Raw genomic sequence first — 230,686 nt, 5'->3', positions numbered from 1 at the left:
TGGCTCCATTCCATTGTTCCGCTCGGCTCGAATCTCGCTCATGGCGCTCCCATTTGCGGTGGTCCCTTGTTGGACATGCGCCCGCTGTTATCGCCGAGGTAATCCTCGACGTAGAATCTAATGATCGCGACCCGGCCGACGGCGACCAGCGGCATGGCGAGTGCGATACCCATCACGCCTAGCATTGCGCCCAACAGTACGATCGCGACCAATGTCCATGCGGGAGGAATTTCGACCGCCTGGCGCTGGATCAACGGGCCTATCACATAGCCCTCGATCGATTGAATGATTGTGTAGATGACGACGGCCCAGATCAGCAGCGATGCGCCGAGCGGCATCGCGACAAGCGCGATCGGGATCGCGGCAAGGATGGGTCCCAGATACGGAACGAAGTTGGAAAGGCCCGCCTGCAGCCCAAGCACGAAGGGGCCGGGAAGCCCGATCAGATAGAGCGCGACCCACACGCACAGTGTCATTAGGATGATGCGGATCAGCTGTCCGACGAACCACAGCCGCAGGACGTTTCCCATCTCGTTCATTACGGCGCGTGTTCGGGCGCGATAGGAAGGCTTCGCCAGCATCACCAGACTCTCGCGATGGCTGGTGGGATCAAAGGCGAAGAGGATACCGAGGAACGCGATCACCAGCACACCAGTCAGAAAGCTCGACGCTCTGCCAACGACGAGCTGGGCGTGGCTGAAGAACCGGCCTTGATCGGACAGCAGCCATTGCGCAAAATCGCGCCCCGATTCCGGACCAAGCAGATCGACGCCGTAGGTCAGAAGGCGTTGCTGCAAGACGTCGAACTGGGTGTCCATGACCTTCAGCAGGATGCGTGTTTGCTCCGGCAGCTTGCCGCCTCCCCAGACGAGGCCTAGTCCGACCAAGGTGGTGAGCAGCAGCAGCACGAATGTCAGCCGCCAGACACGATTGAGTGGAATTAGTAGCGCCAGTGCGCGTGCGGCGGCATCCAGAAAGGCAGCAAACAGTACGCCTGCGAAGATGATGAGAAGACTCGAGGCGGTTTGCCATACGAGGAAGAGAGCAACGCAAGTGGCGAGCAGGGCGAGACCCGTTGCGAGAAAGCCGCGCCGCCTGTCGGTCATGCCCTGGTCTGGAGGCTCGCGGACCACGACCTCGCGCGGTTGCTCTTGTCCTGTCCTCACGTCGCTCATCGATCGGATGTCTCGGCGGCGGATTGCAATGACGAACTGTCGCGCCCGGGCTCAGGTGCGAACACGGCGGCTGCCATAATGGGGATGCGAGCCGCCGCGATGACGCCAGTAGCGATGCTTGGTGGGGTTCGTATTCGTATTTGGCGCGGCGGTGCTTGGGGCAGGTGTCGTGACCTGCTTTGGCACGGATGCGGCCGGATCGGTCGTCTGCGCCTGGGAACTGGTCGACTGCGCGGTCGCAATCGATCCGGCAAGGATCAAGGCACCGCAGATGGTCCGGACATTCATGTTTGTCTCCAACTGACCCACAACAACACTTCAGATCGAGATAGCGCCGACGGCCAACGCATAGACGCGGACGCGTGCGGCGAGCCCTCAACCCCGGAGATGAGGTGGGCGGAAGGGTCGAATTTGAACGGGGTAGGCCGGCCACCCTCGGTTACGAGACTAGAGGCAGCTTCTCGGTCGGCGCATCAGGGATTCTATGTAGAGGGCGAGGCAGGAAATCGGTCGACCGCCTCTAATGAGGACTTGCCGATCCGGGCGCAGCGGCCGGGGCGACCAGCACGAAGCTTGCGCGGAACAACTCGCCTGCCTTGGCGAGTTCAGTCGCGATATGCCTGGCGTGCAGAACGGCGGCGTCATGGTCGGCGCACTCGCATCCAATTCCGTCCGGACAAAGGCCGTTTTTGTCGACGATGTGAAAGAAGTAGCGCATGCGAACGGATTAGGCCGGTGCGTGACCAGCTTCCAGTGACAAAGGTGTAAGAGTCCAGGCAAAAAGGATGAGAAGCCTGGGGCAACCCAAGGTTACGTTTCGGTAAGTCGCTCTGGCGGATACGGGTATCCCGAGATAGGGTGATATATCTTCCGGCGCTCGGGTGATCATCCGATGTCCCCGCAGGGGCCGGACCGCTAGCTTGGTTTGTTCATGCGAACCAATCCGAGGAGGCAAGCGATGTCGAATTATGATCCGAATCTGACTGCCTCAGGCACTGGTGGCGGCGCGCTTGCGATCGATCCCGGATTGCGCGCCTACATGCTGCGCATCTACAATTATATGGCCGCGGGCGTGGGCCTGACTGCAATTGTGGCGTGGCTGACGTATCAGCTCATGGGTCCCGCATTGCTCGAGAGCCCGTTGATGTGGGTTTTCATCCTGGCGCCACTCGGGCTGGTGTTCTTCATCGGGGCGCGCATCAATACGCTGTCGGTGGAAACGGCGCGCATTCTGTTCTTCGTCTATGCCGCGCTGGTCGGCGTCTCGCTCTCGACGCTGCTGCACATCTACACCAGCGCCTCGATCACGCGCGTGTTCTTCATCGCGGCCGCGATGTTCGGGGCACTCAGCGTCTTCGGCTACACCACGAGGCGCGACCTGTCCGCGGTCGGCAGCTTCCTGTTCATGGGCCTGATCGGCATCATCGTCGCAAGCCTGGTCAATATTTTCCTGAGGTCGACGGGGCTCGATTGGTTGATCTCGATCGTCGGCGTTGGCGTCTTTGCGGGACTTACGGCCTATGATACGCAGCGGATCAAGGCGATGTACGAGAGCAGGGACGATGCGACGACGGCAGGCCGTAAGTCGGTGATCGCGGCACTGTCGCTCTACCTCAACTTCCTCAATCTGTTCATGATGCTGCTGCGCCTGCTCGGCGGTAGGCGGTAGGCGGCTTCAGGCCGCCGGCCGCTCCGCCGCGCTGGCGAGCGCATCGCGCAGGATCTTTTCCTTGGTCTCGTCCAGGGACGTTTTCAACACGACTCCGCCGGCATCCTTGATTTCCTTCAATACCTTGTCTGCCGTCATGTTCTTGATCAGGACGAAGAGCGCGGCGTTGCCGGTGTGGAGCGAAGCGGACAGCTCCTTCATGAAGGAATCGTTGATGCCGAAATCGGACAAGGCGCCTCCAAGCGCGCCGGACGCAGCGCCGACCGCGACACCGATGATCGGATTGAGGAAGAGCACGCCGACCAGGAGTCCCCAGAAGCTGCCGGTAATCGCGCCCGTCGCTGTGGTGTTGACGAGCTGGTTGAGCTTGATGTTGCCGTTCTCGGCCTTGACGGCGATCACGGCGTCACTGATGGTGATCAAATATTCCTTTTGCAGTTTGAGCAGCCGAGTTCGGACTTCTTCGGCCTTTGCTTCGGTCGGGTATACGATCGCAACCAGATCAGACATGGAGACCTCCTGGGCATTCCCGCAGGGACCGCGGGAAGACTGATGCCAACTGCATGGCGCGGAGACTAAACGGCGAATTGCAAGCTCGACATCCGAGAAAACCCTTGGGCGCGGGAGAGAATGTTCCGGATCATTAGAGCAGGGGAATCCCTCGGCCCGATCTGCGCGATCCGGCTGTTCTGAGTCTTCAATTTGCTGCGAACATCGACGCGGCGAGCAGCAGCGACACCAGGAGCAGGGAGATGCCCGCGGCGGACCATTGACGGAGAACTTCGTCGCCTCTTTCGATAAGGCTGCCGAATCTAAGACAGCCGCGCCGGAGCGGACCGACCACTCTCATGAGCGCTTTCCAGGCCGCGGATGAGCCCAGCGGGTGTGGCCACGGGCTGAGCAGGATCGCGAGCGCCGCCCCTCCCAGCACAGGCAGGAGCAATTTGGATAGCGCGTCGATGCCGAACAGCTTCGATGTGGCATCATACGGGACCGGCAAATACGAATCCCAGGGCAGCAAGCCAAGGAACAGAGAACAGAGGGCCAAGGCAAGTGCAGCAAGGTCCCGGCTGAGCGGTGCTGGGCCGATGAGGGCAATCGGCTGGTCTGATGGCGCGAACGCATGGGACAGGACTAGTACGACATAGGCGGTCGTGAACATTCCGCCGGCCTGGAGCACGACGGCCCACCACCACTGCCCCGTCCTCGCCGTGTCCTGGAGCAATAACTCCTTCGCGAGTGACGCTCCGCTCGGTTGAACACCCATCAAGGCGATGCCGCCAATCGCGAACGCCAGGACGCTCAAGGGCAGGGCCCGTGCGACACCTCGCAGTCCGGTGATGCGATCGTGGCCGAGCCCGGTGTAGATTGATCCGACGGCCATGAACATCGCCGCCTTGGCAGTCGCATGGGAAACCGCCTGCAATAGGCCGCCCGCCAGGGCCTGGTCACTTTCGAGCTTCCCGGACGCGCCGAACGCAAGAGGAAACATCAGGAAGAGATATCCAATCTGAGCCAGCGTCGAATATGCAATCAGGAGCTTGAGGCGCTCTTGCCGGAGAGCGACAACGCTTCCGAACACGATCGCTCCGGTTCCAAGCGCCGCGAGCAATTGTGCGGCAGCCAAGCCGGGCAAACCCGGCATGACGTCGAACCAGAGCCGCACAAGGATGAAGAACGATCCCTTCACGACCAAGGCGGACAGGATCGCGCTAGCTGCGGCCGGTGCGCCCGCGTGAGCGGGTGGCAGCCAGAGGTGCAACGGAAAGAGTGCAGTTTTTGCGAGGAGACCGGTCGTCATCAAGGCTGCCGCGATGAGCACGCCGGAGTCCGCGCTCACGCGATGCGACAACAACTCGATATCAAGGGTGCCGTAGAGACCATAGAGCAGCGCGGTGCCCATCAGGTAGAGGACCGAGCCGAGCAGTGCGAAGAGCAGATACCGCAGCGCGGCCCGAAGCGTCTCCGCGCGACCGTCGAGAGAGACCAGAGGCACTGCGGCGAACGTCAGCAATTCCAGCGCAACGTAAAGCGTGAAGAGGTCTCCCGCGACGAAGATCGTGTTCAGCGCGCCCCAGATTGCCAGAAGCAGGATCCAGAATGCGAAAGGTGCGCGCGCTTCGACAGATTGGGGACGAAAATCGGTTGCGGCAAAAATGGCGACCGCGCAGATCACGACCGCCGTCGTCGCGAGCATGACCGCTGACAATCCGTCCGCGCGGAGGGCTACGCCGAGCGGCGGTGGCCAGGCGCCGAGCAGGTAGACGAGGTGGCCGTCGCTCCGCGGCAAGAGCACGAGAACGGCGACAGCAATCGCCAACCCGACCGGTACGACCGTGGAGACAACCTGCCGGACGTAGCGCTGGCCGAGAGCGAACGCCAGCAAGACGCCCGCGACCGGCACGACGATCGACAGCACCAGCAGGAAGCCGCCGGCGGTGGTCACCAGCGCGGGGGCGGGGGGCAGCATCAGTGACCGGACGGATCGGAGCGCGGGCTCGCCGCCGTCCGATTGTTGAGCGTCGTGGAGCCTGCGATCTGAAAAAGCCGCAGCAACAAGGCGATCGCCAGAGCCGTTGCGGAAAACGCGACCACGACTCCTGTGATCACTAGGGCCTGCGGCACCGGGTCGTTGCCAAAGCCCGCTGCGGCGCCTCGTCGCCCGACGATGCCGAACAGAAGAAACACGCCGCTGCCGAGCAGATTGAATGCGATGATCTTGCGAAGCGGTTGCGGATTGGCAATCAGGCCGTAGAGCCCGAGCCCGACCGCCGCGGCGGCGCATAGTCCGAAAACCGTCACGGCGCTCATCGCTCAGCGCTCCTTTCAGGTGCACCGGCGAGCAGCAGGCCGAGCGTCGTCGCGATCGTCAGGAGCATCGCGACCTCAATGCTCAGAATTATCGGCTTGGCGAACGCAACGGGATAGGCAAGGAACGCCGACCCAAAACAGAGCCCGCCAAGGCCGACGGCAAGGAACAGGCCGGGGCCGACCACCAAGATGAGACGTAGCCATCGACTGCGCACGGGCGGGGTATCCACCAGCCCGGCCATGATCACCAGCAGCCACATCGATGCGAGAACCGCGCCGCCCTGAAATGCTCCGCCGGGGTGATCAGCGCCCGTCCACAGGATGTAAATGCCGACGACGATGCCGGCGGGTGGCAACAGGCGCGCAAGAAAGGCGAGAACACCATTTGGATCAGCCTGGTGGCGTGGTCCGGGACGACCGCCCCAGGCCTGGTCCGACGCAAGCGACCAGACACCGACGATGGCGAGCAGGAGCACGACCTTCTCGAGCATGGTGTCCATTCCGCGGAATGCCATGAGCACGTTGGTGACGGGGTTGGTCATTCCGGTCGCCCCGGCATTCGCGACGACAGAGGGCGCGAGCGTTGGCGCCGGATCGGGCAGCAGCAGGATCGTGACGGCCAGCGCTGCCGCGATCGACGCGGACAATATGGCCGCGCTCAAGCGCACGATCAGGCTGGGCCCTTCCGTTGTCATCGCCTCGGTATCGCGCAGCCGGGCCGCCGCACCCAACAGCACGACGCCGCCCAGGCCTCCGCCAATTGCAGCCTCGGTCAGCGCGACATCGACGGCGTCAAGACGGACCCAGATCAGCGCAACCAGCAGTCCGTAGGCGATGAAGCCGACCGTGGCCGAATAGGTGTCGGGGACGGCGATCGTCCAGATGGCGAGGCCCAGCACCACGGCGGCGAGCGCGATCTCGAACACTGTTGCGATGTTCATTTGCCTGACCCGCTCTGACGTGCCGTGCGCGCGATCAATTGGGAGACGGTGGCGCCAGCGAGCAGCACGAACATCCAGATGCTGATCAGCTTCAGCCCGTCACGCAGGCCTCCTGTTTGGGGGAGCAGCCCGAGCACGACGAAACCCAGGCCGAGGTTATCGGCCTTGCTGAGCGCGTGCAGACGAGTCAGGGTGTCGGGAAAGCGAAGAAGGCCGACGGTGCCGGCGAAAAAAAAGAATACGCCTGCCGACACTCCCGCAACCGTGATGATGTCGCGTGCCACGCTCATCTGTCCTCCCCCGGATCGGCCCCATCGGTTTCGAGGCGGGAGAGCCCCTTCTTGACGAATGCGATGGATGCGAAAGTGGCGAGCAGTGCCAGTATCAATGCCACGTCGACGGCCGCCGGCACGCCTGTCACGGTTCCGAGCAGCAGCAAGACGGCAATGCCGGCAGTCCCGATCAGTTGCGCCGCCATCATCCGGTCGGCATCTGTCGGGCCACGCAAGATCGAGACCAGCCCGAGCCCCAGCATCGCCAGGATCAAGCCGACTGCGGCCGTGAGGAATTCAGTCATTGTAGAGGGCCCGAACCAACGCCGCTTCCTCCGCGGCAAGTTCGGCAACGACCGGTTGCTCGACGTCGAGACAGTGATAGACGAGCTGCCCGCTCTCCTCCCCGGTTGGCACAGTGCCAGGCAAAAGGCTGGTGAGTGTCGTGAACACGTTCCGTTGCATCCCGCGTGAGAGGCCGGTCGGATAGAACACAAATCCCGGCCGCAGCGGCAGCCGGGGATCGAGCGCGCGGCGTGCGACGTCTACGCCGGCGACCACCGATTGGTATAGGAAAAGCAGCGCCAGGCGGACCATGGCAGGAATTGACCGCCGGGATCTGCTCGGCTCCAGCAGGTGCAGGCTTGTCCAGGTTGCTGCCGCGATTGCTGCCGCGGCGGCAGGAATATCTGTCGGATTGGCGCCGGCGAGCACGAGCCAGAGGCAAAGGAAAAATGCGGCTCTGAAAGTCGCAGTTCGCCACGATCCTCCAACCGCGACGACGGCACGCCCATATCGATCACCTGAGGACCCTGTCATCCCGGTTTCCTCGGTTGCCCCCGGATTGTGTCGTCCGGGTCTGCCGTGCTTTGAGGAAGCGCGTTTGCGCGCCCCAGACGAGAATTCAAACGGCGGAGCCGCGGCAGGGGTCGCGACTGCTTCACCTGACGATTGCATCATGCGTCGTGGACGGAACCGGCGACATCGGGTGATTGCCTGATCATGTCTCAGGAATCTGCTGATGGCCGAGCACGGATTCCATCCGGCACCACCGAGTAGATTTACCGATGTTGACGGCGGACTCCTTCGGCAAAAATGCGGATGGCGGTACCGGGGAAAATGCGACTGCGGACTGAGCAATCCTCCCGGCAAGATCTCACTCCCGGAACGGAACAGGTCATGTTCATGCACGGCAGCCGATCCGCGCCCCGAAACATCCTCACTTCGACGCTGGTGACGGCGTTCTCGCTGATGCTGGCAGGATGTGGACGGGAAACCGAAACCAAGGACGCATCTCCGCCGCGGATTGTACGTACGGCGACCGTAGAAAAACGCAAGGTCACAACGCCGCTGACATTCTCCGGACGGGTCGAGGCAGAAGACGAGGTGAATGTCGCATTCCGGATCTCGGGACGATTGTTGAGTAATGACACCAAGATAGGCGACCGGGTCAAGGCCGGCCAGGTGCTGGCACGATTGGAGTCGCAGAATGAACTGAGCACGCTGCGGCAGGCGCAGGCCTCCCTTGCCGCCGCTCAGGGGCAATTGACCCAGGCGCGCAATCACTTCGATCGTCAGGAGACGCTGTTGGCGCAGGGGTGGACCACGCGCGTCAACTACGATGCCGCAACCCAGGCACGGCAAACCGCGCAATCGCAAGTCGATGCGGCCGAAGCGCAACTGAGTTCTGCGCATGACCTCGTTGGTTTCACCGAACTCAAGGCTGATGCACCCGGTGTGATAACAGCCACAGGTCCGGTCGCCGGCGAGGTCGTCCAGGTCGGGCAGATGATCGCCAGGATCGCACGGCAGGACGGTCGCGATGCGATCTTCGATGTCCCCGCTCAATTGATCAGGTCGGCCTCCATCGATCCAGAGATTACTGTCAGCTTGGCTGACGATCCGTCGATAACGGCGCAAGGGCGCATTCGCGAAGTCGCTGCACAGGCCAGTGCTGTGACCCGAACCTTCGAGGTCAAGGTCGGCCTGACGGATCCGCCAGCCGCGATGCGGTTGGGTGCGTCAGTGATAGGGCGAGTGAGTACCACTGCAGGGCCGATGATCGATATTCCATCTTCCGCGCTGACCAGGATGAACGAGCAGCCCGCCGTATGGGTCGTCGACCCGGCCACCGCCACGGTCGCGGTGCGCAATGTGGACGTGCTGCGATTCGATGAAGCGCAGGCCATCATTTCCCAGGGGCTCGACATCGGCGAAATAGTTGTCACCGCCGGCGTTCAGGCGTTGCATCCGGGTCAGAAGGTCCGGATTCTTGGATCCGAGCCATGAGCGGAATTAATCTTTCCGACTGGGCTCTGAAACACCGTTCGCTGGTCGTCTATATGATGATGATTGCGGTGGTCGGGGGGGCGCTGTCCTATTTCCGGTTGGGGCGCAACGAAGATCCCGCCTTCATCATCAAGACCATGGTCGTCCAGGCCGCGTGGCCCGGCGCAACTGTGGAAGAGACGATGAAGCAGGTGACTGAGCGCCTCGAACGTCACTTGCAGGAAACGCCGCATCTGGACTTCCTGCGGAGCTTCACAAGGGCCGGTGTCGCGACCGTCTTTGTAAATCTGAAGGGGAGCGCGAATGCGAAACAGGTGGCCGACACCTGGTACCACGTACGAAAGGCGATCGGAGACATGCGTCACACACTACCCGCAGGCGTGATCGGGCCGGGGTTTAATGACGAATTCGGTGATACGTTCGGCATCATCTATGGCTTTACCAGTGACGGCTTCACTCAGCGCGAGTTGCGCGATCGGGTCGAGGACATCCGCTCAAGGCTGCTTCTCGTACCTGACGTGTCAAAGATTGAGCTTCTGGGCGAACAGGATGAAGTGATCTTCGTCGAGTTTTCCACGAAGGAGCTCGCGGCCCTCGGAATTGATCGGTCCGCTCTTATTGCGGCGCTCCAGTCGCAAAACATCGTGCGTCCGGCGGGAACGATTCAGACAGGCTTGGAAAGCATTTCGATTCGGGTATCAGGCAGCTTCCAGTCGGAGCAGGACATCGCCAACATCAATTTTTCCGCCGGCGGCCGCATGCTTCGCCTGAGCGATATTGCGCAGGTGCGACGCGGCTACACGGATCCGCCCCAGCCGATGTTTCGGATCAATGGCAAACCGGCAATAGGCCTTGCAATCGCCATGCGGGATGGCGGCGACATTCTCGCGCTCGGCGCCAATATCAGAAAGGCAATGGCGCAAATCACCGCGAATCTCCCCATTGGGATCGAGCCCAGCCTGGTCGCGGACCAGCCCGTTGTCGTCGACCAGGCGATCCGCGAGTTTACGGTCTCGCTGATGCAGGCGATCGGCATCATCATGGTGGTGAGTTTCATCAGCCTGGGCGTACGACCCGGCCTGATCATAGCGCTGGCCATACCATTCACGCTGGCGATCGTGTTTCCGATCATGGGACTTCTCAGCATCGATATGCAGCGAATATCGCTTGGCGCGCTGATCATTGCGCTCGCATTGCTGGTCGACGATGCGATGACCACGACCGATGCGACGCTCAGTCGGCTCGCAGAGGGCGCCAGTAAGATCGAGGCGGCAACTTTCGCATATCGGACCCATGCAATGGCGATGCTCGCGGGCACGCTGGTGACGATAGCGGGCTTTATACCGGTCGGCTTTGCCGCGAGTTCCGCCGGTGAATACACGTTCTCGCTCTTCGCCGTGGTCACGATCGCACTGCTGGTTTCCTGGTTCGTTGCGGTCATTTTCACGCCACTGCTCGGAGCAGCGATCCTTGTTCCGCCGAAGCAAACAAGTACGGCGGATCCGGGCAGGATCTTCCGCATGTATCGGAGTTTCCTGACTTTCGCGATGCGCGCGAAATGGCTGACGATCGCGATCTCCTTGGCGCTCTTCGTTTGTTCGGTGCTTGCGCTGCCGCTCATCCCGCGACAGTTCTTTCCATCGTCGGACCGTCCTGAATTGCTCGTGGACCTGAGCTTGCCGCAGAACTCGTCAATCCACGCGAGCGAGGCTGCGGCAAAGCGCCTGGATGCTGCCCTTTCGACCGATGCCGATGTGGCGCGGTGGAGCACCTATGTCGGGCGCGGCGCCATCCGTTTCTATTTGCCCCTTAATGTTCAGCTCCCGAACGATTTCTTCACGCAGGCCGTGGTGATCGCCAAGGATGTCGCTGCACGCGAGCGCCTGCATTCCAAGCTCGAAAAGCTGCTCGCGCAGGAGTTTCCTAACGCGATTGCGTTCGTTTCTCCGCTTGAGCTCGGACCGCCGGTTGGATGGCCGGTGCAGTATCGGGTCAGTGGGCCCGACGTGGAACGGGTGCGCGAAATCGCGCTCAAAGTCGGACAGATCGTAGCCTCCAGTCCGGACACCAAGCAGGTGAATTTCGATTGGATGGAACCCAATCGCCAAGTGCGTATTCGCGTGGACCAGAACGAGGCTCGCCTTCTCGGCCTCAGTTCGCAAGCGATCGCGACAGTCCTGAATACGGTCATATCCGGCACACCCATTACCCAGGTTCGCGACGATATCTATCTGGTCAATGTGGTGGCGCGCGCGACCAACGAGCAGAGGGGCTCGCTGGACGGTCTGCGCAACTTGCAGGTGGCGCTGCCGGGTGGGCAGACTGTTCCTCTCAGCCAGTTCGCCTCCTTCGAATATGACCAGGAGTTTCCGCTCGTCTGGCGGCGCGACCGCGTTCCGACCCTGACGGTTCAGGCTGCCATTGCCGGTGACAAGCTGCCGGAGAGCGTGGTTACGTCGCTCTCGATGGCGATCGAGAACTTCAGAAAGAGCCTTCCTTCGGGGTACAGCGTCGTCGTGGGTGGCACCGTGGAGGAAAGTCAGAAGTCGCAGGCGTCTGTGCTGGCAGTGGTGCCGGTGATGCTGTTCGTCATGTTTACCGTCCTCATGGTGCAGCTCCAGAGCTTTCCGAGACTGTTCATGGTGCTCAGCGTGGCGCCGCTCGGCCTTATCGGCGTGGTTGCAGCGTTGATGCTGTCCGGCAGGCCCCTAGGTTTTGTCGCCATTCTCGGCGTGCTCGCGCTGCTGGGCATGATCAGCAAGAACGCGGTCATTCTGATCGGTCAGATCGACGCCGAACGCGCTTTGGGCAAGACGGCCTGGGACGCTGCGGTCGATGCCAGCAGCTCCCGTTTTCGGCCGATCATGTTGACGGCCGTATCGACTGTTCTCGGGATGATTCCAATCGCGCCAACAGTATTCTGGGGACCGATGGCATTCGCGATCATGGGCGGACTCCTGGTCGCCACCGTTCTGACGCTGGTCTTCCTGCCGACCCTGTATGTCGCCTGGTTTGCGCGGGAAGAGAAAGAGCGACCGTCCGCGGGATCGCGCCCGGCCTGACGGCCGCTAAAATCGGAGCAGCCAAGGCACCAGCGCCAGGGTCGTTACCATGACGACGACGGTAAAAGGGACACCAATCTTCAGGAAATCGCCGAAACCGTAATTGCCCGGTCCGACCACCAAGGTGTTCACCGGCGAAGACACAGGCGTCATGAAGGCGGCCGAGGCTGCGATGGCGATAGTCATCGCGAAGGGATACGGCGAGGCGCCGATGTCCTTCGCGACAGCGAGCGCTACTGGCGCCATGAGCACCGCGGTTGCCGTATTCGAGATGAACAGGCCAAGGGCAGCCGTGATCACGAAGAGCAGCGCCAACAGGACTCGCGGTGATGCCTCGCCCGCAAGATGCGTCACCGCGTCGGCGGCGAGATCGACGCCACCGGTTCGTTGCAGCGCCAGCGAAAAGGGCAGCATGCCGACAATAAGGACCAGGCTCTTCCAGTTGATCGAGGCATAGGCACTGTTGAAATCCACGCAGCCCAGCAACCCCATCAGCAAGCAGCCGATCAGAACCGCGTGCACGTTCGGCACCACACCGCTGACCATCATACCGACCGTCAAAGCCAGCACCGCCAGAGCCTGAGGTGCGAGGTTCGCGGCCGGGAGAACCTCTTTGTGCTCGGTCGGTAGGTTCAGGACGACAAGATCCGAGAATTCGGATCGCAGCTTGCGGATGTCAGACCAGAAGCCGGTCAGCAGAAGGGTGTCACCGACCTTCAAGGTCTCATCGAGCAGCCCCTGGCTCACGACCTCGCGACCGTGCCGCAACCCCAGCACCGTCAATCCCATTTCGCTACGGACCCGCGCCTGCAAAACGCTCGATCCGATCAGCTTGGATTCCGCCGGGACAATGACTTCGACCATGCCGATCTCCTGCGAACGATCGGTGAAGTAGCCGCAATCGCCCAAAGGGAGCTTTTCGACCATATAGTCATTCAGCATCCGGTTGGTTTCGGCAGGGGACGCGATGACGTCGAGCAGCAAGATCTGCCCCGCGGCGAGCTCGGTCCTTGCGTTCGGACGGATCGCCTCGGACCCGAAGCGGCCGGGAAGCTCGATGGCGAGCAAATTCACGCCACTGTTCCGGAGCGGGAGCTCTTCCAGGCGCTTGCCGACCAGCGGCGAGTCGGTCAGCACGCGTACGCGCAAGGCGCGATCGGTGAGGCCATACTGCGTTACCCAATCAAGCAAGTTCGGCTGACGGCGCTCGCTGTCCACACGCTTGGCCGAGACGGGCAGAAACCGCCGCGCGAACAGCATATAGGCAATGCCGAGCGCCAGGAATGCGAGCCCAAAGGGCGTGAAGCTGAAAAAGCCGAAGCCTGCCGCACCCTGGCGGATCAGCTCGGCGTTGACCACGAGATTTGGCGCCGTCGCGACCAGGGTGAGCATGCCACTGATCAGGGCCGCAAAGCTCAAGGGCATCATCAACTGGCTCGGCGCGGCGCCCGTGTTCTGACAGATGCGCAGCACGACCGGGATGAATATAGCCACCACGGCGGTCGAACTCATGAATGCACCGAGCCCACTGACCGCGAGCATCAGCAGCACCAGCATGCGCGTCTCGCTGCTGCCGGCGGTCGCATTCAGCCAGTCGCCGAGGCGACGCGCCACACCGGTGCGCACCAGCCCTTCTCCGATCACGAAGAGGCCCGCGATCAGCACGATGCTGGGATCACTGAACCCCGCCAGCGCCTCGTTGATGGTAATCACCCCAGTAAATGGCATGATCACGATCATCAGCAGCGCGACCGCATCCATGCGCGGGCGATTGGCCATAAACATCACGATCGCGGCCGCAAGCAGCAGAAGAACCAAAGCAAGATTGGTGTTCATGCGGAAATACCCGGTCGGTTAAGACGCAAACCAATCATCCTGCGCAAACTGCTCATCCTGCGAATGGCCAGAGCATGGGCACGAGAAACGTGCCTACCAGGAAGAACCAGAGCAGCAACGGTAGACCCATCCTCCAGAAATCGCCAAATCGATAGCCGCCGGGGCCCTGCACCATGAGGCTCGCTGAGGCAGCGATTGGCGTAAGAAAGGAAGCGGCCGCAGCCACCGCCACCGTCACCAGCGCGGTGCGCGGCGAGACACCGACGGCTTCCGCGGAGGCAATCGCTATCGGAATGACGATGAGTGTCGTCGCCGTGCTGCTGATCAACTGGCCGATTAGCGCCGTGAGCAAAAATAGCCCCGCCAGCAGCGCGTACGGGCTCGCATTGCCGACAATGGCAACGAGTGTATCGGCGATGAGATAGGCTGCACCCGTCTTGTACATGGCGGTCGAGAGCGGGATCAGCGAAGCGACCATGATCAGCACGTTCCAGTTAATCGCCCGATAGGCTCGTTCGATCTTGAGTACGCGCAACAGGATCACTGCGCAGGCCGCCGCCAATCCAGCGACGACTCTTGGCACGACGCCCGTCGCTAGCAGCGTAACCATGACCGCGAGAATGACAATGGCGCGTATGGAGCCGGTGCCCAGGGGCCTGGCCTGGCTGCGGATCATGTCAGGGGCAGCAACGACGAGCACGTTGGGATCTCGCCCGTACTCCTCGAGCGCTTCCCAACGGCCTTGCAGCAACAGCGTGTCACCAGCCGCAAGAACGGTTTCGCCCGGTCCGAGATTCTCGCCGCCGCGTTGAACGCCCAGGATAATCAGATCGCCACTTTCGGTGACCATGCCGGGGAAGACGGTCTCACCGATCAGACGAGAGCGGGGCGGCAGCACCACCTCGGAAAAGCCATGGCTATCGTTGAACAGTGCCTCCCGCATTTTGCCGATCGTCTCCTGGCAGGGCGTCAGGCCATGCTGCTCCGCGAACGCGTCCATCGCCGCCTGCTCACCGCGCATGATGAGCCGATCGCCTTCCACGAGAGAATGTTGCCACGAGATGCTGTTCTGGCGGCGAGGGCGAATAGCGATGAAGCTGAGCTCCGGGTGGTTCTCGCGCTCCAGCCGCGATTCCAGCACCGCCTGCAACGTGCCGCGATAGGGCGAGGCGGCGGTGATCTCAAGTTGGTACACCTGGTCAAACAGCTTGTATTGCTCGGTCAGCATGCGCGAATGGTGGCTCAGGTCCTCCGGCATCTCCCGGCTAGTGCGCACCGGCAGCAGCATATCGCCGAAAAGAATCACGATGGCCACGGTGCCTGCCAGGAGCGGTACGCCGATCACGGTCATCTCGAAAAAGCCGAAGGGCGTGAGACCGACATCGCTCGCCGCGTCGGAAAGCAGCACGTTCACAAGGCTTCCGGTCAGTACCAGCATCGACCCCGAATAGGAGGCGAAGGCGAGAGGCATCATGAGTTGCGCAGGCGGCCGCTTGAGCCGGACGGAGACGATCACCAGCATGGGCAGCAGGGCAGCCACTGCGCCACCCGAGCCGATCAGCGCCGTGAGAAAGGCCACTAGCAACATCGACAGCACCAACAGGCGTGTCCGGCTTTCGCCGGCGTAACGGATCAGCACCTGGCCTGCCCACGTGGTGACGCCGGACGAATCCAGGCTGGCACTCACCACGAAGAGCGAAGCAATGAAGAGTATCGTGGTGTCGCCGAAGCCTGCCAGCGCCTCGGAGAGCTCCAGAATGCCGGTCGCGTAAAGCACGAGTGTCGCACTTAGCGCCACGACCGCGACCGGCACCCAGTTCGAGACGAACAGCAGCACCATCGTGGCGATGATGGCGAAGGTAATGAGTATATGCGGCGTCATCGCACCTCGCGAGGGCGGTCTGGCCCGGAGCCAGCGCTGCTTGCCCGTGCCGCTCTACCGCGACAGCGCTTCCAGAATACGTGCCCAGGAGCGGATGCCCTTATGGAAGCTCTTGAGATTGTACTTCTCGTTCGGGCTGTGGATGCGGTCATCCTCGAGGCCGAAGCCCGCAAGCACCACGTCCATGCCCAGCGATTGTTTGAGCTGATGGGTTACGGGAATGGAGCCGCCACCGCCGATGAAGACTGCGGGCTTGCCCCATTCGGCCGTCAGTGCGTCGCGCGCCTTGCCGAAGGCCGGGGCCTCGATCGGGAAGCGGATCGCCTGACCCGCGCCATGCTCCAGGAATTCCACACGGCAATCGGCCGGGACGCGTGCATGCACATGCTCCCGGAAGGCTTTGCGGATGGCATGGGGGTCCTGATCGAAAACCAGGCGGAAAGACACCTTTGCCGATGCCATGGCGGGAATCACGGTCTTGAATCCGGCCCCCTGGTAGCCGCCGCCCATGCCGTTGATTTCGCAGGTCGGGCGCGACCAGACCATCTCCAGCGCGTCGCGGCCCTTCTCGCCGGCGGGAATCGAAAGCCCGATGGCGCCGAGGAAGGACTTTGCGCTGAAGTTCAGGCTGTCCCATTGCTCGCGCAGCGCCTTCGGAAGTTCCGGTACGCCGTCATAGAAGCCGCGCAGCGTGACGCGTCCGTTGTCGTCGTGCAGGTCAGAGAGGATGCGGGCGAGGATGCGGTTCGGATTGGCCGCGGCCGAACCATAGAAGCCCGAGTGCAGGTCGCGGTCGGCGGCGTGTATGATGACCTCTTCCCCGCAGAGTCCGCGCAGCATGGTCTGGATCGCCGGCGTCTCGTGGTCCCACATGTTGGTGTCGCAGATCAGGCCGATATCTGCGCGCAGCTCCGCGGCATGGGCATCGAGAAAGCCCGGCAGGTTCACGCCACCGGATTCCTCTTCGCCCTCCAGCAGGATCGAAACCGGAATCGGCAGTTTGCCGGTGACCGCCTTCCAGGCGCGGCAGGCCTCGACAAAGGCCATGAGTTGGCCTTTGTCGTCGGCGGAGCCGCGGCCCGTGATGATCTTCGCGCCATCGGACATCGTCTGGATAGACGGGTCAAAGGGATCGCGATCCCAGAGCTCGAGAGGATCGACCGGCTGCACATCGTAATGACCGTAGAACAGCGCCGAGGGACCGGGCACGTTGCGGTCATGCGCCACGACCATCGGGTGCCCCGGTGTCGGGCGCACCGAGGCGTCGAAGCCAATGCTCTTGAGGTCGGCCACGTGCCATTCGGCATTGGCGGTACATTCGGCCTTGTAAGCCGGATCGGTCGAAATCGACTTGATGCGCAGGATCGCGAACAGACGCTCGAGAGCCGCATCGAGATTTGCGTCGACGTTGGATAGGACATCATCGAGCTTGGTCATGGAGCCCTCCGGAGGGTCTTCTGAGCCGTTGGTCAGTACGCGGGCGCGATCGCCACATTGTCCGTCGTAGCAAACGCTGTTTCTTGCCAGGAGGTTACGATTGCTATTCGTTCCTTCCGCGCTTACGCGGCGCCGGGTCGGGAATTTCGCCTGGCAGGAAGTTGGGCAGCTTCCCTGCCGGGAAAATCGCAAGCAAGGCAACGCCAGCCATGATGATGAGGCCAATTTTCAAAGCGCGCAATCGCACGACAGTGTTGACGCGCACTGCTTCCGCCACTTGAGCCGGAGAGGCCGTGGTTTGCTCCATCACGCTCTGCAGCCGGTCATTGCTGATGAAGGTGATGTTATCCAGGTCCAGCTGCGCCTGTATCTCAGGCGGCAATTTTGGATTTTCGGCGATGGTCCGCAAAACAGCCGCGCTTAACAGGCCGACGAGGAGTGCCCCGGCCACCGCTGTGCCGACGGCCGCGGCGAGATTGTTGGTCGTGCCGCGCAGCGAGCCGACGTCGCCTGCGAGTTCTTTCGGCGAAGCCGTGACCAGCACGTTGAACAGCAGTGTGACCAGCGATCCCTGTCCAATGCCGAAAATCACGAGCCCAAGGAGAACCGGGACGGCGCTCCAATCATTCCTCACGACAAAGGCGAGCCAAAGGAGCGCCACAGTGCAGAGTATGAAGCCATAGCGTCCGATCTGCCTCGGCGTGAACCGACCATAGAACCGCACGATCAGCATCGCAGCGAAGAAGACGGTGAGGTTGAAGGGCATCATGGCGATTGTTGTCGCTAGCGGCGTGCGCCCCTGCACGATCTGGATGTATAATGGAACCGAGAAATTGAGCATTGCTTCCAGCGCTACGACAGCAAACATCGCGTACACCGCCGCCCGCTCCTGCGGGGAGTCGATCACCTCGAGCGCAAGAAGCGGTGTCTTCCCCGCAGCCTGCTGTCTGTGGGTCCAACTCAAAAAGCCCTGACCGAGCACGATACCCATCACGATCATGATCGGGGCGGGAGATACGCCAAAGAGGTCGAATGGCGCATTGGGCCCCGCGAATCCCAGCCCCCACCGATTGAGGTTGTTGAAACCGAAGCTGATCAGAATGATGGCTGCGGCAGCGAGAATGACACCTACGAAATCGATCCGGACCTCCGGACGCGCCTCATCGGGCTTGAGACGAAAGCTCAAAAGGAAAACCACAGCCGACACGGCGATCAGAATCCCGAACGCAGGGCGCCATCCGATGAATGTGCCTAGAGTACCGCCGATGACAAACGCCAGGACGCCCGCAGCGGCGCGCGCGGAACCCAATGCGCCAACGGCTGTTGCCTGCTGCCGCCCCTTGTAGTTTTCCGCGATAAGCGCGACCAACGACGGTACGATCACCGCACCAGCCGCGCCGGACAAGGATTGCGCAGTAATCATGAGATCCGCGTTTGGACTGAACGTCATCAATACCTGCGCGGCGCCGAACACGGCAACGGCAACGCGGAATACGTGCGTCGCCCCGTAGCGCTGTGTCAGCTTCGCACCGAGCATGACGAAGCCGGCTACAAGCATCGAATAAGCCACGATACCGGTGGCGACAGTCGTGGGCGGAACGCCAAAACTGTTGACCATCCCTCCCAGCGCAACTGGCAAGGAGGCGACGTTGAAGGACATGATCATCTGGCCGAGGGCGATGGTGATCATCGGCACCCAGGATGCATTCTCTTCTTCAACGGAGTGAACCGTCGTCGCAGATGCCATCGTCATGGCGTGTCCCCTTGTCATTTTTTTCCGAAGTCCAGCCACAGTCAGTGCGGGCTGAATCTACGACAATTGCAAACCTACGCTTCCGGGTTGGACATGAACAAATCCATGCCCAGCCGCTGCGACAGATACTTCGCTACAAGCTGTCCCTTGACGCTGTTTCCGGCGCTGTCGAGCGGCGGCGCAAAAGTCCCCAGACCGCCCTTTCCGGGGGAGACCGTGACGATCCCGCCGCCGATGCCGCTCTTGCCCGGTAGCCCGACATCGTAAAGCCAATCGCCTGATGTCTCGTACATTCCGGCAGTGGTCATGACGGCCAGTGCGTAGTGGCAGACCGACGGATCGACCACGCGCACTTTCGTGATGGGGTTCACGCCACCGTCCGCCAAAGTCGCACCCATCACCGCCAGATCCTTGGCACTCACATTCAGCGCGCATTGTCTGGTGTAAAGATCGGTCGCCTCTGCCGGATCACAGTAAATCCGTTCGAAACTCTGGAGCAGGCGGGCGATGCTCTGGTTTCGGAAGTTAGTCTCCGTCGCCGAGGCATAAACCTCGTCGTTAAGCGCAAGCGGACGTCCGGCGAACTGTGACAATCCGTCGTAGATGAACTTCCATTTCGCATCAGCCGTCGTTCCCGGTACGAGGCTTGTCGTTGCAATCGCGCCCGCATTCACCATGGGATTTGTCCGGCCATCGGGACTTCGTTCGACGGCAGCGAGCGAGTTGAACGGAAGGCCGGTCGCGTTCGCTCCAAGCTTCTGACGTGCCTGCGCCGCGCCGAGGGCCTGACAGACCAATGCAAAGATGAACGGCTTGGAAACGCTCATGATGGAGAATTCGTATTCGGCCGCCCCTACGGCGTAGACCGCGCCGTTGGTGCCGACCACGCAAACGCCGAACAGGTCGCTCGGCACTTCGGCGAGAGCGGGATATACTTGAGAGTTCTTGCCGTCCGTATTTGATTTGTAGCGCGCGTACACCTCGTCGATCAGCGAGATGACTTCCGCTTCGGCCGGCAAGTGTCCGGTTGATACGTAGGAATAGTTGTTGTCGGCATCGGCGTTCGCATTCATTGCGCGTTCCAAGCCTCCATAATGAGAAGCACCGAGGGAGCCCCGACATGTGTCGGGTCAAACGCCCTCACTCGCCGTTTTCGTTCACTGCCTTTAACGAGGCCCAACGGACCGTCATCTAACGTTGATTTTCCTTGGTGAACAATCAGGCCATTTACCCGGACATCTCGGGGTTTTTCCGGGTTAGGGCTGCCTTGCGCCTCATAATCCCCAAGGCAAGCCCAGCAGGTACCAGACGACGAACAGCACGGTCCAAATGATGGCCATCCAGAGAGTGTACGGCAACATCAGCGCGACAACCGTCCCGACGCCCGCTTTCTTGTCGTAAATCTGGGCAAATCCGACCACCATGGCAAAATAGGCATTGAGCGGGGTAATCGCGTTGATCGGCGAGTCGCCGACGCGGTAGGCGGCCAGGACGGCCGCGGGATCGACGTTAAGCTGCACGAACACCGGCACGAAGACCGGCGCGAAGATGGCCCATTTGGCGATCGCCGGCGTGAACACGAAGTCCAGGATCATGACGACAATGATGAAGCCAACCAGCAGCCACAGCGTGCCGATATTCGCGCTCTTCAAGACATCGGCCATCGTCAGGGCCATCAACGTTGGAATGTTGCTATAGTTGAAGTAATCGACGAACTGGCTGATGACGACGAAGAGGAGGATGGTGCCGCTCAGCGAAGCCACCGCCTTGGTCATGGCCGCGATGACGGCCGCGGAGCTATTCACCGTTCTCGCGCCGATGCCGTATGCGATCCCGGTTGCAAGGAACAGCACCATGATGACCCCGATCAGGCCGTTCATGAATGGTGAGTTGCCGATCAGGACGCCCGTCGTCGGATTGCGCAGGGGCGCGCCCGACGGAACCGTTAACAGAAGGAACAGGATCACGACCCCGAGCAGCGCAAAGCCGCTGTACCTCAGCCCACGCGACTCGTCGGCGGAAAGCTGCCCTCCGTTCGCCTCCGGCTGAGTATTGGCGGTCTTCTCGGCCTGGTAAGCGCCCAGCCGTGGCTCGATGATCCGGTTGTTGATGAGCGCGATGACGATGGTCAGGACAACAACGGAGGCGATCGAGAACGAGACGTTGGCGGTCAGATCCAGCGACGTGGTGGGGTTGACCATGTGGATTGCGTCGTTGGTGATTTCCGTCAGAACGGCATCAAGCGGCTTGATGATCATGTTCACGGTGAATGCACCGGCGACTGCGGCAAATCCCACAGCGAGCCCGGCGAGAGGATGCCGGCCAACGCTCAAGAAGGCGGCGCCGGCCAACGGGATCAACACCACATAGCCGGCGTCTGCGGCAATGCTGGACAAGATGCCGACGAACGCGACGATGTAAACGAGTGCCCAACTCGGAGAGACGGCCACGAGTTTTCGGATCAACGCGTTGATCAGGCCGGCTTCCTCGGCGACGCCGACGCCCATCATGGCGACGATCAACAGCCCAACCGCGGTGAAACCCATGAGGTTTGGCACGAGCCGGGTGTAAATATGACGAATTCCATCCGCCGTCAGCAGGCTATTGGCGGCAGAGGTCGCGGTCTCGATCTTGTGAGTATCCGGGTTGATGACCTGATAGGTGACGCTTGCCCCCAACATGTAGAGTAAGTGAGACAGCACCAACACGATGGCGATGAGGATCAGAAATATCACGACCGGGTGCGGGACGCTGTTTCCGACACGTTCGACAGTGTCGAGGGCTCTTTGCGTCATCGTCTTCGATGGCGGCGTGTTCGTGGCGTCACTGCGCGCGCTCATGTCGGAAATCCTCCCGCTCCATTAGCGACGGCTGGAGCGGCGCTGGTACCATGATGATCCGTGCTATGAGAACAGCGAGGAAGGATCGGACGCCAATGCGCGCTCGAAACCGCTGATCTCGTAATCAACGCGACGACCCCGCTACTCCTCTGACGAAGATGTCAGCGCCATCGCCGCGAGTGCGGCGACGATCTGAAAGGACCATGGAGGCACGGAGGCCTCTCGGGAGAGGATTGCTCATCCTTTCGCGATCTGTCCGTTCACACGCTGCCTTACGAACAATCAATAAGGCGCATCAAAATCCGGCTGAATACCGAATGCGCCTAGATTGTTCCGGGGCAATTACCGACCCGAACGAACGTCTGTGTCAGCAAGGCTTCCATGTCTGCCTGCGAAGCAACAAGACTGTCTTCAAAACCGCACAGTGGCCGAGCCAAGGATGCGATTGGCGGTACCAGAGCCGGTGCTGACCGGGGCTGTTGCTGCGGTGCCGCCGTACACGTCCCGATGGGAGTAGACATATTCAAGACCGACGTCGAGCCATCCGGTCCCGACGCTGTTGCCACGAAGCTCGGCGAACGGGCTCCAGATCAAATTGACGATCCCCTGCTGCATGGTGCTGTTCAACGACGTCGCCGAGGCAGATCCTGGCACGAACAATTGCGCATAGGACGGATATTGCTGCCATGCGTAGGAGTAGACGAAATTGCTGCGTAATTGCGGTGTCCAGAAGCGGCGGTAGCCTGCGCTCGCGCCATAGGTCGGCAGGGCGTCGAGGCTGGGATCGACAACGCCGGGCAGGCCGATGTTGGACAGCGCATCCTGGCCGAAGGTATTGGCGCCGAAATAGCGCCCGATGCCTTGGCCGTAATAGGCCATGCCAACCAGCTCGTCCGGACCGAAAGCTGGTGACAGCCATCGCATTGGGAAGCGACCGCTACCTGCGACACCCCAACCGGCGGTATTGCGCTCGACCGCTGGCGGCGCCGCCGCCGTACCAGCCGTGCGGATGGTGAGATCGCGCAGCAGGCCGCGCAGGTCGAGGCCCAGGCCATCGTTCCGGTATTCGAGCCGGCCGAGTAGATCGGGCACGGAGGCAAATGACGGGCTCAATCCACCAAAGCCAGCCGGGGTGCTGATCTGCGTGAATACGCCTGCCGCGGACGTGTACTGCGTATCCGGCATCTCGATCGAAACGTGCCCGGTCAATCCCGGAGCCAATGTCGCGGTCGCCCGAACCTGCGCCTGGCGCACGAATGACTGGTTGAGATTGGTCGAGAAGTTCACGGTTTCATAGACGCCCTCGTTCCACAGGCTGTTCGCCCAGCCGACCAGGACACGAAACTGTTCGCTGCCGACCTCGCCCCAGGCCTGGCGGAGCCGAAAGACCGCATTGGGTGAGGCTGCCGTGCCCCCGCCGAAGTCGCCTTCAAAGCGGGTTTCGAGAGTGCCCCAGGCGGTCGCCGTGCGCGTATCCATACCGATGCGGCTGAACCGGGCGGACAATCCGGTATCGCCTCCCTGGATGTCGGCGGGGCTTCCGGAAAGCGGAATGGTTTGCACTGTCGGCGCATCGGACTGATTGCGGCCATTGAAGTCGTGGTAGCCATTGACGTTCGCGAAACCGTAGAATCGCACCTCGGACTGCGAACCCGGGATGCGCAAGGACAAACCCGGGAGATCGGAACGCAGCGCGTCCTCGCCTTCGCCGTCGAACTGACTGCCCATCGGTTCGGGCGGACGCAGGCCCGGAATGGGCGCCGCCGCGGCTTGTGGAGGGACCGCAGCACTCGCAGTCATTCGCGGCTCAGTCGACGCAACCGGAATCGCAGGCGGCTTTTGCCCGGCGGTCGGTGCGACGATGTCACGACGTGCGGTGGCGGCTTGGGACTTCGAATGCTTATCGCGCGTTTCGAGTTCGTCGACGCGATGGCGCAGCGCGCTGATCAGCTTGTCACCTTCTGTTGCGCGGGCTTGCAGCGCATCGAGACGGCGCATCAACTCTTCCATGGAAGGTTTCTGCTCCTGACTGGCGGGTGTCTGCGCCAAAGCCGGACCGGCAAATATTGCGATTGATGCAACGCCGCAAAGCGCTCGGAATGTTCGCACGCAAGCCTCCTGTTGGCACGTTCGGGGCACATCGAGTTTTGCGCTTGATTTCAGCGATCGCAAGCCGGCTCCATCGAAGGTCGAAATTTTCGGCGAGATTGTGCCATTTCGGTTGTACCGCAGCGCAGTTGCATCGCGCTCGGTCGGCTCAACATCATCCTGCAGCGCAGAAAGCGATCTCAGGATAGGGACGGGTGCGTGAAATCGAAATGGCTCACAATCCCACCACTGTGCGCTGCATCCTGTATCGTCGCGTCTTGGGTGTCGCCGCCATATTTGCGTGGCACGAACTGCACAGTCACATGCCGGAATTCATGTCAGCCATGCGAGGTTTTGGTCCTCGGAAAATACAACCTGCTGGCTGAGGGTAAGATCGAGCGTATAATCCGGTCTCTCCCCTAGGGCGTTTCCTGTAGTCCAGTGATCGATGTTGGGACGACTGGAGAGGGGGAGCTTCGAGATTGAGCGTTGAGTTCGACCTCGAAAACGACCCGGAAAGTTGGGTGCGTACCGTGAAGCCACACAGTTCTCCTGCTTGCGAGCCGGCGCGTCCCTTTATCGACGATCACCTGATTGGCCAGGACGCAACTGGCGATCGCTCATATTGGACACACTCCGAAGAGCTCCTTTTCGCGGTCCGCCCCTCACGTGGCGGGCGCTTCGTGTACGAGGCAATCAATCAGGCCTTCGAGGCTCTCCTTGGAATGTCGCAGCAGGAGGTCCGAGAGCTGGACGTCTTCGAATGTCTTGCCAAGGAAGACGCCGAGCGTCTCTGTGAAATACTCCAGGCATGTCTTGCGGAAGGAGCCGAGACCAAAATCCAGCACAGTCTGATGCTCGGTGGCTTGCTGCGGGATGTCGAGACAACCGTTGTTCCGATCCTCCATCCCATGGCCGGCAATGCGGCCCGGTTGATTGGCGGTCATCGGTTACTCCACAAGGAGGGGCTCGACTGTGTGACTGAAGAGGCTGCTTTCCTTCACGGGGACGTCAGCCTGATGTCCATCCGCGAGGACATCCACCAGCGGATCGCATCGGAGCTTCATGATTCGACGTGCCAGGAGCTGGTTGCCGCCAGTCTTGGTGTGATGCGTGTCCGCACTTGCCTCGATAACCCGCGCGGCGTCGAGCGGCTTTGCGATGATATCGACGCGTCGATCGACGCGGCACTCAAGGAAATCCGCTCTCTGACCTATCTGCTCCACCCCCAGGATCTGACGGACCGGGGACTCAAGGCGACGATCGAGCAGCATGCCTTGGGGTTTGGTGCACGTACGTCGTTGCGGGTGAGCACGAGGATTCCCACCGCCGTCGATCAGCTACCTTACGCGAGCCAGCTCTCGGTGCTGCGGGTCGTTCAGGAGGCGCTCACGAACATATTCCGCCACGCGAAGGCGACGGAGGTCAGAATCGGCGTCGAGGCAATCGAGGGTCACTTCCATCTGACGATCAGCGACAACGGGCGCGGTTTTCCGGTCGATCACACAAAACGTGGCAACGGTGCGATATCGTCCGGTGTCGGCATTCCCGCCATGAGAGCGAGACTTAAGCAGCTTGGGGGCACGTTCGAGATCCGGTCCAATCCTGCACCGCGACACACCGGCACGACGCTGTGCGCGGTGTTCCCGCATGGTCTCATGACCAAAAGGCGCAGCCGGCGCGCGTCACTGAAATCATAAGCCAGCGTGTGCACGGAATGACGGAGATCAGGGACCCCGAGGGCAGGCAGTCTCTGTCCGTCGGTTCCCGGAGTTCCCTCCACGAAATGAAGGCTGATCGACGATGATCGTGTAGCGGTCCGATTTGGGCTGCGCGCGGGCAAGACCCGTCGATGTCTGATTGGAAACGCCGATGTTTGGTACATCCGCCCGGAGATATCAGGGTTTTGCAGGATAACCCATTGAAGGATAATCGGTAGATTGGCACACTTGACTGCTGGAAATCTCCATCCATTGCCCGACAGGTTCTGGGCCCGCATACGGGAACGACGCCGTGAAACGCATCGTGATTGCGGATGATCATGAAGTCGTACGTTCCGGGCTCCGAGCGATCGTTGAGACCCGCTCAGACTGGATCGTCAGCGGAGAGGCGACCAACGGCGAGCAGGCTGTGGCCGTGGCGGTGGAGACGCGTCCGGACGTCGTGATAGCCGACTATTCGATGCCGCTGATGAACGGACTTGAGGTCAGCCGCCGCCTCAAGTCGATGCACCTGCGCACCGAAGTATTGATCCTGACGATGCACGAGAATGAGGAATTGCTGACTGAAGCCATCCTGGCTGGCGTTCGCGGCTTCCTGTTCAAATCGGACGCCAGTAGGCACCTGATCTTCGCGATCGAGGCCTTGCTCGATGGCAGACCTTACTTCACGGGCGTTCTGTTGGAGAAGTTGCTCCACGAATACCAGGCCGGCAAGCAAAATACGTCCGACATGCTGCTCACCGCGCGCGAGCAGGGCGTTGTCCAGCTTATTGCAGAGGGACACACCAACAAGTCGATCGGCGTCATCCTGAAGCTGAGCGTAAAGACCGTCGAGACCCACCGCGCGTCAGCGATGCGCAAGCTCAGAATGTCATCGACGGCCGAGCTCGTCCGCTACGCCGTTCGCAGGAAGCTCGTCAATCCTTGATGGAGCTTTCAATGCGAGTCGCCGCCTCGCTAGCGATCAGCGACAACGCGTTCTCCCGTTGGAAACGCCGCGATTTTCGCTGGAGCGACAGCGGTGCTGTCAAGGTCCGGACTTGGGCAGACCCGCTCCAGGAGCATCCGGGCATTTCCTTCCAGCGGCCCGAGGCTCGAAAGCACGACGTTGATCTCCCGAATTCGACGATACAACGTCGAGCTCGGCACACCTGGCTGACCGGCAGCGCAATGACGGATTATGATCGTCCGACGGACGCCCATTTTCAGCCGCATAAGCTTGGGATGCGACCGGCAAGTCATTGAAACCGCGGCCGACTCTTAATCAGCGGGTCCCAGGTTCGAGCCCTGGTGCGCCCACCAAGCTTTTCAATAGCTTAGGGGTTTGTTACGATCGTCATTCCGACAGACGCGCCGTGGCTATTCCGACAAACCGGCTGTCTTTGTTCTTTCTTCTCGCCGTTTCTTCGTGCCGGAAATTAGCTGTTTCCGTGTGCGCTTTGCCTAGGTCGGCAACTGCCGCGACGGGCGATGGCGGCCGGCGGCTTGAGTTCAGCGTCCGTCAGATCGCTGTCGGCTCCCTCGGTAAAAGCCGCCGTGGCGGAATGATGTAAAGGACAGCTCTTCACGGAGATCGACTGCACGGACGATCTTTTTCACGACCCCGCGCAGGTAGCGAAGATCCTGCTTGGCTGTGATCCAGGGCAGCAGGGTAGGTGACCTCCGGTGCGAATGGTCGCGTCGAAAGACCAAGCCGCACACGGTCGTCTGCTTGATTTCGTCGAGCTCGGCCATCAGCTCCGGGAATAAGGTCTCGCCAGTCTCATCGAACACTGCGAGCAGCAGCTCGCCATTGGTTAACCCCATCGCATGGGTTTTCCGCCGTTGGCCGCGCTCTCCTGAGCAAGTATTGCGATACGCGTGGCGCGCAGGGCCTCGTTGGCCGCAATCTGCAAGGTCTCGCCGCGGGCGAGATGATCAAAGACGAAGCTGGCGGGCGAGGCGCCCACGGGCAGGTCGATTTCGCGCCGGGGTCTCGTCGCCGTCTCGACGAGCAGTCGATTTTCCGCGAACAGAACGTCAGCACGACCCTTTGTCCCGGAGATCCGCATGGCGTAGTCGCCGTGCCGTGGCGATGCTTCGGGCTGGATCCAGTCAACTTCGATCGCGATTCCGGTCCGCCATCGCAGGCGAGAATAGCACGCCCCAGCGCGGGAAAGTTCGTCGTGCCGGCAGCCGGGGTCGACGAAATCCAGCCGCTGATTGTGCCGCTGGTGTATCCCGTCAACCAAAGGGCCAGATCAATATCGTGGACCGTGAGGTCAGCGAGGATGCCGCCATAAGTTGATGGTTCGAACATCCACGCTGGACGTCGGCTTGGGACCAGCTTGTGCGGCCCGGTTGCAGTGATGGATACAATGTCTCCAAGTTGGCCGCTGTCGATCACGGATCGGAGTGCGAGCGTGACCGGATAAAACCGCTTCTCGAGCAGAAGAGTGAGCAAATTGCGCCCGGCGAGCGTCTCCTCGATAAGCGCAAGCTGGGCCAGGGTCACAGCCATGGGCTTGTCGGCGATCGCGAAGATGCCGCGGCGTAAAAGTTCGACGACGATTGGCGCGCGAAGACCGAATTCGGTGAAGACTGCTGCGGCCCGAACCCGATGCGCATCCAGAAGCGCATTCGGGTCGGCGTAGCCGGGCGTCTTGGTACGTCGTTCGAGCTCGGTGCGCCGCGCTGGGTCATGATCGGCGACGGCCACGACCCTGACGTCGGTTCTGACAGCGATCTCTGACAGCACGTATTCGACATGCGGGTGGGCTGCGCCGATGATGGCGATGTCGAGCATCTCGGAGCTAGCTGGCATGAATGGCCTCCGCTGCGATCTCATTGGGGCTGACGGCGCGACCTTCGGCAGCTGAGCGATAGATGGCGTCAACCAGTCTCGCAGCTTCGAATCCATCCCTGAACGTGCTCGCAGGCGGCCGTTGCTCCCGGACGGCGCGAACGAAGTCGCGCCATTGGGCGATATGTCCGCCGATCCCGATGGCCTTGGGATCGCTGGCGGCACTGCCAACCCCGGCCGCACTTGGCGGCTCCGCAATGCCGGGAAAATCCCAGCGCACGATGCTGTCGTTTGCGAGCTCGCAACTGCCGCGGTCCGTGAACAATCGAAGCATGGCCGGCCGTCCCGGAGGCAGCGCCGTACTCGTCACGATCACGCCGAGCGCGCCGGATGCGAAAGACAGCAGCGCCGCCGTCGTGTCCTCGACGGCGTGTGCGTGTCCGAGCGTCGTCGTCTTGCCTTGAACGCTATCGACGGCTCCGAACAGCCAGAGCATCAGGTCGAGATTGTGAACACCCTGATTGAACACCGAGCCGCCGCCATGCTCCGCTTCGCTGCGCCACGGCTTCTCCGCATAGTAGGCGTCGGAGCGGTACCAATGGATCGCCGCCTCGATCAGGCGCGGCTGTCCAAGATGACCCGCGTCGAGCAGAGCCTTGATCGCCTGGTGCTGCGGTTCGAGACGGCGCTGCGAAACCACACCGCACGTCAGTTGCGAGCGCTCGGCGGCGCGGACCAGGGACGCAGCCTCGGCCGGATCGACGCAGAGCGGCTTCTCGACCAGCACGTGCCGCCCCGCCTCGATCGCAGCAAGCGCGACGTCATGATGCGCGCCGCTCGGGGTGCAGACCACGACCGCGTCGATCCCGGCATTCGCCAGCATCGCCTCGGTGGTCGCGAATGCCGGAACGTCCTCGCCATTCATGCACGCAGCAATCTGCTCAGGCGTGCCGCCGGCGATCGCGGACAAGACGGTCTCGTCGAGCGCCCGTATTGCCCGCGCGTGTGTTTCGCCGATCGCTCCCGGACCGATCAACCCGATGCGAAGCCGGTTCATGTCTCAGTCCTCAAGAGTTGCAACGATAGGGTCGGCCCGCGACATAGACCGTCTCGGGCACGAGAGATTCATCCTCGCCGAGACGGAAGCGCAGCAGATCGGCCGGCGCTCCCACCGTCAGCGCAGGAAGGTTGAACGGGATACGCGGATTGACAGTTGCGAGCCTCAGCGCCTCTGCCAGGGTCAATCCGGCCATGCGTCTTGCCGTGGCTATTCCGAACACGAGGCTGACGGCTGCGCCCGCCAGAAATGATGTGCCGACGACTTCCAGCCGGCCGTTCGCCTTCAACTCGACCTTGCCGCCGATCGGCGCGTCGTAGACTCCGGGTGTGCAACCCGCGAGCGCGGCGGCATCGGACACCAGGATCGCTCGCTCCAGCCCCTTTGCGCGCAGCATGGACTTGAAGGTCTCGGGGGGAAGGTGATGGCCATCGGCGATGAAGCTCGCCCATAGCCTGTCCTCCGCCAGTTGCGACCAGATCGGGTTGGGATGTCGTGGCAGCGTGGCGGCGATGCCATTGCCAAGATGCGTCGACAACATTGCGCCCGCCGCGACGGCGGCGGAGATCTGATCCGGTGCGGCGTTTGTATGGCCGAGGGCAACACGGACGCCGCGCGCATGAAGGCCGCGCACATAGGCGTCCGTTTCCGGCCAATGCGGCGACAACGTCACGAGGCCGACGAGGTTTCCGCAGGCCGCCTGCCACGCATCGAACTCGCCGAGGCTCGGCGGCCTGACATGTTCGGCCGGATGCGCACCGCGCGGACCATCTTCTGGCGCGATGTGCGGGCCTTCAACATGCACGAAGGGCATTGCGTGCTTGAGAAACGGATCGCTATCACGCGCCTGCGCTATGGCGCGCAATGCATCGATGATCGCATTATGCGATGCCGTGATGAGCGTAGGGGCAAAACGCGACACCCCGCTGTTGTGGACGGCCGTGACGAGATCGCGGACCGTCCGGAGATCAGGGCGGCCATTGAGATCGTAGCCTGCAAAGCCGTTCAATTGCAGATCGAACAGGCCGAGCGACAGCCACAGCCCGTCATCGTCACCGCCGGGAACGATGTCCGTGATCCGGCCGTCCTGAATGACGATGGTGCGATTCTGTCCGGTCTCCGGATCGCGGCCCGAAACGCGCGTTGCCGGATCTGTCATGCGCGTACCGGTGTCAGTGAGAGCTGCGGCGGCGTGGAATCCTGGTCGAGATACAGCGCGCAACGTGGGTGCGTGCGGAGCGCGCTCGCCGGGCACTCGGTCCCGATCGGACCATATAGCGATCGTTCGACGGCGGCGCGTTTGGACGCGCCGGGCACGACGCAAAACAGCCGGTCGGCATCCAGGAGCCGGGGAATCGTCAGCGTGATTGCATGTGCCGGAACATCTCCGAGCGTCGGGAAGCACTCATCGTCAACCTGCTGCTGCCGGCACACTGCGTCGAGCTCGACGATCTTGACCGACTTGGTGTCGTGCAGATCGGCGACCGGCGGGTCATTGAAGGCGAGGTGACCGTTCACGCCGATTCCGAGGCAGATGATGTCGATCGGGGCTTCGCCGAGAAGGGCCGCATAGCGTGCTGCTTCCCGCTCCGGATCCGGCTCCTGCCCGATCAGGTGAACCGCGCCGAAAGCGATGCGCGAGAACAAGTGACGCGTCAGCCAAGCCCCGAAGCGCTCCGGCGCATCCGCGGGAAGTCCGAGATATTCGTCCATGTGGAAGGCTGTGACGCGCCGCCAGTCGATATCGCGCTCGCGAGCAAGGGCATCCAGCATCTCCGCCTGGCTCGGTGCCGCCGCGAAGATCATCCGCACGTTGCTCTGCCGTCCGAGGTGGTCGCGGAGCGCCGCAGCGACGTCCGCGGCGGCCGCCCGGCCCATCGCATCCCGCGTCTTAAACGTCGCGATTGAGGGAGTCACCGAAGCCGTCATGCTCATCCATGGTCTGCCGGGCCTGCACTTTACCCTCGAGCGGAGAGAATGTGATGCAACCGGTTGCATGTCAAGCTTGCGCCCCGGGCCCGGCCGGGGCATGTCTAGGTGAAGGCGATGCAGAGGAGGCGGCCTGCGGTGAAACGCGATTCCGATAGCGGCGGGGAGGGACGTCCATCGGTCGTGCCGACGATCAGTCAGGTCGCGAAGGCCTCCGGGGTTTCGCGTGCCACCGTATCGCGCGCCTTCTCGCGGCCGGAGATGCTGACCGAGGAGACCGTCCGGCGCGTCAAGGAAGTCGCGGGCAAGCTCGGTTATGTGCCGAACCAGGTCGCGCGTGCGCTTTCGACCGGACGCCACGGCAACGTCGCGCTCATCGTCTCGGATGTCGCGAACCCGTTCTTTCCACCGCTGATCAGGGCGGCGCAACTGCGCGCCGACCAGGCCGGGCTGTGCGTCTTCCTCGGCAATTCGGACGAGGATCCCGTGCGTGAGGAGTTGCTGGTCGGCCGCTTCATCGGCCAGGTGGAGGGGCTGGTCCTCGCCTCGTCGCGCCTGGACGAGGAGCATATCCGCCGTCATGCGACGCGCCGGCCGCTGGTGCTCATCAATCGCGATATCGAAGGCATTACGCGGGTCCTGATCGACACCGCGCCGGGTGTGGCGGCTGCGATCGCACATCTGGCCGAGCTGGGGCACCGGCACATCGCCTATGTCAGCGGCCCCACGACGTCGTGGTCGAACCAGCAACGGCGCAATGCCGTCCGGCGCGAGGCGGAGAAGCGCGGGCTCAAGGTGATCGCCGTGCCCGCGCGTCCACCCTCCTACGACACCGGCCGGCTGGCGGCCACCCAGATCGTCGCCAGCGGCGTCACCGCGGCGATCGCGTTCGACGACCTTGTCGCTCAAGGCCTGATGGCAGGGTTAGCTGCGCTCGGTGTCGAGGTGCCCAAATCGTTCAGTGTCGTCGGCTGTGACGACGTCCTCGGCGAAACAACCTATCCGCCGCTCACCACCGTGTCGGCGCGCTGCGCCGACGCCGGCGATGTCGCGGTCGGCCTGTTGCTCAGCCAGATGAATGGCGGCGTGTCGGGCGAGATTCGCCACAAGCTGAATTCCCATCTCGTCATTCGCGCCTCGACCGGGCCGGCGCCAGCGAAGCGGCGAGGCCGCTGACGATTTCATCAAAGGCCTTCGAAAGCGGCAACGGATCGCAATTGACACGCAACCGGTTGCATGCGAGCTTTTTCGCAGGATTTGTCCCATTCCGTATTGCGAGAATGACCCTCATGATGAGACCCGTCGGCAGGTTCGGCTACATCACGTGTTCCGAGGACAACATTCGCCCGGCGAATTCGGGGCGTCGGTCATGGATGTCGGCCGCGCTGTCGCTGGCGCTCGCTGTCGCCGTGCCGGCGTTTGCGTCTCCTGCTTCGGCGGAGAAGCTGACCATCTGGAGCGGGTGGCCTGATCTGGCCCCGTTCTACAAGCGCGTCGGCGACCAGCTGAAGAGCAAATACCCGGATCTCGAAATCAGCGTTGAGGCCATTGCGCTCCGCGAGCACGAGAAGCGGTTGGCACTGTCGCTTCCATCAGGCGCGGCCGGGGACGTCATCGAGATGGAGGTCGAGGCGGCACGGTATCTCGAGGCCGGCCTCATCCCGGAGCCGCCGGCGTCGATCGTCGATTTCGTCAAAGCCAATTACGACATGACGCGCGTGAAGACCGCCATGTACGAGGGCAAGATCTTCGGTGTGCCGTTATTCCAGGGGCAGGGCGCGCTGTTCTACAACACCGAGATGTTCGCCAGGGCCGGCCTCGACGGTCCGCCCAAGACCATGGCCGACTACACCGCTTATGCGCAGAAGCTCGCGCAGCGCGATGCTTCCGGCGTGCCGACGGTGAGCGGATGGAGCTTGCGTCTCAGCGGCGGCGGCTCGGGCATCGCCGAGAAGTACTGGACCATCCTCTATAATCACGGCGGAACGCTGTTGCAGGAGAAGGGCGGAAAATGGCGCGCCGCCTATGCGAACGCAGCCGGCCGCGCCGCACTCAAGCAGTATCTCGACAACGTCGTGGTCTACCGTACCGTGACGCCCGAGATGAAGGCGGATGCGGAGGCCTTCGAGCTCGGCCAGACCGCGATGTTCATCCGGGAATCCTGGGTGATCGGCGACGTCGCCAAGAAGGCGCCCAATCTCAAATACGCCACGGCTCCACTGCCCAAGGGCACGCTGATGGTCCCGGTCGATCTCTACGTGCCGAACAAGGGACCCAAGAGCCAGATCGCCTGGGATTTCGTGCAAAAGGCCAACGAGCCGGAAAATCTGCTCTGGCTGCTCGAGAACACGGCCTGGGTCCCGAACCGCAAAGGCCTCGACTACTCCGCCGTGCTCAAGAAAATCCCGCAGCTCGACGCCTTCGTCAACACGCCGCCCGGCCACGTCTTCTTCACGGTCCCGGCGATCAGCCCTGCCAGCGAAATCCTCACCCGGCTCGCGGCGCGGCTGGAGAAGGCGTTCACCGACAAATCGCTGGCCGGCAACGACGCCGCGATCGATGCTTTCCTGAAGGCCGCGGCTGAGGAGAGCGACAAGATCCTGGCCCGGGAAGACCTGCTGGCCAAACCCTAGACTCCATCGACAAGGACCCACTCAATCCAGGCGCCGGCGGCTGACCGGCGCTTGCCGGAGGATATATGCGCACCACGCCGAAATGGCTGTTCCCAGTTCTGGCGTTGCTTCCGGTCCTAGGCCTCTATGGCTGTATCCGCGTCTATCCGATCATCGAGACGCTGCGGCTCAGCCTCTTCCAGTGGAATATCATCTCGCGGCGCAAGCCGTTCGTCGGTTTCGCCAACTTCGTCGAGCTGGCGAGCGACCCGCTGTTTCTCGAAGCGATCTTCAACACCACCATCATCGCCTTTAGCGTCGTAGCGATCACCATCCCCGTCGCGCTTGCGCTCGCCGCCTTGATCAACACCCGGCAGGGGCTGCGGCGCAGCGGCGTCTATGAGGCCTCGGTCTTCCTGCCGCACGTCGTCTCGCTGGTTCCGGCCGCGATGGCCTGGAAATGGATTTTCGACGCCCGGCTCGGACCGCTCAACGCCCTGATCGGCCTTGTCGGGATTCCGGCCCAGTCGTGGCTGTTCGACCCTGTCCTGTCGCTGGTGTGCCTGATCGTTCTCTGCTCCTGGCAGGCGATCGGCTATGCCGTCTTGATCTTCCTGGTCGGACTGAAGAACGTCCCGGAGGCGCTCTACGAGGCCGCGCGCCTCGACGGCGCCTCGTCGTTTCAGGCCTTCCGTCACATCGCCGTGCCGCTGCTAAAGCCTGTCATGCTGTACGTGTCGGTCATCACGCTGATCTCGTCCTACAACATCTATGCGCAGGCCTTCGTGCTGGCATCGGATGTCCAGGGTGCGCCGGGGCGTCTCGTCCGAGTCCTCGTCCTCGACATGCTTGAAAACAGCTTTCGTAACTACCGGGTCGGCTACGCTGCTGCCGAAGCCGTCGTACTGCTCGTCATCGTCCTCATTTTGACCAGCGCGCAGTTCAGGCTGTTCCGCGACAGGAGTCGCGCATGAGCGAGCACGAACGCGAGCATCCGTCCGTCGTTGGTCAGAACGGTGCCGTCGGCCTCGTGATCGACGCCGTTCTTGGCGTCGTCAGCCTGATGATGCTCCTGCCGCTGGTCTTCCTGATCAGCAACGCGTTCAAGACGCCGCCGGAGCTGCTGGCGTGGCCGCCGACCGTCATCCCGCACCAGCCGACGCTGGAGAACATCGTCAGCGTCCTGCGCGAAACGCCGCTGTTTCGCTGGATCGGCAACTCGCTGATCTTCGCGACACTCTCGACCGCGAGCATCGTCTCCACATCGGCGATCGTAGGTTATGTGCTCGGCAAGTTCGATCTACCGGGGATCCCGGTCATCTTCGGCGTGATCATCGCGACGGCGGTCGTTCCCTTCGAAGTCTACATGATCCCGCTCTATCTCAACGTCCAGTCCGCCGGCCTGTTGAACACCTGGCCCGGGCTCCTGGTCGGCTATCTCATCATGAGTTTCGGCATCTTCCTGGTGCGGCAATATGTGATGACGTCGATCCCTGACGAGCTGCTGGAGGCTGCCCGGGTGGATGGCGCGGGGGAGCTCTGGATCTTCCTGCGGATCGTGCTGCCGCTGATGCGCGGCCCGTTGGGCGCTCTTGCCGTGCTGGCGTTCTTTCAGGCCTGGACTGCCTTCGCGTGGCCGCTCGTCGTCATGACCAACAAGGAAACCTATACGCTCGAGGTTGGGCTCGCCTTGTTTCAGACCGGCTTCACCGTGGACATCGGTCGCCTCAGCGCGGCCGCGGCGCTGGCGCTGGTTCCGAGCGCACTGTTCTTCTCGCTGATGCGTCGAAATTTCGTACGTGGCGTGGCCTCCAGCGGCTTGAAGGAGTGACGCCATGGCAGCATCGGAACAGGCGTAGATTTTCCTAGCAAATCATCCGTCTCTTAATCGGCGGCTCTGTCGGAGCATCTCTAACCGATGAGTGGGCGACGACTACATTCGCCATCATCCAAGTCGGTCTAGCGCCATCAAGCTGATTTGCGATGTGCGAACTTGAACGAAAAGTGCACGTATCTGGTACGGTAGTCGCGCTGAGGGAAACGAAGATCAAGTAAGATACTGACGTGATTGGTGGGCCCGGCAAGACTCGAATCTGCAACTAGATCGCCATGAGCGGCGGGACAATGGCCGCCTCCGTTGATTTTCCCGCGCATTTCGTTCTGTTGGTGATAGTGTGATAACGCCAGTCATTCCCGGCGACCGACGGCAAGCGAATTCCATTCGCATCCTGCCGGCTAGTCGCCGCGGTCTGCCAAGGTCAGCGTCTTGGCTCGCGTTGATAGGACGTGAGTAAAAAAGTTCATAGGAAAGCAAGCCAGGCGGGAATGGATCGTGAGTTTCTTCGAGCGTCTAAAGACAGAAGCATCTGCTGAGTGGCGGGCCTACACCGAGCATCCCTTCACGAACGGATTGGCAGATGGCTCGCTTCCTGAAGCCGCATTTCGTCACTACCTTGCTCAGGACTATCTGTTCCTCATCGAGTTTGCGCGCGCCTACGCGCTCTCGGTCTACAAGTCGCCCAAGCTTGCCGACATGCGTGAAGCTGCGGCCGGCCTGTCGGCCATCCTTGATGTCGAAATGAGCCTTCATGTGAAGCTGTGTGCCGGTTGGGGTCTATCCCCGAGTGACCTTGAACAAACTCCTCCGGCGGTCGAGATGCTGGCCTACACACGCTACGTGCTCGATGCTGGAATGCGCGGCGATCTGCTGGCACTCAAGGTGGCACTTGCCCCCTGCGTGATCGGGTACGCGGAGATCGCAACGCGGCTCGCCTCGCGACCCGATGCGGACGCTAGGACGAACTCCTATCGGATTTGGATCGACGAGTACGCTGGCGTGCCATACCAGGAGGTCGCGGCGAATGCGCGTGCGCATTTGGAGCATCTCGCCGATCTCTACGCCACGCCGGCTCGCGAGGCAGAACTGATTGCCATCTTCAAGGAAGCCACTCGGCTTGAGGCGGACTTCTGGGAAATGGGCTGGCGTGTGGGCCAGCGTGTTGAATAGCCCTTCGGCAATCGGTTGATTGCAGGGACTCGTTTGACGGCTGCTGCGCACGAGTTGCGGAGGCGCGTTGTTCTAGAGGAACGCAGTGCGCGGGATTGCTGGAGTAACGAAGCACACGGCCTGGAACAGGCGCGAAAGTCCTCGCCAACGATAGGCGAGATGCAGGATCGCTAAGTCATTAGTATTGTTCAGTCGTGTCCAGTGTTGGAGATGGAGATCCTGGCACGCCATCGTTCTTCAAACGTGTCAGCGCCCTCTTTCAGTGCCAACGCTTGTGCATCCAAAGGATTGCCGGGCTTGTTAGCAATGAGGATACCTGTAGCTTCTCCGCGAGAACCGGGTTGGGGACGCTGCTCTGTAGGCCATTCCAGCAATGCTTTCGACAGCATGGGTTTGCCCGCGTACCAGCATTTTCGTCCGTCGATGATACGGTAGGACCACCATTGCCCTTGCGGATTTGGCGGCATTGCGGCGCTGCATTGTTGCTTGGCATGCAGGCTGGTCATTTCGAGCGATGAGAGCGCAACAATGCCGACGGTTAAAGAAAACGCTTGAAGCGGTTTGCTCATGGGCGCGCTCAATTGCCGTGTTGCTGCAATCGACTTACAGCAACGATCAAAGCCGGCCGCTCGAGAACTTCCACCAACTCTTCAAGGATACGCGCATGATCCTTGGGATGGGGCCGAAGGAATTCTTCCAATATAAGTTGCGCGTCGCTAATCGCTTCCAAGGCTAATTGCTGATCAGTCATCACTACTTACTCATCAATTAGTTGCGCAAAGCCAGCGAAGGGAGAGATCAAGTCAGCTTTGAGGAATATCCCCGCTCTTCTATTCACTTTTTATTTCAACTCTCGCGGTGTCGCCTCGGTCAATGTGCGAAATAATCCCACTAAGGCGTGTCGCGAGCGTTAGGGATCCCGGCGACTAAATAATCCGCTGCTCGATCCTCCCTTCGTCATCCCGCGCATCACCACCTGTTTCCTATCTCGCGGCGGCCGGAAAAAATCTGTTTTGCCATGCACCGCCGCGATGCATTGATCTTATTGAACTGTTCCCGATCAGCCTTTCTCACGAAGGGAGAGAGTGCCCCCCCGCAGGAGCTAGGCCAGGGAAACCGTAAACTCGAAATGCCGTCTGGGGGAACGTAGGTAGGCGGCTTCGCCGAGTAAGGCATTTGGGCGGCCGGCTATTTCCACCGCGGTTCGTTCTGCAGCTCTTGGGATATCCTCTTTCGTTCGGCATCCAAGGCAGTCGATCGGGGTCGAGAATGGAAGGATCGCCATGTCCGTTTGCGATCGCATCCACCAGGCGCAAAGGCCATTTTCGAGCTCAGGGCTGATATGGTCTCGCAAGGGAGAACTCGGATGCGCCGTCGGCGCGATATTGTCCTCGAACGGCCGGGGCAGCCAAGTTTGCGGCTATGGAAAGACGGAGAGCTACGTCAGGGTCAAGCTGATGACCACCGTGCCAATGGCAACAGCTCTAACGTCCTAGTACTCGCCGGACGCAAAGCATTCTGATTTCGTTAGTTTGGTGTAGTTGCTCAGCACTCGGGGGATCAATGGAGCCGAGAGTCTCGATACTAAACTTCGCTTCCAACTCTGACGCCATGCAGATGCAAATCTGCAAGCAAGCGTCCGTCGAAAAACCGCCTTGCTGCGCGCAACCGTTTCGGCACGCTGAGAGAAACTGCGGTCGCCATTCTGCAGCCGTGGCGATTGTTATAAAATTGACAGCAGCTATCGTCAGAGCAGGGAGAAATGCGGGCATTGCTTCGCTTCCCTTTTTTAGTTTTCTGAGGGGCCGCTCTAATTCGACTCCATCTTTTTCGGCTCTAGCAATATGTAGCTATTTGCGTAGTTGTCCCCTGAAGCGGAACCACAAATGACCGATCAGTGATAGGACTATGGCGGTCAGAATTATCGGGAGCCAGATCGACGTGGTTATGATGAACAAGGATATGATCACCACACGTCCAAAGATCGATTCGCTGACCGGATTCTTAAGACGAGCGAAATAGGCGTAGATAATAAAGATGGTGGCCGGCACCATCCACGCGGCGACAAGCACCAGTAACAGGTCAACAAGTTGGCTGGCATAATGGTGCATGAGCGCACCTCCTGACAGCGTCGGCGCGAATTGCTGTCACCGCTGCGAGAGATGCGGTGATTGTCGACGATAATTGGTCTTTGTTCGCGTTGGTGGGCATCTGCACGCTCGGCATCGCTGTCACGGCCGGTGCCCAAACTCTTGCGAGCCCGCAGCCTTCGATTCGCCTGAGCTAGGGCCTCTCAACGCGCGCTCGTTGAGATGGCTCGGGCAAGGGCTCGTCCAATGCAATCATAACCATCGGCGGTATTGTGCAATCCGTCCCACGTTACAAGCTCGCTTTGCGCAACTCCGGCATTGATCGAGTTACGCATCAGCGCAAAACGAGAGAATAGGCCGACCCGTTCCTGCTTCGCGGCATCGGCGATGATGCCCTCCATCGTTGAGTAGCTAGCGGAAGCGAGCACCTGTGGCGCATATTGCAGATCCATCAGCACGACATCGGCAGACCCCGCCTTAAGTGCCCTTACCCCTTCAACAACGCTTCTTTTGAGCCCTTGGTCCGGCCGGCCACCCCAGGCGACGTCATTAGTACCTAATTGCCAGATAACGAGATCAGGCGTGTGCGCGAAAACGTCACGCTCGAACCGCGCGATGTTGTTCGGAATCGTATCGCCGACTCGACCGCTGTTGATGACCTCGATCGTTGCATTGGATCTAAGCCTCGAGAGTTCTCGGCGCATCACCTGCGGATATGTGGCCGCGGACCGAAGTACCCAGAGCCCCACCGTCGACGATGATCCGATCGCGACAATCTTTAGCGGCTCACCAGATCTCAAACGCGCCGCCGTGCGGGGCAATTGTGCGCCCAGCGAAACATCCAAATTTGCAGCAAGGCATCTCTCGCCAGATGATGCCCCGTCCTGCGCTTGAGAGGGCGCTGTGCTGGACAAACCGACAATCACAGCAGCACCGATCGACGCTATTGTTCGAGCGGTTCGGCTTACGCATGGTAGAACAAATCGACCCATGTTCCCCAATAACTGGTCGATTCTCTCTTGACAACCCTTGGCTTCAAACGTCTGTTTTTGATTGCAGGTCGATTGACGCGTGGGGAGCGAGCAGCACGTATGAGTCCGGGAATAAGGCAATGTCCGGCAAGCCTGTAGCGAAACGGTTGGTATTCCATATCGGCGGCTATGATCCAATCACGTCGCATGCCAGCGCGCAACGACGCTTTGTGCGCGAAATTGCGAGGTTCCAACGTACTTGGTCAGTGAAAGCGACCGTCGACGGTTCGCATGATTCCGCCGACCAGATACAATGGAACGTGACGACAATCGGCCCCGATTGGCTCGTCGAAACCGATTACCGTCTGGTCCGATGGCACGATGTAATTGAAGTGTTCGGGGGGCGAAGCATCGGCTCACGCATTTCCGTCGGCATTCTTGCGTTTCTGGATTTCGTTCTGACCGGCACTCTTTGGCGTTACTTGCAGACCAATTGGCGCTACGCACTTTTCTTTCTCTATCCATTTGTCGCGTTCGGATTGCTCATCGCTGCCGCCTTTTTGATTGGCGTGGCTGCATTCAAGATCACTGGATCAATTCCCATTGCTACCGGTGGCGGCCTCTTCGGGCTCGCAGCCGTGTTGGCGGGTCCGTGGCGCTGGCTGCACCTGGGCGACTTGTTCGACGATTGGATTTTCTCTTGCGAGTACATTCGATTCGGTAATTCGGAGATAGAGCAGAGGCTGGACAGGTTGGCCGCCGAGCTCGTGGTTGCGGCGAGCAACTCTGCCGCAGACGAAATTGTGGTCGTAGGGCACAGCCTTGGCGCCGTACTAGCGGTTGATCTACTTGATCGCGCCTTGAAGCGGGACCCTGCGCTCGGTCGGAAAAAGATTCCCGTCACATTCTTGAGCGTTGGATCATCCATACTCAAGATCGGCCTGCACCCAAAGGCAGTGCGCTTTCGCAGGGCGGTGGAACGCGTCGCCGATTCCCGCGCGATCTTCTGGGGCGACTATCAGGCCCTCACGGACGCGTTGAATTTTTACAAATGCCGGCCGATGGCCGAAATGGGCTTGTCGACAGAAAACGAGGCGACCGTCAGGGTCGTGAAGATTAGTCGAATGCTTAACGACGACATGTATCAACGCATCCGCTTCAATTTCTTCCGCGTGCACTGCCAGTTCGTCAGTGGAAATGACAGGCGAACATCGTACGACTACTTCATGCTCACATGCGGACCTATTTCAGCCAAATCCCAGACGCTCGCCCCGGATGGCGCTGTGTCGATGATCGCTGACGACGGAGGCCTTGTTGCGGGCGCGCCGGTGTCGGAAAGCGAACTGCTGGGAAATCCGGGCGCGGCAGCCTGATTCAAATGACGCCCACCATTTCAAAAGTCATCTTCGTTGCGTTGGTGATCGGCTGGTACCTCATACGCTATAAGTACGCGCGGCGTTCCCGCCGTGCGAGGGTTGTGCGGAGCGCTCGCGGCCCCCTGGAAACTGCGCTCCTGCTCATATCTCTTTCGGGACTCGGACTTGTGCCGCTCGCCTACGTAGCGACAGGAATGCCTCGTTTCGCAGATCACAGTTTTTATCCCTGGTTGGCTTGGCTGGGGTCTTTCTTTGCGATTGCGGCTTTGGGCGTGTTTCACCTGACACACCGTGCACTCGGCCGGAATTGGTCGATAAGTCTCGACGTGCGGGAGAACCATGAGCTTGTGACGGAAGGGATTTACCGGAGAGTTCGACACCCGATGTATTCGGCATTTTGGCTGTGGGCCATCGCCCAGGCATTGCTGCTGCCGAATTGGATCGCCGGTTTCGCGGGCCTTGCCGGCTTCGGGATCTTGTTCTTTGGCCGCGTCGCAAGGGAAGAGCGAATGATGTTGCAGACGTTTGGCGACAGCTATCGCGATTATATGGCGCGGACCGGTCGGGTCTTCCCGTGGATACTCTGAGGTAGGTCCCGGCACGTCTCGACCTGTGGTACCCACGAGACTGATTTGGAACCAGATGCCTCAATTTGCGTGCCATTTCCGCAACATGCGGCAGAAAAAGCGGTCGGAACCGCGGACTCCCCGGTCTATTCGTTGGTGCCGTGGCGAGTGTCGGGTTATTCCTATGCGTGTCAGGTGAATCCAATCGTTCCGAACAATGGTGAGAACCGATGTTGAAATTCGTTGTCCTTGGAATCGCTTCTTTGGCTTTCGTGGGAACCGCAGCTGCTGCGGACCTGCCACGGCCTCAGCCGGTTGCCGTCGCGGCGCCGGTTGGCAAAGCTCCGATCGGCAAATATCCCGTGGGTAAGAGCCCCGTGGGCAAATACCCGGTCGCTGCCCCGGCTCCGTTGGTGACCAAGGGTTGATCTGACTATTCATTCGTACGCCAGCGGCGTTCGTTTGGGGTAGCAGATTACCTGTGGCATCGGATCTTGGATCCAAGAGGATTCGAAGATGGCGGAAGTGATTCGGAAATATCCGGGTCTGGGGCTTCTTGCAAAGGCCGCCATGCTGGCGGCCTTTGTAGGCTTGGGGGCCGGGATCAGTAGCGCGCAACCACTCGTGGCGCGTACCGACCAGCAGCAACGGGACGCTCTCCCCAGTTCGGCGATGAAGCATGCAGCGACCATGGCTGCTGCTACGCCGGCGATATCCGATGTAAAGCCAGCTCGAAGAGCTGCCGCCACGGGTCCCTACTACGTTGATTTTCGTGCCCGCACGGCGGCAACGTACGGTCATGCATTCGTCTGGTACGGAAAGACGGGCGAAAAGCAGGTCGAGGTCGCTGGTCTGGCTCCGGCCGGCGACGAGGTGCCCTATATCCTGGGACACATTATGTTTGTCCCTTCTGAGACGGGTGCGACCTACGGTGATCTTGACGAGCAATATCTGACGGCCAGCTATCGTGTCTATTTGTCTGAGGCGGACGCCAAGAAGGTCTTTGCTTATATCAAGCGCCAGCAGGAGTCTTCGCCGCTCTGGAATGCAGCAACGACAAACTGTACTGCCTTTATCGGCCGCATAGCGACGTTCATGGGCCTCAACGCTCCGTTTCATCTGCTAAAGCCTGAGGAATACGTCAACAAACTCAGAGAGCTGAACGGGGGACGAAAAACGGTGCAGCTTGAACCAGGTCGAGGCTAAAATCCTCGGATTGAGTTCATCCACTCTTCCTTGCGTCTGGATGGGTGTGAGGTCTTCAAGAAATTCAAGCGAGCTTGTTCTTTGAGGATGCGGTTCGATACGACCAACCTTCGTGCGCTGCCTCGCCTGGTTGATGAATAGGCCGGGAGATCATGGAACGTCCGTGGCGCTGCGCTGCAAGGCAGCTCCACCTCCGCTTGGTCGTGGCTAAGCTCTTGTTGGAAACCGTTCTGAGGGTGAAGTCCTCCTTGGCGTAGTTGAGGAAGGTTCGCAGAACTTGTCGTCGCAGACGAAGATCACCGCTTAGGCAATGGTTCTGCGTCGAGGCCGAGCATCGACATCAATCGACCAGTGCACGTCGCGTACACGGCAGGATAATAGATGCTCTCCGCGCCGGATCGAGATCTGTACCATCAGCACGCTTGTCGCCGCCGATGTTGATTCGCGATCATGATCGCGGTGTAGCCGACCTTTGCGGCGGTCACGGCGCGTAAAGCTGCGTGTTGTCAAGTCGACAAGGGCTCTTTTAGCTTTGTGGAAATGGAAGAGGTGAGTTCACTTCGCTCCTATTCGAGCGCGGTGGATCAGACGCTTTTTTTGAGCTAAGCCGTCTGAGCCGCCTGGAACGGCGCGGGCGGCCGCTCTATTGCGGCATACTCAATGCCTGCAAGCTATCGCGCCGGGTATTCGGGGGACGTGGATGCGGGTCCATATGATTGTTGCCGGCCTTATCCTAGCGATCATCGGGAAGGCCAGTGCCACGGTTGTCGATAAGGGAACCGACGCGCAAAAGTCTTGCGAGCTGCTTGTCAAGAACTCGCTTCGCAATCAGGACGAAGCTCGGTCCGCAGGCGCATGTGAGGGAATGATCGAGACCGCGATGCTCTTTTCACCAAATCTGCCCGCTGACGTGCGTGCATGCCCCCCCGCGCAAGGCAGCCCTTTGCAAAGTGCGAAGGTTTTTCTGCAGTATCTTGATAACAATCCGGATCGAGTGAATGAACCGGGGATCACCGTCGCGATCGAAGCATTCAGGGATGCTTGGCCCTGCCGTGGGGACGGTGCCGGAACTGGACCGAAAAAGCGTGCCCCAAAAAAATCCAATTAGAACGCGTATCTGCTGATACTAATACTAGCCTTACGGTCCGCGATGTTCGCGTCCGACCTGATTGATTCGCAATGCACTACTGCCGAGGTGCGCGAGCTGAACCGCAGTGCTCACCTCCATAACCAGCACTCAAACGCCTTATCGACGAGCGAAGCGACCCCTTGAGCCCCGATCAACAGCGGGGCATTGTGCCATCAACGCCCGGGCTGGAACAGCATGACAATCCCCTGCCGCGTCCTGATGATCTATCCGAAGTTCGTTCCGAATTCGTTTTGGAACTATGCGGAGGCCTGCGAACTCGTCGGCGCGAAGTATCCAACGGCGCCACTCGGCCTGATCACCGTCGCCGCTATGTTGCCGAAGCATTGGGACATCCGGCTCGTCAACCGCAATACCGAGGCGTTGACAGATGCGGACCTCGACTGGGCCGATCTTGTGATGATCGGCGGTATGCTCAACCAGCAGCCTGATGCCATCTATCTGATCGATCTCGCCCACCTGCGCGGCAAGCCGGTATGTGTTGGTGGGCCGGACGTCTCCTCCAGCCCGCATCTTTACGCGGACGCGGACTTCCAGGTGATCGGCGAGGCCGAGCAGGTCATCGAGCAGTTCATCGCCGCCTGGGAAAGCGGCGAACGCAAGGGCGTGTTCATCGCCGAGAAATTCACGATAGATGTCACGCTGAGCCCCATGCCTCGCTACGATCTGCTCAACTTCGATCACTATCTATACATCGGCTTGCAGTATTCGCGTGGCTGCCCGTTCACTTGCGAGTTCTGCGATATTATCGAGCTATATGGTCGCGTGCCGCGTACCAAGACCAACGATCAGATTCTCGCAGAGTTGCAGGCGCTCTACGATCACGGTTATCGCGGGCATGTCGATTTCGTCGACGACAATTTCATCGGCAACAAGAAGAACCTCCGCACCCTGATGCCGCGGCTCAAAGCCTGGCTGGAGGAGCACGACTATCCATTCGAGTTCTCAACCGAAGCCTCGATCAACATCGCGGACGACAGCGAGTTGTTGCAGGCAATGAAGGATGCGAACTTCTTCGCGATCTTCGTCGGCATCGAGAGCCCGGATCCCGAGACGCTCGTGCAGATGAAGAAGAAGCAGAACACCAGGCGCAACATCGCCGAGTGCATTCACAAGATTTACGGCTACGGCATGTTCGTCACCGCTGGCTTCATCGTCGGGTTCGATAGCGAAAAGGCCTCGATAGGACAGGCGATGGCCGACCTCATCGAGGAGGCGAGCATTCCAGTCTCCATCGTTGGACTGCTTTATGCGCTGCCTGGGACACAGCTTACACGGCGGTTGGCCGCGGAAGGCCGCTTGCACCAGGGCCATGACCTCATGAATGTCGAGCAGACGGGCGATCAGTGCACGCTCGGATGCAATTTCGATACTAAGCGTCCGCTTCGTGACATCCTTGCCGATTACAAGGCTGTGCTCGGGCACGTCTACAGTCCGGCAGCATATGCAGGACGGCTGTCGCGTCTCGCCGCCATGCTCGACCGGTCCGACCGACGCCGCGACCTGCCGGATGGCGACGTGCGCAAGAGGCTTGGCGGCATCGACAGCGTACACAAGATCATGCGGGCCCTGCCGAAGGTTCGCGAGCCGTTCTGGAAGACCTTCGTCGAAGTCGCGGAGACCAATCCGGGCGCGCTACGGTACATCGTGATGCTGATGGCGTTGTACATGCACCTCGGGCCGTTCTCGGAACGCGTGATCGGCGAGATTGACCGCCGCATTGCCGAGCTGGACCATGTACCTCCACTAAGGGCTACCGCAGTCAGTCAAGTGCTACCTCCAGCGACGGTGTAGCCACAGCCACTGATCGGGATATTCGCGGATCCAGCCCTCGATGACCGATGTGACCGCCTGCATCGTTCCCTGAATGTCAATTTGTCCGGCGGCATCGCGGACCGGCTTCACTTCTTCAGACAGTTCGCCACGAAAGCGCTGTCCGGGCAGACGGATGACGCGCACACCATGAATCGGGCACTCAATCTGCCGCAGCAGTCGCGCAAGCATCGGATTGGCCCTGGTCTTGCGGCCGAAGAAAGTAACCTCGACGCCGTTGGTCAGATACTGGTCGACCAGCATTCCAACGTGCTGGCCACTTTTAAGGGCCTCGGCAAGTCTTAGGGGCGCATCACGACCCGCGGGAATGAGCGTGCCCATTTTCACGGCGCGCATATCCTGGATGATGCGGTCGGCGGACGCGATGTTGGGTCGGCGATACAGGATCGCAGTATCCGACCCGTGCGCGACGGCTGCCAGGGCCGGAAGTTCCCAGTTAGCGAGATGACTCGCAAAGATCAGCGCCGGTTTGCCGTCGAGCCGCAGCTGCGTAAACAATTCATATGAGCGCCTGTCGATTTCGATGCAGCTAGCTTTGGGCCGTGCGGGATCATAGTTCCAGATGTGATCAAGATGCGCGAATTCGGCGCCGACTCGACCGAGATTGTCCCAGACGCCTGCGAGAATGGTCTCGATCTCTGCAGGCGATTTTTCCGGAAATGCGGCGGTTAGATTGGCTCGACCGATCTTTTGCTCCCGCATCATGGGCCCGATTGAGCGAGTGATCCGAGCGAATAAGTTGGCGGTCTTGGTTGGATCGAAATGGCGAGCGGCACGCAGTATTCCGATCGTCAACGCGCCCACCGCCGCTTGGCCCAGGGGCTTGGTCACGTCGCGAAGTTGGAGCCTGGTCCGCATTGCAACGACAACCTTGGCTTACAATTTCGGCTTCCACGGGCTTCAGCGCGCATCATCATGCCACCGATACGCGATGCGATCAAAGACACCGACGAGTTGCGCAGGGCGCGCCTCTCGAGTTCGCCTGCAACGGAGGATGAATCGTGCGGGTTCGATCGAGTGCTTCGCGCGTAACAATGAGCGTACCCAGGCGTGGGGTGCAGTCCAATCGCGACATCAGCTCCGAAGCCGATTGAGACGTGAGCAGCCGAAGCGATACTTCGGAGCTCGGGTCCTCGCTAGGACGTGGACTCATTAGCGCCGAGCCATAGCCTGATTGACGCGAGTTGCACGAAGGCAAGGTAATTGGCGGCAAGTTTGTCGTAGCGCGTCGCTACCCGACGACATTGCTTGATCCTGTTGAAGAACCGCTCAACTCGATTGCGAGCGCGATACAGGTAGGGACTGAAGCAGATCGGTTCGCTGCGATTGCTTTTCGGCGGGATGTTGGCCCATGCTCCTTTCTTGATCGCAAGTTCTCTAATCCAATCGGCGTCGTAGCCACGGTCCGCCAGCAGCATCGATCCAGGCTTCATGCGAGACAAGAGTTTTCCAGCAAGCCGATTGTCGTGGGCTTCCCCAGGCGTCAGCGCAACTCGGACCGGTAGGCCGTTTGTATCCACGACCGCATGAATCTTACTGGTCAACCCGCCCCGTGATCGCCCCATGCATTGTCTTTTATTCCGGTCGATGCAGGCTCCATGTTGATGCACGCGGACAATCGACGTGTCGATCATTTGCACAGCGGCATCGTGAGCGGCTGCCAAGGCCTTCATAATCGCCGCCCACACACCTGCTCGTCGCCAACGAACGAAGCGATTGTAGCAAGTGGTATACGGGCCGAAGGCGTCTGGTAGATCGCGCCATGGCGCCCCGGATCGTAGCACCCAGAAGATGCCATTGAGGACGCGACGGTCATTCACCCGCGGTACGCCGCGCGGCTTGTTGGGCAGCATCGGCCTGATGGCAGTCCATTCCTCGTCGGAGAGTTCGTAGCGCATGATTCGGCCCCCTTCGTTAGGGGATTTGAATCATGGCTCGGCAGTCAGGCTCAATGGGCGCCAGCCGACGGGATGGCCGCGATGTGCCCGAAAGCGGACGCATTATGCTCACTCTGAGTTTTGTCGAGTTTGACCCGGAACGGACGTCTGGCGCATGACTAGCTGGCGACTGCGCACCCCAATTTGTGCCGAACATGCGATTGCGCCGTGTGCGGTTAGCCGAGGTACTCGGATAGGATGTTGTTCGTGCCACAGTTCGTCGTTTTTTGCGAGGACCTCGCGGAAAGCAGTTGGCCTATGACCGACATCGAGCTACCCCTTGCTTATGAGCAAGAGCAGGAGTTTCCGGCTTGTTCTGATCAAGCCGTCACATTACGACGACGATGGCTACGTCATTCGATGGTGGCGCGGCGGCCTGCCTTCGAACTCATTGGCCTGCCTTTACGGCATCGCGCTCGATTGTCGTGAACGCCAGGTTCTCGGGCCCGATTTCGACATCGAGATCGACGCCATCGATGAGACCAACTGGAAGGTGCGTGTCGCGGATCTGGCGCGCGCAATCAAGGCCGCGGATTCCGGTATGGTGATGCTGGTCGGAGTCCAGTCCAATCAGTTTCCCCGATCGCTTGATCTGGCGAGACGGTTTCGCAAGCTCGGAATCCACGTTGCGATCGGCGGCTTCCATGTGTCCGGCACCCTCTCGATGCTGCCGGAGCGCGATCCCGGCGTTCAGGAGATGATGGACCTCGGTGTGTCGGTCTTCGCAGGCGAGGCCGAGGGACGGCTGGAGGAGCTGTTGCAGGACGCGGCCGCCGGGCGATTGCAGCCTCTCTACAACTACATCGACGATCTGCCGCACCTGGAGAGCCAGCCATTGCCGATCATTCCCCGCCAGCAGATCCGGCGGGTTATCGGCCACACCACGAGCTTCGACGCCGGGCGTGGCTGCCCGTTCCAGTGCTCGTTCTGCACCATCATCAACGTGCAGGGCCGCAAGTCGCGACGCCGCAGCGCCGACGACATCGAGGCCGTGATCCGCGCCAACGTCGCCCAGGGCGTCTTCGCCTTCTTCCTCACCGACGACAATTTTGCGCGCAACAAGGATTGGGAAAGCCTGCTCGACCGCATCATCGCGCTGCGCGAGAAGGAGGGCTGGGACCTTCGCTTCACGATCCAGGTCGACACGCTTTGCCACAAGCTACCGAACTTCATCGAGAAATGCGCCAAGGCCGGCGTCCGGCGATGCTTTATCGGCCTCGAAAACATCAACCCGGACAGTCTGCTCGGCGCCAAGAAGCGGCAGAACAAGATCACCGACTATCGCGAGATGATGCTGGCCTGGAAGAAGGCCAGGATCATGACCGTCGGCGGCTACATTCTGGGCTTTCCCAACGACACACCGGAATCGATCGTTCGCGACATCGAGATCGTCAAGCATGAGCTGCCGATCGACATGCTGGAGTTCTTCTTCCTGACACCACTGCCGGGCTCGGAGGATCACAAGACGCTCTATATGAAGGGCGTCGCGATGGATACGGACCTCAACAAATACGACCTGGACCACGTCACGGTCGACCACCCCGCCATGTCCAAGGCGGACTGGGAGCGGGCCTGTGAGCTCGCCTGGAACACCTATTACAGCTGGGAGCACATCGAGACCCTGATGCGGCGTGCCGCGGCCATGGGCAACAATGTCGGCAAGATCGGGACCTACGCGCTTTATTTCAAAGGCTACCATCCCATCGAGCGGGTCCATCCGCTCGAAGGGGGGGTGCTGCGGCTCAAGAGCCGCGACGAGCGGCGTCCGCATCTGCCGGTCGAGCCGGCCTGGTCGTTCTATCCGCGCTATGCCGCCGAGACCGTCGTGAAGGCCGCGCAATGGGCATCGCTAGCGCTGCGCCTCCACCGGCTGGCGCGCAAGGTCAAGTCGGATCCGCACCGGCTCACCTATGTCGATGAGGCGATCACACTGCTGCCCGACGAGACCGAGAATCTGGACTTGTACAAGACCCGGTCCAGCCAGGCATTTCTCGATCAGCGGCGACATATCGAAGAGGCGCAGAAACCTAAGTTGGCCGTGCGGTAGTTGCCAACTCGCGTTAGTTGATTTCTCGAGTCGCCGCGAACCATCGTATCCTCACGGATTCACGGACAAGCGACGTCCGTTTGCAGCGAACAGCCCCAAAACATCCACTTCGGCTTTTGGTCCTCACGCGAAGTCCGGCTTGGCTCTGAAATCGTCAGCTTATTGGGGTAGACCGGAAGTGACTGGCCGACTTCCAAACCGCCGCTCATGACCCAAACCGGAAGCCGCGCCTGCTCGTGATGGCTGTTATTTCGCCGCGCAGCAACGGCGGCTGGCCGCAAGAAAATCAACCGGGGTGTATAAAAAGGAACATCCTGCGCGACCTTTTCGTGCCCCAATGCTGCAAGCTCCGATATGGAGCCGCAGAAAGAGACGATGCACTCTTAGGCGGCTTGGTTCTCTCTGCCGGAACAGGCCCTAAGGCGACCTCAGTTGGAGCCTCTCGCGCTCTATCCTGGCGGAATAGGGCGATCTCAGGCCGACAAGACAAATAGGCACACAGACCAGACAGCTTTTGTTGGTGACACGGCCATGGTGGACAATAGGGAGTAGGTGCAATGAGAGTCTCCTCGATTGTCGGACTGCTGTTTGCAGCAGTGATGTTGGCGATCATTCCGGTCTCGCCGCAGGTGACACCGCGCGGCGTGGAGTTAAGCGTTGATCAAGCGCAGGCCGTCACGTACCGGCGCGCCCGCGTGACGGCGCGTCGTGTCGACCGTCGCGATTACCGCTATACGCGTCGCGCCGTGCGGCGTGGTGTTTATTAACGGAGCGCGATAGGCAAGGGTGTTGGCGCGGGCAGAGAGCCAGAACCGGTTCCAGTCGTCGCAGCGCGCGAGGCATGCTATGACCCCTCTACCAGCGGGCGACGCGTTCCTTACGGTCGCCATTATGAGTGCCACTTTCCTGACAGAGGTCGATCTTTTCATCCTAATTGGAATGATCTGAAAGGAGCGCAAGTGGCGGCGGCTCCCGTTAAAGTCTGCTCAGTCGGGCATAGCGGACAAGATTGGTGCAGGTTTGGTATCCGGGCGATCAGCGCGATCGAAAGCGCTTGACGCCGGTGGTATGATTTCCGCGATGTGGCCGTACTGCATGCATGCCCGAATTGATGTCGCCACGCATGCCCGAATAGATGGAGAAGGTCGGGTCCGCGGCTAATGCCGCGGCGGGTTCCCATGCCGAGGCGGGCGTCGCAAGGAGCGCGGAAAAAACGAGCGCTGCGCCCAAAACTTTGAAGCTGGTCATGGTATCCTCTTGTTTACTGGCGTGCACGATGCGCGTGCTGTCCATTGACATGAATGACAGTTAGGCGTTGGCATTCCCCTCGCGCAGGGGTGGCGCAATCACGCTTCGTCGATCGGCGTGATGCTGATGTCGGCAACCGGCCGCGTTTCGCAAAGCCGTTGAAAACCTCTCTCCGGACTGTGAATAGAATTTTAGCCGCCGATGGCGCGTACACGCGCAACGGCGCGTGACGAGCGCGGGCCGGAATTTGTGATCGATTCCTCCGCCGACCTCGCGCAGCGGTAAACGACCATGAACAAATATTTCAATTTAAGCCGCCGGTCGCTCCACCCATTTCCAAAGCAAAGGCCAACGCAAAGAGGACTGCGGAGATCCGGTCACTCATTATCTGTCACCTTGGCAACCAGACCCTATCGAAACCTGCGTCCCCTCGTCGGGCCGAGCTTGATCTATCTCAAGTCCCTGAGCGGCGATTGGCGTTGGTTGGCTTGCCCGATCGGACAGCCAGGTCCGATGTTCGGGGGGCACACAGCGGGCAACGCACGCCGAATGAAGTTGTCGCGATCAGATGGATAGCCGCAATGGATTCGCTTTGTCGGAGGTGAAAATGAAGCGAGCCGTCCTCATGACGACCATTGTCGCTCTCGGGGTGATCCAGGGGACACGCGCCGAGCCCCAGGCCGCCCAGTGTTCGTCCTTCTACATCTCGGAAATCAATCTCGTATCGACGGCCGACGGCGAGGCCGGGCACGTTCAGACCTTTGTGGGGTTTGGCCCCTCCAAGGAAGAGGCAGAGAAGAGCGCCCTGGGATGGTGCTCGCATATCAGGTTCGATCTTGAGACCTGTTTGAATTCGGATCGCCTGACCGCTCGCAACTCTCCGTCAGACGGAGGTGACGCCGCACTTCATCTCAAGTACATGAAGGCAGTTGCGCGCATTACCGGCTGCAGTTAGAGCGCGTTCGCGAGCGATCGAACGCGCTTGATCTATATCAAGCAGCTCGTGGCCATCTTGCTGCAGGTAACAGACGACGTAGAGCCCAGGTCAATGTTTCGGGGGCGCACCGGAGCGACCGGCATGCCACTGGCGGCATATTTCTGGAAGGTCGGAGCAGTGTTGCTCGCACTGCTCTTTGTTGCAGATTATTGGCTGCCGAGGGCCCCGACCGTCGATCAGGCGGCTGCGGACCGGCCGGCCATACGTATCCACTCAGATCGCAAATGGCCCGAGCGTATTGTCTTCGATACCCAGTCGCCGGTGATCGTCGCCGCTGCGCCCGTGGCCGAGGCGACCGAGGTCGCAACTTCATCGGATGTGGCCGAACCGCCCGTTACCGTCAGACAGAGCCCGGCGGTGGCGAATTCTTTCGCGATGCTGCCGAAACAGGATACACGCCCGCCTGAAACCGTCGATCGCAAGCGACAACGCAAGATGTTGCATGTTGCGGCTCGACCGAGGCGAAACGTCCAGCCGCAGATGCTTCTGGCGGCACGACAAGGGCAGTTCGGCTGGTTCGGCTTCAGAACCTGGTGATCGGCGTCCGGTCGGGACCTGTATCTCGCTCAGCGTTCCATTGTTCATCGACAAGCCAAGCTTGGATGCGGGACGACGGAATGAGTTGCTTGGGGACGTGCGGATTGATCGTGCCCGCAAATACTACGAGACCTTCGTCGAGCTTTGCACGAACGAATGCCTTGGCCTCTGCTTCCGTAGCGAAGGTCCTTGTTTCCCGAGGGCTCCGCTGCTTCGGCAGCGTGCCGCGTTTACGAACCTCGAAGGTGACATACCAAGTCGGCGTCATCGCACGCACCAACTAATCGCCCTAGCCCAGTCGGTCTCTTATTTTGGTGCGGGTATCACGAAGCTGGTTGATCTGAATCAAGGTCGCGGTGACGGGCGGCAGGAAACACGGATAATGTTCGACGGAGTTAACGCACAGCCCAGCTCACCCTTGATGTACGTCAATGTCGCTCATCTCTCCGCGCACACGCTATCGTAAGCCGTAGGAATGCGGCTTTTGCTACCCTTGGAGGACCATCATGAAGGCTAAGATGCGACTTTCGATCAAGTCAGTGACGGTTACAGGAATCGCTGCCAGCGCACTTCTGGGACTTGCAGGGGCCACACTTGCTCCATCACCGGCCCGCGCGATCGTGTATTGCCAGTACGTCGACTATCCGGTGGGTTGCGTTGCCCGGGCTGGCGTTGCCCTCCGGCCACGGCCCGTTGCGCGCGCTGCAGTCCGTCATAACGTCGGCGGCAATGCCAATGGTGGCGTTAATCGCGTCGGAGTGCGTCGATAGAGGATTTGCCTGCGGGCCACCAGCCTTGGTAACCAACCTCGTGACCCGCGGTAGCATTCAACACTACTTCTCGGCCATGCAGCGTGCCTCCCTTTGCATGTCGGTTATTGGCCCATAGGCGGCCCCGGCCGAGCGTGGCGCAGTGGTCCGGTTTCGCGTGACGAGCCGACCGAGTTGGGCCCCCGATCTCAACGTCCGCCCGTGACCCTGGCTGTCGGATATCGTTTTCGAATTCAAAGAGGCGACGATTGCGCCGCCTCTCCTTGTGGTCCGCGTGCTTACTGGCAGACGTACATGATTCCGTCACCGCCCTTGATCAAGGTGCCGGGCGTGCAACCAATGCCATTGAGCTTCGCGTAGCTATCCCAACCGTCGTAGCAGGTGTAGGAAGCACGCCCAAAGACCCCCACAGCCGTGCCGTACCCGGTCGTGCCGCCGGCACCACACCAGGGGCCGCCAGCGTAGTAGGCCCGCACTGCGTACCAAGGCAGACCGGACTGATCGGGTATGTAGTGACTATAGGGATACGGGCTGACATAGAGCCGCCTCGCTTGGGCACTCTCAACTGACAGCGAAATCCCGCGCTGCTCAGACCAGTCAACGGTGAACAGTGTCGCAAAGGCGATAACCGAAGTTACAATTGCAAAATTTCTGAAAATCATCCGCTTCATCGTTTTGCTCCTATCCTGTCTCGCCCCCTTTGCTTAAGGAGGCCCGTCGGTTGATGCCGACATTGACAAAGATCAAGGGGCTTGACCTAACTCGTGACCAAATTTCAACGTGAATCACGGAGTTTATGCACGCAACCGTGCACAAAGTCAGTCGAGAGATGTTGCTGCGTCGCGCTCTTTGGTGTGTTTGCTCGGTGTTACGTCGAGGCTGAAGTGAGGCTGGCGGATCGCTTCGGGCGGCACCTGAAAGAAGGTAACAGCGCCAATGTTATCGGAAGTCGGCAAAGATTTCGAAACGACAACCAAGTGAGCGATGTCGCCTCTTGGCCGATTGTGTTGCAAAAGTCGAAAGTTGCAGGGCTCAAGCTTCTTCGCGAAAACACTAAGCAGCGAGCGATCGCTGATTCGTATGACCTCAATCGCGTTACCGAAGTCGCCTGTGAATTTTGCGTGAGGCCGTGAGGTCCCTCGCATCTTGTACGCGAAAGTCGCGCCCACGGCCCGCAGAATTTTGGTCATCGGCGAAAATCGACTTTTGCAACAATATCGGCCCTTCAGCGACCTCGGCAGACGTCCGCTTTCCCGCCGCTGTTAGGGGTTGAGCGGACATAAGGCGGCCAGCTGCTTAATGAGTACACAGCCTAGTCATCTGGAACGCAAGTTCGCCACATTAGTTGATAGCTCGAATCTCTACAGAGGAGAGAGCTCGTGGCGAATGCAGGTGAACGAGGCCGGCCGATCGCGCCGTTGGTGCTTAGTCCGCAGGAGCGGGCGTACTTGGAGAGGCAAGTTCGTCGTCATCGCGTTGCCCGATCGCTATCTGAGCGCTGCCGCGCGATCCTGCGGTGTGCGGATGGCTTGCCAAGCAAGTCCGTGGCTGCCGAACTCGGCCTCCACGAACACACCGTTGGCAAGTGGCGTCGCCGATTTTTGAAGGATCGCTGTGATGGCCTGCTTGACGAGGCCCGCCCTGGCCGCCCTCGAACCATCAACGACGATCAGGTTGCTGAGGTAATTGAGCGGACATTGCGTACAACGCCACCCGACGCGACGCACTGGTCGATCCGCTCAATGGCTGAGGAAACTGGCTTTTCCCACACCACGATCCGCCGAATGTGGATGGCGTTCGGCCTGCAGCCGCACCGCAGCCAGACATTCAAGCTGTCGAGCGACCCGCTGTTCGTCGACAAGGTCCGCGATATCGTCGGCCTTTACCTGTCCCCACCGAACCGAGCCCTTGTCCTCAGTATCGATGAGAAAAGCCAGATCCAGGCCCTGGATCGCGAGCAGCCGGTCCTGCCGATGATGCCGGGCGTACCGGAACGGCGCACGCACAGTTATGTGCGGCATGGTACGACCTCGCTGTTTGCCGCGCTCGATGTCGCCTCGGGGTTCGTCATCGGCAAATGCTATAAGCGGCACCGGGCAGTCGAGTTCTTGAAGTTTTTAAAAGGGATCGATGCTCAAGTTCCTGAAGGCCTCGATGTCCATCTCGTCATGGACAACTACGCCACCCACAAAACACCTAAGATCAAAGCGTGGCTCGCCCGTCGGCCGCACTATCATGTCCACTTCACGCCGACTTCCGCGTCATGGATCAATCAGGTCGAGCGCTGGTTCGCTGAACTCACCAGAAAACAGATCCAGCGAGGTGTTCACACCTCCGTCAGGCAGCTCGAGGCCGACATCCGTACCTTCATCGACCTGCACAACAGAAAACCGAAGCCATTCAAATGGACCAAGTCCGCAGACCAGATTTTGGCTTCCGTCAAACGCTTCTGCTATAAAGCTCAGCGGACTTTATGTGGCGAACTTTAGATTCACGTGACTAGTTCTCAAGCCAGACACTCATGCCCGGCTCAAGGTCTGTCGAATCTCCCTTGGGATCGAGGCGTAAGCGCAGCGTATTGCGGTCATGATGGCCGATGACACGCTCTGCCTGCCAGGTGGCAAAGTAAGCGTTTCGGGGCCGTCGGGGCAGCTTCTGACCCAAGGCGACATTCAACGTCTGGAGTGATTTCCAGCTTCTGTCTGATCTTCGGATGCTAGCCGGGGAAGTCGCGGAACTCCTTGACGAGATTGAACGGGATTTTCCACCCGGCGCCTCCCCCGCGCATCAGCATCTTGATGTCTTCCGCCCTGTTTTCTTTTCCGGTTTTCGGATCGGTCTCCAGCGTGTGGCCTTGGCTGTCCCAAGGTTTGCTCGCGCTCTTCGAGTAGTAGCCGAGAAAATGGCCGGATTCATGGGCAGACGTGTTAGGCCCGCGTTGCGAGCTGATGAAGGCAAGGTCCAGCCCGCGAGCAAACGAGCCATTGGCGAGGCCGCCATTGGACCAAACCTTATCGACGCAGAAAATGGTTAGATGGGCGCCCTGAACTTTGTGTTTGACGAAGATGCCCTTCAGTTTCTCGACGTCGATCACATCGGGAAAGGTCGCCAGGCTCGCATCCTTCATGCCAGTCGCATTGGCGATCTCCTGTTTGATGGCAGCCTGCGAGTCGTCGATGACCAGCCAGTCGCTTGGCACCCGCTCGAAGCGGATGTTGGCCTGCGGCCTCCATATATTGTTCATCGTCAGCAATTCGTCTTGCTCGTTGCAGGGCTTCTTGGCGTGAAACGCCGGAGCGCCGCCACTCCCCGGAACCATGACATTGCGGAGCGCCACCTTGATCTTGATTTCCGGTAGCACCACGACATAGAGCTTGGCTTCGATCTTCCGGCCGGCCGAACGGGCCACCACCTCCAGGCCGGGAAAACCAATCGGCTTAATCCGGCCATTGATCTCGAAAAACCGTGCATCGCCATTGAAGGTGGCGGGAAGTGACGCCGCCCTGAGCTGCGGATCGATATCGGGTTTGGAGAAGGTTTCTCTGGCCTGCATGACGCGTCTAAGGGTATCGGCGCCATCGATCTCCTTGATCCCGAGGGCATGGGCGTTAGGATCGACTTTGAGCTTTCTTCCGGGATCGATCAGCGCCACGATGTTGGAGCCGCCGAACGGCACCACCATGCCCGGCGGGCTGCGGCGCTCATCGATGCCGGAGCGGCGGAAAACCTCTTGAAAGGCGGCCATGTCTGGTTCTCCTGTCTTAGTTCGGTCCGTCAACGCGAAATCTTGCGCGCGGAAATGAGAGCCTCCTTCGGCGGCGGGAAAACAATCTGGCCGGTCCCCGCGGCGAGATGCAGAAAATTTCGGCGGCGAAGTTTCATGGCCAGTTCCTCCGCAACAATTTGGCACGGACGGCAATAGGCGTAGCCTACCCCGCTTTCCGGAGAGCGCGGAAGGCCAATCAATGTCCGCTAATGGCCCTGTTGAGGGCGCCCGCACCTCGCCTTTGAACTTCCCCGACCGCTCACGTCACTACTAGTCATAGCCGTGGTGGGAGCCGACGCTCCCTCCAGTGCTCAGCTTTGGGCAGGCCACGCCAGCAATGGGAGAAATTGCCATGGGACGCGCGCCGCAGCCACTGCCGCAATACACGCCGCCGGGCCCGGTGGAACAGATGCCGAATATGGCGACGCAACCGCAGTGCTCGCCGCTTGCCAAGGTTCACAGCGCCGCCGTCTTTCCCTACGTGGCCAATGAAGTCGCGACGTCCCGCACCGAGGTCGGCCATCTCGGTGTGGACGTCAGTCTGGTCCCGCCGGCCGGCATCTGCCAATATCTCATCATCTGGGATTTCGGCGTCGACTGGCGGCATCTCAAGAACATCGCCAAGCGCGATCCGCTGTTGGCAGCGCAGCTCATCCGATTTGAGACCGACAAGTCGTTGCAGTTCCAGATCGTCGGATACAGCGACAGCACCGGCGGCGAACGGAACAACAGCTTCCTGCGCACGGGCCGGGCCAAGAACGTCTTTCACCTGTTCGGCCCAAGCGCCCGCTCGCGCGTCTTCTCCGTCAAGCCCGCCTCACACTACGAGTATCTGAAGGACAACACGACCGTGATGAACAGGGCCGCCAATCGCGCTGTGGTCGTCGAAATCTTCGGCGGCGGCGGCGGGACGATCTAGCCACCTTCCACAACGCGAACGGAGGGGCGGGCGGCTCCTATTGGTGCAGTACAGCGTTTCAGCGCTTGCGGAGCCTGGCCGGACCACTATTGCTCGACCACGCAAGGGAGGTAGGTCATGCCACTGACCGAAGGCGACGTCCTGGACACACTCAGTGACTCGGTCGCGCTTGGTATCGAGTTCTACGTCGACAAGATCCATATCAAGGGCGAATACTTGACGACAGTTCGCGATCACATTCGCGCCGGCAATATATTGGTGAAGGGCGGCACTCAGGATCTCGCCTTCTACGATCAGGTTACGGATGTTCTGTTGACGCAGAAGAAGTCGCCGCCCGCAAATGATAGCGATCGGGCGCTGCTCCTGCATGAGTGCGTCCACGCCATGATCGACGTCTATGATCCTGACGGCGCTGTTACGCGCCACATGGGCGAACTGGCGGCCTACCTCACTCAAACCACATATAGCGTTCGCAAGAATCCGTCGTCTAACCGCAACGGCACCGCCCCCTGGGACAAATTCTGGGGCGACCTCTACGCCACGGTGCGCGCCAATAAGCTCGACACCAGCGCGGGCAACGGCGTCCGGATCCCGTCGGCGACGCTCGAAAATCTGCGCCGGCAACTCGCAGCGCTGCCTTTTGTGAACTATGGAGATTTCACAAAAGAAGCGACGGGCGTATCGGATGGGCTGACCCGCAGGAACCTATTTCTGTCGAGCGATGAACCCGTGTCGATGCGTTCATCGAGCGTTTCCCACGAAACTTATGTTGATCCGAGCGATGACTATTTGATGCGCACCCTGATGGAGGCCTACGCGAGCGCCGATGTTAGAGGCTATGGCAGCCGCCTGCGCCGGCTACGTCGTGATTTTCTCTATTGCTCGCTGTCTCGCGCCCATGAGCTCCGGAAGAGGTTTTCGGTGCGGAAGCGTGGAGACCGGCTCTCCGAACTGTTTCACGATCGCCTGTCGCATGGCGGCCGCGCAATTCTTCTCCGTGTGCTTGCGCTGCGAAGCTGACCAGCACGCAAGTCGGAAAAATACTTTTGAGAGGAAGAATGCGCGACCGCACCGCGTCGAATGCTCGGCGTGTCGGTGCTTCAGTTAAGTAGACTCCCGACCACTCCCCTGCAGCGGGTTCTAGTCCAGGTGCCTTGCGCGCAGATCTTGAAGGTCCTTTTTCAATGCCACAAGATCCAGCCCGCGAGGAAAAGTGAGGCGTCCAGAGCGGATCACGAGCCGGACGTACGGATAGCGCTCCTCGGCAAGCATCGGAGAACTGATTTTGTATTTGTGCCAATCTTCAACGATGTGTGCCTGTTGCTCGACGTTGTATGAGTCCCAGGAATCGCCCGGCGTGTACTCGTAGCCGGAACCGATTGTCTGCGCCCAGAACGAGCGCGCCATCGTCCAGTTTGAATCGTTGAACGCCTGCCACACATGGGTCATTTCGTGCACGAAGAGGTCGCAAATGCGACCGAAGTCGTCGCACAAGAGACCGAAGGTGGGGCTAGGCGATGCCAGGTTACTGAACGCGACACTGCCAAGATTGATGGCATACCGCATGCTCGGCACCATGGGATTGCCTCCCCTGAAGAACGGTCCATCGTTCGTCCACGGTCTTCCGCCTGCTCCCAGGCCATTGGTAATCGCAATTGTCTCCCACGGCGGCAGCGTCGGGCCAAAAACGTTGCGCGCGAAATCCCGTTCGCTCACGTCCAGCACGCGCGCGAAGTTGGGTCGGCTTCCTTCACATTCCGGCGGGGTCGGAGCCGCTGGGGTGGGCGCAACCGGTGGAGTGGGCGCAATCGGCGGGGGAGGCGGCGTACCTGGCGGCAGATAGATGAATCCCCCTCGCCATCCACCTCTCCCGCCCGTCGTACCGGAGGAAAACGCAAAATTTTGGCGATCGGGCGACATCGCGCGGCAGCCGACATACTCGGCCAGGTACCAGTTCACCTGGCGTGTGGCTTGTTGGAAATCGCGCTGCTTGACGAGCTTGACGCCCGGAAAATTGAACTCGATGAGGTCCCAGGGGGCGATGCCGATCCGCTTGGCAAGGGATATCCAGGTCTCGCCTGCCGTCACCGCATGCCGGATTCCCGCGGGCGGTACATAGCTTTCGACGACGGGCTTCAACGGCCTTTCCTGGTTCGGCAATGTAAGACCTCCCCCGCCGATTCCTGCGGAACTACGCGTTCTCGCCACCAATACTTATTGGTCGCCGCTACCTCGAGGCGGTTCGATGGTTCCATTCATTCGGGCCACCAACTGGCAGTGGCAAATCGAAGAGCCTCATTCGTAGATTGGAGGCGTAGACACGAAGCAATGTCGAACGAGCGATATCCGCTTTAGCGCCGGCCTTTTGGCTTCGAGCCGAGCAGATCATGCGTGCCGCTGATGCTCACGGTTCCGGAGCACTCGAAACCGCCGAAAAGTCCGCAGGAGCCCGTGACCGTAACGCGCAAGTCTTTGCGCTGGTACATGTCGACCGAAATGCCCACGCGCGAAAAGTCGTTCGCGCTGTTCGGCAGGATCAGATCGATGTGCTCCGCGGCCCATTGCGGTATATGCTTGTTGCTCTTCCAGAACAGCTCATTGCCGGCGTGATGCACGAAGTTCGGTCCGACCGTAAGGGCGCCGTCCACGCCTTCGAATACGAAGCCTGTTTCGTCGATGTGCACGTTCACCCGATCAGGTGCTACGGCGAAATGCAACGAGGTGATGTCCTGGGGCTGCGGGTCCTTGCCGAATTGCGAGCTGTAGGCGTCGCTCCATTGTCCGCGGTCGCGCCCGAGCCCGAAGCCATGGCGGCCCGGGAGATCCCGCGTTGAGAGCGGCCTGTCCGACAGCTTTGGGCGCCAGATCTCCCGGAACCCCTTGCCGATCGTTGCCGCCATCGACAGATCGAGGGCCCAATGCGACGCTTTCTCCGGGCTTTGCCCTTCGGCGAAGGCGTCGAATCCGTCCGTCGTCTTGGCAATGCGCAGCTTCTTGATCAGCTCTTCCCAGTCCTTGGGCAGGAAGGTGACGCCGTCGAGCGTGGTCGTCGCGGCAGCGACACCATACTTCTCGAGCTGGTGCCGGATGTAGGGCTTCTCGTCATAAAGGCGCACATCCGGGTTGGGGCCGGCAAAATAATTCTTCAAATCGATCTGCGGCCGCAGCATGGTCAGTCGTGCCGCGATCTTCCGGTAAGTGTCGGTCGTCGTCGGATCGGTCGTCGTCATGGGGCGCACTCCGAGGCAATCCTCGCCCCAAATTGGTCTCGCCCGGACGGGTTCGGGTTCAATGCCGGCTCGTTCGACCAAGCTGCCGCCCGGCCCAGGTTATTCGAATTCCTATCGCGCCGGTGCAATGACTGTTTGAACCTGCTGATCGGAAACGGCGACCACCAACCGTGGGGTAGTGCGAACAACGAGGACGATCAAATGTCACTGCGGAGCAGGGTATTGGACGTACTCCATGGCCCGGCGGTCGCACGCATGCGCTTCCGGTTTCCGATCCGCGGCAGCCATGTGACGATTGCGCCGCAAACGTTCCATCACGTCGCCCGCGCGATCCGGTTGGGGCAGGTCACCGTCAGACCTCCGACGGATCTCGCGGCAGGCGTTGCTGCACAATACAACGATGTCGCGAGAACCAGGGCGGACGGCACGGCGGTTGCGGCAAACACGCTGGAGGTCGTGTCGGCAGCGGGGCGGATGGACGAGGCCTATATCGTCCACGAGAGCCTGCATGCGGCATACGATCTGTTGCGTACAGGCCTTGATGCCAATGCCGAAGAGGCGTCTGCCTACGTCTGCACGGCGCTCTATTGCCGCATGACAGGCCTGCCCCGCCCTCGCTGGGCCAACGGGCCGATCTACGCCAATGCCGCAGAGGTCGCCCGAACGCTGCTGTCCCAGTATCAGAAGGGCGATCCCGGGATTCCCTGGGTCGGCGAGCATGAATGGAAGATGCTGCGCGCAGGTGTTGGCCTTGATCCGGTCTATGCCAGCGGACCCGGCGGTATTCTCACGGGATGGCTCCTCGGCCAGCAATATACCCACGACGGCTAGAGTGCCGGGCCGCATCCGCTGCAGGAAATGGCACGAGCTTCCAACTCCTGCCGTTCATCGCCAACGGAGCCGACGCACTTGAGCGCATCACGCGACCAGCAGGCCCAGCTTGCCGACCATCGCAAGCGAGCGCTGAACGCTTTCTCGCGTTGACAGCAATAACGGCTCGGCAGGCTGCCCGGCATTATCCTTCTGGTCTATCCGGATGGTCGGGCCGAATTTTTCCGTCATTTCGGCCGTGATCTGGTCGATGGTCCGCGCTCCGTCGAGCAATTGCAGGAAATCCCTGGTCCGGTCGTCCTCCAACTGCACCGTTTGGTGGAGGAGGTTGGTGACGAGCGGACCTGTTTGCGCTTGTCTTCGCGCGAGCAGGCTCGCCTGCGGATGCTCGGTAGCTTCCTTCAACAAAAAGGGACGCGACAGCAGGAACGAAACCTCGCCGCTGCAAGCCAGGATGAACATCGCCTCCGTCAACACCTTTTGGTCATCATCCGCCCGCCGGTCGCCCAGCAGCGCGCGGGCCCCATCGAGCAGCTCGTCGAATGATAATGCTCGCGGCCAGGCCCGGCCCAGACATAGATGCGCGGCCTTCAAGAGCGGATTGGTTACCGTGACCCTGCTGCCGTCCTGGTTCTCGAATTCCATCGCGGAATCGTCGGTCACGCAGGCGTCGGGGTCGACCGGGTTGGTCGTGCTCAGCAAATGGAACCGGGTGACGAAATCGAGGTCGACCTGGCGGGACAGCGAAATGCTGTCGTGGCAGAGCAAGGTGCGCCGAAAGCCGTTGCCGTCGATGAAGTCCTGATATTGATCGCGCGCCATGAACTCGCTTTCCGGGAAGCGCTGCAGCGTCGCGCGAACCTCCTCGGAATAGCCGGCAAGATAGCGTCGTGAAAAATCAGCATCGCCCAGATATTGCAGGCCATGGCGGCTTGCGTCCTCGGCGACCTCATGCAGCAAGAACGCCTCGGCACCATCATCGAGATCGTCGTGAAACAGAAGCTCGTCGGGGGACTTGAGGACGCGGTTGTACTGGTCGCGCATAACTGCGCCGTGCACCGAGTTGGCCTTCGAGCCGTCGCTCAGGAACTTCAGGATCGCGCGGGCCTGTCCGACCTTCTCCTTCATGCCGGTGAGACGGCGGGTGTGATACCGCATCATGTCGCGGACCATGTCGCGAAGATGCGAGAACGGGTGCGCATTGTAGCTGACGTAGCAGACCCCGCGGGGAGCCAGGTTCTGCTTGAAGATCATCATCATCTTCTCGCGCACCGCCGGCGGCACCCAGGAATACACGCCGTGTGCGATGATGTAGTCGAACTCCCCGAAGCCTGCGTCGACATTCATGATGTCGCAATGGAGAAGCTTGATGTTGCTCAGGCCCAATGTGGCGATGTTTCGCTGGCCGCGCTCGATCGTCACGCCGCTCAGGTCGACACCGACGAATTCGCTGATTGGATATTGAAAGGCCATCGGCAACAGGTTGCCGCCAACGCCGCAGCCAAGCTCCAGCACCCGGCAACGCTCGACCGGCGCTGACTGTATGCCGTAAACGGCAGCAATGGTAGCAAGATGGTTCGGATGAGTGAGCCCGTAGACGTGGCCGGGGTAGTAGACCTCGTCGTATGGCGTGGGACCGGCGTTCGGGTGGCGATGCTCGGTTTGAATGTTCATCGTCCTCAGTTCCACGAATATGCGAACTTGTCGTTCTCGATCGAGACCCGCGCTTGCTTGATTTCTTCCTTGGCAAGCGACTTGCTAAGGAACTCGCGCGACAGCTCCGGGAGCAGGGTGTTGGTGATGATGTTGTCAATCATTCGCCCGCCGGAATCCGGGTCGTTGCAACGTGACACAATGTGCTCCACGACCGCGTCATCGTAGTCGAAGGACGCGTTATGATTGTCGCGGAGGCGTCGTCCGATCCGGTCGAGCTGTAACCGAACGATCCCGGCGAGCATCTCGTCGGATAGCGGGAAGTACGGTATCGAGACGATGCGTCCGAGCAGCGCTGCGGGAAACACCTTCAGCAGTTCCGGCCTCAGCATCTTGGCGAGCTCTTCCGGCTCGTTGCGATACTTTGGATCGCGCGAGAGGCCCATGATCAGATCGGTGCCGACGTTGGTGGTAAGGATGATCAAGGTGTTCTTGAAGTCGATCCGCCGCCCGTTGCCGTCCTCCATGGTTCCCTTGTCAAACACCTGGAAGAAGATCTCGTGGACGTCGGGATGAGCTTTCTCCACCTCGTCGAGCAGGATGACACTGTAGGGCTTGCGCCGGACAGCCTCGGTGAGGCGTCCACCTTCGCCATAGCCGACATAGCCGGGAGGTGCACCCTTCAAGGTCGAGACGGTGTGCGCTTCCTGGAACTCCGACATGTTGATCGTGATCATGTTCTGCTCACCGCCGTAAAGGGTCTCGGCAAGCGCCAGGGCGGTTTCAGTCTTGCCCACGCCGGATGGACCAGCCAGCATGAACACGCCGATCGGCTTGGAAGGGTTGTCAAGCTTGGCGCGGCTGGTCTCGATTCGCTTGGCGATCATCGTCAGCCCATGAGACTGGCCGACGACGCGGCGGTTGAGGATCTCCGGTAGCTTCAGCACGGTTTCGATCTCGTCGCGCATCATCCGGCCGACCGGGATGCCGGTCCAGTCAGAGACAACGGACGCCACCGATTGCTGGTCTACATGGGCATAGACCATCCGCTTCTCCGGATGGATGCTCTCAAGTGTGTCGAACTTGCCGCGCAACTCCGCGCGCCTGGCAGCCGGATCTTCGCCTTCTTTGGGCTGGGACAGAATCTCCCGGATGCTCCGGATGTCCTTGACGAGTTCCTGCTCTGCGGCCCAATCGGCTTCAAGGTTCGTCAGCTTGTCCTTCAGTGCCGCAATGTCGTTGTCGATCGCCGTGATGCGGTCGCTGTCCTTAAGCCCAAGATCGCTGTCGCTGACGAGTGCCGATTTCTCGGCTTCACGAGCGGTAATCGCAACGCGTGCATCCTCGATCAGGGCTGGCGTCGCGCTCTGGCTGATGGCCACGCGCGCCGAGGCGGTATCAAGCAGGCTGACCGCCTTGTCCGGCAACTGCCGTGAAGGAATGTAGCGGTGGGACAGGTTGACCGCTGCGACGATCGCAGCATCGGAGATGCGAACGCCGTGGTGCTTTTCCATCGGACCGAGAAGTCCGCGCAGCATGATGCAGCAGGTCTCCACTTCCGGTTCATCGATCTGGATCGGCTGGAAGCGTCGCGTGAGCGCGGGGTCTTTCTCGATATACTGGCGATATTCTGCCCATGTGGTGGCGGCGATCGTGCGCAGCGTGCCACGGGCGAGAGGAGGTTTCAGGAGATTGGCCGCATCACCGGTGCCGGCCGCGCCGCCGGCGCCGATCAATGTATGGGCTTCATCGATGAACAGTATGATCGGGGTGGGTGAGCTCTGGACCTCGTCGATCACCGAGCGCAAGCGCTGCTCAAACTCACCCTTCATGGAAGCACCGGCCTGCATCAGGCCGATGTCGAGCGCACAAAGCCTTACACCGCGGAGCGGTGGCGGCACGTCGCCGGCGGCGATTCGCTGGGCGAATCCCTCGACAACTGCGGTCTTGCCGACGCCAGCCTCGCCGGTAAGAATTGGATTGTTCTGCCGCCGTCGCATCAGCACGTCGATCAGTTGGCGGATTTCTTCGTCCCGGCCAAGGATCGGATCCATCTCACCTGATTTGGCCTTGGCGGTGAGATCCTGGGAGAACCGGTCGAGCGGCGTCGTCCCCTTGGGACCCGCTTGGGCCGCGCCTTCCGTGCCTGCGCCGACCAGGCCCGAACCGTCCATCGGCCGCATGGTTTCCTCGTCGGAGCCGGCCCAGACATTGCGGCGCTCCGCGGCGAGTGCGTCGACGTTGACCTTGGCGAATTCCTGCGAGAGGTTGTTCAGCGTGCGACGAATATCATTCGATTTCAGGCCCGCCACGAGCAGATGACCGGTGCGGATCTGGGTCTCGCCAAAGAAGAGCGTGGCATAATGCCAGCCCCGATCGAGCAGATCGATGACCGGATTGGCGACGCCCGGCATGTCGGTTTCGTTCTTACGAAAGCCATTGATCACGCCGGCAAGGTCCGACAACAAGCGTGCCCGGTCGAGCTTGTAATGATCGACCGAGAGGCTGAGATCGTTGCGTTCCTGCTGCAGGATATGAAACAGCCAGTGCGCTAGCTCGACGTTGCGATTGCCGGCGCTCTTTGCGTGGCGCAGGGCCTGTATGAAGGCATCATAGCCGGCCCGGTTCAGCTTGCCCGTTACAGCCTCAATGCTGATGTCGGTCACGGCGGATCCTCCTGCTTAATCCATCCGCGGATGCCTGGCATCAAGCGGAAATTTCATCGAATCCCATAGCTTTAGGCAATCGGCGCTACGGATAGGTTCAAATCGCCGAGGCATCGGCTGCGGCGGCCCGACGGGCGCTCAAGCGCTCGCTGAGCTGAAAGCGGGCATCGCGGCGATATTCTTCCGTGGAAGTCCAGTTCGGCGAGACCCAGGTGGTCCATCCAAGTCGTCCGCTCTGTCCGAGCCTGACCGGGACGACCTCTCCCGCTGGAATGGCGAGCTCCACCTCCCATTCCAATTCGTCGCCGATATAGAAGAACACGGCGTCCGCCAGAGGCTCCGACAAGTTGCGCGCTTCGGTCGGCAAGAACTGTTCGTACTGGGTAAAATTCTTGACAAAGACCCGCACCCTGATCTTGTCCTCGACGCTGAACACGCGTGAGCCCAGAAGAGCGTCCCGGCCGAGCCTGGCATGGGTTCCGCCGAGCCGGCTGCAATGACTTGGGTCGAATGACAGCCAGGTGCCGACAAATTCGTCGATCTCGACCTTGACGTCGAACAGCCCCTGCAGGAACCGCGTCAACCGTGACGCACACTTCGCTCTGGGGGAGATCAGTCCGGCAAAGCTGAGCTTCGCCATGTCCGGTACGGTGTCTCGATCAGCGAAAACGTCGGAGCCGAGGCCGGCGAAGGAGCCGACATAGGCGATGAAGCGATCATCCGCCGGACGGTCGTGCTGAGCGATCGGCCGCGCATCGGCCCAGGCGCGAAAGAAGAGTTGCAGAAAGCGTCCGTTGAGCAGATCGAGAAAGCGCGGGAAGGCGTCATCCCGCATCAGCCACCAACTGAGGCTCTCGTCGGTGGTGGCAAGCGGCAGCGCGCCCTGCGGCCCCAGGAGACCGAGAAATTTGACGAGTATCCTGAGCCGGCCACCCACGTCGTCGACGGCCGCAAGGTTGGAGGCGGGGAACTCCAGATAAGGCACTTGGCCGAGGTCGATATACTCCTCGCGGCGTGCAGCGCTGTCACCGATCCGCGGTCGATCCGAGTTGGCGCGCTCGAGCTGGCGCAACGCATTAAAGAAATCGAACCGCCAGGGCTCCGCCTTCATCTGGTCGATCAGCGTCATAGAGGTCTCCGCGTGCCCATGCGCGGCGGCCAACGCATGATCTCGCCGCGCTCCGGCGTCGAGACGACCGTCTGTGTGAAGGTATTGAAGCCCGAATAGTCGGCGAAGAAGCGCTCCAGCACGGCTCCGAGCAAGAACACGCCGCTGCCCTCGAATGCCTTCTCGTCGAGCGTGATGGTAATCTCCAGGCCGCGCGCTGCGCCGCTGCCGGTGCGCTCGCGCACCCGCCGTACGACCGGCCGGCTTTCTATGCTGCGCACGCCGCGGATCTTGCGTTCCGTGGCGTCGTCGAACTGATCGGCGAACAAGGACAGCATTTCGCGCAGGGCTCCGGCGTTCTTGCCGCCACCGCGCTCGACGAGGCCAAGATAGTTCAGGCTCAGCATGTTGATCAGCCGCCAGCTGACGATTCCGCTGTTCGCGATCTCGCTGCGGCTGCGCAATTGGGCCACGATCGGTTCGCGTGGTCGGGTGGGACCGGCGACGCACATCAGATCAAGGGAAGTATCGTCCAACAGGCGGAAGTCGGCGCCGCCCTGGCCGACCGGCAAGTGTTCGGTGAGATGCCGGTTGGAGCACAGCGCCCGGACGCTGAGTTCGGCGACCGCACCTTCGCCGCTAAGTTCACCGGGCTCCAGCAGAGACAGGAACATGTCCGTCCCGGTGTAGTCCGATGATGCGCCGTACGTCTTTTCTCCCACTGTGCGGCGCCGGGGCAACCGTCGAACGGTGAAATAAAGCCCCTCGACCGATCCGCTGGTCCGGTCGACGGCGGCCGAATACAGCGGGCGCACCGGCCGCTTGTCCTTGTCGGCCGGAAAGTGCGCGTAGACTTCGAGTACCTGGTGCGGTTCGTATTCCAGATAGCGGCTGCGATCGGGCACCACATGGTACTCGTGCGTATTCGACTTGACGGGGATGCGATCGCTCGTCTTCTCGAACAGGTTGATTGCCGGCGCGCTATAGAGCCTGAAGGTATCGGGCCGCACCGCGGCGGCAAGCCGTGAATTGTGTTCATCGAAAGCGAAGACGATATCGATCGATTTGCTGCGCAGCCGTGGCATCACGCTGCGAAGTCCCGTCAGGTTGAAGCCGAGGAACTTGCGTGGAAACATGAAATATTCCCGCAGCAGCTCCGAGCCGCGAAAGACCCGGTTGTCGTTGGGAAACAGCGACTCGTCCTCGTCGAAACCAATCTGCTGCACGCAGTCATGGGGCGCACGAGTCACCACCGGATCGCCGAAATCATCGAGATGCCGGAAGTAGACGCCCTTGCAGTTCGAGATCAATTGCTCGTAAAGCGCAATGGCGTCGGATTCCGCGCCTGAAAGGTAGATCGGAAGTTCGCTCGTGCGGCAGCCTGCAAACCAGGTTTCCGGCTTGGCCCTGGCCTCCGCGTCCGGCAGCTCCTCATCGAGCCGGGCCGCGGTACGGTGGGTCAACGACAGCCTGAGCCCGGCGATGACGTCGCCGCCGACGGGAATCCCGAGCGCCTGCAGCGCGCCTGCCGTCGAGAAGTATTCGGCGCCGGTGACGTCGAATGGCCAAAGAGCGATATCGCGGCAAAGTCGAAATCGGCAGGAGAGACTTCGTTCTCTCTCGCGATAGGTGGCGTCGAAATAGGCGCCGCGCGCGATCTTCTTGCCATCGCGTAGCGCTGGGTCGGCATAGGGGGGGCGTGCCGTGACCAGCATGGCCGACGGAGTCGGGGCAAGGTAATTCGGAACCAGTTGCTCGAGCAGGTTTGCAGTGAATTCCGGGAATTCGTGCTTGAGCTTGAGCTGAACGCGAGCGGCGAGAAATGCGGCACCTTCCAGCAATCCCGTGATCATGGGATCAGAGCGATCCCGGATCAGCCCACCGAGGCGTTCTGCGATGCCGGGATACTCTTCGGCGAAATCCCCGGCCTGCTCGTAGAGCAGTGACAGTTCACGATTGTAAAAATCCAGGAATTCGCGGTTCATGCTAAAGTCGGTTGATCTGGATATCGCCGCTGTCGAGGTCGACGTCGGCGACGAACTCCACGGGGACGTTGAGCGGCTCGGCCTTCAGGTCGGCGTGAACGATGAAGCGCAGCTTGAGTTGCTCGGGGCCGACCGAGCCGTCGCGTCGGACCCGGATGGTGTTGCGATCGAGCCTCGGTTCATAAGTCGTGAGCGTCTCGCGCAACGCGTCGGTGAGCTCGTCGTCGGCGACCTCGTCGATCGAACGGTGGGCAATATCAGGGAAGCCAAAGTTCAGGATTGAGGTTCGGACGCAATCGTGGCCGTTCAGATCCAGGGTCGATTCCAGGGCAATGGTATTGAGGAGCGTTTCGAGGTCATGGGAGACCTCGCGCCGGAGCAACGTTTCCGAGATTGGAAATCGGCCCGCGCTCCGCCGCCCTGCAATGACCCGCTCGCCAGACTCATCGCGTAGATTGAGCTTCTTGCGTGCGTCGCGCGCTTCATGGGCTGAGCGAAATGCCAGCATCAGTGGGGGAGAGAGCCGATCCTTCTTTCGTGCAATGGTCATTCACGGTCCCCATGACGCCCAACTCGCATGCAATCCCGGGGGGCGCGCGTTGGTGTCCGACTTGGCGTCGCCCAGCAGGCTTTCGGGCCCGCAACCGGGCCGGACGAGAGGTGCGATCAAAATCGCACCGCTTGGCGCCGGTTCGCCAATCGCAACCGGCGCCAGGCGAGGGGCCGACAATCAGGCCCATTCCTTGTTGGCAGGAACATCCCAGCCAAACGTCGGCGAAGCTCCGGCGCCACCCTTCTCCGTCTGGGTCTTGTAGATCATCTTGACCTTCGCGAAGTTCAGACTCACGTTTTCGGTAAGGCGATCTTCGCCGTGCGATCCGCCTGTCGATACGCTCGTCACGAGAACCTGCTTCATCTCGATCTTGAGATATTCCAGCGGGTTTTCGCCGGCCTTGCGGACCGTCAGGATCGCGCTGTCGATATGCTTGCCGTTTGCGCAGACCTTGAAAAGTTCCGGCGTGGCCTTGTCAACGAAGTGCGTGAAGTGAAGATCCTGCACGCTGACCTTGCCGGCGCCGCCGCCCGATCCGCTGTGGAAGGTACCGGTCTGGCTCTCGCCAAACGACCAACTCAAAATATCGATTTCGTCTTTGTGCTTGTCGTCCAGCGACTCGCCCTTGATCGGATCGAGTTTCAGGAAGATGTCGACAGCCATAGCATGGTCCTCTCAAATTTCTGTGTGTACGGTTGCGATGCTGCAGCGTCAGGAGCTGGGACCTGGCAGGCGTGAAACCAGACTGAGGCCGACATCCATCGCTTCCAATTGAAAGTGCGGACGAAGAAAGAAGCGCGCGTTGTAATATCCCGGGTTCTCCTCGTTTGCTATGACCTCTACCTTCGCAGCGGCCAGCGGCTTGCGCGCTTTCTGAGCTTCTGACGATAGGGCTGGGTTGGCATCAACGTACTCGTTGATCCAGGTTTGCAGCCAGACCGTCAGCTCATCCTTCTCCTTCATGGATCCGATCTTGTCGCGAACCATGCACTTCAGATAGTGCGCAAAGCGAGACACTGCGAACATGTAGGGCAGACGTGACGACAGGTTGTCGGACGCGGTTGCATCCACGCCCTTCTCGCCGAAATACTTCTTCGGCTTGTAAAGCGACTGGGCGCCGATGAAGGCGGCCTTGTCGGTGTTCTTGCGATGGATCAGCGGGATGAGACCCGCCTTTGCAAGTTCGTGCTCGCGGCGATCGCTGATGGCGATCTCGGTCGGGCATTTCAGATCGACGCCACCGTCGTCGGTCGGGAATGTGTGCGTCGGCAGATTGATGACCTCTCCGCCGGATTGCACACCGCGGATGCGCGTGCACCAGCCGAACTCCTTGAAGGCGCGGTTGATGTTGACCGCCATCGCATAGGCCGCGTTGATCCAGCCGTATTTGTCGCCGGTGTGCCCGTCTGTCTCCTCCTCGAAGGCGAACTCTTCCACAGGCTCCGATTTCGCGCCGTAGGGGAGGCGACCCAGCGCGCGCGGCATGCACAGGCCGAGATAACGCGAGTCGTCCTGGTCGCGCAGTCCCTTCCATGCGGCATATTCCGGCGTGTCGAACACCTTGCCGATATCGCGAGGGTTGGACAATTCGGTCCACGAGTCCATTCCCATCAGCGTCGGCTCGGCGCCGCTGAAGAAGGGGGCGTGTGCGGCGCCGGCGATCTTGCTGAGATCGCGCAGCAACTGCACGTCGGTGGGGAGGTGGCTGAAATAGTAGTCGCCGATAAGGCAGCCGAACGGCTCGCCGCCCAACTGGCCGAACTCGTATTCGTAGATCTGCTTGAACAATGGGCTCTGGTCCCAGCGCGCATCGGGGTAAAGCCGCAGATTACGATACAGCTCGATCTTCGAGACGTTCATGACCCGGATCTTGAGGTTGGCGTCGGTCTCCGAGTTGAAGACGAGGTAGTGGAGGCCCCGCCAAGTACTTTCGATCGCCTGGAATTCGGGTGCGTGAATGATCTCGTTCATCTGCGCGGTCAGCTTCTGGTCGATCCGCGCGATCATCTCCTCGATCGTGTCGAGCACGTCCGACTTGATGACGCTCGAGTCTTTCAATGCCTCTTGAACGAGCGTGGATACCGCGTTGTCGACCTCGGTCGCTGCGCGTTCGGTGCGCGGTTTGAAGCTTTGCTTCAGCAGAGTGGCAAACTCGTCAGCTTCGACGGTCTTGACCTGGGTGGTGCTCTCTTTGTGAACAGCTTCTTTTGCCATGGTCCCCGTTCCTTCCTTAGCTCTCGGTGCCAGGTTCGGTCGACTGGCTGATCGCGCGTTCCCGAAGCGCTGCCATCAGTTGAGGATCGGCCAGAAGTTTTTTCAGCTGATCCTCGGCGGCTACCTTGCCATCCATGTAGCGCAGCAGGTTGGCAAGTTGTTCGCGCGCCTCGAGCAGCTTGGCTGTAGCCGGCACCTGGCGGGCGACGGCCACGGGAGTGAAGTCGGCCATCTTGTTGAAGCGCAGATTGACCGAAAGTTTTTCGTCTGATCCGTCGCTGAGACGATTGGCGACGCGCGCCGTCACGCCGGGCTGGATTGCCGCCATGCGGCTGTCGAAATTGTCCATATCGAACTCGAGGAATTTGCGCTCCTCGACCTTCGTCTTCTCGACGCCGGGGTTATTGCCGGAAAGGTCGGAGAGGACGCCCATGACGAACGGCAGTTCGATCAGCCGCTCGGCGTCGTAAGGATCTTCGTATGTGATGTGCACGCGTGGTGCGCGATTTCGACGAATGAATTTTTGACCGCTATCTGTAGCCATGGTTCCCTCACTACGAAATCGCTTTAGACGTCGAATTTGCGCGACGCAGATCGGCTAGGGGACTTCAAGTTGCTGCGGTCGGCAAACATCCTTGTGTCCATTTAGTGCCCTCGAGCGAAAGCTGGGTTCAATGCGATCTGTCGATTGTTTTAAGCGCTCCCTCAGGAAGAACATCATTCAAAAGGCTGAGAAAGTCTCGTTGCGCGAGGTCGCGCGCGCGATCTGCCAAAAAGGGGATGGGGCTGGACGGCTCTGCGGTTCGGAAAAACGACGCCACCTTCGCCAGCAGGCCCAAGGCTTGCGTTCTGCTTTCCACTGAAAATACAATGTCTTGGGTGTTGTTCTCGGCCGTCGATGAGAATGACGTGGCGAGTTCCGCCATCCGTTCGATCGGCAGGTCGAAGACCTTGTCGCGTCCGATGTTGATCGCAGCGCCCCCCACGTGCGCAGGCACCAGCATCCGCATGACTTCAATAAATGACTTGCCGACCATCTCCTGCGCTTGACGCACCAGCAACAGTGCCGGGTTGGACGGTTCCATTCGGGCAAAATAGTCTGCCACTGCTGCAAGCGCTGCAGATGCCTGTGCGGATGAAGTCACCACACCGGTCGTGTCTGACGGCGCCTGTGCATCGACAGGACCGACATCTTCCGCGGTTGCGGCGATCGCGGCCGGATCGCGCGACGCGACAAGACCCGCAAGCCAGGCAGCCATGCCGTTAACCAAGCCAGAGAGCCTGTCGAGGCTGATCGGTTGCCCCGCGTTCAACTTCTCGTGCCAGGTCTGCTTGATGGCCGCGATTTCAGCAGCGACCGCAGAGCACCGCCCGCTGGCTGCCTTGAGAGTGTCGAGATCTGTCTCGCTGACGATGCGCTCGATGGCCGCCAGATCAGGCCCGTCGGCGTCGGCGTCGCCGGCGGGAATTTCGCCGTGAGCGATCTGATAGGCACGGTAGTTGAGGTTGCCGTGTCTGCGGTTCTCGATCAGGGGAAGGAACTGGAGCGGGTTGATCACGGTCGGGAACACGTCGATTGCCTCGACTGTGACGGCGCGAAGTGCGTAGTCGCCGTCCTCGCCCTTCGGATGCACCGCTTCCCACTGCTCGCGCAGCAGCAGGTTGGTCGCCTTCAGGCAGCAGAGAAAGCCGTCGAGATCGCGGTTGAGGATTGAAAATTTGGCCAGCAGCAGGTTCAGACGCAGATCGCGGGTACGCGCCAGAATGGGCTGCGCGGCGGCAAACTGGCCGGCAAAATCGACCGCTTTTGGGTCGAAGCGTCCACGCTCTCCGTTGGCATTGACGACCTCGAAGAACGACATCGGTAGCAGCGATTCCGCACCTGCGAAGAAGTTCAGATATTGGACGTCTCCGATGGCGTCGAGATCCGGTCCGCAGGGATCGTCAGCGGCAATGGGCTGCGTCAGGGAGGCGACGTCAAGCATATGCGGACCGTCCATCTGCTCGATCACGGCCCCGCTGCCGAGCCCGTGGCGACTAGGGGATCGCGCGGGGGCGCATGATCCGGAATCTATACCTATGGGTCAGATGCCTGCCGACCTTGGTTCATTCCCGAAGATCATGCCATTTTCGCGTGAACCGGCAAGCTCTTGGAGCCGACTACTTGATGGCCCGGGGTAGATCTTTGGCGGCCGTTGTGGAACGTCAGGAAGCCCAGCCCTGGGGCGGGCTTGCCGGCACAGCCGGCGGCACGCATGATTTCCGTCGTTCTTGCATAACGTCTGATCAGCTTTTTTGCAGCGGGTCATTCGATCGAAGGAGGGAGTTTAAGCCCACATGGGCCAGCTTACTCAGGATACCCGCCTCTGCGAACTCAAGACGCCTCTTGGCAAGGACGTTTTGGTTTTTGCCGGATTCGAAGGCTCGGAAGGTCTCAGCGAACTGTTCGAGTATCGCATCGAGTGTCTCAGTGAGGATGCCGACCTCGACTTCGACCGCGCTATCGGCCAGCAGTGCACGCTGACCATAAAGCTGCATGAAAAGGAGCGCGAGTTCAGCGGCATTCTGACGGAGGCCCAGTGGCTCGGGGTGAAGAACGACTATTTCAGCTACCGGATCGTGCTGAGGCCCTGGTTATGGCTGTTGTCGCGAACCACCGATTGCCGGATCTTTCAGGACAAGAAGGCTTCCGACATCATCAAAGAGGTCTTCAACGAACGCGGCTTCACCGACTATGAATCCAAACTCACCGAAGAGGGTTCTTGTCCGAAGCTCGAATATTGCGTTCAGTACCGCGAGACCGACATGAACTTCGTGTGCCGGCTGATGGAGCAGCACGGCATCTACTACTTCTTCAAGCATGAGGGCGGCAAGCACACGCTGGTGTTGGCGGACTCCAAATCGTCGCACAGTCCGATCAATGGTCTTGCTACGATTCCCTACATCCCGCTGGCGGGTGCCGACCGGCGAGGCGAGCAGCACATCTATGAATGGGTATCGGAGCGGCGATTTCGTACCGGCAAGATCGAACTCAACGATTACAACTATCAGAAGCCCAACGCTCAGATGATCAGCGACGCCAAGGGCTCCGAGCATTACACTCGGTCGGAGATGGAGTTTTACGACTATCCCGGGAAGTTCAAGGAGAAATCCGACGGGGAGCGCTACGCGAAGATCCAGCTCCAGGCAGAGCAAGCGATGGATCGGCGTCGCCGCGGCAATGGCGACGCCGTCAACCTGTTCCCTGGCGGGCTGACGAAGCTCGAAAAGCACTCCAAGGACTCGCAGAACGTCGAATACCTCGTGGTGCGAGCTGTGCACTCGTTCTCGATCGAATCCTATCGCACCGGCGGTCCGAGCGACGCAGGGCAACACGTCTATTTCGGCAGCTACGAGTTCTTGCCTAGCGATCGGCCGTTTCGAGCGCTGATGATGACGCCGAAGCCAAGAATCAACGGCATCCAGACGGCCAAGGTGGTGACCAAAGACGATAATTCGAGCGAGGAAATCGACGTCGAGTCCCTGGGCGAAATCTATGTCCGCTTTTTCTGGGATCGGAAGAAGAAGCGGTCGTGCCGGTTGCGCGTGGCTCAGGTTTGGTCTGGCAAGCGCTGGGGCGGTCAGATCATCCCGCGCGTCGGACAGGAAGTCGTTATCGAATTCCTGGAGGGGGATCCGGACCGGCCCCTGGTGATCGGCACCGTGTACAACGACGAATACAAGCTGCCCTACGATCTGCCGTCGAAGAAGACGATCGGGGGATTGAAGTCGGACTCCACCAAAGGTGGCGGCGGCTTCAACGAGTGGAGCTTCGAGGACAAGAAGGGATCCGAGAAGATCACGGTGCATGCCGAGAAGGACCACGACGTAACGGTCCGCGACACCGAGACACGTACCATCGGCGAAGCTGCATTTGGCGGCGACACGCGCAACACCACGCTCAAGAACGGCAATGATAAGCTCGATATCCAGTTGGGTGGTCAGCACATCACTTTGGCCATGGACCAGTCTGTCAATGCAGGCCTCAGCATCACGCTCATGGCCAATGCGAACATCACCCTACAGGTGGGTCCTAGTCAGATCATCCTGACCCCGGCGGGCATCGTCATCAACGCGCCGACGATCGCCATGACGGCGCAGGCCGGCATGGCGCTTGCTGCCGGTGGTCCGCTGGTCGCCCACGGTACTCCAACCCTTGTTGGTTGACGGTCATGGGACAAGTTCGGTTCGGTACGGTTCAGGATCTGTTTCAGGCCTATCCCTTGGCGCGTTATGATGTCGGCAAAGCCGACGCTGACAAGCCTTCGCTGGACTTCCTTCAGGAGGCCGCCGATGCGCGGAATTGGCACCCGGCCGTGTCTTACTGTGCCTATCTGCTTCCCAGGCGCGTAGCAGTTGCCTGGGGATGTCGCTCGCTGCGACTGATGTTCGACCATTTCGACGCCAGCGATACCAGGTCGCTCAATATTGTGGAGACCTGGGTCCGGCAACCGGACGAGCAGTCCCGGAACAAGGCGCTGGCTGTCGGCAATGCCAATGATCCCGAGCAGCCGGCGACATGGCTGGCGCTGGCGGCCGGCTGGTCCGGCGGAAGCGTGGTTCCCCCGGAATTTGCGCCCGTGGAAGCTAAGCCAGATCAGGCCGCGCGGGCGGTGCGTGCAGCACTGCTGATCGGCCTCTGCCGGCTCCCCCGTGACGCCCGGGACCGGATAATGACGTCATGCCTAGAGGATGGTATTCAATTGGCACGCGGCGAACCGCGCCCTCCGCGCTAACGAGACGATGTGATGGTGCTTCGCTTTAATATCGAGAACGAACCGAACCTTCCGGATGGCGGACCTGTGTCGTTTACGGTCACCGGCAGGCGTTCAGTCGATATTGGCCGGGACCGTCACCTCGACTGGACGCTGCCGGATCCGGCGCGGACGATTTCCGGAAAGCATTGCGAGGTGCACTTTCGCGACGGTGGCTATTGGCTGCACGACGTTTCGACCAACGGCACCTTTCTCAATGGTGCCGACCAGCGCATGCGGGGGCCGCACCGCTTGCGCGACGGTGACCGACTCACGATCGGCCACTACATCATCGGAGTTTCGCTGGAGAATGAGGCTGGCGGGGGCAGCCCAAACCACGAGGCGCAACTGCGCGAACCCTCGGTCCAGCAGCATGCCGACTACGGAGAGCTTTGGACAGCCGATCGTGACATTCCGCCGCCGATCGATCCGCAACTGCTGAAGAAGCCACGCGAGGCTGCGCGGCCCGTCAATCCGGGGTTCCTGGATTGGGCGGCGAGCGTCCCGGCACCTGGTGTAGACCCATTCCGACGGTCACAGCCGGCGTCTCCGTACCAACCGTCCGAGCAGGACGACGACATGAACTGGGCAGCCGGTCCAGCCAACGCGCCGAAACCGCAAGTCGAGCGCCCGCCCATCATGCCGACCCCACGCCGGCCGTCGGTATGGATTGATGATGAACCAGCCGCTGCCCAGCCGCCAGCATCGCCATCGCGCCCGGCGCAAGCGGCAGACGAGGGACCTGTCACGGCCAAGCCAGTCGGCGGTCCCGAGTTCGCGCGACTGGTGGCGCGCGCTGCAGGATTGCCGGACAATTTCTTTGCCAGCAGGTCCGATGCCGAACTCGCCGAACAGCTTGGCGTCATCTTGCGTATGACCGTGGATAATCTGATGGCGCTGCTGCAGGCGCGGACCCAAGCCAAGCAGCTGACCCGTAGCACTAGCCAAACCACCGTCCAAGCCCTCGAAAATAATCCGCTGAAGTTCTCGCCGACCTCGGAAGAAGCGATGCGCATTCTCTTTGGGCCGCCGACGCGCAGCTACCTCGACACACAGCGCGCCTTTGCGCAGGGCTTCAGTGATCTCAAGTCACATCAGTTGAAGACCTATATGGCGATGCAGCACGCTGTCCATGAACTGATTGCGGGCATAGATCCGACGCTGATGGCCCGCGAGCTCGAGCTTCAGCGTGGCGCAAGCTCCTGGCTCGGCACGAACAAGGGCAAACTCTGGGACGAGTTCTTGACGCGGTGGAAGGCGCATCTCGGCCGCGACAACAGCGCGCCGATCGAAACCTTTATGTTGCATTTCTCGAACTATTACGACCGCGGTGACAAGCCCGGTTCAAAGTAAACTATCGGCGACCACGCGGCTGCCGACAATTTCTAAGTGGATGTAGGAATGTCTTGGTACAGCAAAGTTTTCTGGTCGGAAGGTCTGTTTCTGCGGCCGCATCATCTGCAGCAGAACGACCGCTACATCGAACACTTGCTGGAAAAGCGCGTTCGCTACACGACACCATACCCGTGGGGCTTTGCCCAGCTGGAGATCGACAAGGATCTTACCGAACAGAGCAAGTTCGCGGTGCGCAATGCGTCCGGCGTCATGCCGGACGGTACGCCGTTCGATATCCCTGCGGACAGCCAAATTCCCGAAGCGATCGATGTGCCGGAGACGGCGGCAGGCCAGGTCGTCTGGCTGATGATGCCGGTCGCGGCGCCAAACACCCGCGAGGTCGACGAGGATCGCACCGACAGCGCCAGTCGTTATGTTCGTAGTTCGGAAACCTTCATTGACTCGACCTCTGCGCTACGCATCGAGGAAGAGATCGACATCGCTTATCCGCGCTTGTCGTTCGAACTGCGCAAGAGCAGCAAGCCCGGATACATGGGCCTCGGCATCGCGCGCATTCTCGAGGTGCGCGACAAGAACATCCTGTTCGACGATAAATTCGTGCCGCCGATGCTGATCTGCGCCGCGCATCCGATCATCGATGGCTGGCTCAACCGCATCATCGGCTGGGTTGAGACGAAACTCGACGAGCTGGCGCGTTACGCGGTCGATCCGTCATCCGGCGGTGGGTTGCAGAGTGTCGACTATCTGGTCCTGCAAGTGCTGAACCGTACCATTCCCGTCCTGACTCATTTCCAGCGCTCCGGCAGCGTGCACCCCGAGCGCCTGTACGAGGAATTGCTGAGATTCGCGGGCGAACTTGCGACATTTTCTACGGCGGAACGGCGGGCGCGCAACTATCCGGCTTACGATCACGACGATCTCGAGAACGTCTTCACACCCTTGGTGAGCGACATCCAGGACTTCTTGAGCGCGCGATTGGGCCGGCGGGCAATCCGCCTGGAGATCATCGAGCGCGCACAGAATGCGTTCGTGTCGCCGATCCGCGATCGCGCGCTATTCCGAAACGCGACCCTGGTGCTGGAGGTTGCCGCACGGCGGCCGCTCGTGGAGATCCAGAACGATTTCCCGCACCTGTTCAAGGTCGGGCCGAACACCAAGATGAACGAGATCGTGCACGCAAACCTGCCGGGCCTGACCTTGGCGCATTTGCCGACGCCGCCGCCGCACATCCGGGCCATCACGGATCACGTCTATTTCTATCTCGACCGCAAGTCGCCGCTGTGGCCCGAGTTCAGCACGGCGGCCTCGATCGGAATGCATTTCTCCGGCGACTGGCCGGAGCTTGAGCTGTATCTTTGGGCCATCCTGGAAGACAGGCCATGAGCGACAGGGACAAGCCGGTCAATCCTTTCGGTCGGGGCGAACGGACGATCATCCGTCCCAACCCCGGCGGGAAGTTGCCGCCGGCGCCGACCTCTCAGCCTCCGCCGGGCGAGGGCCCTGCGGCACGTCCAGGCTATTCGCCATCACCGGTACCCTCTCCCGGCGCGCCGGCGCCACCGTCATCATTTTCTCCTGTCCCGCAGGGCTCGAACTACGCCTCCGCGCCGGCCAGCCATCCCGCTGAGGAATGGATATCGACACCCGCGCCAGCCCAGGCGCAGCAGCCCATGCTACCGCCGGGACCGCCGTTGCGCGTCGACGATCTCGTCGCGCCAAATGCCAATCCAGTGATGCGCGCTGCGGGCCCGTTGCTGCAGCTGCTTGGTCGGTTGCGGGTGGCGCTCATGCGCGCGTCATTCGCGAGTTTGATGGAGCAGGTTGCAGACGCGATCAAGTTCTTCGAGAAGGACATCCGTTCCGCGGGCATATCCGAGCACCAGGCCAACACAGCGAAATACATCCTGTGTGCCACTGCCGACGATATCGTGCAGCACATCCCGACCGAGGAGCGCCACGTCTGGACGCAATATTCGATGCTGAGCCGGTTCTTCGGCGAGCGTGTCGGCGGCGTCCGTTTCTTTGAGATTCTCGACCATTTGAAGGTTGATCCACTGGTCAACTATCCGGTCCTCGAACTTCAGCACGCCTGCCTTGCGCTTGGTTTTCAGGGCATTCACCGGACGTCAGGGGGCGGACTTGCGAACCTGCAGCTGATCCAGCGTAACCTCTATGAATTGCTGCGCCGGGTCCGGCCGAAGACGATGAGCGACCTGTCGCCCAACTGGCGCGGGCAAGCGCTGGCGGGGCGCCGGCAGCGTCTGCGCGTTCCGGTCTGGCTCGTCGCGGCTGTCGTGGCCGCGCTGCTGACCGGGTCCTACTTCGTCCTGCGGACGCTCCTCGCTGGCCGGGCAGAGAATGCTGCCGAGGTGGCGCTCGCGCTCCATCCGGCCGGCCCGATCGAGCTCAAGCGCCAGATCGTTGCACCGCCGCCGCCGCCGCCACCTCCGCCGCCACCGGATCGCATCACCCAGTTGCAACGCATCCGCAACGCGCTCGCGAAGGAGAACACCGCCTGTGCCATGACGGCGGACCAGACCCCGAGCTTCATCGTGATCAGGGTCTGCGACCTGGCGTTGTTCGCGTCGGGCCAGGCGACCATCCTCGACGGCTTCAAGCCGATCGCACTCCGCGTCGCGGCAACCCTCGACAAGGAGCCGGGACGGATCCGGGTCGTTGGCCATACCGACAGTTCGCCGATCCGCACAGTCCGCTTCCCGACAAATTTCGAGTTGTCGGTCGAGCGCGCCAAGGCGGTTGCCGCGGCACTGAAGCCTGGCTTGACCGATGGTTCGCGCGTCGACGTCGAGGGCAAAGGAGCAGATGCGCCAATCGGTAGCAACACGACACCCGAGGGACGCGCCAAGAACCGGCGCGTCGAGATCTTTATCGAACGCAGCGAATAGGCAGATACCGCCGGGTCAGGTGGTTTGCGACAGGTACGGTTAGATGCTTGCCAAGGACATTCTTCGCATCGTTCTCTACGGAGTAGGGCTCAGCTCGCTCGGAGCGGTGATCTATCTCGCCGGTCCCTTCATCGCGTTCGGCGACTGGCGGCCGCTGGAGAACCATATCGTCCGGCAGATCGCTATTCTGCTGCTCACCACGGTCGTGGCAGGCATTGTTGGCCTCAATCTGTTCAAGCGGCGCAAGAGTGCCAAGGAGATTGCCGATGGCATCGCTGGTGCGGACCAGCCCGTCAGCGATGAACCGGTGCTCAAGGAGCGCATGAAGGATGCGCTCGCGACGCTGAAGACCGCCAGCGGCAACAAGTCGGGCTATCTCTACGATCTGCCGTGGTACGTCATCATCGGTCCGCCCGGAGCCGGCAAGACCACGGCGCTGGTCAATTCCGGGCTCAAATTTCCGCTCGCGCGCGGGGCGACGCCCGCAGCGATCGCGGGGGTCGGCGGTACGCGCTACTGCGATTGGTGGTTCACCGAGGAGGCGGTGCTGATCGATACCGCCGGCCGCTACACGACCCAGGACTCCAACAGCAAGGCCGACAAGGATAGCTGGCTGGCGTTCCTGGACATCCTGAAGAAAAGCCGGTCGCGCCAGCCGATCAACGGCGTCCTTGTCGCCATCAGTATCGAAGACATCCTGACGCTGCCGAAGCAGGAACTCGCACTTCACGCCGATGCCATTAGGATGCGCCTGCTCGAGTTGCATCAGAGGCTCAAGGTCAGCTTCCCGGTCTACGCGCTATTTACCAAAGCCGATCTCGTTGCCGGCTTCACCGAGTATTTCGCCTATCTCGGCGAGGCCGGCCGCCGCCAGGTCTGGGGTGCCACGTTCCAGACCGCAGACAAGACCCAGAATCTGGTGGGGCAGATCCCGGTCGAGTTCGACCGTCTGCTGGAGCGCCTGAGCGAGGAGACGCTCGACCGTCTGCAGGACGAGCCGACGCCCCAGCACCGCGTGCAATTGTTCGGCTTTCCGGCACAGATGGCGCGGCTCAAGCCCCAGATCCACGACTTCCTCAACCAGATCTTCGAGCCGACGCGCTATCACGTGAACGCGAACCTGCGCGGTTTCTACTTCACCTCGGGTACGCAGCAGGGCACGCCGATCGACCAATTGATCGGGTCGCTGGCACGTACGTTCGGCGCTGAGGAGGTCGGTTCCGGATCCTATTCGGGCACGGGCAAGAGCTTCTTCCTCGCCGATCTGATTTCCAAGGTCATCATCGGCGAGGCCGACTGGGTCTCGACCGACCGTGCCGCGGTGCGCCGCGCGCTGATCCTGAAAACCGCGGCCCTGTCATTGATCGGCCTGGTCTCGATCGGACTGATCGCAGCCTGGCTGATGAGCTACAAGCGGAACTCCGATTTGATCGAGCAAAGCCTGCAGGCGGATAGCGAGTATGCGGCCGCCGGCGCACCACTTATCAAGCAGACGCTGATTGCCGATCATGATCTCGACAAGGTGCTGCCGCTGCTCTACCGGCTGCGCAACGCCCCGGCAGGCTACGGATCGCGCGGCGAGTCGGTGCCTCTGTCGGCTCGCTACGGGCTCAGTCAGCACGCCCGGCTGCTGTCGCCCTCGAAGGCGGCCTATCATACGGCGCTTGAGCGCATGTTCCGGCCGCGCCTGCTGTATCGCCTCGAGGAGCAGCTCAATGCGCGCATCAACGAACCTGCCTTCGTCTACGAGGCGCTCAAGGTCTATCTGATGGTCGGCGGCCTGCAGTCGCCGGACCGCGAGCTGATCCGCTCCTGGATGCAACGTGACTGGGCGGACAACCTCTATCCTGGCGCCACCAACGCGGAAGGGCGGCGTCTGCTCGACGAGAACCTCGTGGCAATGTTCGACCTCGAGACCGAGCAGCAGCCGCTGGTCGAACTCGACGGCCGGTTGATCAAGCAGGCCCAGAGCTCCTTGGCGCGCCTGAGCGTGTCGCAACGTGCCTACGAGTTTCTGAAATCGGAGGCTCGCGCATCGACCGCTGGCGACTGGATCGCTAGCCGCCATGGCGGACCCGACATGGGTGTCGTGTTCGAAACCACGACGGGGCAGCCTTTGGACGCGGTGCGGGTACCTGAGTTCTTCACGTATAACGGCTTCCATCAGAAGTTCGTCGCCCGGCTGTCCGGATTGTCTGAGCGGATGAAGCGGGAGCGATGGGTTTTGGGTGATGCAGGCCAGCAGTCGGCCATCGACCAGCAGTACGACAATCTGGCCGGCGATCTGCTCAACATCTATTCCAACGATTTCGTGACGACCTGGCGAACGGCGCTCGGGAGCCTGCGCCTGAAGAAGCTGCTCGCCGACAAGCCGAAATACGAGGTGCTGCGGGCGCTTTCGGCGCCGACCTCGCCGATGCGGCAAATTCTGGAATCGGTGCGCGATGAGACGGTGCTGACCAAGGAACGGGCGAAGCCGGCGAACGCTTCGGCGCCAGCTGCCGCACCGGCGCCGGCACTCTTCACGAATGCCCAGGATGGACCGCCTGGCGCGACGATCGAGGCACAGTTCAAACCTTACCACGCGGCGCTCGAAGGCGAGAGCACCCGCCGGCCGATCGACTCGACCGTCGCGAACCTGAACGACATCGCGCAGAACCTGACGTTGATCATCGAGAATCCCCAACTGACAGCACAGGCCACGGCTGCGCTTCAGACCCAGGTCGCAGCGCTCCGCAACAATGCCTCGCGCATGCCGCCGCCATTCTCCGACATGCTGCGCGCTGCAGCCGCGGAGTTCGAAGGCAGCATCGCGGCTTCAACCGCTGGGCAAATCCTGCAAACGTTGCGCGATCAGGTCACGCCGGTCTGCCAACAGACCGTGACCAACCGCTACCCGTTTGTCCGCAGCAGCGGCCAGGAAGTCCCGCTGGCGGATTTTGCCAAATTGTTCAGTCCGAACGGCGTTATGGACAAGTTCTTCACCCAGTACCTGGCACCTTATGCCGACACGTCGCGGTCGGACTGGGCTTGGCGCAAGGAGAGCCCCGTTGGTCGGTCGTTCTCGCCCGACACGCTCAAACAATTCCAGAATGCGGCTTATATCCGGGATGCGTTCTTCCAGACGGGCGGCGGTGTGCCCGCCGTTTCTTTCGCGATCCGGCCTCCTGGGGCACCGGGGCCAGGCGTGACCGTTAAGACCGAGATCGGCGGCACCACGATTGCGAGCCCAACCATTCCCGGACCGGCCACGTCGTCCTTGTTCGGCGGTCCGCAACCGACGCCACCGCCACCACCACCGCCTCAGAGCAACTCGCCAACGACCGTCCTATGGCCGGGCCCAGCGCCGCGAACGGCAATTTCAGTTAGTAACGACACCGGCGCGCCATCCGTGCTCGAGCGCATTGGTCCCTGGTCGTTATTTCGGATGCTAGAGGCGGGCTCATTGGTTGTGAAAGCGGAAACGGCCAGCGCGACTTTCATCGTCGCGGGGCGCGAGCTCAACTATCAAATTTCGACTGGGTCGTTGCGCAACCCGCTGAATCTGTCAGTGCTGCGCGAGTTTCGTTGCCCGACCGGGATATGACCATGCGTTGCGGGCTATTCGGCAAGATCGGCGCCAAGCGCGATTTCATCGCGATCGCGACCCCGCGCAGCTTCCTGGAAGCCTGGGAGCCGTGGGTACAGGCCGCGCTGTCAGCAAGTCGCCACCAGCTTGGCCCAGGATGGCAGCAGGCCTTTCTGACCGCTCCGGTCTGGCGGTTTTGGCTCGGCGCCGCGATCTGCGGCACGACAGTGGCGGGTGCGATCATGCCCTCGCTCGACGGGGTGGGGCGATACTATCCCTTGACCCTGCATGCGGTGACCGGCGAGGCCGTCTCGCTGCCGCCGCCGAGCATTGATCCGCAGGACGAATGGTTCGGGCAAGTGGAGGCGTTCATGCTTTCGACCCTGGATCGGGCGGCAACCTTCGAGCAGATCTCCGATGCATTGGATCAGCTTGCGGTGCCACGACTGCAGGAGACCATCGCCGGCGGTCCGGCGATCACGTCGCTTGGTAGTGCGACAATGGGAAGGGCTTCGGCGGTCGACGCCTTCGCGGGGTCGTTTGCAGCACTTTGCGCCGCCAACCCACAGGTCTACGCCGCGGCCAGCTTCTGGTGGACCGCCGGAGGGGAAGGCTTTCCGCCAATGGCGCTGAGTTGCCGCGGATTACCAGATCCGTTTCACTACATCACGCTGCTGACCGGTGATCTCGGCCACGCGGCATCCGGGAATGGATGACACGCGATGGTGCATATTCCATCCTTGTTCGATGTTGGTAGCGTCACCCATGCCGGACGGGTGCGGGAGCGGAACGAGGATTCATGTTTGGTACGAACCGACGTCGGCCTTTGGGCGGTCGCCGACGGTATGGGTGGTCACGAGGCCGGCGATCTCGCCAGTCGCATTGTCGTGCAGTCGCTTGACGCGATCGGCACGCCAGAATCAGCCGCAGACCTGCTGGCGGAATGCGAGGAACGGCTGTTCAGCGCAAACCAGCAGATACTGGCGCTAAGTCATGAACGACAGGGGGCCACCGTCGGGACCACAGCGGCGGTTCTGCTCGTTCGCGATAGCTACTATGCCTGCATATGGGCGGGTGACAGCCGGGTCTACCTGATCAGTCGTGGCGCAATTAGCCAAGTGTCGCATGATCACAGCGAACTGGAGGAACTGATCGCCGAAGGTGCGCTTTCGCGCGAAGACGTGAATGATTGGCCGAGCAATGCCATTACTCGTGCCGTCGGTGTCGCCGATGATCCGGAATTTGAGGTGGTGACAGGCCCGGCCGAGCCGGAGGATATCTTCGTGATCTGCAGCGATGGCCTGACCAGGCACGTGCAGGACGACGAGATCCTGCAGCACGCGGCTACGCGACGCGCCCAGGCGGCTTGCGATGACATGCTCGCGCTGGCTCTTGATCGTGGCGGGCTCGACAACGTGACGATTGTGATCGTGCGACTGCTGACGCCACGATCTCAGGAGGCGACAAGATCTCCGCTCAATCGGGAGCCGCAACCATGACCCCGAACGATCCGTTCCGATCGTCCTATCACGGCGTGCCGCCCGGCACGCGTCTCAACGGCATTTACGAGATCGAAGCGGTGATCGGCGCGGGCGGCATGGGTGAGGTGTACAAATGCCGTGAGATCCAGACTGGATCGCCTGTTGCGGTGAAAATGCTGCTGCCCGACATGGTTGACAACGAGGCGGCGCTCGCGCTGTTCCGTCGAGAGGCCGCGGCACTCCACAATCTTCCGCATGACGCGATCGTTCGCTACTTCCTGTTTACCGTGGAGCCGGTGCTGCAGCGACCTTATCTCGCGATGGAATTCGTGAATGGCCGCTCGCTCTCTAACATGCTCGATGATGGGCCGTTGGCCTTCGAGGCGCTGATCAGGCTGATGCAGCGCGTCGCATCGGGACTGGAGGCCGCCCATGAGCACGGCATCATCCATCGTGACGTTTCTCCGGACAACATCATCGTTCCGCTCGACGACGTCAGGCGGGCCAAGATCATCGACTTCGGCATCGCGCGGTCGACCCAGATGGGTGACAAGACCATCATCGGCTCGGGCTTCGCCGGCAAGGACAATTACGCATCGCCGGAACAGGTTGGGTTGTACGGCAATGACGTGACTGCGAAATCCGATGTCTACAGCTTCGGTCTTGTGCTGTTCCATGCGCTGACCGGGCAGAAACTCGACATGGGCGGCAGCCAGTTTCAACTGGTGGAGAAGCGACGGCGTATGCCCGATCTCGGTGCGGTGGATATGCGAATCCGGCCTTTGCTGGAGCGGATGCTGCAGCCTGATCCGGCATTGCGCCCGACCATGGGGGAGGTCGCCAACTGGACGCCAACCGGTTCGGCCCAGACACCGGCCGCGCCGTTATATGGCTTCGATCCGCTACGGCGGCCGGAAAGCGCGGCGCCGGCGTCGCAGGACAGGATGCCGTCGACCGCGCGGAGCGCGCGCGGCCTCTGGCTGGGGGCGGGCGTGGCGGCATTGTTGCTGCTGGTCGGCGGTGGCGGATATGCCTTCTACAAGCTGGTCTGGTCAGCGCCCGGCACAGCGGTTTTGCCGCCACCTCCGAAACTCGCTGGAACAATGGTGCCGCCGAAGGTCGAGCCCGCTGGACCACAGCCCGGACGCCAAGAGACAGAGAAGTTGTCCGCGCAGCCGACGGCAACGCCGTCTCCGGCGCTCGATGGGCCGGGGCGAGCTGAGCGCATCCGCAAATACGTGGCCCAATATTCTGGCGGTGACTGCTTCTTTGTCTTGCCGATTGCTGTGAGCCCAAATGCGGCTGTCATCGAAGGGTTCGGTGCCTCGACCGCCCCATTCGACACCTTCGACAAAGCGTTTCGGCGTGAGCAGGGTTTCGAAGCTTCGGTCGGCGTCAGGCAAGTGACCCAGGCGCAATGCCCTGCCGTCAAGTTCTTGAGTCAGGTCGGGAGCGATCAGGCGCGAATGCCACGCATCACCCTGTCAGCGACAGAGCTGAAGGGCGGCGAAACCCTCAATGGGACCATTGAGAACTTTGCCAACCGCGTGGTCGAGCTGCTCATGGTGTCAGATCGCGGCGAAGTCCAGAGCCTCTCCTACCTTCTGAAGCCGGGCATCGACTCACTTTCGTTTACGCTCCCGACAGCGCGCGCGAGCGGTCCGCAATTGCTGTTGGTCGTGGCGGTTCCGCAGGTTCTGGACTCATTGCGCCAGCCGCGACCGATGGCTGCCGACACGTTCTTTCTGCAGGCGCTAAGCGAGGCTCAGCGCAACAAGGTGACCGTCATCGCGGCCGCGCGCTACGTGCTGCTCACCAATTGACCGGCACGCTCAGAATGTTCCGATCACCAGGATTTTCAGGTCGGCATCCGGCTTGAAGTCGCTTGCTGTATATTCAAGCATGTTTCCAGTAGCAGACGATGCCTTTAGCCGCCCGGGACAGAAGCTCACCAAGCGGTCGCTGCCGCCTGGGTCGATAGTCAGTTTGAACGAGCGGATCGGCCCGGCCCAATTCGCGCCGGTCTTGAGCACATACGAAATGCGCCGCTCCTGCAGCTTCGCGCTGTTGGTTTGGTTACTGCCCGCGCGCTTGTCGAGTTCGGCGAGGAACGTATCCTGGACGCAGTACTCTTTCCGGTAACGGGCGACTTCCTGAGCGAGTGCGCCGCTGCGGCGGAGGCTCGAGCGCAGGATGGTGTCGGGACTGGAGCCGACGCTCGGCCGGTACTGGTGTTCGACCAAGACGGTGCGCATGGGCGGAAACACCTGCTGGCGCACGGCCGAGGTCTTGATAACCCAACCCGGCGCATATTGCTGCCGGCCGTTGTCGCTCTTTCCCGCAGGTATCAGAAGTCCGTCGTCCACGAGCCGGGCCCGGGTCGCCTCGGGCAGGTCGTTCACCCGGATCTCGCGGCTACCAATCGGCAGCAGCGGCAACTTGAGTTCGCGGAGCAGGGCACCGACATCCCTGTTGCCGACCATGGCGCGCTGATCGACGGTCAGCGGCGCCGGGCTGCCATCGACCTTGGTCTCGAAGTCGACGAAGTTGATCGGATCATTTGACGGCAGTGCGATGTTCTCAGCCTCCGACAGGTCGATGTCGGGCAGCGGAAAGGCAACGGTAAGCGTGACCGGCCTGGCGGTGACGTTGGCGAATTGGTAGCGAACGCTAATCCTGTCGAGCGCGATACGAAGGTTCTCGCTCTCCATGGCCACGTCATTGGTGCGCACGAACTGGAGCCCGCCGATCGACAATTCCGCAGCCGAGTCGTTGGCGCGTGCCGGCCAGCCCGTCGCAACCAGCAGCGCGACCATCAAGGCCCGTATCCGGAACGATGGTCGGGGGGAGGGTCCGTTCGACAAGCTAGTCTCGATGCGGCGTCGCAGCATATGCTGGTTCCATCCGATGCGGGTCAATCGATCGGCTGATAAAGATCGCCCCACTCGGACTTCCAGACCCCGTCTGGATCGCACACTACGAGCGCGAGCTTTACGTCGTTTGCCAGCCGGATCGCGCCGCGAAAAGCATCCTGAGCCGGCAACTGCGCGCTGACCTGGTCGGTGGTCAGCCGTCCCCCGCTCGCGGCGGCCGGCAGCACGATCGATCCGGAGATGCCGTCATTGTCGCGTTTCAGGACAAGCGTGATCGCGTCGGGCTGGACTTCGCTCACCTGCTCAAATCTATTCCGGGCCATGTTTTGCACCGCAAGCTGAAGACATTCGGACTATCACCGTCCAGTGATAGATTGAACGTGATTGAGATTGCTCACCACTAATTGACGCGCCGCATCAACGGCATCTCGGATTAGTCGATCCGACGCGGCGATCGGTTCGGGGTACATTGAGGCGAACATGCTTCGTCCAAATCATTGGATCTGGGTCTTCATTGTTGGCGCTGGCATTCTTGGAACCAAGGCGTACGCCGACGATACCGTTGTACGCAGCTTTGCCGGCGGTTCGGCTGCTTCCATGGTCGGCATCGTCCCGGCCAGCGAGGACGTGGAACTCGCGGGACCGCAAGCACTCAGCGCCGATGGGCAGGGCAACCTGTTTGTGCTCGATCAGATCAACGGTCGCATCCTCCAATTTGATCCGAAACAGCCGAGCTCGGATCCTGACGTCCTCAATATGCCGAAAGACGTCCAGCCGACGGATCTCGTCGTCCACAACGACGACATCATGGTTTGGGACGGCGGCGTACGGACGCTGAAGGCGGCGCCGGGGCAATCCACGCGCGGCCTCGGTGGTGATGTGATCCAGCTTGAAGAGGTCTCGAGCCGCGGCACGGACGACCAGGTCGCCGTCTCCGCTTTTGCCCAGATGGGATCACAGGCGCCAGGCAGCGCGACCGACCTGCTCGACCAGAACACCCGCGCGGCCATCATCAAGACGACGCGGCAGCCCGACCGGCAATATGTTGCTACTCGAAGCAAGGGCTCGGTGATCGCCGACATCATTCCGGACAAGGGCAATGCCAGCGTACGGGTCGAAATCCAGACCATGGTCACCAACGAGACGATCGGCCAGCTCGGCCTGCGGGTGCGCAACCAGCTCGGCACGGTAGAGTTTCTCGAGATTGACAACAGTGACCGCTTCTATGTGTTGGCGGAGGACGTCCCGCCATCGGGAAAGAATGCCTCTACGTTCGTCGCACGCTATGCCGCGAACGGCCGTCTCGAAGGAATCTATGAGCTTCCTTTGGAAAACACGCCGCTGACCCGGCGATTCGTAACGGTTTCGGGCGATGGCGATGTCTATTTCCTGCGGACCAAACCGGACGGTATTGAAGTGGTCGGCGTGGGCTTCAGGCCTCTGACCAACGCTTCGATTATCGACGTGCGGCCGTCGCGAACGGCAGCCGCGCCGGCACCGCAATCCGGCGTCAAATTTGACGCGTCGGCCGCCGTGAGACCGTCCAATCGCCAGCAGGCGATCGAGACAGCGTTTGCGTTCGAGGGCATCCAGTGGAAGCTGACGCAGGCGAATTACGGCAACGATCCCGACAGCCAATGCAGCGGCTTCAGCCGTGTTCGTCGGCCGTGGTATCTGCAGGGAAAGGTGAATCAGGAGGTCCGCGGCGTACCCTATTGCTGGGGCTGCCACGGTTCGCTCGCGAACTTCCGGCAGCGGATCGAGAGCGGAACGCTGGCTGGCAATGTGTGCACTCGCAATGCGCCACGGCCGGATGTGGCTGGCGTCGACTGTTCGGCCTTCGTCAGCGCCGCGTGGGGGCTGTCCGTCCACTACACGACTGCCGCTATCCCCGCGATCGCAGCCCCCGTGGCAAATCCCTGGGACCTGAGGCCGGGCGATGCGCTGAACAAGCCGGGCTCGCACGTGATGTTGTTCCTGCGGTTCACGCCTGATCGCAAGGCCGAGGTGATGGAATCCTCGACCGGCGGCTGCAACGGCCGCGTCTGCCGCAACGTCTACCCGTTGGCGAGCCTGCTTTCGCGCGGCTACGTTCCGGTCCGCTTTCGAGCCTTCGCGGACGATCAGACGGCAGTTTCAGCGAGCGCCTATCAGGAGACCGAACAATCGCCGGCGGGCCGCAAAACGGCAAGCAAAAGGCGCTGAACCCGGTGTGTCGCCAGAGCTACAAAATGGGTAGGCATGATGTCGAGGTGGATCACGATGCGGATGCCCAGAGGATTTTATTGCGGGATCAGGCAGCTATGCGCCACCATCGGGCTCGCTGCGTTGATCGGGCTGATAACCCCTCACGCATATGCGGCAGGAGGACTGTCGATCAGCAATCCGGACGGGGCGGCGGTGCGCGCGCTCGTGATCGGGATCGATGACTATCAGCACGTGCGGAAATTGAAGGGCGCGGTCGCTGACGCCACTGACATCGTGACCAGCTTGAAAAACATGGGGGTTGGCGACGTCGTCGTACTGACGAACGCCCAGGCCGACAGGGCAAGCGTCCTGCGCGAGATCAGTGCACTGGTGGAGCGGACCAAGAACAACGACCTCATCTTTCTGTCGATCGCCGGTCATGGCACCCAGGAGCCGGAGCGCGTCAAGGGCTCGGAGCCGGACGGAATGGAAAACGTGTTCTTGCTGCCAGGCTTTGAAACCACGCCAACCGGGTCGGTTGAACGTGTTCTGGGCAGTGAGTTCAACCATTTCATCCGGCAGTTCGAGCTGCGCGGGGCGAGGGTGATCTTCGTGGCTGATACCTGCCACGGTGGCGGTATGGTGCGCGATATCGATCCGCGTGCCGCTGAGATGAGCTTCCGGCAGGTCCCGCGTTACACGTTGCTGGTCGACGAACTGAAGCCGGTGTCGGACAGCAACGATCCGAAGTCAGAACTCGATCTTGACCACACGGCGTTCCTGGCTGCGGTGGACCGCTACACCAAGGCGCCGGAAGTCCGCATCCCTGGCATCGATGGCTTGCGCGGGGCTCTCAGCTATGCGGTCGCGCGGGCGGTGGAGGGGAGCGCAGACATCAATCACGATGGGAAGGTGACGCTCAAGGAGCTCTTCAGCAATGTTCGACAGGTGGTCTATCAGCTCTCGGACCAGCGCCAGAACATCGTGACCATATCATCGCCGCCTCAGACGCCGGATACCGACGTCGCCTTCGAATTGACGCGCGGTGTCGTGCTGATTCAGGGGCCGGCCGCGAGAGCTGCCTCTGGTCCGGCCGGATCCGGGGGGGCCGTCGAGGGACAGGCGCCCGCGCCACCGGCTGTCACGGCCAAGGCACCAACCACTCCGACCCTTGCCGCGGCGGCGACCAAGGAACTTCCGACCGGCGACGCGCCGGAGCCTCTCCGCCTCGCTGCACCAATCCGGCTGGCGGCGCTCGACGGCAAGACAAGCTATTTTGCAAGCGTGAAGCCAAAGGATGTTCCCGTGCAGGCGGTTCAACCGACGGACAATCCCGACCTGATCTGGGATCCCGTGTCGCACGACGTGATCGCGTGGGGCGACGTGGTCGCCTACGGGATCGACGTTGCGAACTTGCCGACGGTAGTCGATCGGACAGCGGCAATTCGTGAACTGAAACGCATTGCGACCCGGTCGCCGCAGATCATGCGCATCTGGCCAGACGATCGCCAACAGCGTGCTGGCCAGACTGTCGAAGTTGACCTGTCTGATGTGGCGTCAAGGGCGGTGCTGCTGTTCAATGTGTCTGGCGATGGCACCATCCAATTGTTGTATCCGGTGGGTTCTGATGCGGCGCTGGCCCGATCGGCGAGTTTGCGCTTACCGCTCAGGGTCGGCGAGCCGTTCGGTGCGGAACAGATCGTTGCGGTGACCTCGCAGCAACGCATGGTAGATCTTGAGACAGCCCTAATGCAGTTCAACCGGCGTCGCGCCTCGGGGCAAGTGATCAAGAGTCTCGAGCGTTACTTGCCCGCAGACGCGCGAATCGCCTCGATCGGCTTCTTCAGTGCCCCCTGACTCTTAGGGGAGCAGGCCATGCCGTCATCTCGGCCGATCCGCCAGGCGCGACCATGGCTCGCATTCCTGCTGCTACTGGCGGGTAGCGGAGCTGCGCCCGCAGCACCATTGCCGACGGCGTCGTTGCATGTCGGCACGACGTACGCACGTTGGCTTTGGCCGGTACAAGCGGTGCGCGGGCAGACCAATACCGCGAGTGTGTCCCTTCAGATCCTGCCGAGCCAGACCGTCAACGTCGGCGGCAAGGTCTCGTTCGGCGTTACAGCCAGGAAGACTGGATATCTCATTTTGGTCGACGTCGACGCGGAAGGGCGGATGTCCCAGATCTTTCCGACCCCCGAGCTATTGGCGCAGTCGAACGAACGCGACATCAATCTCGTCAAGCCGGGTGTCGAATTTGTTGTTCCTGCCCCGGCGGCGCGACAGCGTGGTTTTGAATACGTCGTCGCACCGCCAACAGGGTCCGCAGTGATGATCGCCATCCTGAGCGAGCGACGCGTGCAGTTGCTCGATTTGCCGGACATGCCCCGCAAGCTGGAAGGTCAGGCCGACGCATTGAGCTATCTATCGGCCTGGACCAGCGAGCTGCGCGTGCCGGACAACAGCAGCGGAAAGCTGGTGACGAACAATTGGTCGTTCGACGTCAAATCCTATTCCATCAAGTGAGCCCTGTGAAGCTTGGGTTATAGCTTGCTCAGTCGGCTGAAGAAGCCACCCCGGGCGATCATGTAATGAATGTCCTTTGGAAAGGGAAAAGCGCTGCGAACGTTGGAAATTGCGTGCTGGAGGAATTCCCCGCGCTGCGGCGCTGGCTTATGCCGCGGCTGGTCCGCGACCTGCGGTATCATGAAGCGATCCACGAAAGCCGGGTCAAGATCGTTGACCCTGACCATCTGGCCAAATGCCGGGAATAGATCGTAATGACCCAAGCTTACGCTGAGGTTCTTGAGGGCAGGGCGCTGAGGCTGAGTTTGATTGCCATCGGTCGTCGCCAGCCCACGCCCGATCAGGTCCAGCTTCACCGATTGCGGCAGAGTTGATGGACCATACACGATCTCGAGCGCCCGGCCGCTCTGTCCGGACAACCATTGGTACCAGAAGGTCGCATCATCGGGCCGCGCATTGGCACCGTAGAGGCAGTCAAATCCCCAACAGGCCGTCAGCTTGCCCTGATACTTTCCAAGGCTCCCGACGAGGTTGCGCATGCCGTTACCACCGCCGGAGTGGCATGCGATGATGAGCTTGCCGATCTGGAGCTGAGGAATGGACGTCGAGGAGAGACCCAGGAACCTGGCAAGAGCTCCAAGGATCTCCTCGAGATAGCGTTCGCCCCAGTTCGCGGTTGCCAGGTCAGACACGCTGTAGTTTCCGGCAAAGGTGTCGCCAACGGCATATTCGTAGCCCAGGAACGGCGCGATAAGCACTACGTCCTTGCCGGAATCCCGGACCTGTTCGCGCAGCCGCGCTGGATCGCTGTGGAAGAGGAATTCATGGTTTTTGACATAGAAGCCGTGAAGCCAGATCACGACATCGAACTTGGTGGCAGCTGTTGGGTGCTTTGGCGGAAGATAAACCGCCGTCGGCTTCATGCCGGGGGCCTGCCGCTTCGTGAAGAGCGTCACCCCGGGAAAGGCGTTGGCGTCCTTTTGCTCAAGCTCACACGCAACCACGCAGGTCGCTCCGCTTCGGCCAATCCAGGCACGGACCTGGATGACCCAGTGTTAAGCTCTGCCGCCCGTCACACCTTCTCGACACCAAGATCCGCGCGGCCTCCTGGCCTTCCATGACGCCGTGGCAGCCTTGCGCGTTGCTAGTTGCAGGACTCGACATTACCCACGTTGCCCCCGGGGCCGCCGCCGCCACGGTATTCGAGGTGGCAGCCACTACGGACCTGACGGCACAGAGATTGATCGCAAACGACCTGACCACCGCCGCCGCCGGACCTCGCAGTTGCTTGTCGCCGCGGAACGTCGGCTGCCGGCGCCGGCCTCTCGCGGGCCGAACGATCCGCACGTGACGGACGCTCGTCCGTGTTGCGCTTTGCGACCGGTTTCTTCCCGCGTCGCTTCTCGCATTCATTGTCGTCGTTGAGGAACGAACCCTCGGCACAGGTGATCCTGCTGCACTGGTCACCGTCGGCCTTGTAGCCATGATCACAGATCAGGGGACAGACCCGGGACGGCTTGAGCTTGATTGCGTCAAGCGCGTCGAGACTTGCGAGCTTGGCGTCGAATTTGGTTCCCGCGTGCTGGTTGAAGAGAGCCAACGAGCGCTGTGAGGCCGCATTCCATTGGCCATTGACGGCGCCGGTGAAGCAGCCGACGCGGCTCAATTCGCCTTGTACAGACTTGGCGATATCTACGGACTTGGAGAGATCGGCCTTTGCGATATCGGTCTGGCGCGGCTCGTCGCTCAGCGCGGCAAGCTTGGGCGTCTTGCTGTCCTCAGCGGGCGTAGCGGCCGCTGGGTTATCCGCGACGGTACTCTCAACAGCCGGCTTATTCCCGGAGAGTGCAGCGACGATTGTAGATTCGGACGCAATACGTTTCCGTTCCGCCTCGGCGGCTTGCTCCTGCGCCGCTTGCTTCGTCTTCTCGGCCGCAATCCGGGCCTCTTCCGCAGCCTTCAGCTCCGCGGCCGCCTTCTCCTGGTCGGCACGCTGGGCGCCCTGGGACATCAGGCGAGCTCGCTGCTGCTCGGCCTCCTGCGCTTTCGCCGTGGCCGCGACACGTGCGTCCTCGGCGTCGAGCTGATTGAGCTGCAGCTTGGCCAGATTTGAGTAGTATCCGTCCGGATGTTGGGTCAGGAACGCGTTCAGAGCAGGCTTGTTGCGGAGCTGCAAGGCCAATTCGTAATCACGTCGAATTTCCGACTGGGGGTTGGCCGCCTGTACCGGCTCCTCGGCCTTGGTAGCCGGAACAAGCGCAACGTCTTCGCCGCCGAGCGAGCCGTAGACATAGGGCTCCTGTCGGTTGCCCGTGGCTTGCAAGACATCGTCGCGGACGAAGCCGAAAGCCCTTCGCAAGTCGAGCCCCGGCTTTGCGATGTACTTCACGAGAGCCGTCGCGTACGGACTATTCTGGCTGTTGCCATCGAGTGCGGTCAGTCCCGCTTTCGCGGCAAACGCGATCAGCGTGTTGGAGACGGTGGGCTCGACCCTGGCCAGTCCGCGGCTGATCGATCGCGAGGCAACTGTACGTTTCATCGAGTCGGCAAACGGATTGTTGCGGCACGCGTCGACGATCACCACGCGTAGTTGCCTCGCAGGCTCAATCGCCAGCAGGACGCGGTCGAGCGAGAATGCTTCGTCATAGATGTCCGTGTCACGTTCGAGTCTGGCGTCGGTCGGGATCAGATAGTTTGTCCCGTCGATCTCGATACCGTGGCCAGCGTAGTACACCAGGGCTATGTCGGCATTGCGGGCCTGATCGGCGAATTCTCTCAAGGCCCGCCGCATATCGGTCGCGGCGAGGTTAAGTCTTGAGTCAACCACATCGAAACCTGCCCCCTTCAAGGTTGCGGTGATGGCCGCAGCGTCGTTGGCCGGGTTTGGGAGCAGAGGGGCGTTTTGATAGTTGGCATTGCCGACCACCAAAGCCACGCGCTTTGTCGCCCAGGCTGGCTGACAGGCCAGGAACAGCGAAGCGGCGAGAAGAAGCAAAACTCGAAGGTGCCTGTACACTCTCATGGCGAACACCCAACCTATGCCCGTAGAATGGTGACGTCGCGAAGATGGCCGCATAAGAAATGACTTTTGGAATTCGTACGCTACCGGCGGCTGCCTATCTGCATACAGTACCAAACTCGAGCCCGATCCATTCCTATGTGTTGTTGCGAAATGCGGACGCGTTCAAAAGGCATGGAAGATATTGCGCCGGGCGCTGTCCGCCGATTCATGTGGATGATAGGCGCCCGCCAGTGCTCTGCTGAGGGCGCGATCACAAAATAAGATATTGATATAAAACGGTTATTTTTCTGGGGGCTGCTCGTGGCAGCGCGGCACAAGGCCTCCGGCTTGGTTCGAACTCGAGTTCCGCTGAGCCGCACATCGAGGAGACGTGAAGAGCGGTGTCAGGCGTGCGGATCGATCGCCTTGGTCGAGAGCTCCGGTCCGGCCTGATGAGCTCGCCGCCCGAGTCTCGCGGGGATCAGACCTGCAGGGATCAGAAAAGGCGTTGCCGCGGCATAGACGTCATATTCAGGGAAGGCCAGTCTTAGAATCCGCTCTTCGTTGATCATTCGTCGGCACTGAATCATCGCAACCACGATGGCGATGAGCACGGCAAGTGGTGAAAGGACCTGAAGTGTGACACCGACCAACGCAATCCCCTCACATAGGTAGAGGGGATGCCGGACGACTCGATAAGGCCCTTCCGTCACAAGGCGCCTCGCCTCCGGTAGAATGCTGAAGGATTTGCCCAACCAGCGGAGTACCACGATAGAAAGCGAGATCCCCACCAGGATCAACGTCGTGGACAGAGCCGACCAGATCGGGCCGAGCTCTGCCTTCGGAAGAAAAGCGAGTGCGACGGTCGGAAATGCGCCCAGCAAGGCCGAGACCCGCATCTCAACGCCCTTCGACTTCATTGTCGGGACCAGCCGAGTCATGGTTGTCAGTGCAACGAGTCCGAGGAACAGGACGTTGGCAATGCTGGCTGCGATCATCAGCAAGTTGTCCACGCTGCCCAACGGAAGGCGATGGATGCTGGCGGCGCCAATGAGAGCAGACCCGCCATAGACGATCACGATGGCCACCCTGGAGGTCCAGTCCAGCCATGGATTGACGCCGCCGGCGATCCGGTTCCTGGCTGTCCCCTCCTGGCCGACCTTCGCGTCAGTCACAGCAGTGATCTCGCTCGCTCAAAATCTGCCTCACTAGACGCCAGGCCTCCGGAGAGGTCAATTGGCTGGCCACATCTCCGGGCGCGGCCACACCAACCGGTCCCATGCGGTTCCACATTCCGCGGACCTTCCGGATCGTCGAGTTGTCATTGAACCGAACCTGTCGTGGCGACACGAATGATAAAGCGCATGATTAAACAGTAGTACTGCCATGGGTTTGCACGGATTCGTGAATTTGCGCCGAATCTTGTTCCTTCTTCCTGTGCTGCTGCTCTTCTTCTGTCAGCCGGCATGGGCGGGGAATCGCGTCGCACTTGTCATTGGCAATTCTGCCTACAAAAACGCGGCGCCACTTTCGAATCCCGTCAATGACGCTGCGATTGTCGAGGCGACACTAAAGAACGCAGGTTTTGACGTTGTGCAAACCCGCCGGGATCTTCAGGCGATCGAGATGCGGCGCACGCTGCGCGATTTTGCCGATCAGGCTCGCGACGCAGATGTGGCCGTTATCTACTACGCCGGTCATGGTATGGAGATCGAAGGTACGAACTACCTGATCCCGGTCGACGCCACCCTTGAGCGCGATACGGATGTGTACGATGAGGCGTTTTCGCTCGATCGTGTCATGCTGGCCATTGAACCTGCAAGGCAGCTGCGACTTGTGATCCTCGACGCTTGCCGCAACAATCCTTTCTCCGAAAAGATGAAACGGACGGTCGGCTCGCGGTCCATCAGCCGGGGCCTTGCCCGAATTGAGCCGGCGACGGCGAATACTCTGGTTGCCTTCGCCGCCAAGGCTGGCTCGACAGCGTCGGACGGCAACAGCAAGAACAGTCCCTACGCTGCCGCATTGGTCAAATATATCGGGACTCCGGGTCTGGATTTGCGCAGGGTGTTCGGCTTCGTTCGCGATGACGTCATGAAAGCAACGGGCAATCGGCAGGAGCCCTATGTTTACGGCACGCTTGGCGGCGACGACGTGCCGCTGGTGCCCGCCAAGGAAACAGCCAAGGGGCCAACCAGGGAACCAGCCGGAGAACCAGCCAAGGAGGCCGCGAAGGAAGCTGCTCCATCGCCAACGCTGCGATCCGAAATACGGCGCGACTACGAGCTCGCGCTGCAGGTTGGCAACAAGGATGCACTGAACTTCTTCATCGTCCAGTATCCGGATGGTTACTACGCAAGTCTCGCAAAGCTTCAGCTCGCCAAAATCGATGCGGAGGAGAAGCGTGTTGCTGCGGCCGAAAAGGCGCGTCAGGCCGAGCAGGAGCAGGCGCGGCTCGTCAACGAGGGCGCACAACAGATGCAACTTGCCAAGGCGGCGTCGGATCTGAAGGCAGCGCAGGAAGCTCGGGCCGCCGCCGAGGCCGCCAAGGAAACCGCGCAGCATCAGGCTGCTCAAGCCGAACAAAGGCGTGTCGCGGCTGAAACGGCACCTGCCGCGAAGAACGCCGCACCATCAGCAACAGGGCAGCCGCAAGAGGCGAAGGCAAACACGGACACAAAAGTGGCAGCGCTCCCCAATCCACAGGCTCCCGTGCCGCCACCTTCGCCAGCTGAGCTGGCAAAATCGGTGCAAAGCGAATTGCGCCGGGTCGGCTGCCTCACGGGATCGGCCAGTGGGGAGTGGGATGCGGCGTCGCGGCGCTCGCTTGAGCTGTTCAATCAAAGCGCCGGCACCAAGTTCGATACCAAGACCGCGAGCGCCGATGCGCTCGATGCGATCAAGCTCAAGGCGGCGCGGGTTTGTCCTTTGATTTGCGGATCCGGCCTAAAGCGCGACGGCGATCGTTGTGTCAAGATTGCCTGCGCTGCGGGTTACTTTCTGAATGGCGACGATGAATGCGAGAAGCGCAAGGTCCGTCAGGCCCCGTCCGCAAGACTTGAACGAAGGGAGAGGGAGGCTGCTCCTGCAAGACCCGCAAGACCCGAGGCCAGCGCAAGCAACAAGCCGGAAGGCGGCGGAATGCCATTCATGTTCTTCCTGCCTTGAAGATTTCAGCCGATATCGTGTAGCGCCGTGTTCAAGCATGCCGTTCGAGTCTGCATCGGCCATTCTGAACGTAAGCCCGGCCCCAGTCTTTCCTTGCGGAGACTTCCGGGTCTTCGCGACACATTTTCCAGCTGGATTGGCCGACCCACGCACCAGGGGCACATGCTCGTCTGACCCGATTCACGTTCAGTCGACGAGGCGGGCGAAACGTGGCTCGTTAGTCGCCGTTGTGGCTAACAAGGGTCAAACAAACCGCTCACGATTGGAATTTCGGACTTCGGAGAAGCTGATGCCCATTCCGTTGAGGATTTACATCACGCCATTTGCCGACAGGGGGGGCGTTGAGCCCGGGCAATGGAGCAGCGACACGGCCAAGAAGGCGCTCGACGTGGTCAATACGATCTGGTCAAAGGCCAAGATCGCGTTCGTGATCAGCGATTGCTTGATGGAGAAGCCGCTCGACATGGCAAAGAGCGCGCGCAGCAATGATCAGCGATTGCTGGGTGTTCTTGCCTCTCGGCACGATCCGGACAATGCCATCCACATCTACATCGTCAATTCGATTGAAAATCTATCCGCCGGCGGAAGTTCATACCCCAATAGCGAACCCGAGCCGGCAAGCTTCGTCCAGTGGTATGGCAATGACCACGCCAATGGACGCGCCTGGGCTCACGAGCTTGGCCATCTGATGAGCCTCGATCATGTCGAGATCGACTATTCCAATGAGAAGCAGGCGGCGCAACGCGTCAAGAACCTCATGACGAAAGGATTGAGCGCCGGCTCCGACTTGACTGGCCAGCAGATCGATGCAGCCAAGGGCTCAAAGCTGATCAAGCGATTTGGCGGATAAGTCGTCGGCCGACCGCCGAAGTCGCCGTCGTCCTGCAGATCGCGTGTCCGAAGCGGGGGAACGTCCTCCTCGCGTGGCGATCTCCGCCGAATTCAGAAAAACGACTACATTGTGGCAATCGGCGCGGTCATTTCGGCACGGGTCTGGAGCCCGATCTAATCCGCCCATCCAGGCATGGGCCGGACAACGGCGCGCGCTTAATGGGCGCTTAATGCTTTTGCGCAACAGATAGATCACCAGCGCGGAATTAGTCCTAGTTACGAGTGCGAGCCGAGCTCCCGGAGGAGGGGAATCGGATGGGACTGCTTTTTGTCGGAGTGCTGGCGGGAGTCCTGATCGGCTTTGGCTGGTTTGCGCCTTCCCGAGGGTACTTCCTCGGATGCGCGTCACGACCCTGTTTCGCTGTCGCCCAACCCGCGCAGCCAATGCCGACGGCGTTGGCGCAAGAGCCTGCGGCTGTCAGATCGAGTTCCGCAACGCCGGCAAGGCCCGGCAAGACATCATCTCCGAAATCTCCGAAGAAACGCGGATCGACCGACCTTGCCAAAGCGGCGTCCCCGCGGACGAGCATCAGCGTCCCGGCATCCGAACGGCCCGCGGAAATGCCGGACCCTGCTCTGGACAAGGCGAAGGTTGCGATCGCGACGCAGATGAGGGGGCCGGAAACGGTCGAACTCAGCGACGTGAAGCGCGCAATGCGAAAGAACATGTTTGGACGCCCCGTGGATACGATTTGCGGCCGCGTGAAAGGAAGAAGCGCGTCAGGCGGCGAGACTGGCGAGAGGCCGTTCCTGTATCTCGTGAAGGAGGATGAAGCATATGTCGTCGACGGCAAATCAGGGTCGGCGGCGTCAACCGCGTATCGAAACATCTGCAATTGAGGGAATGCGTCGACTGCGCCACGGCGTGGTGCGCGTCGAAATGATTTGAGCGGAAAGAATTTCCACCCAGGCGCCAGGTGACCCCGCAGTGGATTTGGCACTAGCGGCGGCACTGCGCCGCTCTCGTGATGCTGCATTCAGGTTGAATGCAGGAGCAGGGGAGACGCAATACGGAATGGGAATATCGCGGAGGTTCTTTTCATCTCGAGGACATCATGCACGACATAACCAACGCTTCAAAACGGCTCAATGAATCGCTTCACTTGCCGGTTCTGGTGATCATCGAGCCGCTCCTGTTGCCTCGTACATGCATTCTGCACGTCCTCAGGCGGGAGCTGGACGAACTTGAGATCCTTGACATGGCATCGGTCCAAGGCCTGGACTGCACGTCAGCCCGCGATGTTCGTCTGGTGATGCTGAGTATCGCGGACAAGCCCATCGGCGATCCCTCGGTTGAGGATGATCTCGCCTTCGTTGCGGAGTGTTGTCCCAACGCCGCCACTGTGGTCCTGTCAAACCACGAGGACGAGCCGACCGTGCAGGCCGCGATGCAGCGGGGCGTGCGCGGCTTTATTTCCACCTCGCTACCGATCGAGATCGCCATAGCCGGCCTGCGCCTTGTTCTCGTCGGCGGCGCCTACAGGCCGTTGCCTGTGGCCGGGATGAACAGGATACCGGATTTCGAGCCGCCGGATGCGCGCGGGCTCGCGCCCGCATATCTGATGAACGAGGGAGCCAGAGTGGCTATCGACAGGAGCGTGACCGATCTCACGCCTCGTGAGCAACAGGTTCTGGCGGAACTGGAGCTCGGCCTGCCCAACAAGCTGATCGCCGCCAAATTGGGCCTGTCGGAAAGCACGGTCAAAATGCACATTCAGCATATCATGAGGAAATGTGCCGCGCACAATCGCACGGAGGCCGTGCTCCGCTGGCGCGGCCGGTTGCCCGCGCCGAGTCGCGATCACGTCCCCGGCGTGGCTCTCATGCCGGAGACCTAATGCATGATCCGGACCCGGAAGGCGCGATGACGATTCACCCCAATCTCATCGCGCTTCAGTCCTCTCTGAATGCACCACGGAAGCTGTCGAGCAGGGGCCTGAGCGCGTAGAGAGCCACGGTGCCGCGCCCCGTCGTGATGAACACCTGAACCGGCATGCCGGGGACGATCTGGATGTCGTTCGCGACGATCTGTCCGTCGTCGATCCGGATCCTGGTCGCGTAGTATGGCTGGTCGGTACGCTTGTCGAGCAGCCGGTCTGCGGATACGTGCACGACGGTTCCCTTCAGGCGAGGCACGCGACGCTGATTGTACGGTACGAGTTGAACCTCGGCATTGAGGCCGGGATGAACCACATCGATGTCCTCGGGCCTCAGGCGCGCGGTCACGATGAGACGGTCTTGCCGGGGCACCAGGTCCATGAGCGGAGCGCCCGCTCCGATGACGCCGCCGGCCGTATGAACCCGCAGATCGGTTATCACGCCGTCCTCGGGCGCCTTGATCTCCGTTCGCGATAGCTGATCTCTGGCCGCAAGCAACCGCTCGCGGAGTTGGAATATCTGGTTCTGTGCTTCACGAAGCGACTGTGCGATCTCGTTCTGCCTCTCGCTCTCGAGCTTGAACAAGGTGGCCTGCTGTTCGCTGATGACCTGCCCGGCGCGGGCAATCTGCGCGGCGATCTCGCCGCGGCGGCCCTCAACGTCGGCCAGCTCCCGCTGCAGGTTCAGCAGCCGTGGCCGCCGTTCGAGTCCCTTGTTGACGAGGGTCGCGACCATATCCAGTTCCTCCCGAACGATGTCGACCCGTTGCCCGGTGGCGGTTTCCTGAGCCTTGAGACCTTCGATCTCCTTCTCGACTTGACGCCTTCGTTCGCGAATGACCGCAAGCTGCGACTCGTGAACCTGGAGGCGTGCCTGAAAAATGAATTGCTGCGCCGACACCGCGGCGGCCGCCACCTCGCTCTGCCTGCTGTCCTGTTCCAGCGCGTCCGGGATTGCGATCCTCTCGAATCTCTGCTGCTCGGCTTGAAGCCGTGCGGCACGAGCAGCGGCATCCCAGAATTGGCCTTGGAGGCTTTGCATCTCCGAGCCGGCCCGGGTGTCGTCCAGCTCGATCAGCGTTTGGCCGCTGCGCACGATATCGCCATCCGAAACCAGGATCTTCCTGATGATACCGCCTTCCAGATGCTGGATCGTCTTGCGGCTCGATTCCGATTCCACGACGCCGGACGCGATCGCGGCGCTCTCGAGCGGCGCGAGGCTCGCCCATGTCCCAAGCCCCAGCATGAAGCAGAGCACCAGCAGATTGCCCGCGACGGTGATACCGCGAAGCCTTCCACGCGGAGAGGTCGGCGTGGGCGTCGAGCACCATGGAAATTCCAGAGGCTCGAAATCGTCGATTGCGGTCACCACGACGCCAGATCGCCGGGCGGGCAGCGGGCTCGCCGGCGCTCGCATGAGCTGGTCCCAGACCATGGGAAGTCTCGAGACGGCGGGAAGCTTCCAGACGGTGAGAGAGTTCCAGATCATGGCGCTATCTGCGAAGTAACCTGGGGTCGGCTCAGGTGCCGTTCAAAGATGTCCTCGCTGTCGCCGAACGCGGCGACCGCACCGCCCTCCATGATGGCAATCTTGTCCGTGGCGGCGAGGAGACCCATCCTGTGGGTGACGACGACAAGGATGACGCCTGCGAGCTTCATGCGCTCGATGGCATCCAGGAGCATTCGCTCGCCCCCATAGTCGAGGCTGGCGTTGGGTTCGTCGAGAACGACGAGGCGTGGACTGCCGAAAAAGGCGCGGGCGAGACCGAGGCGCTGCCGATACCCGCGCGAGAAGGTTGCTTCGCTCTGAACCACCGTGTCGTACCCCAGCGGCAGGCCCATGATCGCCCCATGGATACCGACGAGCTTGGCCGCTTCGATGACCTTCCGCCGGTCGGCATCTTCAAGGCGTGCGATGATGTCGTTGATCGTGTCGCCGAGCAGGTTGATGTCCTGGGGGAGATATCCGAGGCGGTCGCCGCTTCGGCCCTCGCGAAGCAGCGAGACGTCGGTATTGTCGAGGAGGATACGGCCATGCGTTGGCATCGACAGCCCGGCGATCACCTGGCCGAGCAAGGACTTGCCTGATCCGGACGGACCGATGATGCCAAGGCATTCTCCGGGCATGAGGGTGAACGAGACACCGTTCAGCAGAAGATGGCTGGTCCCCGCAAGCCTCACGCCGACATTGTCGACGACGAGGCCGCTTGGCGCCTGCAGCGGAGAAACCTCCGCGCTCTGCTGCCGGGCGGCGGGGAATGCGGCGAGAAGTGCGCCGAGCCGCTGACAGGCGCTCACGGCCGTCACGAGTGATTTCCAGCCTGCGACCGCACTTTCGACCGGCGCGAGCGCCCGGCTGAACATCAGCGTGGCAGCAAAGATGATGGCCGGACTCTTCCCGTGATCGAGGACAAGCCATGCGGCAGCCCCCATGATCAAGACCTGCGACAGCGCGCGAACCGGCTTGGTGGCCAGCGAGACGATCTCGCCTCGCCGGAGTGCCACATCGTGCTCTCTGCGGGCGTGCTGCGCGTCACGGTGGATCATGCGCGCAGCGCTATCGAACATTCCCATGGCGCGGATCATGTGGATGTTGCTCGCTGCAGTCTGGAGGCGGCCGCAGCTTCTGGACAGCGCGGCGCCGGATCTGAGCAGAACGTCTTCGGTGACCAGCTCTCCGGCAACCGTGAGCGCGAACAGGAAGGCGACGCAACAGGCGCCCACCACGCCGAGCAGGGGATGGATCAGAAAGAGGACAAGGAGGAACAGGGGCGCCCAGAGCGCGTCGAACAGCATCGGACATGCGCCGGACTCGACGAACTGGCGCAGCACGGTGAGATCCCGATACGCGCCCGACGCTTGCGTCCAATCGCTGCGAAGCGCCGATTCGAGGCCGGCCGAAAGTACGCAAGGACGAAGGCGATCGTCGAGCCAGGCGCCAAGGCGTCCCAGGACGGCGCGCCGCAATGCATCGAACACGCCGCCGACGACCACAGTGATCGCGACAATGAGCGTGAGCAGGAGCAAGGTGTCGCCACTCCGGCTCGACAACACCCGGTCGTAGATCTGAAGAAGATAGATGGAGGGCGCAAACAGGAGCAGGTTGTAGCTGCAGCTATACGCGAATACGAGACCGAGCGGTCCCGCGCAGGACCGGAGTGCCGCGTGCAGTGGCGTCCCGATCTGCGGCAGGATAGGCAACCGAATGGGCGGCATCAGCATGATCGTCACCGCCTGAAATCGAGGTCCGGCGCGCTTGACCGATGGCCAACGCAATCCGGCAACGGCATCGGTAGATCATTGGCGTGAAATCCAGGACCGGCGGCCGCGGCCGCCGGTCCTGCCAGTCGGACGAGCGGCTGGTTAGAGCGTATCGAGATGGAAGGTCACTCCGCCACCCCATGCGAAGTTGCCGTCTCCGCCATCGCCGCCGATGCCGGCCACAACTTCCTGGTGCTGGTCCACCATGACCTTGTTGATCTGGGTGGCATCCGTATTGGCGTAGACCTTGGAGGTATCGTAGCCGCTGTAGGATTTTTGGCTTCCATTCGACTCGGCGTCTCCGCCATGGGCCTTCGAAAAATACGAGGCCTTGGCGTTTGCGCCGCCGGCATCCCAATCCGCCGTCTGTTTGACGTGATCGCCGGTGTTCACGTGCACGTCGGCACCTTCCGCCTTGTTGGTCGGATCGTAGTTGACAGTCGGCTTGCTGATGATGGCTCCCTTGAAAGTACCGTCGCCGCCATTTCCGGCACTTTGACCACCGGTGTCGATCGATTTGACTTTGATCGTATCCGAGATGTTGATTGCCTTTGGCATCATTTGAGGCCTCCGTCGGTTTGTTGGCTGTCGTGCAACATCCATCCCGATCAGGCGGACGCGCGCGGCAAGTCTGGTCCGCCCACGCGCGATGGCGATAGATGTCAAATCGGACACCATCCGGTTTGGTGGGCCTACGTACGAAAGTACGACATTTCGTCAGGAGAGGCGCCTCTGCGCGGGCTTTGCATGCGAAGAGTGGCGACGGCGCGTGCCGCGATGCGATCGGCTATGCGAGCGATGCGACGTTTCGTTATGCCACCAGGTGAATATCCGACAAGAGATGCGCGGCATCGCCACCCAGTGCGAGATTGCCGTGGCCGCCGTCCCCGCCAACGCCGGCGATCTGGACCGCACTCTGGTCGATGTGCACGTTGTTGACCTGATCGGCTACGGCCGTCGAATGGGGACCTGCGATTGCGATGTTGATGGGTGCATAGATCGCCACGCTGACGTCGATCAGACTGCCGGCAAAATAGCCGTTGCCGCCATTGCCTGCGCTGTTCGAACCGGTCGCGATCGTATCGGAGCCGCCCCACAGATTATGGGAGAGAAGGCTTGCATGGCCACCCGCTGCGGCGTTGTCGTTGCCGCCGTGCCCGCCAATGCCAGCGATCTGAACCGCGGATTGATCCACGGAGACATCACTTATCTGGACCGCGTAAGTGCTGGAGCCATAGCCCGCGATTGCGATGTTGATCGGGTTGTACATTACAAACGAGGTATGGACGAGTTCACCGTGGAACACGCCGTCACCGCCATTGCCGGCCTGGCTTCCGCCCGTTTGAACGCCAAAGACGCCGCCTCCGTTGCTTGATCCCCAGCTGGGGTCGAGCGTCATGACGCTGCCGCCGGCGGCCAAATTGCCATTTCCGCCACTTCCGCCGACGCCCGCGATCTGAGTGGCCGATTGATCGATATCCACCGTGTTCGATTGACTTGCATGCGCAGTGCCGCCCGAGGCCGCCACCGCAATATTGATCGGATGATAGATCACCACGGGAGCGTCCACGATCGCACCCGAGAAATAGCCGCTGCCGCCGTTTCCGGCGCCGTTGTCACCGCTCGCGATCACGCCGGCGCCTAAGGACGTACTGACGCTGCCTCCCGATGCAATGTTGTCATTGCCGCCATGGCCGCCGACGCCGGCCATCTGAAAAGCGGACTGATCGACATTCAAATTGTTGGACTGGTTGGCCAGGGCGACCGAGCCGTATCCCAAGCTCACCGAGATGTTGATCGGTTGATAGATCAACAGGGACGCGTGAATGATGCTTCCGTAGAAGTAGCCATCTCCGCCGTTTCCGGCCGTGTTGGCTCCGCTCTCGACCGCAGCAATGCCCATACCGGGATGTGATGCGCCGGAAGCGGGCGTGGTGGACGAAGCATCCAGGCCCGCCGCAGCGTGGTTGCCGACGTGGCCGCCCGTGTCGCCCACCGACGTGGGATGTTTGGATTGAATCGGGTCGGAGTCATGATGCTGGGTGTCCGCGCTCGCGGGGTGCGCTCCAGAATCTGCAAATTGACCTGCAAACGGGCGGGGACCATGGACCAGGGCGCCACCGCCAACCGCGTCAGTCAGGAACGGTGCGCTCGGTGCCGGACCCGCTTCGTCGTCACCATCGTACCCATCGTGGCGATGGGAGGCGTGATGCAGCCGGATTCCATCCGACATCCGCGAAAAATCCATCGTAGCCTCCCTCATCGCAATCGCTCCGCGCGATCGGACGGGTTCTGCACTCCGGACAGACTGTCATCCCGGGAAGGTCGAATGCCCAGTCGTCAGTTCGGATATAGCGCTTCGTCTGGCACCCGTAACATCGGCTACATCCGTTCGGGTAAACAGCCTTTGCAACTTTGCGTGGGCCGATGCTTGAAAGTGCGACCTTGAGGGGATGGCGAAAATGGACAATCGAGCTGACGGCCAGATCGCCTGCGGCCAAAATGAATCCACGGCGTTGCCGGATTTAAGTCGCATTGCGACCTAGGTCACGGCCAACGCTCCCGTCCGGGCAGGGGCGCAACACCGGGGTTTTCCATGTCCGGTCATTTGCGAGTTTATTGCGCCGCTTTTACGCTTATTGCAGGTCTCTCGACATCATCCGCGTTTTCGACGCCTCTTTCCGAACTCTTCAATGCCGGTCCCGCCACAGCCCCTGCGCCCGCTTCCGCGGAAGCAGAGTGCTTGACGCGGCCCGGCAAGTCGACCGCCGATGGCCAGCACTGGGTCTATCGGGTGGAAGGCCAGCGCAGATGCTGGTTCCAGATCGCCGAAGGAACTGAGAGGGCGAAGAAGCTGGTTCAGCAACGCGCCACCAAACATCGTGTCGCCGCGGCCGAAGAGAACCAGACCGCGGCGCGCAAGCGGAAGACGGTGGTGGATGCGCGCGCGGAGCTGCCGCGCTCCGCACCTGCGGATACGTCCCGGCCGAGCCCGTCCGTGCCCGCGCAGGTGGTTGATGCCAGTCCCGTCCTCGCCACCGGGATCGCAACCCGCGCGTCGCCGGCCCCCCTTTCCAAACGCGACCGGCTCACGGCCGACGAGATCACGCCGCGCCAGGTCGACGTGGAGGCACTCCTTGCTGCGGCGCCAGCCGCCAGTGACGTGGTTGCCGCCTCGGCGGCGCCGCTCGCCTTTTCCGCCGCAGAGGCGGGCGATGACGGACGGGTTTGGACCTGGCTTGGCATGCTGCTGATGGCTTTGGGGCTTGTCTCCGTCTTGAGCGCGAGTCTAACCATTCGGTGGGCCGCGCTGCTGCCCCAGCTATTATTCGCTTGCCAGCGGCGAGTTGACGCCAGCAGGCAGAATGGGCCTCGAGCTCCCTGGCGGCGCGGCTCCCTGGTTTGGGTCCAACAGGGCTTATGGGGCAATGCCTGGCGTCGCTCAACACCACAGCTTTCAGCACCGATCGCGGTGAGTATCTGGAGGCTTCTCTTGTCGAGGGCGAGTTCTCTCGAGAAATTTCATGCGTTCGCTCAATCGCGAGCCGCCGGGCGCCCTGCCTATTCGGAAACAACCCAATTTCGCAGACCATCGATCGTGCGAAATCCGTCGGCGGCGTAGCAGCGGATCGATGGATGGAAGCCTTGCGTCATCTCGGCAAGCGCGTGTCCTGGACCGAGGTCCAGGACTTGATCGACCCCGAGCTCTACGAGAGCCTCCAGCGTCGCCGCCCAGTCGATCGGGCGCGCGATCTGGCATGCGAGCTTTGCTGTCGCATCGGTCACGGAGAAGATGCGCTCGCCGCCATCCCCTGCGAGGAGGGTTCGTTGGTCTGCGACAGGAGCGCGTCTGCTGGTCGCAAGCGCTTGCTGCAAGGGCGTGCAGGCCGGTTCGAGACGCGTCGTATGCGAGGCGATTTTGACGGCGAGAAGACCGGCGCGGGCGGCGCCCTGTGTCGTCGCCTCCTGACAGAGGGCGATGACATCGCACTCCGCGCCTCCAACCACGACAAGAAGGCCGGGATTCCTGATTGCGATCTCGCAGCGGTGCGTCTCGAGCAGGTGTTCGAGCGTGGCTCGTTCGAGCCCGCGGACATAGCCGAGCCGCCCATCCGGCCCCGCCACGCCGTCCATCAATCGGGCGCGGATATCGGTCAGTCGCAACGCTTCGGCGGCGGTCCATATTCCCGCAACGCTCCAGGCCGCCATCTCGCCGACGCTGTAGCCCGTGACAGCGGTGCCCTCAGTCAGCAAGTCCGCGATACAGGCGTGGATCGCGAGCGCCGATGTGACGGTTAGGATCTGGCTGGCATGGTTGGCGGACAGCTCGTCCGCGCGACGCGTCCTGATGAACTTCCGCGGATCTTCGCCGAGACAAGCGGTCGCAGCGGCGAAGACCGATTCCGCAGCAGGCCGATCGGCGACAAGATCGAAGATATTGTCCGACAGGGTGCCTTGTCCGCCGCAGAGCAGTGCAAGCATCAGGGGGCCAGCCGATCGACGAAGAGAGCGTCCACAAACAGAGCCATGGCGAGCAGATCTGCCGATCCGCCCGGACTGAGATTGCGCGCGACGAACGCCTGGTGAATGCCGTCGGCGTGCTTGCGCCAGCCTGGGCAACCGATTCCGCCTGCGGCAAGGAATGCGGATGCGCTAGCCTGCGCGAAGCGCAATCCGTCAACTCCGCCCCTGTGCAACAGATTGGTGTCGGCAACATCTGCGATCAGCGCCATGCAGGTCTGAACCCGGACCGCCTCCTCATCCCGAGGCGCGAGCGTCCGCGCCGCATGCAGCGCGGGAAGGGCGATGTCATAGACGGAGGGGAAGCCACAAGCCGCTTCCGCCCTGGCGCCGCCGGCGCCGTAGCGACGTGACGCCACGGCGCCGTGGCTACGCAGGGATATCGGGCCTGCGTAGATGGCGTCGCCCCAACGTTGCGACACCAATTCGCCGAGCGGCTTGCGAATGCCGAGAGCGCCGCGATACCCGGCCGCGGCGCAGAGCAGACCCAGTCCGAAGATCGCGCCGCGATGCGTGTTCACACCTGAGGTCGCCGCCAACATCGCGCGCTCCGCCGCAACCCCGATCGCGCGCAACCGGTCCATGCCGGCGCCCTCGGCGCCCGCGGCTGCGAGGTCGTGGAAGAACGGAGCCAGCGTGTCGGCACTTCGGCACAGGAGCCCGGCGTCCATATCGCGATGCGCGCCGTTGTCGACGTGGCTGACGAGCCCCGGCTTCGGATAGGTCTCGACTTCGAGCTTCAGGCACAGTGATGCGAGATGACCGAGCTGCTCCGCGCGGAGCGCGCGTTGCGGCGGCGCTTGCCATCTCAGCGCGACATTCATGACGCGCCACCCGCGAGAAACGCCGCACGCATGGTGACATGAACGCCGGCCGCGCCCTTGACGAGGACTTCGTCCTCGTCAGCGCCGGTCAGCTCGCGCCATTGCACGCCGCCGGCGTGATAGACGATCTCGCCGTCGAGCCGCATCGGCGCCGTCTCTGCGATCCGCGCGATGTCGGACGGCAGGGTGTTCGCGTGCCTCGCCGACGACAGCGGCCAGAGCAGGTCGAGGTCCGATCCATCGGACAGATAGGGCAGGCCGGTGAGATGCTGCCAGGCCAGACTGCCGAATGTGCGTGTCTCCGGCAGAAGGCGGACGAGCAGGTCGATGGTCTGGCGCCACGACGCCGGCGCCGATGTTGCCGCATCCGCCAGCAATGGCGGCGGAGCATGCGTGATGAGTTCGCCGGGGGCGAGCGCGACGGCGATACGCCGCTTGCCGTGGCTCGGCGGCAGCGGCAGGCCAAGCGGAATCATGCCTGCGAGATCGTTGCAGGCCGGCCTGCGAACCACGAGCGGGCGGCCGGCGCGCGCCCAGCCCTCGATGATCGGCTCGCTGGCAAGCGCGGGATTTCGGCTCATCGCGGCCGCCCATCCGGTGGCCGAGGCCGTCACCATCGTATGGCGCTGGAGGGCTTCAGCCATGTGGCGCCCCCTGATGCGCGGCTGCCGCGAGCGTGACAACCCGATCGGCGATCTCGGCCGCCTTCCGCCGGCCGCCACGCTCGGCGCCGAGCCGGGCGCGATCGTCCTGTCCCTGCGGCCGTTGCAGCACGGCGGCAAGCTGCGGCGCCAAAGGTGTATTTTCATCCCAGACTGCGTGAATGCCGCCGGTCTGCACCATGTTGTCGAGGCCGGGCGCGAACACCGGCGTCGCTTCCGCCTTGGCCTTCAGCACATCGATCGGCAGCTTGGTGACCCGCGCCATCGACGGCAGATCCATCACGGCGGGATGCGCACCGGGCAGCGCCACCAGCGTAGCCGTGGCGAGCGCGGTGGCGATGAACGCGCCCGCCGCGCTACCGCCATAGAGCAGTCCGACGGTGCGATGTCCTTCGGCTTCGGCCAGCAGCAGGGTCTTGGCGAGATGCGACAGATACTCGCTGAGGCCGAGCAACTCGTCGCGCTTGCTCATGCGCTGGCTGGCGGAATCCACCAGGACCAGGATCGGCGCGCGATCGCCGGATTTGACGATCTCGATCACGCGCCCTGCGAGCACGATCGCCTCGTCGACGCCGAGCGGCTGACCCTGCGTGATGCCGAGCACGTGGACGCGACCTCCATCGGGCAGGATCGCCTGTCCCGCGATCATCGCGCCCGTGGTTGCGATCTTGCTGCCGTTCGGAAAGAGACTGGCCAGGATGTCATCGAGCGTCATCGGCGTTCTCCCTGTTGTCTGCCGCGCGAAGAAATGCGGCTGTGGGAAGCGCGGGAATCTCCGTCGGCTGGTCGATGCTAAGCGTCTGCCATATCTCGATGGCGTCGTCGGCCTCGCCGAAACGCTGCAATCGCCGCTCGAGGCGCGTCTGCTCGGCTTCGAGCACCGCCACGTCGCATCGCCTGTTGGCTTTGAGCGCGTCGACCGCCGCCTGACGAAACGCCTGCGCCTCGTCGTCGACGAACGCATCAGCGCCGCCGATGAGGTAGCGATGCTTGCCACCCATCGTGCGCCACACCAGCGCGCGATCGCGCGAGTCGAATTCCTCGATACCCTTGTTGGTCTCGATCACTTCGGGGCCGCTGACGCTGATCCGCCCCTGTTCGGATACGATCAGGTGCGAACAGGTGCCGGCGATCAGGCTGCCGCCGCCATAACAGCCGGCACGGCCGCCGATCAGGCCGACGACGTGGATGCCGGCGCGCCGTGCCTCGATGATCGCGCGCATGATCTCGGCGATGGCGAGCTCGCCCGCATTGGCTTCCTGAAGCCGCACGCCGCCGGTGTCGAACAGGATCAGTACGTCTTGATGAAGCGCACGCGCGGCGCGCAAGAGGCCCGTGAGCTTGGCGCCATGGACCTCGCCGAAGGCACCGCCCATGAAGCGTCCCTCCTGCGCCGCGACGAGCACGGGCGCGCCGTCCAGGCGGCCGCGCCCGACGACGATGCCGTCGTCGAACTGTTCCGGCAGGTCGAAGATTGCCAGATGCGGGCTCATCTCGCGCAGCTCGGGGCCGATGAATTCCTGGAAGCTGCCGGCGTCGACGAGCGCGTCGATGCGCTGGCGGGCGCTGGCCTCGTACCAGCTCAGCGAAACATTGTCGGCTGTGGCCGCTGTCATTGTTCGGGCTCCTCGATCTTGCGGACGCCTTGCGCAAGGCGCAGCGCGACTGTGTCGGGCCTCGCGCCGCCGTCATTGATGGAAATGCGTAAGCCTCCGGCAGAGCGGCGGGCGACGAAGTCGCGGACCACAGCGTCCCAGACCGTGCCGAAGCCATGGGCTGCGGTTGCGATGTCGATCGTGCACATGTCGGCCGGCGAGACGCGTTCCAGCAGGACCTCGAGATTGCCGGAGGCGACGACGCCGACGATCGCCTGGGGGCGGGTGCCGCCGGCGCATCTCGGGGCAGTCAGTCTGAAGCTGAGCTTTTCCATGCAAAACTCCTCACCAATTGCGGAAGCGGCTGGGCGGGCGGTAGAGACCGCCGGAGGCCAGCATGAGGTCCTTGATCGAGCGGGCCGCCAGCAGGCGCCGGTCGGCGTCGAGCGGATCGATGCCGAGATCCTCGGGGCGCCGGATCACGCCGCGCTGCCTGAGCTGTTCGACCAGCTTCGCATCACGCGCGCGTCCGATGTCGGTGTAGCCGGCAACGCCGCGGATCGCCTGCTCGCGCTCGTCCTTGCTACGGCACATCAAGAGGTTGGCGATGCCTTCCTCGGTGACGATGTGGGTGACGTCGTCCGAGTAGACCATGACCGGCGCGAGATCGAGCTTGAGCTCGCGTGCCAGGTCGAGCGCATCGAGCCGCTCGACGAACAGCGGCGCATTGCGCTGACCGAAGGTCTCGCCGATCTGCACCACCAGCTTGCGGCCGCGGCGCAGCGCCGCGTTGGAGTCGGGATCGGCTTCGGCGCCGGCCTTGAGCCAGGGTTCGCTCGGGTGGCGCCGGCCGCGCGGATCGGAGCCCATATTGGGCGCGCCGCCGAAGCCGGCGATGCGGCTGGTCGTCACCGTCGAGCTGTGGCCCTCGAGGTCGATCTGGAGCGTCGATCCGATGAACATGTCGCAGGCATAGAGGCCCGCTGTCTGGCAGAAGGCGCGGTTCGATCGCAGCGAGCCGTCGGGCCCGGTGAAGAAGACGTCGGAACGCGCCGCGACGTAATCCTCCATGCCGACTTCCGAGCCGAAACAGTGGATCTGGTCGACCCAGCCGGATTCGATCGCCGGAATGATCGTGGGATGCGGGTTGAGCGCGAAATGGGTGCAGATCTTGCCCTTGAGGCCGAGCCTCTCGCCATAAGTCGGCAACAGCAGCTCGATCGCGGCGGTGTTGAAGCCGATGCCATGGTTGAGCCGGCGCACGCCGTAGGGCGCGTAGATGCCCTTGATCGCGAGCATTGCGGTCAGGATCTGGGTCTCGGTGATCGCGGCCGGGTCGCGGGTGAAGAGCGGCTCGACATAGAACGGTCTGCCGGCCTCGACCACGAAATGCACGAGGTCGCCGGGAATATCGACGCGCGGCACCTTGTCGACGATTTCGGTGACCTGCGCCACGACGAGACCGTTCTTGTAGCTCGTCGCCTCGACCACCGTCGGCGTGTCTTCGGTGTTCGGCCCCGTATAGAGATTGCCGTCCTTGTCGGCGCTCACCGCCGCGATGAGTGCGACGTTCGGCGTGAGATCGATGAAATACCGGGCGAACAGCTCGAGGTATGTGTGCACGGCCCCGAGCTCGATCTTGCGGCCGAACAGCATGCGCGCGATGCGGGCCGATTGCGGGCCCGAATAGGAGAAGTCGAGGCGCCGCGCGATTCCCTTGTCGAAGATGTCGAGGTGTGCGGGCAGGACCACCCCCGACTGCACCATGTGCAGGTCATGGACATCCTGGGGGTCGAGGTTCGCGAGCGCCGAGGCGAGGATGTCGGCCTGCTTCTGATTATCGCCCTCCAGGCACACCCGGTCCCCTGACCGGATCACCGCCTTCAGAAATGCCGGCAGGTTCGCGATGGGCACCATCTTGCCCTTCGCGTGCTGGCCGCCGGCCGCCAGGCGCTCCGCCAGGGCGGCCTTTTGCATACCCCAATCGCTCATTTCGGCTCCTTGGCATGCGGGGTTGGCTTTCGATTGGCCTAATGTATGCGTATTGCCTCCTTTTGTCAATTAGTGTATGCACAAATCCATAAGCGATGGATACTCGCATACACAGGAGGGAATTTACGATGAGAATGCATGCAGGTAGTCCAAGTCCTGGGGATCGTGCCTTGCTCGCCGAGGGGAGGCGCCCGTGACCATTTCCGGCGTAGCGCTGCTCGCGATCTGCACCCTCTTAGGGGGCCTGTTGGGGGACCTGCTCGGCGTCGCCCTCGGTGTGAAGGCCAATGTTGGCGGCGTGGGCATCGCCATGATGTTCTTGATCGCGGCCCGGCTCTGGCTGGTGCGGCACGGCATACTCAGCCACGGGCTCAAGACCGGCGTCGAGTTCTGGGGCAGCTTCTACATTCCGATCGTGGTCGCCATGGCCGCGCAGCAGAATGTGGTCGCCGCGGCAAAAGGCGGTCCGATTGTCGTCATTGCGGGGATCGGCGCGGTCGCGGTGTGTTTCGCGATGGTGGCCCTGATCGGCCGGTTCAGCGGTCGTGTCGAGACCATGGACGAGATCGAGGCGCGAGAGGCCGAGGCGCTCGCTGCACCTGTGCCCCACTTCAAGTCCGGGAGGATCGGATGATCATGATGTCTCACATTCTCGCCGCCAATGCGCTGATCACTGCGTTCGCGGTCGTCGGAATCCTGATGTGGATCTCCGGAGCGATCTCGAAATATCTCACCTTCGGGCGCATTCACGCCTCGGCGATCGCGATCATGCTGGGCCTTGCGCTAGCCTTTTGGGGAGGCATCTCCACCGGCGGCGAGAAGGGCGTGGCCGACCTGCCGGCCCTGGCCGGGATCGGCCTGATGGGTGGAGCGATGCTGCGCGATTTCGCCATCGTCGCCACCGCCTTCGAGGTCGATGTCGTCCATGCGCGCAAGGCCGGGGTGATCGGTGCGGTCGCACTCGGACTGGGAACGGTGGTGCCGTTCATTCTCGGCGTGTTCGTCGCCGCGGCGTTTGGCTACACTGACGCGGAATCGCTGACGACGATCGGCGCCGGTGCGGTCACCTACATCGTGGGCCCGGTCACGGGTGCGGCGATCGGCGCATCCTCACCGGTTATTGCGCTCTCGATCGCGACCGGTGTATTCAAGGCAGTGATCGTCATGATCGGCACGCCCTTTGTGGCAAAGATGATCGGCCTGAACAATCCGCGTAGCGCGATGGTGTTTGGCGGCTTGATGGGAACGGTCAGCGGCGTGTCTGGAGGGTTGGCGGCGACGGACCGGCGTCTGGTGCCCTATGGTGCGCTGACGGCGACATTCCACACCGGGCTCGGATGCCTGGTCGCGCCCTCGATCCTTTACTTCGCGGTGCGCGCGATCACGGGAGGCTGAATGGCAGAAATATTGAAGGTCGCAGTCGACGCGGAGGACTATGGCGGGCTGCTCTCCGATCGCATCCGGAATGCGCTCACGGACGAGATTGCCTCAGGTGCGCTCGTCGCCGGTTCGGCCCTGGAAGAGCAGCAGCTTGCCGATCGTTTTGGAGCTTCCCGCACGCCGGTGCGGGAGGCGCTTCGCCAGCTCGTGGTCAGCGGCCTCGTCGAGGTGCGCGGCCGCCGCGGCCTCGTCGTTGCGCGGATGACGCCGGAGCGCATCATGGACATGTTCGAGACCAGCGCCGAGGTGGAAGCCATGTGCGTCAGGCTCGCGACCTACCGCATGACCCCGCTCGAGCGGAGCCATCTGATCGAACTCCATGACGCCTCGTTGAAGATGGTCGAGGCCAACGATGTCGATGCCTATGACACGTTCAACCGCGAATTCCACGAATGCATCTATCGCGCAACGCACAACTCGTTTCTCGCCGAGCAGGCGCAGGACGTGCGTTCGCGGCTCAGCGCCTTCCGCCGCACCCAATTGCGGCAGGGCGATCGCATTCGCAAGTCCCGCGACGAGCATGACGCCATCATGCAGGCGATCGCGGAAGGTGACGGAGAGACTGCCGCGCGCCGAATGCGTGCGCACATGCTGAATGCCGCGTCCGCACTCAGGCGCTACATCGATGATCGCCTCGGCTGAGTAGCCCGATCGCACGATCGGGCCGATAGCATGACCGCATCCGGCGGCCGCAGGCATGGACCATTGGTAAGGTCGCGTGCCCATTCTGCCTGATCGAGGCGCGCCGCGCTCGCATCGCGCCGAGCGGCTTGAGCGCGGCGTCAAATATTTCTACATCCACTCAGATCCGTTCCTGCGTGCCGGTTTGACAGGTATCAGGAAGCTGTTAGGCCAATAGTCCGAAGCAAAACATACGCAACGAACCGTACTCCTGCGGCTTGGGCCGGCGCCTGGCTTGAGACGCTGGTCCTTGTCCCTAGGCATAGGGACAGACACGGCCCTGCGATCCGCCTAGGGTCGCTCGCCTGGTTGCTCGTAACCCCGGGACAGGGCTTGAACATCGGACGATCTCCTCCGGGTCCTTGATGCTGCCCCGCGGGGTCCGATGCAACCGGCCGAAGCACTGGGGCGGACAGGGAGGAGCTGCATGACGATCGGTTTCACGCGCGTTTGTCTTGTTGTGGCCTGCGTACTTTATGGATACGCGGCGCATGCGGAAATTAAAGTCGGAATTGTGATTTCGGCCACCGGCCCGGGATCTGCGTTGGGGCAACCCCAGCTCAAGACTGTCGCAGCTCTGCCAAAAGAGATCGGCGGAGAGAAGGTGACCTACATCATCTTGGACGACGAGTCTGACTCCACCAAAGGGATCCAGAACGCGCGCCGGCTCGTGATCCAGGACAAGGTCGACGTGCTGGTCGGGTCTTCTCTGACGCCGGTGACCATGCCGATGCTCGACGTCGCGCTGGAGTCGAAGACGCCGTTGCTATCGCTTGCGGCCGCCACCGCCATCGTTCAGCCGCTGGACGACAAACGGGCCTGGGCCTTCAAGGTCGTCCCCAACGATGACCTGATGGCGAGCGCTATTCTCAAATACATCGCGAAATCCGGCGCGAAGACGCTTGGCTTTATCGGTGTTTCGGATGGGTATGGCGAAGGTTACTATAAAGAGGTGAGCCGCCTTGCGCCAACCTTGGGCCTGACGGTGACGACGCATGAAGTCTACGCGCGTGCGGACACCAGCGTCACCGGCCAGGCGTTGAAGGTGATGTCGACGAATCCTGACGCCGTCTTCATTGCTTCCGCAGGCACCCCGGCGGTCCTGCCGCAACAGGCGCTCCGTGAGCGCGGATACACCGGAAAGATCTTTCAGACGCATGGCGTAGCCAGCGAGGAGTTCATCAAGCTCGGAGGCGCGACCGTCGAAGGCGCTATTTTTGCCGGCGAGGCCTTTACCATTGCGGCCGATCTTCCGGCGGGAGATCCGTTCCGTCACGCGACGGAGCAGTTCGTGACCGCCTATGAGGCGGTGAACGGTCAGAAACCCAATATGTTCGCGGCTCACCTCTGGGATGTCGTCGCACTGATCGGGAAAGCTGCTCCGAACGCGCTGAAGACGACGAAGCCGGGCACGCCCGAGTTTCGTGCAGCTCTGCGGGACGAACTCGAGCGCGGGGAGAACATCTATCTCAACAACGGGCTGTCGAACATGAGCAAGACCGACCACAACGGCTATGATGAACGCTCAGCCTTTTTGATCAAGGTCGAGGGTGGGAAGTTCCGCTTGGCGAAATAGCAGCGCGCCATCCTCGGGAAGACGCGATGTTGAAGCCGAGCTTCTCATCGATGATCTCGACTCCTCAGCCTGGAGGGCAGGGCGTCACGCCGTCAGCGCGCCACGAGAGGGACATAGTGTTCGAGTTCGGGATCGGGGAAGTGGATGGTCCGGCCAAGTTCCGCGGAGCGATAGAGCCCCATAAGCATTTCCATGACGCCGACCCCGTCATCGAAGGTTTCTGCCGGACTCATGCCTCGCCTGAATGCCTCCACCATATGGCGGTTCTCGTCGGTGTAGCCGTAGATGCCGGCTTCGTCCTCGACAACCGGCATCAGACCTTGCTCGGAATTCTGCTTCTCGACGAGGTCTTCGCCCTCTGATCCGCTGATCGCGCGGGAGAGGAAGACCTTGAGGCCAGTCGAGAGCGAGGAGAACTCCATCGAATATTCGGGACCAAGCAATTCAAGCTGGATGCGCAAGCCCGCGCCGACATACGCCCATGAGGTTGTCGCCTCGATCATCAATTGATGCCCGTCGGTATCTTCCATCGTAAGCATCCCGCGCGCAAAATCTTCGACCGGACGTTTGGTGAAATCGACACCCATTCGCCTCTTGAGGTCGGCAGCGTAGTGGGGGCGCGTCCATTTGAGATTGGCCGTCGTGGCGCTGGCACTGACCAGCCGTAGGGAGTCGCGCTTTGCGCCGGGCGCGGTCAGCATGAAGCGTGCGACCTCGACCGAATGGCACATCATGTCGGAGAGCACGCCCCCTCCCTGTTTGTCGCCTTGCCAGAACCACGGCTCGTGCGGTCCTGAATGCTCCTCGGCGGCACGCGCGAGATAGGGGCGTCCACTTCCGGGTACGGCTCGCCGCCAGATGATGTCCTTGCCGCGCATCACCGCGGTCGAGAAAAGCTGGTTCTCCAGATAACCGTGAAGCAGGCCTGCATCTTGGACGAGCCTGCGCATTTCCCGTGCTTCGGCAAGCGTGCGGGCGAGTGGCTTTTCGCAAGCAATGGCGCGCAGGGGAGCCCCGGCCTTGGTCACGCGGTGGATCTCGCGCATGATGTCGAGGCGGCTGTCGTTCGGCGTCAGCAGCCAAAGCGCATCGACCTCGCCGGACATTGCCATCGCCTCGATGCTGTCAAACACATGCGCCGGCCCAAGGCCAAGATTGCGCGCCTTGTCGGCAATGCGTGTCCGCCGCTCGGCGGAACGGCTGTAGACGCCGCCGACGCTGACGTTGCGCACGCCGAGCATGGACTGCAGATGGAACGCGGCGATGAAGCCGCTGCCGACAAGGCCGATGCGCAGCATTGGAAGTTCCGTGAGCTTCTGCATGTCAGAGACCTCCTTCAATGAAAATGTGGTGGTTCAGACCGACGTGGGCGTTCTGCGTTGCCTGCCCGGGATCGCGGCCAGCAGTGCCTGCGTGTAGGGATGCTCCGGCCGTTCCAGCAGATCTACCGTCGGCCTGATCTCGACGATTTCTCCGAGGCGCATCACTGCGATCCGATCGCAGACCTGGGCCGCGACGTTGAGATCGTGGGTGATGAACAGCACCGCCAGCCGCAGCCGCACCTTCAATGTCTCGAGCAAGGTGAGCACCTGCGCCTGGACAGAGACGTCGAGCGCTGACACCGGTTCGTCGGCCACGAGCACCTCCGGGTCGAGCGCCAGCGCGCGCGCAATTCCGATCCGCTGGCGTTGCCCTCCGGAGAATTCATGCGGAAAGCGTCGCGCGGCGCTCGGGTCGAGACCCACGAGCGCCAGCAGTTCCCCGGCACGCGCGAAGGCCTGCGCCGGCGGGACGCCGTGCGCGATCGGTCCGTCGGCGATAATTCGCCCGACGCGGCGACGCGGATTGAGCGAGGCGAAGGGATCCTGGAACACCATTTGGACGTGCTTGCGGGCGGCCCGCAGGCCGGCACCGCGAGCCTCGGAGAAATCCAGCTCGCCGATACGGACCACGCCCGCATCGGCGTCGGTGAGACGCATCACCAGCCGACCGATCGTGCTCTTGCCCGAGCCGGACTCTCCGACGAGGCCGAGCGTCTCGCCGCGCCGGATTTCGAAGGTCACATTCTTTACGGCTGCGACCTCGGTCTGCGAGTTGAACCAGTCGCTGCCACGATAGATCTTCGCAAGTCCAGTCGCGGCGCAGGCGATCGGTTCGTCCTCGACCCGGACCCGAACCGGCGGGGTCCCGCCGGGCACCGCGGCGAGCAGCCGGCGCGTATAGGGATGCTGCGGGCGTTCGAGCACGTCCTCCACGGACCCCTGTTCGACGACGCGACCCTTCTCCATGACCGCGACGCGGTCCGCGATGTCGGCGACGACGCCGAAATCATGGGTGATGAACAGCACCGCCATGCCGCGCCGCTGCTGAATGTCCCGGATCAATCGAAGGATCTGCGCCTGTGTCGTGACGTCGAGTGCCGTCGTTGGTTCGTCCGCGACCAGGATCGATGGTTCGAGCGCAAGGGCCATTGCGATCATGGCACGCTGACGCTGGCCACCCGACAATTGATGCGGGTAGCTGCGGATGATCCGCTCGAGGTCGCGCATGCCGACCTCTTCGAGGAGGGCGCGCAAGTGGGTTTGCCGCTCAGTCGGCGTGAATTGTCCGTGCGCCTCGAACGCTTCCATGATCTGGTCGCCGATCCTGATCACAGGATTGAGCGCTGTCATCGGTTCCTGGAAGATCATCGCGATGCGTCGCCCGCGCAGCGTCCGCCATTCTGCTGCGGGGAGGTTCAGCAGATCGCGCCCCTCAAAGTGTATGGCCCCTGCAACCGGGCGAATGGCCCTGGGCAGCAGGCCCATGACAGCTGAGGCGCAGACCGATTTACCGGAGCCGGATTCACCGACGACGCAGAGAATTTGTCGCGGATGCAGAGCAAGCGAAACATCCTCGACGGCAGAGGCGCGATCCCCGCCGGCGGGCAGCGCCAGCGTCAGCCGTTCGATCGACAGGATCGCCTCTGTTGTCTCGCTCATGCTGCCCGATCCGACATCACGTCATTCTCATCCTGGTCACGCCGCCAGTGCAATGCCGTCCTTGCGATGGTCCGACGCGCCGAGAAAGACGCCCCTGGAAAGATCGACGTGCACGGCCTGACAACCTCCGAGCGGTTCGTCCGCCCAGATCACGCGATGACCGCGCGCAATCAATTCGTCGGCGACGGAGCCGGGAATCGTGGGTTCGAGGCTCAGCGTGCCATCAAACGCAAAGCTGCGCGGCGTATCCGAGGACTGCTGAATGTCGAGCCCACGATCGAGCACGCCGCTCAGGATCTGCATATGTCCCGCCGCCTGGTATTGTCCACCCATCACGCCAAAGGCCATGATCGGCTTGCCATGCTTCGCCAGCAGACCCGGAATGATGGTGTGAAAGGGACGTTTTCGCGGCGCAATCGCATTGGGATGTCCTTCGAGAAGGGAGAATCCCGAACCCCGGTTCTGTAATAGCACGCCAGCGCGCGGAGCGTAGATGCCGCTGCCGAACGCGAAGAAAAGCGAATTGATGAAAGATACCATGTTGCCGTCGCGGTCGGCGACCGCAACGTAAGCCGTGTCACGATGAACAGGCATGTCAAAATCTGCTGATGCGCCGGCACGCTTCCGGTCGATGGAGGAGCGCAATGCCGCGACTGACGCCTCCGAGAGCAGCGAGTCGACATCGAGCGGACGGAATTCCGGATCGGCGACCAGCGCGTCGCGCTGCCGGTAGGCCGCCTTGGTTGCCTCGGCAAGGAGGTGAATGCGATCCGCCTCGCCGAGCGCCGGATTGGCCATGTCGAAGCCGGCAAGGATGCGGGCGATCAGCAGCGCCGCGACGCCCTGTCCGTTAGGCGGACATTGCAGGATTTGATGATCGCGGTAGTCGGCGCTGATCGGCTCGACGTACTCCGATCGGGCACTTGCGAGATCTTCAAGCTGCATCATTCCGCCCAGCGCCTTCAATGTCGCGACGATTTCTTCGGCGACGGCACCTTCGTAAAACGCGGCGCGCCCCTCGCGTGCGATCCGGCGCAGCGTCGCGCCGAGTGCGGGATGATTGAGCTTGCTACCGACGGCGGGCGCAGCGCCACCGGGCAGATAGACCGGTACGCCAGTCCGATGTCGTTCGATGCGATCGGCGTAGCGTGCCCAATCCAGCGCGGCGCGGGGCGTCACCACAAAGCCGGTCTCGGCCGCGCGGATCGCCGGCGCCAGAACCTCGTCCAGGCCTTTTGAACCATAGTCGCCAGAGAGGCGGCACCAGGCATCGACCGCACCCGGAACTGTGACTGCATGGGGTGAATCGTCCGGGATCGACGCCAGCCCGCGTTGCCGAAACCAGCCGAGTTCGGCCTTCGCCGGCGCTCGGCTCGAGCCGTTGACAGCGACGGGCTTGCCGGAGGCGGGAGCATAGATCGCAAAACAGTCGCCGCCGATGCCGGTCATATGCGGATCAATGACACCCTGGAGGGCGATCGCGGCAATGGCGGCATCGACCGCATTGCCGCCACTGCGCAGGATCTCGACCGCAGCGAGCGTGACGGCCGGATGAGAGGTCGCGGCCATGCCCCGGTCGCCCACCGCCAGCGAGCGCCCCGGCACCATGAAATCGCGCTGTCCCCAGCTCATGCCCTTCTCCGATTGTTGTTGTGGGGCCGCGTGGCGAGGGCTGCGGCAGCCGGTTCATCGCAAAGGATATCGACGTTGCCGTGCAGGCGGAGTGCCGAGGCAGGACAAGCTGCTGTGATCGGACCCTCGATCGCGGCTGCGAGTGCGGCTGCTTTCTCCGGCCCCTTGGCGATCAGGAGGATGCTCCGAGCCTCCAGGATTGTTGCTATGCCCATTGTGATCGCACGTTCGGGAACCGACGCCGGATCGGGAAAATTGATGGCATTCGCGATGCGGGTTGCTTCATCGAGTCTGACCTCGCGGGTACGTGAAGCGAAATCCGAACCTGGCTCATTGAAGCCGATATGGCCGTTGGCGCCGATGCCGAGGAGCAGGAGGTCGATGCCCCCGGCAGCCGCAATCTGCGCCTCATAGCGCGCGGCCTCGGCGGCGACGTCGTCGGCCGTGCCATCGGGGATCTTTGCCCGACCGGCTTCCATATCCACATGCCCGAACAAATGCTGCTGCATGTAGGCATGGAAGCTTCCGGCCGATTGGGGGGCGACGCCCACATATTCATCGAGGTTGAAACTCGACACCGTTCGGAATGAGATGAGGCCGGCGCGGGTCGCGGCGACAAGGCGGGCATAGAGCGGCGCCATTGTCGCTCCGGTCGCAAGACCGAGGGTAACCGGCCGTCGATCGTGCAGCCGCGCGATGACAAGCGCGGCTGCTCGTTCCGCGACGGCGGCGGCATTGCCGACAATCTCGATTCTCGGCGCCTGCTCTCTCATGCCGCGACATCTGCTGCCGTGAAAGGAAGAGCCAGTGGGCCCGCATCCTTGCCGATGCCAAACAGCGAGCGATGCACGAGGTCGATCGCGCTGCCGATCGCGCCGATCAGCGTGGCGCGATTGCCGAGCGCGCTGAGCTCGATACGAACAGGCTCGCGCATGCAGCGTGCCAGATGTTCATCGATCCGGACCTTCAACTCGGGCCGCGCGCCGATGCTGCCGCCCATGATGATGATTTCCGAATCGAGGATGCTGTGCACCGCCAGGATCGCGGTCGTGAGGATCCGGCCGATCTCGTCGATCGTCACTCGCGCCGCCTCCTCGACCGCGAGCCGATCGAAGACATCGCGCACGGTACTGCCGGGCGCGCCGCCGAGCGCGATATAGCGTTCGACAATGCCGGCGCTGCCGATCGCGGTTTCCAGGGTGCCGAACCGAAGACCGCGCGCATCGTAGGGATCGCCCCCAAGCGGCAGGTAGGCTATCTCGCCGGCCGCCCCGCGTGCGCCGCGCACGAGATAGCCGTTCGAAAAGATGCCCATGCCAATGCCGGTGCCGACTGCGATGAAGGCGAAACTGCGCGCCTTGCGGCTATTGCCGCGCCAATGCTCCCCGATTGCGGCGAGATTGACGTCATTTTCGATGGCGACGTCGATTCCGAGCCGTTCGCGCAGCGCGGCCCTCACGTCCAGGCTATCCAGTCCGGGGATATTGGGCGCGATGGCGATGCTGCCCGACGCTGGGTCGACCATCCCCGGACTTCCCATCACGCCGCCGCGCAAGCGTTGCGCCGATACGGACGCACGCTGAAGCAGGGCATCCTTCATGCGATCGATCTGTGCGACCACGGCAGCGCCGCCGTCGCCGGATGTCGGTTCGATGCTCTCGGCGACGATCTCACCGTGCAGATCGGCAAGTGCGACGTGCAGTTTCGTGCCTCCAAGGTCGATACCCAACACGAAGGCGGCGTCCGGCCGGAGCGCATAGGTGACGGCGCTTCTCCCCACACTGCCCTGAATCTGACCGTCCTCATGGACCCAGCCGTCGCGCTCGAGATCACGCATCACTTCGGAGATGGTCTGCTTGGACAGGCCCGTGCTGCGGGCGATTTCGGCGCGCGATACCGAGCGATCGCGCAGCAGGCGCTCAACCACAAGGCGCACGGATTGCTGTCGCGCAACGGGCGATGAGGGGGCGTCTGGCATGGGCCTCAATCCAATTAGTCAATATGCCGAACTAATACGTCGTCTGATCTGCCGTCAAGGGGCGTGGTGCAAGGATTTTTCGCCTTCAAAAGCGATGTATTGTAATTTAGTTCTATATCCTAGGGTGATTTGTTCGAGATGTTTACAAATAGGTTCAGTCGTGCTTGTCTTGACCTTCAACAGCAGAGCCTTGGAAGCCTTGGGATAGGCGTGCGACGAAAGGAATTCCGTATGAAGCGGACGGGCACGGCGTTGGCGGCAATTCTGATGATCGCATCGGGCCTGGTCTCGGCGAGTGCCGCGACATTGCGGGTCGGCATTCAGGACGATCCCGATGCGCTCGACCCGGCACTCAGCGGCACATACTCCGGCCGCTTCGTGTTTGCGGCGCTGTGCGACAAGCTTGTCGATATCTCCCCCGACCTCAAGATCGTGCCGCAGCTGGCGGAGGCATGGGAGTGGTCCGCGGACGGCAAGTCGATCACCTTTACGCTGCGCCAGAACGTCACGTTCCACGATGGCACCGCGTTCGATGCAGCGGCAGTCAAGTTCAATATCGAGCGCATGAAGTCCATGCCGGATTCCAAGCGCAAGGCCGAGCTGGCGCCGGTCGCGAGCGTCGAAGCGCTTGCCGCGGACAAGGTGAAGTTCAACCTGTCGGAGCCGTTCGTGCCGCTGCTTGCCAATCTCAGCGATCGTGCCGGCATGATGGTCTCGCCCAAGGCCGCCACGGAGAAAGCCGGGGAATTTGCAGCCGCGCCGGTCTGTGCCGGTCCGTATCAATTTGCCGAGCGCAAGTCGCGCGACCTCATTCGCGTCAAGAAATATCCCGGCTACTGGAACGCTGCACGAGTCGGCTATGACGAGGTCGTCTACTACTACGTTCCCGACTCGACCGTGCGGTTGTCGCGTGTCCGGGCGGGCGATCTCGATCTCGCGGAGCGTATCGCGCCGACCGATCTCAAGACCGTACGCGACGATCCCAACCTCGCCCTGCATTCCGGCCAGGGACTTGCCGTCTCGCATCTGATGTTCAATGTCGGCGCGGGCGCGAAGGCCGATACGCCACTCGGCAAGAACGCGACGCTGCGTCAGGCCTTTGAGCTGGCGATCGATCGCAATGTCATCAACCGCGTCGCCTTCAACGGCGAGTTCCTGGCGGATAACCAGATGATCCCGCCGTCATCTCCGTTCTACGATAGCGCGCGCAAGGCGCCGGCTCGCGATGTTGCCAAGGCAAAGGCAATGATTGCCGCCGCCGGAATGACTCGCGTGCCGGTCGAGATCCAGTACGAGAATACGGCCGGCGATTCCCGGGTCGCACAGATCATACAGTCGATGGCGGGCGAGGCCGGTTTCGACGTCAAGCTGCTGCCCATGGAAACGACCACGGCCATCGAGCGCTACATGAACGGCAATTTCGAAGCCTATATCGGCAACTGGAGCGGCCGCGCTGACCCGGACCCGACGCTGGTCGCCTTTTTCAGTTGCGCGGGCTCCCAGAACGTCAACAAGTACTGCAACAAGGATCTCGATGCGATCCTGAACCAGGCCCGGGGCGAGGCTGACGAAGCCAAGCGCAAGGCACTCTACGCCAAAGCGACGGACATTTACCTGACGGCGCTCTCGTCGATTCCCCTCCATCACCCGAACTGGTTCTTTGCGGCCCGCAAATCGGTCGGCGGCATCGTCATGGTGCCGGACGGTTTGTTGCGTCTGGTCGGTGTCAGGCCTGTGAATTGATGCGCAACGCCTCGCGCCCGCCGATGCGCTCGCCCTGGTGAGGACCAGTCTGCCCCGATGAAGAGCTTGCTTCTGCGCCGGCTTGCCGTCCTGCTGCCGACCCTGTTGCTGGTGTCCATGATGGTGTTCGGTTTGCAGAAACTGCTGCCCGGCGATCCTGCGCTGGCGCTCGCCGGAGAAGAGCGTAATCCCGAAGTCGTTGAATATCTTCGGCAGAAGTATCGCTTCAATGATCCGATCCCGGTGCAATACGCCGTCTGGCTGAAAGCCCTGGTGCACGGTGACTTCGGCACGTCGGTACGCACCCGATTGCCGATCGGCACCATGCTGGCGGAAAAATTGCCGGTGACCGCTGAGCTCGCGATGCTGTCGATGCTGGTCGCGCTGCTCGTCGGGTTGCCGATCGGGATCTTCGCGGCGCTGGGGCGCGGGACGCCCTTCGACTACGGCGCCAGTCTGTTCGGGCTTGCCGGACTGTCGATCCCGCATTTCTGGCTGGGGATCATGCTGATCCTTCTGTTCTCGGTGAATCTCGGCTGGCTTCCGGCCGGAGGTTTCGTTCCGCCGTCCGAGAGCGTGGGAGGCAACCTGCTTTCGATGCTGATGCCCGCTTTGGTGCTCGGCACGGGCACCGCTGCGATCATGATGCGCCATGTCCGCGGCGCGATGATCGAGGCGATGAAGCAGGACTACGTGCGCACCGCCCGCGCGAAGGGCGTCCGCGAAAGCACCATCGTGCTGCGTCATGCGCTGCCGAACGCGCTGATTCCCGTGGTCACGCTGGGCACACTGCAATTTGGCGAACTGCTGGCCGGCGCGGTGTTGACGGAGCAGGTCTTTTCCATCCCGGGGTTCGGCAAGATGGTCGTCGACGGCGTGTTCAGCCGCGATTATGCCGTGGTTCAGGCGGTCGTGCTCTGCACAGCAGCCGTATTCCTTCTGATGAGCCTGATTGCCGACGTGGCCTATGTGCTGCTCAATCCGAGGCTCAGGTCATGAGCTCGATTGAGACGGTGCCGGTCGCAAGTCAGGCACGCGCCGCCGCTCCTTCGGAAATTCGTCGCCTGTTGCGCGAACCATCCGCCGTCATCGGGGCCACGATCATCCTGTTCTTCGTCGTGCTGGCGGTGTTTGCCTCGTGGATTGCGCCGTACGATCCAAACTCGCCGGACTGGATGGCGATTCGCGCGGCACCCGGTGCGGCACATTGGTTCGGCACCGACGATCTCGGTCGGGACGTGCTGTCGCGCGTGATCTTCGGCACGCAAGCCTCGCTTTCCGCCGGCATCGTCTCCGTGACGGTCGCGGTGCTGATCGGCCTTCCGTTTGGTCTCATGGCCGGCTATTTCGGCGGCCTCACCGACATGGTGATCTCGCGCTTCGCCGATGCGCTGCTCGCTTGCCCCTTTCTGGTGCTGGCGATTGCGCTCGCCGCGTTCCTGGGCCCCAGCCTGCAAAATGCGATGATTGCCATCGGCATTTCCGCCGTGCCGGTGTTCGTTCGTGTCGCGCGTGCCGAGACGCTGGTTGTCTGCACCGAGGATTACATCGCCGCGGCCCGGTCCCAGGGCCTCGGCCATCTCGCCATCCTGACCGGACAGGTGCTGCCGAACGTGCTTGCCCCCACGATTGTGCAGGCGACGCTGACCATGGCGATTGCAGTTCTCGCCGAGGCGAGCCTGGCCTTTCTGGGGCTTGGCCAGCTTCCCCCGGCCCCGTCATGGGGCGCCATGCTTGACGTTGCCAGGCAATTTCTCGGCGAGGCGCCATGGATGGCCTTCTGGCCGGGGCTCGCGATCATTGCGCTCGTCATCGGCTTCAACCTGATGGGTGACGGCCTGAATGATGCCCTCAATCCCAGGCACTAGTGGCTCTGCACAGTGATTTTGACAGGTTGGGTCCGGCGGTCAGATTAGCTCCGGCAGGAGTTTCGGATCAACGAGGACCTCGATGCTGCGAGGCGTCCTTGGCTGCCGTCTGATGAGGCGGGCGCGTTCCAGTGTCAGGACCATCTGGTGAACCGTAGGCGGGCTGACGCGGAAATATTCCTGCATGTCGGTTTCGGCCGGGGGCCTGCGATGCAGCCGGGTATAGAGGTGGATAAAAGCCAGATACTGCCCCTGCGTGGGCGTGAAGGGTTTTGTCGAAGGACTCACGCCGGCCATCCGATTCAGTTGTTCGTGCGTGCCTCGAACGAGGAGGCACGCCATGAATGTACGCTATCGGGTCGAACTCAGCCAAATCGAGCGCACCGAACTGAGGGCACTGCTCAGCGGCGGCAAGCATGCGTCCCGCAAGCTCAAGCGAGCGCAGATTTTGCTGGCCGCCGATGCCGAGACCAGCGACGAGGAGATCGCAAGGAGCGTCGGCGTGAGCGGCTCGACCGTGTACCGGACCAAGCGACGCTTCGTGGAAGGCAATCTGGAGCGGGCGCTGAGCGAAGAGCCGCGTCCCGGGGCGGAGCGCAAACTCACGGGCAAGGAAGAAGCCTTGCTGGTGGCGACAGCCTGCGCCAGTCCGCCAAGGGGCCGTGCCCGCTGGACGCTAAAGCTGCTGGCGGGTGCGATGGTCAAGCTCACCGAACACAAGAGCCTGTCGCACGAGACGGTTCGGCGGCGCCTGGCCGAGAATGCCCTCAAGCCCTGGCGCAAAGACATGTGGTGCATTCCGCAGGTCGACGGCGAATACGTCGCCCGCATGGAGGATGTGCTCGACCTCTATGCCGAGGCACCCGACTCCAGGCGGCCAGTGGTGTGCTTCGACGAAAGCCCGGTGCAACTCATCGGCGAAACGCGTCAGCCCATCCCGGCCAAGCCCGGCAGGCTCGAACGTTACGATTATGAGTATCGTCGCAATGGCACGGTCAATCTCTTCGTTCTCCTCGACGTGCATCGTCCCTGGCGCAAGGTCAAGGTCACCGAGCGGCGAGCGGCAAGGGATTACGCCCAATGCATGCGTGATCTCGTCGACATCCATTATCCCGACGCCGAGATCATCCGGGTCGTCCAGGACAATTTATCGACCCACTCCGCCGGCGCCCTCTATCAGGCGTTCCCGCCCGCCGAAGCCAGGCGGATTTTGCGACGGCTCGAGTTCCACTATACCCCAAAACACGCAAGCTGGCTCAACATGGTCGAGATCGAAATCGGCGTCCTGCGGGGCCAGTGCCTGGATCGCAGGATCGACGACCCTAAGCGACTGCGCCGCGAAATCACCGCCTGGGAACGACAACGAAATGCCGCCCGCTCCCGCATCAAATGGATGTTCACAACAGACAAGGCTCGCGCCAAAATGGCTGGCGCCTACCCCGCCACTTCCAAAGAGTCATAATCTCTGTGACGAGGTACTAGGTGGAAGGCGAGCCTGTTCCGCTGAGGGACTCCGCGGCGTGGCCTAGGGCTGTTTGATTTCAGGCGGCAGACCAAAGCCTGTCTTGTCCGAGCGCTGCAGCGCGCAGATCCGATGACACAGGTCGATGACGTGCTCGTCGTAGACTAGCGTGTATTGGCGCGAGCATTGGGCGCGCCATTGATCTGTATCAAGCCCGCCGCGGGATAGGGGCCGCTAGGCTTCCAGCAGGAGCGCTGCCCGGACACAGGCCTTGAACACTCTTCGCCAGCATCGGTCTATCGACGGAGTCATCCAGCTCGTGATCCGGCTCGGATTGCTGGCGCTGCTGATCCTGTGGACTTTCCTCATCATCCGCCCCTTCGTGCCAATCCTGGCCTGGAGTGCGGTGCTCGCGGTGGCGTTCTATCCAGTCTTCGGCTGGCTTGCCAAGCGCCTCGGGGGCCGCCCGCGCACCGCCGCGTCCATTCTCACGCTGGTTACGCTGGGCATCGTCATTGGTCCTGCGGCCTGGCTCGGCATGAGCGCAGTCGACGGGATCAAGGATCTCGCGGGCCAGATCAGCAGCGGCGATCTCACGCTTACGGAGGCGCCCGAACAGATCAAGAGCTGGCCGCTGATCGGCACCCAGCTCTACGATCTCTGGACCCAGGCCAACAGCAATATTCGCGCGGCGCTGAGCGAGGTGATGCCGTATCTGAAACCGCTTGCCGGGATCATGCTGTCGCTCGCCGGTGATGCCGGTGTCGGCACGCTCCAGTTCCTGCTGTCGGTATTCGTCGCCGGCTTCCTCTTTCCCTACGGTCCGCAGCTCGTCGACGCGGTGCGCGGCTTCCTGTTCCGGGTCGTACCGGAGCAGAGCGAGCATTTTCTGGAGCTCGCCGGCGCGACCATCCGCGCGGTGTCGCAGGGCATCATCGGTGTCGCAATCGTGCAGTCGCTGTTGGCCGGCATCGGCTTCAAGCTCGCAGGCGCCCCGAGTGCCGGCCTGCTGGCATTCCTCGTCCTGTTGCTGTCGATCGTGCAGATCGGCCCCTTCCTCGTTCTCTTCCCCGTGGTCGTCTGGATCTGGATGGACAAGGACGTGACCACCGCGGTGCTCCTGACCGTCTTCCTCGGCGCCGTCGGCATCCTCGACAACATCCTGAAACCCATCGTCATGGGGCGCGGCCTGACCACGCCGACGATCGTGATCCTGATCGGGGTGATCGGCGGAACGCTCGCGCACGGAATCATCGGCCTCTTCATCGGGCCGATCATCCTGTCGGTCGCCTGGGAACTCGCGGCGGCCTGGATCCGGAACGACCGCGCCGCTGCGCCGAAAAGGCCGGAAGAGACCTGAATCTCCGCACGCATCACCTTTGACCTAAGTCAATCCTCTCGACTCCCGATGCGCCCTGATTGGGCGTAGGCAGATCTGACCTCAGGCATGTCGATGGCCCATCAAACGTCGCAGCGGGATTGCGCATTCGGGCAAACGTCCCCGGCGATGACGGCTGTCGACTGACCGCCATGGATGCGATCCTTGCCATCGATGCGAATGCAGGAAGCGTGAACTTCCAGCTCTTCTCCGTACGAGGCGAGGGGAGGCTGGAACGGCAAATCAAGGGACGGCTTGACGGGCTCGGCCGCCATCCGCGCCTCAGGGCGAGCAGAGCGAACGGCGATCCGTTGGCGCACCGCACCTATCAGAACGACGACGTCGATGACATCCCGGCGGCATGCGCGGTTGTCGATAGCTGGCTGCGGGACGAATTGGGAATCCAGCCGCTGGCCGTGGGACATCGCGTCGCTCAGGGAGGACCGGATGACGCCCGACCGGCCCTGATCGATGATGTCGTGATGGCGCGTCTGGAGCGGCTGATTGCACTCGCGCCGCTGCTTCAACCGTATAATCTTGCGCCAATCCGTATCATGCAGGCCAATCATCCGGCGCTACCGCAAGTCGCCTGCTTCGATACTGCATTCCATCTTGGCAAGGTCGTGGAGAACGGCAGCTATCCTATTGCGCATCAACTCTGCGCAGGTGACGTAAGGCGTTACGGGGCTCACGGTCTTTGCTACGAGTCGATCGCACGAGCTCTGACGCTTGAGGCCCCCGAGATTGCCGCGCGCCGCGTGATCGTTGCGTGCCTCGATGACACCAGCTCGATGTGCGCGCTGAAGGAAGGCCGCAGCGTCGAAAGCACGAATGGATTCTATGCCTTTGGCGCATCGCCGTCGGACCATTCCGCAGGTGAAATCGATCCCGGCGACGCATTTCTGTTCACCAATCCGGGTGACGACGGTGCGGCGGCTCGTTTTCTGCGAGCAGAACAGGCCGTCGAGCACCTCGCCTACTGCGCCGGCCTCAACGCCGGCCTGCTCGCGGCCGCGCTGGAGGGGCTTGACGCCTTTGTTTTCACCGGCGCGATCGGCCAAGGCTCGACCGCGATCCGCGCGCGCATCGCCGAAAGGCTGAGCTGGCTCGGTGCTATACTGGATGTTAAGGCCAACGCCCATAACGCACGGCTGATCTCGCGCCGCGATAGTCGTATCCCTCTCTACGTGCTCCCGTCCGACGATGAATTGACCATCGCGCGGCACACGTTGGCGCTCTTGTTGAACGGGCCGTCGCCACGTTGAGGCAGCTTCCCGGAAAGCTGAAAAGGATTGGCGGCGCTCGATGCTTCTTCAATTCCTCGTCGGTACGCTGGTCAGCGTGATCAATATCGGAATCCATGCGCTGGTGACCATCGTCGCCGTCGGGATCGCCCGCGGCGCGGGCTTGCGGCAAACCAGGAGACCAAGAGCGCATCTGATGGGTGTCATGGTCGCGACAGCCGTGGTGTTGCAGGTCGCGCATACGCTGGAGGTTCTGGTGTGGGCTCTGATGTATGAAGTCGTTCAGGCCGCCGCACCGGGCAGTGATGCGCTCTATTTCGCCTTCGTCAACTACACCACGCTCGGCTACGGCGATATCACGCCGGTGCGCGAATGGCGCCTCATCGGCCCGTTGACGGCTATGAATGGTGTCCTGCTGTTCGGCTGGTCGGCCGCCATCCTGTTCGAGGTCTTGCGCAAGACTCTCGAGCACCTCGGCGTAACCCAGGCGCCTGGCCTTAAATGATCCTGATACCGATGGAGGCCTCGGCCAGAGCCGAGCTCACCCCAGGAAAAGGATCATGGCCGTGAACGCCACCGGCAGCGTCCCGAACAAAACGACTGCGATCCGAAATGCGGTCTCGTTCCACATCGGAAGAGGCTAGCATCGGACGGTACCGGTGTGATGTGCAGTTTGTGCCATTCGCCGGTGTCGGCCCGCTCAAGGCTGCAGGTCGAGGCTTGCAAGCTGGTGCCGATCCAGCAGCACGATCTGACGCTGGGTGTTGCCGACGAAGCCGAGGGCGCCGAGCTCATGGAGCCGTGACAGCGCGCGGGATACCGTCTCCAGCGTCAGGCCGAGGTAATCGGCGATATCGCGCCGCGACATCGGCAGCGCCATGACGCCGGACGCCGTCAACCGCCCGTCCATCTCGAGCAGGAACGCTGCGACCCGCTCCAGCGAGGTCTTGCGTCCCAGCAACAGCATGTGGTCCTCCGCATGCTGGAGGTTGTTCGTGGTCATGCTGAGCAGGTTTCTGGCGACCATCGCATCGCTTTCGGCCACCATTTCGAGGCTTTGCCGTCTGACCAGGCGCACCGTGGTGTCGACGATCGCTTCCGTGGTGAAGCGGTGCTCGTTGCCGTTCTCCAGGCCAAAAATGTCGCCGGCGAGGTGAAAGGCGCCAATCTGCCTGCGGCCGTCCGACAGCAGCTTGTAGCTTCGCACCGCACCGGACGTCACCTGATAGACATATTCGGCGGGCTCTCTCTCCCCGTAGATTTCGCTGCCCTTTTTATAGGTAAATTGGCTTAAACTGACGAGCGCATTTGAATCGCTGGTCATGCCGAGGTCACGAAGGGAGTTGGGACGCGGCGTCGAATCCGCTGCAATGCGAACGAACATAGGCCAACTCCTCAGCTCATCGCCGAATTGGTCTGTCGGACGAAAACTCTCGCCGCTGGGAATGCGCCGCGCCGTCCCACTCCCGTCGAAGTTGATTTACGACTAAGGCGGCATTCTCATCCATTGTCCCAAGGTTCATTGTACCAAGGGACAGCGTGGACGCCTGTTGGGAGGTTGTTGCGCGGATTGAGAAGCTGTCGGAATTCAGCAAGAGGTGATGCGTGCCCGGCCTTGTTCACGTGGTGGACGACGACGATTCCTTCCGGACGGCGATCGCGCGCCGGTTGAAGCTCGCGGGCTACGACGTTGCGACCTACGCATCGGCGCAGGATTTGCTGGATGCGTCGCCTGATGACGCACAACCGGGATGCATCCTGCTCGACGTGTGGATACCGGGGCTGAGCGGCCCCGACTTGCAGACCCGCTTGGTCGCGTCGGGCTCGACGCTGCCAATCATATTCCTGACCGGACACGCCGACACGCCAACCACGGTGCAGGCCATCAAGGCCGGCGCGGAGGATTTCCTGACCAAGCCGGTATCCTCCGAGCAGTTGATCGCTGCGATTGAGCGCGCGATGGTGCGCCAGCACACCGCGCAGGCGCATCGCGGAAGGCTCGAGACCTTCCGCATTCACCTCGCCGCATTGACGCATCGCGAGCGTCAGGTGTTCGATCTCATCGTCCGCGGCAGGATCAACAAGCAGATCGCGCATGAGCTTGGAACCACCGAGCGCACCGTGAAGGCGCACCGCCACCAGGTGATGGAGAAGATGCAGGTTCGTTCGCTGGCGGAGCTCGTTTCGATCGCGGAACGGCTTGGAATGCTCGATACGAGCGACGATTAGCTGATTTGTCGTCACGGCACAGTTCCCGCGGTGTGACTTCCCCAAGAGACAATATGAAATTCGTTGGTGCGGTGCTGCCATGCACGGCGGCGAATGCGGCGCTTTGCCTGACACGCAAGTAGACCAGGCGAATATGGCGCCGGCGCCGCCGTGATCAGTCATTCGTCTCGAAGGGGCACTTCCTTGCCAGAGCGTGACTCTGTTTTTGTCGTCGATGACGATCCGTCCATCCGGACCAGCGTGAACAGACTGCTCCGCGAGCATGGCTTTGCCGCGACGCTCTTCGACTCTGCTGGAGCCTTGCTCCATCACGGCAGCTTCGACAAGGCGATCTGCATCGTTCTCGATATCGACCTGAACGGAAGGTCCGGCATCGACCTGCGCCGGCAACTGGCCGAGGAGGGTGTCACCGCACCGGTGATCTACATCACCGGAAATGACAGCTCGGCGAACCGCGCGGCGGCGGTCGCGTCCGGATGCATTGCCTATCTGGTCAAGCCATTTACGGCGCAGTCCCTGATCGAGTCGGTGGCGCGTGCGTCGGCTGCGTAACGCAGCATGGCCGCTCATTCGTCGACATATTGCTCCAGCGTCCTGGCCGGTGCGCCCTTGTGGACGGACGCGAACTGCGCCAGCGGCACCGAGGTCGTCAATGCCAGAAGGTTTGAATCGACGACCTCGAGGGCAAGTGTCTTCCCTGACTCCATCTCCTTGATGATCGCGGGAGGCGCGACGTCGGCCGCAATGCAGGCGTTGGTCAGGCACCAGCTGTAAGGGATGCGGAGGGGGCTGCCCTGGTCGACGGTCAGCTTCGCCGGCTGTTGCAGGTACATGCCGACGGGCACGAAGAGTTGCAGCCGTGCCGAGGGAGTGCCTTCGCGCTCGATCAGGTCCACGCGCACGGCCGTCTGGCCGGTTGGAAACTTGCCGGTGATTGAGGTCCGGCACAACGTCGGCGCACCGCCTGCCTTGAAGCAGAGCTTCTGCCAGTCTCCGTAGACGATGTCCTTTGCCTCGCGTTGGCCGCGCGTCGCGACCTCGGCGGGTTTATCGGCCTGCGCGGATTTAGGCGCGGCGATGCCGGCACATGTCGCGCTTCCGGCGACCGCGACGACCAGCAGGCCGGAGAGACAATTGCGGGGACTTGGCATGATGTGCCTCCGAACCTGAATTTTATTTCTGCGGGTCGAGGAAGTTCGCCACTAGCGGCGACCACAGCGGGATCGCGTCCGGCGAGCCGATGAAGAAATGGCCCTCGCCGCCGAAGGGCGGCATCAGATGATACTCGGCCCTGCCGCCGGCCGCGGTGAAGGCCTCATGCATGCGCTTCGACAGGTCGGGGCCGAAAAACGTGTCGTTCTCGATGTAGATCCACAGCATCGGCACCCGCGACGTGCTGCCGAAATCCGCGGTCGCCTCGACCAGCTTGTCGGGTGCACAATTGTTGTTCGGCTTGCCGCCGACCCGCCCGCCGCGGCCGGCGGCGAAGGTGATGATGGCCTTCACCTGTGGTGGGTTCACACTGGACAAGGCGATGGAAGCCCAGCCTCCGGCGGACTGGCCGACCACGATCACGTCCTTTGGAATGATGCGTCTCTCGGCGGCCATGTAGTCGATGATCCAGAGATCGACCTTGGCGACTGCGAGGCCCGCATCATGGAAGTTGGGGTTCGTGCACTTTCCGACCTTGGAAAAGAATGGCCCATAGAGCGCGCGCTCGGGAATGTCGATGGCGGCTGCGCCATATCCGGTGCCGACCGGCGCCACGACGAAATAGCCGCGTTTGGCGAACCACTTCGCTGCATCGCGGAATTCCACCAGCGGAAAGAAGCCGCGATCGACCGGCTTGAGCGACACGCCGTGGTTCATGATCGCGAGCGGGAAGGGGCCGTCGCCGACGGGCCGCACCACATAGGCGAACATCGGAAGCGGCAGCGGCAGCGCCCAGATCTCCTCCTGGATGCGGACATTGTCCTCGGCGCGCACCGGCAGGACGAAGGCGGCGAGGGTAAGTAGAGCCATCACGAACGGTCGGATGATTGCGGCCAATTGCCTGCGCATCGTCGCCTCCGTCAGCCGGTGTAGGTGAGGGCCACGATAATCGGGCCGAGTACGGTCAGGACGACATTGCCGACGGCGTAGGGCACGGCGACGCCGAGCACCGGCGTCTGGCTCTCGGCGACGTCGCAGGCTCCGGTCACCGCAGCATCGACGGTCATGGCGCCCGCCAGCGCACCGCAGGTGATGACCGGATTCATGTGCACCACATAGCGCGCAAACAGCGTCGCGACGATCAGCGGCACCAGCGTGACGACCAGGCCCATTCCGACCAGCAACACCCCGTGGGCCTGGATCGCAGTCCAGGCCGCGGCTCCGTTGCCGAGACCGATGGCGGCGATGAAGCCGCCGAGCCCGAGATCGCTCAGCGTCTGCTGCGCGGCGGGCGGCAAAGCGCCGATAGTCGGCCGGCGCGACCGTAGCCAGCCGCAGACGAGGCCCGTGATCAGCGCGCCGCCGCCGCCGCCCAGGGTCAGCGGAATACCGCCGACCTTGAAGCTGATGAGGCCTGCGAGCAGGCCCGCCGCGATACCGGTTGCGAGAAAAGCGATGTCGGCGCGGTCGCCGGAGCGCAAGATCTGTCCGACTTTCGTGGCGGCGCGCTCGATGTTGCGGGTGCTGCCGACGAGCGTCATGACGTCGCCCACATAGACGCGGGTATCCGGGCCCAGGGGGACCTCGCGGCTCATCCGGGTCAGCGTGCGGAGATAGACGCCGCGTGCGTCGTTGCCGACGCGTTCGGCGATCTCCTTGATCGACCGGCCATGGAGATCGCGGCTGTCGACGAGGACGTTGATCACGTTGCCCGGAATAGCCTTCAGAATCTCGTCGGCATCGATCTCCTTGCCGATGACCGGCTTTGCAGCGACGAGGGACGCCGTTCGCCCGGCAATGACGATGTCGTCGCCCGATTCGAGAATGGTGTCGAGGCGCGGCTCAACGTCGGCTCCATCCCGCACTATTCGCTCGACGACAGTGCGGCTGCCGATTTCCTCTTCGATATATTTGACCGTGCGTCCCGCGGCGGTCGAGACCCGATAGGCGCGCGCTTGGAATTTCCGATAATGGAGATTTTCGTTCTGTGGCGGATTGCCGCCGGAAAGCTCCGCCTCCAGTTTCGCCGCCTCCTCCTTCAAATCGACCCCCATCAGCTTCGGCGCGACAAACGGCACGTACAGGAGTGTGAGGATGTAGCCGAGGACGTAAGTGACGGCGTAGCCGGCGGCGATGTTCGCCTCCTGCTGCTTAAAGGCGTCGTTGGGCAGGCCGAGTTGCGCCAGCGCGCCAGAGGCGGTGCCGATGATGGAGGATTGTGTCAGCCCACCGGCGGCAAGTCCCGAGGCCGTGCCCGGATCGAGCTTGAACGTGAAGGCGAATATCAGGACGAGGATCAGACCCGTGCCGCCGAGCACGAGCGCCATGACGACCTGCGCCAGAGTGCGGATGCTGAGGGACGCGAAGAACTCTGGGCCGGACCGGTAGCCGATCGTGAACACGAACAGACTGAACAGAATCACGCGCAGCAGCGAGGGGAACGTAAAGGTCCCGAGCTGGCCGATGAGCACGGCGACGACCAGGATACAGGCCGTCGTTCCGATCGAGAAGCCGCGAATCTTGACGCGACCAAGCACCGTACCAATCGCAATGGCGAGCAGCAGGAAGATCTCCGGAGCCGTGGAGATGATCCACCTAACGGTGCCCATGGCGCATGCCCTCCAGCAATTTCCGCCGAATCTGGTTCGTGGAACCAGGCGACGCTTGATCCAGATCAATCCTCCCCAAGGCAAGCTGTCGCCTATGGACCCATGCAGGAGTTAGGAGAGCCGATGTTTCGGACATGAGCACGATGGATATCGCCGCTGCTTCGTCGATACGCCGCGACGAGACGGTGCAAATTGCGTTGTTGCTCGCCTTCGCCGGCGGCTATCTCGATGCCTACACCTGGATCATCCACGGCGTGATGGCCAACGCGCAGACGGCCAATCTGGTTCTGCTTTGGGTCTATGGTTCGATCGGCAACTGGCCGGAAGCGCTGCATTTTGTCCCGCCGATCCTCGCATTCGCGGTCGGTATCGTGGTCGCAGCGTGGCTTCGCCGGGCGACCGGAGACCGTGCCAGCGCCATCAGCACGTTGATCGAAATACTGCTGCTGATTGCCATCGGCATCTTGCACAATCGCCTGCCGGACCTCGCCGGCACGCTGGGCATCTCGTTCGTCGCCGCCATGCAGACCGCGGTCTTCACCAAGGTCGAAGGTGTGGCCTACAGCTCGGTGATGATTACCGGCAACATGCGGCACGCGATTGAGAGCGTGTTCGCCGCAGTCTCAGGAGGCGGTTCGTTTCGGCGCCCCGGCATTTTTGCCGCACTATGCGGCACTTTCGGCTTTGGAGCCGCCGTCGGCGCCTTCGCGACCAAGCAGATTCCAAATCTGGCGCTTGGTGTCCCCGTGATCGCTCTCCTGATCGTGCTGCTGGGCTGCGAAGCAAACCGCGCCGAGGCCCGCACATGAACACGTTCGGGCCGATATCGCGATTCTTTCCGCCCGCGACCTGGCTTGCGGACTATCGCAGCGCCTGGCTGCGTCCGGATGCCATCGCCGGCATCACGCTCGCGGCCTACGCCATTCCGGTGTCGCTCGCCTACGCGACGCTGGCCGGATTGCCGCCGCAGATCGGCATCTATGGCTATATGCTTGGTGGGATCGGCTACGCGCTGCTCGGGTCGTCGCGCCAGCTTGCGGTCGGTCCGACCTCCGCGATCTCGCTGATGATTGCGGCCACAGTCGGGGCGCTGGCCGGCGGAGACGCGGCGAAATATGCCGAGATCGCGAGCCTTGCCGCCTGCGCGGTGGCGCTGTTGTGCCTGATCTCCTGGCTGTTCAAGCTCAGCATTCTCGTTCGCCTGGTCAGCGACAGCATATTGGTCGGTTTCAAGGCCGGCGCCGGGCTCACCATCATCATGAGCCAATTGCCGAGCCTGTTCGGCGTCGCCGGAGGCGGTCACAATTTCTTCGATCGCGCCATCAAGCTCAGTGGTCAGCTCGGCGACACGAAGCCGCTCGTTCTGGCGATCGGGGCGATCGCGCTGGTGCTCCTGCTGCTCGGAGAACGGCGTCTGCCGGGAAAGCCGGTCGGACTCACGATCATGGCGCTGTCGATCGTGTTTGCGACGCTGCTTGGCCTTGCGTCCCTCGGGGTGCCGGTCACCGGGACGATCCCCGAAGGGTTGCCGGCGATCGGAATACCCAGGTTTGGTCTGCTTGAGCCCGACGAACTCTTTCCGCTGGCCGCGGGATGCGTGCTGCTGGCCTATATTGAAGGTGTGTCTGCGGCCCGCAGCTTTGCCGCCAAGCATGGCTATGCCCTTGATGTCCGGCAGGAGTTTTTGGGCCTGGGGGCAGCGAATCTCGTCGCCGCATTCGGCCACGGCTATCCCGTCGCCGGCGGCCTGTCGCAATCCGCCGTCAACGACAATGCGGGCGCGCGCACCCCCCTGGCGCTGGTGATCTGCTCGGCGACGCTCGCACTGTGCCTGCTGTTCTTCACGGGGTTGTTGACGAATCTGCCCAAGGCCGTGCTGGCGGCTATCGTTTTTGCGGCCGTCTACAGGCTGGTGGACATCCGCGCGCTGTTGCGGATGTGGCGCGTCAGCCGGTTCGATTTCTATGCGGCGGCGATTGCGCTCGTGTCCGTGCTGCTCCTTGGGATCCTGCAAGGCGTCCTGCTCGCGGCCATCGCGTCGATCGTCCTGCTGCTGGCACGCGCCTCACGTCCGAATGTCGCGTTCCTCGGACGGCTGCCCGGGACCGGCCGCTACTCCGACAACGCGAGGCACGAGGGTGTCGAGCCGCTCGTCGGCGTCATCGCCTTTCGACCCGAAGCTTCGTTGCTTTACATCAACGCCGAAACGATCCTGGAGTCGGTGCTGGATGCCTTGCTGAGATCGGTCGATATCAGGCTGGTGATTTGCGACCTCTCCGCATCGCCTTACATCGATCTGGCCGGCGCGGGCATGTTGCGCGACCTTTACGATGAGCTCGCCTCCCGGCATGTCGCCTTCTGCATCGTCGGTGCGCATGCGCAGCTGCGCGATCTGTTGCGGGCGGAGGGACTGGCGGAGAAGACTGACAGCGGCGACTGGCTGCGGTCGCTGGACAGCGTTCTTGGCGATGCCCAGCCCAACGATGCCCGAGGAACGGTCTGATCTCTCCGCTGCCCTCCAATCGGTCGGCGACGGCCTATTGCGTTGCGAAGAGGCGTCACGGCCGTGCTCCCCGCCCCGGCATATCGCGCGACCGTTGACTTGGATCAATAGAGCAAGCGGCGCTGCACTCACGATCCGGCATCACTCATGCCCTACGGCTTGATATGGATCGGGAGTGAAACATGTCCAAAGACGCCAAGCCCGCGCAGAAGCGCATCGATCAGTTCCTGTCTGGCCCCGGTGGACGGGCGGACGACTGGCGCGATCTGGTGGAAGCGGCAAAGGTGTGGGCCCGCGGCGGCGATCGTGCAAAATACGATGCCGCGCTGGCCGATCTGTCTGTGACGGAAGAGTTTCACGGCTATCCCGGTCTGCAACTGATGGGGGCCCTGCGGGAAGCAGCCGCCACTGGCGATGCGGCAACGTCGCTCGCCCTCGCGACGCGGCTGACACAGGCCCTGACGACGAGGTCCTTCCGCCAGCATACCGGCGACTGGAATGTGAATGATGAGGACAATGGCGACGCCTCCGATCTGGTGCCGCAGATGTTCGGGCAGCACACCGCGCGTCGCCCCTACTTCGAAACCCTGATCGTCACCGGCCTCTCGTCCGCCAAATGGCTCGCGCTCGCCAACGAATGGCGCAAGCTGCGGCGTCCGGTCGATCAGTTCGTCTATGAGCCGGTCATCGTCGGCAGCCTCGAAGACGCCTTCTGCGCCACGATGCTGAACCCCAACATCGCAGCCGTCGTCATCAACGAAGGCTTCACCCTGCGCTCGCGGCACGATGCCCCGGTGCTCCGCACGTTGACGGCATCGGCGGGACTGAATGACGAGTCCGACGCGTCAGCGCTCCGGCTGGCCCAAATCGTCAAGCGGGTCCGTCCCGAGCTCGACCTTTATCTCATGTCCAACCGCGACGTGGAGGAGATGGCCGGAAATCCGGAAGCAAACGTCGTTCGCCGCATCTTCTATTCCATCGAAGATCTGCTCGAGCTGCATCTCTCGATCCTCGAAGGCATCCAGGACCGCTTCGACACGCCGTTCTTCGACAATCTCAAGAAATATGCGCAGCGTCCGATCGGGACGTTCCATGCGCTGCCGATCGCGCGCGGCAAATCGGTTTTCAAGTCGGACTGGATTCGCGACATGGGCGAATTCTACGGCTTGAACCTGTTCCTGGCCGAGAGCAGCGCGACCACCGGCGGCCTCGACAGCCTGCTGGAGCCGACCGGAACCATCAAGAGAGCGCAGGACAAGGCGGCGCGCGCGCTTGGCGCGGATCGCGTGTTCTTCGTGACCAACGGTACCTCGACCTCGAACAAGATGGCGGTGCAGGCGCTGCTCGCGCCCGGCGACATCGCGATCGTCGATCGCAACTGCCACAAGTCGCACCATTACGGCATGGTGCTGGCCGGCGCCCAGCCGATCTATGTCGAAGCGTTCCCGATGACGGCATATTCGATGTATGGCGCGGTGCCGCTGAAGACCGTCAAGCAGGCCCTGCTGAATGCGAAGGCGGATGGCCGGCTCGACCGCGTCAAGATGCTCGACCTGACCAACTGCACTTTCGACGGTCACATCTACAACACCCGCCGGGTGATGGAGGAATGCCTCGCGATCAAGCCCGACCTGATCTTCCTCTGGGACGAAGCCTGGTTCGGCTTTGCGCGCTTCTCGCCTTACCTGCGGCGGCGCACCGCGATGGGCGCCGCCAATGAGATCGAGGCCTGGATGCACGACCCGAAATCGGTCACGGCCTACGAGAAGCAGCAGGCCGAGCTCGGCAAGAACCCGTCGAACGAGGTGCTGCTCAACGCCCGGCTGATTCCCGATCCGCGTCAGATCCGCCTGCGCGTCTACCAGACCAACTCGACCCACAAGTCGATGTCGGCGATCCGGCAGGGCTCGATGCTGTCGGTCAAGGACGTCGAATTCCATACGGTCGAGCAGCAGTTCAAGGAGGCGGTGTTCACGCACGCATCGACCAGCCCGAACCAGCAGCTCATCGCGAGCCTCGACGTGTCGCGGCGCCAGATGGAGCTCGAGGGCTATGGTCTCGTGGCCAATGCGATGGAGATCGCGTTCGCTATCCGTAATGCGGTCAACAACAATCCCCTGATCTCGAAATATTTCCGCATCCTTGGTGCGGACGCGATGGTACCCGCGCAATACCGCCAGAGCGGCTTCACCGACTATCTCGCGGCCGGCACGAACTGGGCGAACATCCTGAAGAGTCTGGACGACGACGAGTTCTGCCTCGATCCGACCCGGATGACGCTGGTGTGCGGCACCGCCGGTTACGACGGCACGCAGTTCAAGGGCATCCTGGCGAACGAGTACAACATCCAGATCAACAAGACCTCGCGCAACTCGGTGTTGTTCCAGTCCAACATCAACAACACCCGCAGCGACGTCGCGCATCTGGTGAGGGTGCTGGCCGAGATCGCGGGCGAGGTCGACCGCGGACTTGTCCAGGGTGGCGCCAATGCGAAGAAGACATTCGAGGCGCGGGTCAAGAGCCTGATGACCGACGTGCCCGACCTGCCGAACTTCTCGCATTTCCACGATAGTTTCCGCGGCGATGCCGGCACCAAGACCAACGAGGGCGATATCCGCAGCGGCTTCTACTCGGCCTATGACGCAGCCGGATGCGAATATATCCGGCTCGGCGATCCCGAGATCGACCGCCGCCTGAAGGCCGGCCCCGATCTCGTCTCGGCCAGTTTCGTGATCCCGTATCCGCCGGGCTTCCCGATCATGGTGCCGGGCCAGGTCATCACCCAGGAAACCATCGACTTCATGCGCAAGCTCGATGTGAAGGAAATCCACGGCTACGACGCCAAGGAAGGCTTGAAGCTCGTACGCACCGAAGCCTTGGCGAAGATCGGCCGGCCCAAGCCGGGCGCCACGCCGAAGCTGAAGGCCGCATCATAACAGGGGACGGTCATGCAAGGCTTTTTCACGTTCTTGCAGCAGAACCCGTTTCTGCTGCTGTTCTTCGTCGTTGGCCTCGCCGTCTGGATCGGCCGGGCCAGCATCAAGGGCTACGGCCTCGGCATGGTCGCCGGCGCCATCGTGGTCGGCGCCGGGCTGGCGGTGTGGGCCTCGACCTACGGCGTGAAGCTCGAGCTCAACAACTTTGCAAAGAGCTTGTTCTATTACCTCTTCATGTACGGCGTCGGCCTGCGCGTGGGGCCGTCCTTCATCAACAGCCTGAAGGGCGATGGCCTCAAGTTCTGCATCTTGGCGCTGGTGTCCAGCGTCCTTGGTCTGGCGCTCGTCGTCATCTGTTCAAGACTCTTCGCGCTTCCGATCGGCGCGGCTGGCGGCATGCTGGCGGGGTCGCAGACCATGTCGGCCGCAATCGGCTCGGCCGAGCAGGCGATCACCTCGGGCGTCGTCAAGCTTCCTGAAGGCATGAAGCCCGAGGATGCGTCGGGCATGATCGCGCTGTCCTACGGCATCACCTACATCTGGGGTACCGTCGGCATCATCCTGATCTGCAAGTACCTGCCGCGGTGGTGGGGCGTCGATGCCAAGGCGGCGGCCAGGCAGTACGAGAAGGAGTTTGGCGTCAAGGATCTCGAGGGCGGCGGCCTGACCGGTTATCGGCAGTTCGGTCTGCGTGCCTATCGGCTGGAAAATCCGACGCAGGTCGGCATGAGCATCGCCAAATTCCGCTCGATCCATCCGGAGTACCGGATCGTCAACGTGGCGCGCGGCGGCGAGCCGCAGGGAGCCGATCCTGCGTTCGTGCTGCAGAAGGGCGACGTCGTCGCGCTCGGCGGCTCGACGGAGCATCTCACCGACAAGATGGGCCTGATCGGCCCCGAGGTTGCCGACACCACGGCGCTGGGCATTCCCATGGATCAGGCCGACATCCTCGTCACCAACAAGGAGATGGTCGGACGCACCTTTGAATCCTTCCGCGACACGGCGATCGCCGGCCAGTTGCAGGTCACCAAGGTCGAGCGTGGTGGTGTACCACTTGCCGCCGGTCTCAAGACCGAGCTGCAGCGGATGGACATCGTCTCGGTAGTCGGCCTCAAGTCGGCCGTCAACGAACTCGGCGAGATGTGGGGACGCATCGCGCGGACCAATACGTCGACCGACCTGCTGACGCTGGCCGCGGGCATGATCCTCGGTTTCTTGATTGGCATGATCGAATTTCCGGCCTTCGGTGCCAAGATCGGTCTCGGCAATGCCGGCGGTCTGTTGCTGTCGGGCGTGATCGTGTCGTCGCTGGTCTCGCGGCTGCGCTTCTTCGGCAATACGCCGAACGCGGCGCGCAACGTGCTGGAGGACCTCGGTCTCGTGGTCTTCGTCGCCATCGTCGGTGTCAATGCCGGTGCCGGATTGCTGGCGCAGCTTACCGGTGCCGTTGCCTTGAAGATCTTCGTCGCCGGCTTCATCGCCTGCACGATCCCGCCGTTCATCGTCTGGGCGATCGGCTATCACGTCTTCAAGATCAACCCGGCCGTGCTGATGGGCGGCGTTGCCGGTGCGCGGTCGCACTCCGGCCCGTGCCGCGAGGCCGCGGTGGAGATCCAGAGCTCCGTGCCCTGGATCGGATTTCCGGTCGGCTACGCGGTGTCGGGCATCCTGCTCACCGTGTTCGGTTACTTTGCGATGATCCTGGCCTAATAGCTCGACGTCATAACAAGAGGAGAACGTGAGACATGAGAAAAGTCGCCATCTATGCCGCCTTGGCCGTCTCGCTCGCGGGCGTCGCCGGTTTCAGTACGTCATCGCGTGCCGACACCGGCCAGGTTGCCGTGGTCTTCACCAAGGGCGGGTTCATCGTCGGCGTCGGTGGCGGCGAGGGCGTTCTGCTGTACCGGGGCAAGAAATATCCCTTCACCGTCTCAGGCATGAGCGTCGGCTTCACGATCGGCGCCTCGACCACCAAGCTCGTCGGGCGCGCACTCAATCTGAGGGGGCCGGAGTCGATCGAAGGCTCCTACGCGGCGGGCGGCGCGGGCGGCGCGGTTGCCGCGGGCGCCGGAGCCGTTCAGTTGCAGAACGGCAATGGCGTCATCCTCCAGCTCAGCGGGCCGAAGGTCGGCGCGGAAGTATCGGCTGCGGTTGGCGGCGTCACGATCCGGCTGAAATAGGCCCGGGAGGGCGCTCAAGCTAAACGGGCTGCGTCATCGCAGCCCGTTTCGCGTTTCAGTAGCGTTCCTCGACGAACTTCAGGCCGCGCAGGCTTGCCTGGTCGTTGTAACGTCCCTTGTGGGACCGTGGCGGAAGCTTGACCTTCTCCCGCTTGACTTCCTTGTAAGGGATAGTTCTCAGGATGTGCGAGATAACGTTGAGCCGCGCTCGCCGCTTGTCGTCGGAGCGGATCAGTCGCCACGGTGCATGCTTCGTGTCGGTCGCCTCGAACATCATGTCACGCGCGCGCGAGTAATCGTACCAGCGCCCGAACGACTCGGTGTCCATCGGGCTCAGCTTCCACTGCCGCAGCGGATCCTCGATACGCGCCTTGAAGCGGAGCTCCTGCTCCTCCATCCCGACCTCGAGCCAGAGCTTGATCAGGACGATGCCGGCGTCCACGGCGAATTTCTCGACCAGCGGACACAATTCCAGGAAGCGCTTGTGTTCGGTCGGCGAGCAGAAGCCCATGACGTATTCAACGCCGGCGCGGTTGTACCAGCTGCGGTCGAAAATCACGATCTCACCGCCGGCCGGGAATTGCTCGATATAGCGCTGCAGGAACAGCTGGGATTTCTGCCGGTCGGAGGGCGCGGGCAGGGCGCAGACACGGAACACGCGCGGGCTCACCTTTTCGGTCAGCGCCTTGATGGTCCCGCCCTTGCCGGCCGCGTCGCGCCCCTCGAAGATGATGATCACCTTCAGTTTCTGGGCTCTGACCCATTCCTGAAGGTGACACAACTCGACCTGGAGTTTTTCGAGCTCCTTCTCATAGTCCTTCCGCTTCATCCGCTCCACGGGCGCGTCATTGGCCATGCTCAATCACCCCAGGAAATGGTCACGCCGATGTCGCCGGGAACACCGCCTGGAAAATCGATGATCTGATACGCGATGCGATAGCCGCGCGGTTTCAGGTAATCGCTCCAGAGCTGGAAGATTTCCTTCGGAATTCCGGTCAGGGTGTTCTCCCAGCCCGCTTCCATCTGATTGATAGCGCGGCCCTTGTCGGTGCACAGCGTGTTGGGGAAGCGATAGACCTGAACCTCGGTCAAGCCGTTCCGCACCGCACGCTGGATGATCGTCGAGGCGAGCTTGATCTTCTCGTCCTCGGTCTTGCCAGAAGGCTTGCTGAGGCGTTCAATGAGGGCGTGTTTCTCGGCTTCGGCGGCGGCGGCAAGGCGCGCATATTCGTCGGCCTTCGCTGCCTCCTTGAGGGCTGCTTCCTTGCGGATCTGCGTGGCACTGGGGATGAGATCATCGATGCCGGGCATGGCAGGCGGCTCCTGTTGTTGCACGTCAACTTTCAGGCGAGGCTAGGTGGGGCCGTTCCAGGCCCGTTGATCCAAATCAAGCAATTGCGCCACCCGATACCGACACTGCATTCGACGCATTCAAGTGGAAACGCGCCTGTCGAGGAGAGAACGTTGAGCGAGCAACTTCATCCGATGGCCCCGCATCATCTGCCGTTCTATCTCGCGCCGGGAAGCGGGGTGGACCCGCTGATGGTGGTGATGGGGATCTTCCTGATCGGCACCGTGCTCTGGGTGGGCACGCTCTATTGGAAGCTGCACAGCCTGCCTGAGCGCATGGCGCACAAGTCGCAGAAGCTGCAATTCGAGATCGTGGCGGTGCTGGGCATCATCTCGCTCTTTACGCACTTGCACATTTTCTGGGTGGCCGGCCTGCTGCTCGCGATGATCGACCTGCCCGATTTCGGCACGCCGCTGCGCAGCATTGCCGGCTCCGTCGAGAGGATCGCTGACGCCGCTCCGGGCGACGGGCGCGAACCCGAGCAACCGAGCCCCCCACCGGCAGAGAAGTCAGTCCCCAAGGAGAAGGAGCGCAGCCATGTTTGAGCTCATGTTCTGCTCCCTTCTGACCATCCTGCCCGACTATCTCTACCGCCGCTATGCGCAGGGCAAGCGCTTCGGCAAGGAGATCACGTTCTTTTCCATCTGGTACGAGCTGCGATGGGGCATCACCGGCTGCCTGATGCTCACGGTGTCGCTCATCACCATGATCTTCTACTTTCACCCGTCAACGACCTCGGCGACGCTGTATTACCGTACGGTGCCGATCCTGCCCGAGGGCTCCGGCCGGGTCGCGGAAGTCAATGTCGGCTACAGCCAGGCGGTGAAGAAGGGCGACGTACTGTTCACGCTGGATAGTTCGAAGCAACGCGCGGCTCTGGAAACCGCCAAACGCAAGATCGCTGAAGTCGATGCGTCGCTGACGAGCGCGGAATCCGACGTGGTCAAGGCCGAAGCGCAGATCCAGGAAGCCAAGGCCAACCTTCAGCAGGCCAAGGATGAACTGGACGTCAAATCCGAGTTGCAGCGTCGCAATCCCGGCATCGTGCCGCAGCGCGACATCGAAAAGCTGCAGGTGCTCGTCGATCAGCGGCAGGCTGGGGTCGACTCCGCCACGGCTTCGAGGCAGTCGGCAGCCTTGCGCGTTTCAACGCTCTTGCCGGCCGAAAAGGCCAGCGCCGAAGCGACGCTAGCCGAGGCGCAGGTGGATCTGGACAAGACTTTTGTCCGCGCCGGCGTTGACGGGCGTGTGGAGCAATTCCTGGTCCGCGCCGGCGACGTGGTCAATCAGCTGTTGCGGCCGGCGGGTGTGCTGGTTCCGGCGGGCGCCGGCCGGCAGAGTCTGCAGGCGGGCTTTGGCCAGATCGAGGCTCAGGTCTTGCAGGTCGGCATGGTGGCGGAAGCAACCTGCATATCGAGGCCGTGGGTTATCATTCCGATGGTCATCACCAATGTGCAAGACTACATCGCGGCCGGACAGTTCCGCAGCGGAGAGCTACTCGTTGAGGCGCAGAATGTCGTGCGGCCCGGTACGATCCTGGCATTCATGGAGCCGCTCTACAAAGGCGGCCTTGACGGCGTGACGCCGGGCAGCAGCTGCATCGTCAACGCCTACACCAGCAATCACGAGGAGATCTCGGCGAAGGAGACCAGCACCGGCCGGGCCATTGTCTTGCATGTCGTCGACGGCGTCGGGCTGGTGCATGCGCTGCTGCTGCGCATCCAGGCGCTGCTGCTGCCGATCAAGACGCTGGTGCTGAGCGGGCACTGAGGTCCCAGGTCGGATTGTTTCGCGAATGGACCGTCCTGCGTGCAGCTTGACTGCGTCCTCGGCACTGTCGAAGCGGCCCAGTTCTCGCTAGAATTGTGGTCCGGAGGCGCCGGAGCGCGGCCGAGGCGGAGGGGAGCGGGCGCATGATCAGGGCGTCGGTCAAGCAGTGGCTGGTTGCGACCACGCTGTTGGGTCTCGGCCTGTTGCTCGCCGCGTGCATGCTGTCTGGGCCCGCGCGAGCCGCTGAGCCCGGCTCGGCTGCGCGCAGCGAGCCAAAGCGCGTGCTGATCCTGCATTCCTTCGGCCGCGAGTTTCGCCCCTGGAGTGAATATGCGCGGAGCATCAAGGCCGAGCTCGAGCGGCAATCGCCCTGGCCGCTCGACGTCCAGGAGCACACGCTGCTCACCGCCCGTTTCAACAGTCCAGGCCCCGAAGCGCCTTTCGTCGATTATCTCGGTTCGCTCTACCAGGGCAGGCCGCCCGATATCGTGCTGAGCATCGGCGCACCTGCGGCGCGGTTCGTGCAGAGATACCGTGCGAAGCTCTTCCCGGAAACGCCGACGGTGCTGACCGTGGTCGAACAACGGCTGGTGAACCGCCTGGACCTCACCGACAATGACGTGGTCGTGTCCGTCCGCAATGATTTCGTGGCGGCCTTCGAGAACATTCTCAAGCTCTTGCCCGATATCAAAACGGTCGCCGTTGTGGTCGGTGCCTCGCCCCTCGAGAAATTCTGGATCGACGAGGTGAAGCGGGAGTTGAAACCGCTGGAAGGCCGGCTCGACCTCGTCTGGTACTCCGACCTGCCGTTTGAGGAGATCCTGAAGCGCGCATCGGTGCTTCCGCCTCATTCCGCGCTGTTCTGGGGGCTGATGTTGGTCGATGCCGGCGGCATTGTCCACGAGGGCGATATCGCCCTGCACAGGCTGCATGCTGTCGCGAACGCGCCGATCTTCTCGTATCAGGAACCTTTCTTCGGCGACGCCAGCGTCGGCGGGCCCATGCACTCCATCGCCGAAACCAGTTCGAAGACCGTCAGTGCCGCGATCCGGATCCTCGGCGGCGAGAAGCCGGCCCGCATCAAATACGAGCCGATCGGATTCGGGCCGCCGAAATATGATCGGCGGGAGTTGCAGCGCTGGGGGATCGGCGAGAGCAGTCTGCCGCCGGGCAGCGAAATCCTGTTTCGTGAGCCGGCCCTCTGGGATCGCTATCATTGGCAGATGCTGCTGATCGCGGCCGTGATTTTGATACAGGCCGGCTTCATCGGCGGACTTCTGAGCGAGCGCCATCGCCGCCAGTTGGCCGAGATCGAGTCGCGACAACGCCTGACCGAACTCGCCCACGCCAATCGGTACTCGGCCGTCGGCGAGTTGACGACGTCGATTGCCCACGAGCTGAACCAGCCGCTCGGCTCCATTCTGACCAATGCCGAGACGGCGGAGCTTATGCTCAAAGCCACTTCACCCGACATCAACGAGATCCGCCAGATTCTGGCCGACATCAGGCGCGACGATCAGCGGGCGTCCGAGGTCATCCGCAGGCTTCGAAGCGTCCTGAGGAAGCGGCCGTTTGAAATCAAGGACACCGAACTGAACGACACGGTACGGGAAGCAATCGGCCTGGTGACGGCGCTCGCCGACGGGCGCCGGATCACGCTGGCTTACGCGCCAGCCGCTGCGGAGCTGCACGTCAAGGGCGACCCCGTGCAGCTGCAGCAGGTCGTTCTCAACCTGATCATCAATGCGTTGGATGCGGTCTCCGACGCGGACATGAAGAAGCGCGAGGTCGGCGTATCGACCGGGCGCGCCGGGGGCCACGCCGAGATCCGGATCGCCGACACCGGTTCGGGCATTGCGGTCGGCGACCTCGCGAACATCTTCAATCCATTCTTCACGACCAAGCCTCAGGGCATGGGTATGGGGCTCGCAATCGTCAAGACCATCGTCGAGGCCCATCACGGCACCATAGCCGCCGAGAACCAGCCGTCGGGCGGCGCGCTGTTCACGATCAGGCTCCCGATCATCCACTAGCGCAGACGTTTAGCGATCCGGCGGCGCGGCATTGCTCTCGCGCCTCAACAAGGCGGCCAAGCAGGCCTTCGTTGATCTTGATCAATAAACGCCCATGCCGCGGCCCGATCTTGGTGGCCGGAAAGTTCGATGGAGGATGGCATGTTTCGCTGCGGCAAGATCCTGATGGCGCTTGCGTTGATGCTGACGATGCCGATCACCGCAACCGCGCAGACGGCTGACAAGCCGGCGGCGCCGAGCACGCAGGCACAGCCCGCAAGTCCGCCTCCGCCGAGCGCCGAACTCCTGAAACCCGAGCAGCTCGAGGCGCTGGTGGCGCCGATCGCGCTCTATCCCGACGAGCTGCTGGCCAATGTCCTGGCGGCATCGACCTATCCGCTGGAAGTGGTGCAGGCCGATCGCTGGCTGAAGGAGCGCAAGACGCTGAAGGGCGAGGCGCTGAAGGCCGAGGTCGACAAGCAGGCCTGGGACGACAGCGTCAAGGCGCTCGCCAGCACCCCCGATGTGTTGTCGATGATGAGCGACAAGCTCGAATGGACCCAGAAACTCGGCGATGCCTTTCTCGCCCAGCAGCCCGACGTGATGGACGCGATCCAGCGCCTGCGCAACAAGGCCTATGACAACAAGAAGCTGGTCACGACCAAACAGCAGAAGGTCAGCGTTCAGAGCCAGGAAGGCAAGCAGGTTGTCGTCATCCAGCAGGCCGATCCCGCCGAGATGTACGTGCCCTATTACGATCCGGCGACGGTCTACGGCACCTGGCCCTATGCGGAGTATCCGCCGTATTACTGGGGATATCCGTCCTATATCGGCGCCGGCGTGGTTGCGGCCGGCATTGCCTTTGGCACGGCCTGGGCGATCGGGCGCTGGGGCAGTTACTGGGGCGGCGGCTGCAACTGGGGCAACCGCAACGTCTACGTCAATCATCGCACCACCAACATCGCCAACGGCTGGCAGCACAATCCGGCGCATCGCGGCGGCGTGCGCTATAACAACACCAACGTCCAGCAGCGTTTCGGCAACAACAATGTGAGGGCGGGCGCGTCGGACCGGATGGATTTCCGCGGCCGGGACGGCAACCAGGTGCTGCGCCCGAGCCAAGGTGCGGGAGACCGGGCTGGAGATCGCGCCGGCGACCGTGCCGGTGATCGTGGCGGTCCGGGTGACCGTGCAGGAGATCGTGCTGGTGATCGCGGTGATCGTGCCGGCAATCGCGGCGACCGGCCCGGCGGCGGCGATCGTGCTGGCGCGGGAGATCGTGCCAAGGGTGGTGGAGATCGCGCCAAGAATGCAGGCAAGAATGTGGGTAAGGGCGGCGGCGATCGTGCAAAGGCTGCGAATCGAGCCGGCGGCGGCGCTGCCGCCAATCGAGGCGGTGGCGGCAATCGCGGCGGTGCGATGAACGTCTCGTCGGGCCGGGCGGCGGCCGCAGCATCGGCGCGCGGACGCTCCAGCATGGCGAGCATGCCGCGCGGCGGTGGCGGCGGAAGCTTTGCCGGGCGCGGCGGCGGTGGCGGAATGGCCATGCATGGTGGTGGTGGTGGTGGTGGCTTCCGTGGTGGTGGAGGCGGAGGAGGAGGCCGCGGCGGTGGCGGCGGTGGGCGGCGCTCCGACATCGCGCTGAAGCATGACATCGTCCTGCTCGGCCATCTCTCTAACGGCCTCGGCTATTATCGCTTCAGCTACATCGGCAGCGACAAGGCCTATGTCGGCGTGATGGCGCAGGAGGTGGAGAAGGTGATGCCTGACGCCGTGACGCGCGGCAGCGATGGTTATCTGCGCGTCTATTATGACAAGCTTGGCCTGACATTCCGCACCTACCGCGATTGGCTCGCCGACGGCGCGAAGATCCCTGCGGAGGTGACGCCATGATCGGCCTGAAATCGCTCCATCGCGCGATCCTGCCGGGCGTGGTGGCGCTCGCCATGCTTGGCTCGGCGGCACAGGCGCAGCAATCCTACAAGACACCGGAGGATGCGGCCGCCGCGCTCGCGGCCGCAGTCAAAAGCGGGCCGGGCGACATTTTGAAGGTGCTCGGCAGGGCCGCCGAGGATATCGTCTCGTCCGGTGACGAGGTCGCCGACAACGACATCCGTCAGCGCTTCACGTCGATGTACGACGCCAAGCACGGCATCAAGGCGGAGGGCAACAAGACCGCGACCTTGATACTGGGGCCGGACGATTTCCCGTTTCCGATTCCGCTGCTCAACACCAAGACAGGCTGGGCGTTCGACACCGACGAGGGGCGGATCGAGGTGCTTCGCCGCCGCATCGGCCGCAACGAGCTCGACGCGATCCAGACCGCGCTTGCCTATGTCGATGCCCAGAATGAATACGCCGACACGGATCGCGGCGAGGGCGCTGGTGTCTACGCGCAACGCTTCCTTTCCACGCCCGGCAAGAAGGACGGCCTGTTCTGGCGTGACGACAGTGATCCGAGCCCGCTCGGCGCGCTGGTCGCGGAGGCCTCGGCCGAAGGCTACAAGCAAGGCACAGGCGAGGCACCCGCGCCTTATCACGGCTACTACTTCCGAATACTGAAAGGCCAGGGTTCCGACGCGGCCGGTGGCGCGCTCAACTACGTCGTCAAGGGCAAGATGATCGGGGGCTTCGGACTGATCGCTTGGCCCGCCGAATACGGCAATTCCGGCGTGATGACGTTTCTCGTCAATCATGCCGGCACCGTCTACCAGAAGGATCTCGGCAACCGCACGGCTGTCATCGCCGAGCGCACCACGCTGTTCGATCCCGACCAGACCTGGAAGAAGGTCGATGCCGCGAAGCCATAAACCGGAACGCATGCGGCGCGCGACCGCAATCGGCCTTGCCGCGCTCGCGCTCCTCCTGCTCGCGATGCCGGCCACGCCGTCGTTCGCGCAAGCGAGCGGCCATGTCCAGGTGAGGTTCGTCAAGGCTGGCCTGCTGGTCGGAGGCGGCACCGGCAGTGGCGTGCTGAACTACCGCGGTCGGAATTATCCCTTCAAGGTCTCCGGCTTGAGCGTCGGCATCACGGCCGGTGCGACCGTCGGCAGATTTGATGGCCGGGCATCAGGCATCCGCGATGTCGGCGACTTCGTCGGCACCTATAGCTCCGTCGGCGGCGGCTTCGCACTCGTCGGCGGCGTCAATGGCGCCCATCTGCGCAACGAAAAGGGCGTGACGATCGTGCTGCAAGGCCCGAAGGCCGGACTTGAGCTCGCCTCCAACATCAGCGCGATCACGATCGCCTGGAAGTGAGCGCCTCGAGCCTGGGGTTACCGGGCCGCGATGGCCGTCATCTCGAGTTTGACGCCTGGACCGAGATCGGCCACGCCGATCGCAGCGCGCGCCGGCAGGTGAGCTTCCGCAAAGTGCGCCTTCCAGGCCGCATTGAACTCCGCCTTCTCCTTCAGGTTGGTCATGAAGATGGTCACCTGCAAGACGTTGGCGAGATCGGAGCCGAGCGTCGTCAACAGGCGCGCCAGCTGCCCGAGGACGTCGTTGGCCTGGCCCGACATATCGAGGCTGGTGTCCTCGGGGACGATCCCGCCGATGTAGAGCACGCCATTATGCTCGACCACTTCGTGGAGGAGTCCTTCGTAGGGCAAGACGCGCTGGATCATGATGAACCGATGCTGCTGTGGGGATGGGCGGCATATCGCACATTTCCATGTCGATGTCGTTTGAAGAGATTTCGCGACCGGGGCGTCTCGAAGGTCGTCCAACAAGATATTGAAAATAAAGAATAAATTGGCTTAAGAATCGCCGCTTGTCGTGCGGTCGGACGGTCACCCAGCTGCACTTGCGCGCGGGAGCCCGGCGTTTCCGACGGCCCTGATCCCGACGACATCATGATGCGGATCGGTATACTGCCACCGGAATCGACGCGGCAGCGGCTGGGTCCGTGCCGTACCGGAACAAGGATCAGACGATGGACGATACGATTGGCTTTCCCGACCCCGGCCTCGACCTGTCTGACGGCTTCAAGCCCCACACCTCGCATTGGGGCGTGTTTTCCGCGCGTCAGAGCGAAGCCGGGCTCGAGGTCAGGGCCTATGCGGGCGACCCCGATCCGAACGGCATCATCGGCAATTTCCCCGGCGCGCTGCGGCATCAGGCGCGCATCGCCCAGCCGGCGATCCGCCGCGGCTGGCTCGAGCGCGGACCTGGCCCGGACGATCGCCGCGGCCGCGATGAGTTCGTCTCCGTCAGTTGGGAGAAGGCGCTCGATCTGCTCGGCGACGAACTCGGCCGCATCCGCGATACGCGCGGCCCGGGCGCCGTGTTCGGCGGCTCCTACGGCTGGTCGAGCGCGGGCCGCTTCCATCACGCCCAGAGCCAGGTGCATCGCTTCCTCAACATCGCAATGGGCGGCTATGTGCGCTCGGTGAACACTTACTCTTCGGGCGCATCCTCGGTGCTGCTGCCGCAGATCCTTGCCGGCTACGAGGACATCACCAAGCGCAACGTCACCTGGGAGCAGATTGCCGAGAACACCGACATCGTGCTGGCGTTCGGCGGCATGGCGCTGAAGAACTCCATGGTGGCCGGCGGCTCGATCAGCAAGCATGTCGAGCGCGGCGCCATGGAAGCCGCGCGCCGGCGCGGCTGCGCGTTCATCCTGGTCAGCCCGCTGCGCGACGATCTTCCCGTCGAGGCCGGCGCCGAATGGATGACGTGCCTGCCCGGCACCGACACCGCCCTGATGCTCGGCATCGTCCACACACTTGTGAGCGAAGGTCTGCACGACCAGGCCTTCCTCGATCGCTACACCGAAGGCTGGCCCGTGTTCCTGCGCTATCTCAATGGCGAGAGCGACGGGCAGGCCAAGCATGCCGAATGGGCCGCCGCGATTTGCGGCGTCGATGCGGACGCGATACGCGAGCTCGCGCGCCGCGCCGCCGGAAAGCGTGCACTGATCACCGTTTCGCATTCGCTCCAGCGCGCCGAGCATGGCGAGCAGCCGGTGTGGATGGGCATGGTGCTCGCTGCAGCGCTCGGCCAGATCGGCCTGCCCGGTGGCGGTTATGCTTATTCGCTCGGCGCGATCGGCTATTATGGCCGCCGCGTCAACGACGTGCCGGGACCGACGCTGGGGCAGGGCCGCAACGGCGTGCGCGATTTCATTCCGGTCGCGCGCATCGCCGACATGCTGCTCAGTCCCGGCACGACCTATCGCTACAATGGCGAGACGCGTACCTATCCGGACATCCGCCTCGTCTACTGGGCCGGCGGCAATCCCTTCCATCACCATCAGGACATCAACCGCTTGCGCAAGGCTTTTGCGCAGCTCGATACGTTCGTCGTGCACGAGCTCGCCTGGACCGCGACGGCGCGGCACGCGGACATCGTGCTGCCCTCGACCATGACGCTGGAGCGCGAGGACATCGGTTATTCGACCAACGATCCCCTGATGGTCGCGATGCACCAGATCGCCGAGCCCTTCGGCCTTGCGCGTGACGATTACGACATCTTTGCCGATCTCGCCGAGCGCCTGGGTGCGCGCGAACCTTTCACCGAAGGGCGCACGTCGCGGCAGTGGCTCGAACATCTGTACGAGCCGACTCGCGCCTCGCTTCAAGCTCGTGGCCTCGAGGCGCCTGATTTCGACGAATTCTGGCGGCGCGGCAGCCTGGTCGTGCCGCAACAGCCCGACGACGGCGGCCGGCTGCGCAGCTTTCGCGAGGATCCGGCCAAACATCCTCTGCCGACGCCGAGCGGGCGCATCGAGATCTATTCAGCCAAGATCGCCGCGCACGGCGATGCCGATTGTCCCGGCCATCCGGTCTGGCTCGACAAGACCGACATGCCGAAACCCGGCGCGCCGTGCTTCCTCGTCGCCAACCAGCCGGTGACGCGCCTGCACAGCCAGCTCGACTTCGGCGGCCATTCGCTGGGCGCGAAGCATCGCGGCCGCGAGGTGGCGCGCATGAATCCACGCGATGCCGATGCACGCGGAATCAAGGACGGCGACATCATCCGGCTGTTCAACGAGCGCGGCGCCTGTCTCGCCGCCGTCCACGTCACCGACGGCATCGCGGCCGGCGTCGTGCAGCTTCCGACCGGCGCGTGGTACGACCCGATGGACCCCGAGGACGAAGCGCCGCTCTGCGTTCACGGCAATCCCAACGTGCTCACCCGCGACATCGGCACCTCGTCCTTCGCGCAGGGCTGCACCGGCCAGCTCACGACGGTCGAGGTGGAGAAGTTCACCGGCAATCTGCCGCCGATCCGCGCGTTCGATCCGGTATAGGCGCGTCGCCGGGATTGCTGCGGCCGTAGTGCGAAGGCGCCGGACTACGCTGCGCTCTATCCGGTCTACGCGAAATGCGCTCGCAACGACGACGTGGAGGGAGTGTGAGTCATACTGCGCTCTCGTGCCCGTGCCGTAGCGCGTCCAGGACACGAGAGGCAGAAAGAAAAGGGGCCGTCCTGTGTGGGCGGAGGGACGGCCCCGAGTGGCTCGCAGGCCCGGGAGGAAAAGGGCTCGAGCCGGCGTGAGTGGCAGGGCACTCACGCCAAAGAAATCGCAAACCGGTCGAACTGCAGATGGCGTGATGCCAAGTGCCTTGATCTCAAGTCGCTTGATTCCAAGTCCCTTGATTTCAGATACCTCGATTCCAATTCGCCTGCCGCCGCACGAACTACGCGGCTGCGCCGACCATCCAGTCCATGTCCGCGGCAGGGCGCCGCCGCGGAAGCGCCTCCGTAGCAGGCAGCACAGCCCTGCTGGCCAGACGCCAGCGTGCCGGTGACTCGCCGCTGATGCGCTTGAACACGGTCGAAAAATGCGCCTGGGTGCTGAAGCCGACGGCAAGCGCGATCTCCGCCAGCGGCCGCTCGGTCGTCGTGAGCAAGGTCTTCGCATGCTCGACGCGATGATTGAGCAGATATTCGCGCGGACGGTAGCCGGTCGCGGCGCGGAACTGTGCCGCGAAATGCATCCTCGAGAGGCCCGCGACATTGGCGAGTTCAGACAGACTGATGCAGCGATCAAAGTGATCGGCGATATATTGCTCGACGCGCCGTAGCCGCCATTTCGGCAAGGCATTGACTTTTGAGCGTGGCAGCTCGAGCCGGGTCAGATGCATCGCAAGGGTCTCGCCGATGCAGCGCGCGAATTGCTGGTCCGCGGTATCGCCATGCTCGGTCAGTGCCTTGGCGAGCTCGGCTGCGAGCGGGTCGCGCAGCAGGACGAGGTCGTTGAGGCCCTCGGTCGCCGGCCGCGCCGCCGAAAAATGATCGGTGGAGATGTGGAAGTGCAGGAAAGCGCAGGGCGAATGGAATTGCACGCCGAGAAGCTTCGATGGCGCACTGACGTACAGCGTGCCCGCGGGCATGGTGCCGTCGAAGATGATCTGACGGTCCCGCGTCAGCTTTACCCGAGCGGTCTTCAGCGCGATGGCGACGAAATAGCGGTCCGCCGGCGTCGTCGCTTCGTGCGACGAGATGGCCCGCGAGTCTTCCCATCGCGAAATCGTGATGTCCGCGTCCAGGCCGCGATCGATCTTGCGCCATCCGCTTTCCTGCGCGATTGCACGCATCCCGTGCGAAGCCTCGCGATCACACCGGCTGGCGGGAAATTCGATCCAGGCATGCGCTGCTTGCAAGTCATTGAACATCGCTCGTCCTCTCCTGGCCTCGTCGCCGCTTGCAGCGATCAGCCAACTCTCAGTGCTTTCCACGATCAGAGGATAGGCGTGAGCCAGGCAAGAAGCCCGTTAGTGATGATTAGGAGGTGTTAGATTTTGTGCGAGCACATGAAGTGTGACAGCCCGCCGCAGGACGTTTGATTTTGTCCAGCTTTTCAATTATTTGCGCAGATCGGTGCGGTGTGAGGACATTGCAGAACATCGCGCTGCGATCGATGTGCCGGTATGAGGCCGGCTCGGCGCCTTGCTGGACCGCGCATCGACGGCGGGTATAGTCGCCGCGCATTTGAATGAAATGGCCGTCAAGATGAGTCAGAAGTGACCGAACCCCCGGCAGGACATGGCTCGCCCGGCAATGGCGCCGGGGCGAGCCTTGATTTCGACGCAGTCTCGTTCGGACCGTTTTCGCTGCGGTCGCGGTTGCTCGAGAGGGACGGAGCGCCGGTCAAGCTCGGCAGCCGCGCGATGGACATTCTGCGTCTGCTCCTCAGCCGTGCCGGCGAAGTGGTGCCGAAGAACGAGATTCTGAGCTACGCGTGGTCCGGCCTCGCGGTCGAGGAAATCAGCCTGCGCGTCCATGTCGCGGAGCTGCGCAAGGTGCTTGGCGACGGCAAGGACGGGGCCCGCTACATCACCAACGTCCCGAGCCGCGGCTATTGCTTCGTCGCGCCCGTGCAACGTGGCGAGCGCAACGCCGCTCCGGCACTCGCGCCGCGTGCACCTGAAAGAACGGCGCCGCCTGCAGCCTTGCCACACCGGCTGGACCGGATGATCGGTCGGGACGACGTGCTGCCCGAGTTGTCGGCGCGTCTGCTGAGCGACCGCTTCGTCACGCTGCGAGGACCGGGCGGCATCGGCAAGACCACGGTTGCGACCGCGCTCGCGCATGACATGTGGCAGGCGTTCGAGGGGCACGTTCATTTCCTCGAATTCGGCCCACTGAAGGACGCCACGCTGGTCGCGAGCACGGTTGCCGCCGCTCTGGGTCTCGTCGTTCATCATGATGATCCCTCAGGCAGCATCGTCAATTTTCTGCGCGGACGGCGGCAGCTTCTCATCCTCGACAGTTGCGAGCACGTCATCGACGAGGTCGCGTGTCTGGCCGAAAACATCTATCGCGAGGCGCCGGGCATCGCCATTCTCGCCACCAGCCGCGAGTCGCTGCTGGTGGAAGGCGAGCAGATCTTCGAGCTCGTTCCGCTGGCCGGCCCGCCGCAAGGGGCGCGCCTCAGCGCCGGCGAAGTGCTGGATTATCCGGCCGCGCAGCTGTTCATCGATCGTGCCGCGGCCGCAGGCCATCGCGGCGATATCACGGACGAGGATGCCGAGGTCCTGGCCGAGATCTGCGGCAAGCTCGACGGCATCGCGCTCGCGATCGAACTCGCCGCCGTGCGCGTCGGCGTCTACGGATTGCGGGAGATGGCCGCGCTGCTCGACTCCAGGCTCAAGCTCGAATGGCGCGGACGGCGAACGGCGCCGCCACGGCAGCAGACGCTCGGCGCGACGCTCGACTGGAGCTTTGGCCTGATCGGCGAGAGCGAACGCACAGTGCTTCAGCGACTCGCCATCTTCGCCGGCCCCTTCACGCTCAAGGGGGCGATCGCAGTCGCCGCGGATGAGGGTGCCGCGGCCGATCGCGTCGTCGATGCGCTGGAGCAGCTCGTGGCCAAGTCGCTGGTGTCGGCGCAGCCCGATGGCGCATCGCGGCGCTATCGCCTGCTGGATGCCACGCGCGCCTATGCCATGCAGAAGCTGGTCGACGCGGGCGAAGCGGCGGCGATCGCGCGCCGTCACACGGCCTATGTTCAGCGCACGCTCGAAGCCGGCATGGCGGAGCAGGGCGGCGACCCGGCTTCGCGCCTGCAGGCGCGCGCGAGCCTGCTCGCAGATGCCCGTGCGGCGTTGGAATGGAGTTTTGCCAACCACGACGGTGCCGCCTTGCGCGTGCCGCTCGCCGGCAGCGCCGCAAGGCTGTTCGTCGAGCTCAACCTGCTGAACGAGGCGCGCATCTGGTCGGGCCGCGCGCTCGCGATGCTCGACGATGCCAACCAGGGCGGCAAATGGGAGCTCGAGCTGCAGTCGACGCTTGGCCACGCCTTCATGTTCACGGAGCGCAACAGCGAGCAGGCCGAGGCCGCACTCGTGCGCGGGCTGGAGATCGCGGAAGCGCTCGACGATCACGCCAATGCGTTCAGGCTGCTGTCGCGGCTGAACATGTTCTATCGCCGCACGGGCGACTACAGGCACCTCGTGCCGACCGCACTCCAGGCCGAGCGCATCGCCCGCCAGATCGGCGATACCGCGGGGATCGCAGGCAGCAAGGCGCTTCTCGGCGTGTCGTATCATCTCGCCGGCGACCAGGCCGAGGCGCAGGCCCATCTCGACGAAGGCGTGCGCGACGACGCCGCGCTGCGCGGGACGGAGCCCGGGCATTTCGCCTATTCGCGCACGCCGCAGATTCCGCTCGCGCGGGTGCTGTGGCTGCGCGGCTTTCCCGACCGCGCACTCGATTGCGTCCGCCCGCTCGTCGGCGCCGCCGCGCCGCGCGATGTGCTGATGCATTGCATCGCGCTGTGCTGGTCATCCTCGGTGTTCGGCTGGGTCGGTGACTGGGCCGCCGTCGAGACGATGACGGGACGCCTCGCGACCCATGCGAATTTGCACGGGCTCGCGCCGTACGAAGCCGTCGCGACCGGCTTTCGCGCGCAGACCATGATCGCCCGCGGCGAGCTGGCCGGCGGTGTCGATCTGCTGCGGAGCGCGCTGCTGCGCCTGCATGCGGATCGCTACGAGCTCTACGCATCCGCGTTCGCCGCGGATCTGTCGCAAGGACTGGCGGCGCTGGGACGGTTGACGGAAGGGCTGCAGGTCCTGCAGGAGACGATCGCTCGCGTCGAGCAGGGCGGCGGAGGTTTTGACATGCCCGAGCTCCTGCGCCGGCGCGGCGACCTCGAGGCGCGGACCGGTGATCTCGGTGCCGCCGAAGCGGGCTTCGCCGCATCGCTCGCGCTGGCGGAGCAGCAGGGCGCGCTGTCCTGGCGATTGCGGACGGAGATGTCGCTTGCGGCGCTTCGGCTTCGGCAGGGCGTCAAGAATCCGCTCGACGATCTCGCCGCGACCTATGCGCGGTTCTCGGAAGGATTCGAGACGGCGGATTTGAAGGCAGCGCGGCTCGTGCTGGACGAGGCATCTGCCTGACAAGGCTCAGTCGAACCGGAAATTCGCGAGATCGATCGACACCATCAGCTCATCACGCAGCGGCATCAGATCGTCGCCGCGCAGATAGATGCGCCGGCGGGTCGGGAGCTTGAATCCGTCGACGGTGACGGGATCGGACACGTACTGAGCTGCCGGAAAATTGCCGGCGATCTCGACCCGGTAATCATGCCGGCGGATGAGCATGTCGGGGCCAAAATAGAAATCCTGCTCGGCGCTGTGGCTTGCGATCACGGCCGGGAAGGTCGCCCGCAATCCGCGCCAGACCTCCGCGCCCTCGCGCCACGGCGCGATCTCCCGGACCTCGAACCCGTCCGCCGCCAGCAGGAACGGCGCAGTCATGTAAGTCCAGAGCGCATAGCCGTTGAAATAGGCGCGATGCAGCGGATCCCAATGCGTGCGCATATCGTGCCGCGCGAAGGCGGCGCGCGGATTGTTGCGCTCCGCGACGATGCGGCCGTCCGCAGCCACGATGGCGATCCGCTCCGGGCTGAAGTCGGTGCGCTGGCCGGGCTTGCCGAACGGCTCCATGGAAGCCCGCTCACGACGCAGCTCGATCCGCATCGTGCGCGGCGCCTGGTCCTGATCGACGCCCTTCAATATCCAGAGGTCGCCGCCCGTCACGATCGTGGCGGTGAGTCGCTCGTGGGCATTCCATCGATCGAGCCCGCCATGGGCCTCGATCGCATTCGCCAGCAGCGGAATCATCCGGCCGTTTCCTCTCGCATCGGTGGTGTCGCCCCAATAGAGATACCTCCGTGCGCAGACGATCGCCCGTTAAGCGTTGTTAAGTGCCGTTGGCAGGTCCGGCGCCTAGGCTTCGGCCATGACGTCCAGCACCGCGTCGGCAAAGGCCTTCGGCGCTTCTTGCGGCAGATTATGGCCGATACCGCCCTTGATGGTCCGGTGCGAATAGCGCCCGGAGAATTTCTTCGCGTATGCGGACGGCTCCGGATGCGGCGCGCCGTTGGCGTCACCCTCCAAGGTGATCGTAGGCACTGCGATCACGGGCGCCTGCGCCAATTTCGCCTCGTCGTCGGCGTATTTCGCTTCGCCTTCGGCGAGGCCCAGTCGCCAGCGATAATTGTGGATTACGATCGCCACATGGTCCGGATTGTCGAACGCCTTCGCGCTACGGTCGAAAGTGGAATCGTCGAAATGCCATTGGGGCGAAGCGAGCTGCCAGATCAGCTTCGAGAAGTCGTGGCGGTACTTGTCGTAGCCCTCGCGGCCGCGCTCGGTCGCGAAATAGAACTGGTACCACCATTGCAGCTCGGCCTTCGGCGGCAGCGGCATCTTGCCGGCCTGCTGGCTCCCGATCAGGTAGCCGCTCACCGAGACCATCGCCTTGACCCGCTCTGGCCAGAGCGCAGCGATGATGTTGGCGGTGCGCGCACCCCAGTCGAAGCCGGCAATCGTCGCCTTGTCGATTCCGAGCGCGTCCATCAGGGCGACGATGTCGGCCGCGATCGCCGCCGGCTGCCCGTTCCGCATCGTCGAGTCGGAGAGGAAACGCGTGCTGCCGTAGCCGCGCAGGTAAGGCACGATCACGCGGCGGCCGGCCGCGGCGAGCAGCGGTGCGACATCGACGAAGGCGTAGATGTCATAGGGCCAGCCATGCAGCAGGATCACGGGCGGGCCATCCGCGAGACCCGCCTCGGCATAGCCGACATTGAGGAGGCCGGCGTCGATCTGTTTCAGGGACGCGAACGCGGTGTTGGCGCCGGGCTTGACGATGGTGGCGGACTTCGCCGGCTTCGCCGTAGCCGTCGTGCTCAGCGCAAGCTGGGTCGCGGCGAGCGCCATCGCAGCCCTGCCGACGAAACGACGTCGTTCGTGGTTGATGTTGTCGGGCATGTGTGCCTCCTGTGGTCGGTGCATTGTGCAAGTCGCCGTCAGCCCTTGTGCCCGTCCAGACGCGCAAGGAAGTCGCGGATCAGCGTGGCGATCTCGTCGGTCGCCTCGTCGAGCGCGAAATGGCCGGCTTCGAGAATGTGGACCGCCGCATCCGGCACATCGTCGCGATAGGCCGACGCGCCGGCGACGGTGAAGGAGGGATCGTATTTGCCCCAGACCACCAGCGTCGGCGGCCGCGTCTTGCGCAGCCACGCCTGCCATTTCGGATAGGAGGCGACGTTGGTCCGGTAATCCAGGAACAGCGTAGTCTGGATCTCGGCCGCGCCGGGACGCGTCAGGAACGCGTATTCGTCGGTCCAGCTATCGGGGTCGTAGCGCTCGGGGTGCGGGCTGGAGCCGAGGTGCCGCTGGCGCGTCGCGGCCAAGGATGTGAAGTTGGCCTTGAGCGCCTCGAGCTCATGCGCCGGATCAGCCCAGTATTTGCGACGCGCTTCCCAGAGCGGGCTCAGTCCTTGTTCATGCGAAACGGCATTCTGGATCATGATGGCGCGAACGCGCTCGGGATGCGCCAGCGCCATGCGGAAGCCGACCGGACCGCCATAGTCCTGCATGAACAGCACGTAGTTGGTCAGGCCGAGCTTGTTCGTCAGCTCGCCCATCACGCCGGCGATGTTGTCAAAAGTGTAGGTGAAGTCGGACGGTGGCGGCGCGCTGCTGTTGCCGAAGCCGGGATAATCAGGCGCGATCAGGTGATATTTGTCGGCGAGCAGCGGCAGCAGAGGCTCCCACATCCGCGACGAGGATGGGAAACCATGGAGCAGCAGCACGGTCGGCGCGTCGGCGGACCCGGCCTCGCGGTAGAAGATATTGAGACCCCCGATATCGATCGTGTGATAGCTGATCGAGCGTCGGCTCGACCGCAGATCCTGTGCCGAGGCCTGCACGGTGGTGCAGGCGAGGGCGGCTGCGAGGGCGAGGGTGGCTGGAATATTCATGTCATCGCTCCGATGTGGGCGTGTCACGTCGAGACGTGCCGGCGCGTCATGCGCCGGCAACCGCTCTGACGGGATTGAGCGGCACGCTCCCACCTTGATCGCTGTTGTGCGCAGCAGCTTCCGATCGCCGGATCACATTCGTAAGCTCCGGCGTAAAGCTTTCGTCATCGTCCTCGATGTGTCCGGTCAGTGCCGGGGCGGTGCTCATTGATGAGCACCGCTCCGATGCGAGCCTGACTTACGCGGCCGACTTCGCCTTCTTGGCCAGGGCGGCGAGCAGCGTCTGCGCGGCCGGGCCGGAGGAGTGCGGATTCTGTCCCGTGATGAGCTGGCCCGCGCTGACGACGTGTACGCCCCAGTTCGCCGTTTTCGAGAAGACCGCGCCGAGCTTCAACATCTCGTCCTCCACGAGGAACGGCACGACATTGGTCAGGCCCACGTCATCTTCCTCGCCGTTGGTGAAGCCGGTCACTTCCTTGCCCTCGACCAAAGGCTTGCCATCGGGGGTCTTGACGTGGCGCAGCGCACCGGTCGAGTGACACACCACCGCGATGGTCTTGCCGGCGGCGAGGAAGGATTCGATCAGCTTGACCGAGTCCTTGTCTTCGGCGAGGTCCCACATCGGGCCGTGACCGCCGGGATAGAACAGCGTGTCGAAGTCTTCCTGCTTGACGCTGTCGAGGCGCACCGTCTTGTCGAGCTGGGCTTCAGCGGCAGCGTCCGCCTCGAAGCGCAGCGTCAGGTCAGTGCGGAACTCGGGCTCGTTGCTCTTGGGATCGAGTGGCGGCCGACCGCCCTTGGGCGAAGCCAGCGTGATCTCCGCGCCGGAATCCTTGAAAACGTAGTAGGGGGCGGCGAGCTCCTCGAGCCAGAACCCGGTCTTGCGTCCGGTGTTGCCGAGCTGGTCGTGGGAGGTGATAACCATAAGAATCTTCATGACGATCTCCTTGAGTGCGTTCGCTGCAATGACGCATTCCCTCGTGGTGGAGGTGCGCCGGCCTCGGTCTCGTTCGAGCACAACACTTGTTCGTTGCTCGTGAGCCCAATGTTGCACCCAAGGCCGCGTGTTAGCTCGTTATGTATTGTTAGGCGTTGAGAGCAGTGAACGGTTCCCGCTCTCGCGCGTCGCCACCGCTATTCGAACACGGCGTCGAAGATCTCGACGTCCATCAGCACGGGCCTGGCGATCACGCTTCCATCAGGCCGCAGCGTCTGCACACGCCGCAATGTCGGCACGACGATGCCGCCGAAGCTGTCATGGGCCCAGGAATAATGTGCGACCTTGTTTCCGAACAGATCGTGATCCGTCCGCCGTTGCAGGGCGTTCTCGTCGAAGTAGAAGATCTGCTCGGGCGCGAGCGTGATCAGGTTCGGCGGGAACTGCGCGCGCAGCCGCCGCCACGTGTCAGCGTTTTCGCGCCACGGCGGAAGCTCCTCCGTGACGACGTCGGGATGGGCGAGCAGAAATGGGTTGGTCAGATAATTCCAGATCGCTACGCCGCAGAAGAAGACGAGGTGCAGTTCGTCCGCGAGCCCAGGAGAGCCGGTCTCGGGAAATGCAGGGCTCGGGTTATCCCGCGTGCGCAGGACCTCACCCTCGAGGCTCTCGATCGTGATTGCGTCGGGCTGAAAGCAGCCGGAGTGTTCACCCCCGGTGATGCCGGTGAAGCGGACCGACTGGGCGCGGGTCGAGCCCTCCGCCGTCACGTCCTTGAATTCGCTGGCATGTCCGGCGCTGGAGAACAACGAGCCGCCGACGGAAAGGTGGAGCGTGAATCGGGTCAAGCTATTCCAGCGGGCCATACCGCCGCTGGCATCAATTACATCGTCAAGAAGCGCCATATCCCGCCATATCCACCGTGAAGTGCCACCACCATGGCGGGGCGGATGCGGCTTGGCGTGTTAGAAGTTGTTAGGACTTGCGAGCAGGTGCTTGGACGGTATCCTGTTGAAGATACTGTCAATTCAGCGCGCTCAGGAGCTCCCTGGCGGCCACGAGATCGCGGGTCTGGAGGCCTTCCTGGTATCGCGCGACGAGCGGGGCGAGCAGAGCGCGTGCTTCGCCCGCCTGTCCGGCCTGGCGCCAGACCCGGCCGAGGCTGATCGCCCCCCGCAGCTCCCAGCCGAGCGCGCACTGCCGGCGCGACAGATCGAGCGATTTCCGGAGGCAACTCTCGGCCTCGGCGGTGTTTCCCGACCGGACGAGGATGTCGCCCTTGACCCGGAGCATCTCCGGCATGTCGAAGGATTCGCCATGATCTGGAATCTGCGCAATGGCCTCATTGATCGTGCGCAAGGCCTCGTCCGGCTGGTTCTCCGCGACGAGGCCCTCCGCCAGCGCCGTCGCAAACACCGTCGTCATGATCCGGTGCCGCGTCGCGTACAGCGTGGCCTGGCTGCGGCGAAGATGCTCGATCCCGCCGGCGATGTCGCCGCGGCGAAGCATGAGCTCGCCCTTCTGGCCGATGCCGACGGCGTGATAGGGACCAAGGAAGTGCCGCGCCGAATGGTCGATCAGCCGCTCGATCAGGATTTCGGCATTGGCCCAGTCGCCGACCCAGAGGAACACGTAGATCGTCCAGATCAGGGAGATGCCGAGGGTGAGGGGTTGTTCGAGCAGTTCCGCCTCGCGAACGGTGTATCTCGCCGCCTCGATCGCGCGATCGGGCCGGCCGGTGAGCCAGAGCCCGCGCGCCAGCGCGACCAGCGCGACGATGCGGTCGTCATAACCGAGGTGCCCGATGTTCAGCCGCTGCGAGCCGGGATTGTGCACCATCGCGCTCTCGCAGAACTGCACGGCCTTGTCCTGATTGCCGATCAGATGGTGCGCGACGCCCAGCATCCATTCCACGTTCAGCGCGGCGGCCGGATCATTCAGCTTGCGCGCAACGCTCTCGCCCTGCTCGCCGGTGCCGAGCGCGCCGTGAAAATCCCCGACCCTGGTCAGGTAGATGTGCAATCCGCGCAGCAGCCAGAGCTGCCAGTGCAGATCCTCGAGATCCAGCGCAAGCTGAAGACTTCGTGTGAACGCCGACCGGACCGCTTCGGTATTGCCCTGCGTGAACATCACGGAGACGCCGAGCGCGGCCTGCAACGTCATCTCCTGGCGGCGGTCGATCGAATTCGTATCGAGAGAGACAAGCGCCTGCTTCGTCCAGCGATAGCACTCCGTCAGCAATGTCAGTTCGAGGAAAAACTGGGCCGCCGAAGCCGCCAGATCCACGCCGATCGTCCGGTCGGCGTTATCCGAAAAGCTCCAGGCCAGCGCGGCCCTGACATTGGGCAAATGGTCGGCATAGGGAAGGAAGCCGCCCGCGGTCTGCATGCCCGTGGATTTGAGCGCGATGTCGCGCAGGAAGTCGCGGAAATATTCGGCGTGAGCGCGCGCGACACGGGGCGCTTCGCCGTTCTCGACGAGCTTCGCGCCGGCGAAGGCGCGGGTGGTGTCGAGCAGACGATAGCGCAGCCGCCGCTCCGCAGGTGAGGTTGCGATCAGCGATTTGGAGAGCAGGTTCGAGATCGCCTCGACCGCCTCGGGCTCGCTGATGCCCTGGCTGGACGCAACGGCGAGCGCGGCCTCCATCGTGAATGGCCCGACGAACACCGACAAACCGCGCAGCGTCGCGCTTTCGGCCGCCGGCAACAGATCATAGCTCCAGGCGAGCGCCGCGCTCAGGGTCTGGTGCCGCGGGATCGCGGTACGGCGTCCCCGCCACAGCAGCGCGAAGCGGCTGTCGAGCAGCGAGGCGGTTCCGGCAATGCCATAGGCGTTCACGCGTCCGGCGGCGAGCTCGATCGCGAGCGCGATGCCGTCCAGTCGCCGGCAGATCTCGGCGACAAGCGGTGCATCCTCCTCGCTCAGTTCGAATTCGCCCAGGCTCTCGGCAATGCGTTCCACGAAGAGCTGGCTTGCGGGATAGGCAAGGATCTCGGCGATGCCGAGCCCGTCGCGCTGGGGCGGGCAGTCCAGCGGAAACAACCGGTGGACGCGTTCGCCTTCGGTGCGAAAGGATTCGCGGCTGGTGGCGAGAATGTGCAGCTCGGGCGCCTCCTGGACGATGTGCTCGGCCAAGGGCGCGAGCTCGTCGATGATGTGCTCACAGCTGTCGAAGATCAGCAGCATCCGACGGTTGCGCAGCACCGTCAGCAGGCCCGGCATCGGGTCCTCGGAATTGACGGTCAGGCCGAGCGTGGCGGCGATGGTGCTTGGAACGAGCCTGGCATCCGTCAGCGCGCCGAAATCAACGAAGTTGACCTGACCGTCGAAGGCCTGGAGTTCGCGATGCGCGACGGCGAGCGCGACGGAAGTCTTGCCAATCCCGCCGGGGCCGACAATTGTCACGAAGCGATGCTGCGCAAGCTCGGTGGAAATCCGCTCGACCGCGTCGTCTCGTCCGATCATCCTGGCAAGCGGCGGCGGGAGTATGTGAGGCGACGGGACGGCCGGGCTTGTCCGCGTCTCCGGCGATTCGGACCGGACCAGCGGGCCCGCGAAGCAATAGCCACGGCCGGGCACATTGACGACATAGCGGGAGCCTTCACCGGCATCCCCCAAGGCCTTGCGTAGCGTCGTGATGTGGAAGCGCAGGCTGCCTTCATCGACCGTCACGTCGGCCCAGACGCGCTTGATCAACTCACGCTTGTCGATGACCTCGCCGGCGCGCTCGACGAGAAAAATGAGGATGTCGAGTGCGCGGCCGCCGAGGTGAAGCGGAGCGCCGTCCTTCTCGAGCAGGCGCGACCTTGCGTACAGCCGGAATGGCCCGAAGGAAATCGCCGCATCCTGGTCGTTAGTGTCCACCACGCGCCAATGAATCCAGTGAAGGGGCTGTTGTCCGCATCCTGATCTAGCAGAACGAGGTTATGAGTAAACTGGTCGAAAGTGGCGAAATCGCGCGGCAAGTCATTCGGCCGCACCGGGATGATGCGTGACAAATTTCGCTTAAACGCGAGCGGCTTGGGAAGCGATCGGGACGACCCGTCAGCGTGCTTGACCGTCGAGAGGACGGTCTGGCCGCCAACTTGTGCCGCCGATCATAACAAAATCTTGCAACGTCTAACGAGCAAAACGCGCGCGGTGCATCCAGTATACGCTTCGAATTAGGTCCTAGATCCAACGGGGAGGCTATCATGTCCGCTATCGGCTTGGAGACGAGCGACCATTTCGTTCGTTCTCAGCACATTGCCAGCCTTGATGATCAGTCGCGTGACTGGGAACTGGTGCTGCGGGAATCCCACCATCGGATGAAGAACACGCTGACGCTGCTGGGTGCGTCAGTCCGCCGCGACTTCTCGCGGCCGGGTACCAGGGATATGTCGGGCGCGGTGGACCGGTTCGAGCAGCGCATCGTCGCGTTCGGCAGGCTCTATCAGCTTTTGTCCGACAGCGACAGTCTGACCGCCGTCTCCGTCGAGGCCTTCTTCGAAAACCTGTGCGAGGCGCTCTCCGAGGCAGTGCTGGAACCGGCCGGCATCCGCTGCGAGGCAGCGATCGAGAGCGGGGCGCTGCCGGCATCGCAGTGTCATCGGCTGGCGTTGATGCTGACGGAGCTGGTCACGAATGCCGCCAAACATGCCTTCCCGAACAGGAACGATGCGCTGATCCGGATCGAAATGGCCAACCGCGACGGCGCCTGGCTCTGCACGGTGGCTGACAACGGCATCGGCGCGACCGGTCCGCTTCAGGGCACCGGCAGCCGCATCCTTGAAGGGCTCGCACGCAGTATCGACGCGCGGTTGCAGGGCGAGGCGAACCAGGGCGGCACACGCGTGACGATCGTGATGCCCACTGCCGCTTGAAGCTCGCTTCAATTTCAACTCAGGGAGTTCGACATGGCCGGCACCGAAATCGACCGCGACGCCGCGGCGAGGTCTCCGAACACGTCTTCGACATCGCGTGGCGTTGATCTGAAGCTCGAGATCGTCGTCATCCCCGTGTCGGATGTCGACCGCGCCAAGGCGTTCTACACGCGCCTCGGCTGGCGATTGGACGCCGATTTTGCCTCAGGTGACGAATGGCGCGTGATCCAGTTCACGCCGCCGGGTTCGGCCTGTTCGGTGATCTTCGGCAAGAACGTCACACCGGCAGCGCCCGGTTCGGCGCGCGGGCTGTACCTGATCGTCTCCGATCTGGCGGCGGCGCGACAGGATCTGCTCGACCGTGGCATCGCGGTGAGCGCACCATTCCATGGTGCGGGCGACGTTCACGCCGGTCCGGACGAGCCGTATCTGTTCGGCAGCGTCCGGGTCAGCGGTGCTGACCCGAAGCGCGGCAGCTACAGCTCGTTTGCCTCGTTCAGCGATCCCGACGGTAATGGCTGGCTGTTCCAGGAGGTCACGACGCGACTGCCTGGACGCATCGCTGGTGACGGCACGACGTTTGCCTCAACGGCCGATCTGGCCGCAACCCTGCGACGTGCCGCTGTCGCGCATGGTGAGCACGAGAAGCGCATCGGCGGACACGACGAGAACTGGGCGGATTGGTACGCCGACTACATCGTCCGCGAGCAGGCCGGTCAACCGCTGCCCTCCTGAGTTGTAATGAACACATCGCCTGAATTCACAGACAGGGCGCGCGCCGATTGAACTCGTCGCGCGCCGAGTTGCTTCTGCATCGCGCGTATCGTCATCGTCGCTCGCTTTCCTGCATCCCCCGGACTCGCAACGGCTAACGCGGCCTAACAACCGATAACGAGCTAATTGCCAGGACCTGCGCCAATCTCTCCTCACGACGAACCGACGCGTCGATTTCGAATTCGGTTGGCGTCACCGACCAAAGCCAGGGAGATCCGACATGACAACGCAAGCACGAGCCGACATACTCAATCCCGACCGCCGTCAATTGCTGAGCCAGGCCGCAATGACCGCGGTTGCCGCCAGCGTGGCGAGCCTGCTGCCGCTGCGTCCGGCAAAGGCCGCTCCAAGCGGCGCCATCCGGCCGTTCCGCGTCAGCGTACCCGAGGAAGATCTGCTTGACCTCCGCCGCCGCCTCACAGCGACACGCTGGCCGGATCGCGAGATCGTCGCCGACGAATCGCAGGGCGTGCAGCTCACGACGCTTCAGCAGCTCGTGCGGTACTGGCAGAACGAATACGACTGGCGCAAGATGGAGGCGCGGCTGAACGCCTTGCCGCAATTCGTCACCGAGATCGACGGCGTCGACATCCACTTCATTCACATCCGCTCCCGCCACGAGAACGCGCTGCCGATGGTCGTCACGCATGGGTGGCCGGGCTCGATCATCGAACAGATGAAGATTGTCGGCCCGCTCACCGATCCCACCGCGCATGGCGCGAAGGCTGCGGATGCATTCGACCTGGTGATCCCCTCGCTTCCCGGCCACGGCTTCTCCGGCAAGCCGACGGAGCTCGGCTGGGATCCCCAGCGCATCGCGCGCGCCTGGATCGTGCTGATGAAGCGCCTCGGCTACAACCGCTACGTGGCGCAGGGCGGCGATTGGGGCAATGCCGTCACGGAGCAGATGGCGGTGATCGCACCGCCGGAGCTGCTCGGCATTCACACCAACATGCCCGCCACCGTTCCCGACGACATCGCCAAGGCGCTTCAGCCCGGCGGGACGCGGCCGTCAAACCTCTCGGCCGACGAGCGCATTGCCTACGACCAGCTCGACGATTTCTACAAGCACGGCCTCGGCTACGCCTTCGAGATGTCGAACCGGCCGCAGACGCTCTATGGCCTCGTCGACTCGCCGGCCGGTCTTGCATCCTGGATGCTCGATCACGACGCACGCAGTGCTGCGATGATCGCGCGGGTGTTCGACGGCAAGACCGAAGGCCTGTCGCGGGACGACGTGATCGACAACATCACGCTCTACTGGCTCACCAACACCGCGGTGTCGTCGGCGCGGCTCTACTGGGAGAACAAGCTGGTGTTCTTCGCGCCCAAGCACATCAATATCCCGGTCGCCGTCAGCGTGTTCCCTGACGAGATCTATGCCGCGCCGCGCAGCTGGGCCGAGAAGGCCTATCCGAAGCTGATGCACTACAACCGCCTCGACAAGGGCGGCCACTTCGCGGCCTGGGAGCAGCCCGCGCTGTTCTCTGTGGAAATGCGCACCGCGTTCCGCCCGCTGCGCCAGTCGATCTGAACCGAGCAGGGGACGCGCGCTGCCGTGCGTTCCATTTTCGAACATACATGTCAGGAGTGCCAACAATGAACCGCCCCGTACAGATCTTCACCACCGAGGACATTCGCCTGGAGCGCCGCCTGCCGACATACTGGCGTGTCACCTTCGACATGCCGCCGGTGAACATCTTCGGTCCAAAGCACCTTCCGCTGCTCAACGACATCATCACCGCGATTGAGACCGATCCGGACGTGAAGGTGGTCGTATTCGACAGCGCCGTCGAAGGCTTCTTCATCACGCATTACGACTTCCTGGCGCCGCTTGAGGACTCGCTTCGCGTTCCACCCGGGCCGACCGGCCTGCAGGCGCTGCCCGACATGCTGGTGCGCCTCAGCCGCGCGCCGGTCGTCTCCATTGCCTCGATCCGGGGCCGTGCGACCGGGGTCGGCAGCGAGCTCGCGCTGGCGAGCGACATGCGCTTTGCCAGCCGCGAGAAGGCGATCCTGTCGCAATGGGAGGTCGGCGCGGGACTCGTGCCCGGCGGCGGACCGATGGCCCGGTTGCCGCGGCTGATGGGCCGAGGCCGCGCGCTCGAAGTGTTGCTCGGTGCCGATGACATCCACGGCGATCTCGCCGAGCGTTACGGCTACGTGAACCGTTCGCTGCCGGATGCGGAGCTCGACGGCTTCGTCGAGGCGCTCGCCATGCGCATTGCGTCGTTCGACAAGGAGGCTATCGCCGAGACCAAGCGTCTCGTCGATGTTGCGAGCCTGCCGCCGGATGACGAGATCAAGCCGGAGTGGGACGCGTTCCTGGCCGCGCTCGGCCGTCCTGCCAGCCAGACCCGCATGAAGGCGCTGATGGCGCGCGGCTTCCACCGCGCCGGCGACGTCGAGAACCGGCTGGGCTTCCATGTGGGTCAAATCAGCGGCTAACGGAACCGCTGTGGCGTTCGGCCGGTTGGAGGAGTGACAGGCGGTCGTGCCAATGTCGCTTTCCTCCGCTACCGAGCGCCGGTGCCAAAGACCAACTTAAAAACCAACAAGGAGAATTGAGATGATCCGCAAGGCAACAGCAGTCTGGAAGGGCACCGGTCGCGACGGCACCGGCCATCTGTCGAGCGAATCCGGCGTGCTCGCCGGGACACCCTATTCGTTCAAGACCCGCTTCGAGAACGAGAAGGGCACCAATCCCGAGGAGTTGATCGCCGCGGCCCATGCCGGTTGCTTTACCATGGCACTGGCCTTCGGCCTTCAGCTCGCCGGCTTCACGCCGGACGAGCTGTCGACGGAAGCCGCCATCACGCTCGAGCCGGAAGGCAAAGGCTTCAAGATCAGCAAGTCGGCACTGACGCTTCGCGCCAAGGTGCCGAACCTTGACGACGCAGGTTTCGCCAAGATCGCCGGCGAGGCCGAGAAGAACTGTCCGGTGTCGAAGGTGCTCAACGCCGCGATCACGCTCGACGCCAAATTGACCTGATCCAACACAGGGAGCGGTGCCATGCCTCGCCAAGATCTCTCTCGCCAAGATCCGCCTCGTCAAGATCTGCCTCGCCAGCATCAGCCGGATGAAGACAGGTTCCGGGCGATTTTGCCCGAGGACATCGCTTGGCAACCGTTCCCTGCGTTCCCGCCGGGCGCGCGGCTGGCGGTGATGGTCGGCCATCCCAATGAACCCGGACCTTACGTGGTCCGGGTGAAGGTGCCCGGGGGCACGAAGCTGATGCCGCACAAGCATCCGGAAGATCGCATCTACACGGTCATGTCGGGTGTGTTCTACATCGGCCTCGGCGAGCGTTTTGATGGCGACCAGGTGAAAGCCTATCCGCCGGGCAGCGTCATCGTGCTGCCCGGCGAGACCTGGCATTTTCACTGGGCGAAGTCCGGCGAATACGTCACACAGGTCTCCGCCATCGGGCCGCTGGGCCTCGAATATCACGATGACCATGATGACCCGCGCTTGCATCCGGCAGCGGACAAGCGCTGACTATCTCGACGAAACCAATGGAGCATCAGATGACGACAGAGCGTGCAGTTTTGGCCGGAGGCTGCTTCTGGGGCATGCAGGATCTGATCCGCAGGCAACCGGGGGTGATCTCCACCCGTGTCGGTTACACTGGCGGGCATGTGAAGAACGCCACCTATCGCAATCACGAGGGCCACGCCGAGGGGATCGAGATCATCTTCAATCCCGCGAAGACGAGCTTCCGGACCATGCTGGAGTTTTTCTTCCAGATCCACGATCCCACCACGCTCAACCGCCAGGGCAATGATCTGGGCACGAGCTACCGCTCGGCAATCCTCTATACGAGTGACGAGCAGAAGAGAGTCGCCGAAGACACCATCGCCGATGTCGAGGCGTCAGGCCTCTGGCCCGGCAAAGTGGTGACCGAGGTCGCGCCCGCAGCGGAGTTCTGGGAAGCCGAGCCCGAGCATCAGGATTATCTCGAGCGCTATCCCGATGGCTACACCTGCCACTTCATCCGGCCCGACTGGAAGCTGCCAAGGCGCGCGGCCGCCGTGGGAGGCTAAGCGGATTGTCGCGTAAGGGCGCCGAGGGCCTTTGACGAGGAGTGCAAATGTGCGAACTCCCCTCATCGTACGATCACGAGAATTCCTCGGGGCTCAATGCGCCTCCGACCGGCGTCGGCAGATCACTGTCACCGCCTTGCGGGCGACCTCCCTCAGATCGGCGCGGCGTGCGCCGGCGCGGGCGCGGATGGCGATCGTCTGCATCGTGGCGGCGGCAAGGATCGCGAGTGCAGCCGGATCGGCCTCGCGATCCAGCTCGCCCTTGTCCTGCGCCAGGCGGAAGCGGGCCTCGAAATCGGCATCGATCGCGCGTAGTCCCGTCGCAACGCTGCTCCGGATCGCCGCATCCTCGGCGACTTCGGTCACCGCGGTACCGACCACGAAGCAGCCACGCGCTGATCCCTTGCCGGAAAAGTAGATCGACAGCGCCGCGTCATAGGCCAGCATCAGCGCTTCGTCCAAGGGATGGTCCCCTGCGAGAGCCTCGCGCGTTGCGGCGAGGCTGATCTCCCAATAGCGCGCCAACGCCTCGAGATAGAGCGCGTGCTTGTTGCCGAACACCGCGTAGAGGCTCGGTGGGCTCATGCCGGTCGCGGCCGCGACCTTGTCCAGGGACGTGCCGGAATAGCCCGTCCTCCAGAACGTTTCTGTCGCCCGCTTGAGGGCCGTCTCAGTGTCGTAGGCGGGTGGCCGTCCCCGGCGCGCCGGGCCCGTCTCGCTCTTTTTCCGTGCCATGTCGTTCGAACCTGGTTGCCATGTTCCACACGTATATTTGTATGGATCGTTATAAAAATCAATGGCCGCGCGGCTTGATCGCTGCATCGGGGTACAATATTTGTAACGAACGTTAGTAAATGAGATAGGGACGAGGACGATGGGTTTGAACTTTGCGCCAATCGCCGGCTGGCTGGGCGATCGCAGCTTCCGCGGGAGCGAGGCCGCCGCGCTGTGGTTCGGAGCGGATCTTGCCAGGCGGCTGCGCCGGCCCCTGATGCTCGTGGTGCCCGCCGCGGCTGCCGTGTTCGGCGCCTTCATGTATCTGGCGCAGGAACAATTTGTCTCGACCGACGATGCGTTCGTGCGCGCCGCGAAAGTCACCATCAACGCGCGGGTGTCCGGCCAGGCGGTCGAGATCGCCGTGCGCGACAACGAGCGCGTCCGGCAGGGCCAGGTGCTGTTTCGAATTGACCCGGAGCCCTACCAGATCGCCGTCGATCAAGCCGAAGCCCGGCTCGGCAGCGCGCGGCTCCAGATCGACTCCCTCAAGGCGACCTACCGCCAACAGCAGGCGGAGCTGCAATCGGCGAAGGACTCGGCCTCTTTCGACGAGCGCGAGTTCGACCGCAAGAGGATGCTGGTCGCCTCCGACTTCACGCCGCGCGCGGTCTACGAGCGGGCCGAGACCGATCTCAAGGTCGCGCGCCATCGGGTGGCATCGATCGAACAGCAGATCGCCAATACGGTCGTCGCGCTCAACGGTGACCCCGACATCGATGTCGACCGCCACCCGACGGTCCGCGCGGCCAGGGCGCAGCTCGATCGCGCGCGGCTCGACCTCTCCTACGCCACGGTGAAGGCGCCCGACGACGGTATCGTGACCAAGGTCGACGATCTGCAGATCGGCGGTTTCGTCAACGCGGGCGCGCCCACGTTCTCACTGATGTCGAGCCGGGACGTCTGGATCGAGGCGAATTTTCGTGAGACGGGCCTGACCCACATGCGGCCGGGCCAGGAGGCGAGGATCGACGTCGACGCCTATCCGGATGGAAAATTCAAGGCGCATATCGTCAGCATGAGTCCCGGCACCGGGTCGGACTTCTCGATCCTGCCGCCGGAGAATGCGACCGGGAATTGGGTCAAGGTCGTGCAGCGGCTGCCGGTGCGCCTCGAGCTCGACGATTCCGATCCGACCCGGCCGCTGTTCTCCGGCATCAGCGTGACGGCGCGGGTCGACACCGGCCATCGTCGCAACTGGCTGCATCTGCTCCAGCCTGCGCTTGCGACGGAGGTCAAATGAGTACGACCCTCCCATCGACCGCGACCGGCGGTCATCATGCAATCTCGGCGGCCGCCCTGATGGCGACCTACATGCAGGCCGTCAACATTTCGATCCCGAACGCCGCGCTGCCGCACATCCAGGCCACGCTCTCGATGGCCAATGACGAGGTCGGCTGGGTGTTCTCCTCGTATATCGCTGCAAGCGCCGTGACCATGTCGATCACCCAATGGCTCGCGGGACGCTATGGCCGCAAGGCGGTCTATCAAGCAGCCCTTGCCGTCTTCACGCTTGGTCTTGTCCTCGACACGCTGGCGACGACGTCGATCCAGTTCGTGCTGGCGCGGATTCTTCAGGGCGCGGCCAGCGGACCACTTGCGCCGCTCTCATTGGCGATTCTGCTAGAGGCGACGCCGGCGGCGCGACAAGCGCGCATGGGCCTGGCATTGACGGTCTGCTCGCTGCTCGGCATCAGCACCGGCCCCGCTCTTGGTGGCTGGCTCAGCGAATATTACGGCTGGCCGTCGATCTTCTATGTCAGCCTGCCCATGACGGCCTTCATCGCCTTGACGATGGCGCTGTTGCTGGGCGAGAAGCGGGCAGAGCGGAGCCAGCCCTTCGACGTCTTCGGCCTGACGACCTTCTCCGCCGGCATGATCGGGCTGCAGATGCTGCTGGATCGCGGCGAGCGCCTCGAATGGTTCGCCTCGACGGAGATCTGGGTTGAAGCGATCGCCTCGGTCCTGGGATTCTATCTCTTCATCGTGCACGTTCTGACGAAGAAGGAACATTTTCTCCGCACGGCGCTGTTCAGGGATCGCAATCTCGTCCTCTCGACGGTGATCTCCTTTGCGCTCGGCTTCGTCCTGCTGCCGACATTGGCATTGACGTCCCCGATGCTGGAGGAGTTGCTCAACTACCCTGTCGATACCACCGGCTACATGAGTATGCCACGCGGCGTGGCGCTGGTGGGAGCGCTCGTGCTGACGAGCCTGGTTCCGGGACAGGTCGACTACCGGCCGTTCCTCATGGGTGGAATGGCGCTGGTGGTCTATGCCAACTGGCTGATGCTCGGCTATTCGCCGGCGATGGATTGGCGGCCGGTCGTCGAAGCAGGTTTCCTCCAGGGCGCAGGTCTCGGCATGTTGTTGCCGGCGCTGGTGAGGGCCGCGTTCGGAACGCTCGATCCGAAGCTTCGCCCTGAAGGCAGTGCGCTGATCAACCTGTCGCGCCTTTACGGCAGCACCATCGGCATCGCGGTGGTCCAGCTGTTCTTCTATGCCAACACTCAGGCCGTGCATATCGCGCTCGCCAAGCATCTCACGCCTTATCGTGTCGCGGCGAATGTCACGGGCCCGATCGGGAAGCCAGGCCTTGCCGCCCTCAACGGCATGGTCACGCGCCAGGCGGCCACGGTCGCGGTCATCGATCAGTTCGAGATCCTGATGTTCGCCATGCTCGTCGTGATCCCGCTGGTGTTCTTTCTTCGTAGGCCGCGTCCCGTCGGCTAACGCCGGAGAGTCGTGAAAAAGTGTCCGCAACCTCGATCGCTTGGTCCGCATCGCGCGGCCAGCAGTCAACAAGGAGTATCACCATGACGACCTCCGATTCACTTCGTTACACGAGAATTCCCACGCATGAGGCCGTGACGATTCCCGCAGTCGGATTTGGCACGCTCATTCCCGATCCGCACGTGACCCGGCAGGCCACCAGGGCTGCATTGGAGGCCGGATTTCGACATCTCGATTGTGCCGAGCGCTATCGCAACGAAGCGGCCGTCGGCGAGGCGATGCAGGATGCGTTCAAGGCGGGCACGCTTCGGCGCCAGGACCTGTTCGTTACGACGAAGCTATGGAACACCAATCATCGGCCGGAGCGGGTCAGGCCTGCCTTCGACGCCAGTCGCAGACGGCTGCAACTCGACGAGATCGATTGCTACATCATCCATACCCCCTTCGCCTTTCAACCCGGTGACGAGCAGGACCCGAGGGACGCGAGTGGCCATGTGATCTATGATTCAGGCGTGACGTTGGCGGAGACATGGGGGGCGCTAGAGCGCCTCGTCGACGAGGGGCACTGCAAGTCGATCGGGCTGTCGGACATCACCTTGGCGAAGCTGCGCGAGATCGTCGAGGTCGCGCGGATCAGGCCTGCCATGGTGCAGGTCGAATCGCATCCGTACCTGCCCGAATGGGACCTGCTCGACTTCTGTCGGGAGCATGGAATTGTGCTGCAGGCGTTTGCCGCGCTGGGACACGCCATGAAGCCGAACCTCCTCGCTGACCCCGTGATCACCGCCATCGCGGAACGCCTGCACAAGACGTCGGCTCAAGTCGCCCTGGCCTGGGCCGTCCAGCGCGGCACGGCTTTCCTGACGACCTCAACCAATCCTCGGCGGATCGAGGAAAACTTCGATATTTCGACGCTGCCTGAAGACGCCATGCGGGAGATGCGGGACCACATCACGACGAATGTCCGCTTCAACACAGTGGTCGAGACCGGCGTGCCCGGATTCATTCCGCGGGCAGGATGAGCGAGCGGTGTGGTACGAAGGCCGAAGGCCTTCGGCCGGCCTCGTCAAGTCCGGAGTTGCGCGATCAAATCGCGCGCGCTGCGGATATCGGCGATGCCGGCGCCCTCGCTGAACGGCCCGCATGCACGTTCGAGAATTACCAGGGCTTCTGCATTCTGGCCGGCTCCGATCATGAACCGCGCGAGGCTGATCGCCCCGCGCAGCTCCCAGAATCGCGCGCCCTGCTGGTTGGCAATGTCCATGGCCTCGCGAAAGCGCGCCTCGGCGCCCCCCGCATGCCGCGGGCTGTTGAGCAACAATTCGCCCTTGATGCGGATCAGTTCCGGCAGATACCACAGCTCCTGCCGGTCGTTGCAGCGGGTCAGGACGTCCTCGATCACGTCGAGGCCACGGTCGACCTGGTGGGCCTCGCCGGAGCACGCGGCGAGTTCGCCGAGCAGCGGAAGAAAGCGCGGCAGGAAACGCGCATCGCCGGCGCGATTGAGCTCTTCGCGCAGCAGCGGCAGGCCGGTTGCGACGTCGCCACGCCTTACGATGACCGCCGCGTTGAAGGCCCGTGCCCACAGGCCCCACAGCCGGATGGCGTGGCGCTCGGTGTGTTCGAGCAGCTCGCTGCCGTGGCGCTCCGCGGCCTCGAAATCGCCGGACCAGAAGGCGATCGGGCAGGCGGCTTGCCCCAGCACGCTACAGAAAGTCAGCGCGTGGCCGTTGGCACGACCTTCCTCGATGTTTCGGGTGGCGAGCGCCTGAGCCTGATCGGCGAGGCCCTGAAGCCACAGGATGCGGGCCCGGAAATATTGCGTCGATATCCTGAGGTCGAGCGGGAAGATCTTCGGCTTCTCCGCCAGCACATGCAGCGACGCGTTCACGCGGTCGATGCGCAGCCGTGCGTCGTTCTGATCGCCGAGATAATGCAGCGCCACCGCCATCAGCCGGTCGCCCAGCATGAGATCGGTCCTGTCCGGCGAGTTCGCCGCTGCATTCGCAAACCGGTCGGCGAGCGCACGGGCCTTGCCGAACTGTCCGTTGTTGAACTGGTCGATGCACAAGCCCCAGAGCGCGCGCAGCCGGAAGTCCTTGTCGTCGAGCCTGTCAGCCAGCTCCAGGGTCGTCTCGAGGATCGGACGCGCCTCGCGGGCGCGGCCCTCGCCATACATCAGCGACCAGCCGAGCGCCGACAGGAGTTGCATGCGAATGCGATCGTCGCCGCCGCTGTCGCCGAGCGCGGTGAGCGCCGTCTTGGCGCGCTCGCGGCATTCGGCGAACAGGGACAGGCGGACCCACAGCGTGACGGCAGCCGCCGTCAGCGCGATCCCGAGTGCGGCGTCACCGTCGGGCCCGAAGGCCCAGTTCAATGCGGCGCGCACATTGTCTAGCTCCGCGCCATAGATGCTCAGCCATTCCGGCAGCGGCGTCGATGTATCGGCCTCCGCGCGCTCGAAGAAGTCGCGAAAATGCTCTGCATGACGGCGCGCGAACTGACCGGTCTCGCCGAGCTCGTTCAGCTTTCCATGCGCATAGGTGCGTGTGGTGTCGAGCAGGCGATAGCGCAACGTTCGCGAGCCGGATGGCGAGATCAGCGATTTGGTGACGAGGCTGTCGATCGCCTCCAGCGTTTCGGACGCGCCGAGGCCGTCGCCGGCGGCTACCGCGGCAGCCGCCTCCGGCGCGAAGGGCCCGGCAAAGACCGACAGGCGTCGCAGCGTGGCACTCTCGGCGGGAGGTAGCAGATCGTAGCTCCAGTCGAGCGCCGCGGCGAGCGTCTGATGTCGTGGTACGGCGGTGCGCCGACCCCGCCACTGCAACGAGAAGCGGCTGTCGAGCAGCGACGCCGTGCCGGCAATACCGTACGCATTGACACGGCCGGCCGCGAGCTCGATCGCGAGCGCAATGCCGTCGAGGCGCCGGCAAATGCTCGCGACGAGCGGCGCTTCTTCCGCACTGAGCTGGAACGGACCCGAGCTCTGCGCAATGCGCTCGACGAAGAGCTGGGCCGCGGGGTAAGCGAGGACCTCGGCGACACCCAGGTCCTCGCGCTCCGGCGGGCAATCCAGCGGGAACAGGCGGAAAATCCGTTCGCCGTCGCTCCGGAACGACTCGCGGCTGGTTGCGAGAACGCGAAGCTGCGGTGTGTCGCGAACGATGCGCTCGACGAGCGGCGCCAACGCATCCAGCACATGCTCGCAGCTGTCGAAGATCAGCAAGGCTGGGCCGGTCTTCAGAAATGTCAGCAGGGCCGGCGTCGGATCCTCCGCGCTGATGGTCAGTCCCAGTGCGGAGGCGATGGTGGTCGCGATATGGCTGGCGTCCCTCAGCGGACCGAAGTCGACGAAGAATACGCGCCCGCCGAAATCCGCCGATCTGCGATGCCCGACGGTGACGGCGACGGCGGTCTTGCCGATGCCGCCGGGGCCGACCACCGTCATGAAGCGATGCAGCGAAAGCCCGTTCGATATCTTCTCGACGATCTCCTCCCGTCCGACCATTTTCGAGAGCGGCGAGGGAAGGGAACGGGGAGGTGCGATGTTCACGGCGGGCTGAGCGGCCGGCGGGGCCGCGTGAGCGAGCGAGGCGACAAAGCAGTAGCCGCGGCCGGGCACATTGACGACATAACGGGCCGACTTGCCGGTATCGCCCAGCGCCTTGCGCAGTGCCGCGACGTGGAAGCGCAGGCTGCCCTCGTCGACATTGACGTCGGCCCAGATGCGCTTGACCAGCTCTCTCTTGTCGATGACTTCGCCGGGGCGCTCGGCGAGGAAGATCAGAATATCGAGCGCGCGGCCGCCGACGTGAAGCGGCGAGCCCTCCTTCTCCAAGAGCCGCGACTTCGGAAATAGTCGAAATGGCCCAAAGGAAATGGCCGAGTCTTCGGTACGATCTGGCACGCGCCATTGCCCCCGCAACGGGAGTCAAAATGTATTACTTTTTGGTCTATCAGAACGAGGCGTACAGTAAACTGGCCGAAAGCAGTGGGCAGAGCTGGTAGCCCTGCGCGCATGGCTTCGATCGGTCGGTCCGCCGAAATAACCCTTAAGAAGTAAAGGGTTATGGTGACATGACAGGGCGATGACACCGGTGCCCTCACCCGGATGGCGCATTGACGGCGGTAGCAGATTGCTGAGACTGGATGGTTCGGGAGCCGGTCCCGCCTCGACATCGACTTCCGGAATTCGAACATGGCTTCCTTCTCGCGGCGACGATTCGTCCATGCGCTATCGGGCGCAGCGGCGCTGGCGGCGATCCCGCGCAGCGGACAAGCCGCTGATTATCCGTCTCGTCCCATTCGCCTGGTGCTTCCGTACGGAGCCGGCGGAGCGGGGGACCAGATCGGGCGTCCCTGGGTGGACAAGATGTCGTCGCTGCTTGGGCCGACCTTCGTGGAGTATATCGGCGGTGCGGGCGGCGCGATCGGGGCTGCGACGGTCGCGCGCGAGGAGCCCGACGGCTATTCGCTGCTGCTCGGCAATGGTAGCACCCAGGTCATCATTCCCCTGACCTCGAAAAATCCCGGCTATTCCGTCGACGATTTTCGCGCCATCTATCGCTTGATCAGCAGTGCACTGGTTTTCGCGGTCCATCCGTCGGTGCCTGCCACGGATCTGCGTGAGCTGATCGCCTACGCGAAGGCCAATCCGGGAAAGCTGTCCTACGGGACACCCGGCATCGGCACCGGCAATCATCTGGTTGGCGAATCCTTCAAGCAGCAGGCCGGCGGGCTGGATATCGTCCACGTTCCGTATCGGGGCATCTCGCAGGCAACCAACGACCTCGTCAGCGGTCAGATCTCGCTGATCATTGCCGTCATGTCCGTTCAATTGCAGCAACTGGCTCAAACCGGGAAAGTGAGGCTGCTGGCGGTCACCACCGAAACGCGGCTGAGCGGGGCGCCGGAGATTCCGACCGCCGTTGAATCCGGCATGCCCGACATCCGCTACGGGGGATGGTTCGGCCTGTTCGCGCCCAAGGACACGGACGATGCGGTCATCGACAAGATCGCGCAAGCGACACGTCTCGCCATGGCCGATCCGGCGCTTCAGGCAAGCTACCGCGCGCAGGGCATGGAGCCGGACGGCGATTCGAGCCCGGACAAATTCCAGCGTATTGTCGATGCGACGACGGCAAGCCTGGCGCCCGTGATCAAGTCGATCGGGCTGAGCAATTTGTGAGGCCGCTCAGGCCTCCACGCGCGACGTCTGCCGGCCCTCCGCCGTGACGATGCGGGCCGACAGCGTGACGAGACCCATCAGCGCGGCCAGAAGCCAGAATGCAGTCGGCAATCCGCCAAGGCGTGCGACGAAGCCGACGCCGGCGGGGCCGATCAGGATGCCGGCATAGCCGGCTGTCGTGATTGCGGCGACGGCGAGCCCCGTCGGCATCACCGTTTGCCGCGCCGCCCGGCGGAACAGCACCGGCACGAGATTCGATGCACCGAGGCCGATCAGCAGGAAGCCGCCGATGGCGACCGCCGCTACGGGCGCCATGAGTAGGACTACGAAGCCCGCGATTGCAATGATGCTGCCCCAGAACAATGTCGTGCGATCCCCGATGCGTGCAACGACAGCGTCGCCGCCGAGCCGCCCCGCGGTCATCGCGATCGAGAACACGATGTAGCCGATCCCGCCTTGCGTCTCCGAGACGAGGCCCGCGCCGATGACGAGCAGCGCCCCCCAATCGAGCATCGCGCCCTCGACGAGGAAAGTGATGGCGCCGAGCAGCGCTAGCAGGAGCACGGAGCCATGCGGCAGCACGAAGAGCGGTCCGTCCAGCACCTGCACCGAACGAAGCAGGCGCGGCCAGGCCGCCAGCATCGCGACCAGCATCAGCACGGAGCAGATCAGCGTGCAGGCGAGCGCGCCGAGTTGCAGCGAAAGCAGCGCAGTCATCAAGGCTGATCCCGCGAAGCCGCCGATGCTGAACAGCGCGTGGAAGCCGGACATCAGCGGGCGGCCCGCGTCGCGCTCCACCTCGACCGCGTGGATGTTCATGGCGACGTCGATGGAGCCGAGCGCGGCGCCGAAGGCGAACAGGGCCAGCGCCAGCGTTGCCGGCGAGCTCGCGATCGCCAGCAGGGGCAGCACCAGCGCCAGACCGAGCCCGCCCGCAATGATGATCGGCTTGCTGCCGTAGCGCGCGCTCATGACTCCGGTCAGAAGCATCGCGACGACCGAGCCGATGCCGAGGCTGAGCAGGAGCAATCCAAGAACGCCGTCATCGACGCCGAGCCGCGTCTTTGCGAACGGCACCAGCGGCGCCCAGCACGCGATGCCGAAGCCCGCGACGAGAAAGGCGAGCCGCGTCGCGAGGCGCGTTGCCGGCCGGTCGGCAGAATGCATGGGAACTCCGGGGAAGCAGTGGCGGGGCGATCGACAAGCCCTGAGATTGCCGCGCCTTTATGTCCGAGGCATGCTCGAATTGTCGCAGACTGTGCTCAACAACGGCGCGACGTCAACCTAGGTTCCGAAGCGTGTTGCGTTCGGGACGATATTCGTAAGCGCGCCGCCGGATTCGCGAGCGCGCCGCCGGGCCCGGCCGTCGGGCAAAACACCGGGTCATTCCGAGCTGCGCCGGTGTCAAGCCGCGCTTGCAAGAATATTCCACTTTACCGAAATTCGGAAATGGCGTATGTGTCGCCCATCCCGGCTCACCAAGAGGGGCGATCTTGTGTCGTCACGTGTCATGTGTCGCGAGCCGGGCTTGCGGTGGACGCGACAGCGTCGGGCGCGAGAGGTTAAGGGCAGGGCGGATTGCTCTCCGTGAGCCCAGAACTTCGTGCCGGATGAGCGGCGCTGTCAGGTTCGTCTCGTCTGTAAGTTTCCGGCTCCGTCGACAGGGCTGGAAAAACTGCGGCGAAATGGCGGGCCGTGCGTACGGCAAAACCGTGTGGTCCTTTCCGCAAGCGCTGTTTTCGGCCGGTTAAAAGCGGTGAAAGTACCTGAAACTAAAGGTATATTTCGGTTTTAGTCGCACTAACGAAAGGCCCGCCCGAACCTGCCGGGCCCTATCAGGCCCTAGTTTCACATCCTGCCGTTGGGCGCGAGTTGGAGTTCGGGAAGCTTAAGCCGCTCGAACGGCCTGAGGATCGCGGCGCGCCCCATGCGGTGGCCCTGCGATCCGCGCGCGCTGTACGGCCTTCCCGGGCCTGCGCTGCGGCCCGGTTGCCGTGGTTGGCCCGAATGAACGGACTACTTTTTCTGCTCGGTGGTGGTTGTAGTGGTCGGGGTGCCGTCGCGCGCGTCCCGTCGCTCGTCGCGTCCTGTGCGCCGGTCTTGACGCCGTTCTGTGCGTCCGGTCCGGCGTTCCTGGCGCCTTTCTGTTCGCCCGCTTCGCCGCTCCTGACGGCGCTCTGTCCCAGACATCGGCGCGTCTGCGGGCGGCGTCGTGGGCGTGGCGGGCGCCGTGGTGGTCTGAGCTTCCGCCTCTGACACCGCCAAAATTGCGGGCGAGGCCATAAGCCCAAACACGGCCGCGTATCCAAGGAAAGTGAGTGCGTTGCGACGACAGACCTGTTTCGGCTCCGAACGTTCACTCATCGTCAGGCTCCCGGTTGCTGTTGCCCCAGAGCATGGCACCTGAGGTCGAGAGCCGGCGCTTGATCTAGATCAAATAGGCGCAGTTGCACCCGGCAGCGTGCCAACGTCGTCAAAGATTACTTTTTGGTCGGCCCGCTGCTCTCATTTACTTCGTCAGCTTCAAGCCACGCTGGAATTTCCGGCGACGGGATTGACGTTCTCGGCAGGTGGGGGATCATGGTCCCCGCGGTGACGACCAATCCCTCGTTGAATTTGGTTCGCGCAAAATCCTTCGCTTCTGCTTCGGTTTCAAACGTCTTGGTTAAGCGCGGATGTCGCCGTCTTAACAGCGTGCCATCCGGCGGCACTTCAAAAGTGACGTACCAAGTGTGTTTCATGCCGTGATGCCGCCCCCGGTATCGGTCGCCTGCGCCCGCGCCGGGGGCGATAAAAAAGCCGCCACCGGGACGAAGCGGTGACGGCTTCTTTCTCGCTCGTGACCGCGAAACAAGTCTTTACCGCCCCGCCCCAACGCGATTGACGCCGCCATTTGCATTGCCACCGGCGTTATGACGGACCGCAGCGCGCGCCACCGGACGAGGCCTCAGCACGACGCCTGCCCGGGCAACGCAACCCACTGGATATTCAACGTACTGGCAGTACACGACCGCCTGGGCTGGCGCTGGATTGAGCGTGACACCTGCAAGCCCCAACAGGGCGCTAGCAGCAATCCCGGCAACAGTCGCTGACTTGATCGAAAGACGCTTCTCCGGATGCATGTTGGACCTCCCTCTTCGCGCTTGCGTCACTGAAAGGTGACGGGAGCCGCCTCAGGTGCGGCTGAACATGGCATGAGCGCTAAAGGATCGCTGACGTTGACCTAGATCAACGGAGGGTCTGTGCGCTGTTGCCCCTCCCGGTGTCCGCCCTATGGCCCGGCGCTGGCGGCGCGCTGTACGGCCTTCTGCCGGGCCTTGGCGGTGCCGTAGGCCGCCTGTCGCCGTTGCGGTGACGTGCTGCCGCGCTCGACGGGTGATGAGGCGACGCCGCGCTAAGGGTTCTCCTCGCTGTGTTCTTCGAGCAGCTTCCGGGTAGCCTTGATGCGGGCGGAGACGTTCTGAAGCGTTGCGTCCGAACTGATACCTTGCGAATGCAGGAGCATCCACAGGGCTTCGGCAAGGATGACTTGATTTTCTAAAATGGCGCGTTGGATTTTATCCATCATCATCCATGCTCCGTTGGTTGCCGTCCGCTGTCGGTCGCCTGTCCGCGCCGTGATGCTGGCGCGGTCGAGCGCGCGGCTTCGATCAAGTTGCAGATTTTGCGCTTTTGTCCCAAGAACAGAACTGCGCTTGCGTTGCGCGGCGGCTGGCGATGGTGACGCGGTGGCGCTGCCGGTGCGAGCCGCTGCCGGTGGGCACTGAGGGCGTTACGCCCGCTTCGCCGTCTTGGAAGCTTCGATCATCGCAAGCTCAACATGATCGGCAAGGCTGGTCAGATGCAGGGCCAACATATCGAACATTTCCCGCTTGGTCGGGACAGTGGCAAGATCGCGGATTAGCGCGGCCTCAGCAGCATCCTTCCGAAGCTTTTCAAGAGCCGCTTGATAATCCCTCATGGAGTTGCTTTGGGCGGCCGCTGGGCGGTTGACCCTAAGCTTTCGTTCAGCCAGTCCGCCGTATCGGCCCCGGACGCCTTGCGGAGCAGTTTGTCTTTTTCTGCCCCGGGGGGAAGAAGCGCCGCAACTTCGCGCGCCGTCTTGGCGAATGACGCAAGACGATCTTGCAGCGGCACTTGTTGCTTGAAACGACGCCGTTTCATGGCGCGCTCCTTTCTTCAAGAGGAAGGCGGGAAGCGCAACCGGCGTTCACATCACCGATAAGAGCCTATGACCGGGCGGTGATGCAGGACCAACACTCTTCGAGCAAGTCTGTTCCGGGCCCGCTCAGTCAAAGAGGACCGGGGCCATGACCAATCGGTCGTCAGGGTCCTGTGGAGGGCGCGAGTTCCTGCGGGGACCGCGCGACGGCCCCGCGCAAGCGTGTTTGCAATCGCGCAATCCCGGCTTTATTTATGCGAATTGGTACACAAATTCCGTGTGCGCCGATTGGCCATAAGCAGGCCGCAAACTGCGAATGTTTAATGCCCGCTTCAGCCGGGCGATCTCAACTGATCGACGCAACACTTTATCTTAGAGGAAAAGATGGAGTGTTGGATGGAACGGAGATTTCATAGAGGTTTCACTGCGGCAGAAAAGACGGAGTTATGGGACCGGTGGAAGCGCGGGGAGTCACTGAAGGCGATCGGGCGAGCTTTTGGTAAGCAGTCATCGTCGATCTATTTTCTAGTTGCTCCGCATGGAGGGTTTCGTCCTGCGGAGCGGCGTCGCTCCAGGCTGGCATTGACGCTTGCGGAACGCGAGGTGATTTCCAGAGGCGTTACGGCACATCAATCGGCCCGGTCGATCGCCAAATTACTTGGCCGCTCCCCATCGACGGTGAGCCGGGAAATGAGCCGCAATGGCGGCTATGACCGCTACCGGGCGACACTTGCGGACGAGAATGCCTGGGCACGATCCCGTCGTCCAAAATGTTGTAAGCTGGCGACCAATCCGCGGCTTCGGCAGGCAGTGGCAAGGAAGCTCAGATTAGATTGGTCACCCGAGCAGATAGCCGGTTGGCTGAAGAGAACGTATCCTGAAGACGAGTGTAATCAGGTGTCACACGAGACCATCTACCGCAGCCTGTTTGTCCAAGCGCGTGGCGTGCTCAAGAAAGAGCTGCTTAGTCATCTTCGATCGAGGCGTTCGATGCGCCGCTCTAGGCCGGTTGATCCGAATGGCGATAGACGGGGACACATGAAGGATGCCGTCTCAATCCGTCAGCGACCGGCTGCGGTTGAAGATAGGGCTGTGCCTGGCCATTGGGAGGGCGATCTGTTGTCCGGGCCGAACAACACCTACATCGCGACCTTGGTCGAGCGTCAAACGCGTTACGTGATGTTGGCCAGGGTGGCAGGCAAGGACACCCGGACTGTAGTCAACGCGCTCATCAAGCAGGCGAAGAAGCTACCTAAAGAGCTGTATAAGTCCCTGACCTGGGACCGGGGCAAGGAACTGACGGATCATCGGCGCTTTACGATGGCGACCAACATCGATGTCTATTTTTGCGACCCGCAAAGCCCGTGGCAGCGCGGGTCGAACGAGAATACCAATGGCCTGCTCAGACAGTACTTTCCAAAGGGCACCGACTTGTCGGTGCATTCGCAAGCCCATCTGAACAAAGTGGCTCGTCAGCTAAACGAACGACCACGTGAGACCTTGCAATTTGAAACGCCAGCAGAGAGATTTAATGCCTGTGTTGCGTCGACCGGTTGAGCCGGCCCCGCGTGAGCGGACATTATCAGCCAAATCTGTCGAGTCCGAAAGGGGCCAACAAAAGGAGACGTATTGAAGCACGCGCGGTTATGCGCGCAACAATGAGGCGGTTGCGCAGTTCCAGTGGCCCGTTCAACTCTCGGTCGAGGAGTGGCAATGTGGCCGGCCAAGACTCCGGCCGCGACGCCGCCGTCGGGGCCCACAACCTAGCTGGCGCTTTTTTGAATGGCGGTTGGCAGCGTTTCGGATTTGTGCTTTTTGCAATAGGCGACAACTTTTTCGGAATTCTTTTGCAGGCGGTCGTAGTCCAAAACATTATTATTTGCAGCCGCGTTATAGTAGCCGCTCATGAAATACCTTACGAAATCTCGGTCTGCTGAACCGTATCCTAGCCAATTTCCGCAAGTGATCTTGTTCATGTCCAGCTTGATCTGAGCCGCGGCTGGCGCTGATGCCGCGCCTATCAAAATCACAGAAACGACAAGAGCCCTGCATTTCATAGCGATCCTCCAAAGTCCCGAGCCGTCAATTTTTGCCTACCGATTGTTGCAAACCATACATAACGCTTTCCGCCGGATGGTATTGGCACCATGCCTTTACGTTGGCGATATTTTGTTGATGCAAAGCAAGGTCCACAAAGGTCCTGTTGTTCTGATAACTGAACCAACCGCTCATCCAGGCAGAAAACTTATCTGACTGTGACTGCGGCATAGCAAGATATTGGCTACATATGATCTTGCCCATATCAATGGTTACCTGCGCATTCGCAACGATTGGAATTAAAGAGACAGCAAACGTCAGACTGATCAATCTACATCTCATCGAGGTTGTCCTTGATGCTGATCTACAGGGATCTGGAGAGGGCTGCCACTACAAGGACGCAAGAAAACGAAGTCTCGCGCCGCTCATGTTGATCTAAATCAACAGAAGTCCGCTTGGGGTCATTCGCGTCGTTTTGACCCTGCGCTGACTACTTCCGGTTTCCATCCAACACCGGACATATCGTTGCACTAGGTCGCGGTCACTTGCCCTGCTGCTTGATCGCCCACAGCCGATAGGCTTCGGCCTCGTAGGCGTCCCGCTCTGTCGGCGGCGGGATCAGCTTCGCGCCTTCGCTGCGGAAGTGATCGAGGCCGCGCCCGAGCGCCTTGCGAAGATCTCGGCGCGCGCGCCAAGCTTACAGCCCATCGTGTGCCTCATCGCCGCTCCGCCGTCGCCGCTCTTTGCGCCTGCCACGTTCGGATTGAACGGAGTTGCGCGAGGTCGTCCGGGTCCTGTGAGGCGTGTAGAAAACGCGGGGACCGCGCGACGCCGGGAGGTCTGGATATTTGCTGCGAGAAAAACCGTTGTTGCAGTTGCAGGCGAAGGCGAACGTCCGCCTTGGCCTGACAGCGACGAACTTTCGCTCCGTATGAAAATGACGCTGGGCCCAAGAGGAGACATTTCGAGGCGACCGATTGGTTGCTATATTCGGGCTTTGTACTTCACCGTGACTACGATTAGTCCCGTAGGAGTGCTAACCCTTTTAGGGGAGACAACAATGGGCGATTTGAATTCGGTGATTATCCGCAAGGCCTACGAAGACTTTGCGATAGGAAGCATCCCCTCGGTTTTCGCGGTTTTCGACGCCGGCATCACATGGCACGTTCCCGGTCATAGTCCCCTATCAGGCGACTATACCGGTCACGATCAGGTCGGAGGCTTCTTTCAACGCACGATGGAGCTTTCGGGAGGCGCGTTCAGCATGGATGTGCACAATGTGCTGGCTGAAGACGATCTCGTTGTCGCCTTGGTTACCGTGAACGCAGAACGAAACGGGCTGTCCGCGTCGTTTCCGGAGATCCACGTCTGGCAGATGAAGAACGGAAAGGCGACCGACTTCCGCGAGTATCAAGGCGATGAGCAGCGGGAGGACCAATTCTGGTCTTGAGACGCCGTCATTTCCTCAAGCGATAGACGGCACAATGAGGGCGACGCTAAGATCGACGATCCTTCAAAAGCGGCGCGGCGCAACAGGAATGGCTGATGTCCGAGACCGTCACCGTTGATTGCCCTCATCGCCAAAGGGCTACGACCGTCAGCGCGTCGGGCCAATGACGCTGCACCTCGATTGCAGCCGGGCCTACATCGGCAAGGCGGCAAGGTGACGGCTTCCCGCTAGATCAGAGCCGCGTGGCTTACTTGCGATACCTGCGGCGGGAGCGGCGGCAATCGTCGCGCAGTGAAGCCGATGCTGCGCACGTCGCGGCAATGAAAGCGTGTTTTCGAGAACGCTGCAATCTCCTCATGCTGTTGCCGAAAGGCAACTGATTTATTGTTCTTCGTTGAACTGTTCCATTTTGCGTTTACGCCGCAACAAACAGTTCTAGATTTGCGGTCTCCGGGCTGGGGCGTGTTTTACAACAGCGAATTTTCGAACCCGGAGGCTTTTCGAAATGATTTTGGAATTTCTCGCAATTCTTTCTCTCGTTCAGTTCGCCAACATGATTTCGCGACTGATCGGTCGGCGGCATGACGTACTCTCCTACGTTTCAAGATCAGGTCCTCACCGGTAAGCGTGGCTAAAGCGTCACAAAAGCGAAAGCGGGATGGCCGCTCCGCCCGTGGCACAGTCTGGCTCTGATCGTCTGCTACTTGAAGAGTTTGAGCTGCCTTGTGTCGAGGGGCCTCCTTGAGGGGCGCGGTGGTGGCGTGAGTGTTCTGGTCGTCTCTCGAATGAGCTACTCGCTCGTTCTGGTAGAACCCAAGGGGACATATCCCCAGCTTCCGGACTGAGGCTCAAGCCACCAATGCTGACCTGCATTTGAATACCGACGCAATTCGAGATCGGTCAGTTGCAGAAGCCGCCATGGTAAGATCGCTCGTCACTTCCCGCTCACTGGGACCAATCCATATAGAGCGTGATGCCGATCATGATCAGCGAGCCGATCGCGACCGCCACCGGGCAGATAAACGGCAACTCCTCCAGAACGCCGACAACGACCGCCCGAACGCGGAGACTTCTCTTCATGTGCGCAAAGCGCGAGCCTGCCGCACCCATCGGACATCCCCGTTTGGCCCCCAGCAGCAGCGGTCTCACTCTTCAGCATCAAGTGATCTTCGGCTATCGCCCATTCGGATGTATCCGTGAGTGAAGGTGAAGGAACTCTTGCTAGTCCGTTGGTGACGTGTGTTGCCGAGGCGGGCTCAGGAGGGAATGAGCGAGCAGATTGCGCCCGTTGACCAGCCACGCAGGTTTGATTGAACATCGCGCACACCGTGGCCGTTGATGGCATCCCTGATGGTACGCCGTTCGAACGACTGGGAATATCGCACCATGTGGAACTGGATGATGCTAGGGCTAGAAAGCAATCGCGTGATCGGACTTCGGATCGCGAAGCTGATGCGCGGCGGCAAAGCGGCTCAACGAGAAGCCCAGCGCATGGTGAGTGAAAAGGTCTTGGCGGCGGCGAAGGCCGGTACAAGCCTGATGGCTGGCGCATCTGGAAACAAGATTGTTGAGCAGTATCGAAGAAAGGTGGCGGCAAACGCCAAACGGCTCAGCAGCAAACGGATACGGCGCAGACGAAAATGACGCGGGCCTCTCGGACACTTGCTCTGCTGCTTGATCGCCCACAGCCGGTAGACTTCGTCCTCGTAAGGATCGTCGCGGTCGGTGGCGGGATCAACCTCGCGCCTTCCTTGCGGAAGTGTTCGAGACCGCGGCCCAGCTTCTCCCGGCGAGTGTGTGTTGATCGTTGGCCCGGTCGGGATCGTCGGCGCGTAGTCCTCAAGCAAGGATCGAAGCCGATGGCGGCAGCGAAGTGGTAGCCCGCGCGGGACTTCGGCGCGCACGCCATCATGCGGATCGCGATGCCCCACCATCAGGCGGGCTTCGCCGATCGATAGCGCTCCCTCGACTTGCGCCAATGCCGTCGCGACGAAGGGGGCGACGTGCGGCGCGGGCAATGGTTGTCAATCGGCCTGTAAATATGGCTCTGACTCACTTTTGATGCAGTTCGAGGGATGTCTGGCGCTTTGATTTGGGGGAGAATCAGCGCCATGCAGCAGGCACTCCAGCGCTCCAGTCTGGTGCCGAGTGGATTTGTTGTAGAGAGTGCGTACTACGAAGGTGATAAGGCTGTTATTGCGGTCCGGGCGTCGGGAAGCATTGGTCTGTGCCCATCTTGCGGAACGGTTTCCCGACGCGTCCATAGCCGATACCGGCGTCGTGTGACTGATCTTCCCCTTTCGGGGCGGATCGTACAGCTTCTGGTGATTGCTCGTCGCTTCCGTTGCGGCGCCGTCCTATGCGGGCGCCAAATCTTCACCGAGCGCTTCGCCGAAGGGGTGCTGGCACCGTCGGCGCGACGCACGGCAAGGCTGGACTCTATCGTCCATCACCTCGGTCTGGCACTTGGCGGTCGACCGGCAGCAGGCTTCGCAAAACGGCTAATGCTGCCGGTGAGCAAGGATACGCTCCTTCGCGTGGTCCGACGCCGTAGCCGTCCGCCAGCTGATCCGCTCAGGGTTATCGGCATTGATGATTGGGCCTGGCGGCGCAACCACAGATACGCCAGCATCATCTGCAACCTGGAGCGGCGCCGAGTAGTCACCCTGCTCCCGGATCGGGAGCCCGCAACTGCCCAAGCCTGGCTCGCTGCTCATCCCACGATCGCGATCGTTGCCCGTGACCGTGGTGGGGGATATGGCGAAGCGACAGCAAGAGCCTTACCGCATGCGGTACAGGTTGCAGATCGTTGGCATCTGATGGAGAACGCCAGTCGGGCCTTCCTCGATGCCGTTCGCAAATCGATGCGCCAGATACGCACAGTGATCGGCGCGACCACGATTGATCCCAAGCTGCTAACAGCCGCAGAGCGGATCCAGTATGAGGGTTATCTGCGCCGCGAGGAGACCAATGCGGCTATCCTGGCTCTGTCGAAGAATGGCATACCTATCAAGCAGATCGTGCGTCAGACTGGTCACAGCAGGCAGCTGGTACGGCAGGCGATTCGCGGCGAACGACACGATGTCTTCCGGACCCGGCAAAGTTCGTTGGACTTACACTTGCCGTGGCTCGACGATCAGTGGGCGTCCGGCTGCCGAAACGGGGCTGAACTTTGGCGTCGTTTAACGGCGCGTGGCTTCAGAGGCTCGCTCCGCGTCATCAGCGAGTGGGCGACCCGCAGACGAAGGGCTGAAAAGCCCGACGCACGAAACCTTCAGCGGATTCCATCGGCCAGAACGATCGCGCGCCTCATGACAATCGGCGGAGATCTGCTCACGAAAGCAGAGACCGTCACGGTCGCGGCAATCGAAGCTGGCGTACCATCCTTGGTCGAGGCTCGCGAGATCATCGCCGAATTCCACTTGATGATCCGACGCAGAGCCGAAGCAGGGCTCACGCCGTGGATCGACCGCGCCCGCGCCAGTCTCGTGACTTCCTTCGCCAGCGGCGTCACGAAGGATGAAGCGGCGGTTCGGGCGGCAATCACTTCGCCCTGGTCCAACGGACAGACTGAAGGTCAGATCACCCGCCTCAAGCTCGTGAGAAGGCAGATGTACGGTCGCGGGAAAATCGATCTCCTTCAGGCCAGGCTAATCGGTGCAGAATAATCGGAGCTGCACCAAAATTGCGTCAGAGCCTAAATATTGCAGGCCGAATGACAGCGGAGGTCAAGAATCTTGCACCAGATTTGCGGTCGAACAATTCCAGCGGGTTGCGCAGCGGCATCGTATGTCGGTGGGTTGCGCCGCCGCATCAATGCGTTACAACGATGAAATCCGTGTCTTTTCCCGTCTCGTGGCTAAATCCGTCGTCGGAAATAATCAATGAAGAGGCCGGCGTCAGAAGTTTAGAGATCCTCTCAACGGTATCCCGCGGTATTTCGATGCGGTTGAGGACAGCGTTGGCTTTATCGGGAGACGGTACCGATAGGGCGGTTTGCTTCACGGGCGCTTCGCGTTCTTTTGTGGCATCCTCGATGCGAGGAAATTCGTCCGGAATCGACACGACGGTCCAGCGAATAGCCGCTCCCTCGCTCTGGAATTCCATTGCAGTAAACACGTGCGTTCCAAGGGGCTCCTCCGGATTTTCGATCTTGACCGCAACATCAAACAACGGCGAGAAGCCCTGACGCACGAAGAGCTTGCTCAACTTACGACTCACGAAGACGGAGATCGGGGCCATCTTTCTGGGTGTGCCTTCAGCGGCAGCCGAGTTTGGAACCTGGAGACTAGTGGCTTCTGGAGTCTCGGTCTTGGACACCGGTGATCCATGCGTTGCCGCGGCTGTGCTAACGCTCTTACCCACGACTGTGGCAGCCTGAAATTCCGGCGAACCGGACACTGCTTTCGGCTTAAAGAGGTGCGGACTGGTTATCTCGACCGGCTGGACATCGTGGTGCGCAATGATCACGCGCGTGCCGCGCTTCGTGAGATGCCAGAGTCGAATGGCAAAGTCATTTTTCAAACGGATGCAGCCGTGTGACGCCGGATGCCCAGGCACGACACCGGCATGCAACGCAATCCCTGACCAGGTGATGCGCTGCATGTAGGGCATGGGGGCAGAGCTATAAATATTTGAGCGGTGCCATCGTTGTTTGCTGATCACGCTGAATACGCCCAGGGGTGTAGGATGCCCCTGAGTTCCCGTGGACACCGTCGAGCGTGCGATCAATGCCCCGTTGTCAAAAAGCGAGACCCGTTGGTCAGCGATCGAGATGATGATCTGGAGCGGGCCCTTCGGAGGGGCCTCAGGCCGAGCGTTCTTCGCAGATCCAGAGTTTGTCTGCCGGTGATAGTGCTTGTGTTTGAACGGAGCGTAGTGGCCTGGCCAGAACCTGTCCTGCGGCCAAAACGGAAACTGAGCGTGTGCGATCCCTGTAGAGAGCATGAAAGCGGCGAAAGCTATTATTGGAGTCTGCCTCCTCATTCAGTGCCTCATGCAGTGAAGTTGCATGCGAGGTCCAACGCAAGAAGCGTGGCGTTACCGACCATAGCCTCGTCTTCAAATCTGGTCGCAGTGGGTCGAAAATTGGACCAATTCCAATGACGGGGCCAATCTGCCGGAAGAAGACAATCGGCAATAGCCGTCGCGCTGATCGCCGGGCCGATCAATGTACGGTGTGAGGGCCGTTGCGACGGACGCTTTGATCTTGGGCAATGGGTTCGGTTCGCTCAGATGATCCCATAAATCGTCAACGACAGACCGCTCGAAGGGACGGCATCCCCGACTACGGCCACTCAAGCGCACCTGTTGGTCCGACATTCACCATGACCGGCTCGCCGCGAACTAGCCGCATGCGTCGCATGGGTCCGAAACTTCCCAACACGCTTACGTCGCAGAACAATTGCTTGCCGCCGGCGCGTTGCATGCGGGCAACACTTCGTGGAAAAGATGATGAACCGCGGTTTGCGCCATTGCGCGGCCATGTCTCGACCCGAAAATTCACCCGTCGCGTGCTTGGCTGTGCAGCATTGCTCGGGTGGGGCCTTTGGAAGCGACGGGATGATGAACCCGCGGCGATTTACGGCAGTGGTGCCGACGTTTTGCGGAACGGTCGTTCTCGCGGGGGGGATCGTTGGCTGGCTGGCTGGCTTCGGTTCGGCCGGCACCGAGAACATCGGCGCAGTGCCAATCGAGGATCGCGCAGCATCGCTCGCCGCCAACGCCAGGCTCGCGGATGAACCGCAGGCAATCGCAATGGACAACGCCGTTGTCGCTAACACCGTTGTCGCGAACGCTGCTGTGGCTGGCGCCGAAGTGGCGACGGCCGCCGAACCCGCGGCGGGGACGGCCACCGACACGACGGCGGCTTCGGATAAGCCGGAATCGATCGTCGTGGCTGCGTTGCCCGATCCGTCGCAGATGCTGTCGGCCGATTTACCGCCCGTGCAGGAATCGGTGGACTTGGGCCACCATGATGTCGCCCAACCGGGGCCGACAACGCGCAATGCCTCCAACTCGGCGCCGGTGACGCAGGATTTTCGCTATCTCATCTATTACGTCTGGTCCGAACTGCCTCCTGCCGAGAAACCGGCGGAGATCGTCTTAAAGTCACTCAAGGACATCCCGGTCGGAACGCCGGTCGAGGAGATCAAGCGCGCTTCCGACGCTTTCGGTCTGGACTTCCATTTCATGAAAGCGGTTGCCAAGATCGAGTCCGGTTTCGACCCCAAGCAGCGCACGGGGTCGTATATCGGCCTGTTTCAACTGAGCAAGTACGAGTTCAACAAATTCGGCTCCGGGCAGATTCTTGATCCCCGCGACAATGCCATTGCGGCAGCTTACAAGGTCATTACCGAAGGCATTCTGTTCGAGTGGGTGACGCAGAAGAAGCCGACCTTGAGTGATCTTTACTTGATCCATCAACAAGGCTGGGAAGGCGCCGCCGAGCACATCAGCCAACCCGATCGCATCGCTTGGAAATCCATGTGTGCCACCAGCGAAGGGAGGGAGAAACGCGAAAAATGGTGCAAACGCGCGATCTGGCGGAATACCCTTCCGGCCGTCAAAGCCGAGTGGAAATCGGTGGATAAGCTGACATCGGGGGCGTTCGTCGGAATGTGGCGCGAGCGGGTTGCGCATTTCCAATCGAAATACATGGCTACCGCCGACGCCGAACGGGCGAACCAGTAGATTTCCGTTGAGTGGTTGGTAGGAGTTGCCGCACGCGCGGGCCGAGCGGGGGCCTCACCGCCGCCGCGAGACGTGGTGTCGCTCAGTGGTCGCGCAGGACGCGCTTTACGTTTTCAACGACTCGCTCGGACCATTCCTACTGCGCGCTAACGAGGTGATCGATCAGATGCCGATGTCTGGTTGTGGCCCGGTCCATGCGTAGACCGCCGGCCTTGGCCGTGATGCTACACATCAGCTCGTCGGTGTGCAGACTGCCTTTCATCAGCATCTCGCCGTGGGCAGCGTGGATCAGTTCGACGGCCTTAGCGGCGGCCGCCTCGCTGTGCGGCGCATCGACGATTTCGATTCTCGCGATGTCGAGCCCGTGAGTGTCGGCCGTGTCTCTGATCTTTCCCTCCGGACCCACCAGGATCGGTCGGATGATGCCCGCGCTGGCGCTGTCGAGGACGCCGCAGCGCAGGGAGGTCTCGTCGCAGGGGTGCACCACGACGGTCTGAACGGGATCGATCGAGCGGGCGCTGCGATCAGAGTATCGTACTTGCTCGGAGTGCTCGTGTGGGCGTTTGCGGTAGCCTGGTCGACGGACTCATCGCTGGCGTTTCATTCACGCCTTTCAGGGCTACTGGGCGGTTTTTGACCTCAAGGGCCTAGTTGAATCCGCAGTGGGCCGGATAGGCTTGAACCATTACCACCTTATACCGTGAGATTTACGGACAACTCTCACGACGACCCAGGCAAAAACGTACCTGAGCCTAAGCCATGCGCAGAGGAGGCCCGGCGGTTCGCGCAGCAATATGCCGACGTTGGGAAGTTACGAGGTCGCTCGAATTGAGGAAGTCTCTGCCCCGCAGACCCTCGCCTGAATCCTTGTCCTCCTCATTGCATGATCGAATGAAGTTCGCTGCCGGCGGCACAATACCCATTCAGGGTGCACAGTGGTTCGTCGCCAATATGTTAACGCCTCGCGCGGAACGGCTGGGTTAGACCAGCATCTGATCAACTACGAGCGCAGGAAAACCGCAGCGTCTAGATAGCAAGGAGGAAATATCGCCTTAAGCCTCGCGCCGCGCAGGAAGATTGTGTGACGAGACAAACCACCACGCGTTGCGATCCAATTCCGAACCGGAGCCGGGTACATTGAATACATTATTCGTGTGGCTTCTGGATTTGTAATTTGGCGTCCGCCAGCCCCCAGGTCCCAGGCTGCGTGGAAGGCAAGATTTGCCCTTTCAGTTACGCAGATTCTTTCCGAAGGGATCTTAGCTAGGACGATCGTACAGGCCGAGGCGCAGAGGCCATCGATGATCACAGTCTGGCCCGTGTTCTTCAAGTTTTCGTACCGATCGAAGTAACGTTGGATCAACCCACCCCGATCGTTGATAATCCTCACCACGGCATCGCTTGGGCCCGCGTATCCCAGTGAAAATGCTGTAGCGAGCAATGCCGTCAGGAATTTCATGTTTGTGCCTCTCAACATTGCATTTACCCCGGTACTACGTTCGAATGTGTTGCGGCAGGAACGACGTCACTGGGCGTTCGGGTAGCGGGTAGCAGGACTCGGCAGCCTGCCTCCGGAATGAACCCTTCGTAGGTTTGGAGCGGCAATCTGAGGCGATCGTGGGACACCCGCAGTTATCGGACGGCTATGCGCTTACATTTCTTGCGACCGCCGAATGGTTTCTGACAGTTTGCCGTACCCGGCGGCCGCGTCTGACTTCCAAGCTGAATACGAGGGTTCGATTCCCTTCCCCCGTCCAAACTTGTCGAAGAACTAGCCTGCGAACGATTGTTGCTTTCGACAAGGACTTCCCGTCTGGCGCGCGGCGCGGTCGTGGTTCACTGCCTCTACTTCGGTACGCATTCGACGTTGAAGGCAATGATGATCTGCGCTGGGTCAGCCTGACCCAGGCTCTTCAAGTCTTCCAAACCGCTTCTCATCCTGGCTCCCGCCTCCTTCAAGCGCTCCTCCAGTTTGGACTTCGCTGCCAGGCAGCGCTCTTCACTGGAAAATTCCTGGAATACCACGGTCGGAAGGACCCTCCATTCCGCTCTGTCATTTGTGGCGGCCGGACTAACTGAATACGAGAAGACGTACATCAGGATCCACATCGGAAGGCTCCATCTGTGACGCGACGGCAGTGAAAGCCTGCGCCCTCAAGGCCATCGTCGATAAGAGGGGCACGTCTCGCCTGCGTCGGTGCTTGCCACAGGCCGTGTTAGTGCAGCGCTGCTTAACAAAGGGAGGTTGATCTGGATCAAACAGAAGCCCGATACTTCCATCCTATGAGCCGGGGCTTGTCCTGGCGGGCGCACTATGGGCGGATCACGCCGATATGGATCATTGCGCTTCCAGCCACGCCAGCGTCTCCGCTTTTTGATCGGACGAAAATCGACGAACTTGCGCCGAGACAAAGTGCTTCGCCATCCGCGGTATGGCCTTGAAGAGCTCGCTGTCAGTCACGACGACCACGCGCTTCACCTGTCGATGATAGCCTCCGACGAGCTTGAGCTGTCCCAGCTCGGAAAGGCCTTTGCGAATATCATTAGGCCGGCCAGCTCTCCATTCGCCGCGACAAAGGGATCGATTTCCTGGGCGAGCCGCTCAAAGTTAGCTTTCTCGCGAGCGCCCCTACCGGCGAGAGAGTGAGGATGCGTCGGTCTCGCAGCAACTCCGGCCTGAGAAGTTCGAGGCCGCTCAACTATCGTCGGCTTATTGGGCTGACCGAAAGCAGCCGCAACATCTGTAAACCGGCGCTCTCACCCACCTCAGACATTGCAAAGATGCAGCAACCGCTAGCCATACATAGCCCGCAAAAACGCCCCGGCGAGCCGGGGCTTTGGTTTGCGCAGACTGGAGCGATCAGTATCTCGCCGCGACAGGAGCTTTTCCATACCCGCCGAAGCGATAGTTGAAGCGCACAGTGACCATATCCACGTCTTGGCTGATCCGGTCGTTGAGTACGGCCGCAAGCCGCGGATCGGCCACGGAGAAGGAGTTGTTCGCATGTCCCATCCACAGATGATCGTATTCAACACCGACCGACCAATTTTGTGCGAAGCCATACTCCCAGCCGACACCCAGCGCGCCGCCCCAGCGCGTGTTATCTGCCGAGACCAGACCGATCCCGGTGGTGTTGTCGAATATTGTCAGGCGATTGCTGGTTACGGCCGCGCCGCCCTTCACGTAGAGCAGTGACGCGTTCCACGCCCAACCGAGTTGGCCCGTGAAGAGACCGATGGCGTCGGTCTTAACTGTGGTTGAAAGCGTCGGGTTGAACAGGCTGACGCGTGTGTTGCTGAGGTCGGCCCAATCGCCCTGCGCTTCCAATCCGAACACAAATTGATTGGATTGCCAGCGATACCCGACCTGCCCGCCGACAACGCCACCCGACCGATCCCGGCAACCGCTTGCAACTGTGCCTGCGAGCGTGACGAAATCCACGCAATTGTGGCTTTGGCCCCATCCGCCGTTGGCGCCGATGTAGAAACCGGTCCAGTCATAGATCGGAGCGACCACCGGCGGCGGCGCCTTGGTGTAGGGGCGTGCCGCCATATCAGCCGCCGACGCGGGGGCCGCCATGCTCACTGCCAGCAAGGCCACGCCACTTAACAAAATCTTCCTCATTATTCTCGCTCCATCCACGTTTCACCCGAACGATGCCGGTTCTTTTTTGGATGTCCGGCGTTCCAGCTCGAACCTAGCTGAGCCGACTAGCATTCGATGTGCCTAAGCGGCAACAGTCGGGAAAATTTGGAAATGTGCGCGCGCTCTAGTTGAGTAAGCGCTATTGACCAATCAACGAAGGAATTTGCGTCTTAGAATTTGCGGCAGCGGCGGTTTGTTGGCCCCTTAGCCGAAGGTCGATTGAGCGCGTGTCATGTCGGCTGTCAGGGGCAAACCGGACGCCGATCCAACTTGGCGTCCACCGCTGCTTTTGACCCAATTGAGACATGAGCATTCCATGATTTGTGCAGCGCGCATGAACGCAGTGCACCATTCCCCTCGACGCCTTTTCCTGCTGGCCTGAGTATCTGGAGCAGTCATGTGCAAAGCTTTGGCGAAAACTATGTCGCTCGATGCGCTGCACATATTCATTGACATCTGGTGACAGTGGCCGACATTGACGGCCATGGTAGATAATAGGAGTAGGTGCAATGAGGGCTTACTCAATTGTCGGGCTGCTGTTTGCGGCAGTGGTGTTGGCGACGATTCCAGTCTCGCCGCAGGTTACATCGCGTGGCGTCGTGGAGTTAAGCGTTGATCAAGCGCAGGCCTACACGTATCGGCGCGCCCGCGTGACTGCGCGTCGTGTCGACCGTCGCGATTACCGCCATACGCGTCGTGCCGTGCGGCGTGGTGTCTACTAACGGAGCGCGATGCGCGCCGACAAGGTACGAGACGGTGATCAAAGTGCTCGATCACTCGCCCGCGCCGACGATTGATTGAGTAAATCACTGCGGTTCGTGCATGTCGTTTGCTGCGGCGATGAGTCCAGGTCTGGCCCATCAGCGAAGTGGTGACACGCCTCATTGAGGTCCGTTCAACGAGGCCGACGTGCTTACGTTGAGTCCTTCGCATTTTGACCCATTTGAGACATCGGCCGATCGCAGCCGACGTCCGGTTGGCACGAGGTTTATTTCACAACCAGATGCTTCGTGCGCGCTATGGCGGCAGGCGCGGACGGGGAAATGGTGAACGTCAGCCAGGTATTCCATCCTGACGGACGGTTGGCTGCACCGAATTCGCCGTATCCCCTCAGGCTAAGGGAGCCCTGCATGTCTGCGACCGGGAAGCCGTACCCGATTTGCGGACCGACACCGAAAACGCGTGACCTGAAGCCACCGAGGATCGGGTTCTGGCCGGAATCGTCGGTGATTTGCTGGTAGGCATATCCGACAATGCCGAGGAAAAGCTGCTTGGTGAGGTAGTGCGATGCGCCCCAGTCGAAGTGGAAATCGATGCCGCTCCGGTACAGGGTATCAGGATTCCTGAAATTGTAGGTAAGGCCGGCGACGCCCGAGATTTCGTTTCCTGCCGCCGGGTCGAAATAGGTATAGGCGCCTCCAATGTCGATCGCGCCGTGCCCGAGCCCGATGTTGGGAATCCGCGTCGGATCATAGTCGCCGACGGGAATATTGCCCGTGACGTAAGCCATGTAATTGTCGACGCCATGGCTCCATAGCAGTTGCGCGAATGGCGCGAGGTCGCCGTAGGAGGTAAGTGAGCCTTCGAGCATTCCGGTGCGCGTCATCACAATCGGTCCGGCTATCGCTGTCAGTGTTCCGGCGATACTGGTGGCGGCTCTGCCGTACTGGCCGGACATGCCTACGACCAACTGCCCGCCAAGCACCGCCGTCGTGAAAGTATACGATGGCGCAAGGGCGATCAGGTCGGCCCGCCCGCTCAGACTCAGATTTAGATTAACGTTGACGTTCGCGGGGATTTTGCCGGCCAGGATCTCTTTGGCCGCAGCAGCGCCCCCGGTTGCGGCGACGCAGGAATGGTAATCGATGACACTGAGCGCCCAGCCCGGTGTCTGCTGCATGGCCACGAGGCTCGCAAACTGACCCGGAAACCAGAACGAGCTACCGCCCTGGTCGGCATGCGAAACATCAGCGCAAAGCACGAGAGCAGCAACCGCTGCCGCATAGTTGATGACGCGGCTTCCCGGTTTGTTTGATCTCATTGCAAACCTCTGGGCGGCATTTGCAACCAGTGGCGGCTACTGCAAAGCGCTCCGCGAACCGCGGGGCCCCAAGTTAGACGGCATTCAATACTAGGGCACAAGCAGCGTCGAAATCCGTGACAGAATGGTAACAGCGGGGGATATTTGTATTACGGCGATGACGCAGTCTCGGCTCGACCAAGAGTTGCTTGCGCTGGAGATATTCGGTTTTCTTTGCCGGAGCGAGGTCTTTTCCTGGGTCATCGCGACAAGTGTGGGAGGTCTTGCTGAGGTCTGCTGTTGGCGGCAGAGCCGACTTGATTTTGCTCACCGCAAGTATTGCGGCTCGTGACCCTGGCTGTGTGGAAACGCTGCTGCTTTGCCATGATTCTCTCGTGATTCTGCGGGGGAAGCAGAGAGGCGCTTCGTTGAGCAGGCGGATCGTGAGCAATGGACACTATTGCCTGAATGCCTGAACCCGCTCGCTATGCGCCAACGTCGCGAGACAGTCGAGCATCCGTTCGGCACGATGAATGCACGCATGGGAAGGACCCACTTCCTCACTAGAACGCTCCCAAAAGTAGCCGCCGAGATGGCACTCTCGGTTCTGGCCTGACACGGGTCATCAACATCGTCGGGATCAAGCCGCTGATCTATGTGATCGCGGCCTGAGGCCGAGCCGGTCTTGGCTTGCTATCGGCTCATCTACAAAAGTGTGCTTCTACAGCCAAGACCCTTAGCAAACATCGTCTAGGCATACAGTCAGTTAGCTGCGTATGCTCCGACCATTATGCATTAGGTTCGAATTGAACTGCTTTGGCTCAGTCCTCGTCCTCGGACAGCGCACGGCGCCGGTCTACGGCATCACTCATATCGTGGAGTACCAGAATCGCGATGGCCGCCATGCGCTGCCTCTGTTCGGGATTAAGCGTTTTGTAGAGTGGCTGCCACGCCTCGGCGAGTTTATCCAAATCGGCTGATCGTTGAGCCAATGCTTCCGAGCGCCGCTGCAAGAAGGTGATAGGGTCACGATTGCGCAGGGCTTCGACACGGTTTTCGTCGGCCCGTCTACCCACTGTTTCTCCGATTTTTGCAAGGCGGGCTTTCCGGTCCTCCGCCCTGGCACGAATGGCGCTCTCTACAGCGGGCCAGTATTTCTCCTGGTCAGGTGTCAGCTGCAACGCGGCCTTTACCAGATCAATCCTCATGTCCGTCAGCGTATTCCGGTCGGCTGCATTTAACCGTTCCGGAGTCGCAGAAGAGGTTTGCGAGGTTTGCGCGTTGGCAATCGGGGATGCAGCAAGGAAGAGTGCGGTTGTTCCGGCAACTACTATTTTCAACATCGGCCATCTCCTAGGCGAGTTGCCCCACTCCACAATGGTGACGCACTGCGCGGTTACGTTGATCTAAATCAGGGAACCAGCGCCGCCCAGTGTTCGTCCTTTTACATCTCAGAAATCAATCTCGTATCGAGGGCCGACGGCGAGGCCGGGCACGTTCAGACCTTTGTGGGGTTTGGCCCCTCCAAGGAAGAGGCAGAGAAGAGCGCCCTGGGATGGTGCTCGCATATCAGGTTCGATCTTGAGACCTGCTTGAATTCGGATCGCCTGACCGCTCGCAACTCTCGGTCAGACGGAGGTGACGCCGCACTTGATCTCAAGTACATGAAGGCAGTTGCGCGCATTACCGGCTGCAGTTAGAGCGCGTTCGCGAGCGATCGAACGCGCTTGATCTATATCAAGCAGCTCGTGGCCATCTTGCTGCAGGTAACAGACGACGTAGAGCCCAGGTCAATGTTTCGGGGCGCACCGGAGCGACCGGCATGCCACTGGCGGCATATTTCTGGAAGGTCGGAGCAGTGTTGCTCGCACTGCTCTTTGTTGCAGATTATTGGCTGCCGAGGGCCCCGACCGTCGATCAGGCGGCTGCGGACCGGCCGGCCATACTTATCCACTCAGATCGCAAATGGCCCGAGCGTATTGTCTTCGATACCCAGTCGCCGGTGATCGTCGCCGCTGCGCCCGTGGCCGAGGCGACCGAGGTCGCAACTTCATCGGATGTGGCCGAACCGCCCGTTACCGTCCCACTGAGCCCGGCGGTGGCGAATTCTTTCGCGATGCTGCCGAAACAGGATACACGCCCGCCTGAAACCGTCGATCGCAAGCGACAACGCAAGATGTTGCATGTTGCGGCTCGACCGAGGCGAAACGTCCAGCCGCAGATGCTTCTGGCGGCACGACAAGGACAGTTCGGCTGGTTCGGCTTCAGAACCTGGTGATCGGCGTCCGGATAAGATCCAAACGCCGAGTCTCGCGGCTCCTATTCGTACATCGCACAGACATTTCCCTGCCAACGGAGACACCTGCGCACTGCACGCCGGGTTTGGCGGATCGTCGTCCTTGCAACGCAGACGCCGTTGATCCGCGTTCTGCCCACTCCGCAGGCGGCCGCGACCGGCGTGTTCAGGCTCTCGGATTGGGGAAGCGTCGGGGAGCAAATTGAACACGTCCACCAACAATCACCGTAGCGCCGGTCTTAAGCTGCAGACCGATGGCAGATTTCTGCGCCGCAGCGCCGCAACCAAACAGATCCAAACTCGGGCATTGTTGTTCTTTGGTGCAATGAACTTTAGGACAATACCGAGAATGCACTATCCCTGAAAATCTTGTCACCATGCACGCCCCTAACCCGGCACCGGAATTGCACGGTTACCAGGCCCATCATCACAAGATTAAGGAATGGGTCCAATGCTGATGCATATCACCTCAGTGTCGGTGCCTCATCCGCACTCCCTTTGCGAACTGGGGATACCGACCGAAACCAATCCGATCGTCAGCCTGAGCCAACTTACCTATCGGAAGTGCAACAAGATCTACGGCGAAAAGGAACCCGCCGATTATGTCTATCAGGTCAAGTCAGGCGCGGTACGAAGCTACAAGCTGCTTCGTGATGGCCGCCGGCAAATCGGCGCCTTTTACGTTTCCGGCGATATCTTCGGACTGGAGAATGGAAGCCTGCACCGTTCTACGGCAGAAGCCGTCGTGGACACGACGGTTCGCCTCATTCGGCGACAGAATCTCGATGTAATTTCCGGCAGTGATGGCGCGCTGGCCAAGCATCTGCTCCGCATGACCACCAGCAATCTGAAGCATGCGGAAGACCATATGCTGCTCCTTGGACGCAAAACTTCGATCGAGCGCGTCGCGGCCTTCATCCTTGAGATGGACGAGCGGCTCACCGACGCCGGCATTTTGGCACTGCCAATGTCACGGCGTGATATCGCGGACTACCTTGGACTCAAGCTGGAAACCGTTTCGCGGGCGTTATCGCATCTGCGCAAGCTTGGCATCCTCGGCTTCATCGGTGCCACCCACCGCCAGATCGTACTGTTGGACCGGCAGCAACTCGCCGGCTTCGATCGTCAGAATTGACAGCCGGGTCGAAGCGAAGACCCTTTGCCGTTCCTAATTGAGCGGCCCCGGTGCCATGCCGGGACCTCTAATCTGCGCGGAAGTACGGTTCAATAGCGAGCGGTGACCGGTGCCGAATAACCGCCGAAACGATAGTTCAACCGAAGTGTGACCATGTCCACATCCTGACTGACCCCGTTGCCGAGAAGGGTGATGCCCCCTGGCGTGACCACGCCCGCGAAGGACGTGTTGTCACGCCCCATCCAGAGATGGTCGTATTCGATGCCGAACGACCAATTCGGCGAGAAACCGTATTCCCAGCCGACACCGAGGGCACCGCCCCAGCGCGTGTGACCTGCGGAGTCAGGCCGACTCCGGTGAGGTTGTTGAAGACATCAAAGCGATTGCGCGTCACCGCAGCGCCACCCTTCACATAGAACAGCGACGCTTTCCATGCCCATCCGAATTGAGCCGTGAACAGCCCAATGCCATCAATCTTGCCTGTGGTTGAGATCAATGGATCGATCAAGCTGACGCGTGTGTTCTTGATCTCGGCCCAGTCGCCCTGCGCCTCCAAGCCGAGCACAGACTGGTTCGTTTGCCAGCGGTACCCGATCTGCCCGCCAACAAGGCCGCCCGAACGATCAGCGCAACCACCTGCGACTGTCCCGGCGGGCGTCAGGAAATCCACGCAACCATGGCTCTGCCCCCAGCCTCCGTTGGCGCCAATGTAGAATCCGCTCCAGTTGTAGATCGCCACCACCGGTGCCGGCGGCGCCGCCTTGACGGCCATATCGGCGGCCATGGCAGGCGCCGTCATGCTCAGCGCTGCGAGACTGAGCGGAGTCATCGAAAGCCTTTTCATCGTCCATATCCCCATGCTCAGAGCTCTTTCGTTCAGAGAACGCGAGCTCTTATGAAGTGCCCGACGTCCACAAGTCTAAAGCGATGAGACCTAAGCCCGTAATAAAATGGCAACACTTGAGAGCGGTGTATGTGCACGGGAACGTGCTTATTCCGCGTCGGGACCTGGATCTCGCTCAGCGTTCTATTGTTCATCGACAAGCCAAGCTTGGATGCGGGGCGACGGAATGAGTTGCCTGGGGACGTGCGGATTGATCGTGCCCGCAAATACAACGAGACCTTCGTCGAGCTTTGCACGAACGAATGCCTTGGCCTCTGCGTCCGTAGCGAAGGTCCTTGTTTCCCGAGGGCTCCGCTGCTTCGGCAGCGTGCCGCGTTTACGAACCTCGAAGGTGACATACCAAGTCGGCGTCATCGCACGCACCAACTAACTGCCCTAGCCCAGTCGTTTTCTTGTTTTGGTGCGGGTATCATGAAGCTGGTTGATCTGAATCAAGATAGCGGTTGGTGCTGTCAGTAAACCAGGCGACGGGCGGTAGGGAACAAGGAGGATGTTCGACGGAGTTAACGCACAGCCCAGTTCACCCTTGATGTACGTCAATGTCGCTCATGTGTCCGGGCACACGCTATCGTAAGCCGTAGGAATGCGGCTTCTGCTACCCTTAGGAGGACATCATGAAGGCTAAGATGCGACTTTCGATCAAGTCAGTGACGGTTACAGGAATCGCTGCCAGCGCACTTCTGGGACTTGCAGGGGCCACGCTTGCTCCATCACCGGCCCGCGCGATCGTGTATTGCCAGTACGTCGACTATCCGGTGGGTTGCGTTGCCCGGGCTGGCGTTGCCCTCCGGCCACGGCCCGTTGCGCGCGCTGCAGTCCGTCATAACGTCGGCGGTAATGCCAATGGCGGCGTTAATCGCGTCGGAGTGCGTCGATAGAGGATTTGCCGGCGGGCCCCTAGCCTTGGTGCATAAACCAACATCGTGGCCCGCGGTGGCATTCAACACAACTTTTCGGCCATGGAGCGTCTTCGTTTCGAGGGACTTCTCGGCTTCAGGAGCAGGCCACCAAATTGCTGTCATCTATTTTCCAATGCGTGATGAAGCCGTCTGGTTGAATCGCCGCACGTGGCATCACCTGCATCGATATCGCGATGGACAGCCAATAACCTGATCACCGTCACCCTCCGTTGGTGCCCTTTGAAAGGAAAGATCAATCCGCGTGCAGAATCAGAAAGAGTTTGATCAGGAGTCGTCCGTGAAGAATGCGGATTGATCTGAGAAATAAGCAGAATTTGTCTTGATGTAGTATTCGATTTTGCAGGAAAGCGGGGTGTTGGACCTCGCTTTCTTGCGTTTTAGGATTTTGCTTTTGGGCGATTCGTGATTCCCTGACGGCGTCGTCGACATTGGGGAATGCGATGAGCAAGCCGAGGGATGATCGCCAGAAAGACCTGTTGCTTCCGGCGCTTGATCAGATCATCGACATGGGTCATCCGCTGGTGCGGTTGGCAGCGCTGATCGACTGGAACATCCTGAATGAGCGCTTCAGTTCAGTGTGCCAAGCAGGGTCGGGCCAGCCGGGCTTGCCGACGCGGCTAGTCGCCGGCCTGTTCATTTTGAAGCACATGCACAACCTGTCAGATGAGGTGCTGTGCGCTCGCTGGATCGAGAACCCCTATTACCAATACTTCTGCGGCGAATTGAGCTTCTGCCACCGTCTGCCGTTCGATCGATCGTCGATGACACGCTGGCGGCAGCGGCTCGGCGAGGAACAGCTCGTCGCCCTGATCCAGGAAAGTCTTTCAGTGGCGCACAAGACCGGCGCCATCGGTCCCAAGGACCTGGAACGGGTGGTCGTCGATACCACAGTGCAGCCCAAGGCGGTTGCACATCCGACCGACGCGCGGCTGCTGCATCGAGCAATCACCAAGCTGGTCGGGCTCGCCAAGTGCAACCGTGTGCCGCTACGCCAGAGCTATCTGCGCCTGGCCAAGCGCGCCGCCATCATGACCGGCCGCTATACCCACGCCCACCAGTTCAAACGCGCCCGGCGGCAGCTCAAGTTCCTGCGGACACGGCTTGGCCGGATCATCCGCGACATCCGCCGCAAGATTGATGGCGATACGGTGCTGGAAGCTCGCTTCGGCCCGTTGCTCGGTTTAGCGCAGCAGGTGCGCAGCCAGGATCAGCATCAGCGCGGTCCGAAGGTCTATGCGTTACATGCTCCGGAGGTTGAGTGCATCGGCAAAGGTAAAGCCCGCGCGCCCTACGAGTTCGGCTGCAAGGTCAGCATCGCCACCCCTGTGACGTCTCCGAAGGGCGGCCAGTTCGTGCTCCATGCCAAGGCCCTGCATGGCAATCCCTTCGATGGGCACACGCTCGGTCCCGTAATCGCCGACATGGAGAAGCTCACCGGGGTGGAGACTCGCCGTATCCACGTCGACAAAGGATATCGCGGTCACAACCACCCGCATCGGTTCAGGGTCTGGATCTCGGGTCAGGTCCGCCGCGTCACAGCTTCCATCCGTCGCGAGATGAAGCGTCGCGCGGCTGTCGAGCCTGTCATCGGCCACGTCAAGGCCCAGCACCGCATGGACAGAAATTATCTCAAGGGACGCCTCGGCGACCGCATCAACGCTGTTCTCGCCGCCGCCGGCTATAACTTCGGTCTGCTGCTGCGATGGCTCGCAGAGCTCTTGCGTGTCATCATCCGAGCCTTCTTCGAGACCGTCCCGGCTCGAAACACCGCTTGAGCCGGGCGCCGCCGCCAGTTCTTCACGAACGACTCAGGAGGCAGCCGTTTGGACCGCCTCCTAGTCGTCTCCTTGCTGACTCGGTGTGCCGGGCGTGCGATCAATTCCGCTAGTCTGCAGCAGATCAGGGTGCCATAACGTCGCTGGTATGCTGACGCGCCGAAGTCGATGCCCGCTTCACCGGCTTTCGCGTGTGTTTTACGGGCAGCGGAACGGCAAACCGTTGGTGCCTGCGACCAAAGTCCCCGATGTGCAGGCCATGCCGGTAGGAGTTATGTACCAGCAATTGCTGGAGCTGGCCGTGGACGCCGCATAGTAGGCGTTGGCTGCCCGAGCTCCGCCTGTGTAGTAAGGGCCGCCTCCCCATCCCCAGTTGGGAGATGTAGCCGCCACAGCAGCAGCGCCGCCGACGGCGGCCGCGCCGGCGACGCCAGCGCCGACTACCTCGGCTCCATACCGGTACGCAGCCCGTCGGTCTTGCAGGCGAGCAACACCTGCAACGCTCATTGGGGTCAGTGGTCGACCGACCCGTGCTTGGGCACTCTCGACTGACATAGAGACACCGCGTTGTTCAGACCAGCTAAACGAGAACAGTGCCGCGCATGCGACAGTTGAGCCCGCAATTGCAAGTTTTGTTAGATGCATCTTTTTCATGAACTTGCTCCATTACTGGCTTGCCCCATGCTGAAAGAATTCTGCCTCACCGCCGGGTGGGCATTGCGCTAGAAGTAGCGAGCGTCAGCGAGGACATTAAGCTCGCCGTTCAGAGACAGGGTTACTACATGCGCAAGCTAACGGACTTTAAGAAGCGGTAGTCCGCAAAGCGCACGTGAAACCTCTACAGCATCACAACCAACCAAGCCGCGATCATCGCGCTGTTTCGCGTCGTCAACCGCTATGCCGGCAACCTCGCACCGATGCCGGTCGTGTTTCCGGGTTACCCGGCAACACTGACACCGGCCGCGAGCTGGCCATGATGCGCTGGGGCATGCCGCCGCCACCAAAGTTCGGCGGGCCACCGGTCACCAACATCCGCAATGCCGTCACCGCACTGGCCAGGCTGCCTGAAGCCGGAGAACCGCCGCCTTGTCCTGGCTAACAGCTTCTCCGAGCAACGTCCGCTGCCGGATGACGCGCTGAGGATCGTGGCGCGTGGCGCCGAAGGAGAACTAAGGCCGTCAAGTGAAAGTCGCCGTCGATCGACCTTACCGATCCCCAAGAGCTGCCCGCAAGAGTCTTGAGATCGCTACGCAGTCCAGCTCGGCAAGCGCGCGGCATCGCCGATTAATTTCTTGAAAGCCGAGCATTTCAGGCGCTCTAGGTCCCGTTCTCCGTCCGCCGCACGCGCCAGAAGATGTTCAGCAATTTCAAGCGCCGAAGCCGACTTCCGCTGATGGAAACGGGCGTCAAGCAGCACCTCGTCCAACGCGCGGCGCAATGTGGCTATCGTGGATGGATCGTAGCTCATGTCGGTCGTGTAGCCGACGCTGACAACAGTGAGATGACTGCCAAAGGACGCTGGGTCCGTTTGGCCTCTTTACGGCCGCGGTCACACTGAAGATCAAGAATTGTCCGGATTTCATACCCGTTCAGTCGTTTGGTTGTCGCAGATCGATGCACCTACAGCGCCGCAGGCCTCCATCAGCGGATTTTCGCTTCAGCGCCAGCGTATGCGGCTCGTGCGAGATCGGATCGAGGGGCGGGCTCTCCAGAGGCGTCAGCCATCTCAACCCGAGTCGTCGCGCCCCTGTCCGATCTAGTAGGCGCGACGAGGCTGCCGATAGGCTGGTTCCCGTGGCACTTGTGCGTTTGCAAAATATGGATTGGTAACGCACATGGCGGAGAGGCCCGATGCATTGGCGTGGCACTGCGCCATCGAGCTATAGCCGCAGTAGAAAGTTTCGCCTCCGCCCCAGTACCAACGTTGTAGGCAGATCGGAGCATTCCCGCCATATGTTTGGGCCTGAGTTGGCGCGGCCGCCAAAACCGAGATCGTTGCCCAAATCGCCAAAGTTGGAATGCGCATCAGAATTTCCTTACGGATCGACTCCATCGCATCAGCGTATCGAAGCCAGACAAAGCCCATTGCTTCAGATCAATTCACATTCGCGCGAGTGGCTGGGGCTACGGCTGTGGTGGTTCAACGCTGCAGCGGGCGCCACCTCGGGCTTGCTCGCCAAATGAGGGGCGAAGATGGGTTTCCGCGCGGAAAGCTGACGATGATTGATGGGCGGCAGCGCGAACGCCACGAGTTGATCTTTGGGGCAGGGTAATCCGGTCAAGCCAGAGCCGCAGCGCCACCGGATCCCCCGCGAGCGCCGCCGCAAAATCGCCAGCGCGGGGGGGGCTCCGGGGGCGTTGTTGGGGCGGCGGCTGTCAAACCATGCCGCGATTTACGTGCCAACCGGTCTTGTCGTGATGGCGCTGCGAAACGCGAGAGGCGAACTAACGGTGGAAATGGTTTGCGTACCCTCGCCGACGCCCTGAATGGTGAGGTCGCCATAGTTCAAAAGGCGGCCAAGAACGCTTTGATTGACATCGACGCTCTCAACCTTGTCGAGGCGCATCTCAAAGGTCCGCCTCTTAATGAAACCGGCCTTGTGGACGACCCGCATGTTGGTAACGTCGGTCTCGGTGGTCCAGCGGTGGAACCAAGCCGTCGCCGTCCAGTACAAGGCCGCAAGCCCAGCGACCGCCGCCAATACCAAGTAAACCAACGTCAGCGCGTCGACGGCGACCAAGCGCCACAGCACCAGAAATGCGACCGCCGCGATCCACGCCCCGATTGCAGGCAGAAAGTACACCCAGTGTTCGTTGGTCGAATACAGCACCCTTTCGCCAGGCTGTAGGATTTCGTCGATATAGCGCCCCATACGCCTACCCGGAGTTTACCTATCACCGCGGTAATATGCGCCATTTTAAACGGAGAAAGACTTTGATCTATCTCAAGCCTTCCAACGGCCAGCGCCGGAAGCTCGCATGCTTTCACACGAGAGCCGGACCCATCCCCTGCCGTGAGAGGTCGGGATGTTTGGACGGTTAAGGGAGGTGCAGAATGATCAGGTTGATTGCTATTGCCGGCTTCGCCTTATCGGTCGCAGTATCGGCGCAAGCCATGACACCTGCGCCGATTACTCCTCCGCCCAACGGCATGATCACTGAAGTCGCTGCTGCCTGCGGCGCGGGTAGGACACGAGTTAACGGTGTGTGCGTCGCAAGAACCACCGTCCGCCATACCCGTCGAGCCGTCCGCAGATGTGCGACCGGAATGACTTGCTAGCGCGCCGATGGCTTAAGCGGTGCAACCACGAAGGCTGAGACGACCCGAAACTGTCACTAGCGGCATTCTGCAATCAAGGTTGCCCGAAGCCGCTGATGGAGCGGCTGCTGGGTGTGATGGTCGCCGCACATGATCCAGATCAACGCTGTCGCTCGACTGCCGAAAAAATTGGCGCATGGCAAGACGGCTTTCCATTATCGAAGTGGGGGCGATTGCGATTATCGTTCTCAGCGTGGCTGTACTCGCCTTCGTCGGGTTTTCCATTTGGGCAGAATTATGAAGGCCGGGGTGCGCCGAGACTAACGCCATCCTCCACGCGCTCCCGGCGCACCGCCTCGCTCGCCGAGTTCTTCGACTTGAGCCACGTCTTCGATAGTCCGCCGTCCGCTTCGACACGATCCCTTCCAGCCCCATCTGGCAGAAGTGCTTGAAGATCGTCGGGCCGCCGCCGGTCAGGTGTTCGTTGAAGCGGATGGCGCGCGACTGTTGAGCGCGAGCCACACCACGTCCTTTTTCTTGGTCTGTGGGTTCGTAGAGTTGGCACGTCGCGTCATTTCGCTGTGCTAGGCATCCGTCGCCACGACGACACAGAACAGGCGTCAAGGGTGAGGCCATTAGAAGGCCCTACAGCGCGCCGCCAGCGCCGGGCTCCCGGACACCGGCAAGCCGCACCAGTTTTCCAGCCACTGGCTTAGTCGTGAACGGTCGGGGCCAACTCCAGACCATAGCGGCTTCGGCCTGCTTTCTCTCATCCGCGGAGTTGCGTGGCAAGAACACTCCAAGAAACCCGTGTGAGACATGCCGGGGCGGTCTGACTATGTCCGTTCGCCGGGGCGATCTCAACTGATCGACGCAACACTTTATCTTAGAGGAAAAGATGGAGTGTTGGATGGAACGGAGATTTCATAGAGGTTTCACTGCGGCAGAAAAGACGGAGTTATGGGACCGGTGGAAGCGCGGGGAGTCACTGAAGGCGATCGGGCGAGCTTTTGGTAAGCAGTCATCGTCGATCTATTTTCTAGTTGCTCCGCATGGAGGGTTTCGTCCTGCGGAGCGGCGTCGCTCCAGGCTGGCATTGACGCTTGCGGAACGCGAGGTGATTTCCAGAGGCGTTACGGCACATCAATCGGCCCGGTCGATCGCCAAATTACTTGGCCGCTCCCCATCGACGGTGAGCCGGGAAATGAGCCGCAATGGCGGCTATGACCGCTACCGGGCGACACTTGCGGACGAGAATGCCTGGGCACGATCCCGTCGTCCAAAATGTTGTAAGCTGGCGACCAATCCGCGGCTTCGGCAGGCAGTGGCAAGGAAGCTCAGATTAGATTGGTCACCCGAGCAGATAGCCGGTTGGCTGAAGAGAACGTATCCTGAAGACGAGTGTAATCAGGTGTCACACGAGACCATCTACCGCAGCCTGTTTGTCCAAGCGCGTGGCGTGCTCAAGAAAGAGCTGCTTAGTCATCTTCGATCGAGGCGTTCGATGCGCCGCTCTAGGCCGGTTGATCCGAATGGCGATAGACGGGGACACATGAAGGATGCCGTCTCAATCCGTCAGCGACCGGCTGCGGTTGAAGATAGGGCTGTGCCTGGCCATTGGGAGGGCGATCTGTTGTCCGGGCCGAACAACACCTACATCGCGACCTTGGTCGAGCGTCAAACGCGTTACGTGATGTTGGCCAGGGTGGCAGGCAAGGACACCCGGACTGTAGTCAACGCGCTCATCAAGCAGGCGAAGAAGCTACCTAAAGAGCTGTATAAGTCCCTGACCTGGGACCGGGGCAAGGAACTGACGGATCATCGGCGCTTTACGATGGCGACCAACATCGATGTCTATTTTTGCGACCCGCAAAGCCCGTGGCAGCGCGGGTCGAACGAGAATACCAATGGCCTGCTCAGACAGTACTTTCCAAAGGGCACCGACTTGTCGGTGCATTCGCAAGCCCATCTGAACAAAGTGGCTCGTCAGCTAAACGAACGACCACGTGAGACCTTGCAATTTGAAACGCCAGCAGAGAGATTTAATGCCTGTGTTGCGTCGACCGGTTGAGCCGGCCGGGGGGGGTAGACTGGAAGAGAACGGCACGCGGCCACCGCAAGGTAGCAAAGGCCAGAAAATTCATAACTACAAAAAAGCCCCGGCGAGCCTGGGCTTTGGTTTGCGAAGGTGGGTGAGATCAGTATCTGGCCGCGACCGGTGCGCCGTATCCACCGAAGCGATAATTCAACCGAAGCGTGACCATGTCAACATCTTGGCTGACCCCGCTGCCGGTGAGGATGAACCCTCCGGGAGTAACCACGCCTGCGAAGCTGGCATTATGACGCCCCATCCAGAGATGGTCGTATTCGATACCGAGCGACCAGTTGGGCGTGAAGCCGTACTCCCAGCCGACACCGAGGGCGCCGCCCCAGCGTGTGTGGCCTGCCGATGCCAGGCCGACCCCGGTGATGTTGTTGAATATATCGAATCGATTTGCGCGTCACGGCGGCGCCGCCCTTCACGTAGAGTGCCCCTTCTGCAACATTCGCCAAAAAAGGGATCGCGCGACTGTCCGCACCGGCATCTATTTGTTGTGTGGGTAGAGCGTCCGGCTAGGGTCAGATTCGGTAAGGGGTAGTGGGCAACTTCAGGGGAGATTGATGCTGAAATTCGTAATTGCGGGTGCTGCGTCTTTGGCTTTGGTGGGAGCGGCAGTTGCCGCGGATCTGCCTCGTCCGCAGCCCGTCGTCCAGACCGCGCCGGTTGGTAAATATCCCGTCGGCAAAACTCCAGTCGGCAAATACCCGATCGGCAAGGCTCCGGCGCCAGCTCCGTTAGTCACCAAGGGCTAATCCCGAAGATTGAAGCGCCTTCGGCCCGTCGGGGCCGGAGGCGTTCACCTCCAGTAATGTTTAGCTTGGGCTGTGTTGGGCCCAAGAAGGGTTGAACGTGGCAAGGGTGATCTGGGAATACCGCGATCTGCGATTTATTGTCGGAGTCGCAATCTTTGCGGCTTCCGTGGGAAGCGCTAGTGCACAGCAACTCGCGGCGCGTGCTGATGTTCAGCAGCGACCGGACACTTCCCCCAAGACCTCAATCAACTCCGCTACGAAAACGGCCGCAGCTGCGCCAGGCAGCCCGCCAGCCACGTCGGATGCAAAGCCGGCCCGGGTATCTTCAGTTAAAGGACCCTACTACGTTGATTTTCGTGCCCGCACTGCTGCATCCTACGGACACGCATTTGTCTGGTACGGCAAGACGAGCCAAAGGGCGGTCGAAGTTGCCGGCCTGCATCCAGCAGGCGACACACTGCCGTACGTATTGGGACATCTCATGTTTGTGCCTTCTGAAACGGGCGCGAGCTACGGCGACCTCGATGAGCAATATTTGACAGCCAGCTATCGAGTCTACTTGAATGAGGCTGACGCCAAAAAGGTATTTGCTTACATCAAACGTCTTCAGGCGACCTCGCCGGTGTGGAACGCGGGAACAACCAACTGCACCAATTTCATCGGTCGCATAGCGAGTTTTATGGGTTTGAAGGCTCCATTCCATTTGTTGAAGCCTGAAGAATACATAAACAAACTCAGAGCGCTAAACGGTGGACGTCAAACGGTGCAATTGGTTGCCGACCGGTAGACCCCGGGAAATGGCGGGCCAAACTCGAGGTGCCATCCGAGCTTGCGTGATGGCGTATCAACGAGCCGGACGGGATGAGCGCGTCGCGTAACGTGTATCGCGATGGCGGCATACACACGGGGCCGCACTGCTCGGCCAGTCTCGCCTAACCGAAAAGGCCGCCAACTGAGGCGGCCGCGGAGGAGCAATGTCCAAGTGGCGGCCTAATCTTTATCTGTCCAGCATTCCAAGGAAACTCTACTGGTCGCGCCCGTGAAGCGGTTTCTGTGTTCGAAGCCTTGCCCGATTGGCTCGTAGCGGAACATCCAGCCGCCAACCAATACGGCGAACACAGTGGCAAATGAAGGCCAGCGGCGCTGGCCCGTCTGCCATTGCAAAGGCCCTCAAGATAGGCCACGCGTCAGTTTATCGCGCGCTTGCGGAGTGATCGGTTGCGCGCGCGTCCCTGCAACGGAAACTTGGTGCGGCCTCGGGGGAGGGCAAAATCCCATGGAAAGCATGCTACCAGGACTGTCTGTGGATCTCGCCCCGCAGCCGACCTGAACCCGAACCTGCCGAAGACCTTCAACATTGATGTGTTCTCGGGCAGGACTTCCGCCGTCAATTCCTTCAGTCCCGTTTCCCTCGTGATGTCGACGAGGTGCCGCATTAGCATCGAGCCAACGCCGCGCCCCTGCCATGCATCGACCACCATGAAAGCCATCTCGGCCCGGCCGGGCTCGGAGACAATATATCGGCGGCCGCCAACCACAGCCTTCCGGCCTGCTTCCTCCGCGCGCGCAACCAAGGCGATTTGATTCTTAAAATCGACGTCCATGAAGAAGGCGCGCTCCTTGTCGGAGAAATGGCGCTTCATCGCAAAAAATCGGCGCTGCAACGACTGCGGGCTCGCTTGGTCTAGTGCGGCGAGCATGTCGGCCTCGTCCTCCGGCCGAAGCGCGCGAACTTCGACCGGACTGCCGTCGCGCAAGTGCTCTCGTGCACTGGTGACCGACATGCGGACTCCGGTGTCGAGAGGCCGGGCGACGCACTTGCCCGATCCCGCCCAAGGGCCTCCCGGCCGGTCGTGGTCGCTTGATCTGGATCAAGACCTCCGCGCGAGAGGGGGAACTAGCTCACTCACCCGCAACATGCGTGGCCAAGGCTGAAGGCGCGTCCGTGAGAACACTCCGCCAGATCATCTTCGGAGACGAGGTCATCCAGCTTGTGATCCGGCTGGGGTTGCTCGCGGTCCTGATCGTCTGGACACTGCTCCTGATCCGTCCGTTCGTGCCAATCCTGGCCTGGAGTGTCGTGCTCGCCGTCGCGCTTAATCCGGTGTTTCAGCGCCTTGCCAAAATCCTCGGCGACCGGCCGAAACTTGCGGCAGCGATCCTAACCCTTATCAGTCTCGCCGTTGTCATTGGGCCCGCGACGTGGCTCGGCATGGGCGCAGTCGACGGGATCAGGGATCTTGCCGGCCAAATGACCGCCGGCGAGGTGTTGGTTCCGTCGCCACCTCAATCGATCAAGGATTGGCCACTCGTCGGGCCTCGGCTCTTCGATCTCTGGGATCAGGCCTCGACCAATCTGCGTTCGCTTCTGCGCGAAGTGGTGCCGTATCTCAAGCCCTTCGCGACGACCTTGCTCGGATTTGCCGGCAATGCCGGTGTGGGGACCGTGAAGTTCCTGCTGTCCGTGGTCGTGGCTGGCGTCGTGTTTCCATATGGCCCGCAACTCGTGGCCGCGGGTCGTGACTTTCTGTCACAGATCGTGCCCGACCAGAGCGAGCACTTTCTGGACCTCGCGGGTACCACCATCCGTGCGGTCGCGCAGGGTGTGATCGGCGTCGCGATCGTCCAATCCTTGCTCGCCGGCATTGGGTTCAAGCTGGCCGGTATCGCCAGCGCGGGACTACTGGCGTTCGTGGTGCTATTGCTGTCGATCGTGCAGATCGGCGGAACGATCGTCATCCTGCCGGTCATTATCTGGATCTGGACTGACAAGGAATTCCCGATCGCGCTTCTGCTGACGGTGTTTCTCGCGATCGTATCTGTGCTCGACAACATCCTAAAGCCGCTCGTCATGGGGCGAGGCCTGACCACACCCGCGCTCGTCATCCTGATCGGGGTGATCGGGGGAACCCTCGTCCACGGCATCATCGGCCTCTTCATCGGACCGATCATTCTGTCGGTGGCTTGGGAGCTGACGGTTGCCTGGATCCGTACCGAACGCGCTCCGCAGCGGGGAGATGTTGGCTATGGGCCGCCGCGCTCTCTTGATCTGCATCAAGGCGTCTCATCATCCCCTTCGCCGGATAACAATCGCTGACCGACGAAACCAGGAGCATGGCCGAGTCCGCCATGGGAGCACGCGATGGCAGTCCAGTTCCTCGGCACCGTCATCAGCGTGATCAACAGTGATCAACATAGAGCTTCTGCCAGTCTCCGAAGGTGATGTCTTTGGCTCCGCGCTGCCCGCGAGGGGCGATCTCGGCGGGCTTCGCCTCAGAGGCCTGCTTTTGCGCCGCGGCGTTCTGGACCGAAGCTGGTCCGGCAATGGCCGCTGCGAACAAAATCAACAGGAAGGTGCGAGCGTGCCCGGGCCATGGCGTTGAAGGGGCGTTGATCATGGTTGCGTCTCCAGGCGCCACCCTCCGTAACTATTTATGCGCGTTGAGGGATTTTTCGACGAGCGGTGACCACATCGGAATTGTGTCGGTCGAGCCGACGAAGAAATGCCCCTCATTGCCGAAGGGCGGCATCAGATGATATCGGCCCTGCCGCCGGCCGCAGTGAAAGCCTCATGCATGCGCTTCAACAACGCCGGGCCAAAGAACGTCTCGATATAGAACCACAGCATGGCACCCGCGAGGTAGGGCCGAAATCCGCGGTCGCTTCGACCAGTCTGTCCGGCGCGCAGTTGTTGTTGGGCTTGCCGTCGACGCGACCGCCGCGACCTGCTGCAAAGGTGATGATCGCTGGAGACGGACATTGTCTTCGGCGAGGGCCGGCAAGCCGAAGGCGGCAAGGAGAACCAAAGCCGTCAAGAGCGGTCGGAAGATTGCGGCCAACTGCGTACGCATCGTCGCCTCCGTCAGCCGTTATAAGTGAGCGCCACGATGATCGGGCCGAGCACAGTCAGGACGACGTTGCCGATGGCGTAGGGCACTGCGACGCCGAGTACTGGGGTCTGACTCTCGGCGACTTCGCAGGCTCCGGTCACCGCAGCATCGACGGTCATGGCGCCGGCCAGCGCCCCGCAGGTGATGACCGGATTCATGTGCAACACATAGCGCGCAAACAGTGTCGCGACGATCAGCGGCACCAGCGTGACGACCAGGCCCATGCCCACCAGCAACGCCCCGTGCGCCTGTATCGCAGCCCAGGCCGCGGCTCCGTTGCCGAGCCCGATGGCTGCGATGAAGCCACCGAGCCCGAGATCGCTCAGTGTCTGCTGTGCCGCGCGTGGTAACGCTCCGATGGTCGGCCGGCGCGACCGCATCCAGCCGCAGACGAGGCCAGCGATCAGCGCGCCGCCGCCGCCGCCCAAGGTCAGCGGGATGCCGCCGACCCTGAGGCTGACGAGACCCGCGAGGAGGCCCGCGGCGATGCCGGTTGCGAGAAAGGCGATGTCGGCGCGGTCGCCGGAGCGCAGGATCTGCCCGACCTTCGTGGCGGCACGCTCGATGTTGCGAGTGCTGCCGACGAGCGTCATGACGTCCCCGACATAGACGCGGGTGTCCGGGCCCAACGGGACCTCGCGGCCCATCCGGGTCAGCGTGCGGAGATAGACGCCGCGTGCGTCGTTGCCGACGCGTTCAGCGATCTCCTTGATCGATCGGCCATGGAGATGGCGGCTGTCGACGAGGACGTCGATCACATTGCCCGGAATTGCCTTCAGGATTTCGTCGGCATCGATTTCCTTGCCGATGACCGGCTTTGCCGCGACGAGGGCAGCGGTTCGCCCGGCGACGACGATGTCGTCGCCGGGTTCGAGGATGCTGTCGAGGCGCGGCTCGATATCGGCTCCCTGCCGCACGATTCGCTCGACGACAGTGCGGCTGCCGATTTCCTCTTCGACGTCCTTGACCGTGCGTCCCGCGGCGGCCGAGACCCGGTAGGCGCGCGCCTGGAATTTGCGATAGTGCAGATTTTCACTCTGTGGCGGGTTGCCGCCGGCAAGCTCCGCCTCCAGCTTCGCCGCCTCCGCCTTCAAATCGATCCGCATCAGTTTCGGTGCGACAAACGGCACGTAAAGGAGCGTGAGAATATAGCCGAGGACATAGGTGACGGCGTATCCAGCTGCGATGTTTGCTTCTTGCTGCTTCAAAGCATCACCGGACAAGCCGACTTGCGCGAGCGCTCCGGACGCCGTGCCGATGATGGAAGATTGCGTCAGCCCACCGGCGGCAAGTCCCGAGGCCGTGCCCGGATCGAGCTTGAACGTGAAGGCAAATATCAAAACGAGGATGAGACCCGTGCCGCCGAGCACGAGCGCCATGGCGACCTGCGCCAGGGTGCGGATGCTCAAGGAGGCGAAGAATTCGGGGCCGGACCGGTAGCCGATCGTGAACACGAACAGGCTGAACAGAAGCACGCGCAGCAGCGACGGGAATGTAAAGGTTCCGAGCTGACCGATGAGCACGGCCACCACCAGGATACAGGCTGTCGTTCCGATTGAGAAACCACGAATCTTGGCTCGGCCCAGCACCGTGCCGATGGCGATGGAAAGCAGCAGGAAGATTTCCGGAGCGGTGGAGATCATCCACCTGACGGTATCCATGGCGCATGCCCTCCAGCCATTTGCGCCGAATCTGAATCGTGAAACCCGGCGACGCTTGATCTAGATCAATCCTCGCCGACGGCACGCCTTCGCCTTTTGAGCCGTGCAGGATTCGGGACAGTCGACGTCTCGGACATGAGCACGATGGACATCGTCACTGCTTCGTCGGCGCACCGCGACGATCGGGTACCAGTCGTGTTCTGCTTTGGGTCTACCGGCTTGGTCTGCATGGACGGAGCTTGGTATCGCTGTGATCGCTCCCTTAACCCTGCTGCCTGGCCGCGAAGCCGACCTCAACGAGGCCCGTTTATGAACGCGCCGTCCGATCGCTCGACAGCGTGCTCGGAGAGGGCAACGCGGGGCAACCGTCTGATCCAAAGGAAGGGCATCCGACCGCATCGTCAGCCGGGCGGCCATGACGTGAACCGTTTCATCGCACGCCGGTCGGCCGCCAGCTGCCTCGGACATCAGACGAATCAAGTTCGCCTGACCTACTCACCCTACAAGAGATTCGCGCGCCACGCGGAGTCCGGGGGAAACACCCCGCAGTTATTCGACCTATTCACAGCGTCTTGACTCCGTGCGAATCGATTCGGCCCCCTTTGATGTGATAGCAAAGCTGTTTTGTGATGATGCTGCTGCTGGTCGGAGTAAGCGCGGTGCAAGCCCAGCAGTCGTGCATGCCCTGCTCGCTGCGCACACCCGGCTTGCTGTACGAATGCGTCGATAAGAACGGAAAGCTGCAGCCTGCTGGACCAACGGCAGCGCGGCAGACAAAACACTTCGACCAGTGCATGGCGCGCGGCGGCTCAGGTTACAAGTGTCTCGATGAAGCAGCGAAGGTGAAGTGAAGCAGCGGAGTGTCTGCCGAAGGGCTGATGACTGCTCGATAGAGCTACAATCGCCGCAACTCTGCGGCCGCGCGGACCGTTATCTCAGTTGACGGAGCTTCGGGCGGCCGCCCGAGCCATGGGTGCGCAGCTTGTGTAGATGATCTTGTTTGAGACACCGAACCGAAAATAAACGCGAGCCGGCTTGCCTTCGTAATTTTGATAGTCGATTTGAACGCCGTGGCCCGTCAGGCTCACGTCGTCCAGCGAAAATGAGAGTACTCGCTTCGTTTCGAGCTTAGGTGACCGGTAGGCAGCGATTGCTTCTCGCCCAGTCAGGCTGACGCCTTCGCAGGCGCATTCAAGCACCGCTCGCTCATCATACAGATCGAGCAGCGCGTTGACGTCTCCACGCCGGCAGGCGTCGAGCCAGTCTACAACTGTGGCAACGGGGTCAAAGTCATCCCTCGAAATAGGCATGGAGGTTCCATCATCAGCCGCGCCGCTCCCGGCGCGGGACTTAGATGGACTGTGATGAATGCTGCTTGAACGCACTCCCGCAGAACTACTGATTGAAGCCCGCCTGATCGAAGCTCAGGCGGGGCGATAGATCAGGCCGCAACGTGAAGCCCGATATTGGCGTCCTTTCTCGATGTCCGCCCGCCGACGATCCGCCGCAGCTCGGCCGCGACGCCGTCCAGCACCGCGCGCTTTTCCTTCATCCGCTTGGAGTGATTGTACACTTTGCCGGTGACCGTCGGCACGATCTGCTCGGCCTTCTTGCTCGCGGCGTGGTCGAGGCACTTCGCAATCCATGCGTCGTCGAAGCCGAGGTCGCCGGCCAGGGTCGCTGCCGTCCGGCGCAGGTCATGGGGCGTGAACGGCTTGAGACCGAGCAGCTCGCAGAGGCCAGCGGTTTTGGTTTTGTCCTTGTTCGTCTCGTGCTTGGTGCCGCGCAGGGCGTCGGCCATCGCTTTCCGGTGGATCGGCTGGCCCTTGTACATGGGACTCTCGAAGGCAAACTGCTGACCATCCGAGGCGAGCGCCTCCTTGATGATCTCGACCGCCAGATCGGATAACGGCTGCTGGATCACCCGCCGCTTCTTGACCCGCTTGAGCGGCACGTCGAAGCGCGGATGCTCGCCGTCGAGGTCAAACAGCTCATCCCGATGCGCGCCGAGCAGTTCCCGCGAGCGCAGCATGGTGACCAGTTCGAACTTGAGTGCGAGCCGGGTCCGGCGGTCGTAGGGAAGGTCGTTGCGGTCCAGTCCTTGCCAGAACGTCTTGATCTCGTCTTCGGAGAGGACCCGGGTGCGGGGATGTTCGGGATCGAGTTTTGGCAGGTTGACGCAGGGGCTGGCGGTCACATAGTCGCGGCCTGCCTCCGCCGCCCAGGTGAACAGGCCCGAGGCCGCCTTGCGCATATGGCGCGCGTTGCTGACCGAGGGCTTGCCGAACTTGCCTGCGACGATGTCGTTCGAGAGTGTGGCGATGTCGTGCTTGGTGACCTCCATGGCCAGCTTCTTGCCGAGGCGTGGGCGGATGAGGCGGTCGAGGTGGCTCGCGGTGTTTTGCCAGCTTTCGAGCCGGGGGCGCATCTCGCCATCGGGCTTCTTGACCAACGTCTTCATCCACGCGATGCGCTCGTCGATGATCTCGGCGACGGTCTTGCCGCGCTTCGCCTTCGCAGCTTTCTGGTCGCGGAAGGTCTCGGCAAGCGCCTCGCCACCCCTGGCCCTGAGGCCGTAGACCTTGCTACGGGTGTCCTCGACCGTGAAGGTCTCAGCATTGTAGACGCCAAGCCAGCCGGTGCGTTGCTTGCCGGTCTCCCGGTCGGTGAACTTGAACGAGAAGGTTGCCACCCCGGGTCGTGGTGATGCTTACGTACAGACCAGGGCACTTACGGTCGTAGAGCTTGGTCCGTTTGGCAACGCGTTTCTCGCACATGCGGTCGGTCAGAATGACGCTGCTGTTGCGGCCCCGCTTGCCGGCGGGGGAGGGGGCAATGCTACTATCCATGTGGTTTCGGCTCCTAAGGCTTGAGACCAAAGGGCTCGGCATTGGGGCTTTCAGTTTGTCGTGCGGACGCTGAAAGGCTTAGGGCCGGGCCCTTATTTTGGTGAAGCCCGCTGAAACAGCCCGCATCAGGCTAGTTGAAAAAGCCTAAAAGGGTTTTGTTAGTTTCGGCGTGTTTCACCGAATGCCAAAGTATAGACGTGTGGTCCTGGCCGTCGTCGCTACGGTCAAGCCTTTGCGGATGCGGCAGTCGCGTCAACCGGCGCGGTGTCGGTGACTTTCGCAGGCGTGAGGGAGGCCAGAAGGAATTCGGCTCCCGGGAGAGCACGGCATAAGCCGTCCAACCACTGCGCAGGGAAAATAAATAGGCGCATGGAGTTCTGTAGAGCGACGTGCAGTTCGCATCCCATTGATCCCGCGCGCAATATCCCCATAACGTGTCATACGCCTTCATGGGCCTCTACAGACACGATCGCGACACTTCGCGACAACGGGGACACGAATTACATGGCACGCAAAGTCAGCTTCAGTGCGCTGGAAAGCCGCAGCGCGCGGCTGCGATTAAAGATTCGCCGCAGGCCTTACAGTGGCCCGTCGCTCGCGCGCGGAATCGCGCTGATGTACAGGCGCAACAAGACCAACGGCACATGGGTGCTTAAGGTCAGCGACGGCCATGGCGCTTACTGGACCAAGAGCTTTGCGTTGGCCGACGATTTCGAGGATGCCGACGCCAGGAACGTGTTGACGTTCCACGAGGCGCAGGATGCGGCGAAGAAGCTGGCGCGCAGCGATGACGGTAGCGCCAGCAACGCACCGATCACTGTTGACGGTGCGCTCAAGGACTACAAGCGCGATCTTGAGGCCCGCGCAGCCAATCCTTACAACGCAGAGCATCCGCGCCTGCATCTCACGCCGGCGCTGTTGTCGAAGCCGGTGGCGCTGCTCGCGGCGATCGAACTGAAGAAGTGGCGCGACGGCCTGCTTGGCACGATGGCGCCGGCCACGATCAATCGGCTCTGCCGCTGCGTTTGCGCTGCGCTGGAACTGGCGGCGCAGCATGACCAGCGCGTCAAGAACCGTGAGGCATGGGAAATTGGTCTTGCCAATCTGCCTAACGCGCAGGAGGCGAGAAACGTGATCCTGCCGGACAACAAGGTGCACGAATTCGTCGCCGCCGCTTACGGACTCGATCATCAATTCGGACTGCTGACCGACACACTGGCGAACACTGGCGCGCGCCCCAGTCAGGCGGTCCGGCTTCGCGTCGAGGATCTGCAGGATCATCCGGTGCGGCCGAAATTGATGATGCCGAAGTCTGCCAAGGGCGGCGGCAGAAATCGCAGTGCGAAAAAGGCCGAGCGCTACAGCGTGCCGATTACGGTCCAGTTGGCTGTACGGCTCAAGCTGGCGGCTAGAGGTCGTGCAGCCGATGCTCAGCTGCTGTTGCAAAGCAACGGCAGTCCCTGGAACAACAATCCGCGCGAGAACTATCATCGCCAAGTGGACAAGGCCGTTACCGCCATTGGGCTCGATCCCGCCGAGGTGACGATGTACTGCCTGCGCCACTCGAGCATCGTCCGCATGCTGCTGCGAAATGTGCCGATCAGGCTGGTGGCGTCGCTGCACAACACCAGCGTAGCGATGATCGAAAAGCATTACTCGAGGTACATCACCGAGCATTCCATCGACGACATCGCGCGCGTCGGGTTGTTGTCGGAACCTGCGCCAGCCGCTGACAACATGGTTGCATGATGCACTCGGAGTTGAGGTCGACATAAACTTCGAAACGTTCGTAACCAATGCCACGGGTCCTTGAAGTCCGCCGACAAGCGGATTTGCAGGGGCGCGGCAAACGAGGGCTATATCGGTCCAAGCCGAGCTCGGAGCTGAGCTAGACCCGGCGATGCAAATGAGCCACTTAGCTTCGCCGAGGCCCTATTTTCGCAGTTTTCTGGTATTTACAGGCGAGATTTTCTGTTTAGGTTTCTGGGTCACCAAATTGCCTGAGGTGACGCGATGTTCCTGACTAAGCCCCAAAACGAAGTGAAAGACGATGCGCCGACCGACGAGGAGATCGCGGCCGGGCTCTACAGCTACGCTGATCTGGAAGCGCGCGGCATCGTTCGTGATCGATCGGATTTGCGCCGCAAGCAACTGCGGTACGGTTTTCCGTGGCCGATCAAAACCGGGGAACGCCAAGCGCCGTTCCTGAAAACCCGCGTGCATGCTTGGGTTAAGCGCCGCGCGGCGCTGTCCGATAAGTCTTCCGCAAAATAGAGAGGCCGGCACCTTTGGCGAGGCGCCGGCCGGGAACACATGAATAGGGGCATCGAGAGCCCTACTATAGTTCCGATCTTCGCATTCGCCAAGCGGTGCCAGCCCTAATCGAGGTGCTGAGCATGCCGAAATCCCGCACCCAGTTCGCTGCCGACCGGCCGCGACCTCCAATGCCGCGCTTGGCGCTCAGCATCGCCGAGTTTTGCGCCGCCCACGGCATCAGTGCGGGATTCTTCTACAAGCTGAAAAAGAAGGGTGAAGGCCCGCGCGAGATGAAAGTCGGCGCGCGCACGCTGATCACGCTGGAATCCGCGGCCGAATGGCGTCGTGAGCGCGAAAGTGCCACGCAGGGTGACCTGCCATGGCGGTAACCGTGGACGAGTGCCTGCACGGGCTTCCGCATTCGGCCTGCCGACGCTGCAATGGAAACGATCCTCTCGCCCCGGGCGTTCCTTCGCAGCTCGTCATCCAAGTGAATACAGCCAACGACGAATCGATCGGTGTCGCCGAGCTCAAGGCCTCCAATGCGAATGTTGCGGCGGAGAAGGCGCGTGACGCATCGGAAGGATTGGGGAAGAGGGCAACCGAGACTATCACTGCTGCGAAGAACGCGCCGACAGTTTTGCCTTTCGGGCAAGGGGAAGCCGGTAAAGGCGGCGAAGGCGGTGCTTTTCGGATTACCAACGCTGAGTTCATTGCGGCGGTTATCGCGGAACTACCCCACGGTGCCTTTGCAGCCGTATGCTCGAAGCCTGGCAACCCGAATCTGGGCGGATGGGTGGCGCGCAGGGTCGATGGGGTGCCCTCGATCGT

The 230,686-nt window shown here is 61.9% G+C and carries 204 protein-coding genes and 7 pseudogenes (2 of these 211 only partly in view); 98 read left to right on the top strand and 113 right to left on the bottom strand.

Features of this window, described 5'->3' with window-relative positions; genetic code table 11:
• The 4 genes from AB7245_RS33525 to AB7245_RS33510 form a co-directional block, all read right to left on the bottom strand.
• On the bottom strand, positions 1–42 hold the 5' end (the start) of the coding sequence (locus AB7245_RS33525; RefSeq protein WP_354076996.1) for a hypothetical protein. It extends 558 nt beyond the left edge of the window; only the first 42 of its 600 coding nucleotides appear in the window; the start codon lies at positions 40–42; its stop codon lies beyond the left edge, outside the window.
• Positions 39–1,175 carry an AI-2E family transporter gene (locus AB7245_RS33520; protein ID WP_354076994.1) on the bottom strand — a complete coding sequence of 379 codons (1,137 nt, stop codon included), beginning with the start codon at positions 1,173–1,175 and terminating at the stop codon, positions 39–41. The genes AB7245_RS33525 and AB7245_RS33520 overlap by 4 nt, the downstream gene beginning before the upstream one ends.
• Before the next feature lie 51 nt (positions 1,176–1,226).
• Positions 1,227–1,463: a hypothetical protein gene (locus AB7245_RS33515; protein ID WP_071911297.1), complete on the bottom strand. Its 237-nt coding sequence runs from the start codon at positions 1,461–1,463 to the stop codon at positions 1,227–1,229.
• Between the two features lie 232 nt (positions 1,464–1,695).
• Positions 1,696–1,893, bottom strand: coding sequence for a DUF6894 family protein (locus AB7245_RS33510; RefSeq protein WP_063981773.1), 198 nt, complete (start codon positions 1,891–1,893; stop codon positions 1,696–1,698).
• Positions 1,894–2,133: 240 nt separating this feature from the next.
• On the opposite strand from AB7245_RS33510, the gene AB7245_RS33505 reads away from it, so the two are divergent.
• Entirely contained in the window at positions 2,134–2,844 is a 711-nt protein-coding gene (locus AB7245_RS33505; RefSeq protein WP_063981774.1) for a Bax inhibitor-1/YccA family protein, read from the top strand.
• A 6-nt stretch (positions 2,845–2,850) separates the two neighbouring features.
• Here the strand turns inward: AB7245_RS33505 and AB7245_RS33500 are convergent, their stop codons facing one another.
• From AB7245_RS33500 to AB7245_RS33470, 7 genes are all read right to left on the bottom strand, one after another.
• Positions 2,851–3,354: a DUF1269 domain-containing protein gene (locus tag AB7245_RS33500; protein WP_028152030.1), complete on the bottom strand. Its 504-nt coding sequence runs from the start codon at positions 3,352–3,354 to the stop codon at positions 2,851–2,853.
• A gap of 187 nt (positions 3,355–3,541) precedes the next feature.
• Positions 3,542–5,290 (bottom strand): complex I subunit 5 family protein, encoded by a 1,749-nt coding sequence (locus tag AB7245_RS33495; protein WP_439035413.1) that lies wholly within the window; start codon positions 5,288–5,290, stop codon positions 3,542–3,544.
• Between the two features lie 23 nt (positions 5,291–5,313).
• Positions 5,314–5,655 carry an NADH-quinone oxidoreductase subunit K gene (locus tag AB7245_RS33490; RefSeq protein ID WP_231142871.1) on the bottom strand — a complete coding sequence of 114 codons (342 nt, stop codon included), beginning with the start codon at positions 5,653–5,655 and terminating at the stop codon, positions 5,314–5,316.
• Positions 5,652–6,581 carry an MnhB domain-containing protein gene (locus AB7245_RS33485; protein ID WP_231142869.1) on the bottom strand — a complete coding sequence of 310 codons (930 nt, stop codon included), beginning with the start codon at positions 6,579–6,581 and terminating at the stop codon, positions 5,652–5,654. Before AB7245_RS33485 ends, AB7245_RS33490 begins: the two co-directional genes overlap by 4 nt.
• Before the next feature lie 11 nt (positions 6,582–6,592).
• Entirely contained in the window at positions 6,593–6,886 is a 294-nt protein-coding gene (locus tag AB7245_RS33480; protein ID WP_028152034.1) for a cation:proton antiporter, read from the bottom strand.
• Positions 6,883–7,173 (bottom strand): monovalent cation/H+ antiporter complex subunit F, encoded by a 291-nt coding sequence (locus tag AB7245_RS33475; protein ID WP_071911305.1) that lies wholly within the window; start codon positions 7,171–7,173, stop codon positions 6,883–6,885. Before AB7245_RS33475 ends, AB7245_RS33480 begins: the two co-directional genes overlap by 4 nt.
• Entirely contained in the window at positions 7,166–7,687 is a 522-nt protein-coding gene (locus AB7245_RS33470; RefSeq protein ID WP_166343463.1) for a Na+/H+ antiporter subunit E, read from the bottom strand. Before AB7245_RS33470 ends, AB7245_RS33475 begins: the two co-directional genes overlap by 8 nt.
• 366 nt (positions 7,688–8,053) lie before the next feature.
• Between AB7245_RS33470 and AB7245_RS33465 the strand changes: the two genes are divergently transcribed.
• Together AB7245_RS33465 and AB7245_RS33460 are read left to right on the top strand one after the other, a co-directional pair.
• Complete coding sequence (locus AB7245_RS33465; RefSeq protein ID WP_231145359.1) at positions 8,054–9,157, top strand: efflux RND transporter periplasmic adaptor subunit; 1,104 nt, start codon at positions 8,054–8,056, stop codon at positions 9,155–9,157.
• Complete coding sequence (locus AB7245_RS33460; protein WP_439035412.1) at positions 9,154–12,219, top strand: efflux RND transporter permease subunit; 3,066 nt, start codon at positions 9,154–9,156, stop codon at positions 12,217–12,219. The genes AB7245_RS33465 and AB7245_RS33460 overlap by 4 nt, the downstream gene beginning before the upstream one ends.
• Positions 12,220–12,225: 6 nt before the next feature.
• Here the strand turns inward: AB7245_RS33460 and AB7245_RS33455 are convergent, their stop codons facing one another.
• From AB7245_RS33455 to AB7245_RS33425, 7 genes are all read right to left on the bottom strand, one after another.
• Positions 12,226–14,055 (bottom strand): SLC13 family permease, encoded by a 1,830-nt coding sequence (locus AB7245_RS33455; protein WP_283017320.1) that lies wholly within the window; start codon positions 14,053–14,055, stop codon positions 12,226–12,228.
• A 52-nt stretch (positions 14,056–14,107) separates the two neighbouring features.
• On the bottom strand, positions 14,108–15,937 hold the full coding sequence (locus AB7245_RS33450) for an SLC13 family permease (RefSeq protein WP_354102845.1): 1,830 nt from the start codon (positions 15,935–15,937) through the stop codon (positions 14,108–14,110).
• A 54-nt stretch (positions 15,938–15,991) separates the two neighbouring features.
• The gene (locus AB7245_RS33445) at positions 15,992–17,374 is read right to left on the bottom strand and encodes a M20/M25/M40 family metallo-hydrolase (RefSeq protein WP_283017318.1); all 1,383 of its coding nucleotides are present in this window, start codon (positions 17,372–17,374) and stop codon (positions 15,992–15,994) included.
• A 103-nt stretch (positions 17,375–17,477) separates the two neighbouring features.
• Positions 17,478–19,127 carry an MFS transporter gene (locus tag AB7245_RS33440; RefSeq protein ID WP_354102844.1) on the bottom strand — a complete coding sequence of 550 codons (1,650 nt, stop codon included), beginning with the start codon at positions 19,125–19,127 and terminating at the stop codon, positions 17,478–17,480.
• 74 nt (positions 19,128–19,201) lie between these two features.
• Positions 19,202–20,200, bottom strand: a complete 999-nt coding sequence (glsA, locus tag AB7245_RS33435) for a glutaminase A (RefSeq protein WP_231142855.1) — start codon at positions 20,198–20,200, stop codon at positions 19,202–19,204.
• A gap of 201 nt (positions 20,201–20,401) precedes the next feature.
• The gene (locus AB7245_RS33430) at positions 20,402–21,967 is read right to left on the bottom strand and encodes an AbgT family transporter (protein WP_166343451.1); all 1,566 of its coding nucleotides are present in this window, start codon (positions 21,965–21,967) and stop codon (positions 20,402–20,404) included.
• 411 nt (positions 21,968–22,378) lie between these two features.
• Positions 22,379–23,977 (bottom strand): DcaP family trimeric outer membrane transporter, encoded by a 1,599-nt coding sequence (locus AB7245_RS33425; RefSeq protein ID WP_283017315.1) that lies wholly within the window; start codon positions 23,975–23,977, stop codon positions 22,379–22,381.
• Positions 23,978–24,537: 560 nt separating this feature from the next.
• Between AB7245_RS33425 and AB7245_RS33420 the strand changes: the two genes are divergently transcribed.
• Positions 24,538–25,755, top strand: a complete 1,218-nt coding sequence (locus AB7245_RS33420; RefSeq protein ID WP_354102843.1) for a sensor histidine kinase — start codon at positions 24,538–24,540, stop codon at positions 25,753–25,755.
• A 313-nt stretch (positions 25,756–26,068) separates the two neighbouring features.
• Complete coding sequence (locus AB7245_RS33415) at positions 26,069–26,704, top strand: response regulator transcription factor (RefSeq protein ID WP_028152046.1); 636 nt, start codon at positions 26,069–26,071, stop codon at positions 26,702–26,704.
• 563 nt (positions 26,705–27,267) lie between these two features.
• Here AB7245_RS33415 and AB7245_RS33410 read toward each other — a convergent pair.
• The 5 genes from AB7245_RS33410 to AB7245_RS33390 are packed head-to-tail and all read right to left on the bottom strand — an operon-like array spanning position 27,268 to position 31,550.
• Entirely contained in the window at positions 27,268–27,582 is a 315-nt protein-coding gene (locus tag AB7245_RS33410) for a hypothetical protein (RefSeq protein WP_063981786.1), read from the bottom strand.
• Complete coding sequence (locus AB7245_RS33405) at positions 27,539–28,579, bottom strand: Gfo/Idh/MocA family protein (protein ID WP_439035411.1); 1,041 nt, start codon at positions 28,577–28,579, stop codon at positions 27,539–27,541. Before AB7245_RS33405 ends, AB7245_RS33410 begins: the two co-directional genes overlap by 44 nt.
• A complete protein-coding gene (locus tag AB7245_RS33400; protein WP_063981788.1) occupies positions 28,569–29,615 on the bottom strand; it encodes a Gfo/Idh/MocA family protein in 1,047 nt (348 codons plus the stop codon). The genes AB7245_RS33405 and AB7245_RS33400 overlap by 11 nt, the downstream gene beginning before the upstream one ends.
• A 10-nt stretch (positions 29,616–29,625) precedes the next feature.
• On the bottom strand, positions 29,626–30,774 hold the full coding sequence (locus tag AB7245_RS33395) for an N-acetylglucosamine-6-phosphate deacetylase (RefSeq protein WP_063981789.1): 1,149 nt from the start codon (positions 30,772–30,774) through the stop codon (positions 29,626–29,628).
• The gene (locus tag AB7245_RS33390) at positions 30,771–31,550 is read right to left on the bottom strand and encodes a glucosamine-6-phosphate deaminase (protein WP_231142847.1); all 780 of its coding nucleotides are present in this window, start codon (positions 31,548–31,550) and stop codon (positions 30,771–30,773) included. The genes AB7245_RS33395 and AB7245_RS33390 overlap by 4 nt, the downstream gene beginning before the upstream one ends.
• Positions 31,551–31,682: 132 nt before the next feature.
• On the opposite strand from AB7245_RS33390, the gene AB7245_RS33385 reads away from it, so the two are divergent.
• The 5 genes from AB7245_RS33385 (at position 31,683) to tenA (ending at position 37,163) form a co-directional block, all read left to right on the top strand.
• Positions 31,683–32,720, top strand: a complete 1,038-nt coding sequence (locus AB7245_RS33385) for a LacI family DNA-binding transcriptional regulator (RefSeq protein ID WP_231142844.1) — start codon at positions 31,683–31,685, stop codon at positions 32,718–32,720.
• A 113-nt stretch (positions 32,721–32,833) separates the two neighbouring features.
• On the top strand, positions 32,834–34,177 hold the full coding sequence (locus tag AB7245_RS33380; RefSeq protein WP_439035410.1) for an ABC transporter substrate-binding protein: 1,344 nt from the start codon (positions 32,834–32,836) through the stop codon (positions 34,175–34,177).
• Positions 34,178–34,242: 65 nt separating this feature from the next.
• The gene (locus AB7245_RS33375) at positions 34,243–35,130 is read left to right on the top strand and encodes a carbohydrate ABC transporter permease (RefSeq protein WP_063981792.1); all 888 of its coding nucleotides are present in this window, start codon (positions 34,243–34,245) and stop codon (positions 35,128–35,130) included.
• Positions 35,127–35,987 carry a carbohydrate ABC transporter permease gene (locus AB7245_RS33370; protein WP_231142842.1) on the top strand — a complete coding sequence of 287 codons (861 nt, stop codon included), beginning with the start codon at positions 35,127–35,129 and terminating at the stop codon, positions 35,985–35,987. Before AB7245_RS33375 ends, AB7245_RS33370 begins: the two co-directional genes overlap by 4 nt.
• Before the next feature lie 501 nt (positions 35,988–36,488).
• A complete protein-coding gene (tenA, locus tag AB7245_RS33365; RefSeq protein ID WP_063986180.1) occupies positions 36,489–37,163 on the top strand; it encodes a thiaminase II in 675 nt (224 codons plus the stop codon).
• Between the two features lie 188 nt (positions 37,164–37,351).
• Here the strand turns inward: tenA and AB7245_RS33360 are convergent, their stop codons facing one another.
• The 4 genes from AB7245_RS33360 to AB7245_RS33345 all read right to left on the bottom strand — a co-directional run bounded on the left by AB7245_RS33360 (position 37,352) and on the right by AB7245_RS33345 (position 40,098).
• Positions 37,352–37,732: a hypothetical protein gene (locus AB7245_RS33360; protein WP_231142841.1), complete on the bottom strand. Its 381-nt coding sequence runs from the start codon at positions 37,730–37,732 to the stop codon at positions 37,352–37,354.
• 8 nt (positions 37,733–37,740) lie between these two features.
• Positions 37,741–37,914: a hypothetical protein gene (locus tag AB7245_RS33355; RefSeq protein WP_166343440.1), complete on the bottom strand. Its 174-nt coding sequence runs from the start codon at positions 37,912–37,914 to the stop codon at positions 37,741–37,743.
• 1,099 nt (positions 37,915–39,013) lie between these two features.
• Positions 39,014–39,274, bottom strand: coding sequence for a hypothetical protein (locus AB7245_RS33350; RefSeq protein WP_063981794.1), 261 nt, complete (start codon positions 39,272–39,274; stop codon positions 39,014–39,016).
• 182 nt (positions 39,275–39,456) lie between these two features.
• Complete coding sequence (locus AB7245_RS33345) at positions 39,457–40,098, bottom strand: SGNH/GDSL hydrolase family protein (protein WP_231142840.1); 642 nt, start codon at positions 40,096–40,098, stop codon at positions 39,457–39,459.
• Between the two features lie 266 nt (positions 40,099–40,364).
• Between AB7245_RS33345 and AB7245_RS33340 the strand changes: the two genes are divergently transcribed.
• The 6 genes from AB7245_RS33340 to AB7245_RS33315 all read left to right on the top strand — a co-directional run bounded on the left by AB7245_RS33340 (position 40,365) and on the right by AB7245_RS33315 (position 46,313).
• Positions 40,365–41,597: a hypothetical protein gene (locus tag AB7245_RS33340; protein ID WP_439035409.1), complete on the top strand. Its 1,233-nt coding sequence runs from the start codon at positions 40,365–40,367 to the stop codon at positions 41,595–41,597.
• 5 nt (positions 41,598–41,602) lie between these two features.
• Positions 41,603–42,187: a protein-S-isoprenylcysteine O-methyltransferase gene (locus tag AB7245_RS33335; RefSeq protein ID WP_063981797.1), complete on the top strand. Its 585-nt coding sequence runs from the start codon at positions 41,603–41,605 to the stop codon at positions 42,185–42,187.
• 209 nt (positions 42,188–42,396) lie between these two features.
• On the top strand, positions 42,397–42,594 hold the full coding sequence (locus AB7245_RS33330; RefSeq protein WP_071911340.1) for a hypothetical protein: 198 nt from the start codon (positions 42,397–42,399) through the stop codon (positions 42,592–42,594).
• A gap of 88 nt (positions 42,595–42,682) precedes the next feature.
• Positions 42,683–43,372, top strand: coding sequence for a hypothetical protein (locus AB7245_RS33325; RefSeq protein ID WP_439035408.1), 690 nt, complete (start codon positions 42,683–42,685; stop codon positions 43,370–43,372).
• A 700-nt stretch (positions 43,373–44,072) separates the two neighbouring features.
• The gene (locus tag AB7245_RS33320; protein WP_071911343.1) at positions 44,073–44,480 is read left to right on the top strand and encodes a Rap1a/Tai family immunity protein; all 408 of its coding nucleotides are present in this window, start codon (positions 44,073–44,075) and stop codon (positions 44,478–44,480) included.
• Positions 44,481–44,696: 216 nt separating this feature from the next.
• Positions 44,697–46,313 (top strand): B12-binding domain-containing radical SAM protein, encoded by a 1,617-nt coding sequence (locus AB7245_RS33315; protein WP_063981799.1) that lies wholly within the window; start codon positions 44,697–44,699, stop codon positions 46,311–46,313.
• On the opposite strand, the gene AB7245_RS33310 is transcribed toward AB7245_RS33315, so the two are convergent.
• Together AB7245_RS33310 and AB7245_RS33305 are read right to left on the bottom strand one after the other, a co-directional pair.
• Positions 46,293–47,210 carry a lipid A biosynthesis lauroyl acyltransferase gene (locus AB7245_RS33310; RefSeq protein WP_063981800.1) on the bottom strand — a complete coding sequence of 306 codons (918 nt, stop codon included), beginning with the start codon at positions 47,208–47,210 and terminating at the stop codon, positions 46,293–46,295. The genes AB7245_RS33315 and AB7245_RS33310 overlap by 21 nt on opposite strands.
• Before the next feature lie 278 nt (positions 47,211–47,488).
• Entirely contained in the window at positions 47,489–48,250 is a 762-nt protein-coding gene (locus AB7245_RS33305; RefSeq protein ID WP_063981801.1) for an IS5 family transposase, read from the bottom strand.
• A gap of 325 nt (positions 48,251–48,575) precedes the next feature.
• Here AB7245_RS33305 and AB7245_RS33300 point away from each other — a divergent pair, with 325 nt between their 5' ends.
• Positions 48,576–50,336, top strand: coding sequence for a B12-binding domain-containing radical SAM protein (locus AB7245_RS33300; protein WP_063981802.1), 1,761 nt, complete (start codon positions 48,576–48,578; stop codon positions 50,334–50,336).
• 557 nt (positions 50,337–50,893) lie between these two features.
• Entirely contained in the window at positions 50,894–51,103 is a 210-nt protein-coding gene (locus AB7245_RS33295; protein ID WP_135216245.1) for a hypothetical protein, read from the top strand.
• A gap of 268 nt (positions 51,104–51,371) precedes the next feature.
• Here AB7245_RS33295 and AB7245_RS33290 read toward each other — a convergent pair whose 3' ends face one another.
• Positions 51,372–51,584: a hypothetical protein gene (locus AB7245_RS33290; RefSeq protein WP_144030618.1), complete on the bottom strand. Its 213-nt coding sequence runs from the start codon at positions 51,582–51,584 to the stop codon at positions 51,372–51,374.
• Positions 51,585–52,191: 607 nt separating this feature from the next.
• Here AB7245_RS33290 and AB7245_RS33285 point away from each other — a divergent pair.
• Positions 52,192–52,539, top strand: coding sequence for a hypothetical protein (locus AB7245_RS33285; protein ID WP_187387974.1), 348 nt, complete (start codon positions 52,192–52,194; stop codon positions 52,537–52,539).
• Between the two features lie 27 nt (positions 52,540–52,566).
• Entirely contained in the window at positions 52,567–53,118 is a 552-nt protein-coding gene (locus AB7245_RS33280) for a hypothetical protein (protein ID WP_063981805.1), read from the top strand.
• Here AB7245_RS33280 and AB7245_RS33275 read toward each other — a convergent pair.
• The gene (locus tag AB7245_RS33275; protein WP_084795344.1) at positions 53,105–53,386 is read right to left on the bottom strand and encodes a hypothetical protein; all 282 of its coding nucleotides are present in this window, start codon (positions 53,384–53,386) and stop codon (positions 53,105–53,107) included. The two genes, AB7245_RS33280 and AB7245_RS33275, sit on opposite strands and share 14 nt — an antisense overlap.
• Positions 53,387–53,624: 238 nt before the next feature.
• Between AB7245_RS33275 and AB7245_RS33270 the strand changes: the two genes are divergently transcribed.
• Positions 53,625–53,888 carry a hypothetical protein gene (locus tag AB7245_RS33270; protein WP_085398219.1) on the top strand — a complete coding sequence of 88 codons (264 nt, stop codon included), beginning with the start codon at positions 53,625–53,627 and terminating at the stop codon, positions 53,886–53,888.
• A 278-nt stretch (positions 53,889–54,166) separates the two neighbouring features.
• Here the strand turns inward: AB7245_RS33270 and AB7245_RS33265 are convergent, their stop codons facing one another.
• Entirely contained in the window at positions 54,167–54,559 is a 393-nt protein-coding gene (locus AB7245_RS33265; RefSeq protein ID WP_063981806.1) for a hypothetical protein, read from the bottom strand.
• Between the two features lie 147 nt (positions 54,560–54,706).
• Positions 54,707–55,078, bottom strand: coding sequence for a hypothetical protein (locus tag AB7245_RS33260; RefSeq protein ID WP_063981807.1), 372 nt, complete (start codon positions 55,076–55,078; stop codon positions 54,707–54,709).
• A gap of 189 nt (positions 55,079–55,267) precedes the next feature.
• Here AB7245_RS33260 and AB7245_RS33255 point away from each other — a divergent pair, with 189 nt between their 5' ends.
• Positions 55,268–56,377 carry an IS630 family transposase gene (locus tag AB7245_RS33255; RefSeq protein ID WP_231142782.1) on the top strand — a complete coding sequence of 370 codons (1,110 nt, stop codon included), beginning with the start codon at positions 55,268–55,270 and terminating at the stop codon, positions 56,375–56,377.
• 227 nt (positions 56,378–56,604) lie between these two features.
• On the opposite strand, the gene AB7245_RS33250 is transcribed toward AB7245_RS33255, so the two are convergent.
• Positions 56,605–57,633, bottom strand: a complete 1,029-nt coding sequence (locus tag AB7245_RS33250; protein WP_439035407.1) for a hypothetical protein — start codon at positions 57,631–57,633, stop codon at positions 56,605–56,607.
• Positions 57,634–58,006: 373 nt separating this feature from the next.
• Here AB7245_RS33250 and AB7245_RS33245 point away from each other — a divergent pair, with 373 nt between their 5' ends.
• Positions 58,007–58,573, top strand: a complete 567-nt coding sequence (locus AB7245_RS33245) for a hypothetical protein (RefSeq protein WP_063981809.1) — start codon at positions 58,007–58,009, stop codon at positions 58,571–58,573.
• Between the two features lie 117 nt (positions 58,574–58,690).
• Complete coding sequence (locus AB7245_RS33240; protein ID WP_085402418.1) at positions 58,691–59,593, top strand: hypothetical protein; 903 nt, start codon at positions 58,691–58,693, stop codon at positions 59,591–59,593.
• A 120-nt stretch (positions 59,594–59,713) separates the two neighbouring features.
• Here AB7245_RS33240 and AB7245_RS33235 read toward each other — a convergent pair whose 3' ends face one another.
• Together AB7245_RS33235 and AB7245_RS33230 are read right to left on the bottom strand one after the other, a co-directional pair.
• Complete coding sequence (locus AB7245_RS33235) at positions 59,714–60,712, bottom strand: hypothetical protein (protein WP_245328577.1); 999 nt, start codon at positions 60,710–60,712, stop codon at positions 59,714–59,716.
• A 212-nt stretch (positions 60,713–60,924) separates the two neighbouring features.
• Entirely contained in the window at positions 60,925–61,803 is an 879-nt protein-coding gene (locus tag AB7245_RS33230) for a hypothetical protein (RefSeq protein WP_063981811.1), read from the bottom strand.
• Between the two features lie 222 nt (positions 61,804–62,025).
• Here AB7245_RS33230 and AB7245_RS33225 point away from each other — a divergent pair, with 222 nt between their 5' ends.
• Complete coding sequence (locus AB7245_RS33225; RefSeq protein ID WP_231142835.1) at positions 62,026–62,634, top strand: hypothetical protein; 609 nt, start codon at positions 62,026–62,028, stop codon at positions 62,632–62,634.
• 87 nt (positions 62,635–62,721) lie between these two features.
• On the opposite strand, the gene AB7245_RS33220 is transcribed toward AB7245_RS33225, so the two are convergent.
• The 9 genes from AB7245_RS33220 to AB7245_RS33180 all read right to left on the bottom strand — a co-directional run bounded on the left by AB7245_RS33220 (position 62,722) and on the right by AB7245_RS33180 (position 74,798).
• A complete protein-coding gene (locus tag AB7245_RS33220) occupies positions 62,722–64,308 on the bottom strand; it encodes a methyltransferase regulatory domain-containing protein (RefSeq protein WP_063981812.1) in 1,587 nt (528 codons plus the stop codon).
• Between the two features lie 5 nt (positions 64,309–64,313).
• The gene (tssH, locus tag AB7245_RS33215; RefSeq protein WP_063981813.1) at positions 64,314–66,953 is read right to left on the bottom strand and encodes a type VI secretion system ATPase TssH; all 2,640 of its coding nucleotides are present in this window, start codon (positions 66,951–66,953) and stop codon (positions 64,314–64,316) included.
• A 97-nt stretch (positions 66,954–67,050) separates the two neighbouring features.
• Positions 67,051–68,115, bottom strand: coding sequence for a type VI secretion system baseplate subunit TssG (tssG, locus tag AB7245_RS33210; protein WP_063981814.1), 1,065 nt, complete (start codon positions 68,113–68,115; stop codon positions 67,051–67,053).
• Complete coding sequence (gene tssF, locus AB7245_RS33205; protein ID WP_085402421.1) at positions 68,079–70,046, bottom strand: type VI secretion system baseplate subunit TssF; 1,968 nt, start codon at positions 70,044–70,046, stop codon at positions 68,079–68,081. Before tssF ends, tssG begins: the two co-directional genes overlap by 37 nt.
• 1 nt (position 70,047) lies before the next feature.
• A complete protein-coding gene (gene tssE, locus AB7245_RS33200; protein ID WP_094184183.1) occupies positions 70,048–70,596 on the bottom strand; it encodes a type VI secretion system baseplate subunit TssE in 549 nt (182 codons plus the stop codon).
• Between the two features lie 180 nt (positions 70,597–70,776).
• Positions 70,777–71,262, bottom strand: a complete 486-nt coding sequence (locus AB7245_RS33195) for an Hcp family type VI secretion system effector (protein ID WP_014493489.1) — start codon at positions 71,260–71,262, stop codon at positions 70,777–70,779.
• A 48-nt stretch (positions 71,263–71,310) separates the two neighbouring features.
• Positions 71,311–72,813 carry a type VI secretion system contractile sheath large subunit gene (gene tssC, locus AB7245_RS33190; RefSeq protein WP_063981816.1) on the bottom strand — a complete coding sequence of 501 codons (1,503 nt, stop codon included), beginning with the start codon at positions 72,811–72,813 and terminating at the stop codon, positions 71,311–71,313.
• 16 nt (positions 72,814–72,829) lie between these two features.
• Positions 72,830–73,357, bottom strand: a complete 528-nt coding sequence (gene tssB, locus AB7245_RS33185) for a type VI secretion system contractile sheath small subunit (protein WP_028156839.1) — start codon at positions 73,355–73,357, stop codon at positions 72,830–72,832.
• A gap of 127 nt (positions 73,358–73,484) precedes the next feature.
• Positions 73,485–74,798: an ImpA family type VI secretion system protein gene (locus AB7245_RS33180; protein WP_063986183.1), complete on the bottom strand. Its 1,314-nt coding sequence runs from the start codon at positions 74,796–74,798 to the stop codon at positions 73,485–73,487.
• 352 nt (positions 74,799–75,150) lie between these two features.
• Here AB7245_RS33180 and AB7245_RS33175 point away from each other — a divergent pair, with 352 nt between their 5' ends.
• From AB7245_RS33175 to AB7245_RS33135, 9 genes are read left to right on the top strand one after another with little or no spacing between them, the layout of a single operon-like run.
• On the top strand, positions 75,151–77,019 hold the full coding sequence (locus AB7245_RS33175; RefSeq protein ID WP_439035406.1) for a type VI secretion system Vgr family protein: 1,869 nt from the start codon (positions 75,151–75,153) through the stop codon (positions 77,017–77,019).
• 5 nt (positions 77,020–77,024) lie between these two features.
• On the top strand, positions 77,025–77,588 hold the full coding sequence (locus AB7245_RS33170) for a DUF6931 family protein (protein WP_063981818.1): 564 nt from the start codon (positions 77,025–77,027) through the stop codon (positions 77,586–77,588).
• Positions 77,589–77,600: 12 nt separating this feature from the next.
• Positions 77,601–78,959: a type VI secretion system-associated FHA domain protein TagH gene (tagH, locus tag AB7245_RS33165; protein ID WP_354102837.1), complete on the top strand. Its 1,359-nt coding sequence runs from the start codon at positions 77,601–77,603 to the stop codon at positions 78,957–78,959.
• A 48-nt stretch (positions 78,960–79,007) separates the two neighbouring features.
• Positions 79,008–80,345 (top strand): type VI secretion system baseplate subunit TssK, encoded by a 1,338-nt coding sequence (gene tssK / locus AB7245_RS33160; RefSeq protein ID WP_014493496.1) that lies wholly within the window; start codon positions 79,008–79,010, stop codon positions 80,343–80,345.
• Positions 80,342–81,868, top strand: a complete 1,527-nt coding sequence (gene tssL / locus AB7245_RS33155; protein ID WP_063981820.1) for a type VI secretion system protein TssL, long form — start codon at positions 80,342–80,344, stop codon at positions 81,866–81,868. The genes tssK and tssL overlap by 4 nt, the downstream gene beginning before the upstream one ends.
• Positions 81,869–81,911: 43 nt before the next feature.
• The gene (gene tssM, locus AB7245_RS33150) at positions 81,912–85,454 is read left to right on the top strand and encodes a type VI secretion system membrane subunit TssM (protein WP_063981821.1); all 3,543 of its coding nucleotides are present in this window, start codon (positions 81,912–81,914) and stop codon (positions 85,452–85,454) included.
• Positions 85,451–86,152, top strand: a complete 702-nt coding sequence (tagF, locus tag AB7245_RS33145; protein ID WP_063981822.1) for a type VI secretion system-associated protein TagF — start codon at positions 85,451–85,453, stop codon at positions 86,150–86,152. Before tssM ends, tagF begins: the two co-directional genes overlap by 4 nt.
• 6 nt (positions 86,153–86,158) lie before the next feature.
• Positions 86,159–86,935 (top strand): PP2C family protein-serine/threonine phosphatase, encoded by a 777-nt coding sequence (locus AB7245_RS33140; protein ID WP_014493500.1) that lies wholly within the window; start codon positions 86,159–86,161, stop codon positions 86,933–86,935.
• A complete protein-coding gene (locus AB7245_RS33135) occupies positions 86,932–88,740 on the top strand; it encodes a serine/threonine-protein kinase (RefSeq protein ID WP_063981823.1) in 1,809 nt (602 codons plus the stop codon). The genes AB7245_RS33140 and AB7245_RS33135 overlap by 4 nt, the downstream gene beginning before the upstream one ends.
• Before the next feature lie 9 nt (positions 88,741–88,749).
• Here the strand turns inward: AB7245_RS33135 and AB7245_RS33130 are convergent, their stop codons facing one another.
• Complete coding sequence (locus AB7245_RS33130; RefSeq protein ID WP_063981824.1) at positions 88,750–89,733, bottom strand: DUF4424 domain-containing protein; 984 nt, start codon at positions 89,731–89,733, stop codon at positions 88,750–88,752.
• Between the two features lie 98 nt (positions 89,734–89,831).
• Positions 89,832–90,113, bottom strand: a complete 282-nt coding sequence (locus AB7245_RS33125) for a hypothetical protein (protein WP_028156828.1) — start codon at positions 90,111–90,113, stop codon at positions 89,832–89,834.
• A gap of 157 nt (positions 90,114–90,270) precedes the next feature.
• Here AB7245_RS33125 and AB7245_RS33120 point away from each other — a divergent pair, with 157 nt between their 5' ends.
• From AB7245_RS33120 to AB7245_RS33110, 3 genes are all read left to right on the top strand, one after another.
• A complete protein-coding gene (locus AB7245_RS33120; RefSeq protein ID WP_063981825.1) occupies positions 90,271–91,995 on the top strand; it encodes a hypothetical protein in 1,725 nt (574 codons plus the stop codon).
• 57 nt (positions 91,996–92,052) lie between these two features.
• Complete coding sequence (locus AB7245_RS33115) at positions 92,053–93,834, top strand: caspase family protein (protein ID WP_354102838.1); 1,782 nt, start codon at positions 92,053–92,055, stop codon at positions 93,832–93,834.
• A 108-nt stretch (positions 93,835–93,942) separates the two neighbouring features.
• Positions 93,943–94,500: a DUF4384 domain-containing protein gene (locus AB7245_RS33110; protein ID WP_224580845.1), complete on the top strand. Its 558-nt coding sequence runs from the start codon at positions 93,943–93,945 to the stop codon at positions 94,498–94,500.
• A 17-nt stretch (positions 94,501–94,517) separates the two neighbouring features.
• Here AB7245_RS33110 and AB7245_RS33105 read toward each other — a convergent pair whose 3' ends face one another.
• The 3 genes from AB7245_RS33105 to AB7245_RS33095 form a co-directional block, all read right to left on the bottom strand.
• Complete coding sequence (locus AB7245_RS33105) at positions 94,518–95,504, bottom strand: hypothetical protein (protein ID WP_063981828.1); 987 nt, start codon at positions 95,502–95,504, stop codon at positions 94,518–94,520.
• A 140-nt stretch (positions 95,505–95,644) separates the two neighbouring features.
• Entirely contained in the window at positions 95,645–97,522 is a 1,878-nt protein-coding gene (locus AB7245_RS33100) for a caspase family protein (RefSeq protein WP_231142830.1), read from the bottom strand.
• A 383-nt stretch (positions 97,523–97,905) separates the two neighbouring features.
• Complete coding sequence (locus AB7245_RS33095; RefSeq protein ID WP_063981829.1) at positions 97,906–98,676, bottom strand: methyltransferase family protein; 771 nt, start codon at positions 98,674–98,676, stop codon at positions 97,906–97,908.
• A 211-nt stretch (positions 98,677–98,887) separates the two neighbouring features.
• Between AB7245_RS33095 and AB7245_RS33090 the strand changes: the two genes are divergently transcribed.
• The 3 genes from AB7245_RS33090 (at position 98,888) to AB7245_RS33080 (ending at position 103,398) form a co-directional block, all read left to right on the top strand.
• The gene (locus AB7245_RS33090) at positions 98,888–100,669 is read left to right on the top strand and encodes a caspase family protein (RefSeq protein WP_231142828.1); all 1,782 of its coding nucleotides are present in this window, start codon (positions 98,888–98,890) and stop codon (positions 100,667–100,669) included.
• Between the two features lie 37 nt (positions 100,670–100,706).
• Positions 100,707–101,519, top strand: coding sequence for a hypothetical protein (locus AB7245_RS33085; RefSeq protein ID WP_439035405.1), 813 nt, complete (start codon positions 100,707–100,709; stop codon positions 101,517–101,519).
• 1,096 nt (positions 101,520–102,615) lie between these two features.
• On the top strand, positions 102,616–103,398 hold the full coding sequence (locus AB7245_RS33080; protein ID WP_063986186.1) for a helix-turn-helix transcriptional regulator: 783 nt from the start codon (positions 102,616–102,618) through the stop codon (positions 103,396–103,398).
• Between the two features lie 55 nt (positions 103,399–103,453).
• On the opposite strand, the gene AB7245_RS33075 is transcribed toward AB7245_RS33080, so the two are convergent.
• From AB7245_RS33075 to AB7245_RS33060, 4 genes are all read right to left on the bottom strand, one after another.
• Entirely contained in the window at positions 103,454–104,926 is a 1,473-nt protein-coding gene (locus AB7245_RS33075) for an HlyD family type I secretion periplasmic adaptor subunit (protein ID WP_063981831.1), read from the bottom strand.
• Positions 104,923–106,659 (bottom strand): type I secretion system permease/ATPase, encoded by a 1,737-nt coding sequence (locus AB7245_RS33070; protein ID WP_063986187.1) that lies wholly within the window; start codon positions 106,657–106,659, stop codon positions 104,923–104,925. The genes AB7245_RS33075 and AB7245_RS33070 overlap by 4 nt, the downstream gene beginning before the upstream one ends.
• A gap of 141 nt (positions 106,660–106,800) precedes the next feature.
• Positions 106,801–107,259: a hypothetical protein gene (locus tag AB7245_RS33065; protein ID WP_028150787.1), complete on the bottom strand. Its 459-nt coding sequence runs from the start codon at positions 107,257–107,259 to the stop codon at positions 106,801–106,803.
• Between the two features lie 250 nt (positions 107,260–107,509).
• Positions 107,510–108,946, bottom strand: coding sequence for a hypothetical protein (locus AB7245_RS33060; protein ID WP_439035404.1), 1,437 nt, complete (start codon positions 108,944–108,946; stop codon positions 107,510–107,512).
• Positions 108,947–109,294: 348 nt separating this feature from the next.
• Here AB7245_RS33060 and AB7245_RS33055 point away from each other — a divergent pair, with 348 nt between their 5' ends.
• Complete coding sequence (locus AB7245_RS33055) at positions 109,295–110,320, top strand: hypothetical protein (RefSeq protein WP_231142821.1); 1,026 nt, start codon at positions 109,295–109,297, stop codon at positions 110,318–110,320.
• Here AB7245_RS33055 and AB7245_RS33050 read toward each other — a convergent pair.
• Genes AB7245_RS33050 through mdcA form a run of 7 tightly spaced genes read right to left on the bottom strand, consistent with a single transcriptional unit; the run spans position 110,260 to position 116,292 of the window.
• On the bottom strand, positions 110,260–111,180 hold the full coding sequence (locus AB7245_RS33050; protein ID WP_084795019.1) for an acyltransferase domain-containing protein: 921 nt from the start codon (positions 111,178–111,180) through the stop codon (positions 110,260–110,262). The two genes, AB7245_RS33055 and AB7245_RS33050, sit on opposite strands and share 61 nt — an antisense overlap.
• Positions 111,180–112,043, bottom strand: coding sequence for a triphosphoribosyl-dephospho-CoA synthase MdcB (gene mdcB / locus AB7245_RS33045; protein ID WP_063981834.1), 864 nt, complete (start codon positions 112,041–112,043; stop codon positions 111,180–111,182). The genes AB7245_RS33050 and mdcB overlap by 1 nt, the downstream gene beginning before the upstream one ends.
• Positions 112,040–112,687, bottom strand: a complete 648-nt coding sequence (gene mdcG, locus AB7245_RS33040) for a malonate decarboxylase holo-[acyl-carrier-protein] synthase (RefSeq protein ID WP_231142819.1) — start codon at positions 112,685–112,687, stop codon at positions 112,040–112,042. The genes mdcB and mdcG overlap by 4 nt, the downstream gene beginning before the upstream one ends.
• Positions 112,680–113,420: a biotin-independent malonate decarboxylase subunit gamma gene (gene mdcE, locus AB7245_RS33035; protein WP_063981836.1), complete on the bottom strand. Its 741-nt coding sequence runs from the start codon at positions 113,418–113,420 to the stop codon at positions 112,680–112,682. The genes mdcG and mdcE overlap by 8 nt, the downstream gene beginning before the upstream one ends.
• Entirely contained in the window at positions 113,407–114,321 is a 915-nt protein-coding gene (locus AB7245_RS33030) for a biotin-independent malonate decarboxylase subunit beta (RefSeq protein ID WP_063981837.1), read from the bottom strand. Before AB7245_RS33030 ends, mdcE begins: the two co-directional genes overlap by 14 nt.
• Complete coding sequence (gene mdcC / locus AB7245_RS33025) at positions 114,318–114,635, bottom strand: malonate decarboxylase acyl carrier protein (RefSeq protein WP_063981838.1); 318 nt, start codon at positions 114,633–114,635, stop codon at positions 114,318–114,320. The genes AB7245_RS33030 and mdcC overlap by 4 nt, the downstream gene beginning before the upstream one ends.
• Positions 114,636–114,645: 10 nt before the next feature.
• Complete coding sequence (mdcA, locus tag AB7245_RS33020) at positions 114,646–116,292, bottom strand: malonate decarboxylase subunit alpha (RefSeq protein WP_231142817.1); 1,647 nt, start codon at positions 116,290–116,292, stop codon at positions 114,646–114,648.
• 193 nt (positions 116,293–116,485) lie between these two features.
• Between mdcA and madL the strand changes: the two genes are divergently transcribed.
• The 4 genes from madL (at position 116,486) to AB7245_RS33000 (ending at position 119,989) form a co-directional block, all read left to right on the top strand.
• A complete protein-coding gene (gene madL / locus AB7245_RS33015; protein WP_028149209.1) occupies positions 116,486–116,926 on the top strand; it encodes a malonate transporter subunit MadL in 441 nt (146 codons plus the stop codon).
• Entirely contained in the window at positions 116,923–117,687 is a 765-nt protein-coding gene (gene madM / locus AB7245_RS33010) for a malonate transporter subunit MadM (protein WP_063981840.1), read from the top strand. Before madL ends, madM begins: the two co-directional genes overlap by 4 nt.
• Entirely contained in the window at positions 117,688–118,374 is a 687-nt protein-coding gene (locus AB7245_RS33005) for a GntR family transcriptional regulator (protein ID WP_063981841.1), read from the top strand.
• Positions 118,375–118,840: 466 nt separating this feature from the next.
• Positions 118,841–119,989, top strand: coding sequence for an ABC transporter substrate-binding protein (locus AB7245_RS33000; protein WP_063981842.1), 1,149 nt, complete (start codon positions 118,841–118,843; stop codon positions 119,987–119,989).
• 92 nt (positions 119,990–120,081) lie between these two features.
• On the opposite strand, the gene AB7245_RS32995 is transcribed toward AB7245_RS33000, so the two are convergent.
• The 5 genes from AB7245_RS32995 to AB7245_RS32975 are packed head-to-tail and all read right to left on the bottom strand — an operon-like array spanning position 120,082 to position 126,529.
• Positions 120,082–121,311 (bottom strand): Gfo/Idh/MocA family protein, encoded by a 1,230-nt coding sequence (locus AB7245_RS32995; protein ID WP_063981843.1) that lies wholly within the window; start codon positions 121,309–121,311, stop codon positions 120,082–120,084.
• 33 nt (positions 121,312–121,344) lie between these two features.
• Positions 121,345–122,970: an ABC transporter ATP-binding protein gene (locus AB7245_RS32990; protein ID WP_354102841.1), complete on the bottom strand. Its 1,626-nt coding sequence runs from the start codon at positions 122,968–122,970 to the stop codon at positions 121,345–121,347.
• Between the two features lie 36 nt (positions 122,971–123,006).
• Positions 123,007–124,602, bottom strand: a complete 1,596-nt coding sequence (gene ggt / locus AB7245_RS32985; RefSeq protein WP_354102842.1) for a gamma-glutamyltransferase — start codon at positions 124,600–124,602, stop codon at positions 123,007–123,009.
• Positions 124,599–125,375 (bottom strand): glucosamine-6-phosphate deaminase, encoded by a 777-nt coding sequence (gene nagB / locus AB7245_RS32980; protein WP_063981845.1) that lies wholly within the window; start codon positions 125,373–125,375, stop codon positions 124,599–124,601. Before nagB ends, ggt begins: the two co-directional genes overlap by 4 nt.
• The gene (locus AB7245_RS32975; RefSeq protein ID WP_354126309.1) at positions 125,372–126,529 is read right to left on the bottom strand and encodes an ROK family protein; all 1,158 of its coding nucleotides are present in this window, start codon (positions 126,527–126,529) and stop codon (positions 125,372–125,374) included. Before AB7245_RS32975 ends, nagB begins: the two co-directional genes overlap by 4 nt.
• 282 nt (positions 126,530–126,811) lie before the next feature.
• Here AB7245_RS32975 and AB7245_RS32970 point away from each other — a divergent pair, with 282 nt between their 5' ends.
• From AB7245_RS32970 to AB7245_RS32940, 7 genes are all read left to right on the top strand, one after another.
• Entirely contained in the window at positions 126,812–128,323 is a 1,512-nt protein-coding gene (locus AB7245_RS32970; RefSeq protein WP_063981847.1) for an ABC transporter substrate-binding protein, read from the top strand.
• Positions 128,324–128,380: 57 nt separating this feature from the next.
• On the top strand, positions 128,381–129,322 hold the full coding sequence (locus AB7245_RS32965) for an ABC transporter permease (RefSeq protein ID WP_028149199.1): 942 nt from the start codon (positions 128,381–128,383) through the stop codon (positions 129,320–129,322).
• Entirely contained in the window at positions 129,319–130,191 is an 873-nt protein-coding gene (locus tag AB7245_RS32960) for an ABC transporter permease (RefSeq protein WP_063981848.1), read from the top strand. Before AB7245_RS32965 ends, AB7245_RS32960 begins: the two co-directional genes overlap by 4 nt.
• Before the next feature lie 340 nt (positions 130,192–130,531).
• Entirely contained in the window at positions 130,532–131,653 is a 1,122-nt protein-coding gene (locus tag AB7245_RS32955) for an IS630 family transposase (protein ID WP_063981152.1), read from the top strand.
• Between the two features lie 271 nt (positions 131,654–131,924).
• On the top strand, positions 131,925–133,013 hold the full coding sequence (locus AB7245_RS32950; RefSeq protein ID WP_063981849.1) for an AI-2E family transporter: 1,089 nt from the start codon (positions 131,925–131,927) through the stop codon (positions 133,011–133,013).
• 170 nt (positions 133,014–133,183) lie between these two features.
• The gene (locus AB7245_RS32945) at positions 133,184–134,296 is read left to right on the top strand and encodes an acetate kinase (RefSeq protein WP_354102852.1); all 1,113 of its coding nucleotides are present in this window, start codon (positions 133,184–133,186) and stop codon (positions 134,294–134,296) included.
• A 40-nt stretch (positions 134,297–134,336) separates the two neighbouring features.
• The gene (locus tag AB7245_RS32940; RefSeq protein ID WP_063981851.1) at positions 134,337–134,780 is read left to right on the top strand and encodes a potassium channel family protein; all 444 of its coding nucleotides are present in this window, start codon (positions 134,337–134,339) and stop codon (positions 134,778–134,780) included.
• Between the two features lie 195 nt (positions 134,781–134,975).
• On the opposite strand, the gene AB7245_RS32935 is transcribed toward AB7245_RS32940, so the two are convergent.
• Positions 134,976–135,659: a helix-turn-helix domain-containing protein gene (locus tag AB7245_RS32935; RefSeq protein WP_063981852.1), complete on the bottom strand. Its 684-nt coding sequence runs from the start codon at positions 135,657–135,659 to the stop codon at positions 134,976–134,978.
• Positions 135,660–135,880: 221 nt separating this feature from the next.
• Between AB7245_RS32935 and AB7245_RS32930 the strand changes: the two genes are divergently transcribed.
• Positions 135,881–136,504, top strand: a complete 624-nt coding sequence (locus tag AB7245_RS32930) for a response regulator transcription factor (RefSeq protein WP_063981853.1) — start codon at positions 135,881–135,883, stop codon at positions 136,502–136,504.
• Positions 136,505–136,687: 183 nt separating this feature from the next.
• Positions 136,688–137,056 (top strand): response regulator transcription factor, encoded by a 369-nt coding sequence (locus AB7245_RS32925; protein WP_063981854.1) that lies wholly within the window; start codon positions 136,688–136,690, stop codon positions 137,054–137,056.
• 14 nt (positions 137,057–137,070) lie between these two features.
• Here the strand turns inward: AB7245_RS32925 and AB7245_RS32920 are convergent, their stop codons facing one another.
• Genes AB7245_RS32920 through AB7245_RS32910 form a run of 3 tightly spaced genes read right to left on the bottom strand, consistent with a single transcriptional unit; the run spans position 137,071 to position 140,265 of the window.
• Entirely contained in the window at positions 137,071–137,655 is a 585-nt protein-coding gene (locus AB7245_RS32920; RefSeq protein WP_063981855.1) for an invasion associated locus B family protein, read from the bottom strand.
• Between the two features lie 22 nt (positions 137,656–137,677).
• Positions 137,678–138,565: an alpha/beta hydrolase family protein gene (locus AB7245_RS32915; protein WP_436855603.1), complete on the bottom strand. Its 888-nt coding sequence runs from the start codon at positions 138,563–138,565 to the stop codon at positions 137,678–137,680.
• 11 nt (positions 138,566–138,576) lie between these two features.
• Positions 138,577–140,265: an aspartate:alanine exchanger family transporter gene (locus AB7245_RS32910; RefSeq protein WP_063981857.1), complete on the bottom strand. Its 1,689-nt coding sequence runs from the start codon at positions 140,263–140,265 to the stop codon at positions 138,577–138,579.
• 134 nt (positions 140,266–140,399) lie between these two features.
• Here AB7245_RS32910 and AB7245_RS32905 point away from each other — a divergent pair, with 134 nt between their 5' ends.
• The 5 genes from AB7245_RS32905 to AB7245_RS32885 all read left to right on the top strand — a co-directional run bounded on the left by AB7245_RS32905 (position 140,400) and on the right by AB7245_RS32885 (position 147,884).
• Positions 140,400–141,074, top strand: coding sequence for a YoaK family protein (locus AB7245_RS32905; protein ID WP_063981858.1), 675 nt, complete (start codon positions 140,400–140,402; stop codon positions 141,072–141,074).
• Entirely contained in the window at positions 141,071–142,768 is a 1,698-nt protein-coding gene (locus tag AB7245_RS32900; RefSeq protein ID WP_063981859.1) for a SulP family inorganic anion transporter, read from the top strand. The genes AB7245_RS32905 and AB7245_RS32900 overlap by 4 nt, the downstream gene beginning before the upstream one ends.
• 182 nt (positions 142,769–142,950) lie before the next feature.
• Positions 142,951–145,704 carry a beta-eliminating lyase-related protein gene (locus tag AB7245_RS32895; RefSeq protein ID WP_063981860.1) on the top strand — a complete coding sequence of 918 codons (2,754 nt, stop codon included), beginning with the start codon at positions 142,951–142,953 and terminating at the stop codon, positions 145,702–145,704.
• A gap of 12 nt (positions 145,705–145,716) precedes the next feature.
• Complete coding sequence (locus AB7245_RS32890) at positions 145,717–147,414, top strand: aspartate:alanine exchanger family transporter (RefSeq protein WP_063981861.1); 1,698 nt, start codon at positions 145,717–145,719, stop codon at positions 147,412–147,414.
• Positions 147,415–147,449: 35 nt separating this feature from the next.
• On the top strand, positions 147,450–147,884 hold the full coding sequence (locus tag AB7245_RS32885; RefSeq protein WP_063981862.1) for a hypothetical protein: 435 nt from the start codon (positions 147,450–147,452) through the stop codon (positions 147,882–147,884).
• 55 nt (positions 147,885–147,939) lie between these two features.
• On the opposite strand, the gene ppk2 is transcribed toward AB7245_RS32885, so the two are convergent.
• Both ppk2 and AB7245_RS32875 read right to left on the bottom strand, forming a co-directional pair.
• The gene (gene ppk2 / locus AB7245_RS32880; RefSeq protein WP_085402452.1) at positions 147,940–148,740 is read right to left on the bottom strand and encodes a polyphosphate kinase 2; all 801 of its coding nucleotides are present in this window, start codon (positions 148,738–148,740) and stop codon (positions 147,940–147,942) included.
• Between the two features lie 2 nt (positions 148,741–148,742).
• Entirely contained in the window at positions 148,743–149,195 is a 453-nt protein-coding gene (locus AB7245_RS32875) for a hypothetical protein (protein ID WP_028149181.1), read from the bottom strand.
• Between the two features lie 174 nt (positions 149,196–149,369).
• On the opposite strand from AB7245_RS32875, the gene AB7245_RS32870 reads away from it, so the two are divergent.
• The 6 genes from AB7245_RS32870 (at position 149,370) to AB7245_RS32845 (ending at position 156,275) form a co-directional block, all read left to right on the top strand.
• Positions 149,370–149,780 carry a hypothetical protein gene (locus tag AB7245_RS32870; protein ID WP_063981864.1) on the top strand — a complete coding sequence of 137 codons (411 nt, stop codon included), beginning with the start codon at positions 149,370–149,372 and terminating at the stop codon, positions 149,778–149,780.
• Complete coding sequence (locus tag AB7245_RS32865; protein ID WP_063981865.1) at positions 149,773–151,005, top strand: HlyD family secretion protein; 1,233 nt, start codon at positions 149,773–149,775, stop codon at positions 151,003–151,005. Before AB7245_RS32870 ends, AB7245_RS32865 begins: the two co-directional genes overlap by 8 nt.
• 143 nt (positions 151,006–151,148) lie before the next feature.
• Positions 151,149–153,038 (top strand): sensor histidine kinase, encoded by a 1,890-nt coding sequence (locus tag AB7245_RS32860; RefSeq protein WP_439035403.1) that lies wholly within the window; start codon positions 151,149–151,151, stop codon positions 153,036–153,038.
• A gap of 141 nt (positions 153,039–153,179) precedes the next feature.
• Positions 153,180–154,910, top strand: a complete 1,731-nt coding sequence (locus AB7245_RS32855) for a DUF3300 domain-containing protein (protein ID WP_063986189.1) — start codon at positions 153,180–153,182, stop codon at positions 154,908–154,910.
• On the top strand, positions 154,907–155,827 hold the full coding sequence (locus AB7245_RS32850) for a DUF2950 domain-containing protein (protein WP_063981867.1): 921 nt from the start codon (positions 154,907–154,909) through the stop codon (positions 155,825–155,827). Before AB7245_RS32855 ends, AB7245_RS32850 begins: the two co-directional genes overlap by 4 nt.
• Positions 155,811–156,275 (top strand): hypothetical protein, encoded by a 465-nt coding sequence (locus tag AB7245_RS32845; RefSeq protein ID WP_063981868.1) that lies wholly within the window; start codon positions 155,811–155,813, stop codon positions 156,273–156,275. The genes AB7245_RS32850 and AB7245_RS32845 overlap by 17 nt, the downstream gene beginning before the upstream one ends.
• A 17-nt stretch (positions 156,276–156,292) precedes the next feature.
• Here AB7245_RS32845 and AB7245_RS32840 read toward each other — a convergent pair whose 3' ends face one another.
• Positions 156,293–156,640: a RidA family protein gene (locus AB7245_RS32840; protein ID WP_038958155.1), complete on the bottom strand. Its 348-nt coding sequence runs from the start codon at positions 156,638–156,640 to the stop codon at positions 156,293–156,295.
• Positions 156,641–156,948: 308 nt separating this feature from the next.
• On the opposite strand from AB7245_RS32840, the gene AB7245_RS32835 reads away from it, so the two are divergent.
• A complete protein-coding gene (locus AB7245_RS32835) occupies positions 156,949–159,270 on the top strand; it encodes a molybdopterin guanine dinucleotide-containing S/N-oxide reductase (protein ID WP_063986190.1) in 2,322 nt (773 codons plus the stop codon).
• A 391-nt stretch (positions 159,271–159,661) separates the two neighbouring features.
• Here AB7245_RS32835 and AB7245_RS32830 read toward each other — a convergent pair whose 3' ends face one another.
• A complete protein-coding gene (locus tag AB7245_RS32830) occupies positions 159,662–160,639 on the bottom strand; it encodes an AraC family transcriptional regulator (RefSeq protein ID WP_063981869.1) in 978 nt (325 codons plus the stop codon).
• Between the two features lie 348 nt (positions 160,640–160,987).
• Between AB7245_RS32830 and AB7245_RS32825 the strand changes: the two genes are divergently transcribed.
• Entirely contained in the window at positions 160,988–163,867 is a 2,880-nt protein-coding gene (locus tag AB7245_RS32825) for an ATP-binding protein (protein ID WP_166100626.1), read from the top strand.
• Between the two features lie 6 nt (positions 163,868–163,873).
• On the opposite strand, the gene AB7245_RS32820 is transcribed toward AB7245_RS32825, so the two are convergent.
• The 7 genes from AB7245_RS32820 to AB7245_RS32790 all read right to left on the bottom strand — a co-directional run bounded on the left by AB7245_RS32820 (position 163,874) and on the right by AB7245_RS32790 (position 171,541).
• Entirely contained in the window at positions 163,874–164,593 is a 720-nt protein-coding gene (locus AB7245_RS32820; RefSeq protein ID WP_063981871.1) for a hypothetical protein, read from the bottom strand.
• 105 nt (positions 164,594–164,698) lie between these two features.
• Complete coding sequence (locus tag AB7245_RS32815; protein WP_063981872.1) at positions 164,699–165,742, bottom strand: alpha/beta fold hydrolase; 1,044 nt, start codon at positions 165,740–165,742, stop codon at positions 164,699–164,701.
• A 38-nt stretch (positions 165,743–165,780) separates the two neighbouring features.
• Positions 165,781–166,737 (bottom strand): alpha/beta fold hydrolase, encoded by a 957-nt coding sequence (locus AB7245_RS32810; protein WP_063981873.1) that lies wholly within the window; start codon positions 166,735–166,737, stop codon positions 165,781–165,783.
• A gap of 46 nt (positions 166,738–166,783) precedes the next feature.
• The gene (locus AB7245_RS32805) at positions 166,784–166,945 is read right to left on the bottom strand and encodes a hypothetical protein (protein ID WP_206779638.1); all 162 of its coding nucleotides are present in this window, start codon (positions 166,943–166,945) and stop codon (positions 166,784–166,786) included.
• Between the two features lie 30 nt (positions 166,946–166,975).
• Entirely contained in the window at positions 166,976–167,674 is a 699-nt protein-coding gene (locus AB7245_RS32800; RefSeq protein WP_063981874.1) for a type 1 glutamine amidotransferase domain-containing protein, read from the bottom strand.
• A gap of 197 nt (positions 167,675–167,871) precedes the next feature.
• Positions 167,872–168,579 (bottom strand): hypothetical protein, encoded by a 708-nt coding sequence (locus tag AB7245_RS32795; RefSeq protein WP_439035402.1) that lies wholly within the window; start codon positions 168,577–168,579, stop codon positions 167,872–167,874.
• A gap of 118 nt (positions 168,580–168,697) precedes the next feature.
• A complete protein-coding gene (locus AB7245_RS32790; protein ID WP_354102850.1) occupies positions 168,698–171,541 on the bottom strand; it encodes an ATP-binding protein in 2,844 nt (947 codons plus the stop codon).
• Positions 171,542–171,867: 326 nt separating this feature from the next.
• On the opposite strand from AB7245_RS32790, the gene AB7245_RS32785 reads away from it, so the two are divergent.
• The 7 genes from AB7245_RS32785 (at position 171,868) to msrA (ending at position 177,354) form a co-directional block, all read left to right on the top strand.
• Positions 171,868–172,536 (top strand): sensor histidine kinase, encoded by a 669-nt coding sequence (locus AB7245_RS32785; RefSeq protein WP_063981877.1) that lies wholly within the window; start codon positions 171,868–171,870, stop codon positions 172,534–172,536.
• A gap of 33 nt (positions 172,537–172,569) precedes the next feature.
• Positions 172,570–173,271, top strand: a complete 702-nt coding sequence (locus AB7245_RS32780) for a VOC family protein (protein WP_063981878.1) — start codon at positions 172,570–172,572, stop codon at positions 173,269–173,271.
• 259 nt (positions 173,272–173,530) lie between these two features.
• Positions 173,531–174,844 carry an epoxide hydrolase family protein gene (locus tag AB7245_RS32775; RefSeq protein ID WP_063981879.1) on the top strand — a complete coding sequence of 438 codons (1,314 nt, stop codon included), beginning with the start codon at positions 173,531–173,533 and terminating at the stop codon, positions 174,842–174,844.
• 65 nt (positions 174,845–174,909) lie between these two features.
• Positions 174,910–175,758, top strand: coding sequence for an enoyl-CoA hydratase/isomerase family protein (locus tag AB7245_RS32770; RefSeq protein WP_063981880.1), 849 nt, complete (start codon positions 174,910–174,912; stop codon positions 175,756–175,758).
• A gap of 121 nt (positions 175,759–175,879) precedes the next feature.
• The gene (locus AB7245_RS32765) at positions 175,880–176,302 is read left to right on the top strand and encodes an OsmC family protein (protein ID WP_014493564.1); all 423 of its coding nucleotides are present in this window, start codon (positions 175,880–175,882) and stop codon (positions 176,300–176,302) included.
• A 21-nt stretch (positions 176,303–176,323) separates the two neighbouring features.
• On the top strand, positions 176,324–176,809 hold the full coding sequence (locus AB7245_RS32760) for a cupin domain-containing protein (protein ID WP_224580839.1): 486 nt from the start codon (positions 176,324–176,326) through the stop codon (positions 176,807–176,809).
• A 29-nt stretch (positions 176,810–176,838) separates the two neighbouring features.
• On the top strand, positions 176,839–177,354 hold the full coding sequence (gene msrA, locus AB7245_RS32755) for a peptide-methionine (S)-S-oxide reductase MsrA (RefSeq protein ID WP_063986191.1): 516 nt from the start codon (positions 176,839–176,841) through the stop codon (positions 177,352–177,354).
• A gap of 93 nt (positions 177,355–177,447) precedes the next feature.
• Here msrA and AB7245_RS32750 read toward each other — a convergent pair whose 3' ends face one another.
• Positions 177,448–178,089, bottom strand: a complete 642-nt coding sequence (locus AB7245_RS32750) for a TetR/AcrR family transcriptional regulator (protein ID WP_063981882.1) — start codon at positions 178,087–178,089, stop codon at positions 177,448–177,450.
• A gap of 139 nt (positions 178,090–178,228) precedes the next feature.
• On the opposite strand from AB7245_RS32750, the gene AB7245_RS32745 reads away from it, so the two are divergent.
• The 3 genes from AB7245_RS32745 to AB7245_RS32735 all read left to right on the top strand — a co-directional run bounded on the left by AB7245_RS32745 (position 178,229) and on the right by AB7245_RS32735 (position 181,883).
• Positions 178,229–179,371, top strand: a complete 1,143-nt coding sequence (locus AB7245_RS32745) for an HlyD family secretion protein (RefSeq protein ID WP_135216462.1) — start codon at positions 178,229–178,231, stop codon at positions 179,369–179,371.
• Positions 179,368–180,861, top strand: a complete 1,494-nt coding sequence (locus tag AB7245_RS32740) for an MDR family MFS transporter (RefSeq protein ID WP_135216461.1) — start codon at positions 179,368–179,370, stop codon at positions 180,859–180,861. The genes AB7245_RS32745 and AB7245_RS32740 overlap by 4 nt, the downstream gene beginning before the upstream one ends.
• Positions 180,862–180,944: 83 nt before the next feature.
• Positions 180,945–181,883, top strand: a complete 939-nt coding sequence (locus tag AB7245_RS32735) for an aldo/keto reductase (protein ID WP_231142786.1) — start codon at positions 180,945–180,947, stop codon at positions 181,881–181,883.
• Positions 181,884–181,927: 44 nt separating this feature from the next.
• On the opposite strand, the gene AB7245_RS32730 is transcribed toward AB7245_RS32735, so the two are convergent.
• Entirely contained in the window at positions 181,928–184,768 is a 2,841-nt protein-coding gene (locus AB7245_RS32730; RefSeq protein ID WP_063981884.1) for an ATP-binding protein, read from the bottom strand.
• Positions 184,769–185,059: 291 nt separating this feature from the next.
• Here AB7245_RS32730 and AB7245_RS32725 point away from each other — a divergent pair, with 291 nt between their 5' ends.
• Complete coding sequence (locus AB7245_RS32725) at positions 185,060–186,049, top strand: Bug family tripartite tricarboxylate transporter substrate binding protein (RefSeq protein ID WP_063981885.1); 990 nt, start codon at positions 185,060–185,062, stop codon at positions 186,047–186,049.
• 6 nt (positions 186,050–186,055) lie between these two features.
• On the opposite strand, the gene AB7245_RS32720 is transcribed toward AB7245_RS32725, so the two are convergent.
• From AB7245_RS32720 to AB7245_RS32695, 6 genes are all read right to left on the bottom strand, one after another.
• Entirely contained in the window at positions 186,056–187,216 is a 1,161-nt protein-coding gene (locus tag AB7245_RS32720; protein WP_063981886.1) for an MFS transporter, read from the bottom strand.
• Positions 187,217–188,529: 1,313 nt separating this feature from the next.
• Positions 188,530–188,790: a hypothetical protein gene (locus AB7245_RS32715; RefSeq protein WP_084795022.1), complete on the bottom strand. Its 261-nt coding sequence runs from the start codon at positions 188,788–188,790 to the stop codon at positions 188,530–188,532.
• A gap of 117 nt (positions 188,791–188,907) precedes the next feature.
• Positions 188,908–189,171 carry a hypothetical protein gene (locus AB7245_RS32710; protein WP_080586857.1) on the bottom strand — a complete coding sequence of 88 codons (264 nt, stop codon included), beginning with the start codon at positions 189,169–189,171 and terminating at the stop codon, positions 188,908–188,910.
• 272 nt (positions 189,172–189,443) lie between these two features.
• On the bottom strand, positions 189,444–189,620 hold the full coding sequence (locus tag AB7245_RS32705) for a hypothetical protein (protein WP_166086818.1): 177 nt from the start codon (positions 189,618–189,620) through the stop codon (positions 189,444–189,446).
• A 201-nt stretch (positions 189,621–189,821) separates the two neighbouring features.
• A complete protein-coding gene (locus AB7245_RS32700; RefSeq protein WP_084795023.1) occupies positions 189,822–190,010 on the bottom strand; it encodes a hypothetical protein in 189 nt (62 codons plus the stop codon).
• Positions 190,007–190,213, bottom strand: coding sequence for a hypothetical protein (locus AB7245_RS32695; protein ID WP_084795024.1), 207 nt, complete (start codon positions 190,211–190,213; stop codon positions 190,007–190,009). Before AB7245_RS32695 ends, AB7245_RS32700 begins: the two co-directional genes overlap by 4 nt.
• Before the next feature lie 394 nt (positions 190,214–190,607).
• Between AB7245_RS32695 and AB7245_RS32690 the strand changes: the two genes are divergently transcribed.
• Positions 190,608–191,768, top strand: a complete 1,161-nt coding sequence (locus AB7245_RS32690; protein WP_231142770.1) for an IS30 family transposase — start codon at positions 190,608–190,610, stop codon at positions 191,766–191,768.
• Positions 191,769–191,974: 206 nt separating this feature from the next.
• On the opposite strand, the gene AB7245_RS32685 is transcribed toward AB7245_RS32690, so the two are convergent.
• Together AB7245_RS32685 and AB7245_RS32680 are read right to left on the bottom strand one after the other, a co-directional pair.
• Positions 191,975–192,268 carry an HdeA/HdeB family chaperone gene (locus AB7245_RS32685; RefSeq protein ID WP_084795025.1) on the bottom strand — a complete coding sequence of 98 codons (294 nt, stop codon included), beginning with the start codon at positions 192,266–192,268 and terminating at the stop codon, positions 191,975–191,977.
• A 25-nt stretch (positions 192,269–192,293) separates the two neighbouring features.
• Complete coding sequence (locus AB7245_RS32680; RefSeq protein ID WP_223153946.1) at positions 192,294–192,578, bottom strand: HdeA/HdeB family chaperone; 285 nt, start codon at positions 192,576–192,578, stop codon at positions 192,294–192,296.
• Positions 192,579–193,308: 730 nt separating this feature from the next.
• Between AB7245_RS32680 and AB7245_RS32675 the strand changes: the two genes are divergently transcribed.
• Positions 193,309–193,698, top strand: coding sequence for a nuclear transport factor 2 family protein (locus tag AB7245_RS32675; protein WP_157790253.1), 390 nt, complete (start codon positions 193,309–193,311; stop codon positions 193,696–193,698).
• A gap of 945 nt (positions 193,699–194,643) precedes the next feature.
• Here the strand turns inward: AB7245_RS32675 and AB7245_RS32670 are convergent.
• On the bottom strand, positions 194,644–194,778 hold the full coding sequence (locus tag AB7245_RS32670) for a hypothetical protein (protein WP_256376473.1): 135 nt from the start codon (positions 194,776–194,778) through the stop codon (positions 194,644–194,646).
• Positions 194,779–195,084: 306 nt separating this feature from the next.
• Between AB7245_RS32670 and AB7245_RS32665 the strand changes: the two genes are divergently transcribed.
• Together AB7245_RS32665 and AB7245_RS32660 are read left to right on the top strand one after the other, a co-directional pair.
• Positions 195,085–195,342: a hypothetical protein gene (locus AB7245_RS32665; RefSeq protein WP_028154361.1), complete on the top strand. Its 258-nt coding sequence runs from the start codon at positions 195,085–195,087 to the stop codon at positions 195,340–195,342.
• A 467-nt stretch (positions 195,343–195,809) separates the two neighbouring features.
• The gene (locus tag AB7245_RS32660) at positions 195,810–197,366 is read left to right on the top strand and encodes an ISL3 family transposase (RefSeq protein ID WP_135217323.1); all 1,557 of its coding nucleotides are present in this window, start codon (positions 195,810–195,812) and stop codon (positions 197,364–197,366) included.
• A 145-nt stretch (positions 197,367–197,511) separates the two neighbouring features.
• Here AB7245_RS32660 and AB7245_RS32655 read toward each other — a convergent pair whose 3' ends face one another.
• On the bottom strand, positions 197,512–198,645 hold the full coding sequence (locus AB7245_RS32655; protein ID WP_244623523.1) for a L,D-transpeptidase: 1,134 nt from the start codon (positions 198,643–198,645) through the stop codon (positions 197,512–197,514).
• A gap of 504 nt (positions 198,646–199,149) precedes the next feature.
• Between AB7245_RS32655 and AB7245_RS32650 the strand changes: the two genes are divergently transcribed.
• Entirely contained in the window at positions 199,150–200,391 is a 1,242-nt protein-coding gene (locus AB7245_RS32650; protein WP_245328642.1) for a transglycosylase, read from the top strand.
• 187 nt (positions 200,392–200,578) lie between these two features.
• On the opposite strand, the pseudogene AB7245_RS32645 reads toward AB7245_RS32650, so the two are convergent.
• The 6 genes and pseudogenes from AB7245_RS32645 to AB7245_RS32620 form a co-directional block, all read right to left on the bottom strand.
• Positions 200,579–200,919 (bottom strand): annotated as a pseudogene (locus AB7245_RS32645) (phosphate acetyltransferase); the annotation flags it as partial.
• Between the two features lie 472 nt (positions 200,920–201,391).
• The gene (locus AB7245_RS32640) at positions 201,392–201,850 is read right to left on the bottom strand and encodes a hypothetical protein (RefSeq protein ID WP_084795345.1); all 459 of its coding nucleotides are present in this window, start codon (positions 201,848–201,850) and stop codon (positions 201,392–201,394) included.
• Positions 201,851–202,236: 386 nt separating this feature from the next.
• Entirely contained in the window at positions 202,237–202,500 is a 264-nt protein-coding gene (locus tag AB7245_RS32635; RefSeq protein WP_038945657.1) for a hypothetical protein, read from the bottom strand.
• A gap of 229 nt (positions 202,501–202,729) precedes the next feature.
• Entirely contained in the window at positions 202,730–202,909 is a 180-nt protein-coding gene (locus AB7245_RS32630; protein WP_049808091.1) for an STAS/SEC14 domain-containing protein, read from the bottom strand.
• Between the two features lie 342 nt (positions 202,910–203,251).
• Entirely contained in the window at positions 203,252–204,016 is a 765-nt protein-coding gene (locus AB7245_RS32625; protein ID WP_038953383.1) for an outer membrane protein, read from the bottom strand.
• 1,009 nt (positions 204,017–205,025) lie between these two features.
• Entirely contained in the window at positions 205,026–206,078 is a 1,053-nt protein-coding gene (locus AB7245_RS32620) for a SphA family protein (protein ID WP_439034230.1), read from the bottom strand.
• 457 nt (positions 206,079–206,535) lie between these two features.
• Between AB7245_RS32620 and AB7245_RS32615 the strand changes: the two are divergent.
• Positions 206,536–206,729, top strand: a pseudogene (locus AB7245_RS32615) (IS5/IS1182 family transposase); the annotation flags it as partial.
• 149 nt (positions 206,730–206,878) lie between these two features.
• Here the strand turns inward: AB7245_RS32615 and AB7245_RS32610 are convergent.
• Positions 206,879–207,400, bottom strand: coding sequence for a Spy/CpxP family protein refolding chaperone (locus tag AB7245_RS32610; RefSeq protein WP_038945733.1), 522 nt, complete (start codon positions 207,398–207,400; stop codon positions 206,879–206,881).
• Between the two features lie 479 nt (positions 207,401–207,879).
• Between AB7245_RS32610 and AB7245_RS32605 the strand changes: the two genes are divergently transcribed.
• Positions 207,880–208,335, top strand: a complete 456-nt coding sequence (locus AB7245_RS32605) for a hypothetical protein (protein ID WP_439034231.1) — start codon at positions 207,880–207,882, stop codon at positions 208,333–208,335.
• Positions 208,336–208,804: 469 nt separating this feature from the next.
• The gene (locus tag AB7245_RS32600) at positions 208,805–209,488 is read left to right on the top strand and encodes a helix-turn-helix domain-containing protein (protein ID WP_038945731.1); all 684 of its coding nucleotides are present in this window, start codon (positions 208,805–208,807) and stop codon (positions 209,486–209,488) included.
• An 89-nt stretch (positions 209,489–209,577) separates the two neighbouring features.
• On the opposite strand, the pseudogene AB7245_RS32595 reads toward AB7245_RS32600, so the two are convergent.
• Together AB7245_RS32595 and AB7245_RS32590 are read right to left on the bottom strand one after the other, a co-directional pair.
• Positions 209,578–210,332, bottom strand: a pseudogene (locus tag AB7245_RS32595) (outer membrane protein).
• A 183-nt stretch (positions 210,333–210,515) separates the two neighbouring features.
• The gene (locus tag AB7245_RS32590; RefSeq protein WP_231142774.1) at positions 210,516–210,746 is read right to left on the bottom strand and encodes a hypothetical protein; all 231 of its coding nucleotides are present in this window, start codon (positions 210,744–210,746) and stop codon (positions 210,516–210,518) included.
• A gap of 260 nt (positions 210,747–211,006) precedes the next feature.
• On the opposite strand from AB7245_RS32590, the gene AB7245_RS32585 reads away from it, so the two are divergent.
• Both AB7245_RS32585 and AB7245_RS32580 read left to right on the top strand, forming a co-directional pair.
• Entirely contained in the window at positions 211,007–211,270 is a 264-nt protein-coding gene (locus tag AB7245_RS32585) for a hypothetical protein (RefSeq protein WP_085398219.1), read from the top strand.
• A gap of 482 nt (positions 211,271–211,752) precedes the next feature.
• The gene (locus AB7245_RS32580; protein ID WP_354102949.1) at positions 211,753–213,087 is read left to right on the top strand and encodes an IS5 family transposase; all 1,335 of its coding nucleotides are present in this window, start codon (positions 211,753–211,755) and stop codon (positions 213,085–213,087) included.
• Between the two features lie 467 nt (positions 213,088–213,554).
• Here AB7245_RS32580 and AB7245_RS32575 read toward each other — a convergent pair.
• Positions 213,555–213,741: pseudogene (locus AB7245_RS32575) on the bottom strand (hypothetical protein); the annotation flags it as partial.
• A gap of 263 nt (positions 213,742–214,004) precedes the next feature.
• On the opposite strand from AB7245_RS32575, the pseudogene AB7245_RS32570 reads away from it, so the two are divergent.
• Positions 214,005–214,217, top strand: a pseudogene (locus tag AB7245_RS32570) (SOS response-associated peptidase); the annotation flags it as partial.
• 116 nt (positions 214,218–214,333) lie between these two features.
• On the opposite strand, the gene AB7245_RS32565 reads toward AB7245_RS32570, so the two are convergent.
• The 3 genes from AB7245_RS32565 to AB7245_RS32555 all read right to left on the bottom strand — a co-directional run bounded on the left by AB7245_RS32565 (position 214,334) and on the right by AB7245_RS32555 (position 215,960).
• Entirely contained in the window at positions 214,334–214,555 is a 222-nt protein-coding gene (locus tag AB7245_RS32565) for a hypothetical protein (protein WP_038946060.1), read from the bottom strand.
• 288 nt (positions 214,556–214,843) lie between these two features.
• A complete protein-coding gene (locus tag AB7245_RS32560; RefSeq protein WP_080586689.1) occupies positions 214,844–215,113 on the bottom strand; it encodes a DUF3551 domain-containing protein in 270 nt (89 codons plus the stop codon).
• 367 nt (positions 215,114–215,480) lie between these two features.
• Positions 215,481–215,960 carry a PH domain-containing protein gene (locus AB7245_RS32555; protein ID WP_231142771.1) on the bottom strand — a complete coding sequence of 160 codons (480 nt, stop codon included), beginning with the start codon at positions 215,958–215,960 and terminating at the stop codon, positions 215,481–215,483.
• Positions 215,961–217,256: 1,296 nt separating this feature from the next.
• On the opposite strand from AB7245_RS32555, the gene AB7245_RS32550 reads away from it, so the two are divergent.
• Positions 217,257–218,417, top strand: a complete 1,161-nt coding sequence (locus AB7245_RS32550) for an IS30 family transposase (RefSeq protein WP_231142770.1) — start codon at positions 217,257–217,259, stop codon at positions 218,415–218,417.
• Positions 218,418–218,544: 127 nt separating this feature from the next.
• On the opposite strand, the pseudogene AB7245_RS32545 reads toward AB7245_RS32550, so the two are convergent.
• Positions 218,545–218,872 (bottom strand): annotated as a pseudogene (locus AB7245_RS32545) (outer membrane protein); the annotation flags it as partial.
• 135 nt (positions 218,873–219,007) lie between these two features.
• On the opposite strand from AB7245_RS32545, the gene AB7245_RS32540 reads away from it, so the two are divergent.
• Together AB7245_RS32540 and AB7245_RS32535 are read left to right on the top strand one after the other, a co-directional pair.
• Complete coding sequence (locus AB7245_RS32540) at positions 219,008–219,199, top strand: hypothetical protein (RefSeq protein WP_080586686.1); 192 nt, start codon at positions 219,008–219,010, stop codon at positions 219,197–219,199.
• Between the two features lie 166 nt (positions 219,200–219,365).
• A complete protein-coding gene (locus tag AB7245_RS32535) occupies positions 219,366–219,986 on the top strand; it encodes a hypothetical protein (protein WP_371498122.1) in 621 nt (206 codons plus the stop codon).
• Between the two features lie 400 nt (positions 219,987–220,386).
• On the opposite strand, the gene AB7245_RS32530 is transcribed toward AB7245_RS32535, so the two are convergent.
• Positions 220,387–220,983: a GNAT family N-acetyltransferase gene (locus AB7245_RS32530; RefSeq protein ID WP_084795028.1), complete on the bottom strand. Its 597-nt coding sequence runs from the start codon at positions 220,981–220,983 to the stop codon at positions 220,387–220,389.
• Between the two features lie 161 nt (positions 220,984–221,144).
• On the opposite strand from AB7245_RS32530, the gene AB7245_RS32525 reads away from it, so the two are divergent.
• Positions 221,145–222,296: an AI-2E family transporter gene (locus tag AB7245_RS32525; RefSeq protein WP_084795347.1), complete on the top strand. Its 1,152-nt coding sequence runs from the start codon at positions 221,145–221,147 to the stop codon at positions 222,294–222,296.
• An 82-nt stretch (positions 222,297–222,378) separates the two neighbouring features.
• On the opposite strand, the gene AB7245_RS32520 is transcribed toward AB7245_RS32525, so the two are convergent.
• The 3 genes and pseudogenes from AB7245_RS32520 to AB7245_RS32510 form a co-directional block, all read right to left on the bottom strand.
• Entirely contained in the window at positions 222,379–222,597 is a 219-nt protein-coding gene (locus AB7245_RS32520; protein WP_187387978.1) for a hypothetical protein, read from the bottom strand.
• A 30-nt stretch (positions 222,598–222,627) separates the two neighbouring features.
• A pseudogene (locus tag AB7245_RS32515) lies at positions 222,628–222,946 on the bottom strand (dienelactone hydrolase); the annotation flags it as partial.
• Between the two features lie 115 nt (positions 222,947–223,061).
• The gene (locus tag AB7245_RS32510) at positions 223,062–224,750 is read right to left on the bottom strand and encodes an aspartate:alanine exchanger family transporter (RefSeq protein WP_063981895.1); all 1,689 of its coding nucleotides are present in this window, start codon (positions 224,748–224,750) and stop codon (positions 223,062–223,064) included.
• Positions 224,751–225,379: 629 nt separating this feature from the next.
• Between AB7245_RS32510 and AB7245_RS32505 the strand changes: the two genes are divergently transcribed.
• Positions 225,380–225,601: a hypothetical protein gene (locus tag AB7245_RS32505; protein WP_063981896.1), complete on the top strand. Its 222-nt coding sequence runs from the start codon at positions 225,380–225,382 to the stop codon at positions 225,599–225,601.
• An 84-nt stretch (positions 225,602–225,685) separates the two neighbouring features.
• Here AB7245_RS32505 and AB7245_RS32500 read toward each other — a convergent pair whose 3' ends face one another.
• Together AB7245_RS32500 and AB7245_RS32495 are read right to left on the bottom strand one after the other, a co-directional pair.
• Positions 225,686–226,060, bottom strand: coding sequence for a nuclear transport factor 2 family protein (locus tag AB7245_RS32500; RefSeq protein WP_063981897.1), 375 nt, complete (start codon positions 226,058–226,060; stop codon positions 225,686–225,688).
• A gap of 131 nt (positions 226,061–226,191) precedes the next feature.
• Entirely contained in the window at positions 226,192–227,442 is a 1,251-nt protein-coding gene (locus tag AB7245_RS32495) for a tyrosine-type recombinase/integrase (protein ID WP_354132227.1), read from the bottom strand.
• An 856-nt stretch (positions 227,443–228,298) separates the two neighbouring features.
• Between AB7245_RS32495 and AB7245_RS32490 the strand changes: the two genes are divergently transcribed.
• The 4 genes from AB7245_RS32490 to AB7245_RS32475 all read left to right on the top strand — a co-directional run.
• Positions 228,299–229,348, top strand: a complete 1,050-nt coding sequence (locus tag AB7245_RS32490; protein ID WP_245328583.1) for a site-specific integrase — start codon at positions 228,299–228,301, stop codon at positions 229,346–229,348.
• A gap of 264 nt (positions 229,349–229,612) precedes the next feature.
• On the top strand, positions 229,613–229,873 hold the full coding sequence (locus tag AB7245_RS32485; protein WP_063981899.1) for a hypothetical protein: 261 nt from the start codon (positions 229,613–229,615) through the stop codon (positions 229,871–229,873).
• 122 nt (positions 229,874–229,995) lie between these two features.
• Positions 229,996–230,244: a hypothetical protein gene (locus AB7245_RS32480; protein ID WP_245328584.1), complete on the top strand. Its 249-nt coding sequence runs from the start codon at positions 229,996–229,998 to the stop codon at positions 230,242–230,244.
• Positions 230,235–230,686, top strand: the beginning of a protein-coding gene (locus AB7245_RS32475) for a DNA-primase RepB domain-containing protein (RefSeq protein WP_187387979.1). 2,356 nt of this gene lie beyond the right edge of the window; the window shows 452 of its 2,808 coding nt (coding positions 1–452); it begins with the start codon at positions 230,235–230,237; its stop codon lies beyond the right edge, outside the window. The genes AB7245_RS32480 and AB7245_RS32475 overlap by 10 nt, the downstream gene beginning before the upstream one ends.

It is taken from the genome of Bradyrhizobium sp. 604_D8_N2_3 (assembly GCF_051810765.1).
Lineage (GTDB): Bacteria > Pseudomonadota > Alphaproteobacteria > Rhizobiales > Xanthobacteraceae > Bradyrhizobium > Bradyrhizobium barranii.
The sequence above is the reverse complement of the archived record's forward strand: the minus strand, read 5'-3'. Positions and strand labels throughout refer to the sequence as shown.

Coding starts and splice junctions, on each gene's coding strand:
- AB7245_RS33005 (WP_063981841.1), top strand. CDS start 117,688: ATGGCAGAAATATTGAAGGTCGCAGTCGACGCGGAGGACTATGGCGGG.
- mdcG (WP_231142819.1), bottom strand. CDS start 112,687: ATGGCTGAAGCCCTCCAGCGCCATACGATGGTGACGGCCTCGGCCACC.
- AB7245_RS33000 (WP_063981842.1), top strand. CDS start 118,841: ATGACGATCGGTTTCACGCGCGTTTGTCTTGTTGTGGCCTGCGTACTT.
- AB7245_RS33305 (WP_063981801.1), bottom strand. CDS start 48,250: ATGCGCTACGAACTCTCCGACGAGGAATGGACTGCCATCAGGCCGATG.
- glsA (WP_231142855.1), bottom strand. CDS start 20,200: ATGAATGCGAACGCCGATGCCGACAACAACTATTCCTACGTATCAACC.
- mdcB (WP_063981834.1), bottom strand. CDS start 112,043: ATGAATGTCGCGCTGAGATGGCAAGCGCCGCCGCAACGCGCGCTCCGC.
- AB7245_RS32920 (WP_063981855.1), bottom strand. CDS start 137,655: ATGCCAAGTCCCCGCAATTGTCTCTCCGGCCTGCTGGTCGTCGCGGTC.
- AB7245_RS32510 (WP_063981895.1), bottom strand. CDS start 224,750: ATGGATACCGTCAGGTGGATGATCTCCACCGCTCCGGAAATCTTCCTG.
- AB7245_RS33120 (WP_063981825.1), top strand. CDS start 90,271: ATGCTTCGTCCAAATCATTGGATCTGGGTCTTCATTGTTGGCGCTGGC.
- AB7245_RS32935 (WP_063981852.1), bottom strand. CDS start 135,659: ATGTTCGTTCGCATTGCAGCGGATTCGACGCCGCGTCCCAACTCCCTT.
- mdcC (WP_063981838.1), bottom strand. CDS start 114,635: ATGGAAAAGCTCAGCTTCAGACTGACTGCCCCGAGATGCGCCGGCGGC.
- AB7245_RS32780 (WP_063981878.1), top strand. CDS start 172,570: ATGGCCGGCACCGAAATCGACCGCGACGCCGCGGCGAGGTCTCCGAAC.
- AB7245_RS32675 (WP_157790253.1), top strand. CDS start 193,309: ATGGGCGATTTGAATTCGGTGATTATCCGCAAGGCCTACGAAGACTTT.
- AB7245_RS32835 (WP_063986190.1), top strand. CDS start 156,949: ATGGACGATACGATTGGCTTTCCCGACCCCGGCCTCGACCTGTCTGAC.
- AB7245_RS33330 (WP_071911340.1), top strand. CDS start 42,397: ATGTTGAAATTCGTTGTCCTTGGAATCGCTTCTTTGGCTTTCGTGGGA.
- AB7245_RS33465 (WP_231145359.1), top strand. CDS start 8,054: ATGCACGGCAGCCGATCCGCGCCCCGAAACATCCTCACTTCGACGCTG.
- AB7245_RS33080 (WP_063986186.1), top strand. CDS start 102,616: ATGCACGACATAACCAACGCTTCAAAACGGCTCAATGAATCGCTTCAC.
- AB7245_RS32910 (WP_063981857.1), bottom strand. CDS start 140,265: ATGGGCACCGTTAGGTGGATCATCTCCACGGCTCCGGAGATCTTCCTG.
- AB7245_RS32915 (WP_436855603.1), bottom strand. CDS start 138,565: ATGCGCAGGCAATTGGCCGCAATCATCCGACCGTTCGTGATGGCTCTA.
- AB7245_RS32750 (WP_063981882.1), bottom strand. CDS start 178,089: ATGGCACGGAAAAAGAGCGAGACGGGCCCGGCGCGCCGGGGACGGCCA.
- AB7245_RS32885 (WP_063981862.1), top strand. CDS start 147,450: ATGAGAAAAGTCGCCATCTATGCCGCCTTGGCCGTCTCGCTCGCGGGC.
- AB7245_RS33335 (WP_063981797.1), top strand. CDS start 41,603: ATGACGCCCACCATTTCAAAAGTCATCTTCGTTGCGTTGGTGATCGGC.
- AB7245_RS32815 (WP_063981872.1), bottom strand. CDS start 165,742: ATGCCCGACAACATCAACCACGAACGACGTCGTTTCGTCGGCAGGGCT.
- ppk2 (WP_085402452.1), bottom strand. CDS start 148,740: ATGGCCAATGACGCGCCCGTGGAGCGGATGAAGCGGAAGGACTATGAG.
- AB7245_RS32800 (WP_063981874.1), bottom strand. CDS start 167,674: ATGAAGATTCTTATGGTTATCACCTCCCACGACCAGCTCGGCAACACC.
- AB7245_RS33400 (WP_063981788.1), bottom strand. CDS start 29,615: ATGAACCGGCTTCGCATCGGGTTGATCGGTCCGGGAGCGATCGGCGAA.
- AB7245_RS32720 (WP_063981886.1), bottom strand. CDS start 187,216: ATGCATTCTGCCGACCGGCCGGCAACGCGCCTCGCGACGCGGCTCGCC.
- AB7245_RS33440 (WP_354102844.1), bottom strand. CDS start 19,127: ATGACGATGGCATCTGCGACGACGGTTCACTCCGTTGAAGAAGAGAAT.
- AB7245_RS33510 (WP_063981773.1), bottom strand. CDS start 1,893: ATGCGCTACTTCTTTCACATCGTCGACAAAAACGGCCTTTGTCCGGAC.
- AB7245_RS32840 (WP_038958155.1), bottom strand. CDS start 156,640: ATGATCCAGCGCGTCTTGCCCTACGAAGGACTCCTCCACGAAGTGGTC.
- AB7245_RS33450 (WP_354102845.1), bottom strand. CDS start 15,937: ATGACGCCGCATATACTCATTACCTTCGCCATCATCGCCACGATGGTG.
- AB7245_RS32670 (WP_256376473.1), bottom strand. CDS start 194,778: ATGAAGAGAAGTCTCCGCGTTCGGGCGGTCGTTGTCGGCGTTCTGGAG.
- AB7245_RS32940 (WP_063981851.1), top strand. CDS start 134,337: ATGCTTCTTCAATTCCTCGTCGGTACGCTGGTCAGCGTGATCAATATC.
- AB7245_RS32640 (WP_084795345.1), bottom strand. CDS start 201,850: ATGAAATTCCTGACGGCATTGCTCGCTACAGCATTTTCACTGGGATAC.
- AB7245_RS32635 (WP_038945657.1), bottom strand. CDS start 202,500: ATGTGGATCCTGATGTACGTCTTCTCGTATTCAGTTAGTCCGGCCGCC.
- AB7245_RS33515 (WP_071911297.1), bottom strand. CDS start 1,463: ATGAATGTCCGGACCATCTGCGGTGCCTTGATCCTTGCCGGATCGATT.
- AB7245_RS33250 (WP_439035407.1), bottom strand. CDS start 57,633: ATGGCCGCCTTTCAAGAGGTTTTCCGCCGCTCCGGCATCGATGAGCGC.
- AB7245_RS33130 (WP_063981824.1), bottom strand. CDS start 89,733: ATGGTCGCGCTGCTGGTTGCGACGGGCTGGCCGGCACGCGCCAACGAC.
- AB7245_RS32965 (WP_028149199.1), top strand. CDS start 128,381: ATGAAGAGCTTGCTTCTGCGCCGGCTTGCCGTCCTGCTGCCGACCCTG.
- AB7245_RS32610 (WP_038945733.1), bottom strand. CDS start 207,400: ATGTTGAAAATAGTAGTTGCCGGAACAACCGCACTCTTCCTTGCTGCA.
- AB7245_RS33180 (WP_063986183.1), bottom strand. CDS start 74,798: ATGCTTGACGTCGCCTCCCTGACGCAGCCCATTGCCGCTGACGATCCC.
- AB7245_RS32705 (WP_166086818.1), bottom strand. CDS start 189,620: ATGATGATGGATAAAATCCAACGCGCCATTTTAGAAAATCAAGTCATC.
- AB7245_RS32870 (WP_063981864.1), top strand. CDS start 149,370: ATGGCCCCGCATCATCTGCCGTTCTATCTCGCGCCGGGAAGCGGGGTG.
- AB7245_RS33195 (WP_014493489.1), bottom strand. CDS start 71,262: ATGGCTGTCGACATCTTCCTGAAACTCGATCCGATCAAGGGCGAGTCG.
- AB7245_RS33100 (WP_231142830.1), bottom strand. CDS start 97,522: ATGAGAGTGTACAGGCACCTTCGAGTTTTGCTTCTTCTCGCCGCTTCG.
- AB7245_RS33360 (WP_231142841.1), bottom strand. CDS start 37,732: ATGAGCAAACCGCTTCAAGCGTTTTCTTTAACCGTCGGCATTGTTGCG.
- AB7245_RS33230 (WP_063981811.1), bottom strand. CDS start 61,803: ATGACGACGACCGATCCGACGACGACCGACACTTACCGGAAGATCGCG.
- AB7245_RS32585 (WP_085398219.1), top strand. CDS start 211,007: ATGAAGGCTAAGATGCGACTTTCGATCAAGTCAGTGACGGTTACAGGA.
- AB7245_RS32850 (WP_063981867.1), top strand. CDS start 154,907: ATGATCGGCCTGAAATCGCTCCATCGCGCGATCCTGCCGGGCGTGGTG.
- AB7245_RS32625 (WP_038953383.1), bottom strand. CDS start 204,016: ATGAGGAAGATTTTGTTAAGTGGCGTGGCCTTGCTGGCAGTGAGCATG.
- AB7245_RS33295 (WP_135216245.1), top strand. CDS start 50,894: ATGAGAGTCTCCTCGATTGTCGGACTGCTGTTTGCAGCAGTGATGTTG.
- AB7245_RS32690 (WP_231142770.1), top strand. CDS start 190,608: ATGGAACGGAGATTTCATAGAGGTTTCACTGCGGCAGAAAAGACGGAG.
- AB7245_RS32715 (WP_084795022.1), bottom strand. CDS start 188,790: ATGAAACACACTTGGTACGTCACTTTTGAAGTGCCGCCGGATGGCACG.
- tssK (WP_014493496.1), top strand. CDS start 79,008: ATGTCTTGGTACAGCAAAGTTTTCTGGTCGGAAGGTCTGTTTCTGCGG.
- AB7245_RS33270 (WP_085398219.1), top strand. CDS start 53,625: ATGAAGGCTAAGATGCGACTTTCGATCAAGTCAGTGACGGTTACAGGA.
- ggt (WP_354102842.1), bottom strand. CDS start 124,602: ATGAGCTGGGGACAGCGCGATTTCATGGTGCCGGGGCGCTCGCTGGCG.
- AB7245_RS33480 (WP_028152034.1), bottom strand. CDS start 6,886: ATGAGCGTGGCACGCGACATCATCACGGTTGCGGGAGTGTCGGCAGGC.
- AB7245_RS33135 (WP_063981823.1), top strand. CDS start 86,932: ATGACCCCGAACGATCCGTTCCGATCGTCCTATCACGGCGTGCCGCCC.
- AB7245_RS32990 (WP_354102841.1), bottom strand. CDS start 122,970: ATGAGCGAGACAACAGAGGCGATCCTGTCGATCGAACGGCTGACGCTG.
- AB7245_RS33405 (WP_439035411.1), bottom strand. CDS start 28,579: ATGCCAGCTAGCTCCGAGATGCTCGACATCGCCATCATCGGCGCAGCC.
- AB7245_RS32480 (WP_245328584.1), top strand. CDS start 229,996: ATGCCGAAATCCCGCACCCAGTTCGCTGCCGACCGGCCGCGACCTCCA.
- AB7245_RS32810 (WP_063981873.1), bottom strand. CDS start 166,737: ATGAATATTCCAGCCACCCTCGCCCTCGCAGCCGCCCTCGCCTGCACC.
- AB7245_RS32505 (WP_063981896.1), top strand. CDS start 225,380: ATGATGCTGCTGCTGGTCGGAGTAAGCGCGGTGCAAGCCCAGCAGTCG.
- AB7245_RS32765 (WP_014493564.1), top strand. CDS start 175,880: ATGATCCGCAAGGCAACAGCAGTCTGGAAGGGCACCGGTCGCGACGGC.
- AB7245_RS33290 (WP_144030618.1), bottom strand. CDS start 51,584: ATGACCAGCTTCAAAGTTTTGGGCGCAGCGCTCGTTTTTTCCGCGCTC.
- tssB (WP_028156839.1), bottom strand. CDS start 73,357: ATGGCTACAGATAGCGGTCAAAAATTCATTCGTCGAAATCGCGCACCA.
- AB7245_RS33470 (WP_166343463.1), bottom strand. CDS start 7,687: ATGACAGGGTCCTCAGGTGATCGATATGGGCGTGCCGTCGTCGCGGTT.
- AB7245_RS32805 (WP_206779638.1), bottom strand. CDS start 166,945: ATGAGCACCGCCCCGGCACTGACCGGACACATCGAGGACGATGACGAA.
- AB7245_RS32580 (WP_354102949.1), top strand. CDS start 211,753: ATGAGCAAGCCGAGGGATGATCGCCAGAAAGACCTGTTGCTTCCGGCG.
- AB7245_RS32775 (WP_063981879.1), top strand. CDS start 173,531: ATGACAACGCAAGCACGAGCCGACATACTCAATCCCGACCGCCGTCAA.
- AB7245_RS32785 (WP_063981877.1), top strand. CDS start 171,868: ATGTCCGCTATCGGCTTGGAGACGAGCGACCATTTCGTTCGTTCTCAG.
- AB7245_RS33055 (WP_231142821.1), top strand. CDS start 109,295: ATGTCCGGTCATTTGCGAGTTTATTGCGCCGCTTTTACGCTTATTGCA.
- AB7245_RS33430 (WP_166343451.1), bottom strand. CDS start 21,967: ATGAGCGCGCGCAGTGACGCCACGAACACGCCGCCATCGAAGACGATG.
- AB7245_RS33060 (WP_439035404.1), bottom strand. CDS start 108,946: ATGGATTTTTCGCGGATGTCGGATGGAATCCGGCTGCATCACGCCTCC.
- AB7245_RS32655 (WP_244623523.1), bottom strand. CDS start 198,645: ATGCTCTCTACAGGGATCGCACACGCTCAGTTTCCGTTTTGGCCGCAG.
- AB7245_RS32745 (WP_135216462.1), top strand. CDS start 178,229: ATGGGTTTGAACTTTGCGCCAATCGCCGGCTGGCTGGGCGATCGCAGC.
- tagF (WP_063981822.1), top strand. CDS start 85,451: ATGACCATGCGTTGCGGGCTATTCGGCAAGATCGGCGCCAAGCGCGAT.
- AB7245_RS33455 (WP_283017320.1), bottom strand. CDS start 14,055: ATGAACACCAATCTTGCTTTGGTTCTTCTGCTGCTTGCGGCCGCGATC.
- AB7245_RS33490 (WP_231142871.1), bottom strand. CDS start 5,655: ATGAGCGCCGTGACGGTTTTCGGACTATGCGCCGCCGCGGCGGTCGGG.
- AB7245_RS32855 (WP_063986189.1), top strand. CDS start 153,180: ATGTTTCGCTGCGGCAAGATCCTGATGGCGCTTGCGTTGATGCTGACG.
- AB7245_RS32820 (WP_063981871.1), bottom strand. CDS start 164,593: ATGATTCCGCTGCTGGCGAATGCGATCGAGGCCCATGGCGGGCTCGAT.
- AB7245_RS33030 (WP_063981837.1), bottom strand. CDS start 114,321: ATGACAGCGGCCACAGCCGACAATGTTTCGCTGAGCTGGTACGAGGCC.
- AB7245_RS33125 (WP_028156828.1), bottom strand. CDS start 90,113: ATGGCCCGGAATAGATTTGAGCAGGTGAGCGAAGTCCAGCCCGACGCG.
- AB7245_RS32650 (WP_245328642.1), top strand. CDS start 199,150: ATGATGAACCGCGGTTTGCGCCATTGCGCGGCCATGTCTCGACCCGAA.
- AB7245_RS32970 (WP_063981847.1), top strand. CDS start 126,812: ATGAAGCGGACGGGCACGGCGTTGGCGGCAATTCTGATGATCGCATCG.
- AB7245_RS33300 (WP_063981802.1), top strand. CDS start 48,576: ATGAGCAAGAGCAGGAGTTTCCGGCTTGTTCTGATCAAGCCGTCACAT.
- AB7245_RS32540 (WP_080586686.1), top strand. CDS start 219,008: ATGCTGAAATTCGTAATTGCGGGTGCTGCGTCTTTGGCTTTGGTGGGA.
- AB7245_RS32905 (WP_063981858.1), top strand. CDS start 140,400: ATGAGCACGATGGATATCGCCGCTGCTTCGTCGATACGCCGCGACGAG.
- AB7245_RS33425 (WP_283017315.1), bottom strand. CDS start 23,977: ATGGAAGAGTTGATGCGCCGTCTCGATGCGCTGCAAGCCCGCGCAACA.
- tssL (WP_063981820.1), top strand. CDS start 80,342: ATGAGCGACAGGGACAAGCCGGTCAATCCTTTCGGTCGGGGCGAACGG.
- AB7245_RS33170 (WP_063981818.1), top strand. CDS start 77,025: ATGGGACAAGTTCGGTTCGGTACGGTTCAGGATCTGTTTCAGGCCTAT.
- AB7245_RS33460 (WP_439035412.1), top strand. CDS start 9,154: ATGAGCGGAATTAATCTTTCCGACTGGGCTCTGAAACACCGTTCGCTG.
- AB7245_RS33500 (WP_028152030.1), bottom strand. CDS start 3,354: ATGTCTGATCTGGTTGCGATCGTATACCCGACCGAAGCAAAGGCCGAA.
- AB7245_RS33260 (WP_063981807.1), bottom strand. CDS start 55,078: ATGACCAAAATTCTGCGGGCCGTGGGCGCGACTTTCGCGTACAAGATG.
- AB7245_RS32605 (WP_439034231.1), top strand. CDS start 207,880: ATGCCACTGGCGGCATATTTCTGGAAGGTCGGAGCAGTGTTGCTCGCA.
- AB7245_RS32590 (WP_231142774.1), bottom strand. CDS start 210,746: ATGACGCCGACTTGGTATGTCACCTTCGAGGTTCGTAAACGCGGCACG.
- AB7245_RS33375 (WP_063981792.1), top strand. CDS start 34,243: ATGCGCACCACGCCGAAATGGCTGTTCCCAGTTCTGGCGTTGCTTCCG.
- AB7245_RS33395 (WP_063981789.1), bottom strand. CDS start 30,774: ATGACAGATCCGGCAACGCGCGTTTCGGGCCGCGATCCGGAGACCGGA.
- AB7245_RS32955 (WP_063981152.1), top strand. CDS start 130,532: ATGAATGTACGCTATCGGGTCGAACTCAGCCAAATCGAGCGCACCGAA.
- AB7245_RS32725 (WP_063981885.1), top strand. CDS start 185,060: ATGGCTTCCTTCTCGCGGCGACGATTCGTCCATGCGCTATCGGGCGCA.
- mdcA (WP_231142817.1), bottom strand. CDS start 116,292: ATGAGCGATTGGGGTATGCAAAAGGCCGCCCTGGCGGAGCGCCTGGCG.
- AB7245_RS33520 (WP_354076994.1), bottom strand. CDS start 1,175: ATGAGCGACGTGAGGACAGGACAAGAGCAACCGCGCGAGGTCGTGGTC.
- tagH (WP_354102837.1), top strand. CDS start 77,601: ATGGTGCTTCGCTTTAATATCGAGAACGAACCGAACCTTCCGGATGGC.
- AB7245_RS33355 (WP_166343440.1), bottom strand. CDS start 37,914: ATGACTGATCAGCAATTAGCCTTGGAAGCGATTAGCGACGCGCAACTT.
- AB7245_RS32700 (WP_084795023.1), bottom strand. CDS start 190,010: ATGAGGGATTATCAAGCGGCTCTTGAAAAGCTTCGGAAGGATGCTGCT.
- AB7245_RS32865 (WP_063981865.1), top strand. CDS start 149,773: ATGTTTGAGCTCATGTTCTGCTCCCTTCTGACCATCCTGCCCGACTAT.
- AB7245_RS32695 (WP_084795024.1), bottom strand. CDS start 190,213: ATGAAACGGCGTCGTTTCAAGCAACAAGTGCCGCTGCAAGATCGTCTT.
- AB7245_RS33075 (WP_063981831.1), bottom strand. CDS start 104,926: ATGATCTGGAACTCTCTCACCGTCTGGAAGCTTCCCGCCGTCTCGAGA.
- AB7245_RS32995 (WP_063981843.1), bottom strand. CDS start 121,311: ATGCAGAAGCTCACGGAACTTCCAATGCTGCGCATCGGCCTTGTCGGC.
- AB7245_RS32555 (WP_231142771.1), bottom strand. CDS start 215,960: ATGGGGCGCTATATCGACGAAATCCTACAGCCTGGCGAAAGGGTGCTG.
- AB7245_RS33275 (WP_084795344.1), bottom strand. CDS start 53,386: ATGACGCCGACTTGGTATGTCACCTTCGAGGTTCGTAAACGCGGCACG.
- AB7245_RS33340 (WP_439035409.1), top strand. CDS start 40,365: ATGTCCGGCAAGCCTGTAGCGAAACGGTTGGTATTCCATATCGGCGGC.
- AB7245_RS32895 (WP_063981860.1), top strand. CDS start 142,951: ATGTCCAAAGACGCCAAGCCCGCGCAGAAGCGCATCGATCAGTTCCTG.
- AB7245_RS33090 (WP_231142828.1), top strand. CDS start 98,888: ATGGGTTTGCACGGATTCGTGAATTTGCGCCGAATCTTGTTCCTTCTT.
- AB7245_RS33070 (WP_063986187.1), bottom strand. CDS start 106,659: ATGCTGATGCCGCCCATTCGGTTGCCTATCCTGCCGCAGATCGGGACG.
- AB7245_RS32735 (WP_231142786.1), top strand. CDS start 180,945: ATGACGACCTCCGATTCACTTCGTTACACGAGAATTCCCACGCATGAG.
- AB7245_RS32710 (WP_080586857.1), bottom strand. CDS start 189,171: ATGCATCCGGAGAAGCGTCTTTCGATCAAGTCAGCGACTGTTGCCGGG.
- AB7245_RS33410 (WP_063981786.1), bottom strand. CDS start 27,582: ATGGGGTTAACCAATGGCGAGCTGCTGCTCGCAGTGTTCGATGAGACT.
- tssM (WP_063981821.1), top strand. CDS start 81,912: ATGCTTGCCAAGGACATTCTTCGCATCGTTCTCTACGGAGTAGGGCTC.
- AB7245_RS32770 (WP_063981880.1), top strand. CDS start 174,910: ATGAACCGCCCCGTACAGATCTTCACCACCGAGGACATTCGCCTGGAG.
- AB7245_RS32665 (WP_028154361.1), top strand. CDS start 195,085: ATGTGGAACTGGATGATGCTAGGGCTAGAAAGCAATCGCGTGATCGGA.
- AB7245_RS33085 (WP_439035405.1), top strand. CDS start 100,707: ATGCCGTTCGAGTCTGCATCGGCCATTCTGAACGTAAGCCCGGCCCCA.
- AB7245_RS32830 (WP_063981869.1), bottom strand. CDS start 160,639: ATGTTCAATGACTTGCAAGCAGCGCATGCCTGGATCGAATTTCCCGCC.
- AB7245_RS33285 (WP_187387974.1), top strand. CDS start 52,192: ATGAAGCGAGCCGTCCTCATGACGACCATTGTCGCTCTCGGGGTGATC.
- AB7245_RS33310 (WP_063981800.1), bottom strand. CDS start 47,210: ATGCGGACCAGGCTCCAACTTCGCGACGTGACCAAGCCCCTGGGCCAA.
- AB7245_RS33115 (WP_354102838.1), top strand. CDS start 92,053: ATGCGGATGCCCAGAGGATTTTATTGCGGGATCAGGCAGCTATGCGCC.
- AB7245_RS33175 (WP_439035406.1), top strand. CDS start 75,151: ATGGGCCAGCTTACTCAGGATACCCGCCTCTGCGAACTCAAGACGCCT.
- AB7245_RS32945 (WP_354102852.1), top strand. CDS start 133,184: ATGGATGCGATCCTTGCCATCGATGCGAATGCAGGAAGCGTGAACTTC.
- msrA (WP_063986191.1), top strand. CDS start 176,839: ATGACGACAGAGCGTGCAGTTTTGGCCGGAGGCTGCTTCTGGGGCATG.
- AB7245_RS32660 (WP_135217323.1), top strand. CDS start 195,810: ATGCAGCAGGCACTCCAGCGCTCCAGTCTGGTGCCGAGTGGATTTGTT.
- AB7245_RS32685 (WP_084795025.1), bottom strand. CDS start 192,268: ATGAAATGCAGGGCTCTTGTCGTTTCTGTGATTTTGATAGGCGCGGCA.
- tssE (WP_094184183.1), bottom strand. CDS start 70,596: ATGACCATTGCACGAAAGAAGGATCGGCTCTCTCCCCCACTGATGCTG.
- AB7245_RS33050 (WP_084795019.1), bottom strand. CDS start 111,180: ATGCTTGCACTGCTCTGCGGCGGACAAGGCACCCTGTCGGACAATATC.
- AB7245_RS33445 (WP_283017318.1), bottom strand. CDS start 17,374: ATGACCAAGCTCGATGATGTCCTATCCAACGTCGACGCAAATCTCGAT.
- AB7245_RS32875 (WP_028149181.1), bottom strand. CDS start 149,195: ATGCCCGGCATCGATGATCTCATCCCCAGTGCCACGCAGATCCGCAAG.
- AB7245_RS33315 (WP_063981799.1), top strand. CDS start 44,697: ATGACAATCCCCTGCCGCGTCCTGATGATCTATCCGAAGTTCGTTCCG.
- AB7245_RS32520 (WP_187387978.1), bottom strand. CDS start 222,597: ATGATCAACGCCCCTTCAACGCCATGGCCCGGGCACGCTCGCACCTTC.
- tssF (WP_085402421.1), bottom strand. CDS start 70,046: ATGAACCGCGAATTCCTGGATTTTTACAATCGTGAACTGTCACTGCTC.
- AB7245_RS32740 (WP_135216461.1), top strand. CDS start 179,368: ATGAGTACGACCCTCCCATCGACCGCGACCGGCGGTCATCATGCAATC.
- AB7245_RS33325 (WP_439035408.1), top strand. CDS start 42,683: ATGGCGGAAGTGATTCGGAAATATCCGGGTCTGGGGCTTCTTGCAAAG.
- nagB (WP_063981845.1), bottom strand. CDS start 125,375: ATGAGAGAGCAGGCGCCGAGAATCGAGATTGTCGGCAATGCCGCCGCC.
- tssC (WP_063981816.1), bottom strand. CDS start 72,813: ATGGCAAAAGAAGCTGTTCACAAAGAGAGCACCACCCAGGTCAAGACC.
- AB7245_RS33265 (WP_063981806.1), bottom strand. CDS start 54,559: ATGAAGCGGATGATTTTCAGAAATTTTGCAATTGTAACTTCGGTTATC.
- AB7245_RS33350 (WP_063981794.1), bottom strand. CDS start 39,274: ATGCACCATTATGCCAGCCAACTTGTTGACCTGTTACTGGTGCTTGTC.
- AB7245_RS32890 (WP_063981861.1), top strand. CDS start 145,717: ATGCAAGGCTTTTTCACGTTCTTGCAGCAGAACCCGTTTCTGCTGCTG.
- AB7245_RS33245 (WP_063981809.1), top strand. CDS start 58,007: ATGGGACGCGCGCCGCAGCCACTGCCGCAATACACGCCGCCGGGCCCG.
- AB7245_RS32620 (WP_439034230.1), bottom strand. CDS start 206,078: ATGAGATCAAACAAACCGGGAAGCCGCGTCATCAACTATGCGGCAGCG.
- AB7245_RS33370 (WP_231142842.1), top strand. CDS start 35,127: ATGAGCGAGCACGAACGCGAGCATCCGTCCGTCGTTGGTCAGAACGGT.
- AB7245_RS32960 (WP_063981848.1), top strand. CDS start 129,319: ATGAGCTCGATTGAGACGGTGCCGGTCGCAAGTCAGGCACGCGCCGCC.
- AB7245_RS32845 (WP_063981868.1), top strand. CDS start 155,811: ATGCCGCGAAGCCATAAACCGGAACGCATGCGGCGCGCGACCGCAATC.
- AB7245_RS32760 (WP_224580839.1), top strand. CDS start 176,324: ATGCCTCGCCAAGATCTCTCTCGCCAAGATCCGCCTCGTCAAGATCTG.
- AB7245_RS32560 (WP_080586689.1), bottom strand. CDS start 215,113: ATGCGCATTCCAACTTTGGCGATTTGGGCAACGATCTCGGTTTTGGCG.
- AB7245_RS33240 (WP_085402418.1), top strand. CDS start 58,691: ATGCCACTGACCGAAGGCGACGTCCTGGACACACTCAGTGACTCGGTC.
- madM (WP_063981840.1), top strand. CDS start 116,923: ATGATCATGATGTCTCACATTCTCGCCGCCAATGCGCTGATCACTGCG.
- mdcE (WP_063981836.1), bottom strand. CDS start 113,420: ATGACGCTCGATGACATCCTGGCCAGTCTCTTTCCGAACGGCAGCAAG.
- AB7245_RS33220 (WP_063981812.1), bottom strand. CDS start 64,308: ATGAACATTCAAACCGAGCATCGCCACCCGAACGCCGGTCCCACGCCA.
- AB7245_RS33320 (WP_071911343.1), top strand. CDS start 44,073: ATGCGGGTCCATATGATTGTTGCCGGCCTTATCCTAGCGATCATCGGG.
- AB7245_RS32550 (WP_231142770.1), top strand. CDS start 217,257: ATGGAACGGAGATTTCATAGAGGTTTCACTGCGGCAGAAAAGACGGAG.
- AB7245_RS33475 (WP_071911305.1), bottom strand. CDS start 7,173: ATGACTGAATTCCTCACGGCCGCAGTCGGCTTGATCCTGGCGATGCTG.
- AB7245_RS33505 (WP_063981774.1), top strand. CDS start 2,134: ATGTCGAATTATGATCCGAATCTGACTGCCTCAGGCACTGGTGGCGGC.
- AB7245_RS32530 (WP_084795028.1), bottom strand. CDS start 220,983: ATGTCGGTCACCAGTGCACGAGAGCACTTGCGCGACGGCAGTCCGGTC.
- AB7245_RS33390 (WP_231142847.1), bottom strand. CDS start 31,550: ATGAGCATGACGGCTTCGGTGACTCCCTCAATCGCGACGTTTAAGACG.
- AB7245_RS32600 (WP_038945731.1), top strand. CDS start 208,805: ATGCTGATGCATATCACCTCAGTGTCGGTGCCTCATCCGCACTCCCTT.
- AB7245_RS33065 (WP_028150787.1), bottom strand. CDS start 107,259: ATGATGCCAAAGGCAATCAACATCTCGGATACGATCAAAGTCAAATCG.
- AB7245_RS32795 (WP_439035402.1), bottom strand. CDS start 168,579: ATGGCGCTTCTTGACGATGTAATTGATGCCAGCGGCGGTATGGCCCGC.
- AB7245_RS33380 (WP_439035410.1), top strand. CDS start 32,834: ATGATGAGACCCGTCGGCAGGTTCGGCTACATCACGTGTTCCGAGGAC.
- AB7245_RS32565 (WP_038946060.1), bottom strand. CDS start 214,555: ATGAGCTACGATCCATCCACGATAGCCACATTGCGCCGCGCGTTGGAC.
- AB7245_RS32900 (WP_063981859.1), top strand. CDS start 141,071: ATGAACACGTTCGGGCCGATATCGCGATTCTTTCCGCCCGCGACCTGG.
- AB7245_RS32500 (WP_063981897.1), bottom strand. CDS start 226,060: ATGCCTATTTCGAGGGATGACTTTGACCCCGTTGCCACAGTTGTAGAC.
- AB7245_RS32485 (WP_063981899.1), top strand. CDS start 229,613: ATGTTCCTGACTAAGCCCCAAAACGAAGTGAAAGACGATGCGCCGACC.
- AB7245_RS33140 (WP_014493500.1), top strand. CDS start 86,159: ATGGTGCATATTCCATCCTTGTTCGATGTTGGTAGCGTCACCCATGCC.
- AB7245_RS32860 (WP_439035403.1), top strand. CDS start 151,149: ATGATCAGGGCGTCGGTCAAGCAGTGGCTGGTTGCGACCACGCTGTTG.